The 219,820-nt window shown below is 72.6% G+C and carries 231 protein-coding genes, 4 tRNA genes and 1 pseudogene (2 of these 236 cut by a window edge); 146 read left to right on the top strand and 90 right to left on the bottom strand.

Annotated features, from left to right (window positions below):
- The 5 genes from ACILQ5_RS02025 to ACILQ5_RS02005 form a co-directional block, all read right to left on the bottom strand.
- Window positions 1-506 carry the 5' portion of an FAD:protein FMN transferase gene (locus ACILQ5_RS02025; RefSeq protein WP_395656291.1) on the bottom strand. 262 nt of this gene lie to the left of the window's left edge, so 506 of the gene's 768 nt are visible here — the first part of the coding sequence; the start codon lies at window positions 504-506; its stop codon lies off the left edge, out of view.
- The gene (locus ACILQ5_RS02020) at window positions 503-1,006 is read right to left on the bottom strand and encodes an FMN-binding protein (RefSeq protein WP_395656290.1); all 504 of its coding nucleotides are present in this window, start codon (window positions 1,004-1,006) and stop codon (window positions 503-505) included. The genes ACILQ5_RS02025 and ACILQ5_RS02020 overlap by 4 nt, the downstream gene beginning before the upstream one ends.
- Window positions 1,007-1,010: 4 nt before the next feature.
- Complete coding sequence (locus ACILQ5_RS02015) at window positions 1,011-2,381, bottom strand: ferric reductase-like transmembrane domain-containing protein (protein ID WP_395656289.1); 1,371 nt, start codon at window positions 2,379-2,381, stop codon at window positions 1,011-1,013.
- Between the two features lie 32 nt (window positions 2,382-2,413).
- Window positions 2,414-2,794 carry a hypothetical protein gene (locus ACILQ5_RS02010; protein ID WP_395656288.1) on the bottom strand — a complete coding sequence of 127 codons (381 nt, stop codon included), beginning with the start codon at window positions 2,792-2,794 and terminating at the stop codon, window positions 2,414-2,416.
- Between the two features lie 280 nt (window positions 2,795-3,074).
- A complete protein-coding gene (locus ACILQ5_RS02005; protein WP_395656287.1) occupies window positions 3,075-3,296 on the bottom strand; it encodes a hypothetical protein in 222 nt (73 codons plus the stop codon).
- A 47-nt stretch (window positions 3,297-3,343) separates the two neighbouring features.
- Here ACILQ5_RS02005 and ACILQ5_RS02000 point away from each other — a divergent pair, with 47 nt between their 5' ends.
- The 7 genes from ACILQ5_RS02000 to ACILQ5_RS01970 all read left to right on the top strand — a co-directional run bounded on the left by ACILQ5_RS02000 (window position 3,344) and on the right by ACILQ5_RS01970 (window position 9,339).
- Entirely contained in the window at window positions 3,344-4,228 is an 885-nt protein-coding gene (locus tag ACILQ5_RS02000) for a DICT sensory domain-containing protein (RefSeq protein ID WP_395656286.1), read from the top strand.
- A gap of 43 nt (window positions 4,229-4,271) precedes the next feature.
- Window positions 4,272-5,150 carry a hypothetical protein gene (locus ACILQ5_RS01995; RefSeq protein WP_395656285.1) on the top strand — a complete coding sequence of 293 codons (879 nt, stop codon included), beginning with the start codon at window positions 4,272-4,274 and terminating at the stop codon, window positions 5,148-5,150.
- Complete coding sequence (locus ACILQ5_RS01990; protein WP_395656284.1) at window positions 5,147-5,566, top strand: M15 family metallopeptidase; 420 nt, start codon at window positions 5,147-5,149, stop codon at window positions 5,564-5,566. Before ACILQ5_RS01995 ends, ACILQ5_RS01990 begins: the two co-directional genes overlap by 4 nt.
- A gap of 222 nt (window positions 5,567-5,788) precedes the next feature.
- The gene (locus tag ACILQ5_RS01985; protein ID WP_395656283.1) at window positions 5,789-6,205 is read left to right on the top strand and encodes an HIT family protein; all 417 of its coding nucleotides are present in this window, start codon (window positions 5,789-5,791) and stop codon (window positions 6,203-6,205) included.
- 25 nt (window positions 6,206-6,230) lie between these two features.
- Window positions 6,231-7,334 (top strand): hypothetical protein, encoded by a 1,104-nt coding sequence (locus tag ACILQ5_RS01980; protein WP_395656282.1) that lies wholly within the window; start codon window positions 6,231-6,233, stop codon window positions 7,332-7,334.
- A 77-nt stretch (window positions 7,335-7,411) separates the two neighbouring features.
- Window positions 7,412-8,179, top strand: coding sequence for an SDR family NAD(P)-dependent oxidoreductase (locus ACILQ5_RS01975; RefSeq protein WP_395656281.1), 768 nt, complete (start codon window positions 7,412-7,414; stop codon window positions 8,177-8,179).
- Window positions 8,180-8,310: 131 nt separating this feature from the next.
- On the top strand, window positions 8,311-9,339 hold the full coding sequence (locus ACILQ5_RS01970; RefSeq protein WP_395656280.1) for a DUF3048 domain-containing protein: 1,029 nt from the start codon (window positions 8,311-8,313) through the stop codon (window positions 9,337-9,339).
- Here ACILQ5_RS01970 and ACILQ5_RS01965 read toward each other — a convergent pair.
- Window positions 9,323-10,036, bottom strand: coding sequence for a TetR/AcrR family transcriptional regulator (locus tag ACILQ5_RS01965; RefSeq protein WP_395656279.1), 714 nt, complete (start codon window positions 10,034-10,036; stop codon window positions 9,323-9,325). The genes ACILQ5_RS01970 and ACILQ5_RS01965 overlap by 17 nt on opposite strands.
- Before the next feature lie 135 nt (window positions 10,037-10,171).
- Here ACILQ5_RS01965 and ACILQ5_RS01960 point away from each other — a divergent pair, with 135 nt between their 5' ends.
- Both ACILQ5_RS01960 and ACILQ5_RS01955 read left to right on the top strand, forming a co-directional pair.
- On the top strand, window positions 10,172-10,705 hold the full coding sequence (locus ACILQ5_RS01960; protein ID WP_395656278.1) for a hypothetical protein: 534 nt from the start codon (window positions 10,172-10,174) through the stop codon (window positions 10,703-10,705).
- Window positions 10,706-10,755: 50 nt separating this feature from the next.
- Window positions 10,756-11,313, top strand: a complete 558-nt coding sequence (locus ACILQ5_RS01955; protein WP_395656277.1) for a YqgE/AlgH family protein — start codon at window positions 10,756-10,758, stop codon at window positions 11,311-11,313.
- A gap of 18 nt (window positions 11,314-11,331) precedes the next feature.
- Here ACILQ5_RS01955 and ACILQ5_RS01950 read toward each other — a convergent pair whose 3' ends face one another.
- On the bottom strand, window positions 11,332-12,069 hold the full coding sequence (locus ACILQ5_RS01950; RefSeq protein ID WP_395656276.1) for a PIG-L deacetylase family protein: 738 nt from the start codon (window positions 12,067-12,069) through the stop codon (window positions 11,332-11,334).
- A 73-nt stretch (window positions 12,070-12,142) separates the two neighbouring features.
- Here ACILQ5_RS01950 and ACILQ5_RS01945 point away from each other — a divergent pair, with 73 nt between their 5' ends.
- The 3 genes from ACILQ5_RS01945 to ACILQ5_RS01935 all read left to right on the top strand — a co-directional run bounded on the left by ACILQ5_RS01945 (window position 12,143) and on the right by ACILQ5_RS01935 (window position 14,851).
- Complete coding sequence (locus ACILQ5_RS01945) at window positions 12,143-12,394, top strand: DUF3039 domain-containing protein (RefSeq protein ID WP_395656316.1); 252 nt, start codon at window positions 12,143-12,145, stop codon at window positions 12,392-12,394.
- Window positions 12,395-12,501: 107 nt separating this feature from the next.
- Window positions 12,502-14,181: a DEAD/DEAH box helicase gene (locus ACILQ5_RS01940; RefSeq protein WP_395656315.1), complete on the top strand. Its 1,680-nt coding sequence runs from the start codon at window positions 12,502-12,504 to the stop codon at window positions 14,179-14,181.
- 19 nt (window positions 14,182-14,200) lie between these two features.
- Window positions 14,201-14,851: an IclR family transcriptional regulator gene (locus tag ACILQ5_RS01935; protein WP_395656275.1), complete on the top strand. Its 651-nt coding sequence runs from the start codon at window positions 14,201-14,203 to the stop codon at window positions 14,849-14,851.
- Window positions 14,852-14,855: 4 nt separating this feature from the next.
- On the opposite strand, the gene ACILQ5_RS01930 is transcribed toward ACILQ5_RS01935, so the two are convergent.
- The 4 genes from ACILQ5_RS01930 to ACILQ5_RS01915 all read right to left on the bottom strand — a co-directional run bounded on the left by ACILQ5_RS01930 (window position 14,856) and on the right by ACILQ5_RS01915 (window position 17,621).
- Window positions 14,856-16,517, bottom strand: a complete 1,662-nt coding sequence (locus ACILQ5_RS01930) for a SulP family inorganic anion transporter (RefSeq protein ID WP_395656274.1) — start codon at window positions 16,515-16,517, stop codon at window positions 14,856-14,858.
- The gene (locus ACILQ5_RS01925; RefSeq protein ID WP_395656273.1) at window positions 16,514-16,834 is read right to left on the bottom strand and encodes an ArsR/SmtB family transcription factor; all 321 of its coding nucleotides are present in this window, start codon (window positions 16,832-16,834) and stop codon (window positions 16,514-16,516) included. Before ACILQ5_RS01925 ends, ACILQ5_RS01930 begins: the two co-directional genes overlap by 4 nt.
- 75 nt (window positions 16,835-16,909) lie before the next feature.
- Window positions 16,910-17,131, bottom strand: a complete 222-nt coding sequence (locus ACILQ5_RS01920) for a DUF2007 domain-containing protein (RefSeq protein ID WP_395656272.1) — start codon at window positions 17,129-17,131, stop codon at window positions 16,910-16,912.
- A gap of 19 nt (window positions 17,132-17,150) precedes the next feature.
- A complete protein-coding gene (locus ACILQ5_RS01915) occupies window positions 17,151-17,621 on the bottom strand; it encodes an Lrp/AsnC family transcriptional regulator (protein ID WP_395656271.1) in 471 nt (156 codons plus the stop codon).
- Window positions 17,622-17,703: 82 nt separating this feature from the next.
- Between ACILQ5_RS01915 and hppD the strand changes: the two genes are divergently transcribed.
- Window positions 17,704-18,897 carry a 4-hydroxyphenylpyruvate dioxygenase gene (gene hppD, locus ACILQ5_RS01910; protein ID WP_395656270.1) on the top strand — a complete coding sequence of 398 codons (1,194 nt, stop codon included), beginning with the start codon at window positions 17,704-17,706 and terminating at the stop codon, window positions 18,895-18,897.
- A 121-nt stretch (window positions 18,898-19,018) separates the two neighbouring features.
- Here the strand turns inward: hppD and ACILQ5_RS01905 are convergent, their stop codons facing one another.
- The 3 genes from ACILQ5_RS01905 to ACILQ5_RS01895 all read right to left on the bottom strand — a co-directional run bounded on the left by ACILQ5_RS01905 (window position 19,019) and on the right by ACILQ5_RS01895 (window position 21,683).
- Window positions 19,019-19,681 (bottom strand): slipin family protein, encoded by a 663-nt coding sequence (locus ACILQ5_RS01905; protein ID WP_395656269.1) that lies wholly within the window; start codon window positions 19,679-19,681, stop codon window positions 19,019-19,021.
- A gap of 350 nt (window positions 19,682-20,031) precedes the next feature.
- Complete coding sequence (locus ACILQ5_RS01900) at window positions 20,032-21,255, bottom strand: MFS transporter (protein ID WP_395656268.1); 1,224 nt, start codon at window positions 21,253-21,255, stop codon at window positions 20,032-20,034.
- Window positions 21,252-21,683, bottom strand: a complete 432-nt coding sequence (locus tag ACILQ5_RS01895) for a MarR family winged helix-turn-helix transcriptional regulator (protein ID WP_395656267.1) — start codon at window positions 21,681-21,683, stop codon at window positions 21,252-21,254. Before ACILQ5_RS01895 ends, ACILQ5_RS01900 begins: the two co-directional genes overlap by 4 nt.
- Window positions 21,684-21,747: 64 nt before the next feature.
- Between ACILQ5_RS01895 and ACILQ5_RS01890 the strand changes: the two genes are divergently transcribed.
- Complete coding sequence (locus tag ACILQ5_RS01890; RefSeq protein ID WP_395656266.1) at window positions 21,748-22,281, top strand: DUF1697 domain-containing protein; 534 nt, start codon at window positions 21,748-21,750, stop codon at window positions 22,279-22,281.
- 55 nt (window positions 22,282-22,336) lie between these two features.
- The gene (locus ACILQ5_RS01885; protein WP_395656265.1) at window positions 22,337-24,205 is read left to right on the top strand and encodes a bifunctional metallophosphatase/5'-nucleotidase; all 1,869 of its coding nucleotides are present in this window, start codon (window positions 22,337-22,339) and stop codon (window positions 24,203-24,205) included.
- Between the two features lie 207 nt (window positions 24,206-24,412).
- Here ACILQ5_RS01885 and ACILQ5_RS01880 read toward each other — a convergent pair whose 3' ends face one another.
- Window positions 24,413-25,183 (bottom strand): enoyl-CoA hydratase-related protein, encoded by a 771-nt coding sequence (locus ACILQ5_RS01880; RefSeq protein ID WP_395656264.1) that lies wholly within the window; start codon window positions 25,181-25,183, stop codon window positions 24,413-24,415.
- The gene (locus tag ACILQ5_RS01875; RefSeq protein ID WP_395656263.1) at window positions 25,176-25,751 is read right to left on the bottom strand and encodes an isochorismatase family protein; all 576 of its coding nucleotides are present in this window, start codon (window positions 25,749-25,751) and stop codon (window positions 25,176-25,178) included. Before ACILQ5_RS01875 ends, ACILQ5_RS01880 begins: the two co-directional genes overlap by 8 nt.
- Window positions 25,752-26,284: 533 nt before the next feature.
- On the opposite strand from ACILQ5_RS01875, the pseudogene ACILQ5_RS01870 reads away from it, so the two are divergent.
- Window positions 26,285-26,353 (top strand): annotated as a pseudogene (locus ACILQ5_RS01870) (hypothetical protein); the annotation flags it as partial.
- A 252-nt stretch (window positions 26,354-26,605) separates the two neighbouring features.
- Here the strand turns inward: ACILQ5_RS01870 and ACILQ5_RS01865 are convergent.
- A complete protein-coding gene (locus tag ACILQ5_RS01865; RefSeq protein WP_395656262.1) occupies window positions 26,606-27,889 on the bottom strand; it encodes a nicotinate phosphoribosyltransferase in 1,284 nt (427 codons plus the stop codon).
- 40 nt (window positions 27,890-27,929) lie between these two features.
- On the opposite strand from ACILQ5_RS01865, the gene clpS reads away from it, so the two are divergent.
- From clpS to ACILQ5_RS01835, 6 genes are read left to right on the top strand one after another with little or no spacing between them, the layout of a single operon-like run.
- Window positions 27,930-28,220, top strand: a complete 291-nt coding sequence (gene clpS / locus ACILQ5_RS01860) for an ATP-dependent Clp protease adapter ClpS (RefSeq protein ID WP_395656261.1) — start codon at window positions 27,930-27,932, stop codon at window positions 28,218-28,220.
- Window positions 28,217-28,801 carry a DUF2017 domain-containing protein gene (locus tag ACILQ5_RS01855; RefSeq protein WP_395656260.1) on the top strand — a complete coding sequence of 195 codons (585 nt, stop codon included), beginning with the start codon at window positions 28,217-28,219 and terminating at the stop codon, window positions 28,799-28,801. Before clpS ends, ACILQ5_RS01855 begins: the two co-directional genes overlap by 4 nt.
- Before the next feature lie 34 nt (window positions 28,802-28,835).
- Window positions 28,836-29,312, top strand: a complete 477-nt coding sequence (locus tag ACILQ5_RS01850) for an NUDIX hydrolase (RefSeq protein WP_395656259.1) — start codon at window positions 28,836-28,838, stop codon at window positions 29,310-29,312.
- 11 nt (window positions 29,313-29,323) lie between these two features.
- Window positions 29,324-29,779: a Mov34/MPN/PAD-1 family protein gene (locus ACILQ5_RS01845; protein ID WP_395656258.1), complete on the top strand. Its 456-nt coding sequence runs from the start codon at window positions 29,324-29,326 to the stop codon at window positions 29,777-29,779.
- Between the two features lie 13 nt (window positions 29,780-29,792).
- Window positions 29,793-30,071 (top strand): MoaD family protein, encoded by a 279-nt coding sequence (locus tag ACILQ5_RS01840; protein WP_395656257.1) that lies wholly within the window; start codon window positions 29,793-29,795, stop codon window positions 30,069-30,071.
- A gap of 1 nt (window position 30,072) precedes the next feature.
- Complete coding sequence (locus ACILQ5_RS01835) at window positions 30,073-31,038, top strand: PLP-dependent cysteine synthase family protein (RefSeq protein WP_395656256.1); 966 nt, start codon at window positions 30,073-30,075, stop codon at window positions 31,036-31,038.
- A 78-nt stretch (window positions 31,039-31,116) separates the two neighbouring features.
- On the opposite strand, the gene ACILQ5_RS01830 is transcribed toward ACILQ5_RS01835, so the two are convergent.
- Window positions 31,117-31,779, bottom strand: a complete 663-nt coding sequence (locus ACILQ5_RS01830) for a PAS domain-containing protein (protein ID WP_395656255.1) — start codon at window positions 31,777-31,779, stop codon at window positions 31,117-31,119.
- Between the two features lie 119 nt (window positions 31,780-31,898).
- On the opposite strand from ACILQ5_RS01830, the gene murI reads away from it, so the two are divergent.
- The 3 genes from murI to ACILQ5_RS01815 all read left to right on the top strand — a co-directional run bounded on the left by murI (window position 31,899) and on the right by ACILQ5_RS01815 (window position 34,229).
- Window positions 31,899-32,723 (top strand): glutamate racemase, encoded by an 825-nt coding sequence (gene murI / locus ACILQ5_RS01825; protein ID WP_395656254.1) that lies wholly within the window; start codon window positions 31,899-31,901, stop codon window positions 32,721-32,723.
- A gap of 5 nt (window positions 32,724-32,728) precedes the next feature.
- Window positions 32,729-33,487: an MBL fold metallo-hydrolase gene (locus ACILQ5_RS01820; protein ID WP_395656253.1), complete on the top strand. Its 759-nt coding sequence runs from the start codon at window positions 32,729-32,731 to the stop codon at window positions 33,485-33,487.
- A gap of 127 nt (window positions 33,488-33,614) precedes the next feature.
- The gene (locus ACILQ5_RS01815) at window positions 33,615-34,229 is read left to right on the top strand and encodes a hypothetical protein (protein WP_395656252.1); all 615 of its coding nucleotides are present in this window, start codon (window positions 33,615-33,617) and stop codon (window positions 34,227-34,229) included.
- 70 nt (window positions 34,230-34,299) lie between these two features.
- On the opposite strand, the gene ACILQ5_RS01810 is transcribed toward ACILQ5_RS01815, so the two are convergent.
- On the bottom strand, window positions 34,300-34,971 hold the full coding sequence (locus ACILQ5_RS01810; RefSeq protein ID WP_395656251.1) for a response regulator: 672 nt from the start codon (window positions 34,969-34,971) through the stop codon (window positions 34,300-34,302).
- Window positions 34,968-36,125 carry a sensor histidine kinase gene (locus tag ACILQ5_RS01805; protein WP_395656250.1) on the bottom strand — a complete coding sequence of 386 codons (1,158 nt, stop codon included), beginning with the start codon at window positions 36,123-36,125 and terminating at the stop codon, window positions 34,968-34,970. The genes ACILQ5_RS01810 and ACILQ5_RS01805 overlap by 4 nt, the downstream gene beginning before the upstream one ends.
- Window positions 36,126-36,255: 130 nt before the next feature.
- Here ACILQ5_RS01805 and ACILQ5_RS01800 point away from each other — a divergent pair, with 130 nt between their 5' ends.
- From ACILQ5_RS01800 to ACILQ5_RS01775, 6 genes are read left to right on the top strand one after another with little or no spacing between them, the layout of a single operon-like run.
- Window positions 36,256-37,158, top strand: a complete 903-nt coding sequence (locus ACILQ5_RS01800; protein ID WP_395656249.1) for an ABC transporter ATP-binding protein — start codon at window positions 36,256-36,258, stop codon at window positions 37,156-37,158.
- 11 nt (window positions 37,159-37,169) lie between these two features.
- Complete coding sequence (locus ACILQ5_RS01795) at window positions 37,170-37,973, top strand: ABC transporter permease (protein WP_395656248.1); 804 nt, start codon at window positions 37,170-37,172, stop codon at window positions 37,971-37,973.
- A 1-nt stretch (window position 37,974) separates the two neighbouring features.
- Window positions 37,975-38,763 (top strand): ABC transporter permease, encoded by a 789-nt coding sequence (locus ACILQ5_RS01790; RefSeq protein WP_395656247.1) that lies wholly within the window; start codon window positions 37,975-37,977, stop codon window positions 38,761-38,763.
- 21 nt (window positions 38,764-38,784) lie between these two features.
- The gene (gene rph, locus ACILQ5_RS01785; protein WP_395656246.1) at window positions 38,785-39,507 is read left to right on the top strand and encodes a ribonuclease PH; all 723 of its coding nucleotides are present in this window, start codon (window positions 38,785-38,787) and stop codon (window positions 39,505-39,507) included.
- 10 nt (window positions 39,508-39,517) lie between these two features.
- Window positions 39,518-40,117, top strand: a complete 600-nt coding sequence (rdgB, locus tag ACILQ5_RS01780) for an RdgB/HAM1 family non-canonical purine NTP pyrophosphatase (protein ID WP_395656245.1) — start codon at window positions 39,518-39,520, stop codon at window positions 40,115-40,117.
- Entirely contained in the window at window positions 40,114-40,701 is a 588-nt protein-coding gene (locus tag ACILQ5_RS01775; RefSeq protein ID WP_395656244.1) for a 1-acyl-sn-glycerol-3-phosphate acyltransferase, read from the top strand. Before rdgB ends, ACILQ5_RS01775 begins: the two co-directional genes overlap by 4 nt.
- Before the next feature lie 29 nt (window positions 40,702-40,730).
- Here ACILQ5_RS01775 and ACILQ5_RS01770 read toward each other — a convergent pair.
- Both ACILQ5_RS01770 and bcp read right to left on the bottom strand, forming a co-directional pair.
- Window positions 40,731-40,812: transfer RNA gene (locus tag ACILQ5_RS01770), tRNA-Leu, on the bottom strand.
- Between the two features lie 217 nt (window positions 40,813-41,029).
- Entirely contained in the window at window positions 41,030-41,527 is a 498-nt protein-coding gene (gene bcp, locus ACILQ5_RS01765) for a thioredoxin-dependent thiol peroxidase (RefSeq protein ID WP_395656243.1), read from the bottom strand.
- A 91-nt stretch (window positions 41,528-41,618) separates the two neighbouring features.
- On the opposite strand from bcp, the gene ACILQ5_RS01760 reads away from it, so the two are divergent.
- From ACILQ5_RS01760 to ACILQ5_RS01730, 7 genes are read left to right on the top strand one after another with little or no spacing between them, the layout of a single operon-like run.
- The gene (locus ACILQ5_RS01760) at window positions 41,619-42,308 is read left to right on the top strand and encodes an energy-coupling factor ABC transporter permease (RefSeq protein WP_395656242.1); all 690 of its coding nucleotides are present in this window, start codon (window positions 41,619-41,621) and stop codon (window positions 42,306-42,308) included.
- Window positions 42,305-42,577 (top strand): PDGLE domain-containing protein, encoded by a 273-nt coding sequence (locus ACILQ5_RS01755; RefSeq protein ID WP_395656241.1) that lies wholly within the window; start codon window positions 42,305-42,307, stop codon window positions 42,575-42,577. Before ACILQ5_RS01760 ends, ACILQ5_RS01755 begins: the two co-directional genes overlap by 4 nt.
- Window positions 42,577-43,248 (top strand): cobalt ECF transporter T component CbiQ, encoded by a 672-nt coding sequence (cbiQ, locus tag ACILQ5_RS01750; RefSeq protein ID WP_395656240.1) that lies wholly within the window; start codon window positions 42,577-42,579, stop codon window positions 43,246-43,248. Before ACILQ5_RS01755 ends, cbiQ begins: the two co-directional genes overlap by 1 nt.
- Entirely contained in the window at window positions 43,245-44,000 is a 756-nt protein-coding gene (locus tag ACILQ5_RS01745) for an energy-coupling factor ABC transporter ATP-binding protein (protein ID WP_395656239.1), read from the top strand. The genes cbiQ and ACILQ5_RS01745 overlap by 4 nt, the downstream gene beginning before the upstream one ends.
- Before the next feature lie 37 nt (window positions 44,001-44,037).
- Window positions 44,038-44,292, top strand: coding sequence for a DUF3618 domain-containing protein (locus ACILQ5_RS01740; RefSeq protein WP_395656238.1), 255 nt, complete (start codon window positions 44,038-44,040; stop codon window positions 44,290-44,292).
- Window positions 44,293-44,318: 26 nt separating this feature from the next.
- Window positions 44,319-44,618, top strand: coding sequence for a GroES family chaperonin (locus tag ACILQ5_RS01735; protein WP_395656314.1), 300 nt, complete (start codon window positions 44,319-44,321; stop codon window positions 44,616-44,618).
- A gap of 35 nt (window positions 44,619-44,653) precedes the next feature.
- A complete protein-coding gene (locus ACILQ5_RS01730; RefSeq protein ID WP_395656237.1) occupies window positions 44,654-47,053 on the top strand; it encodes a penicillin acylase family protein in 2,400 nt (799 codons plus the stop codon).
- A gap of 104 nt (window positions 47,054-47,157) precedes the next feature.
- On the opposite strand, the gene ACILQ5_RS01725 is transcribed toward ACILQ5_RS01730, so the two are convergent.
- The 6 genes from ACILQ5_RS01725 to ACILQ5_RS01700 form a co-directional block, all read right to left on the bottom strand.
- Window positions 47,158-48,432 carry a hypothetical protein gene (locus ACILQ5_RS01725; RefSeq protein ID WP_395656236.1) on the bottom strand — a complete coding sequence of 425 codons (1,275 nt, stop codon included), beginning with the start codon at window positions 48,430-48,432 and terminating at the stop codon, window positions 47,158-47,160.
- A 148-nt stretch (window positions 48,433-48,580) separates the two neighbouring features.
- On the bottom strand, window positions 48,581-49,462 hold the full coding sequence (locus tag ACILQ5_RS01720; RefSeq protein ID WP_395656235.1) for a hypothetical protein: 882 nt from the start codon (window positions 49,460-49,462) through the stop codon (window positions 48,581-48,583).
- Between the two features lie 38 nt (window positions 49,463-49,500).
- Window positions 49,501-49,920 carry a PPOX class F420-dependent oxidoreductase gene (locus ACILQ5_RS01715; RefSeq protein WP_395656234.1) on the bottom strand — a complete coding sequence of 140 codons (420 nt, stop codon included), beginning with the start codon at window positions 49,918-49,920 and terminating at the stop codon, window positions 49,501-49,503.
- A 6-nt stretch (window positions 49,921-49,926) separates the two neighbouring features.
- Window positions 49,927-51,366 carry an FAD-dependent oxidoreductase gene (locus ACILQ5_RS01710; protein ID WP_395656233.1) on the bottom strand — a complete coding sequence of 480 codons (1,440 nt, stop codon included), beginning with the start codon at window positions 51,364-51,366 and terminating at the stop codon, window positions 49,927-49,929.
- A gap of 1 nt (window position 51,367) precedes the next feature.
- Window positions 51,368-52,414 carry a YihY/virulence factor BrkB family protein gene (locus ACILQ5_RS01705; RefSeq protein WP_395656232.1) on the bottom strand — a complete coding sequence of 349 codons (1,047 nt, stop codon included), beginning with the start codon at window positions 52,412-52,414 and terminating at the stop codon, window positions 51,368-51,370.
- Window positions 52,415-52,469: 55 nt separating this feature from the next.
- Window positions 52,470-53,048 carry a response regulator transcription factor gene (locus tag ACILQ5_RS01700; RefSeq protein ID WP_395656231.1) on the bottom strand — a complete coding sequence of 193 codons (579 nt, stop codon included), beginning with the start codon at window positions 53,046-53,048 and terminating at the stop codon, window positions 52,470-52,472.
- Between the two features lie 265 nt (window positions 53,049-53,313).
- Between ACILQ5_RS01700 and ACILQ5_RS01695 the strand changes: the two genes are divergently transcribed.
- The gene (locus ACILQ5_RS01695; protein WP_395656230.1) at window positions 53,314-54,300 is read left to right on the top strand and encodes a TerC family protein; all 987 of its coding nucleotides are present in this window, start codon (window positions 53,314-53,316) and stop codon (window positions 54,298-54,300) included.
- Here the strand turns inward: ACILQ5_RS01695 and ACILQ5_RS01690 are convergent.
- From ACILQ5_RS01690 to ACILQ5_RS01680, 3 genes are all read right to left on the bottom strand, one after another.
- Window positions 54,258-54,605 (bottom strand): helix-turn-helix transcriptional regulator, encoded by a 348-nt coding sequence (locus tag ACILQ5_RS01690; RefSeq protein WP_395656229.1) that lies wholly within the window; start codon window positions 54,603-54,605, stop codon window positions 54,258-54,260. The two genes, ACILQ5_RS01695 and ACILQ5_RS01690, sit on opposite strands and share 43 nt — an antisense overlap.
- 112 nt (window positions 54,606-54,717) lie before the next feature.
- Window positions 54,718-54,790: transfer RNA gene (locus ACILQ5_RS01685), tRNA-Lys, on the bottom strand.
- Window positions 54,791-54,853: 63 nt separating this feature from the next.
- Window positions 54,854-56,425: a phytoene desaturase family protein gene (locus ACILQ5_RS01680; RefSeq protein WP_395656228.1), complete on the bottom strand. Its 1,572-nt coding sequence runs from the start codon at window positions 56,423-56,425 to the stop codon at window positions 54,854-54,856.
- 129 nt (window positions 56,426-56,554) lie between these two features.
- Here ACILQ5_RS01680 and ACILQ5_RS01675 point away from each other — a divergent pair, with 129 nt between their 5' ends.
- Both ACILQ5_RS01675 and ACILQ5_RS01670 read left to right on the top strand, forming a co-directional pair.
- A complete protein-coding gene (locus ACILQ5_RS01675) occupies window positions 56,555-58,573 on the top strand; it encodes an ATP-binding protein (protein ID WP_395656227.1) in 2,019 nt (672 codons plus the stop codon).
- On the top strand, window positions 58,573-60,474 hold the full coding sequence (locus tag ACILQ5_RS01670) for a penicillin acylase family protein (protein WP_395656226.1): 1,902 nt from the start codon (window positions 58,573-58,575) through the stop codon (window positions 60,472-60,474). The genes ACILQ5_RS01675 and ACILQ5_RS01670 overlap by 1 nt, the downstream gene beginning before the upstream one ends.
- On the opposite strand, the gene ACILQ5_RS01665 is transcribed toward ACILQ5_RS01670, so the two are convergent.
- Entirely contained in the window at window positions 60,467-61,327 is an 861-nt protein-coding gene (locus ACILQ5_RS01665) for a GNAT family N-acetyltransferase (RefSeq protein WP_395656225.1), read from the bottom strand. The two genes, ACILQ5_RS01670 and ACILQ5_RS01665, sit on opposite strands and share 8 nt — an antisense overlap.
- 98 nt (window positions 61,328-61,425) lie before the next feature.
- Here ACILQ5_RS01665 and ACILQ5_RS01660 point away from each other — a divergent pair, with 98 nt between their 5' ends.
- On the top strand, window positions 61,426-63,039 hold the full coding sequence (locus ACILQ5_RS01660; RefSeq protein ID WP_395656224.1) for an MFS transporter: 1,614 nt from the start codon (window positions 61,426-61,428) through the stop codon (window positions 63,037-63,039).
- 45 nt (window positions 63,040-63,084) lie between these two features.
- Window positions 63,085-63,267, top strand: a complete 183-nt coding sequence (locus ACILQ5_RS01655) for a YegP family protein (RefSeq protein ID WP_395656223.1) — start codon at window positions 63,085-63,087, stop codon at window positions 63,265-63,267.
- 22 nt (window positions 63,268-63,289) lie between these two features.
- Here ACILQ5_RS01655 and ACILQ5_RS01650 read toward each other — a convergent pair whose 3' ends face one another.
- The 6 genes from ACILQ5_RS01650 to orn all read right to left on the bottom strand — a co-directional run bounded on the left by ACILQ5_RS01650 (window position 63,290) and on the right by orn (window position 66,168).
- Complete coding sequence (locus tag ACILQ5_RS01650) at window positions 63,290-63,451, bottom strand: hypothetical protein (RefSeq protein ID WP_395656222.1); 162 nt, start codon at window positions 63,449-63,451, stop codon at window positions 63,290-63,292.
- A gap of 11 nt (window positions 63,452-63,462) precedes the next feature.
- Window positions 63,463-63,861: a carboxymuconolactone decarboxylase family protein gene (locus tag ACILQ5_RS01645; protein WP_395656221.1), complete on the bottom strand. Its 399-nt coding sequence runs from the start codon at window positions 63,859-63,861 to the stop codon at window positions 63,463-63,465.
- A 60-nt stretch (window positions 63,862-63,921) separates the two neighbouring features.
- A complete protein-coding gene (locus ACILQ5_RS01640; RefSeq protein WP_395656220.1) occupies window positions 63,922-64,830 on the bottom strand; it encodes a cation diffusion facilitator family transporter in 909 nt (302 codons plus the stop codon).
- 85 nt (window positions 64,831-64,915) lie between these two features.
- Window positions 64,916-65,140 (bottom strand): hypothetical protein, encoded by a 225-nt coding sequence (locus tag ACILQ5_RS01635; RefSeq protein ID WP_395656219.1) that lies wholly within the window; start codon window positions 65,138-65,140, stop codon window positions 64,916-64,918.
- A 226-nt stretch (window positions 65,141-65,366) separates the two neighbouring features.
- Window positions 65,367-65,442, bottom strand: a tRNA-His gene (locus tag ACILQ5_RS01630).
- 45 nt (window positions 65,443-65,487) lie between these two features.
- Window positions 65,488-66,168 carry an oligoribonuclease gene (orn, locus tag ACILQ5_RS01625; RefSeq protein WP_395656218.1) on the bottom strand — a complete coding sequence of 227 codons (681 nt, stop codon included), beginning with the start codon at window positions 66,166-66,168 and terminating at the stop codon, window positions 65,488-65,490.
- A 75-nt stretch (window positions 66,169-66,243) separates the two neighbouring features.
- On the opposite strand from orn, the gene ACILQ5_RS01620 reads away from it, so the two are divergent.
- From ACILQ5_RS01620 to ACILQ5_RS01590, 7 genes are all read left to right on the top strand, one after another.
- Window positions 66,244-66,717, top strand: coding sequence for a MauE/DoxX family redox-associated membrane protein (locus ACILQ5_RS01620; RefSeq protein ID WP_395656217.1), 474 nt, complete (start codon window positions 66,244-66,246; stop codon window positions 66,715-66,717).
- Window positions 66,717-67,448, top strand: a complete 732-nt coding sequence (locus ACILQ5_RS01615; protein ID WP_395656216.1) for a DsbA family protein — start codon at window positions 66,717-66,719, stop codon at window positions 67,446-67,448. Before ACILQ5_RS01620 ends, ACILQ5_RS01615 begins: the two co-directional genes overlap by 1 nt.
- A 72-nt stretch (window positions 67,449-67,520) precedes the next feature.
- Window positions 67,521-68,570, top strand: coding sequence for an adenosine deaminase (locus ACILQ5_RS01610; RefSeq protein WP_395656313.1), 1,050 nt, complete (start codon window positions 67,521-67,523; stop codon window positions 68,568-68,570).
- 144 nt (window positions 68,571-68,714) lie between these two features.
- Window positions 68,715-69,371 carry a response regulator transcription factor gene (locus ACILQ5_RS01605; protein WP_395656215.1) on the top strand — a complete coding sequence of 219 codons (657 nt, stop codon included), beginning with the start codon at window positions 68,715-68,717 and terminating at the stop codon, window positions 69,369-69,371.
- A 76-nt stretch (window positions 69,372-69,447) separates the two neighbouring features.
- Entirely contained in the window at window positions 69,448-69,675 is a 228-nt protein-coding gene (locus ACILQ5_RS01600; protein WP_395656214.1) for a hypothetical protein, read from the top strand.
- A gap of 57 nt (window positions 69,676-69,732) precedes the next feature.
- Entirely contained in the window at window positions 69,733-70,152 is a 420-nt protein-coding gene (locus ACILQ5_RS01595) for an adenylyltransferase/cytidyltransferase family protein (protein WP_395656213.1), read from the top strand.
- A gap of 113 nt (window positions 70,153-70,265) precedes the next feature.
- Window positions 70,266-71,375 carry a glycosyltransferase family 2 protein gene (locus tag ACILQ5_RS01590; RefSeq protein WP_395656212.1) on the top strand — a complete coding sequence of 370 codons (1,110 nt, stop codon included), beginning with the start codon at window positions 70,266-70,268 and terminating at the stop codon, window positions 71,373-71,375.
- 445 nt (window positions 71,376-71,820) lie between these two features.
- Here ACILQ5_RS01590 and ACILQ5_RS01585 read toward each other — a convergent pair.
- Window positions 71,821-71,894 (bottom strand) — tRNA-Arg (locus ACILQ5_RS01585).
- 68 nt (window positions 71,895-71,962) lie between these two features.
- Here ACILQ5_RS01585 and ACILQ5_RS01580 point away from each other — a divergent pair.
- Together ACILQ5_RS01580 and ACILQ5_RS01575 are read left to right on the top strand one after the other, a co-directional pair.
- Window positions 71,963-72,448: a GtrA family protein gene (locus tag ACILQ5_RS01580; protein WP_395656211.1), complete on the top strand. Its 486-nt coding sequence runs from the start codon at window positions 71,963-71,965 to the stop codon at window positions 72,446-72,448.
- Between the two features lie 72 nt (window positions 72,449-72,520).
- Window positions 72,521-73,048 carry a lecithin retinol acyltransferase family protein gene (locus ACILQ5_RS01575; RefSeq protein ID WP_395656210.1) on the top strand — a complete coding sequence of 176 codons (528 nt, stop codon included), beginning with the start codon at window positions 72,521-72,523 and terminating at the stop codon, window positions 73,046-73,048.
- Here the strand turns inward: ACILQ5_RS01575 and ACILQ5_RS01570 are convergent.
- The gene (locus ACILQ5_RS01570; protein WP_395656209.1) at window positions 72,983-75,757 is read right to left on the bottom strand and encodes a cation-translocating P-type ATPase; all 2,775 of its coding nucleotides are present in this window, start codon (window positions 75,755-75,757) and stop codon (window positions 72,983-72,985) included. The genes ACILQ5_RS01575 and ACILQ5_RS01570 overlap by 66 nt on opposite strands.
- The gene (locus tag ACILQ5_RS01565) at window positions 75,757-77,529 is read right to left on the bottom strand and encodes a SulP family inorganic anion transporter (protein WP_395656208.1); all 1,773 of its coding nucleotides are present in this window, start codon (window positions 77,527-77,529) and stop codon (window positions 75,757-75,759) included. The genes ACILQ5_RS01570 and ACILQ5_RS01565 overlap by 1 nt, the downstream gene beginning before the upstream one ends.
- 79 nt (window positions 77,530-77,608) lie before the next feature.
- Between ACILQ5_RS01565 and ACILQ5_RS01560 the strand changes: the two genes are divergently transcribed.
- From ACILQ5_RS01560 to ACILQ5_RS01545, 4 genes are all read left to right on the top strand, one after another.
- Window positions 77,609-78,025, top strand: coding sequence for a hypothetical protein (locus ACILQ5_RS01560; RefSeq protein ID WP_395656207.1), 417 nt, complete (start codon window positions 77,609-77,611; stop codon window positions 78,023-78,025).
- A gap of 91 nt (window positions 78,026-78,116) precedes the next feature.
- Window positions 78,117-78,521, top strand: coding sequence for an SHOCT domain-containing protein (locus ACILQ5_RS01555; RefSeq protein ID WP_395656206.1), 405 nt, complete (start codon window positions 78,117-78,119; stop codon window positions 78,519-78,521).
- 33 nt (window positions 78,522-78,554) lie between these two features.
- A complete protein-coding gene (locus tag ACILQ5_RS01550) occupies window positions 78,555-79,010 on the top strand; it encodes a DUF6325 family protein (protein WP_395656205.1) in 456 nt (151 codons plus the stop codon).
- Window positions 79,007-79,216: a hypothetical protein gene (locus ACILQ5_RS01545; protein WP_395656204.1), complete on the top strand. Its 210-nt coding sequence runs from the start codon at window positions 79,007-79,009 to the stop codon at window positions 79,214-79,216. Before ACILQ5_RS01550 ends, ACILQ5_RS01545 begins: the two co-directional genes overlap by 4 nt.
- Window positions 79,217-79,251: 35 nt before the next feature.
- Here ACILQ5_RS01545 and ACILQ5_RS01540 read toward each other — a convergent pair whose 3' ends face one another.
- The 3 genes from ACILQ5_RS01540 to ACILQ5_RS01530 are packed head-to-tail and all read right to left on the bottom strand — an operon-like array spanning window position 79,252 to window position 82,607.
- On the bottom strand, window positions 79,252-81,849 hold the full coding sequence (locus ACILQ5_RS01540) for a LuxR C-terminal-related transcriptional regulator (protein WP_395656203.1): 2,598 nt from the start codon (window positions 81,847-81,849) through the stop codon (window positions 79,252-79,254).
- A gap of 13 nt (window positions 81,850-81,862) precedes the next feature.
- Window positions 81,863-82,165, bottom strand: a complete 303-nt coding sequence (locus tag ACILQ5_RS01535; RefSeq protein ID WP_395656202.1) for an SHOCT domain-containing protein — start codon at window positions 82,163-82,165, stop codon at window positions 81,863-81,865.
- 1 nt (window position 82,166) lies between these two features.
- Window positions 82,167-82,607 (bottom strand): DUF6325 family protein, encoded by a 441-nt coding sequence (locus ACILQ5_RS01530; RefSeq protein ID WP_395656201.1) that lies wholly within the window; start codon window positions 82,605-82,607, stop codon window positions 82,167-82,169.
- A gap of 183 nt (window positions 82,608-82,790) precedes the next feature.
- Between ACILQ5_RS01530 and ACILQ5_RS01525 the strand changes: the two genes are divergently transcribed.
- Together ACILQ5_RS01525 and ACILQ5_RS01520 are read left to right on the top strand one after the other, a co-directional pair.
- The gene (locus tag ACILQ5_RS01525; protein WP_395656200.1) at window positions 82,791-83,279 is read left to right on the top strand and encodes a DUF1269 domain-containing protein; all 489 of its coding nucleotides are present in this window, start codon (window positions 82,791-82,793) and stop codon (window positions 83,277-83,279) included.
- On the top strand, window positions 83,272-83,766 hold the full coding sequence (locus ACILQ5_RS01520) for a hypothetical protein (RefSeq protein WP_395656199.1): 495 nt from the start codon (window positions 83,272-83,274) through the stop codon (window positions 83,764-83,766). Before ACILQ5_RS01525 ends, ACILQ5_RS01520 begins: the two co-directional genes overlap by 8 nt.
- Window positions 83,767-83,816: 50 nt before the next feature.
- Here ACILQ5_RS01520 and ACILQ5_RS01515 read toward each other — a convergent pair whose 3' ends face one another.
- Both ACILQ5_RS01515 and ACILQ5_RS01510 read right to left on the bottom strand, forming a co-directional pair.
- Complete coding sequence (locus tag ACILQ5_RS01515; RefSeq protein WP_395656198.1) at window positions 83,817-85,043, bottom strand: metallophosphoesterase family protein; 1,227 nt, start codon at window positions 85,041-85,043, stop codon at window positions 83,817-83,819.
- A 105-nt stretch (window positions 85,044-85,148) separates the two neighbouring features.
- A complete protein-coding gene (locus tag ACILQ5_RS01510; RefSeq protein WP_395656197.1) occupies window positions 85,149-86,570 on the bottom strand; it encodes an aminopeptidase P family protein in 1,422 nt (473 codons plus the stop codon).
- A gap of 58 nt (window positions 86,571-86,628) precedes the next feature.
- On the opposite strand from ACILQ5_RS01510, the gene ACILQ5_RS01505 reads away from it, so the two are divergent.
- The 5 genes from ACILQ5_RS01505 (at window position 86,629) to ettA (ending at window position 93,488) form a co-directional block, all read left to right on the top strand.
- Window positions 86,629-87,762, top strand: coding sequence for a PrsW family intramembrane metalloprotease (locus ACILQ5_RS01505; RefSeq protein ID WP_395656196.1), 1,134 nt, complete (start codon window positions 86,629-86,631; stop codon window positions 87,760-87,762).
- Complete coding sequence (locus ACILQ5_RS01500) at window positions 87,759-89,480, top strand: ABC transporter (RefSeq protein WP_395656195.1); 1,722 nt, start codon at window positions 87,759-87,761, stop codon at window positions 89,478-89,480. Before ACILQ5_RS01505 ends, ACILQ5_RS01500 begins: the two co-directional genes overlap by 4 nt.
- A 41-nt stretch (window positions 89,481-89,521) precedes the next feature.
- A complete protein-coding gene (locus ACILQ5_RS01495) occupies window positions 89,522-91,168 on the top strand; it encodes a GTPase (protein ID WP_395656194.1) in 1,647 nt (548 codons plus the stop codon).
- Window positions 91,169-91,336: 168 nt separating this feature from the next.
- Complete coding sequence (locus ACILQ5_RS01490; protein WP_395656193.1) at window positions 91,337-91,735, top strand: single-stranded DNA-binding protein; 399 nt, start codon at window positions 91,337-91,339, stop codon at window positions 91,733-91,735.
- Between the two features lie 70 nt (window positions 91,736-91,805).
- A complete protein-coding gene (gene ettA, locus ACILQ5_RS01485; protein ID WP_395656192.1) occupies window positions 91,806-93,488 on the top strand; it encodes an energy-dependent translational throttle protein EttA in 1,683 nt (560 codons plus the stop codon).
- A 140-nt stretch (window positions 93,489-93,628) separates the two neighbouring features.
- Here the strand turns inward: ettA and ACILQ5_RS01480 are convergent, their stop codons facing one another.
- From ACILQ5_RS01480 to ACILQ5_RS01470, 3 genes are all read right to left on the bottom strand, one after another.
- Window positions 93,629-94,129 (bottom strand): MarR family winged helix-turn-helix transcriptional regulator, encoded by a 501-nt coding sequence (locus ACILQ5_RS01480; RefSeq protein ID WP_395656191.1) that lies wholly within the window; start codon window positions 94,127-94,129, stop codon window positions 93,629-93,631.
- A 61-nt stretch (window positions 94,130-94,190) separates the two neighbouring features.
- Complete coding sequence (locus ACILQ5_RS01475; protein WP_395656190.1) at window positions 94,191-95,405, bottom strand: acetyl-CoA C-acetyltransferase; 1,215 nt, start codon at window positions 95,403-95,405, stop codon at window positions 94,191-94,193.
- Between the two features lie 97 nt (window positions 95,406-95,502).
- A complete protein-coding gene (locus tag ACILQ5_RS01470) occupies window positions 95,503-96,078 on the bottom strand; it encodes a TetR/AcrR family transcriptional regulator (RefSeq protein WP_395656189.1) in 576 nt (191 codons plus the stop codon).
- Between the two features lie 128 nt (window positions 96,079-96,206).
- On the opposite strand from ACILQ5_RS01470, the gene ACILQ5_RS01465 reads away from it, so the two are divergent.
- Both ACILQ5_RS01465 and ACILQ5_RS01460 read left to right on the top strand, forming a co-directional pair.
- Window positions 96,207-96,383, top strand: coding sequence for a hypothetical protein (locus ACILQ5_RS01465; RefSeq protein ID WP_395656188.1), 177 nt, complete (start codon window positions 96,207-96,209; stop codon window positions 96,381-96,383).
- A gap of 34 nt (window positions 96,384-96,417) precedes the next feature.
- A complete protein-coding gene (locus ACILQ5_RS01460) occupies window positions 96,418-97,266 on the top strand; it encodes an acyl-CoA thioesterase (RefSeq protein WP_395656187.1) in 849 nt (282 codons plus the stop codon).
- On the opposite strand, the gene ACILQ5_RS01455 is transcribed toward ACILQ5_RS01460, so the two are convergent.
- The 3 genes from ACILQ5_RS01455 to ACILQ5_RS01445 form a co-directional block, all read right to left on the bottom strand.
- Window positions 97,230-97,787 (bottom strand): RNA polymerase sigma factor, encoded by a 558-nt coding sequence (locus ACILQ5_RS01455; protein WP_395656186.1) that lies wholly within the window; start codon window positions 97,785-97,787, stop codon window positions 97,230-97,232. The genes ACILQ5_RS01460 and ACILQ5_RS01455 overlap by 37 nt on opposite strands.
- Window positions 97,784-98,428 carry a hypothetical protein gene (locus ACILQ5_RS01450; protein WP_395656185.1) on the bottom strand — a complete coding sequence of 215 codons (645 nt, stop codon included), beginning with the start codon at window positions 98,426-98,428 and terminating at the stop codon, window positions 97,784-97,786. The genes ACILQ5_RS01455 and ACILQ5_RS01450 overlap by 4 nt, the downstream gene beginning before the upstream one ends.
- Window positions 98,429-98,597: 169 nt before the next feature.
- Complete coding sequence (locus ACILQ5_RS01445) at window positions 98,598-98,972, bottom strand: globin (RefSeq protein WP_395656184.1); 375 nt, start codon at window positions 98,970-98,972, stop codon at window positions 98,598-98,600.
- Window positions 98,973-99,073: 101 nt separating this feature from the next.
- Here ACILQ5_RS01445 and ACILQ5_RS01440 point away from each other — a divergent pair, with 101 nt between their 5' ends.
- Window positions 99,074-99,499 carry an OsmC family peroxiredoxin gene (locus ACILQ5_RS01440; RefSeq protein ID WP_395656183.1) on the top strand — a complete coding sequence of 142 codons (426 nt, stop codon included), beginning with the start codon at window positions 99,074-99,076 and terminating at the stop codon, window positions 99,497-99,499.
- A gap of 6 nt (window positions 99,500-99,505) precedes the next feature.
- Here ACILQ5_RS01440 and ACILQ5_RS01435 read toward each other — a convergent pair whose 3' ends face one another.
- Complete coding sequence (locus ACILQ5_RS01435) at window positions 99,506-99,964, bottom strand: MarR family winged helix-turn-helix transcriptional regulator (RefSeq protein ID WP_395656182.1); 459 nt, start codon at window positions 99,962-99,964, stop codon at window positions 99,506-99,508.
- Window positions 99,965-100,039: 75 nt separating this feature from the next.
- Here ACILQ5_RS01435 and ACILQ5_RS01430 point away from each other — a divergent pair, with 75 nt between their 5' ends.
- The gene (locus ACILQ5_RS01430; protein WP_395656181.1) at window positions 100,040-100,963 is read left to right on the top strand and encodes a DUF6923 family protein; all 924 of its coding nucleotides are present in this window, start codon (window positions 100,040-100,042) and stop codon (window positions 100,961-100,963) included.
- Here the strand turns inward: ACILQ5_RS01430 and ACILQ5_RS01425 are convergent.
- The gene (locus tag ACILQ5_RS01425; RefSeq protein WP_395656180.1) at window positions 100,960-101,964 is read right to left on the bottom strand and encodes a mechanosensitive ion channel family protein; all 1,005 of its coding nucleotides are present in this window, start codon (window positions 101,962-101,964) and stop codon (window positions 100,960-100,962) included. The two genes, ACILQ5_RS01430 and ACILQ5_RS01425, sit on opposite strands and share 4 nt — an antisense overlap.
- Window positions 101,965-102,061: 97 nt before the next feature.
- Between ACILQ5_RS01425 and ACILQ5_RS01420 the strand changes: the two genes are divergently transcribed.
- A complete protein-coding gene (locus ACILQ5_RS01420; protein WP_395656179.1) occupies window positions 102,062-102,415 on the top strand; it encodes a hypothetical protein in 354 nt (117 codons plus the stop codon).
- Window positions 102,402-102,788: a DUF5130 family protein gene (locus tag ACILQ5_RS01415; protein ID WP_395656178.1), complete on the top strand. Its 387-nt coding sequence runs from the start codon at window positions 102,402-102,404 to the stop codon at window positions 102,786-102,788. The genes ACILQ5_RS01420 and ACILQ5_RS01415 overlap by 14 nt, the downstream gene beginning before the upstream one ends.
- 115 nt (window positions 102,789-102,903) lie before the next feature.
- Here ACILQ5_RS01415 and pepN read toward each other — a convergent pair whose 3' ends face one another.
- The gene (pepN, locus tag ACILQ5_RS01410) at window positions 102,904-105,450 is read right to left on the bottom strand and encodes an aminopeptidase N (RefSeq protein WP_395656177.1); all 2,547 of its coding nucleotides are present in this window, start codon (window positions 105,448-105,450) and stop codon (window positions 102,904-102,906) included.
- A 65-nt stretch (window positions 105,451-105,515) separates the two neighbouring features.
- On the opposite strand from pepN, the gene chrA reads away from it, so the two are divergent.
- From chrA to ACILQ5_RS01395, 3 genes are read left to right on the top strand one after another with little or no spacing between them, the layout of a single operon-like run.
- Complete coding sequence (gene chrA / locus ACILQ5_RS01405; RefSeq protein ID WP_395656176.1) at window positions 105,516-106,871, top strand: chromate efflux transporter; 1,356 nt, start codon at window positions 105,516-105,518, stop codon at window positions 106,869-106,871.
- 58 nt (window positions 106,872-106,929) lie between these two features.
- The gene (locus ACILQ5_RS01400) at window positions 106,930-107,544 is read left to right on the top strand and encodes a DsbA family protein (RefSeq protein ID WP_395656175.1); all 615 of its coding nucleotides are present in this window, start codon (window positions 106,930-106,932) and stop codon (window positions 107,542-107,544) included.
- 53 nt (window positions 107,545-107,597) lie between these two features.
- Window positions 107,598-108,155, top strand: a complete 558-nt coding sequence (locus tag ACILQ5_RS01395; protein WP_395656174.1) for a TIGR03086 family metal-binding protein — start codon at window positions 107,598-107,600, stop codon at window positions 108,153-108,155.
- 3 nt (window positions 108,156-108,158) lie between these two features.
- Here the strand turns inward: ACILQ5_RS01395 and ACILQ5_RS01390 are convergent, their stop codons facing one another.
- Entirely contained in the window at window positions 108,159-108,836 is a 678-nt protein-coding gene (locus ACILQ5_RS01390; RefSeq protein WP_395656173.1) for a GPP34 family phosphoprotein, read from the bottom strand.
- Window positions 108,837-108,971: 135 nt separating this feature from the next.
- Between ACILQ5_RS01390 and metG the strand changes: the two genes are divergently transcribed.
- Both metG and ACILQ5_RS01380 read left to right on the top strand, forming a co-directional pair.
- Window positions 108,972-110,759, top strand: coding sequence for a methionine--tRNA ligase (metG, locus tag ACILQ5_RS01385; RefSeq protein ID WP_395656172.1), 1,788 nt, complete (start codon window positions 108,972-108,974; stop codon window positions 110,757-110,759).
- 4 nt (window positions 110,760-110,763) lie between these two features.
- Window positions 110,764-111,591, top strand: a complete 828-nt coding sequence (locus ACILQ5_RS01380) for a class I SAM-dependent methyltransferase (RefSeq protein ID WP_395656171.1) — start codon at window positions 110,764-110,766, stop codon at window positions 111,589-111,591.
- Here the strand turns inward: ACILQ5_RS01380 and arfB are convergent.
- Both arfB and ACILQ5_RS01370 read right to left on the bottom strand, forming a co-directional pair.
- Window positions 111,578-112,012, bottom strand: coding sequence for an alternative ribosome rescue aminoacyl-tRNA hydrolase ArfB (arfB, locus tag ACILQ5_RS01375; RefSeq protein ID WP_395656170.1), 435 nt, complete (start codon window positions 112,010-112,012; stop codon window positions 111,578-111,580). The two genes, ACILQ5_RS01380 and arfB, sit on opposite strands and share 14 nt — an antisense overlap.
- Window positions 112,012-112,419, bottom strand: coding sequence for a CoA-binding protein (locus ACILQ5_RS01370; protein ID WP_395656169.1), 408 nt, complete (start codon window positions 112,417-112,419; stop codon window positions 112,012-112,014). Before ACILQ5_RS01370 ends, arfB begins: the two co-directional genes overlap by 1 nt.
- Before the next feature lie 157 nt (window positions 112,420-112,576).
- Here ACILQ5_RS01370 and ACILQ5_RS01365 point away from each other — a divergent pair, with 157 nt between their 5' ends.
- From ACILQ5_RS01365 to ACILQ5_RS01355, 3 genes are all read left to right on the top strand, one after another.
- A complete protein-coding gene (locus ACILQ5_RS01365) occupies window positions 112,577-113,449 on the top strand; it encodes an Ig-like domain repeat protein (RefSeq protein ID WP_395656168.1) in 873 nt (290 codons plus the stop codon).
- 121 nt (window positions 113,450-113,570) lie between these two features.
- Entirely contained in the window at window positions 113,571-114,743 is a 1,173-nt protein-coding gene (locus ACILQ5_RS01360; RefSeq protein WP_395656167.1) for an acyl-CoA dehydrogenase family protein, read from the top strand.
- 310 nt (window positions 114,744-115,053) lie between these two features.
- Complete coding sequence (locus tag ACILQ5_RS01355; RefSeq protein ID WP_395656166.1) at window positions 115,054-115,845, top strand: DUF305 domain-containing protein; 792 nt, start codon at window positions 115,054-115,056, stop codon at window positions 115,843-115,845.
- 171 nt (window positions 115,846-116,016) lie between these two features.
- Here ACILQ5_RS01355 and ACILQ5_RS01350 read toward each other — a convergent pair whose 3' ends face one another.
- The 3 genes from ACILQ5_RS01350 to ACILQ5_RS01340 are packed head-to-tail and all read right to left on the bottom strand — an operon-like array spanning window position 116,017 to window position 117,627.
- Entirely contained in the window at window positions 116,017-116,262 is a 246-nt protein-coding gene (locus ACILQ5_RS01350; protein ID WP_395656165.1) for a thioredoxin family protein, read from the bottom strand.
- Between the two features lie 26 nt (window positions 116,263-116,288).
- Window positions 116,289-117,338 (bottom strand): permease, encoded by a 1,050-nt coding sequence (locus ACILQ5_RS01345; protein ID WP_395656164.1) that lies wholly within the window; start codon window positions 117,336-117,338, stop codon window positions 116,289-116,291.
- Window positions 117,325-117,627 (bottom strand): ArsR/SmtB family transcription factor, encoded by a 303-nt coding sequence (locus ACILQ5_RS01340; protein WP_395656163.1) that lies wholly within the window; start codon window positions 117,625-117,627, stop codon window positions 117,325-117,327. Before ACILQ5_RS01340 ends, ACILQ5_RS01345 begins: the two co-directional genes overlap by 14 nt.
- Window positions 117,628-117,821: 194 nt before the next feature.
- Here ACILQ5_RS01340 and ACILQ5_RS01335 point away from each other — a divergent pair, with 194 nt between their 5' ends.
- From ACILQ5_RS01335 to ACILQ5_RS01315, 5 genes are all read left to right on the top strand, one after another.
- On the top strand, window positions 117,822-118,181 hold the full coding sequence (locus ACILQ5_RS01335) for an ArsR/SmtB family transcription factor (RefSeq protein ID WP_395656162.1): 360 nt from the start codon (window positions 117,822-117,824) through the stop codon (window positions 118,179-118,181).
- A 32-nt stretch (window positions 118,182-118,213) separates the two neighbouring features.
- Window positions 118,214-118,936, top strand: coding sequence for an aquaporin (locus ACILQ5_RS01330; RefSeq protein WP_395656161.1), 723 nt, complete (start codon window positions 118,214-118,216; stop codon window positions 118,934-118,936).
- A gap of 96 nt (window positions 118,937-119,032) precedes the next feature.
- Window positions 119,033-119,437, top strand: coding sequence for an arsenate reductase ArsC (locus tag ACILQ5_RS01325; protein ID WP_395656160.1), 405 nt, complete (start codon window positions 119,033-119,035; stop codon window positions 119,435-119,437).
- 108 nt (window positions 119,438-119,545) lie between these two features.
- Window positions 119,546-119,833, top strand: a complete 288-nt coding sequence (locus ACILQ5_RS01320) for a hypothetical protein (protein WP_395656159.1) — start codon at window positions 119,546-119,548, stop codon at window positions 119,831-119,833.
- Window positions 119,834-119,872: 39 nt separating this feature from the next.
- On the top strand, window positions 119,873-120,607 hold the full coding sequence (locus ACILQ5_RS01315; protein ID WP_395656158.1) for a dienelactone hydrolase family protein: 735 nt from the start codon (window positions 119,873-119,875) through the stop codon (window positions 120,605-120,607).
- 13 nt (window positions 120,608-120,620) lie between these two features.
- On the opposite strand, the gene ACILQ5_RS01310 is transcribed toward ACILQ5_RS01315, so the two are convergent.
- The 4 genes from ACILQ5_RS01310 to ACILQ5_RS01295 form a co-directional block, all read right to left on the bottom strand.
- Entirely contained in the window at window positions 120,621-120,788 is a 168-nt protein-coding gene (locus tag ACILQ5_RS01310) for a hypothetical protein (protein WP_395656157.1), read from the bottom strand.
- 45 nt (window positions 120,789-120,833) lie between these two features.
- Window positions 120,834-122,291, bottom strand: a complete 1,458-nt coding sequence (locus tag ACILQ5_RS01305; RefSeq protein WP_395656156.1) for an NAD(P)/FAD-dependent oxidoreductase — start codon at window positions 122,289-122,291, stop codon at window positions 120,834-120,836.
- Window positions 122,288-122,515 carry a DUF2892 domain-containing protein gene (locus tag ACILQ5_RS01300; protein WP_395656155.1) on the bottom strand — a complete coding sequence of 76 codons (228 nt, stop codon included), beginning with the start codon at window positions 122,513-122,515 and terminating at the stop codon, window positions 122,288-122,290. The genes ACILQ5_RS01305 and ACILQ5_RS01300 overlap by 4 nt, the downstream gene beginning before the upstream one ends.
- A 169-nt stretch (window positions 122,516-122,684) precedes the next feature.
- Entirely contained in the window at window positions 122,685-124,847 is a 2,163-nt protein-coding gene (locus tag ACILQ5_RS01295; protein ID WP_395656154.1) for an MMPL family transporter, read from the bottom strand.
- 131 nt (window positions 124,848-124,978) lie between these two features.
- Between ACILQ5_RS01295 and ACILQ5_RS01290 the strand changes: the two genes are divergently transcribed.
- The 4 genes from ACILQ5_RS01290 (at window position 124,979) to paaK (ending at window position 127,916) form a co-directional block, all read left to right on the top strand.
- Window positions 124,979-125,305 carry a plasmid stabilization protein gene (locus tag ACILQ5_RS01290; RefSeq protein WP_395656153.1) on the top strand — a complete coding sequence of 109 codons (327 nt, stop codon included), beginning with the start codon at window positions 124,979-124,981 and terminating at the stop codon, window positions 125,303-125,305.
- Between the two features lie 135 nt (window positions 125,306-125,440).
- Window positions 125,441-126,205, top strand: coding sequence for a SigB/SigF/SigG family RNA polymerase sigma factor (locus tag ACILQ5_RS01285; RefSeq protein ID WP_395656152.1), 765 nt, complete (start codon window positions 125,441-125,443; stop codon window positions 126,203-126,205).
- On the top strand, window positions 126,202-126,630 hold the full coding sequence (gene paaI, locus ACILQ5_RS01280; protein ID WP_395656151.1) for a hydroxyphenylacetyl-CoA thioesterase PaaI: 429 nt from the start codon (window positions 126,202-126,204) through the stop codon (window positions 126,628-126,630). The genes ACILQ5_RS01285 and paaI overlap by 4 nt, the downstream gene beginning before the upstream one ends.
- A complete protein-coding gene (gene paaK, locus ACILQ5_RS01275) occupies window positions 126,627-127,916 on the top strand; it encodes a phenylacetate--CoA ligase PaaK (RefSeq protein WP_395656150.1) in 1,290 nt (429 codons plus the stop codon). Before paaI ends, paaK begins: the two co-directional genes overlap by 4 nt.
- 15 nt (window positions 127,917-127,931) lie before the next feature.
- Here paaK and ACILQ5_RS01270 read toward each other — a convergent pair whose 3' ends face one another.
- Together ACILQ5_RS01270 and ACILQ5_RS01265 are read right to left on the bottom strand one after the other, a co-directional pair.
- A complete protein-coding gene (locus tag ACILQ5_RS01270; protein ID WP_395656149.1) occupies window positions 127,932-128,804 on the bottom strand; it encodes a crotonase/enoyl-CoA hydratase family protein in 873 nt (290 codons plus the stop codon).
- Window positions 128,801-130,045, bottom strand: coding sequence for an LCP family protein (locus ACILQ5_RS01265; protein WP_395656148.1), 1,245 nt, complete (start codon window positions 130,043-130,045; stop codon window positions 128,801-128,803). Before ACILQ5_RS01265 ends, ACILQ5_RS01270 begins: the two co-directional genes overlap by 4 nt.
- A gap of 164 nt (window positions 130,046-130,209) precedes the next feature.
- Here ACILQ5_RS01265 and ACILQ5_RS01260 point away from each other — a divergent pair, with 164 nt between their 5' ends.
- The 4 genes from ACILQ5_RS01260 (at window position 130,210) to glf (ending at window position 134,819) form a co-directional block, all read left to right on the top strand.
- Entirely contained in the window at window positions 130,210-131,655 is a 1,446-nt protein-coding gene (locus ACILQ5_RS01260) for an LCP family protein (protein ID WP_395656147.1), read from the top strand.
- A gap of 114 nt (window positions 131,656-131,769) precedes the next feature.
- Window positions 131,770-132,732 carry a glycosyltransferase family 2 protein gene (locus tag ACILQ5_RS01255; RefSeq protein ID WP_395656146.1) on the top strand — a complete coding sequence of 321 codons (963 nt, stop codon included), beginning with the start codon at window positions 131,770-131,772 and terminating at the stop codon, window positions 132,730-132,732.
- Window positions 132,729-133,631: a glycosyltransferase family 2 protein gene (locus tag ACILQ5_RS01250; RefSeq protein WP_395656145.1), complete on the top strand. Its 903-nt coding sequence runs from the start codon at window positions 132,729-132,731 to the stop codon at window positions 133,629-133,631. The genes ACILQ5_RS01255 and ACILQ5_RS01250 overlap by 4 nt, the downstream gene beginning before the upstream one ends.
- Window positions 133,632-133,637: 6 nt before the next feature.
- Entirely contained in the window at window positions 133,638-134,819 is a 1,182-nt protein-coding gene (glf, locus tag ACILQ5_RS01245) for a UDP-galactopyranose mutase (protein WP_395656144.1), read from the top strand.
- Window positions 134,820-134,873: 54 nt separating this feature from the next.
- Here the strand turns inward: glf and ACILQ5_RS01240 are convergent, their stop codons facing one another.
- Window positions 134,874-135,935, bottom strand: a complete 1,062-nt coding sequence (locus ACILQ5_RS01240) for an endonuclease/exonuclease/phosphatase family protein (RefSeq protein ID WP_395656143.1) — start codon at window positions 135,933-135,935, stop codon at window positions 134,874-134,876.
- Window positions 135,936-136,177: 242 nt separating this feature from the next.
- On the opposite strand from ACILQ5_RS01240, the gene ACILQ5_RS01235 reads away from it, so the two are divergent.
- The 4 genes from ACILQ5_RS01235 (at window position 136,178) to ACILQ5_RS01220 (ending at window position 141,194) form a co-directional block, all read left to right on the top strand.
- Window positions 136,178-137,638: a phospholipase D-like domain-containing protein gene (locus ACILQ5_RS01235; protein ID WP_395656142.1), complete on the top strand. Its 1,461-nt coding sequence runs from the start codon at window positions 136,178-136,180 to the stop codon at window positions 137,636-137,638.
- Window positions 137,635-138,831 carry a hypothetical protein gene (locus ACILQ5_RS01230; protein ID WP_395656141.1) on the top strand — a complete coding sequence of 399 codons (1,197 nt, stop codon included), beginning with the start codon at window positions 137,635-137,637 and terminating at the stop codon, window positions 138,829-138,831. The genes ACILQ5_RS01235 and ACILQ5_RS01230 overlap by 4 nt, the downstream gene beginning before the upstream one ends.
- Window positions 138,832-138,988: 157 nt before the next feature.
- Window positions 138,989-139,972 carry an endonuclease/exonuclease/phosphatase family protein gene (locus ACILQ5_RS01225; RefSeq protein ID WP_395656140.1) on the top strand — a complete coding sequence of 328 codons (984 nt, stop codon included), beginning with the start codon at window positions 138,989-138,991 and terminating at the stop codon, window positions 139,970-139,972.
- A gap of 223 nt (window positions 139,973-140,195) precedes the next feature.
- Complete coding sequence (locus ACILQ5_RS01220; protein WP_395656139.1) at window positions 140,196-141,194, top strand: hypothetical protein; 999 nt, start codon at window positions 140,196-140,198, stop codon at window positions 141,192-141,194.
- Window positions 141,195-141,217: 23 nt separating this feature from the next.
- Here the strand turns inward: ACILQ5_RS01220 and ACILQ5_RS01215 are convergent, their stop codons facing one another.
- Genes ACILQ5_RS01215 through ACILQ5_RS01205 form a run of 3 tightly spaced genes read right to left on the bottom strand, consistent with a single transcriptional unit; the run spans window position 141,218 to window position 144,259 of the window.
- Window positions 141,218-142,819 (bottom strand): LicD family protein, encoded by a 1,602-nt coding sequence (locus ACILQ5_RS01215; RefSeq protein ID WP_395656138.1) that lies wholly within the window; start codon window positions 142,817-142,819, stop codon window positions 141,218-141,220.
- The gene (locus tag ACILQ5_RS01210; RefSeq protein ID WP_395656137.1) at window positions 142,816-143,925 is read right to left on the bottom strand and encodes a hypothetical protein; all 1,110 of its coding nucleotides are present in this window, start codon (window positions 143,923-143,925) and stop codon (window positions 142,816-142,818) included. Before ACILQ5_RS01210 ends, ACILQ5_RS01215 begins: the two co-directional genes overlap by 4 nt.
- A gap of 7 nt (window positions 143,926-143,932) precedes the next feature.
- Entirely contained in the window at window positions 143,933-144,259 is a 327-nt protein-coding gene (locus tag ACILQ5_RS01205; RefSeq protein ID WP_395656136.1) for a DUF6752 domain-containing protein, read from the bottom strand.
- Between the two features lie 200 nt (window positions 144,260-144,459).
- On the opposite strand from ACILQ5_RS01205, the gene ACILQ5_RS01200 reads away from it, so the two are divergent.
- From ACILQ5_RS01200 to ACILQ5_RS01175, 6 genes are all read left to right on the top strand, one after another.
- Window positions 144,460-145,194: a sugar phosphate nucleotidyltransferase gene (locus tag ACILQ5_RS01200; protein ID WP_395656135.1), complete on the top strand. Its 735-nt coding sequence runs from the start codon at window positions 144,460-144,462 to the stop codon at window positions 145,192-145,194.
- 5 nt (window positions 145,195-145,199) lie between these two features.
- A complete protein-coding gene (locus tag ACILQ5_RS01195; RefSeq protein WP_395656134.1) occupies window positions 145,200-146,282 on the top strand; it encodes an iron-containing alcohol dehydrogenase family protein in 1,083 nt (360 codons plus the stop codon).
- A gap of 90 nt (window positions 146,283-146,372) precedes the next feature.
- Window positions 146,373-148,409 carry a glycosyltransferase gene (locus tag ACILQ5_RS01190; RefSeq protein ID WP_395656133.1) on the top strand — a complete coding sequence of 679 codons (2,037 nt, stop codon included), beginning with the start codon at window positions 146,373-146,375 and terminating at the stop codon, window positions 148,407-148,409.
- Window positions 148,402-149,301 carry an ABC transporter permease gene (locus ACILQ5_RS01185; RefSeq protein WP_395656132.1) on the top strand — a complete coding sequence of 300 codons (900 nt, stop codon included), beginning with the start codon at window positions 148,402-148,404 and terminating at the stop codon, window positions 149,299-149,301. Before ACILQ5_RS01190 ends, ACILQ5_RS01185 begins: the two co-directional genes overlap by 8 nt.
- On the top strand, window positions 149,301-150,095 hold the full coding sequence (locus ACILQ5_RS01180) for an ABC transporter ATP-binding protein (protein WP_395656131.1): 795 nt from the start codon (window positions 149,301-149,303) through the stop codon (window positions 150,093-150,095). The genes ACILQ5_RS01185 and ACILQ5_RS01180 overlap by 1 nt, the downstream gene beginning before the upstream one ends.
- A 301-nt stretch (window positions 150,096-150,396) precedes the next feature.
- The gene (locus ACILQ5_RS01175; protein WP_395656130.1) at window positions 150,397-153,285 is read left to right on the top strand and encodes an FG-GAP-like repeat-containing protein; all 2,889 of its coding nucleotides are present in this window, start codon (window positions 150,397-150,399) and stop codon (window positions 153,283-153,285) included.
- Between the two features lie 30 nt (window positions 153,286-153,315).
- On the opposite strand, the gene ACILQ5_RS01170 is transcribed toward ACILQ5_RS01175, so the two are convergent.
- Window positions 153,316-154,056 (bottom strand): TIGR03089 family protein, encoded by a 741-nt coding sequence (locus ACILQ5_RS01170; RefSeq protein ID WP_395656129.1) that lies wholly within the window; start codon window positions 154,054-154,056, stop codon window positions 153,316-153,318.
- 25 nt (window positions 154,057-154,081) lie between these two features.
- Here ACILQ5_RS01170 and ACILQ5_RS01165 point away from each other — a divergent pair, with 25 nt between their 5' ends.
- On the top strand, window positions 154,082-155,173 hold the full coding sequence (locus ACILQ5_RS01165; protein WP_395656128.1) for a mannose-1-phosphate guanylyltransferase: 1,092 nt from the start codon (window positions 154,082-154,084) through the stop codon (window positions 155,171-155,173).
- A gap of 205 nt (window positions 155,174-155,378) precedes the next feature.
- On the opposite strand, the gene ACILQ5_RS01160 is transcribed toward ACILQ5_RS01165, so the two are convergent.
- Genes ACILQ5_RS01160 through cofD form a run of 3 tightly spaced genes read right to left on the bottom strand, consistent with a single transcriptional unit; the run spans window position 155,379 to window position 158,170 of the window.
- Window positions 155,379-156,146, bottom strand: coding sequence for a DUF3105 domain-containing protein (locus tag ACILQ5_RS01160; RefSeq protein WP_395656127.1), 768 nt, complete (start codon window positions 156,144-156,146; stop codon window positions 155,379-155,381).
- Window positions 156,147-156,197: 51 nt separating this feature from the next.
- Window positions 156,198-157,160, bottom strand: coding sequence for a coenzyme F420-0:L-glutamate ligase (gene cofE, locus ACILQ5_RS01155; protein WP_395656126.1), 963 nt, complete (start codon window positions 157,158-157,160; stop codon window positions 156,198-156,200).
- Window positions 157,157-158,170, bottom strand: coding sequence for a 2-phospho-L-lactate transferase (gene cofD, locus ACILQ5_RS01150; protein ID WP_395656125.1), 1,014 nt, complete (start codon window positions 158,168-158,170; stop codon window positions 157,157-157,159). The genes cofE and cofD overlap by 4 nt, the downstream gene beginning before the upstream one ends.
- A gap of 204 nt (window positions 158,171-158,374) precedes the next feature.
- On the opposite strand from cofD, the gene ACILQ5_RS01145 reads away from it, so the two are divergent.
- The 4 genes from ACILQ5_RS01145 to ACILQ5_RS01130 all read left to right on the top strand — a co-directional run bounded on the left by ACILQ5_RS01145 (window position 158,375) and on the right by ACILQ5_RS01130 (window position 164,717).
- Window positions 158,375-158,629, top strand: coding sequence for a WhiB family transcriptional regulator (locus tag ACILQ5_RS01145; protein WP_395656124.1), 255 nt, complete (start codon window positions 158,375-158,377; stop codon window positions 158,627-158,629).
- A 95-nt stretch (window positions 158,630-158,724) separates the two neighbouring features.
- A complete protein-coding gene (locus tag ACILQ5_RS01140; RefSeq protein ID WP_395656123.1) occupies window positions 158,725-161,601 on the top strand; it encodes a glycosyltransferase family 2 protein in 2,877 nt (958 codons plus the stop codon).
- Window positions 161,598-163,016 (top strand): DUF5719 family protein, encoded by a 1,419-nt coding sequence (locus tag ACILQ5_RS01135; RefSeq protein ID WP_395656122.1) that lies wholly within the window; start codon window positions 161,598-161,600, stop codon window positions 163,014-163,016. Before ACILQ5_RS01140 ends, ACILQ5_RS01135 begins: the two co-directional genes overlap by 4 nt.
- Before the next feature lie 456 nt (window positions 163,017-163,472).
- The gene (locus tag ACILQ5_RS01130; protein ID WP_395656121.1) at window positions 163,473-164,717 is read left to right on the top strand and encodes an HNH endonuclease; all 1,245 of its coding nucleotides are present in this window, start codon (window positions 163,473-163,475) and stop codon (window positions 164,715-164,717) included.
- Window positions 164,718-164,783: 66 nt separating this feature from the next.
- Here the strand turns inward: ACILQ5_RS01130 and ACILQ5_RS01125 are convergent, their stop codons facing one another.
- A complete protein-coding gene (locus tag ACILQ5_RS01125) occupies window positions 164,784-165,224 on the bottom strand; it encodes a metallopeptidase family protein (RefSeq protein ID WP_395656120.1) in 441 nt (146 codons plus the stop codon).
- Between the two features lie 49 nt (window positions 165,225-165,273).
- Here ACILQ5_RS01125 and ACILQ5_RS01120 point away from each other — a divergent pair, with 49 nt between their 5' ends.
- The 14 genes from ACILQ5_RS01120 (at window position 165,274) to ACILQ5_RS01055 (ending at window position 179,892) form a co-directional block, all read left to right on the top strand.
- Window positions 165,274-165,633 (top strand): DUF3499 domain-containing protein, encoded by a 360-nt coding sequence (locus ACILQ5_RS01120; protein WP_395656119.1) that lies wholly within the window; start codon window positions 165,274-165,276, stop codon window positions 165,631-165,633.
- A gap of 44 nt (window positions 165,634-165,677) precedes the next feature.
- Complete coding sequence (locus ACILQ5_RS01115) at window positions 165,678-167,051, top strand: phosphomannomutase/phosphoglucomutase (protein ID WP_395656118.1); 1,374 nt, start codon at window positions 165,678-165,680, stop codon at window positions 167,049-167,051.
- Window positions 167,048-167,212: a Trm112 family protein gene (locus tag ACILQ5_RS01110; RefSeq protein WP_395656117.1), complete on the top strand. Its 165-nt coding sequence runs from the start codon at window positions 167,048-167,050 to the stop codon at window positions 167,210-167,212. The genes ACILQ5_RS01115 and ACILQ5_RS01110 overlap by 4 nt, the downstream gene beginning before the upstream one ends.
- A 12-nt stretch (window positions 167,213-167,224) precedes the next feature.
- On the top strand, window positions 167,225-168,256 hold the full coding sequence (locus tag ACILQ5_RS01105) for an SIS domain-containing protein (protein WP_395656116.1): 1,032 nt from the start codon (window positions 167,225-167,227) through the stop codon (window positions 168,254-168,256).
- Window positions 168,257-168,285: 29 nt separating this feature from the next.
- A complete protein-coding gene (locus ACILQ5_RS01100) occupies window positions 168,286-169,377 on the top strand; it encodes an acyltransferase family protein (RefSeq protein WP_395656115.1) in 1,092 nt (363 codons plus the stop codon).
- Window positions 169,378-169,386: 9 nt separating this feature from the next.
- Window positions 169,387-170,316: a DUF808 domain-containing protein gene (locus ACILQ5_RS01095; RefSeq protein WP_395656114.1), complete on the top strand. Its 930-nt coding sequence runs from the start codon at window positions 169,387-169,389 to the stop codon at window positions 170,314-170,316.
- 55 nt (window positions 170,317-170,371) lie between these two features.
- Window positions 170,372-171,814: an adenosylhomocysteinase gene (gene ahcY / locus ACILQ5_RS01090; protein ID WP_395656113.1), complete on the top strand. Its 1,443-nt coding sequence runs from the start codon at window positions 170,372-170,374 to the stop codon at window positions 171,812-171,814.
- 98 nt (window positions 171,815-171,912) lie between these two features.
- Window positions 171,913-172,638, top strand: coding sequence for an MtrAB system response regulator MtrA (gene mtrA / locus ACILQ5_RS01085; protein WP_395656112.1), 726 nt, complete (start codon window positions 171,913-171,915; stop codon window positions 172,636-172,638).
- A gap of 12 nt (window positions 172,639-172,650) precedes the next feature.
- Window positions 172,651-174,279, top strand: coding sequence for an MtrAB system histidine kinase MtrB (gene mtrB, locus ACILQ5_RS01080; RefSeq protein ID WP_395656111.1), 1,629 nt, complete (start codon window positions 172,651-172,653; stop codon window positions 174,277-174,279).
- 8 nt (window positions 174,280-174,287) lie between these two features.
- Entirely contained in the window at window positions 174,288-176,024 is a 1,737-nt protein-coding gene (locus ACILQ5_RS01075) for an LpqB family beta-propeller domain-containing protein (protein WP_395656110.1), read from the top strand.
- 72 nt (window positions 176,025-176,096) lie between these two features.
- On the top strand, window positions 176,097-176,837 hold the full coding sequence (locus tag ACILQ5_RS01070) for a ComF family protein (RefSeq protein ID WP_395656109.1): 741 nt from the start codon (window positions 176,097-176,099) through the stop codon (window positions 176,835-176,837).
- 346 nt (window positions 176,838-177,183) lie between these two features.
- Window positions 177,184-177,798 carry a ribosome hibernation-promoting factor, HPF/YfiA family gene (gene hpf, locus ACILQ5_RS01065; RefSeq protein WP_395656108.1) on the top strand — a complete coding sequence of 205 codons (615 nt, stop codon included), beginning with the start codon at window positions 177,184-177,186 and terminating at the stop codon, window positions 177,796-177,798.
- A gap of 115 nt (window positions 177,799-177,913) precedes the next feature.
- Window positions 177,914-178,597 (top strand): response regulator, encoded by a 684-nt coding sequence (locus ACILQ5_RS01060; protein WP_395656107.1) that lies wholly within the window; start codon window positions 177,914-177,916, stop codon window positions 178,595-178,597.
- A 98-nt stretch (window positions 178,598-178,695) separates the two neighbouring features.
- Window positions 178,696-179,892 carry a winged helix-turn-helix domain-containing protein gene (locus ACILQ5_RS01055; protein WP_395656106.1) on the top strand — a complete coding sequence of 399 codons (1,197 nt, stop codon included), beginning with the start codon at window positions 178,696-178,698 and terminating at the stop codon, window positions 179,890-179,892.
- Here the strand turns inward: ACILQ5_RS01055 and ACILQ5_RS01050 are convergent.
- A complete protein-coding gene (locus ACILQ5_RS01050) occupies window positions 179,846-180,955 on the bottom strand; it encodes a glycosyltransferase (RefSeq protein ID WP_395656105.1) in 1,110 nt (369 codons plus the stop codon). The two genes, ACILQ5_RS01055 and ACILQ5_RS01050, sit on opposite strands and share 47 nt — an antisense overlap.
- A 23-nt stretch (window positions 180,956-180,978) precedes the next feature.
- Window positions 180,979-181,566: a TetR/AcrR family transcriptional regulator gene (locus tag ACILQ5_RS01045; protein ID WP_395656104.1), complete on the bottom strand. Its 588-nt coding sequence runs from the start codon at window positions 181,564-181,566 to the stop codon at window positions 180,979-180,981.
- A gap of 150 nt (window positions 181,567-181,716) precedes the next feature.
- Here ACILQ5_RS01045 and secA point away from each other — a divergent pair, with 150 nt between their 5' ends.
- Both secA and ACILQ5_RS01035 read left to right on the top strand, forming a co-directional pair.
- Window positions 181,717-184,539 (top strand): preprotein translocase subunit SecA, encoded by a 2,823-nt coding sequence (gene secA, locus ACILQ5_RS01040; protein ID WP_395656103.1) that lies wholly within the window; start codon window positions 181,717-181,719, stop codon window positions 184,537-184,539.
- 80 nt (window positions 184,540-184,619) lie between these two features.
- Window positions 184,620-186,776, top strand: a complete 2,157-nt coding sequence (locus tag ACILQ5_RS01035; protein ID WP_395656102.1) for a glycoside hydrolase family 3 C-terminal domain-containing protein — start codon at window positions 184,620-184,622, stop codon at window positions 186,774-186,776.
- Between the two features lie 140 nt (window positions 186,777-186,916).
- On the opposite strand, the gene ACILQ5_RS01030 is transcribed toward ACILQ5_RS01035, so the two are convergent.
- A complete protein-coding gene (locus ACILQ5_RS01030; protein ID WP_395656101.1) occupies window positions 186,917-187,441 on the bottom strand; it encodes an Rv3235 family protein in 525 nt (174 codons plus the stop codon).
- Complete coding sequence (locus tag ACILQ5_RS01025) at window positions 187,438-188,052, bottom strand: LysM peptidoglycan-binding domain-containing protein (protein WP_395656100.1); 615 nt, start codon at window positions 188,050-188,052, stop codon at window positions 187,438-187,440. The genes ACILQ5_RS01030 and ACILQ5_RS01025 overlap by 4 nt, the downstream gene beginning before the upstream one ends.
- 251 nt (window positions 188,053-188,303) lie before the next feature.
- On the opposite strand from ACILQ5_RS01025, the gene ACILQ5_RS01020 reads away from it, so the two are divergent.
- The 3 genes from ACILQ5_RS01020 (at window position 188,304) to ACILQ5_RS01010 (ending at window position 190,953) form a co-directional block, all read left to right on the top strand.
- Entirely contained in the window at window positions 188,304-188,957 is a 654-nt protein-coding gene (locus ACILQ5_RS01020) for a hypothetical protein (protein WP_395656099.1), read from the top strand.
- Window positions 188,954-190,357, top strand: a complete 1,404-nt coding sequence (locus tag ACILQ5_RS01015) for a DUF2252 domain-containing protein (RefSeq protein ID WP_395656098.1) — start codon at window positions 188,954-188,956, stop codon at window positions 190,355-190,357. Before ACILQ5_RS01020 ends, ACILQ5_RS01015 begins: the two co-directional genes overlap by 4 nt.
- Before the next feature lie 65 nt (window positions 190,358-190,422).
- Window positions 190,423-190,953, top strand: coding sequence for a hypothetical protein (locus ACILQ5_RS01010; RefSeq protein ID WP_395656097.1), 531 nt, complete (start codon window positions 190,423-190,425; stop codon window positions 190,951-190,953).
- 19 nt (window positions 190,954-190,972) lie between these two features.
- Here ACILQ5_RS01010 and ACILQ5_RS01005 read toward each other — a convergent pair whose 3' ends face one another.
- Genes ACILQ5_RS01005 through ACILQ5_RS00990 form a run of 4 tightly spaced genes read right to left on the bottom strand, consistent with a single transcriptional unit; the run spans window position 190,973 to window position 194,277 of the window.
- Window positions 190,973-191,308, bottom strand: a complete 336-nt coding sequence (locus tag ACILQ5_RS01005; protein WP_395656096.1) for a sec-independent translocase — start codon at window positions 191,306-191,308, stop codon at window positions 190,973-190,975.
- A gap of 4 nt (window positions 191,309-191,312) precedes the next feature.
- The gene (locus ACILQ5_RS01000) at window positions 191,313-192,476 is read right to left on the bottom strand and encodes an Mrp/NBP35 family ATP-binding protein (protein WP_395656095.1); all 1,164 of its coding nucleotides are present in this window, start codon (window positions 192,474-192,476) and stop codon (window positions 191,313-191,315) included.
- Between the two features lie 11 nt (window positions 192,477-192,487).
- A complete protein-coding gene (locus tag ACILQ5_RS00995) occupies window positions 192,488-193,024 on the bottom strand; it encodes a DUF1003 domain-containing protein (RefSeq protein ID WP_395656094.1) in 537 nt (178 codons plus the stop codon).
- Complete coding sequence (locus ACILQ5_RS00990) at window positions 193,021-194,277, bottom strand: magnesium transporter MgtE N-terminal domain-containing protein (RefSeq protein ID WP_395656093.1); 1,257 nt, start codon at window positions 194,275-194,277, stop codon at window positions 193,021-193,023. Before ACILQ5_RS00990 ends, ACILQ5_RS00995 begins: the two co-directional genes overlap by 4 nt.
- Before the next feature lie 80 nt (window positions 194,278-194,357).
- Here ACILQ5_RS00990 and ACILQ5_RS00985 point away from each other — a divergent pair, with 80 nt between their 5' ends.
- From ACILQ5_RS00985 to ACILQ5_RS00965, 5 genes are all read left to right on the top strand, one after another.
- Window positions 194,358-195,458: a hypothetical protein gene (locus ACILQ5_RS00985; protein WP_395656092.1), complete on the top strand. Its 1,101-nt coding sequence runs from the start codon at window positions 194,358-194,360 to the stop codon at window positions 195,456-195,458.
- A 59-nt stretch (window positions 195,459-195,517) separates the two neighbouring features.
- Window positions 195,518-196,558 (top strand): hypothetical protein, encoded by a 1,041-nt coding sequence (locus ACILQ5_RS00980; RefSeq protein ID WP_395656091.1) that lies wholly within the window; start codon window positions 195,518-195,520, stop codon window positions 196,556-196,558.
- A 75-nt stretch (window positions 196,559-196,633) separates the two neighbouring features.
- Window positions 196,634-197,830: an acyl-CoA dehydrogenase family protein gene (locus tag ACILQ5_RS00975; RefSeq protein ID WP_395656090.1), complete on the top strand. Its 1,197-nt coding sequence runs from the start codon at window positions 196,634-196,636 to the stop codon at window positions 197,828-197,830.
- A 127-nt stretch (window positions 197,831-197,957) separates the two neighbouring features.
- Window positions 197,958-199,004 carry an endonuclease/exonuclease/phosphatase family protein gene (locus tag ACILQ5_RS00970; protein WP_395656089.1) on the top strand — a complete coding sequence of 349 codons (1,047 nt, stop codon included), beginning with the start codon at window positions 197,958-197,960 and terminating at the stop codon, window positions 199,002-199,004.
- Between the two features lie 50 nt (window positions 199,005-199,054).
- Entirely contained in the window at window positions 199,055-199,237 is a 183-nt protein-coding gene (locus tag ACILQ5_RS00965; RefSeq protein WP_395656088.1) for a DUF5302 domain-containing protein, read from the top strand.
- Between the two features lie 8 nt (window positions 199,238-199,245).
- Here ACILQ5_RS00965 and ACILQ5_RS00960 read toward each other — a convergent pair whose 3' ends face one another.
- Window positions 199,246-199,791 carry a GNAT family N-acetyltransferase gene (locus tag ACILQ5_RS00960; protein ID WP_395656087.1) on the bottom strand — a complete coding sequence of 182 codons (546 nt, stop codon included), beginning with the start codon at window positions 199,789-199,791 and terminating at the stop codon, window positions 199,246-199,248.
- A gap of 44 nt (window positions 199,792-199,835) precedes the next feature.
- Between ACILQ5_RS00960 and ACILQ5_RS00955 the strand changes: the two genes are divergently transcribed.
- The 3 genes from ACILQ5_RS00955 to ACILQ5_RS00945 all read left to right on the top strand — a co-directional run bounded on the left by ACILQ5_RS00955 (window position 199,836) and on the right by ACILQ5_RS00945 (window position 202,507).
- Window positions 199,836-200,408 (top strand): TetR/AcrR family transcriptional regulator, encoded by a 573-nt coding sequence (locus tag ACILQ5_RS00955; protein ID WP_395656086.1) that lies wholly within the window; start codon window positions 199,836-199,838, stop codon window positions 200,406-200,408.
- 2 nt (window positions 200,409-200,410) lie between these two features.
- Window positions 200,411-200,944: a MaoC family dehydratase gene (locus ACILQ5_RS00950; RefSeq protein WP_395656085.1), complete on the top strand. Its 534-nt coding sequence runs from the start codon at window positions 200,411-200,413 to the stop codon at window positions 200,942-200,944.
- Window positions 200,945-201,031: 87 nt separating this feature from the next.
- The gene (locus ACILQ5_RS00945; protein WP_395656084.1) at window positions 201,032-202,507 is read left to right on the top strand and encodes a peptide MFS transporter; all 1,476 of its coding nucleotides are present in this window, start codon (window positions 201,032-201,034) and stop codon (window positions 202,505-202,507) included.
- Here the strand turns inward: ACILQ5_RS00945 and ACILQ5_RS00940 are convergent.
- Window positions 202,479-203,660, bottom strand: coding sequence for an MFS transporter (locus ACILQ5_RS00940; RefSeq protein ID WP_395656083.1), 1,182 nt, complete (start codon window positions 203,658-203,660; stop codon window positions 202,479-202,481). The genes ACILQ5_RS00945 and ACILQ5_RS00940 overlap by 29 nt on opposite strands.
- A gap of 113 nt (window positions 203,661-203,773) precedes the next feature.
- On the opposite strand from ACILQ5_RS00940, the gene ACILQ5_RS00935 reads away from it, so the two are divergent.
- The 6 genes from ACILQ5_RS00935 (at window position 203,774) to ACILQ5_RS00910 (ending at window position 210,427) form a co-directional block, all read left to right on the top strand.
- The gene (locus ACILQ5_RS00935; protein ID WP_395656082.1) at window positions 203,774-205,732 is read left to right on the top strand and encodes a CASTOR/POLLUX-related putative ion channel; all 1,959 of its coding nucleotides are present in this window, start codon (window positions 203,774-203,776) and stop codon (window positions 205,730-205,732) included.
- Between the two features lie 31 nt (window positions 205,733-205,763).
- Window positions 205,764-206,321 carry a histidine phosphatase family protein gene (locus ACILQ5_RS00930; protein ID WP_395656081.1) on the top strand — a complete coding sequence of 186 codons (558 nt, stop codon included), beginning with the start codon at window positions 205,764-205,766 and terminating at the stop codon, window positions 206,319-206,321.
- Between the two features lie 683 nt (window positions 206,322-207,004).
- Window positions 207,005-208,285, top strand: coding sequence for a DUF222 domain-containing protein (locus ACILQ5_RS00925; RefSeq protein ID WP_395656080.1), 1,281 nt, complete (start codon window positions 207,005-207,007; stop codon window positions 208,283-208,285).
- A 125-nt stretch (window positions 208,286-208,410) separates the two neighbouring features.
- A complete protein-coding gene (locus tag ACILQ5_RS00920) occupies window positions 208,411-208,875 on the top strand; it encodes an HIT family protein (protein WP_395656079.1) in 465 nt (154 codons plus the stop codon).
- Between the two features lie 31 nt (window positions 208,876-208,906).
- Window positions 208,907-209,527: a DUF6758 family protein gene (locus ACILQ5_RS00915; protein WP_395656078.1), complete on the top strand. Its 621-nt coding sequence runs from the start codon at window positions 208,907-208,909 to the stop codon at window positions 209,525-209,527.
- 21 nt (window positions 209,528-209,548) lie between these two features.
- On the top strand, window positions 209,549-210,427 hold the full coding sequence (locus tag ACILQ5_RS00910; protein WP_395656077.1) for a PHP domain-containing protein: 879 nt from the start codon (window positions 209,549-209,551) through the stop codon (window positions 210,425-210,427).
- Between the two features lie 3 nt (window positions 210,428-210,430).
- On the opposite strand, the gene ACILQ5_RS00905 is transcribed toward ACILQ5_RS00910, so the two are convergent.
- Entirely contained in the window at window positions 210,431-211,201 is a 771-nt protein-coding gene (locus ACILQ5_RS00905) for an SDR family NAD(P)-dependent oxidoreductase (protein WP_395656076.1), read from the bottom strand.
- 62 nt (window positions 211,202-211,263) lie between these two features.
- On the opposite strand from ACILQ5_RS00905, the gene ACILQ5_RS00900 reads away from it, so the two are divergent.
- Both ACILQ5_RS00900 and ACILQ5_RS00895 read left to right on the top strand, forming a co-directional pair.
- A complete protein-coding gene (locus tag ACILQ5_RS00900) occupies window positions 211,264-212,079 on the top strand; it encodes a ParA family protein (protein ID WP_395656075.1) in 816 nt (271 codons plus the stop codon).
- Window positions 212,076-212,765 carry a L,D-transpeptidase gene (locus ACILQ5_RS00895; RefSeq protein ID WP_395656074.1) on the top strand — a complete coding sequence of 230 codons (690 nt, stop codon included), beginning with the start codon at window positions 212,076-212,078 and terminating at the stop codon, window positions 212,763-212,765. The genes ACILQ5_RS00900 and ACILQ5_RS00895 overlap by 4 nt, the downstream gene beginning before the upstream one ends.
- A gap of 12 nt (window positions 212,766-212,777) precedes the next feature.
- Here ACILQ5_RS00895 and ACILQ5_RS00890 read toward each other — a convergent pair whose 3' ends face one another.
- Complete coding sequence (locus ACILQ5_RS00890) at window positions 212,778-214,214, bottom strand: DEAD/DEAH box helicase (protein ID WP_395656073.1); 1,437 nt, start codon at window positions 214,212-214,214, stop codon at window positions 212,778-212,780.
- Between the two features lie 178 nt (window positions 214,215-214,392).
- On the opposite strand from ACILQ5_RS00890, the gene ACILQ5_RS00885 reads away from it, so the two are divergent.
- Window positions 214,393-215,082 (top strand): ferritin-like fold-containing protein, encoded by a 690-nt coding sequence (locus ACILQ5_RS00885; protein ID WP_395656072.1) that lies wholly within the window; start codon window positions 214,393-214,395, stop codon window positions 215,080-215,082.
- A 98-nt stretch (window positions 215,083-215,180) separates the two neighbouring features.
- Here the strand turns inward: ACILQ5_RS00885 and ACILQ5_RS00880 are convergent, their stop codons facing one another.
- Together ACILQ5_RS00880 and ACILQ5_RS00875 are read right to left on the bottom strand one after the other, a co-directional pair.
- A complete protein-coding gene (locus ACILQ5_RS00880; RefSeq protein ID WP_395656071.1) occupies window positions 215,181-215,402 on the bottom strand; it encodes a DUF3107 domain-containing protein in 222 nt (73 codons plus the stop codon).
- Window positions 215,403-215,443: 41 nt separating this feature from the next.
- Complete coding sequence (locus tag ACILQ5_RS00875) at window positions 215,444-216,001, bottom strand: TetR/AcrR family transcriptional regulator (protein ID WP_395656312.1); 558 nt, start codon at window positions 215,999-216,001, stop codon at window positions 215,444-215,446.
- A 271-nt stretch (window positions 216,002-216,272) separates the two neighbouring features.
- On the opposite strand from ACILQ5_RS00875, the gene moeZ reads away from it, so the two are divergent.
- From moeZ to ACILQ5_RS00850, 5 genes are all read left to right on the top strand, one after another.
- Window positions 216,273-217,472 (top strand): adenylyltransferase/sulfurtransferase MoeZ, encoded by a 1,200-nt coding sequence (gene moeZ / locus ACILQ5_RS00870; RefSeq protein ID WP_395656070.1) that lies wholly within the window; start codon window positions 216,273-216,275, stop codon window positions 217,470-217,472.
- A gap of 139 nt (window positions 217,473-217,611) precedes the next feature.
- Complete coding sequence (locus ACILQ5_RS00865) at window positions 217,612-218,484, top strand: hypothetical protein (RefSeq protein WP_395656069.1); 873 nt, start codon at window positions 217,612-217,614, stop codon at window positions 218,482-218,484.
- A 113-nt stretch (window positions 218,485-218,597) separates the two neighbouring features.
- Window positions 218,598-219,329, top strand: coding sequence for a DUF4129 domain-containing protein (locus ACILQ5_RS00860; protein WP_395656068.1), 732 nt, complete (start codon window positions 218,598-218,600; stop codon window positions 219,327-219,329).
- Entirely contained in the window at window positions 219,326-219,799 is a 474-nt protein-coding gene (locus ACILQ5_RS00855) for a hypothetical protein (protein WP_395656067.1), read from the top strand. The genes ACILQ5_RS00860 and ACILQ5_RS00855 overlap by 4 nt, the downstream gene beginning before the upstream one ends.
- On the top strand, window positions 219,799-219,820 hold the 5' end (the start) of the coding sequence (locus ACILQ5_RS00850) for an AAA family ATPase (RefSeq protein ID WP_395656066.1). Its footprint extends 950 nt past the window's final position; only the first 22 of its 972 coding nucleotides appear in the window; it begins with the start codon at window positions 219,799-219,801; its stop codon lies beyond the right edge, outside the window. Before ACILQ5_RS00855 ends, ACILQ5_RS00850 begins: the two co-directional genes overlap by 1 nt.

Genomic DNA, 219,820 nt, shown 5'->3' with positions numbered 1-219,820 from the left:
ACCACGGCGAGCACCCGGGTCGGGTCCCGCGGGTCCTCGATCCCGATCCGCCACGGCTCGCCGCCCGGGTCGCGCACGGCGCAGACCATGTCGCCGCCGCCGGAGAGGCAGGAGTCGGTGCCCTCGAGCGCCTCGAGCGCCCGGCTCGCGCGCTGCACGGCCCAGCCCTTGACGACGCCGTCGGTGTCGAGCGGCACGCCCGGACGGCGTACGTCGAAGGCGCCGCCGGACGTCCGGCGCGCCTCCTCGGCCAGCGCCAGCACCTCGGCGACCTCCGTCGGGCAGTCCGCGACGCCGATCTCGCCGCGCCCGAGCCGGGAGATGGCGGAGTCCGGCTGGTAGCGGCTGAAGACCCGGTCGGCCTCCCGGAGCACGCCGAGCACCTCGGCCCAGGCGGCGTCGGCGCGCGGGCCGGTGGCGTGCCGGCCGCGCAGGGCGAGGCTGATCGGCAGGCCCATCACCATCTCGACGCGCCGGTGCACCGGGGCCGTCACGGTGGTGGTCACATCCCGGCCTGGTCGAGCGCGCTCTGCAACGACTGGATGTAGCCCGCGCTCGTGTAGGTGGCCCCGCTGACCATGTCGATGTTCGCGCTCTGCTGGTCCATCGTCTCCTGGATGAGGATCGGCAGCGCGTAGTTGGCGATCTCGATGTCCTGCCCGTTGCTGTTCGGGTACTGCGGCACGCTCACGTGGGTGATGGTGCTGCCGGACAGGGTCACCTCGACCTGGACCGGACCCCACTGGGTCTGGGCGACGCTTCCGGTGACGGTCCGCGACGAGGTCGGCTGCGACCCCTGGGCCGATCCGTCCGAGGAGCCGCCGGAGCCGCCCGACCCGCCGCCGGAGCCTCCGCCGGAGGACGAGCCGCCGGAGCCGTGCCCCGAGCTCGAGATCGCGGCCGGGGGACTGGCGGTGACGGCCGGCCCCGAGGTCGACGTGTGGTAGCCGAAGAGCAGCACCAGCACGGACACGGTGCTGAGGAACCAGAGGACGATGCGCTTCACGGGGTCACCACGCGAAGGTCTCGACGTGGAGGCGCTCGGGCGGCAGCCCGGCGGCCAGGAGGTCGCGGCGGACCAGGGTCGCCCAGGCGTCGGGCCCGCAGACGTAGACGTCGCGGTAGGCGATGTCGGGGATCCAGCCGCGCAGGGCGTCGAGGTCGGAGAACTGGCCGACGCTGGGTGGCATCCAGGACCAGTCGGCGCGCCGGTGCCCGGGGAGCCGCAGCACCTGCAGGCCGCGCTCGCGGCACAGGGTGTCGACCTCGCGGGCGAACAGGGGCGTGTCGCCGTACCGCTCGACGTAGATCGCGTCGCCAGGGGCGTAGGGCAGCTCCTCGGCGAGCGCGCGCAGCGGGGCCATCCCGACGCCGGCGCCGATCAGGGCGACGCGGGGCTGGGTGCGCGCGCGGGAGCTGAGCCGGCCGTAGGGGCCCTCGACGAGCACCCGGGTGCCGGGGGTCAGCTGGTGGGCGCTGCGGCTGCCGTCGCCGACGTCCTGCACGGTGATCCGCAGGCTGCGACCGTCCGGTGCCGCCGACAGGGAGTAGGGGTTGGCGCGGGTCCAGCCCGGACGGCCGAGGAAGCGCCAGGTGAAGAACTGCCCGGCCTCGGCCTTCATCCGGTGCAGGTGGCGGCCGGTCATGTACACCGAGGCGATGCCCGGGGCCTCCTGGACGACCGAGGTCACCCGGACCTGGTGCCAGGCGGTGCGCCACAGCGGTAGCGCGACGCGCCAGACCACGACGGCGCCGGCGGCGAGGGCCCAGGCGGTCCACCAGAAGACGGTGCGGCCGGGGGAGGAGAGGAACTGCTGCCCGGTCCAGAGCTGGTGGGGCAGGGCGAGGCCCACGCCCACGTAGGCGTAGAGGTGGATCAGGTGCCACGACTCGTAGCGGATCCGGCGCCGGGCGGCGCGGATGCTGGTGCCGACGACGAGGAACAGGAAGACGGTGCCGGCGACCGCGAGCAGCATGCCCGGGTCCTGCCAGGTCAGGTTCCACAGCGTGGTCGGGACCTGCGCGAGCGAGCCGACGGCGTAGCCCCAGGTGATCAGGACGACGTGCGTGAGCATCAGGTTGAACGAGGTGAAGCCGACCAGCCGGTGCTGGCGCGCCAACCGGTCCTGCCCGAAGGCGCGCTCGAGGACGGGCACCCGCGCCATCAGGAGCACCTGCGCGAGCAGGAGCACCGAGGCGACCAGGCCCGTCAGCCGGCCGACCGACGTCAGGCCGGTCACCCAGCCACCGAGGTCGGTGACCCCGCCGGCCGCAGCCCACCAGTAGGTGACCAGGAGCAGGGACAGCCAGAGCGCGGAGCCGGCGACCAGCCGGACGCCGGCGTCGAGCTGGGCCCGGGTCCCGCTCTCACGGTGCCTCATGTGGGACACCGTGGGAGCGGGCAGGGTGGAGGTCATTCCGACTCGCCACCCTCCGACGAGTCGTCGTCGTCGTGGTCGCCGTAGTCGTCGTCGTCGTGGTCGCCGGGGAGGGTGCCGGGGGCGGGCGCGCCCGGGGGCGGCCCGTCCTGCTGCCAGCGCTGGTCGACCGGGAACGACTCGTCCCGGCCACCGTCGCCGGCCGCGGCGTGGCCGGCCGCGAAGGCGCCGGCACCGACCAGGACCAGGGCGGCGGCCGCGCCGCCGGCCAGGAGGGCCGCGCGGCTGGGCCGGGCGGGTCGACCAGCCGGGGCCGGCGGGACGGGGAGGGGCTGCCCGACGGGGGCGCCGGCGGTGCCGGGGGCTGGTCCGCGGGCGGCGCCGGCGGGGTGGCCTCGTGCGCCGCAGGCTCCCACCTGTTGCCGCTGGTGGCGCCGATCGGCGCGGTCTCGCCGTCGGGCCGCTGCGGGGCGCTGTCGGGGGTGGTGTTCTCGGGCACCGGGATCTCCCATCTCGTTCTTGCGGTGCTCGTAGCCTCCCGGGCCAGGTTGGGTCCGGGCTGGGCCCTTCCTGTCCGCTTCCTGTGAGACGCCACGGGGCGGGTCGGGGAGGGCGGTGCGCGGGGCTGCGAGGCCACCGGGTCGCCGGACGTCCGCCGCCGGGCCGGGAGGACGATCGGCCCGACGGCGTCCGTCCTCAGCCCGCGCGGAGAGGGAGGGCGGCGCGGGCGTGCTCGGTGAGCAGGGCGAGGAGGTGGGTGCGGGCGCGCGGGTGCTCGAGCGCGCCGGGCTCGGCGAGCAGCTCGGCGTAGGCGCGCGCCAGGGCGTCCTCCGCGTCAGCCGGGGAGCGGTGGAGGCACCGCGCGAGCCGCCAGGCCGTCGCCGCGGTGTCGTCGTAGAACTGCTGAGCGGTTCGCACCCCGACCCCCTTGGCTAAACGGCTTGTTGAGATCTACTGTGAACAATATGAACCACGTGTTGAAGTCTTCGCAAGGCCTCCTGACGATCGGTGACCTCGCCGAGCGCACCGGCGTCGCCCCGGCGACGCTGCGGATGTGGGAGCAGCGGCACGGCTTCCCGACGCCCGACCGGCTGCCCAGCGGGCACCGCCGCTACCGCGAGAGCGACGTGCCGGTGATCGCGGAGGTGCTGCGCCGGCGCGAGGACGGCGTCCGGCTCGACGTGGCGATCGACCGGGCGGTGACGCAGACGCTCGCCGAGGCCGAGCCGGCGCCGGCCTCGGTGTTCGCCGAGCTGCGGCGCCGGCACCCGGCGCTGCAGCCCTACCGGCTGCGCAAGGACACCCTGCTCGCCCTGTCCTGGGCGATCGAGGACGAGTTCTGCGCCCGGGCCACGCGACCGCACCTGTTCGGCGCGTTCCAGCGCGCGGAGTTCTGGCGTCCCGCGCGGGCCCGGTGGCGCGAGCTCGCCCGGGTCGCCCGCTCGGCGTTCGTGCTCGTCGACAGCCCCGACGCCACGGCGGCCGGCGACGGGCTGGTCGAGGTCGCGCTCGCAGCGGACTCGCCGATGCGTCGCGAGTGGGTCGTGGTGTGCGAGTCGGCGGAGCTCCCTGCCGCACTCACTGCCTGGGAGCTGCCCGGTCAGGAGGACGTCCGCGACGGGGACCGGCTCTTCGAGAGCCTGTGGACCGTCGACCCGGCCGCCGTCCGCGACGCCGCCCGGGTCTGCGCCCGCACCGCGCAGCAGGCCGGGGCCGCGGAGGCGTCACCGGTCCTCTTCGACCTCGCCGGGCCGGCGCCGTCGGGCGTGACCGACCTCGCTGCCGTCACCACGCTCTTCAACCGCGTCGTCGCGTACGTCGACGCGGGCACCCCCGCGGGTCGCGGCTGACCCTCCGGCCGGTGCCGCGCCGGCGGCGAGGCACACTGGCGCCATGTCGCTCGGGTTCCGACTGGTGTTGCTGACGTCCGCCCTCCTCGTCGGCCTCGGGTCACTGACCGCGTCGGCCGAGGGGGCAGCGGTCACCACGCCGACCCGGTTGCAGCTCGACCCGACGCCGGCGTACGCCGACCGGCCGACCACGCTCGAGGTGGACCTGACCAGCGACGCCGGTGACCCCGTGCCCGGCGCCCCGGTCCTGGTCGAGCGGCGCACTGCAGGGGCGTGGACGTCGGTCGCGACCCTCACGACCGACGCCGAGGGGCACGCGGCCGTCGACCTCGTCGTGGCCCGGACGGCCGCCGACAACGCGGTCCGGGCGACCTATGCGGGCGACGTCGACCACGACCCGGTCACGACGACGGGCCGCCTGGAGCTGCTGCGCCGCAACGGCCGCGTGGCGACCGGAGGGCCGGAGAAGGTCGTCGACGGTCACGACGTGGCGGTCACCGTCCGCTGGACGACCCGGTCGGGCGACCCGGTCGAGGGCACCGTCGAGCTGTTCCGGTCGCTGGCCGGCAAGCGCTGGGAGCTGGTGCGCCGGCTCCGCACCGACACCCACGGGCGCGCCGCCATCACGACGACCCCGCGCGTCGACTCCCGGTGGCGGGCCCGTGCGGTGGGGCAGGAGTGGGTCGAGGGCGGGTGGAGCCCGGTGCACCGCGTCGACAACCTGCCCCCCACGCCGCCGGTGCGGCTCCCGGCCGCAGCGCCCCGGCCGCGCCGGTCGCTCCCGCCGCAGCCGCGAGCCGCCGGCGACGGGCCGCACTGGTGGTCACGCCGATCCCCGCCCGGACCTGGCGGCAGATGGCCGGTGTCACCTGGCACTCCGGCTGCCCGCTGGGGCGGTCGTCGCTCCGGCTGGTCCGGGTGAGCTACTGGGACTACCACGGCTACGCGCGCCGCGGCGAGCTCGTCGCGTCGGCCGACGCCGCCCGGGCCATCGGCTCGGCGCTCGCCGACATGTACCGGCACCGGCTGCCGGTCCGGGCGATGTACAGGGTCGACCGCTTCGGCTGGGGAGCCCGCTCGCACGGCGGGGACGACTACGCGTCGATGGCGGCCGGCAACACCTCGGCGTTCAACTGCCGCGACGTCACCGGCCGGCCCGGGGTGCGATCGCCGCACAGCTACGGCCGCTCGCTCGACCTCAACACGTGGGAGAACCCGTACCGCTCGGCGCGGGGCATCGTCCCGGACGCCTGGTGGCAGGGCCACTCCCACCCGCGGGTCGCCTGTCCCACCCGCGGGTCGCCTGGCGCTCGCGCACGCACGCCGTCGTCCGGCTGATGGCCCGGCACGGCCTGCGGTGGACCTACGGCCTCGGCGACACCCAGCACTTCGACTACGTCGGCAGCCGCGCCCGCGCGCTCGTGGCGCCGCGCCCGTGCGACCGGAACTGCGACTGAGCCCGTGGCCGCTGTTCGAGACCGTAGCCACCCAGGCCTCCGGCCGGGAGACGGGAGGCGGCGGTCGACCCTGCCGGGACCGGTCGCTGGCTAGATTCACCTGGTGACCGCCGACCCCGACTGCGTGTTCTGCTCGATCGTCGCCGGCGACCTGCCCGCCGACGTGGTGCTCGACGAGCCGGAGCTGGTCGCGTTCCTCGACCGGCGCCCGCTCTTCAAGGGCCACGTCCTGCTGGTGCCGCGCCAGCACGTGGTCACCCTCGTCGACCTGCCGGCCCGGCTCCGCGACCCGTTCCTCGAGGCGGGCCAGCGGCTCGCGGCGGCCATGGTCGCCGGGCTGGGGGCCCAGGGCAGCTTCGTGGCCGTGAACAACGTCGTCAGCCAGTCCGTGCCGCACCTGCACCTGCACGTCGTGCCCCGGACGAAGGGGGACGGGCTGCGCGGCTTCTTCTGGCCGCGGACGAAGTACGCCGACGGCGAGGCGGCCGAGTACGCCGCGCGGCTCCGGTCAGCAACCTGAACCGGCCCGGACGCGTCTCCCGGGCATGAGCGCACGCATTCTCGGGATCCTGACCCTCCTCCTCACCCTTCTCGCCGCGCCGGCGGTGGCAGCGCCGACGGCCGAGCCGCCGGGCCGGCGCGACCCGTCCGTCCCGGGCCCCGGCTCCTACCTCGCCCTGGTCGACCACGGGACCCGCGGCGACCACGGCGTCGAGCCCGCCCGGCAGCGCCTCGTCCTCGTCGACCGCGACGGCACGCAGCACGTCGTCCTGTCCCGGCCGGCCGGCGGCTACCGCACCATGCGCCTGGTCGACTGGTCGCCCGACGGCAGCACCGCGCTGCTGCTCACCGGCCGCGAGGGCCACCAGCGAGCGATCACCGTCGACGTCGTGACTGGGTGGTCGATGACGACCCGGGTCCCGTCCGACGCCGCGTCGGTCGTGCTCTCCCCGGACACCGGCGGGCTCCTGGTCGCCGCGTTCGGCGACCGCACCGGCGAGCCGCTCTCCCTCGTGGCCCGCGACGGCACCCGTACCCGGCTGGCCGCCCGGATGACCGGCACCCTGCTCCCGTCGCTCGACGGGTCGACCCTGCTGACCAACGGCGCGCACTGGCGCGCCCGGGTGATGCGGGTGCTCTCGGCGACCGACGGCTCCGTCGTACGACGGGTCGCCGTCGACGGCCGCTGCCAGCCGGTGCGCTGGTGGGGCGGCGACCGGGCCCTGCTCACCTGCGGCGCGGACCTGGCCCTGCTGGACCTGGCGACCGGCGACTTCCGGCGGCTCACCAGCCGGCACGACGCGGGCGACGGCGACCTGGGGCACCTCGACGCGCGTCGGATCGACGGCGGCCTCTACGTCCAGGTCGCCGGCGGCTGCGGCGAGCAGTTCCTCGGGAGGAGGGAGCGCGGCGGGCGGGTGACCCCGGTCGACGTGCCGGGCGCGGTCGGCAACGTCCTGCTCCTCGGCGGCACCCGGGACCGGCTGGTGGTCCAGCACGCGCAGAGCTGCGAGGGAGCCGCTCCCCGCTCGGTGATCGCGCGCCTCGACCCGGCGACCGGGCACGAGCGGACGCTGGTCCGCCTGCCCCGGTCGGAGGACTTCGGCGCGGTCCTCGCCCACGGCGAGCGCCAACCCCTCGGCTACTGACCGGTTCGCCGTCGCCTATGGTGTGGTTCCGACGGGTCCGACCCTCGGGCTCGTCGGACCACGAGGAGCCACATTCCATGGGCCGTTTTGACGGACGGGTTGTTGTCGTCACCGGTGCCGCGCGCGGCATCGGATTCGGGACCGCGACGCGGTTCGCGGAGGAGGGCGCCTCGGTCGCCGTCCTCGACCTCGACGAGGCGAGCGCGGCCGACGCCGCCGCGAGGCTGCCGCTCGTCGACGGTGCGAAGTCCGTCGGCATCGGGTGCGACGTCAGTGACGCCGCCTCCGCCGAGGCGGCGGTCGAGCGCGTCGTCGCCGAGCTGGGCGGCATCCACGTCCTGGTGAACAACGCCGGGATCACCCGCGACAACCTGCTGTTCAAGATGACCGAGGACGACTGGGACCTGGTGATGAACGTCCACCTGCGCGGTGCGTTCCTCATGACCCGGGCGGCCCAGAAGCACTTCGTCGCCCAGCGGTACGGCAAGATCCTCAACCTCTCGAGCGTGTCCGCGCTCGGCAACCGCGGGCAGGCCAACTACTCGGCCGCCAAGATGGGCGTGCAGGGCTTCACCCGCACCCTCGGCATCGAGCTCGGCCCCTTCGGCATCAACGCCAACGCGATCGCGCCGGGCTTCATCGTGACCGAGATGACCGACGACACCGCGCGCCGGCTCAAGCTCGAGCCCGAGCAGCTGCGCGAGATGAGCGCCGAGGCGAACCCGGTCAAGCGGGTCGGCTACCCCGAGGACATCGCGGCCGCTGCCGCGTTCCTGTGCAGCGACGAGGCGTCGTACGTCACCGGCCAGACGCTGTACGTCGACGGCGGCGCCAAGCTCGGCTAGCTGCGACCGGCGCGTCGAGCCCCAGGCGGTCCGCGCTCCCGCTCCGGGCGCGCCTCCCCGCCCGGGCTGGCGAGCGCCTGCACACTGGAAGTCGACCAGAACACTTGAGAATCACGAAACGGAGCGATCCCGTGCGCCGTGCCCACCTGTCCCACCCCCGGTCCCTGGCGGTCGTCCTCGTGGCAGCGAGCCTCGCGCTCGCCGGCTGCGGCGGCGGCAGCGACGACTCGGGGGACGAGACCCCGGCGGCGCAGCAGGTCGCCGGCGCCGACGAGCTCTCCTCGAGCTGGCCGCTGACCGGCCTGCCCGTGAGCGGCGACGAGGAGGCGGCCCAGGACCACCCGGTGATCGTCGCCAAGATGGACAACACCGAGGCCAGCGCGCCGCAGGTCGGCCTCGGCTCGGCCGACCTGGTCGTCGAGGAGCTCGTCGAGGGCGGGCTGACCCGGCTCGCGGCGTTCTACTACTCCGACATCCCCGACCTGGTCGGTCCGGTGCGCTCGATGCGCGCGAGCGACATCGGGATCGTCTCCCCGGTCGATGCGACCATCGCGACGAGCGGTGCAGCGGGCGTGACGATCGGCCGGATCAAGGACGCCGGCATCTCGTTCTACGCCGAGGGCTCGAACGGCTTCGAGCGCGACAGCTCGCGTGTCGCGCCGTACAACCTGTTCGCGAACCTCCAGGACGTCGCCACCGAGGCCCAGCTCGACGAGCCCGAGCGGCCGGCCGACTACCTGCCGTGGGGCAGCGAGGACGATTTCCCGCAGGGTCAGCCCGCGAAGTCGATCGCGGCGACCTTCGGCGGCGGCCACACGACGAGCTGGACCTATGACGGCAAGGGCTACGTCAACGAGAACACCTACGCCGGCTCGGGGGACACCTTCCCGGCCGACACGGTGCTCGTGCTGCGGGTCCAGGTCGGCGACGCCGGCTACCTCGACCCGGCCGGCAACCCGGTGCCGGAGACCAAGTTCACCGGCAAGGGCGAGGCGATGGTCTTCCACGACGGTCGCCTGGTGCGCGGGACCTGGGAGAAGAAGGACCTCGGGTCCCCGATCTCGCTCTCGACGAAGGCCGGCGACCTCACGGTGCCGGCCGGCCACACCTGGATCGAGCTGGTGCCGGCGGCCGGCGGGAACGTCACGTACCAGAAGTAGTGCCGACCACCCCGCCGAGCGTGGGGGCGGGCAGCTCGACGCCCCCCTCGGCGAGGGCCTGGAACCCGGCCAGGATGAACCCGATCGCGGTCTCGACGTTGGCGGCCGCGAGCACCGGGTCCTCCGCCCCGGAGACCGACTCACCGGCCGAGGACATGGCGCCGAAGAAGATCCGCGCGAAGGTCTGGGTCAGGTCCTCGTCGAGCTCCCACGTGCCGGCGGCGAGCACGGCGCGCACGATCTCGAGCACGTTGGCGAAGGTCGATCGCTCCTCCTGCTCGCGGAACCGCTCGTAGCCGAGGACCGACGGCCCCTCCTGGATCACGATCCGCCGGTAGCGCGCCTCCTGGACCACCTCGAGGAAGGCGCGCAGCCCGGCGGTCGCCTTCTCCCACGGGTCCTTGCGGCCCTTGAGCGCCCGCTGGATCGCCCGGGAGGCGTCGTTCTCGACCCGCTCGAAGACCGCCTCGAAGAGCGCCTGCTTGCCGCTGAAGTGGTGGTAGAGCGCCCCCTTGGTGACCCGGGCGCCGGCCACGATGGCGTCCAGGGAGGTCGCGGCGTAGCCGTTCTCGGTGAACAGCTCCTCGGCCACGTCGACCAGGGCCCGCTTCGTCGAGGCGGAGTACTGCTGGCGCCGGGAGGTGCCGGGGACGCCCGGGACCTTCGGGACGAGCTTGCTGACCGAGGACTTGCTCATAGTCCCGGGAGCCTAGTACCGACCGTCGGTACGGGTGATCCGGATCACCGGAGGGCGCGTTTGCATACCGTGAGTACGGCGGCATACTTTGGGTACGTACTGACAGTACGTGAGTCTTGCGAAGGAGCATTCCTCATGACCTGGAAGTCCTACCACTCCCGCGGGGAGATCCTCCGCGACGTGATCGCCGCCGTCGACGAGCGCCGCGACGGCCGGCTGCCGATGGACGTCACCGGCGTCCGCGAGACCTTCGGCGACGAGCTCGCCCTGCTCGGTGCCCTCCAGCTGCGCTGGCACACCCGGCTGGCCGGACGGATCGACCGGGAGCTGATGCACCAGCCGATGGACCTCGAGGACGCCGTCGTGGCCGCGTGGCACGCGACCGCCGACGAGCTCCCTGGCGTCCTGGCGGTGGTCGACCACTACCGCGCCGAGCCGAGCGACCCCGCGATGGCGGAGGCGATGGCCAAGTCGGCCGCCAAGGAGCGGACCATGCTGGCGATGATGTCCGGCCGGGTCAGCGCCCCCGACGACGTCGCCGCCCGGATCGGCGCGGCCATCGAGAGCCGCGCCCGGGCGACGTACCGTCCGGTGCTCGCACCGGGTCAGCGCCGGGCCCCGCAGCCGGGTCTGCTCGACCGGCTCAAGGCCGCGCTCGCCGCGGCCTGATCCGCGCGGACCCCTGCCCGTCGCGCACCGCGGTGGGCCATGATGGAGCCATGACCGAGGCGCGGGCCGGCATGCTGCTGGTCGCCACTCCTGCCCTCCTCGACCCGAACTTCGCCGACACCGTGGTGCTGCTGCTCGACGTCGACGACGACGGCGCCCTCGGGGTCGTCCTCAACCGGCCTTCCGGGGTGCCGGTCTCGGAGGTGCTGGAGGGCTGGGGCGAGCTCGTCGCCGAGCCCGAGGTCTTCTTCCAGGGCGGCCCGGTGAGCACCCAGGGCGCGCTCGCGGTCGCGACCCTGCGCACCGAGGAGGACGTGCCCGTCGGCTTCCGCGCCCTCGACGGCCGGCTCGGGCTGGTGGACCTCGACACCCCCCTGGAGCTGCTCGAGGGCAGCCTGGAGGGGCTGCGCATCTTCGCCGGGTACGCCGGCTGGGGCGCCGAGCAGCTCGTCGACGAGATCGAGGAGGGCAGCTGGTACGTCGTCCCGGGCCAGGTCGCCGACGTGTTCCGGCTCGACCCCGCCGACCTGTGGCGCGACGTGCTGCGCCGGCAGCCGGGGGAGCTGGCCTGGCACTCCACGCGGCCGATCGACCCGGAGCTCAACTAGCGGCCGCGTCCCCGGGTCTCAGGCGCGGACCAGGTGGTCCCGGGCCAGGAAGTCGCGCCGGAGGTCCGGGGGCAGCCCCTCGAACGGGGAGGTCTGCGAGGCGTGCAGCGCGATCGCCTGCTCCCGCACGGCGAGGTGGGCGGAGCCGTCCAGGGTCACGGCGATCTCGTCGTCGGGCGTGCCGAGGTCGGCGTACTGCAGGTGTGCCATCTCCGGGCGGGCCTCGACCATGTGCGCGACCCAGCGGTCCATCAGGCTGCGGGGCAGCGCCTGGAGGTACGCCGGCACCCCGCGCTCGGCAGCGACGGTGACCGCGGCGTCCCGGACCCGCGCGTGGTCGCGGTGGCCGTCGGCGGCGTCGAGGCTGAGCACGACGTCCGGCTCGACCTCCGCGGCGACGGCTCGCACCGCCTCGGTGACCGTGGCCGGGTCGGCGGCGCACAGCGACCCGGGCGGCGGGTCGCCGTCCATGCCGGAGTCGACGAGGTCGAGCAGCACCAGCCGGCCGACCCCCAGCAGCCGCGCGGCGGCGCGCAGCTCCTCCTCGCGGTGCTCTGCCAGCGACCGACCGCCGAGGTCGAAGCCGGGCGCCGGCTCGCCGGCCTCGCCCCGGGTCGCACAGAGGACGGTGGTCTCCCAGCCGAGGCTCGCGGCGTGGGCGAGCACCGACCCGCAGCCGAAGGTCTCGTCGTCGGGGTGCGCGACCGCCAGGAGCAGACGCGGGGGATCGTGACGAGGGTCCACGTCGGGAAGCACGGGTGGAGTGAACACCTCACCGGACCGCGGTGTCGAGCGGCGGCGGTGTCGTACCCTTGGGGCCGTGACCACCATCGGCTTCTCGACCGACACCGACGTCCGCGAGGACCGTCGGACCGTCCCGACCGACGAGGGTGACCACGAGCGGTTCTCCCACTACGTGGAGAAGGACAAGCTCACCGAGGCGATGGTGATGGGCACCCCGGTGGTCGCCCTCTGCGGGAAGGTCTGGGTCCCGAGCCGGGCCCCGGAGAAGTTCCCCGTCTGCCCGGAGTGCAAGGAAGTCTGGGAGTCCCTCAAGGACGACGCGGGCGACCGCGAGTGACGGGCCGGCCCGAGGCCGACCCCCGCCCCCACGCGCTGACCCCGGCCTGGCCGGAGCGCGCGGCCTGGGGCACGGCCACCTCGCTGCGCGCCTGGCAGACCGCGGCGATGCAGCAGTACTTCGCCGACCACCCGCGCGACTTCCTCGCGGTCGCGACCCCGGGCGCCGGCAAGACGACCTTCGCCCTCTCGGTCGCCGCCGAGCTCCTCGGCCGGCGGATCGTCGACCGGGTCACGATCGTCGCGCCGACCGAGCACCTCAAGCTCCAGTGGGCCGAGGCCGCCGCCCGCGCCGGCATGCCGATCGACCCGGCGTACGCCGCCGGCAAGGGCCGCACGTCCCAGGACTTCGTCGGCATCGCGGTGACCTACGCCGGCGTGGCGGTCAACCCGCTGGCGATGCGGATCCGCACCGAGCGGTTCAAGACCCTGGTCATTCTCGACGAGGTGCACCACGCCGGCGACGCGCTCTCGTGGGGCGAGGGCGTGCGCGAGGCGTTCGAGCCGGCGACCCGGCGCCTGGCGCTGACCGGCACGCCGTTCCGCTCCGACGTGAACCCGATCCCGTTCGTCAGCTACGCACCCGGCGACGACGGGGTGCCGCGGTCGGTCGCGGACTTCACCTACGGCTACGCCCACGCACTGGCCGACCACGTCGTGCGGCCGGTGCTGTTCCTGGCCTACTCCGGCGAGATGCAGTGGCGCACCCGGGCCGGTGACGAGATCGCCGCGCGGCTCGGCGAGCCGCTGACCAAGGACATGACCAACCAGGCGCTGCGCACCGCGCTCGACCCGGGTGGGTCGTGGATGCCGGCGGTGCTCGCGGCCGCGGACAAGCGCCTCACCGAGGTGCGCCGGCACGTGCCGGACGCCGGCGGCCTGGTGATCGCCACCGACCAGGACTCCGCACGCGCCTACGCCAAGCTGCTCAAGCAGATCACAGGGGAGCCCGCGACCGTCGTCCTCTCGGACGAGAAGCTCGCGTCGAAGCGGATCGCGGAGTTCACGACCAGCGACCGGCGCTGGATGGTCGCGGTCCGGATGGTCTCCGAGGGCGTCGACGTGCCGCGGCTCGCGGTCGGCGTCTACGCCACGACCACCGCGACCCCGCTGTTCTTCGCCCAGGCGGTCGGCCGTTTCGTGCGGGCCCGTGGCCGCGGTGAGTCCGCGTCGATCTTCCTGCCCTCGGTGCCCACGCTCCTCGGCCACGCCTCGGAGATGGAGGTCGAGCGCGACCACGTCCTCGGCCGCCGCATCACCGACGACGCCGACATCTTCGCCGCCGAGAACGACCTGCTTGCCCAGGCGAACGCCGGGGAGGGCGCCTCCGACGACCTGCTCGCCTCCTTCGAGGCGCTCGGCTCGGAGGCCCGGTTCGACCGGGTGCTCTACGACGGTGGCGAGTTCGGCCACTCCGGCGAGGTGCACGTCGGCTCGGAGGAGGAGATGGACTTCCTGGGCATCCCCGGGCTGCTCGAGCCCGACCAGATGCGCGAGCTGCTCCACCACCGGCAGAGCGAGCGGGCCAGGAAGCAGAAGGCGACGCGGGCCGAGGAGGCTGCCGACTCGCTGACCGAGGTCTCGACCCACGAGCAGCTGGCGGTGCTGCGCCGCGAGCTCAACGGCCTGGTCGCGGCCTGGCACCACCGCACCGGCCAGGCGCACGGCATCACGCACGCCGCCCTCCGCAAGGAGTGCGGCGGCCCGGCGGCGGCGGTCGCGACCGCCGAGCAGCTGCACGCGCGCATCGACCGGCTGCGCGAGTGGGCGCTGCGCAAGAGCTCCTGACGTCGTTACGCTCGACGACGTGCCGGCCGAGACCTCCCAGACCCTGGACCGCGGGCTGCGCGTCCTCGACGTCCTCGCCGGGGTGACCGACGGCCTGACGGTCACCGAGCTGGCCGCCCGGCTCGAGGTCAACCGCACCGTGGTCTACCGGCTGGTCGGCACCCTCGAGCAGCACGCCCTGGTCCGTCGCGACCCCCGCGGCCGCCTGCACCTCGGCCTCGGGGTGCTGCACCTCGCCTCGGCCGTCCAGCCGGTGCTGCGCGACCTCGCCGTACCCGTGCTGCGCGAGCTCGCCGAGGCCGTCGGCTGCACCGCCCACCTGACCGTCGCCGACGGCGAGGAGGCGCTGGCGCTGGCCGTCGTCGAGCCGTCCTGGACCGATTTCCACGTGAGCTACCGCGTCGGCTCCCGGCACCGCCTCGACCGCGGCGCGGCGGGCAAGGCGATCCTGCTCGGGCGGGAGGGCCGGACCGCGAAGCAGACCGGCCCTCGGGTCGCGGTCACCCAGGGCGAGCTCCAGCCCGGTGCGTCCGGGCTGGCCGCACCCGTCCTCGGCGTCGACGGCCTCGCGGCCAGCGTCGGCATCGTGACGATCGGTGAGATCGACGTCGAGGCCGTCGCGCCCGTGGTCCTGCGGGCCGCGGCCGACGTCGCTGCGCGCCTGTCCTGACCGGTCAGGCGCCGGGACGACCGCGCGACGCGTGCTGCCGGGCGTGGGCGATCGCGTCGGGCGTGCTCGCGAACAGGTGGCGTGCGTCGGCGAGCTCGCGGTGCACCCCGAGCTCGCGGAGGACCCGTTCGTGCTCGGGCCGCACCCCGGAGAGCAGCACGGTCGTGCCGCGGCTCTCGAGCCGGCTGATCGTGTCGGCCAGGACGTGCGCGCCGGTCGCGTCCAGCGTGGTGACCCGGGACATGCGCAGGATGACGACCCGGACGTCGCCGACGTCGGAGAGCTCGAGCAGGAAGTCGTGGGCGGCGGCGAAGAAGAGCGGCCCCTCCAGGCGGTACGCGACGACGTGGTCGTCGAGCAGCGCGCGCTCCTCGGCGGTGTGGTCGGTGTGGTCGGCGTCGTCGAACGGCGTCTCCTCGAGCCGTGCGGTGCGCGCGGTCTGCTGCAGGGCCACGAAACCGGCGACCACGAGACCGAGGATGACGGCGGTCACCAGGTCCAGGGCGAGGGTGGCCGTGGCCGTGACGACCAGGATCAGCGCGTCGCCCCGGGTCGACCGGACGAGGGTCGACACGCTCGAGACCCGGACCATCTGGACGGCGGTGGCGATCAGGACGCCGGCCAGTGCTGCCAGCGGGATCTCCTCGACCCAGCGGGCAGCCACCAGGACCACGACGAGCAGGAAGACCGCGTGGGTCAGCGAGGCCAGGCGCGAGACCGCACCGGACCGGACGTTGACCGCGGTCCGCGCGATGGCCGCCGTGGCGGGCAGGCCGCCGAACAGGGGAGCGGCGAGGTTGGCGATGCCCTGTCCGACGAGCTCGCGGTCGGGATCGTGCCGCTCGCCGACCGCCATGCCGTCGGCGACCGTCGCCGACAGCAGGCTCTCGAGCGCCGCCAGCGCGGCGACGGCGACCGCCGGGAGCAGGAGCGCGTCGAGGTCGGAGAACGGCACGGTCGGGATGCTCGGTGCCGGCAGCCCGCGGGGGATGGTGCCGATCGCGGTCGCGCCCCAGGAGAAGGCGACGTTCGCGACCGTGGCCAGGGCCACGACGACCAACGGCCCCGGCCAGTTGGGCCGGAGCCGACCCAGGACGAGGATCGCGGCCACCACGGTCGCGGTCAGGGCGAGGGTGACCCACTGCGGGTCGCGCGCGAACGCCGCCACCGACCGCACCGCGAGGGCCGGCACCTTCTCGGCGTGCACGTCGGTGCCGAGGGCGGCCGGGACCTGCTGGAGCGCGATGATGGCGGCGATCCCGAGGGTGAATCCCTCGACGACGGGCACCGGCACGTACCGGATGAACCGGCCGGCCCCCAGGCCGCCGAGCCCGACCAGGAGGAGCCCGGCCATCAGGCCGACCACGAGCACGCCGTCCGCTCCGTGCTGGGCGACGATCGGGACGAGGACGACCGTCATGGCGCCGGTCGGGCCGCTGACCTGCACCCGGCTGCCGCCGAAGACCGCCGCGAGGGCGCCGGCCACGATCGCGGTGACCAGCCCGGCGCCGGCTCCCAGTCCCGAGCTCACGCCGAAGCCCAGCGCCAGGGGCAGCGCGACCAGCCCCACCATGACCCCGGCCACGGGGTCGCGGCGCAGGTCGGCGCGCGTCCAGTCGGTGCGTCGTGGCAGCAGGGCGGCGACGCGGGCCGGGACGCCCGTCACCGCGACGACGGCGCCGGCTCGGGATCGACGTGCACCAGGCCGACCAGGATGCTGCGGGCGGCGAGCAGGAGGTCGCGGACCTCGGGAGCGCTCAGCGAGTAGGTGACCTCACCCCCGTGGCGGCGCGAGACGACCAACGACGTACGCCGCAGGACGGCGAGCTGGTGGGACAGGTTGCTGGGCTCGATCTCGATCGCCTCGAGCAGCTCGTGCACCGCGTGGTCGCGCTCGGCGAGGAGCTCGAGGATCCGGATCCGCGCCGGGTGGCCCAGCGTCTTGAAGAACTCGGCCTTCGCCTCGTACAGCGGCACACCCATGGGCTGAAGGCTACAGCATGTGAAAACATGTTCAAGTCATGGTGGAGAACGACGAGCCGTCGGCCGGGCGAGGGGTCAGGTGGTGATCCAGCCGCCGAGCTCGGCGTCGGTGAGCAGCTCGCGCGCCTCGTCGATCCGGTCGTCGGGCACCAGCACGCGCACCTGGATGACGAGGATGCTGCCCTCGATGGTGCTCATGTTGCGGTCGGTGACCTGGTAGGGGATCTCGGCGCTGAGCAGCAGCCCCTCGACCACCGAGATGAGGGCGGGGTCGTTCGTGCGGACCAGCTCGACCATGCCGCGAGCCTAGCCCGCCTCAGCGGGTGACCGTCCGCGCCAGCGGGCGCACGCGGTAGGGCACCTGGGTCGCGAGCGCGATCACCGTCGAGGAGCGCACGATCGCGGGGTGCTCGAGCACCCGGTCGATGACCCGCTGGAGGTCGGCGTTGGAGCGCGCGACGACCCGGGCCCACATGTCGCCGGCGCCGGTGATGGTGTGCGCCTCGAGCACCTCGGCGATGCCGGCCAGGTGCGCCCCCACGGCGTCGTGCCCGCCCTGGCTGGTCTCCTGGCGGATCTCCAGGGTCAGGAACGCCGTGACCGGGAAGCCGAGCGCCTCGGGGGAGAGGTCGGGGCCCCACCCGGTGATCACGCCGGCCGCGGTCAGCTTGTCCAGGCGGGCCTGGACCGTCCCGCGGGCGACGCCGAGCCGGCGGGAAGCCTCGAGGACGCCGACGCGTGGGTCGGCGGCGAACAGATCGATCAACCTGCCGTCCAGCTGGTCCACGTCAGCCCTCCCGGGTGGACAAAGTGCACAAGGTGTCGGCCCACTGTTGCACATGTTGCCCGATCACACCCACGCTGCGCCCATGACTCTCACACCCGATGAGCTCAAGGCCGACCTGACCCTCGAGCAGCTCAAGGAGCTGGTCGGACTCGTGGAGTACGACGCGAGCCGCGACCCGTTCCCGGTCACCGCGATGGACGCGGTCGGTTTCGTGGTCGGCAACGCCACCCAGACCGCCGCCTTCTACCAGCTCGCGCTCGGCATGGACCTCGAGGCCTACCGCGGCCCCGAGAACGGCACCCGCGACTCCAAGTCCTACGTGCTGCGCTCGGGCAGCGCCCGCTTCGTGTTCACCGGCGGGGTCACCCCCGACAGCCCCGTCCTCGACCACCACCGCAAGCACGGCGACGGCGTCGTCGACCTGGCCCTCGAGGTGCCCGACGTCGACCTCTGCATCGACCATGCCCGCGCGATGGGCGCCCGGATCCTGGTCGAGCCCCACGACGAGAGCGACGAGCACGGCACCGTCCGGACCGCCGCGATCGCGACGTACGGCGAGACCCGGCACACCCTGGTCGACCGGTCCCGCTACGACGGCCCGTACCTGCCCGGCTACACGGCGGCGGCGACGACCGTGACCCGGCAGTCCGGCCACCCCAAGCGGCTCTTCCAGGCGGTCGACCACTGCGTCGGCAACGTCGAGCTCGGTCGGATGGACGAGTGGGTCACCTTCTACAACAAGGTGCTCGGGTTCACGAACATGGCCGAGTTCATCGGCGACGACATCGCCACCGACTACTCCGCGCTGATGTCGAAGGTGGTCGCCAGCGGCAACCACCGGGTGAAGTTCCCGCTCAACGAGCCGGCGATCGCGAAGAAGAAGTCGCAGATCGACGAGTACCTCGAGTTCTACGATGGCGCCGGCTGCCAGCACATCGCCCTGGCGACCAACGACATCCTGCGCAGCGTCGACATCCTCCGCGACAACGGGATCGAGTTCCTCGACACCCCCGACTCCTACTACGACGACCCGGAGCTGCGCGCCCGGATCGGCGAGGTGCGGGTGCCGATCGAGGAGCTGAAGAAGCGCGGCATCCTCGTCGACCGCGACGAGGACGGCTATCTTCTGCAGATCTTCACCAAGCCGATGGGCGACCGGCCTACCGTGTTCTACGAGTTCATCGAGCGACACGGCTCGCTGGGCTTCGGCAAGGGCAACTTCAAGGCGCTGTTCGAGGCGATCGAGCGCGAGCAGGAGCTCCGCGGGAACCTGTAGTCGATCGGGAGGAGCCCGACCCCCACGATCTCCCTTCGGGAGGGAGCAACGCCCCGGCCGCCTCTGGCAGCCGGGGCGTTGATGCGCCGGGTGGGACGCCGAGTCGCGCCCCGTCCGCGGCTCAGTCGCTCGGGGCGACCAGCTCGACGCGCGAGCCCGGTGGCAGCGCCTGCACCAGGCGGAGCCGGGCCAGGCCCGGGTGGTCGTCGAGCAGCTTGGCCCCGTTCGCGAGCGAGCGGAGCGCGGCGGTCTCGGCGCGCGCGACCTCCAGCTGGGCCTGGCCGCGGGTGCGGGCCGAGGCCAGCGCGGCGTACGCCTCGCGCAGCTCGTGGGGCAGGATCACGTCCTTGACCACGGTGCCGTGCACGACGACGCCGAGGGGCTCGGCGGCCGCTCGGGCGGCCTCGGTGACCGCCTCGCCGACGGTACGACGCGCCCGCCGGGCGACGTCCTCGGCGGTCAGGTCGGCGAGCGCCTCGCGCAGCGCGACCTGCACCGCGAGGTAGACGAGCGCGAGCGGCTCGGCCGCCGTCTCGACGAACCGGCGCGCGTCGCCGACCGCCCAGCGGACGGCCACGGTGACGCGCACGCCGACGCCGTCGGCGGTGAGCACCTCCTGCGGCGCCGTGGTCTCGACCCGGTCGAGGACCAGCACCCGGCGGACCTGGGCGCGGCGGGCCAGCCGGTGGCGCCCGGGCTCGAGGACCCGGGTGCAGGTGCCGTCGACGTACTCGAGCGCGCGCTCGCCGGCCTGGACGGTGATGGTGGTGCGGAACAGGGACATGGGCTGACCTCCTTCAGGCGGTGTCGGTGCTGCTGGGTGGTGGGTGGTGCGGGGCGGACGGGCCGGTGCACGACTCGTCACGGGGCGTCGGCCGTCGTGCGGACCGGCCGGGCCACAGGTGGCGGGTCGCTCGCGCACCCGCCCGTCCGCCCGTTGAGGTGGGGGAGTCGAACCCCCGCGCACATCGCGCGTATGCCAGAGGAACCCGTGCAGGGGCAACCGGAGGGGGTACGACGCGCAGGACCGGCCCCAGGCACACCTGGCCGGCTGCTGATCCCCACCGGCCCACGACGGTACGCGCCGAGGGCCCGGTGGGGCGACCGGTTTACGGGCCGGCCCGCGTCAGGACGTCAGGCGAGGTCGCCGACGAGCTCGGCCTCGGCCTCCGCCTCGCTGCCGTGTGCGGGCGCGGCGCCGTCGAGCGCCCGGCGGATCGTGGGGGTGCCCAGCGCGACGACGACCACGCCGACCGTGACCGCGGCCGCGCCGAACCAGAACGGGGCGTGCACGCCGACGTGCTCGGCGAGCTTGAGCGCGACGAACGGGCCGAGCGCGCCGCCGGTGAACCGGACGAACGAGTACGCCGCGGACGCGACCGGCCGCTCGACGGGAGCGGCTCCCATCACGGCCTCGGTGACCAGGGTGTTGTTGACGCCGATGAAGGCGCCCGCGACCACGATGCACGCCGTCACGACGGACTCGTCCTCGGCGTAGACCGCCATCACGGCGAGGTCGAGGGCGAAGAGACCCAGCACGGCGGTGAGCGCCGGCATCGTGCCGAACCAGCGCTGCAGCACCGGCGCCACCCACACCGAGCTGACCGCCAGCAGGATGCCCCAGCCGAAGAACGTCCAGCCGATCTGCATGATGCCGTAGGACGGCAGGGCGAACGGCCCGGCGGCCAGCAGCGTGAAGAAGCCGAGGTTGTAGAAGATCGCGACCAGCGCGAGGAGCAGCAGCGCGGGGTGGCGCAGCGCGCGGAACGGGTCGGCGAGCGAGGTGCGCCGGCCCTCCGGCGGCGTCGCCGGGAGGAAGAACGCGGTCGCGACCAGGGCGATCGTCATCAGCACGGACACCCCGAAGAACGGGCCGCGCCAGGACTGCTCGCCGAGCAGGCCGCCGATGAGCGGGCCGGACGCGATGCCGAGCCCCAGTGCGGCCTCGAACAGGATGATCGCCTGCCCGACCGAGCCCTTCGAGGCGCTGACGATCGTGGACAGCGCCGTCGCGACGAAGAGCGCGTTGCCCAGCCCCCAGCCCGCGCGGAAGCCGACGACGGCGCCGACGCTGTCCGACATCCCCGCCAGGCCGGCGAACACGATGATGAGGACCAGGCCGGAGAGCAGCGTGCGCTTGGGCCCGATCCGGCTCGAGACGACGCCGGTGACCAGCATCGAGACCCCCATGACCGCCATGTAGCTGGTGAACAGGAGCGAGACCTGGCTCGAGGTCGCGTCCAGCTGGACCGCGATCTCCTTGAGGATCGGGTCGACCAGGCCGATGCCCATGAACGCGATGACGCACGCGAAGGCGACGGCCCAGACGGCGCGGGGCTGCTTGAGGAACGAGCTCACGAGGTGCCTTTCCGAGAACGGGTGTCGTTGACGAGGGCGTCGAGCACGGCGACCGCCGTGGCGAGGTCCTCGCCCGTGAGGTGGGGGTGGTCGGCGACGAGCGCGGCGACGTGCTCGCCGATCCGGCGGCGGATCCGCGCGAGCTCGGCACGACCGGTGTCGGTGAGCGTGACCAGGGAGGCCCGGGCGTCGGCCGGGTTGGGCTCCTTGGACACCCAGCCCTGCGCCGCGAGCTGGGCGACGGCCCCCGACATCGTCGGCTGGGAGCTGCGATCGAGGGCGGCGAGCTGCGAGATCCCCAGCGGGCCGTGCTCGTCGAGCAGGGAGACGAGACGGGTGCCGGCGGGCAGCTCGAGGTCCCGTCGTACGGCGCGGACCAGGCGTGCGGCGTGCACGACCAGGTCGCCGGCGAGCTCTGCTTCGGTCACGAGAGACATAATGCATCGGAAACCTATGTAATTCCCGGTCCGCCGGCTCGGGCAGGATGTGGCCGTGGCCACGTACATCGGGTTCCTGCGGGCGATCAACCTCGGCGCCACCCGGAAGTTCCCCAAGGCGGCGATCGTCGCGGCCGTCGAGGGTGCCGGGTTCACCGACGTCGAGACCTACATCAACACCGGCAACGTCCGGTTCGGCACCACCCTGCGGTCCCGGGCCCGGATCGAGGCGGCTCTCGAGGAGGCGTTCGCGGCCGACCGCGGCTTCGACGTACCGACCATCGTCTTCAGCCAGCGTGAGCTGCGGGCGATCGCCGACGATGCGAAGCGGTTCGCCGACGGGCACGAGGGGCGGCACTACGTGTCCCTGCTCAAGAAGGCACCGACGGCAGCCCAGGTGGAGGCCGTCGAGGCGGCCGGCGCCGCGGGCGAGGTGGCCAAGGTCGGCGGCCGGGCGGTGCACCTGCTGCTCGGCGAGAACTACCACGAGGCGAAGCTGACCAACGCCGTGATCGAGAAGCACCTCGGTGTGGCGACGAACCGCAACCTGACCGTCATCGAGGCGTTGGCCGACAAGTGGGGCGGTTGACCACCAGGAGGTGGTAGAACTGCCTCCTCGTCGTCCGTTCTCGGGAGGAACCGTCGTGTCCGAATCCATGCCGTCGCGCCGTGCCGTCATCGCCGGAGGTCTCACCGGGGGAGCCGCGCTCGCGGCCGCCGGCTTCGCCGCCCCGTCGTACGGCGTCGAGTACGACCCGCGCCGTCCGGGCAACCGGGTGCGGCTGACCGTGCTCGGCACGACCGACCTGCACGGCAACGTCTACAACTGGGACTACTACAAGAACCAGGAGTTCGACAACCACAACAGCACCACCAAGCCGGTCTCCGACGCGATCGGCCTCGCCCGGGCGGCCACGCTGATCAAGGCGATGCGCAAGGAGCGTCGCGGCGAGCCGATCCTGACCCTCGACGCCGGCGACACCATCCAGGGCACCCCGCTGGCGTACTACTACGCCAAGATCGACCCGATCGACGGCGACACCGTGCACCCGATGGCGCGCGCGATGAACCTGGTCGGGTACGACGCCGCGGCGCTCGGCAACCACGAGTTCAACTACGGGCTGCCGATCCTGCGCACCTTCGAGGACCAGCTGGACTTCCCGCTGCTCGGGGCCAACGCCGTCGACCCCGCGACCAAGCGGCCGGCGTTCAAGCCGTACCTGATCAAGACCTTCCGGGTCGGTCGCGGCCGCACGCTCAAGGTCGGGGTGCTCGGCCTGACCAACCCGGGCATCGCGATCTGGGACAAGGCCAACGTCGAGGGGAAGATGGAGTTCCCCGGGCTGGTCGAGCAGGCGAAGAAGTTCGTGCCGGAGATGAAGAAGAAGGGCTGCGACCTGATCGTCGTCTCGGCCCACTCGGGTCCGAACACCTCCTCGTCGTACGGCGACGCGCTGCCCTACCCGGAGAACGCCTCGTCCCTCGTGGCCGCGCAGGTGCCCCACGTCGACGCGATCCTCGTCGGCCACGCGCACCTCGAGGTCCCCCAGCAGTTCGTCCGCAACGAGCGGACCGGCCAGCAGGTGCTGCTGTGCGAGCCGGCCTACTGGGGCATGCGGGTCGCGCTCATGGACCTGATCGTGCAGGCCACCTGGACCAAGCGCGGTGAGCTGAAGTGGGTGCTCGTCGGCTCCGGCTCGCAGGTGCTGAACTCCAACACCGTCGACCCCGACGCGAAGGTCGCGGCCGCGGTGCAGGACCAGCACGACACGGTCGTCGACTACGTGAACTCGCCGGTCGGCACCTCTACCGAGGAGATGTCCGCGGCGCGGGCGGTGGTCGAGGACGTGCCGATCATCGACTTCGTCAACTACGTCCAGGCCGACGCCGTCAAGGCCGGGCTGACCGGTGCCGCTGCGTCGCTGCCGGTGCTCTCGATCGCGGCGCCGTTCAACCGGCAGGCGTCGTTCCCGTCGGGCGAGGTGACGGTCCGCGACGTCGCGGGCCTCTACATCTACGACAACACGCTGCTCGGCGTGCAGGTGTCGGGCGCGGACGTGCGCGCCTACCTGGAGTACTCCGCCCGCTACTTCAAGAAGGTGTCGGGTCCGGGTCCGTTCACGATGGCGCAGGTGACCAACGCGGTCACCCCGACGGCCCCGAACGGCACCCCGGACTACAACTTCGACTCGGTCGCCGGCCTCGACGCCCCGCTCACCTACGACATCGACATCGCCGCCGATCCTGGGTCGCGCATCAAGGACCTCGCGTACGACGGCGCGCCGGTCACTGACGACCAGCAGTTCGTGATGGCGGTCAACAACTACCGCCAGTCCGGGGGCGGCGGGTTCCCGGCCGTGTCCACCGCGACCGTGGTCTACAACCGCCAGAACGAGATCCGGCAGCTGCTCATCGACTGGGTCCTCGCCCACCACACCATCGACCCAGCCCAGTTCGCCTCGGTGGACTGGCGGCTGGTCTCCGGGACCGACCCGGTGACGATCACGAGCTGATCTGGGCGTCGTCCGTCGCAGCTTCACCACGGGATGACGCTGAACCTGCACTTCCCACGGCGAGCACGCCGTGGGAAGTGCAGGTTCGCCTGCATCCCGTGGTGAAACGCCGGGTCACGCAGCCCGGGTCACGCAGCCCGGGTCGCGCAGCCCGGTCGCGCAGCCCGGTCACGCAGCCCGGTCACGACCGCCCGGTGGCGCGACACCTCACTCGCCGCGGAACTCCGGCCGCCGGCGCTCGGCGAACGCGTCCAGCCCCTCGGTGAAGTCGCGGGTGGTGAACAGCGCCCGCTGGCCGGAGTGCTCGCGGTCCAGCGCCGCCTCGAGGTGCGGCAGGGTGGCGGCGTTGACGGCCTTCTTGATCCCGGCCGGGGCGATCGGCGGCCCGGCCGCGAGCCGGCGCGCCAGCGTGCCGACGAGGTCGGCGAGCTCGTCGTCGGGGGCGAGGTGGGTGATGAGCCCCGCCTCGTAGGCAGCGGCCGCGGGCAGCGGCTCGCCGAGCAGCGCCATCCGCATCGCGCGGGCCCGGCCGACGGAGGCGGCGACGGTGGCGGACGAGCCGCCGTCGGTCATCAGCCCGATCCGCGAGAACGGCAGCAGGAACGCGGCCGACTCGGCCGCCACGATGAGGTCGGAGGCCAGTGCGGCCCCGCAGGCGACGCCGGCCGCGATGCCGTTGACGGCGGCGATCACCGGCACCGGGCAGCCGACGACGGCGCGGACCACCCGGTTCGCGCCGTCCATCGTCTCGACCGGGTGCTGGGGCGCGAGCCGGAGGGTGTCCATGTCGGCGCCGGCGCTGAACGCCGGCCCGGTGCCGGTGACCACGACGACCCGGACGTCGTCGCGGGCCGCGACGCCCTCGAGCTCGGTGGCCAGCCGCTCCATCATCGGGCCGGTCACGGCGTTGAGGGAGTCCGGCCGGTCGAAGGTCAGCGTCAGCACCCCGTCGGCGACCGCCACCCGCAGGTCAGGCAACCTGCACCCCGGCTGCTCGCAGCTCCTCGACCGCCGCCTCCGAGGTCGCCGGGGCGACCCCGGCGCACAGCGCCAGCAGCAGCCGGGTGGGGAACCCGGCGGCCACCGCGTCGAGCGCGGTCGTCCGCACGCAGTAGTCGGTCGCGATCCCGCAGATGTCGACCTCGCTCACCGCGCGCTCCCGCAGCCAGTCGGCCAGCCCGACGCCGTCGACCGAGCGCCCCTCGAACCCGGAGTACGCCGCCTCGTGCTCGCCCTTGAGGAAGATCGCGTCGAACGGCTGGGGATCGAGGCTGGGGTGGAACGCCTCGCCGTCGGTGCCGACCCGGCAGTGCACCGGCCAGGAGTCGACGAAGTCCGGGTCCGGCGACCAGTGGCCGCCCGGTGCCACGTGGTGGTCCTTGGTCGCCACGACGTGGGAGTACGGCGGCGCGTCCGGCCCGCGCCCGACCCACCGCCGCAGCAGCGTCCCGATGTCGGCGGCGACCTGCGCACCGCCCGCGATCGGCAGCGACCCGCCCTCGCAGAAGTCGTTCTGCACGTCCGTGACGATCAACGCCCGCGTCATGGCGCCGAGGGTAGCGCTCGGTGGTCGCATCGGTGGTCGAGCAGCGAGCCCTGGCGAGCGTCGTCGCATCGGTGGTCGAGCAGCGAGCCCTGGCGAGCGTCGTCGAGACCCCGGAAGTGGAGGCAGGGCGGTGACGACTGCCGGCGATGTCGGGTCGGCTGCTGTCTGCGGTGGTCGATGTGTGCGGCGTGCCACCGCCACGCTAGGGTCGCCCGTCATGCCGATCTCCGGGCTCCGGCTCACCTCCCCCACGGCCGAGCTCGCCGAGCAGTTCCTGACCTGGCGCCACCGGCCCGACGTGACCCGCTGGTTCCTGCAGCAGCGCATCGAGGACACCGAGGAGTACGTCGCCGACTGGGCGGCGTACGACGACCACGACCACCACCGGGTCGTGGCGGTCCTCGACGGCGCGATGGTCGGCCAGGCGACCCTGGGGGTCGTCGACGGGATGGGGCAGTCGGGTCACGAGGCGGAGTTCGTCGGCCGCGAGGGGCGGCTCTCGTACTTCGTGCACCCGCCACGCGGGCCGTGGCATCGCGACGACGCTGGCGCGCGAGGCGCTCGCGAACGCCTTCGGCCGGCTGGGGCTGCGCCGGGTCCAGGCCGGCTGCTTCGCCGACAACGTCGCGTCGTGGCGGGTGCTGGAGAAGCTGGGGATGCGGCGTGAGCAGCACGGCGTGAAGGACTCCTTCCACGCCGAGCTCGGCTGGATCGACGGCTACACCTACGCGCTCCTCGCCGAGGAGTGGCGGGGCTGAGCGCCCGGCCCGAACGCCGGGTCCCGTGGCTCCACCGCTCCTCGGTCAGATCACCGCCGCTCGTCGGGTGCGGCCACGGCCGACGGGGACACCCGCTCAGACGTGCAGCGTGGGGATCACCGGCTCGCCGCGCGACATCTGCTGGACCACGACCGGCAGCTCGTCCCGGGCGGCCAGGTGCCGCGCCCGGGCGGCGTCCAACGACTCGCGGCCGACGACCCGGCCGGAGGCCACCAGCGGCACCAGCAGCGACCGGTCGTCGCCGTCGTCGACCGGCGCCTCGCCCACGCCGATCACCTCGGCCTCGGCGACCCCGGCGGCGGAGCGCCGGCGCAGGGCGTACTTCCGGCCGCCCACCGACGCCTTGTCCACGCTGCGCTTGGCCACCGACACCAGCTCGCCCGACGCACCCTCGCGCGCGACGAGCTTGTAGACGAAGCCGCAGGTGGGGTGGCCGCTGCCGGTCACCAGCTGGGTGCCGACGCCGTACCCGTCGACGGGCGCCGCGGCCAGGGCCGCGATCGCGAACTCGTCGAGGTCGCTGGTCACGATGATCCGCGTCGACGTGGCGCCCATCGCGTCCAGCTGCGCGCGCACCTCCACGGCCTGGACGCCGAGGTCGCCGGAGTCCAGCCGCACGGCGCCGAGCGAGGTGCCCGCGACCTCGACCGCCAGGCGCACCGCCTCCGCCACGTCGTAGGTGTCGACCAGCAGGGTCGTCCCCGCGCCCAGCGCGGTCACCTGGGCGCGGAACGCGTCCGCCTCGGTGTCGTGCAGCAGCGTGAACGAGTGCGCGCTGGTGCCGGCCGTCGGGACGCCGTACCGCTGCCGGGCGGCCAGGTTGGAGCTGGTCGCGAACCCGGCGACGTACGCCGCGCGGGCCGCCGCCACCGCCGCCTCCTCGTGGGTACGCCGCGAGCCCATCTCGATGCACGGCCGGTCCCCGGCGGCCAGCGTCATCCGGGAGGCCGCCGACGCGATCGCCGAGTCGTGGTTGTAGACCGAGAGCAGCAGCGTCTCGAGCACCACCGCCTCCGCGAAGGTGGCCTCGACGACCAGCAGCGGGGAGTAGGGGAAGTACGCCTCGCCCTCGGCGTAGCCCCAGATGTCGCCCTCGAAGCGGTACGACGCCAGCCAGGCGAGCGTCGGCGCGTCGACCACGTCGCGGAGCACGTCGAGCGCGGCCTCGTCGAACCGGAACGCCTCGATCGCGTCCAGGGCCCGGCCGACGCCGGCCACGACGCCGTACCGGCGCCCCTCGGGGAGCCGTCGGGGGAACAGCTCGAACACCGACCGCCGGTGGGCGGTGCCCGACCGCAGGGCGGCCTGCAGCATGGTGAGCTCGTAGTGGTCGGTCAGCAACGCGGTGGAGTGGGCCACGGTCCTCAGTGTGCCAACACCGCTGTGCCAACATGGGCCTGTGACCGCGCCCGTCGAGGTCGAGCCGACCACCACGCCCGACGAGATCACCGAGACGGCGAAGCCGTGGGTGACGATCGTCTGGAACGACCCGGTCAACCTGATGTCCTACGTGACCTACGTCTTCCAGAAGTACTTCGGCTACTCGAAGAAGAAGTCGGAGAAGCTGATGCTCGAGGTGCACGAGGACGGCAAGTCCGTCGTGAGCACCGGGAGCCGCGAGGAGATGGAGCGCGACGTGCAGGCCATGCACGAGTACGGCCTCTGGGCGACGATGGACAAGCAGGAGTGAGCGCCTTCCACCGGCACCGGCGGAGCAGGCGGATCATCGCGAACTTCACCGGGTTCGAGGCCGACCTGCTCCGCTCGCTGGCCGGCCAGCTGGTCGAGCTGCTGCGCAACGAGGCGGCCGTCCCGCGCGACGGCATGGACCCCTTCGAGGCGATGCTCGACTTCTCCGGGCCCACCCAGGCGCCGGAGGACCCCGTGCTGGCGCGACTGTTCCCGACGGCGTACCCCGACGACGAGGAGGCGGCCGCGGAGTTCCGCCGCTTCACCGAGGGGTCGCTGCGCGACGGGAAGGCGGCCGCCGCGATCGCGATCATCGACGGCCTCGAGGAGGCCGGGCTGCCGCCGGAGCTGACCGAGGACGGCCTGGTGATCGACGTCGAGCTCGACGAGGAGACCGCCGAGACCTGGTTGCGCTCCTTCACCGACCTCCGGCTGGCGCTCGCCACCCGGCTCGAGATCGAGAAGGGCGACGAGGCCTACTGGCACTCGCTGCCCGACGACGATCCCCGCGCGCAGGCCCACGACATCTACGAGTGGGTCGGCTACCTCCAGGAGACCCTGGTCGGAGCGCTGAGCAAGTGACCGGTCCGACGACCCACCAGGTGAGGTCCCGCTGATGCCGATCCCCCCGTTCGTCGCCGAGCTGCGCGCCCTGGTGGGCACGCTGGAGCTGTGGCTGCCCGCGGTGACCGCCGTGGTCCTCCGGGGCGACGACGTCCTGCTCACCCGGCGCGCCGACAACGGCGAGTGGGCACCGATCACCGGGATCCTCGACCCCGGGGAGGAGCCGGCCGTCGGCGCCGCCCGCGAGGCCCTGGAGGAGACCGGCGTCGTGGTCTCGGTCGACCGGCTCGCCTCGGTGGGCTCGAGCCCGCAGGTGGTGCACGGCAACGGCGACCTCGGTGTCTACCTCGACCTCACCTTCGCCTGCACCTGGGTCAGCGGCGAGGCCTGCGTGAACGACGACGAGAACGTCGAGGTGCGCTGGTGGCCGGCCGACGCGCTGCCGCCGATGTCGGACTGGCTGCGCGAGCGCATCGACGACGTCCTCGCAGGTGAGACCGCGGCCCGGTTCCGGCGGCCGCCCTCGTAGGCTTGCCCCTCGTGGGACTGACCATCGACCGCGCGACGTACGACGCCATCGTCGCGCACGCCAAGCGCGACCACCCCGACGAGGCCTGCGGCGTCGTCGCGGGCCCGGCCGGGAGCGACCGCCCCGAGCGGTTCGTCGAGATGGTCAACGCCGCCGGCTCGCCGACCTTCTACGAGTTCGACTCCACCGACCTGTTCCAGCTCTACAAGGAGATGGACGAGAACGACGAGGAGCCGGTCGTCATCTACCACTCCCACACCGCGACCGAGGCCTACCCGAGCCGTACCGACATCGGCCTGGCGATGGAGCCGGGAGCCCACTACGTGTTGGTGAGCACACGGGACTGGGCAGAGGCCGGCGGAGGGAATAACGAGGCTCCCGTGGAGTTCAGGTCCTACAGGATCGTCGGCGGCGAGGTGACCGAGGAAGAGGTCACCGTGGTCGACGCCCTGCCCGCACGCAACTGAGGAGTCACACCGCATGGCCATCGAGGTCCGCATCCCGACCATCCTGCGCACCTACACCGGGGGCGAGAAGGCCGTCACGGCCGACGGCGCCAGCCTGAGCGCGCTGATCGACGACCTCGAGGCCCACCACCCGGGCATCAAGGAGCGCCTCGTCGAGGGCGGCGACCTGCGCCGGTTCGTCAACGTCTACGTCAACGACGAGGACGTGCGCTTCATCGGCGGCCTCGAGGCCGAGCTCAGCGACGGCGACCAGGTCGTCGTGCTCCCCGCCGTGGCCGGCGGCTCGCGCTGACGTGACCCGCTACGACAACCTCCTGGCCTCGGTCGGCGGCACGCCGCTGGTCGGGCTGCCGAGGCTGTCGCCGCAGAGCCCCGCGGGTGCGCCGGAGGTCCGTCTCTGGGCCAAGCTCGAGGACCGCAACCCCACCGGGTCGATCAAGGACCGGCCGGCGCTGCGCATGATCGAGGAGGCCGAGAAGGACGGCCGGCTGCGGCCGGGCTGCACCATCCTCGAGCCCACCTCGGGCAACACCGGCATCTCGCTGGCGATGGCGGCCAAGCTCAAGGGCTACCGGATGGTCTGCGTGATGCCCGAGAACACCTCCGAGGAGCGCCGCCAGCTGCTGCGCATGTGGGGCGCCGAGATCGTCTCGTCCCCGGCCGCGGGCGGGTCCAACGAGGCGGTCCGGGTCGCCAAGCAGGTGGCCGCCGAGCACCCCGACTGGGTGATGCTCTACCAGTACGGCAACGAGGCCAACGCCCTCGCCCACGAGGAGGGGACCGGACCCGAGCTGCTGGCCGACCTGCCCTCGATCACCCACTTCGTCGCCGGCCTCGGCACCACCGGCACCCTGATGGGCGTGAGCCGGTTCTTCCGCGCCCACAAGCCGGACGTCCGGATCGTCGCCGCCGAGCCCCGCTACGGCGAGCTCGTCTACGGGCTGCGCAACCTCGACGAGGGCTTCGTGCCGGAGCTGTACGACGCCGACCTGATCGACTCGCGCTTCTCGGTCGGCCCCCGCGACGCCGTCCGCCGGGTGCGGGAGCTGCTCGAGCTCGAGGGCATCTTCGCCGGCATCTCGACCGGCGCGATCCTGCACGCCGCCCTCGGCCAGGCGGCGAAGGCCGTCAAGGCGGGGGAGCGGGCCGACATCGCGTTCGTCGTGTGCGACGGCGGCTGGAAGTACCTCTCCACCGGCGCCTACGAGGGCACCGTGGACGAGGCCGAGGACCGTCTCGAGGGTCAGCTCTGGGCCTAGCGGGGACGCGTCAGCGGATCCGCCGATGGTGGTCGAAGCCGCGACCGGCGTGTCGAGGCTGACCGGGGCTCGGGGCCGTCAGGAGCGGTCCAGCGTCGCCGCCTCGGTCCGCACCAGGTCGCCCTCGCCCGGCTCGCCGGCGATGTCGGCGATGGTCTCGCCCATCATCGACCGGGCCGCCTCCAACGTGGCCACGAGGTAGGAACGGCAGCTGTCGGCGTCGCCCAGCTCGAGCGCGTAGACCGCGGCGGTGAGCCCCTGCACGATGTTGTCGTTGATCTCGACGGCCTGGCGGCGACGCAGCGTGACCTCGCTCAGGTGCACGGCAGCCGCCTCGCGCTCCCGCTCGGCGAGCACCCGCTCGGTGACGTCGATGCAGGTGCCCAGCATCCGCTCCGGCGACCCGTCGGCACCCATGACGACCTGGCCGTTGGAGTGCAGGTAGCGGACCTCGCCGTCGGGCCGGACGATCCGCTCGATCATCTCGTAGGGCTCGCCGGTTGCGTACGAGTGCTGGTGCACGGCCTGGATCCGGTCCCGGTCGTCGGGGTGGATCATCGAGAGGAAGCGCTCGTAGCTGGCGTTGAAGGACTGCGGCTCGTAGCCGTAGATGCGATACAGCTGGTCCGACCACCGGTTGGTGTCGGTCGGGATGTGCCAGTCGTAGTCGCCCATGTTCGCCAGCTGCTGCGCGTTGTCCATGCGTCGGCGTAGCTGGGCGAGCTCCTCGACGGGGTCCATGTCGTCGATTGTCACCCGGCTCGCGGCGGAGGGCCACCACCTCGGCGTGACGGTCGTCTCGGGTGACCTGTGTCGCGTGGTCGCACGGACGGGGGTGGGAGGTCCTAACCTTGGCTGCTGTGCACCCAGCGACGAGCTCCGAGCCGAGGGACGCCCCGATCGGCATCTTCGACTCCGGCTTCGGCGGCCTCACCGTCGCGCGGTCCGTGATCGACCAGCTGCCCCACGAGTCGATCGTCTACGTCGGCGACACCGCGCGCCAGCCCTACGGCCCGAAGCCGATCGGCGAGGTGCGCGAGTACGCCCTCGAGTGCCTCGACCACCTCGTGGCGCTCGGGGTCAAGGCGCTGGTCATCGCCTGCAACTCCGCGAGCGCGGCGATGCTCCGCGACGCCCGGGAGCGGTACGACGTCCCGGTGGTCGAGGTGATCCTGCCCGCCACCCGCCGCGCGGTCGCGGCCAGCCGGACCGGCCGGATCGGGGTGATCTGCACCCGGGCCACCGCGGAGTCGATGGCCTACGAGGACGCCTTCGCGGCGGCCCCGCACGTCGACCTGCACACCCGGGCCTGCCCACGCTTCGTCGACTTCGTGGAGGCGGGGGAGACCGGGGGCGAGGAGCTGATCCGGGTCGCCCACGAGTACCTCGACCCGCTGACGAGCGAGGGCGTCGACACGCTGATCCTCGGTTGCACCCACTACCCCCTGCTCACCGGCGTGATCTCCTACGTCATGGGCGACAACGTGACGCTGGTCAGCAGCGCCGAGGAGTGCGCCAAGGACGTCTACAAGATGCTGGTGCACACCGACCTGATGCGACCCGGCGGCGTGCCGTCGTACACCTTCCTCACGACCGGGTCGCCCGACGAGTTCGAGACCATCGGGCACCGCTTCCTCGGCCCGGAGCTCGCCGGTGCCTCGCAGTTCGTCGGGGGGCTGGTGTAGTGCCGATGCGGCTGACGATCGTGGGCTGCTCCGGGTCCTACCCCGGCCCGGAGTCGCCGGCGAGCTGCTACCTGCTCGAGGCCGACGACGCCTCCGGCCGGACCTGGCGGGTGCTGCTCGACCTCGGCAACGGCTCGTTGGGTGCGCTGCACCGCTACGCCGACCCGCTGGCCGTCGACGCCGTCCTGCTCAGCCACCTGCACGCCGACCACTGCCTCGACCTCAGCGGCTACTACGTGCTGCGCAAGTACCACCCCACCGGCCCGCAGCCCCGGATCCCGGTGTGGGGTCCGGTCGGCACCGCCGACCGGATGGCCCGGGCCTACGACCTCCCGGCCGACCCGGGCATGCACCACGAGTTCGACTTCCGCGAGTGGGACGGCACCGTCGAGGTGGGGCCGTTCACGGTCACGCCGGTGCCGGTGGCGCACCCCGTGCCGGCGTACGGCCTGCGGGTGTCCGTCGGCGGCGCGACGCTCGCCTACACCGGCGACACCGGCCCGACGCCGGCGCTGGAGGAGCTGGCCCGCGACGTCGACCTGCTGCTCGCGGAGGCGTCGTTCCGCGACGTCGACGACAACCCGCCCGACCTGCACCTCACCGGCACCGACGGCGGCACCGTCGCCGCGCGGGCCGGGGTCCGCCGGCTGGTGCTGACCCACGTGCCGCCGTGGCACGACCCGGACGAGGCGCTCGCCGAGGCCGTCGCGGTCTACGCCGGCCCGGTCGAGCTGGCCCGTGCCGGCGCGACCTACGACGTCTGACCTCCGGCCTCCTGGCCCAGCTGGCGCCACGATGGCCCGTTCGGGTCATGCCGTGGCCTGGGGATGTCGCCTCCTCTGAGGTGAGCCGGGTCGACAAGAGGCCCGGCACGTCCCCGAGGAGTACGACATGCCCGCTACCGAACGGCGTCCACGCCGGATCCACGCCCCGAAGGTCACCCCGTCGCTGGTGATCAGCATCCTCGCCCTGGTCGTCGCGATGAGCGGGACGGCCTACGCCGCCGGCGTGCTGCCGAAGAACAGCGTCGGGACCCCGCAGCTGAAGTCGAACGCCGTCGTGTCCGCGAAGGTCAAGGACGGCTCGCTGCTCGGGAAGGACTTCAAGGCCGGCCAGCTGCCCCAGGGCGAGCAGGGCCCCCAGGGCGAGCAGGGCCCCCAGGGCGAGCAGGGCGAGCAGGGTCCCCAGGGCGACAACGGCTCGATCAAGGGCTTCGTGACGGTCACGCCCAGCGGCACGATCTACCGGTCCGGCGGCTCGCTCGCGGCGCCTACGGTCACCCACCCTGCCACCGGCGTCTACTGCATCGTCGGCGACGGCTGGGGCGACCAGGGCGGCCCGTTCTCGGCGAACCTGATCGGCGCGACCAACGACGCCGGCTCGATCGTGGTCAACCCCTACTTCTGGGGCAGCGCCTGCAACGGCTCGGGCTACTACATGGCGGTGCACACCTACAACAACGCCGGTGCCGCCACCGACCGCTACTTCGTGTTCGCGAAGCTCTGACCCCTCGGGGGGACGCGCGACGCCGGCTCGGACCGGGGCCGGCGTCGCGACCGCGCGCCGATCAGTACAGCTAGCCCAGTCCGGCGTCGTGAACGCAGATCGCGATCTGCACCCGGTTCGTCGCGCCGAGCTTGTCGAAGAGCCGGGAGACGTGCGCCTTCACCGTCGGCACCGAGAGGTGCAGCTCGCGGGCGATCTCGGCGTTGCTCAGGCCGCTGCCCACCGCGAGCGCGACCTCGCGCTCGCGGTCGGTGAGACGCGCCAGCCGGGTCGCGGCCGCGGCGGCGCGCGCGGCCGCCGCGCTCGTGCCGTCGCCCGGCTCGGGGCGCAGGCGCCGGATCAGGGTCCGGGTGACCGAGGGCGAGAGCATCGGCTCGTCGTCGACCACTTTGCGGATCGCGTCGACGATCTGCGGGGGCGGGGTGTCCTTGAGCAGGAAGCCGTCGGCGCCCGAGCCGAGGGCCTCGACCACGTGGTCGTCGGCGTCGAAGGTGGTCAGCACGATCACCCGGGGCGGCTCCGCCTGCCGGTGCAGCTCCCGGGTCGCCTCGAGCCCGTCGAGGCCGGGCATCCGGATGTCCATGAGCACGACGTCCGGTCGCAGCTCGGCGACCAGCCGGACGCCCTCGTGGCCGTCGCCGGCCTCGCCGACCACCTCGATGTCGGGCTCGCCCCCGAGCATCAGCGTCAGCGCCGACCGCACGAGGGGGTCGTCGTCGACGAGGAGGACGGTGGTGCTCATGCCGCCCACGGTATCCAGGCGCGGAGGACGAACAGGTCGCCCTCCCGGTGGTGGTCGAGGCGACCGCCGCGCAGCTCGGCCCGCTCCGCGAGCCCCACGAGCCCGAGGCCCGCGCCGGGGGTCAGCGTCGCCCCGAACCCCACGGGGTTCTGCAGCAGCACCTCGACGCCCTCCTCGGGCGACCCGCTCACCCGCACCGTAAGCAGCGCCCCCGGAGCGTGCTTGCGGGCGTTGGTGATGCCCTCCTGCACGATCCGGTAGACCGTGCGTCCGACCGTCTCCGGCACGGAGCCGTCCACCAGGTCCTCATGCGCGATCCGGGCGCCGGACTCCCGCGCCTCCGCGACCAGCTGTGGCAGGTCGGCGTACGTCGGCTGGGGGGCCCGGAGCGGCTCGCCGGTGGCGCCGTCGCGCAGGACGCCGAGCACGCCACGCAGGTCGTCGAGCGCCTCGTGCGTCTTGTCGCGGATCACCTCGGCGCTCGCGCGGACCTCGTCGTCGGTGAGGCCGGTGCGGTAGGCCAGCGCGCCCGCGTGCATCGAGATCTGCGAGATCCGGTGGGCGAGCACGTCGTGCATCTCCCGCGCGATGCGTGCCTGCTCCTGGCCGCGCGCCTGGGCGACACGGAGCTCCTGCTCCGCCTCGGCGCGCTCGGCGCGGTTGCGGAGGGTGTACATGAGCTCGCGCCGCGAGCCGATGTACATGCCCCAGCCGAGCATCGCGGCCGTCGCGAGCACGTTGGCCACCGTCGTCACCCACCACGGGTCCGGCTCGGCCTGCGTGACCGTGGTGCTGAAGAACTGGCCGCAGACGAAGTTCACCGTCCCGACGACCACGATCTCCCGCCAGCGCCGCCGGGTCGCCACGCTCACGGCCGCGAGCACGGCCGGGCCGGACGCGGTGCCGGACACCGAGCCGCACAGGGCGATGACGACCGCGACGGGCACCGGCCACCGGCGTCGGAAGAAGACCAGCACGTAGCAGGCGGCACCGATCAGCAGGTCGGCGAGCGCCCACAGGGCCGAGATGTCGACCTCGGCCTGGACCACCGGCAGCCAGACGAACGCCGAGATGAACAGCATGACCGCGACCCGCCAGACGTGGCCCCACCAGCGCAGCGGCGGCTGGTAGTCCTGCGGTGACGGGCGGTCCACGCGGGACAGGCTAGGACGGCCGACACCGCCCCGGCAGGCGCCCCCGGTCGCGACCACCCCCTACTTTGGTCATCGGCGATTCATGCGCAGGTCCGATGCACGCGGTGGGTCCGTCGGGCAGGCTGGGGGCATGATCGAAGTCGAACGCCTCACCAGGAAGTACGGCTCGTTCACCGCGGTGGACGACGTCAGCTTCACGTGCCAGCCCGGGACGGTGACCGGATTCCTCGGTCCCAACGGTGCCGGCAAGACCACCACCATGCGGGTCATGGTCGGGCTCACCCCGGCCACCGCGGGTCGCGTGACCATCGGCGGCCACCTCTACCAGGACATCCCCAACCCCGGCCGCCACGTCGGGGTGCTGCTGGACGCGTCCGCGCAGCACGCCGGTCGCACCGGTCGGGAGATCCTCGAGATCGGCGCCCGCACGATGGGCCTGCCGGCCGCGCGCGTCGACGAGATGATCGAGCTGGTCTCGTTGACCCCGACCGAGGCGAAGCGCCGGCTGCGCAACTACTCCCTGGGCATGAAGCAGCGCCTCGGCATCGCGCACGCGCTGCTCGGGGACCCCTCGGTGCTCATCCTCGACGAGCCCGCCAACGGCCTGGACCCGGCCGGCATCCGGTGGATGCGTGGCCTGCTGCGGGGGTACGCCGAGCGCGGCGGCACCGTCCTGCTCTCCAGCCACCTGCTGCACGAGGTCGAGCAGATCGCCGACGAGATGATCCTGATCGGCAACGGCCGGATCGTCGCCCAGGGCGACAAGAAGTCCCTGCTGGCCGGCGCCGGTGGCGGCGCGGTCACGCACGTCACGGCGCTCGACAACCACGCGCTCTCCGAGGCGCTGCGCGCCAAGGGCATCACGGTGGCACCGGCCGGCGAGGGCCTCCGGGTCGAGACGGAGCCGGTCGAGGTCGGCCGGACCGCTCTCGAGGCCTCGGTCGTGCTCACCGACCTGCGGACCGCCGACGGCGGCCTCGAGGACCTGTTCCTCGAGCTGACCGCCGAGACCCAGCGGGAGGCCGTTTCATGAGCATGAACAGCATGGCGGCACCCGGTCTCGGGCACGCCCTCGACATCTCCGGCACCGCCCCGACACCGTTCGCGCGGCTGGTCCGCGTCGAGCTCCGCAAGGCCTACGACACCCGCTCGGGTCTCTGGCTGCTGATCTCGACGGCCGCGCTGACCGCGCTCGTCATGGTCATCCAGCTCGCGGTCGGCGCGACCCAGGAGGACGTGTCGCTGACCTACAACAGCTTCCTCACCTCCACGAACTTCTCGATCGCCATCCTGCTGCCCGTGATCGGCATCCTGCTGCTCACCAGCGAGTGGAGCCAGCGCACCGCGATGGTGTCGTTCTCGCTGGAGCCGCGCCGCCCCCACGTGATCCTGGCCAAGCTGACGGTCGGCCTGCTGCTGGCCGTCGCCGCCGTCGTGATCGCGCTGGTGCTCGCCGCGCTCTGCAACGTCGTCTACGGCGTCGTGTCCAGCGACCCGGTCGTGTGGAACCTCGAGATCGACCGGCTGGGTGGCTTCCTGCTCCTCCAGGTCATCGGGATGCTGACCGGCTTCGCGTTCGCCGCCCTGCTGCTGAACTCGCCGGCCGCGATCGTGGTCTACATGGTCTACACGTTCGTCCTGCCCGGGCTGTTCGGGCTCGGTGCGGCCCTGATGGACTGGTTCTCGAAGATCCAGCCGTGGATCGACTTCAACTACGCCCAGGGCCCGCTCGTCGATGCGTCGATGACCGGGAAGGACTGGGCGCACTTCGCGGTCTCCGGGTTCATCTGGCTCGTGGTCCCGCTGGCGATCGGCGTGTGGCGGGTGCTGCGCGCCGAGGTGAAGTGACATGACCACGGCCACGCTCGACCTCGGGGACGCCCGGCCGATCCCGTTCCACCGGCTGGTGGGCGTCGAGCTGCGCAAGTCCTACGACACCCGGGCCGGGTTCTGGCTGCTGATGGTGATCGGCCTGCTGGTCGTGGCGGCGGAGGTCATCGTGCTGGCCGTGACGGTCACGCAGGACGAGTCGCTGTCGTACGGCGACACGACGGCCGTCGCGGCCTTCGTCACCTCGATCCTGCTGCCGGTGCTCGGCATCATGGTGGTGACCTCGGAGTGGAGCCAGCGCACGGCGATGGTCACCTTCGCGCTCGAGCCTCGGCGGCCGCACGTGATCGCGGCGAAGGCCGCGGTCGGCCTGCTCCTGACCCTGGCCACCATCGCGGTGGCGCTCGTCGTCGGCCTGGTCACGATCCTGCTCTACGCGGCCATCCAGGGGCAGAGCCCGGTGTGGCACTTCGGCTGGACCGGGTTCACGGCGTTCCTGGTCACCCAGACGTTCGCCATGCTCGGGGGGTTCGCCTTCGCGACCCTGCTCCTGAACACCCCCGCGGCGATCGTGGTCTTCTTCGTGTACCGGTGGGTGCTGCCGGGCCTGCTGGCCCTCGGGTCCGCGCTCGTCGGCTGGTTCGAGTCGCTGGCCCCGTGGATCGACTTCCAGAGCGCCCAGGGTGAGCTGTACGACTTCCCCCTCACGGGGGAGCAGTGGGGCCAGCTCGTGGTCTCCGGGTTCATCTGGCTCGTCGTCCCCCTGGTGATCGGCGTCTGGCGGGTGCTGCGGGCGGAGGTGAAGTGACCGCCGACTAGGGTCGGCCACATGACTGCACGCGAGGACGGCCGGGCCGACGACGAGCTCCGGCCGATCACGATCACCCGCCACTGGCTCGACCACGCGGCCGGCTCGGTGCTCGTCGAGTTCGGCCGCACCCGCGTGCTCTGCGCGGCGTCCGCCTCGGAGGGCGTGCCGCGCTGGCGGAAGGGGTCCGGGCTCGGCTGGGTCACCGCCGAGTACGCCATGCTGCCGGCCTCGACCAACACCCGCTCGGACCGCGAGTCGGTCAAGGGCCGGATCGGCGGCCGCACCCACGAGATCAGCCGCCTGATCGGCCGGTCGCTGCGCGCGGTCATCGACTACCAGGCGCTCGGTGAGAACACCATCCAGCTCGACTGCGACGTGCTCCAGGCCGACGGGGGCACCCGCACCGCCGCCATCACCGGCGCGTACGTCGCCCTCGCCGACGCGGTCGCGCACCTGCGCTCCACCGGGGCGCTCAAGGGCGAGCCGCTCACGGGCTCGGTCGCGGCCGTCAGCGTGGGGATCATCGACGGCGCCCCGCGGCTCGACCTGCCCTACGTCGAGGACGTGCGGGCCGAGACCGACATGAACGTCGTGATGACCGGCGACGGCAAGTTCGTCGAGGTGCAGGGGACCGCCGAGGGTGCCGCCTTCGACCGCGCCGAGCTCGACGCGCTGCTGGCGCTGGCCGAGAAGGGCTGCGCGGACCTCACCCGGATGCAGCAGCAGGCGCTCTCCTCGTGAGGTGGCGGCGGTGAAGGTGTTCCTCGCCTCGCGCAACGCGAAGAAGATCGAGGAGATGGAGCGGATCCTCCGCGAGCACCTCCCCGACATCGAGGTGCTCGGCCTCGACGACGTCGAGGCGTACGACGAGCCGGTCGAGGACCAGCCGACCTTCGAGGGCAACGCGCTGCTCAAGGCGCGCGCCGGCCTGGCCGCCACCGGCCTCCCGTCCCTGGCCGACGACAGCGGCCTGTGCGTCGACGCCCTCAACGGCATGCCCGGCGTGCTGTCCGCGCGCTGGTCGGGACCGCCGAAGGACGACGACCGCAACAACCGGCTGCTGCTCGACCAGCTCGCCGACGTACCGGACGATCGGCGGACCGCGCACTTCCAGTGCGCCGTCGCGTTCTGCCACCCTGGCGGCGAGGAGCTGACCAGCGGCGTGATGCCCGGCCACGTGATCCGGGAGACCCGGGGCACCGGCGGCTTCGGGTACGACGTGCTGTTCGTCGCCGAGGACCGGCCCGGCCTCACCACGGCCGAGCTGCCGCGCGCGGACAAGGACGAGATCTCGCACCGCGGGTGGGCGCTGCGCCGGATGGCACCGATCGTGGCGAGGATCCTGAGATGACCCGGCACTTCTTCTTCCGCCGCAACCTCGCGCGCCTGATCCTCAAGCTGGTGCGGTGGAGGACGGTCGGCGAGGTGCCGAGCAAGGGCATCCTGGTCGGGGCGCCGCACACCTCGAACTGGGACTGGATCATGACCCAGCTGCTCGCCTGGGACAGCGGCGTCAACATCCGGCTGCTGGTCAAGGACTCCCTGTTCAAGGGTCCGCTGGGCTGGATCCTGCGCGCCTCCGGTGCGGTCGAGCTCGACCGGGCGAACCCCGGTGCGACCATCCGGGCGCTGCTCGCCGACGCCGAGACCGACGAGACCTTCCTGCTCGGCATCGCGGCCGAGGGCACCCGCAGCAAGGGGGAGTACTGGAAGTCCGGCTTCTACCGGATCTCCCAGCAGACCGGCCTGCCGATCACGCTCGCGTTCCTCGACGGTCCCTCGCGCACGGTGGGTTGGGGGCCGACGTTCGACCTGACCGGCGACGTCGTGGCCGACATGGACCGGATCCGGGCCTTCTTCGCCGACAAGCGCGGGTTCAAGCCCGAGCTCATCACGGTGCCGCGGCTCCGCGAGGAGGACAGGCACTCCACCTGACGTCAGGAACCGCGGGGTGGCAATGACGGTGCCGGAGGGGGGACTTGAACCCCCACGCCCGAAGGCACGGGTACCTAAAACCCGCGTGTCTGCCTGTTCCACCACTCCGGCGAGAGCGGTCAGTCTCTCAGGTCGCCCTTGACGTCATACGTCCTGGCTGTTGGAGCGGCCACCTCGCATGACGTCCCACCGGGTCGCCCCCGGAGGTCATAAGTCTTGGCTGCGGGAGCGGCCACCTCGTATGACGTCCCACCGGGTCGCCCCCGGAGGTCATACGTCCTGGCTGCCGGAGCGACCACCTCGTATGACGTCCCACCGGCGGCGGCCGTCAGCGCGGCTCCTCGTCGGCGTTGTTCAGCTTGAGGTCCTTGCGCAGCTTGGCGACGTGGCCGGTGGCCTTGACGTTGTACTGCGCGAGGAACACCTTGCCGTCCTCGTCGACGACGATGGTGGAGCGGATCACGCCCTCGACGGTCTTGCCGTAGAGCTTCTTCTCACCGAACGCGCCGTAGTCCCGCATCACCTGCTTGTCCGGGTCGGAGAGCAGGGTGATCGTCAGGTGGTCGCGCTCGCGGAACTTGGCGAGCTTCGCCGGCTTGTCCGGCGAGATGCCCACGACCTCGTAGCCCTGGGCGCGCAGCGAGTCCAGGGAGTCGGTGAAGTCGCAGGCCTGCTTGGTGCAGCCGGGCGTCATCGCCGCCGGGTAGAAGTAGACGACGACCTTCTTGCCGAGGAAGTCGCTGAGCGCGACGTCGGCGCCGGTGTCGTCGACGAGGCTGAACTCGGGCGCGGTGTCACCGGGGGAGAGACGGTCGGGCTGGCTCACGCGAACTCCTTGTCGCAAACAATGTGCAATAACGTAGGGTGGGCGGGAGCACTCACCCCGGAGCCAACCTAGCGCCGACGCAGGAGGCAGGATGCACGTCCCCGACGGGTTCCTCGACGCCCCGACGTCGGCAGCCACCGGAGCCGTGGCGGTCGTCTGCGTCGGGACCGCGCTCGTGAAGGCGCGTCGCGAGCTCGACGACCGGACCGCACCGATGGCCGGGCTGGTCGCGGCCTTCGTCTTCGCCGTCCAGATGCTCAACTTCCCGGTCGCCACCGGCACCAGCGGGCACCTCCTCGGCGGGGCACTGGCCGCCGTCCTGGTCGGACCCTGGACGGCCGTGCTGTGCATGAGCACCGTCTTCATCGTCCAGTGCCTGCTCTTCGCCGACGGCGGCATCACCGCGCTCGGCACCAACATCCTGCTGATGGGCGTCACGACGGTCGCGGTCGGCTGGCTCCTCTTCGTGCTGCTGCGCGCCCTGCTGCCCAAGCGGGTCTCGATGGTGCCGCTCGAGGCGGGCATCGCCGCCTTCCTCTCGGTGCCCGCCGCCGCCGTGCTGTTCGTGGTGCTCTACGCCCTCGGCGGCACCGCCGACCTCCCGATCCGGAGCCTGGCGACCGCCATGGTCGGCGTGCACACCCTCATCGGGGTCGGCGAGGGCGTCATCACCTTCCTCGCGGTGGGCGCGATCATCGCGGTCCGCCCCGACCTGGTGTACGGCGCCCGCCCGCTGCTCGCCCGGCGCGAGCTGGAGATCCGCACGGGGACGCCGGCATGAGGAAGGTCCGCACCCGCTGGGTCCTCCTCGGCGGCCTCGTGGTCGCGCTGCTCCTGGCCGGGGTGGTGAGCTTCTTCGCCTCGACCGCCCCGGACGGCCTCAACCGGGTCGCCGAGGACCAGGGCTTCTCGCACACGGCCGAGCACCGGGACGCGCCGTCCGACCGGGTCCCCGCCGGGGTCGCGCGGGTCGGCGGCCTCCTGCTCGTCCTCGCCCTGGGCGCCGCCGTCACCTACGCCGTGCGCCGCCGCGACACCTCGGGCGACTGATGGGCGCCGGGCACGGCCACAAGCTGCACTACCACGGCCACTCGCCGGTGCACCGGGCTCCGGCGCACGTGAAGATCCTCGTGCTGCTCGGCTTCATGGTCGCGGTCGTCGCGACCCCGCGGGACTGGTACCCGCTCTACGCCGCCTACTTCCTCGCGATCGTGGTGGTCGTGGCGATCTCGCGGGTGCCGCCGACGTACCTCCTCAAGCGGTCGGTCGTCGAGCTGCCGTTCCTCCTCTTCGCGGTCCTCCTGCCGTTCGTCGCGACCGGACCGACCACCGAGGTCCTCGGCGTGACCGTGAGCCAGCACGGGCTCGAGGCAGGCGTCGCGCTCCTGGTCAAGGGGACCCTCGGCGTGCTCGCGAGCCTCACCCTCGCGGCGACGACCGAGCCGCAGGACCTGCTCGCCGGCCTCGAGCGGCTGCACCTGCCGAGCCAGCTCGTGCAGATCATGGCCTTCATGGTCCGCTACCTCGACGTGGTCACCGGCGAGATGCAGCGGATGAAGGTCGCGCGGGAGTCCCGCGGGTTCGACGCCCGCAACCCGAGGCACTGGCCCGTGCTCGCGCGGTCCGCGGGGGCCCTGTTCATCCGCTCCTACGAGCGGGGCGAGCGGGTCCACCTCGCGATGCTGTCCCGCGGCTACACCGGGAAGGTCCCGCGCCCGTGAGCACCCCCGTCCTCGACGTCCGCGGCCTCGCCTACGCCTACCCCGACGGCCACCAGGCGCTGTACGGCGTCGACCTGCACGTCCACCGCGGCGAGCGGGTCGCCCTCCTCGGGCCGAACGGCGCCGGCAAGACCACGCTGGTGCTGCACCTCAACGGCATCCTGGTCGCCGGCGCCGGGAGCGTCTCCGTCAGCGGCCTCCCGGTCGAGAAGGCCAACCTCCGCGAGATCCGGCGCCGGGTCGGCGTGGTGTTCCAGGATCCTGACGACCAGCTGTTCATGGGCACGGTCCGGGCCGACGTCGGGTTCGGACCCGCCAACCTCGGCCTCCGCGGCGCCGAGCTCGACCGACGGGTGATGAGCGCCCTCGAGCAGGTCGGCATGGCGGAGTTCGTCGACCGACCTCCCCACCACCTCTCCTTCGGCCAGCGGCGCCGCGTCGCGGTCGCCACCGTGCTGGCCATGGAGCCCGAGGTCCTGGTGCTCGACGAGCCGTCGTCCAACCTGGACCCGGCGTCGCGGCGGGAGCTCGCCGACATCCTCCGCTCCCTGGACGTCACCGTGCTGATGGTGACCCACGACCTGCCGTACGCCCTCGAGCTGTGCCCACGCGCGGTCGTGCTGAGCGACGGCACCGTGGTGGCCGACGGGACGACGTACGACGTCCTGACCGACGACACGCTGATGCGGGCCCACCGGCTCGAGCTGCCCTTCGGGTTCGACCCGAGGACGGCCGTCCCACCAGCGCGTTGATAGCCTCCGACTGACGTCGACACACGAGGAGTTCCCAGTGAGCCAGGACCAGCAGCTGTCCGCTCTGGAGCGCGAGATCGAGGAGACCCGGGTCAACCTGGCGGCCACGATCGACCAGCTCGTCTACCGCGTCCACCCCAAGACGATCGTGGGCCGCGAGGTCAACAGCATCAAGGCGCACTTCGTCGACGTGCAGACGGGCCAGCCGCGCACGGACAACATCCTCAAGGCCGCCGGCGTCGTCGTGGCCGTGGTCGGCTTCTTCGTGGTGGTCCGCAAGGTCGTCCGCTGACCGTGGGTGACAAGACCCCCATCAAGATGCTGCACGACCGCATCCTGGTCGAGGTCGACCGGGAGTCCGGTGAGCGCCGGTCCTCGGGCGGCATCGTGATCCCGGCGACGGCCGCCATGGGCGCCCGCCGGCTGGCCTGGTCGAAGGTCGTCGCGGTCGGTCCGCACGCCCGCGCGGTCGAGGTCGGCGACCGGGTGCTCTTCGAGCCCGAGGACAAGGCCGAGGTCGAGGTGGCCGGCGAGGTCTACGTCGTCATGCGCGAGCGCGACATCCACGCCGTGGCCGCCGAGCGGGTCGGCGACCAGGCCACCGGTCTCTACCTCTGACGTAACCCCCGCGCGCGGCAGCGCGTTGTGTCGGCATGCTCCGACGCCTCACCGCTGCGCTCGCCGTGGTCGCCCTCGTCCCGCTCACCGCGACCGTCACGCCGGGCGGTGGAGCCGACGCGGCGGCCCCGCACCACCCCCGCTACCGCGCGTCGATCGCGATCACCGCGCACGGCATCCCGCACGTCACCGCCGACGACTTCGGGTCGCTCGGCTTCGGCAGCGGGTACGCCGCCACGCAGGACTCCGTCTGCACGCTGGCCGACACGCTGGTGACCGCCCGCGGCGAGCGCTCACGGTGGTTCGGCCCGACGGCCCGCTACAACGACCAGGTCACTCTCCAGGCCTCCAACCTCCAGGTCGACGCGTTCGTGGCCGACCTGCACCAGCGGCGCGTGGTGGAGAAGCTGCTGCGTGACCCGGTGCGCGGTCCCGGGCCCGAGGCGAAGGCGATGGTGCGCGGCTACGTGGCCGGCGCGAACCGCTGGCTGCGCACCCACACGGTCACCGACCCGGCGTGCCGCGGCGCGGGCTACCTGAAGCCGGACGTCACCCCGCTCGACCTCTGGTACGGCGTCTACCTGGCCAACCTGCTGGCGTCGGCCGGGGTGTTCGTCAAGGAGATCGTCGACGCCGCCCCGCCGAGCCCCGACGACCCGGGCCTGCCCGAGCTGCCGGTCCGGGCGTCCCAGGTGGACCGGGACGCGCTCCTGACGGCCCTCGGCCGCGACCCGGAGGCGCCGTTCGGCTCGAACGCGACCGCGGTCGGTGGCGCCGCCAGCACCACCGGCAAGGGGATGCTGCTCGGCAACCCCCACTTCCCCTGGCGCGGCCGCTACCACTTCACCCAGCAGCACCTCACGATCCCCGGGCGGTACGACGTCGCGGGTGCCTCGCTGATCGGCTCGCCGGTCGTCAACATCGGCTGGAACAAGGACGTGGCGTGGAGCCACACCGTGTCGACGGCGTACCGCTTCACCCCCTACGAGTACAAGACGCCGGGACCAGGCACGACGTACCTCACCGACGCCGGCCCGCAGGAGCTCGTGCACGACACCGTGACGGTGACGGTCCGGAAGGAGGACGGCTCGCTCGGCACCGTGGAGGAGGACCTCTACCGGACGCCGGAGGGCTACGTCGTCGACTCGCCCGCCACGCTGATGCCGTGGGGCCCGACGAGCCTCTGGGCGATCCGGGACGCGAACGGCGAGCAGCTGCGCACCATCGACACGTTCCTCGACATGGGCAAGGCGACCAGCGTCCGCGACCTCCTGCGTCGCCAGGACCGGGCCGGCGGCATGCCGTGGGTCAACACGACGGCGGCCGACCGGCACGGTGACGTCCTGTACGCCGACCACTCGGTCGTCCCGAACGTGCCCGACGACCTGGTGCAGCAGTGCCTGACCCCGACCGGGGCGGTCCTCCAGCAGGTGGCCGGGCTGCCCGGGCTCGACGGGACCTTCGCCGGGGGTCGGTGTGCCTGGCGCACCGACGCCGACGCGGAGCGGCCCGGGATCTTCGGACCGGCGAACCTGCCGATGGAGGTGCGGCGCGACTGGGTGATGAACGCGAACGACTCCTACTGGCTGCCCAACCCGGAGCAGCCGCTGGAGGGCTACGCCGGGATCATCGGCTGCGAGCGCTGCGTCCGCACGATGCGCACCCGGATGGTGGCGCACTACGTGATGGACCGGCTGGCGTCCGGCCACAAGGAGTCGCCGCGCAGCCTGCGCGGCCACGAGCACGAGAACCGGGTGATGGCCGCCGAGGTGATGCGGGAGGGCGGCGCGCTCGACCAGGTCTGCCAGGCCACGGGGGAGACCGAGGCCTGCCAGGTGCTGCACGACTGGGACGGCACGTCGAACACCGACGCCGTCGGCACGCAGATCTTCGAGGAGTTCGTCTCCCGGCTCCCGACCCTGCCCGTGGACGCGGTGGACCCGGTCTGGCTCACGCCCTTCGACCCCGCGGACCCGTTGAACACCCCGCGCGACCTGAACGTCGCGAACCCGCAGGTGGTGCAGGCGATGTCGGACGCGATCGCGTCGCTCCGGGACCAGGGCATCGCGTTCGACGCGACCTGGGGCTCGCTCCAGGTGGCGGGCGACCGGGGTGCGCCGCCGGTCCCGCTCGGCGGCGGCACCGGCGACGCGGCCGGCAACGCGAACGCGCTCGCCTCCCGCTGGCCCCGCGACAACCGGGACCACTACCGCCCGATCACCTACGGGTCCTCGCACATCCAGGCCGTGTCGTTCCTGCCCGGCGGTCGGGTGGACGCCCGCACGATCTTGACCTACGGGCAGTCGGAGGACCCGCGCTCGCCGTACTCCTCGGACCAGACCCGGATGTTCGGACGCCAGCAGTGGGTGCACTTCGCCTGGACCGACGCCCAGATCGCGCACGACCTGGTGCGCCGGTTCACCGTGACCGGCTGAGCCCACCGGCCGGGCCGGCAGGCGGTCCCGGACGTGCCGCTGCGGCCGGCGCCTCCCCCCGGTGGCGCCGGCCGCAGCCGTTCAGGTGTGCTCGTGCGTGCCGGTCAGCGGACCCGGACGGTGAGCGTGCCGGTGGTGTCACCGGTCGAGGTGTCCGTGCCGGCGACGGCCAGCCGGAACTTGAAGGTGCCCTTCTGGGTCAGCCTCGGGTAGGTCACCCGGGCGGTGCCCGAGTCGGTCGTGCTGACGGTCTTGACGGTCGACCAGTGGCCGGCGGAGCGACCCGCGGTGCCGCGGTCCGAGCCGGTCGTCCAGACCTGGAGCTCCAGGTCGTCGTCGGCGCCGTCGACGGCCACGGAGTCGCTCGCGACGGTGGAGCCGCGGTTGATCGTCGTGGAGCCGGTCCGGAAGCCGTCGATCTCGGTCTCGACCAGCGGCGCGTCGGTGGTGCTCGGGTCACCGTCGGTCACGCAGGCGACGTCGCCCTGCCAGTGGTAGTTCGTGCCACCGACCTGGACCCAGGTGATGTCGTACGACGCGGTGCCGGCGTCCCACTGCGGGTGGTCGGCCAGGTTGAACGCGTGGGTGCCGCTCCAGGTGCCCTTGTTGTTGTGGAAGTTGAGGGTCTTGGTCCCGCCCGGGGTCTGGACCCGGATGTTGACGTCGTTGGCCTGGCCGTCGGGGACGTTCGACGGGTAGGCGACGGTCACGCCGGCGCAGGTCGGGTCCGCGTACTTCCAGTCCCAGCTGAACGGCCCGGTCGGGTCGGTCGGCGTGGTGGGGTCCGTCGGGTCGGTCGGGGTGCCGGGGTCGGTCGGGGTGCCGGGGTCGGTCGGGGTGCCGGGGTCGGTCGGGGTGCCCGGGTCCGTGGGCTGGGTCGGCGTGGTCGGGTCGGTCGGCGTGACGTCCGCGCGGTCGCACTCCACCCAGAAGACCTTGGACTTCTTGTTCCCGCCGGTGCCGTCGGTGTCCGTCGACAGCTTGACGTGGTAGCCCTGGTTCTTCTGGGGGTCCTCCCCGCGGAACGCCAGCGTGTAGGTGCGGACCGTGTTCAGCTGGCTGCCGGTGGCCGGGGCGCCGAGCTGGACGGTCTTGGGGCCGGTGACGGTGATGTCGACGTCCTTGGTCGGGGCCTGAGCCTCGAACTGGACCTCGGACTTGGCCGCCCGCTGGTAGCCGTACCACTGGACGTCGAAGGAGCAGCCGACGTGCGGGTCGTTGCTCTCGTCCGCGGCACCGCCGACCTCGGAGATCTTGACGGTGCCGCTGTTGCCGCCGCCGTTGCCGGCCCAGGCGGCGTTGGCGCCGATCAGCATGAACGCCGGGACCAGCGTCGCGGTGGCGACGGTGGCTGCGGCGGTGACGAGACGGCCTCGCATGAGAGCTCCTGTGGTTCGGTTTCAGCGGATATGAGTACCGTTCCACACGAAATCCGCCTCAAGCAGCGGCGTGGGCCAACCTTGTACGCACCGTGGCCGAACCTTGCGGGTGCCTTGAGAAAGGGCCGGGATCTGCCTGAGAGAGCGTTCAGGAGAAGCCCGCGAACGGCTCCGTCCCGGGCACCATCCGGAGGCCTCGCAGGCCCGAGTGGGCCCGCGCGTAGGCGAGCTCCTTGGCGAGGTCGCCGATGTTGTTCGACGCCGGCAGCGGGGCCAGGCCGAGGGTGGACAGGACGCCGACGGCCTTGCCGTCGGCGCTCAGGAACCCGGAGCCGGAGTCACCGGGGATGCCCGGGGTCACGGTGTAGAGCGGGTGCGACCAGCCGCCGTCGGCGGCCTGGTCGCCCAGGCTGATGCCGGTGTGCGGCGCGAGCGGCGACAGGCCGCCGCGGAGGCTGGAGTTGCCGTAGGTGAAGACCTGGTCGCCGGCCGCGGTGCCGTCGGTGTCGATGCCGGTCGGACCGCCCCAGAACGGGACCGACGGGTTCACCTGGTCCACGTCGGCCCGGGCCACCCGCACCAGCGCGAGGTCGTTGTAGGCGCAGGTGTTCGGAGCGTGGGTCCCGAGCCGCTGCATGGTGAGCCACGAGGAGTAGACGAGCCGGCCGGACCCGACGCGGGTGCCCTCGTCCGCCGGGTTGCCGCCCTCGCGGAAGGTCACCGGGGTGCCGAGCGGCAGGGAGGTGGCCCGGCAGCCGTCGGTGTCGGTCGCGGCGCCGGTGCCGGCGCAGTGCGCGGCGTACCCGACGTACACCCGGCCCGCGGCGTCGGTGAAGACGAAGTTGGCGGTGCACTGCGCACCCTTCGTGTACATCATCGTGCCAGGGTGGATCTTCGCCGTGGCGGCGGGTGCCCAGCGATCGGCAGGACGGTCGGCCGCACCGGCCGTCGGCGACCCGAGGGTGAGCATCGCCAGGGTGGCGGCCGCGACGAGCGCGACCGTCCGGACAGCAGTGCGGCGGAGGGTCATACAGGTCGAACGACCCGCGGCCGCGGCTGGTTACGGGGTCAGCGCAGGGCCCCGTAGGCCCGGGTCGGGGTCAGGCGCACGACGACGCGGCGGTCGCGCACCATCGCGGCCCGGTACTCGTCCCAGTCGTCGTGCTCGCCCGAGAGCGACCGGTAGAGCTCCACCAGCTCCTCGACGGTGGGGTCCTGCGGGTCGTCCGCCACGTCGGTGACCTCGGCGTCGGCCTCGAGGACGGCGTAGCTCCAGAAGTCGCTGCCGTTGACGTGGAGAGCAGCCCACGGCGTGCGCCGCAGGTTGGTGCACTTGGCCCGGTCGGCGGTCGTCGAGATCCGGATGACGCTGTCCGCGCCGACCGCCTGGAGCACGTTGGAGAGCTGCGGGCGGCCGTCGCGCCGGATCGTGGTGAGCACCGCCTGGTGGTTGGCGCGGGCGGCGCCGAGTGCCTGGTCGAGGTCCATGCTCCGTCAGCGCTCGGTGGCGACATCTTGTTCCGCGGGGACGTTCTTCAGCGGGCAGGTCGCCGGACCCTCCAGCACGCGGCCGTCCGCACCGAAGCGCGACCCGTGCAGCGGGCAGTCCCAGCTGTCCTCGGCGTCGTTCCACCGCAGCACCCCGCCGAGGTGGGTGCACACCGGCCGGCTGTCGCCGCCGGAGACCGCCCCGGTGAGCTTGTGGAACCAGCCGGTGGTCATCTCGAGCGCGACGTTCGCGTTGACCCGGAGCCCGGTGGGGATGCCGCTCAGCTCGCGGGTGCTCCAGGGCTCGTACGCCGACGCCCACTCCTGGTGCCCGCCGAGGATCCGTCCCGACAGCGCGAGCGCCGCGGCGACGCCGTTGGTCAGGCCCCACTTGGAGTAGCCGCCGGCGACGAGGACGGCGTCGCTGCCGGGGAGCAGCGGGCCGACGTAGGGGAGGCCGCTGTGGGTCAGGTAGTCCTGGGCGGACCAGGCATGGGTCTCGACGGCACCGGGGAAGTGCTCGGCGGTCCAGGACCGGATCCGGTCGACGTGCTCGGCCTCGGAGGTCGCGGCACCGACCTGGTGGCCCTCGCCGCCGACGAGCAGCAGCGTGCCGTCGGCGTCCGGGGCGTCGCGGAGCGAGCGCGAGGGCTGGTCGGCCGAGAGGTACATCCCGTCGACGGCCGGCTCCGCGGTGCGGAAGGCCAGGCTGTAGGACCGGGCCGGCTCGGCGCGGGCGAAGAAGGCGCCTCGGTCCAGGATCGGCATGTTGGTCGCGACCACGACGGTCGCCGCGCGGGCGTCGCCGGCCTCGGTCACGACGCGGCTCGGCCCGTGGCCGTGCACCTGCCGGACCCGGACGCCCTCCGCGACCACCGCACCGTGGGCGCGCGCGTCCGCCGCGAGGGCGTCGATGAGCTCGACGGGGTCGAGCTGGAGCTGGTCGTCCATCCGGACGGCTCCCGCCGTCGGGAAGGGGAGCGGCACCTCGTCGACCCAGGTCGCCTGCTCCAGCCCGGCCCGGTGCAGGGCGTCGAGCTCGGACCGGACAGCGCGGGCGCCCTGGGCGCCGTTGGCGTAGGTGTACGCCGGGCGGCGCTGGCGGTCCACGCCGTGCTCGCCGCAGAACCGGTCGATCCAGGCCAGGCCCTCGGCGTTGGCCTCGGCGTACCGACGGAGCACCGACGTGGGATGCCGCCGGGCGATGCGGGAGTAGTGGGTGCCCTGCAGCAGGCTGACCTTCGCGGTGCTGCCGCCGGTGGTGCCGGCGCCGACGTGCCGGGCCTCGACGACCAGCACCGAGCGGCCGGCCCGGGCGAGCAGGCCGGCGAGGGTGAGGCCCGTGATGCCGGCCCCCACCACGACCACGTCCCAGTCGCCGGTGACAGCCGGTGGGACCGGCTCGACGTGGGGGCGGCGGTCGTTCCAGAGCGAGGTGAGGGGCATGTCAGTCCTTCGGTCGACGGCGGGGGGTGGGCCGGGCCCGGAGGCGGATGGCGCGGCCGCGCCGCTCGTCCTCCTCGGCCTTGACCCGGGACTTGTCGAGGTTGCGGGTGTCGCGGGGCGGGAGCTGGAGCTCGCGCTCGGCGGGGATGCCGGACTGCAGCTCGCGACCGCGCTCCAGCTCGGCGTCCAGCTCGGCGCCGAAGAGCAGTGCCAGGTTGGTCAGCCAGAGCCACAGGAGGAAGGCGATGACCCCGCCGAGGGCACCGTAGGTCTTGTCGTAGGCGGAGAAGTTGGCGACGTAGAAGCCGAAGCCAGCCGACACCACCGCCCAGGTGACGATCGCGACCAGGGCGCCGACGCTCACCCAGCGGAACTTCGGCTGCCGCACGTTCGGCGTCGCGTAGTAGAGCAGCGCGACGATCAGCACGACGACCAGGAACATCACCGGCCACTTCGCGATGTTCCACGCCAGCTCGATGGAGGAGCCGACGCCGAGGGCGTCGCCGACGGCGTCGGTGACCGGGCCGGTGACGACCAGGGCGAGGAGCACGGCGGCGGTGAGCACGACCAGGATCAGCGTGAGGAGCAGCATGACCGGTCGCAGCTTCCAGACCGGACGGCCCTCGCCGACCTCGTAGATCCGGTTCATCGCACGACCGAACGCCCCGACGTACCCGCTCGCCGACCAGAGCGCGCCGGCGAGCCCGACCACCAGGGCCAGCCCGGCGCCGGGGGAGCGGCTGACCTCGAGCAGCGGGTCGCGGACGCTGTCGACGACGGAGCCGCCGCCGAGCTGGGAGATCACGTCGAGCAGAGTCTGCACGCTGCTCGTGCCCTGACCGACCACCCCGAGCAGCGACGTCAGCGCGATGGCTGCCGGGAAGACCGCCAGCACGGCGTAGTAGGTCAGCGCCGCCGCCAGGTCGGTGCACTCGTCGCCGGAGAACTCGCGCAGGGTCTTGCGCAGCACGTAGCGCCACGACCGGACCGTGAGGTCGGTGGGCGACTCGACCTCGGGCGTCTCGGGGTCGGCCCGCTGCGTCGTCATGCCTGGCCGGTGCCCGTCCGGGCACCGGGCCATGCCCGGGACCGCGCCGGCCGGCTCAGTCGGTCGGCGGCGCGTAGCCGTGCTGCAGGCACCAGGCCACCGCGCGGCTGCGGGAGGTGGCGCCGATCTTCGCGTAGGCCGACCGGATGTAGGTCTTGACCGAGTTGATCGAGAGGTAGAGCTCCTCGGCGATCTCGAGGTTGCTCATCCCCTGGGTGATCAGGGCGAGGACCTCGACCTCACGCGGGGTGAGCGCGGCGGGGCTGCAGGGCCCCTCGGCCCCGCCCGGGACCTCCCGGCCGGAGGCGGCCGCCTCGACCGCGTCGACCAGCTCGTGGGAGGCCACGCTCATCGAGATCCACCCGTGCGCACCCGCGGCGAGCGCGCGTGCGCGCAGGTCGGGTCGCAGGTCGTGGCTGACGGCGACGACCACGGGCCCGTCCGGCGCCACGATCGCCTCGAGGTCGGAGGCGTTGTGGCGGTGCACGCCGAGCACGTCGTAGAGGACGACCTCGGCGTCGTCGACCTCGGTGACGACCGACCGCTCGGGGTGCTCGGAGAGCATGACGGTCAGGCCCTTGACGATGACTTCCTGGGATCCCACGATCCCCACGCGCGTCGGTCGGCCGGACATGTTCCCATCCTTGTGCGGCCGACCATCGACGGCGCGCCGTGGCGTTACCCCCAAAGGGGTGATTCTTCGGGGCGGTCGCTCCCGGCTTGACATACGAAGTCAAGTTCGCGAATAATCCACCGCACGAGGGGAGTACCCCACCCACAGCGCATCGTCAGTACGGCCGACCGCTCGGTCCGGTGCGCGGCCGCCGGCCCGTCGGTGTCCGGCGGCGGGGGAGACCTCCACCCACCGCGCTGGGCGCGGAGTGCTGGAGGAGAAGCTGATGGATGTTCCCCTGTGGGCGTGGGCCGCGGTCCTCGCCGTCATCGTCGCGATGCTGGCGGTCGACCTGGTGGCCCACCGCTCGGCGCACGTCGTCTCGGTCCGTGAGGCCGCCGCGTGGTCGGCCGTCTGGGTCTCGCTCGGCCTCGGCTTCGGCGCCGTGGTCTGGTGGGCCTACGGCGCGGACGCTGGTGGCGAGTACTACGCCGGTTACCTGATCGAGAAGTCGTTGGCCGTGGACAACGTGTTCGTCTTCGCGCTGATCTTCAGCTACTTCGCGGTGCCCCGGCAGTACCAGCACCGGGTCCTGTTCTACGGCGTGCTCGGGGCGCTCGTGTTCCGCGCGATCTTCATCGCCGGAGGCGCGGTGCTGATCGAGAGCTTCGCGTGGATCCTCTACGTCTTCGGCGCGTTCCTCCTCGTCACCGGATGGAGGATGTTCCGGCACCGCAACGAGGAGATGGATCCCTCGGAGAGCCTGGTGCTGCGCATCGTGCGCAGGTGGGTGCCGAGCACGGACGAGTACCACGGCCAGAAGTTCTGGGTGAGGAGCGCCGGCCGGTGGGTGGCCACCCCGCTGTTCCTGGTGCTGGTCCTGGTGGAGACCACGGACATCATCTTCGCGGTCGACTCGATCCCGGCGATCCTCGCGGTCACCCAGGAGCCGTTCCTGGTCTTCACCAGCAACGCGTTCGCGATCCTCGGTCTGCGGGCGATGTACTTCCTGCTCGCGGACCTGGTCGACCGCTTCGTCTACCTCAAGGCCGGACTTGCCGCGATCCTGGTCTTCGTCGGCGTCAAGATGCTGCTGCTCGAGGTCTACAAGATCCCGATCTGGCTCTCGCTGTCCGTCATCGCGCTCTGCCTCACGGTCGCCGTCGTGGCGAGCCTGCGTGCCACGCGGGGTCGGCCCGGGACCCCCGGTCCCGGGAGCCACGACGCGGATCAGGAGGCCGGTGTCGAGGAGGTCGAGGTGCTGCGTCCGTGACCGCCGCCGGCCTGGTGGTCGCCCGCCCGACCGACCACCAGGTCGAGGAAGTCCCCGACGGAGACGTGCGACTCCAGGTCGTGTCGGAAGTGGGCGTCGGGCGCCACTTCGTAGTGGTTGCGACGCCCCACCTTCTCCTTGCGGAGGAACCCCTGGTCCACCAGGTCGGCCACGATCTGCTGCACGGCGCGCTCGGTGATGCCCACCAATTGGGCCACGTCCCGGGTGCGGGCGTCCGGGTGGCGCGCCAGCGAGACCAGGACGTGTCCGTGGTTGGACAGGAACGTCCACGAGCCCGCACTCATGCGAAGCATGCTATGTGAGTCGGAGTTCGTAGGCGCGGCTCGTCGGCCGGGGCGGCGAACGACCGAGGCCCACCCCGAGCTGGTCGGTGTGGGCCTCTGGTCGTGCTGTCGGTACGCCATCAGGGACTCGAACCCCGAACCCGCTGATTAAGAGTCAGCTGCTCTGCCAATTGAGCTAATGGCGCGTGCTCTGAAGCGTCGTGAATGCTACCAGCGCGCGAGGGCGACGAGAAATCGAGGGGCGGCGGTCACCGCTCGGCGAGGACCGCCTGCGCGGCGTTGTGGCCGCCGATGCCGGAGACCGCGCCGCCGCGCCGCGCGCCGGAGCCGCAGACGAGCACCGAGGCGACGTCCGTCTGCACGCCCCACTGCTGGGCGGGGGTGTCCAGCCGGGCCCGGTTCGGGGCCCACGGCCACTCGAGGTCGCCGTGGAAGATGTGGCCGCCGGGCATCGCCAGGTCGCGCTCGATGTCCTGCGGGATCTTGGCCTCCAGGCACGGCCGGCCGCTGGCGTCGGTGGCCAGGCAGCTCTGGATCGGCTCGACGAGGTGCTCGTTGAGCGCGGCCAGCGCGCTGTCGACGGCCCGCTGCTTGGCCGCCGCGGGGTCGGCCTCGAACAGCGAGGCCGGGGTGTGCACCCCGAAGTAGGTCAGCGTGTGCGTCCCGTCCGGCGCGTCGCCGAGGATCGAGGGGTCGGTGAGGGAGTGGCAGTAGATCTCGCCGGGCATGACCGCGGGCACCCGCCCGGCCGCCGCGTCGGCGTACGCCGCCTCCAGCTGGCTGTAGTCCTCGGCGAGGTGCAGCGTCCCGGCGAACGCGACCTCCGGGTCGACGCCGGACCGCAGGCGCGGCAGCCGGTCGAGGAGCAGGTTGATCTTCAGCTGCGACCCCTCCGGCTTGGAGTCGGGGTCCTCGGCCTCGCCGAGCAGGATTCGCAGCACCCACGGCGCGACGTTGGACAGCACCCGGCGGGCCCGGACGGTGTGCTCGGTGGTGCCGTTGTGCCAGGTCACCTCCGCGCCGTCGTCGTCGGCGCGGATCGCGCTGACGCCGGCGCGGGTGACCAGCTCGGCGCCGGCGGCCGTGGCCGCCCGGGCGAGGGCGTCGGTGACGGCGCCCATCCCGCCGACCGGCACCCGCCACTCGCCGGTCCCGTTGCCGACGAGGTGGTAGAGGAAGCAGCGGTTCTGCACGAGCGAGGGGTCGCGGAGCGAGGCGAAGGTGCCGATCAGGGCGTCGGTCGCCACGACGCCGCGCACGGTGTCGTCGGTGAACCGCTCCTCGATCGTCTCGCCGATCGGCCGGGAGACGACGTCGCGCCACACCTCGGGGTCGACCGCGTCGCGGAGCGAGCGCTCGACCGGCAGCGGCTCGAGCAGCGTCGGGGCGACGACCTCCGCCAGGTGGCCGACGTCGGCGTAGAAGCGCCGCCACGCGTCGTACTCGTCGTCGCTCCCGGTCAGGTCGCGGAAGGACTTCTCGCTCTCCCCGGACTCCGGTCGTTGCACCAGCAGCCCGCCTGCCCGGCCGTGGCGGATCCACGGCGTGTACGACGCCACGGACCGCGACGCGAGGCGCAGGTCGAGCCCCAGGTCGGCCGCGAGCGCCTCCGGCATCAGCGAGACCAGGTAGGAGTAGCGGGACAGCCGCGCGGGGTGGCCCGCGAACGCCTGGGCCGACACCGCGGCGCCGCCGGTGTGGTCGAGGCGCTCGAGCACCAGGACGGAGAGGCCCGCGCGGGCGAGGTACGCGGCGGCGGTCAGGCCGTTGTGGCCACCACCGACGACCACGACGTCGTAGCTGGTTCGGTCCGTGCTCATCCCGACAACCTAGGGCACGCCCGGGCACCGGCCCGAAGCCTCCCGTTCCGCGCGTTTGCTGCCGGACGGGCCCGGTGCGCGGCAGGATGTGGCACGGCGGGGGCCGACGGCAGGACTCGGGAGGTGATCGTGGCACCGAGGGCGTGGCTGGGTTTCACCGCGCTCGCGGCCGCCACCATCGGCTTCGGGCTGGCCGGGGTGTACGGCGCGCCCGCGACCGGCTACGCGATCGGGATCTGGCCGGCGGCACTGGCGACGGCCCTGCTCATGGTCACGCCGAAGCCGCCCACGCCGGTCGTGCTCGCCCTCATCTTCGCGATCGCCTTCGGCACGATCTGGACCGGCCGGCCCGCATCGGTGGCGTTCGGGATCGCCATCGGGCTCACCGTCCAGAGCTACGTGTTCTGGCGGATCCTGACCGGCGGCGTCCGCGCGCGTCCGCCGCTGCGGACCAACGCCGAGCTGGGCCGCTACATCGGGGGCAGCGCCGTCGGTGCACTGTGCGTCGGCGTCGCGGCGACGGTGACCAGCGCCCTCGCCGACTGGGGTCAGCCGGGCCTCGTCGGGCTCTCGGTCGGCTCCGCGAGCCTGGCCTCGAACCTCGCGGTCACGCCGTTCTTCTGCCGGCTGCGGCCGCACGCCGGTGTCGCGCCGCCGGTCGAGCGGGCGGCGCAGTGGGTCCTGCTGGCGACGATCACCCCGGTCGTCTTCTTCCTCGACGACTTCCCGAGCCTCGCGTTCGCCCTGATCCCGCTGCTGGCGTGGGGAGCGCTCCGCAGCGGCGCCTACGAGGCGATCGCCCAGCTGTTCGCGGTCCTCGGCGTCGCGATCGCCCTGACGACGCGCGGCCACGGGCCGTTCGCCCAGGCGGCCACGAGGTGGGACCTCCCCGCGGACGTGCAGGGCATGCTGCTCTCGCTGTTCATCATCGACTGCGCCCTCGTCGTCGTCCCGTTCGTCCTCATCGTCGGTGAGCAGCTCGAGAACGCCCGCCAGGTGGCGGCCGAGCGTGACAAGGTCCAGAACATCGTCAACGGCACCGCCGGCGTCGCGATCATCGGCACCGACGCGGAGGGCCTGGTCACGCTCTACAACCCCGGTGCCGAGCGGCTGCTCGGCTACACGGCCGAGGAGATGCTCGGCCGCACGACCGAGCACCTGCACTCCGCCACCGCCGTCGCCGAGAAGGCGCGGGAGCTCGGGGTCGCCGCCGACCATCGGTCGGTGGCGAGGGCGCTGCTCGGAGCCGGACCGACCGACATGAAGTTCGTGCGCAAGGACGGTGTCGAGCGCAGCCACTCGATGTCGCTGGACCCGATCGAGGACGACCGCGGCCAGGTGACCGGGTACGTGAGCACCTCGGAGGACATCACCGAACGCAAGGAGGCCGAGGGTCGGCTGGTCGAGGCGCTCGCGACCGAGCGCGAGGCCGTCGAGCGGCTCCGGGAGGTCGACGCGGTCAAGGACGCGTTCGTGTCCAGCGTCAGCCACGAGCTCCGCACGCCGATCACGAGCATCCTGGGCTACACCGAGATGCTCGAGGACGGCGCGTACGGCCGGCTGAACGACGAGCAGCTCGACGCGGTGCGCCGGCTCTCGGCCAACAGCAGCCGGCTGCTGTCGCTCATCGACGACCTGCTCACGCTCTCTCGGATCCAGGAGGACGGGCTCCGCTTCGCCGACCGCGTCATCGACCTGCGCAAGGTGATCGCCGCCGGGGTCGCCGTCGTCGCGCCGACGCTCGAGAAGCGCGAGCTCGAGCTGGACGTCGACCTGCCCGAGGACCCGGCGCCGTTCCTGGGCGACCGCGACATGCTCGAGCGGGTGGTCATCAACCTGGTCGGCAACGCCGTGAAGTTCACACCGGAGGGCGGCCGGATCGAGGTGGGTCTCGTCATCGGTGGCGGGGTCGCCGAGCTGACGGTCGCCGACACCGGCATCGGCATCCCGCTCGAGGAGCAGGAGCAGCTCTTCAGCCGCTTCTTCCGCTCCTCGCTGGCCCAGCAGCAGGCGATCCCGGGCAGCGGCCTGGGCCTCTCCATCGCGCACGCCATCGTCGAGAAGCACGGCGGCACGATGACCGTCGACTCCGAGGCCGGGCAGGGCACCGTCTTCCACGTGGTGCTGCCGCTCATCACCGCCGACTGATGGTGGTCCTGCACCGCGACGCGTACGGCGTCCCGCACGTGCACGGCGCGACGGTGCTCGACGTCGCCCGGGGACACGGCGCCGCGACGGCGGAGGACCGGCCGACGCAGCTCGACCTGCTCCGGCGGCGCGCCACGGGGACGACCGGCGACGCCGCCTGGGACCGGTTCGTCCGGCGTACCTGCCTCGCCGACGATGCCGTCCGTGCCCACGCCCGGCTCCGGCCCGAGACGGCCGCGTTCGTCGCGGCGTACGTCGAGGGCGTCAACGGCGGGCTCGCCGGCCGGCACGCCGCCTGGGAGCCGTGGACGCCGCTGGCGGTCTTCGGCGTGCACCACCTCCTCTTCGGCAGCCTGCCCGGCAAGCTCTGGAACGCTCGCGCCCGCGAGGTGCTCGGCGACGACGCGCGGCTCCTGTCGCGCGAGGGTGGCGGGCTGAGCGGGAGCAACGCCTGGGCCGTCGGCGGCGCGCGCACGGCGACCGGCTTCCCGCTCGTCGGGGGCGACCCGCACCGGGCCCTGGAGTCCCCGAGCATCTACCAGCAGGTGCGGCTGATCTGCGACGAGCTGGACGTCGCGGGATTCGCCTTCGTCGGTGTCCCCGGCGTCCAGCACTTCGCGCACGCCGGCGAGGTGGCGTGGGCGATCACGAACGCGGTCGCCGACAACCAGGACGTCTACTCCGAGCGGCTGCGGCGCGTCGCGGGCGGCGTCGAGGCGCTCGGACCCGACGGCTGGGAGCCGACCGAGGAGGGGGAGGGTTGGCTGCGGACCCGCCGTGGCCCGGTGGTCGCGGGCTCGGCCGAGGAGGGCTGGGGGCTCAGCCTGCGGACCGCGAGCTCGGTGCTCGGCGACCTCGGGTTCGACGCCTTCCTCCCGCTGCTGCGCGCCCGGTCGGCGGCCGACGTGATGGCCGCGCTCGACGGCTGGGTGGAGCCGGTCAACAACGTCGTCGCCGCCGACCGCGGGGGAGACGTGCGCTACCGCGTGGCCGGCCGGGTGCCGCTGCGCCCCGACGCCAACCGGCACGGCGTCGTCGCGGCGTCGGATCCGGGCACCCAGTGGCACGGCTGGCTCGACACGCTGCCCGCCCACGCGGTGCCGCCGGAGGGGCAGGTGGTCACCGCCAACGAGCGTCGCGGCCCGGAGAGCGACGCGATCGGCACCGAGTTCGCTGCCCCCCACCGGGCCCGGCGGATCGCGGCGCTTCTCGACGGCCGCACGGGGCTGACCGCCGCCGCCTTCGCCGAGATCCACGGCGACACGCTGCTGCTGACCGCACCGCTGATGCAGGACCTGCTGCGCCCGGTCGCGCCGGACCCGGCGGGGGTGCGCGACGCGATCCTCGCCTGGGACGGTCGGATGGACGCGACCTCGCCGGGCGCCGCGGCGTTCGCCGCGTGGCGCGCTGCGTTCGCCCGCCGGATCGCGGCGGAGCCGGTGCTGGCGCCGCTCGCGCGGCCGCTGGTCGACGAGCCGGTGCTCCGGCCGTGGCTCGACCTCACCGCCCACGTCGGCCTGGCCCTCGAGACGCTGGTCCGGGCCGGTGCGCCGTTCGGCCTGGACCTCGCGGCGCTGGCGGCGGCCGCCCTCGCCGACGCCGCCGGACACCCGGCGACGTGGGGCGAGACGCACGTCGTCGTACCCGTCGGCGAGCCGGTGCCGCCGGTGCCGCTGTCCGGCGACAACGACTGCGTGCGGTGCACCGGTTCGCTGCCGGGCGTGACCGACGCGTGCGCCCGCGCGTCGGTGGCCCGCTACGTCTGGGACCTCGCCGACCGCGACGGCGGCGGCTGGGTGGTCCCGCTCGGCGCGGCCGAGCACGGCGCGCACCGCACCGACCAGCTCGACGCCTGGGCGGCGGCGGAGCTGGTGCCGATCACCGGTCCGGACGTCAGGTGAGCGTCTTCGCGAACCACGCCTGGGCGTAGGGGTTGTCGTTGTAGCGAGGGACCGGCCGGTAACCGGCCCGCTCGTACATCGCGATCGCCTCCACCAGCGTCCGGTTGGTGTCGAGGACGACCCGGTCGTGACCGAGGCGGACCGCGAGCGCCTCGAGCTCGCGCAGCATCCGCGAGCCGAGGCCGGCGCCGCGCCAGACGTCGTCGACCCACATCCGCTTGATCTCGGCCGAGCCGTCGGGGAGGTCGCGCACCCCGCCGTACGCGACCGGCCGGCCGGCGCTGGTGGCGAGCAGGAACCGGCCCTCGCGGTCGGGCTCGCCGGGGTCGAAGCCGCCCGGGAAGCGCCGGTCCAGCTCGGCGAAGTAGCGTCCGGCTGCGGTCCGCCCGACGGGGTCGTCGGGGTCCACCTCGCGCAGGTGGATGGTCGCCGCACGGACCAGGAGGTCGGCCGTCGCGAGCGCGTCGGTGAGCCGGGTGCGCTGGCGCGGCGTGAGCGGGGCGAGCAGCCGGGTCGCCAGCTCCTCGCTCCGCTCGTCCAGCTCGCGCCACGACCTGGCTCCGGCGTCGGTGAGCACCGCCAGCCGGCGGCGACCGTCGGCGGGGTCCGGCCGCAGCTCGACCAGCCTGTCGTCGGTGAGCCGGCGCAGGAGCCTGGTCAGGTAGCCCGAGTCGAGGTCGAGGCGGTCCCGCAGCTCGCGCACGCCGGCGCCGTCCGGCCCGATCTCGAAGAGCAGCCGTGACACGTTGAGCGGTCGTCCGGTGCCGAGGAAGGACTCCTCGAGGGCACCGACCCGCTGGGTGTAGGTGCGGTTGAACCGGCGCAGGGTGGTGGTGGCGACGTCGGCGGACACCCACTGACCATAGTCAGCGATCGGCACGGACGTCGAGGGGAGCGGCCCCACCCGTACCGGGTGATCCGCCCGGCCGTCGCGACGGAGAGGGTGCAGGCGTGACTCGGACCGCGACCGGAGCCGGGCTGGTGCTCACCACGCTGGCCGCCTCCCAGTTCCTCATGACCCTGGACAGCTCGGTCATGAACGTCTCGATCGCGCAGGTCGCCGACGACGTGGGGACGACGGTGACCGGCGTGCAGACCGCGATCACGCTGTACACGCTGGTGATGGCGACGATGATGATCACCGGCGGCAAGATCGGGACCATGATCGGCCGCCGCCGGGCGTTCTCGATCGGGTGCGTGGTCTACGGGGCCGGCTCGTTCACCACCGCGCTCGCGCCGAACCTCACGGTGCTGATCCTCGGCTGGTCCCTGCTCGAGGGGCTGGGCGCCGCGCTGATCATGCCGGCCATCGTGGCCCTGGTGGCGAGCAACTTCCCGCCGGCCGGACGCCCGCGGGCCTACGGCCTGGTGGCGGCTGCGGGGGCGATCGCCGTGGCGGCCGGCCCGTTGATCGGCGGGGCGGTCACGACGTGGTGGACCTGGCGGCTGGTCTTCGCCGGCGAGGTCGTCATCGTCGCGGTCATCCTGGTGGCCGCCCGCAAGATCGTGGACGCGCCGCCCGAGGCCCGGGTCCGCCTCGACGTCGTCGGCATCCTGCTCTCGGCGGTCGGCCTCGGAACCGCGGTGTACGGCGTGCTGCGCTCGGGCGAGTGGGGCTGGGTCGTCCCCAAGCCCGGTGCGCCGGACCTGGCCGGGATCTCGCCGACCACCTGGCTGGTCCTCGGGGGACTGGTCGTGGTCCGCGTCTTCTTCTGGTGGGAGCAGCGCCGCACGGCGACCGGCCAGGAGCCGCTCGTCGACGTCACCATGCTGCGCAACGGCCAGCTGGCCGGCGGGCTGACGATGTTCTTCTTCCAGTTCCTCGTGCAGGCCGGCATCTTCTTCACGATCCCGCTCTACCTGTCCGTGGCCCTGGGCCTGACCGCGCTGGAGACCGGCGTGCGGCTGCTGCCGCTGTCGGTCACCCTGCTCCTGGCGGCCGTCGGCGTCCCCCGGGTCTGGCCCCACGCCTCGCCGCGTCGGGTGGTCTCGTGGGGGCTGGTGGCCCTGCTCGCGGGCATCGTCTCCCTGGTGGGGGCGCTCGAGGTGGGCGCCGGCCCCGCGATCGTGACCGTCCCGCTGCTGTTCGCCGGGCTCGGTGTCGGTGCCTTGGCCTCCCAGCTCGGGGCGGTGACCGTGTCGGCGGTGCCGGACGAGCTCAGCGGCGAGGTCGGTGGCCTGCAGAACACCGCCACCAACCTGGGCGCCTCGCTCGGCACGGCGCTGGCCGGCTCCGTCCTCATCGGCGCGCTCACCGCGTCGTTCCTCGCCGGGATCGATGCGAACCCCGACGTCCCGGACCAGGTCGCCGAGCAGGCGTCCGTGGACCTGGCCGGTGGCATCCCGTTCCTCTCCGACGAGTCCCTGGACCAGGCGCTCACCGATGCCGGCGTCTCGTCCACGACCGCGCAGGCCGTGGTCGACGAGAACACGAGCGCCCGGATCGACGCGCTCCGGATCAGCCTGGCGGTGCTCGGCGGGCTCACGATCCTGTCCCTGTTCTTCACCCGGCTGCTGCCCCGACGGGCTCCGGGCGACGCGGCCGAGCCGGCGGCGTCTGTCTAGGCCGGGCGCTTACGTGGGTCCGGATCGGGGAATGTCTTGAGAGCGATGTCGGAGACGTTCGAGCTGATCGAGGTCGGCGGTGAGTACCGCTGGCGGCTCCGCAACGCCCACGGCGAGCTGGTGGCGCAGAGCGAGGGCTACATCTGGAAGAAGGCCTGTCTCGACGCGATCGAGGCGGCCCGCCGGGTGATGGCCGTGGCGGAGGTCGTCGACCTCACCGCCGAGTGAGGCGCTGACCCGGCGGGCGCGGTCAGCGACCGAGCAGCCGCGACAGCATGCCGCCGCGAGGCTGGTCGGGGTGCCCGGCGCACCACTGGTCGGCGGGGACCATCGCCTTGACCTGGGCGACGTGGGATCCGCAGCCGGACCAGGTCGTCTTGCGGCAGGTCCGGCAGGTGACGGGTCGGCACATGGTGGACCTCCTCAGGCCGATGCGGCGGCGGCGTCGTGCGCGTCCGCGAACTCGCAGAACGCGTCGTAGGCGCGTGGGCCGTAGATGGTCGCGGGTCCGCCCTTCATCAGGAACGTCACGCCGATCGCCTCCGCAGCCTCCTGGCGCGAGGCGCCGGCCCGGGCCGCTGCCTGGGCGTGCGAGGCGATGCACCCGTCGCACCCCTCGACGACGCCGATCGCGAGGGCGATGAGCTCCTTCGTCCGGGTGTCCAGCGCACCCTCGGCGAACGCCGCGTGGTGCAGCTCGCCGAAGCCCTGGTAGACGTCCGGGATAGCGCGACGCAGCTGGCGGTGCAGCGGCGACAGGTCGCTCAGCACGTCCTTGCCGTGGCTCGACACGTGAGCCGATCCGTGGGTCGAGGTCGACATGGTCCTCCTTCGGTGCGGGATGTCCCTCGACCGTAACACATACCCCGGGGGGTATCAGAATCACCAGGTGGTGTCCCGGCACTCCCGGGTCATCGTCGTCTCCACCTGCAGCGTGGCGTGGTCCACGCGGTGCTCGTCGCGCAGCACCCGGCGGGCGTGGTCCAGCACCTGCTGGGCGTCGCCGTCCTCGTCGAGGACCAGGTGCGCGGTCGCCACGTGCATGCCCGAGGTGAGCGTCCACACGTGCAGGTCGTGCACGTCGGCCACGCCGTCGACGTCCTCCAGGTCCCGGATCACCTCGTCGACCTCCATGCCCTCGGGCACGTGCTGGCCGAGCACCGCGAGCACCTCGCGGCCGAGCAGCACCGCACGCACCGCCACGAACGCGCCGATCGCGAGCGCGACCACCGTGTCCCACCAGCCGTTGCCGGTGATGCCGACGAGGAGACCGGCAGCGATGACGCCGACGCTGCCGGCTGCGTCGGCGACCACCTCGTAGTAGGCGCCCTTGACGTTGAGCGACTCGCTCGCGCCACCTCGCAGCAGCACCAGGGACACCAGGTTGACGACCAGCCCCAGCGTGCCGACCACCAGGAGCGGTCCGGCCGGGACCGCGACGTCCTCGCCGAGCCGACCGACCGCCTCGACCACGACGTACGCCGCCACGCCGAGCATCACCAGGACGGTGAAGCCCGAGGCGAAGATCTCGGCCCGGTACGAGCCGTAGGTCCGCCGGCCCGTGGTGTCGGGTCGGGTGGCGATCTTCGTCGCGGCCAGGGCGGCGCCGAGGGCGACGACGTCGGCGGCCATGTGCCCGGCGTCCGAGATCAGCGCGAGCGACCCCGAGAGCAGGCCGACGACCAGCTCGACGACGAGGAAGGCCGCGACCAGGACGAAGGTCGTCGCCAGCCGCCACCGGTGGTGCGCGCCCGCGTGCCCGGGTGGAGCGTGGTGGTGGCCGGCTCCCATGAGGCGATGCTAGGCCCCGCGGCCAGGAACGAGCCCGACCGGCCCACGCTCGGTGCCGGACTCGGAGCCGAACTCGGAGCCGGGGTCAGAGCCGGGCGCTCATGAAGTCGCCGCACCCGGGGCACTCGGCGACGAGGTAGCGGTCGTGGCCCAGGGCGGGCATGCCCCGGAACAGGGTGAACCCGCAGGTGGCGCACACCAGGTCCATCGTCCCGTAGCTGAAGAAGTACGCGCCGGCACGACCCTGGGCGTAGAGGACCGGCTCGGCGCCCTGCGGCTGCTGCGACCGTTCCATCGTGACCGTGGCCATACCCCCAGCGTGCGCCGCGGCCGACGCCGGGGCGAGTGCCGTAGGTCCCCGGTGCGACGGCCGCCCTCCTCCGGCCAGGGGTGCCGAGGGTCCCGTCCCGGTCAGGTCCGGATGGCCCGGCCAACTGGGGTCTTCCGCACCTCGCCACGCTCGCGGACCGGGCACGACGAAGGCCCCCGTCCCGCGTCTCCGCGGACCGGGGGCCCGATGTCGCCCTCGCGGGCAGTGGGGTGAGTGACGGGACTTGAACCCGCGGCCACCTGGACCACAACCAGGTGCTCTACCAGCTGAGCTACACCCACCAAGCGATCCCGACGGGGTCGGGACCGTCGAGAAGTGTAGGCGACTCAGCCCTCTTCCGCAGAATCGGCCCCGGCCGTGGACGCGGGCTCCGAGACGGGCTCCGACGCGGGCTGGCCGGTGAGGCCGGTGAGGGCGCCGCCGTGCCGCAGCGCGATCTTCCGCGCGGCGTCGCTCTCGGGGCCGGGGGAGGGCACGAAGACCGCCTCCCGGTAGTAGCGGAGCTCCTCGATGCTCTCCTGGATGTCGGCGAGGGCGCGGTGGTTGCCGCGCTTGGGCGGCGCCTGGAAGTACGCGCGGGGGAACCAGCGGCGCGACAGCTCCTTGATCGAGGAGACGTCGACGATGCGGTAGTGGAGGAAGGTCTCCAGGGTCGGCATGTCGCGGGCGAGGAAGGCCCGGTCGGTGGCGACGGTGTTGCCGGCCAGGGGCGGCCGGCTGCCGTCCGGGCAGTGCTCGCGGACGTAGGAGAGGACCCGTTCCTCGGCCTCGTCCATCGGGATCCCGAAGTCGAGCTCGCGCAGCAGTCCTGAGGTCTCGTGCATCTCCCGGACGAAGTCGTTCATCTGGTCCAGCGCCTCGGCGGGCGGCTTGATGATGAGGTCGACCCCGTGGCCGAGCACGTTGAGGTCGAAGTCGGTGACGAGCGCGGCCACCTCGATGAGCGCGTCGGCGCCGAGATCGAGGCCGGTCATCTCGCAGTCGATCCAGACGAGTCGGTCGTTCACGCCCACACCTTAGTCCCGTCCACGCGGGACCTCCGTCTCAGTCGCGACTCAGGATGCGGCCTTAGGGTCGGAGACGTGAAGGAGTGGCTGGGCCTGGTCGCACGCCTGGTCGTCGGGTCCGTCTGGATCTGGGCCGGCGCCGCGAAGGTCCTTGACCCCGCGCAGAGCGTCGACGCGGTCCGCGCCTACCAGCTGCTGCCCGGCTCGATGGCCCAGCCGGTCGGCCAGCTGCTGCCGGTCCTCGAGGTGGTCGTGGGCGCGATGCTCGTGCTCGGTCTGCTCACCCGCGGGGCTGCGGTGGTCTCCAGCCTGCTGTTCGTCGCCTTCATCATCGGCATCGCCTCGGTGTGGGCCCGCGGTCTCTCCATCGACTGCGGGTGCTTCGGCGGTGGCGGGTACGACCCGGACGCCTCGTCCAAGTACCCGTGGGAGATCGGCCGGGACGCCGTCTTGCTCCTCCTCTCGCTGTTCCTCGTCTGGCTGCCGTCCACCAGGCTGTCGCTGGACTCAGTGCTGTTCCGCCGTACCCCAGAGCTCGAAGGATCCTGATGTCGAAGAAGAACCGGTCGGACGACCGCGCCTCCCGCGCCGCCGCCGCGTTGGCCGAGCAGAAGCGCCAGGAGGCCAAGCGCCGCAACCTGATGATCGGCGGCGTCGTGCTCGCGATCCTCGTCATCGTGACCGGCGGCTACTTCCTCTCGCGGTCCCTCGACACCAGCAACGACGTGGCGGCACCGTCGACCGGGAGCTCCTACGGCGTGACCATCGGGTCCAAGGACGCCCCGCACACGATCGTCGTCTACGAGGACTTCCTCTGCCCCTACTGCGGCGAGCTGGAGCGGGCCACCCGCGAGGACCTGGCGCAGCTGGCCGCCGACGGCAAGGTCCGCGTCGAGTACCGGCCGTTCAACCTGCTCAGCAGCCTCGGCGACTACTCCGAGCGGTCCGCGGCCGCCTTCTCGATCGTGCTGGACAAGTCCGGCCCGGACGTCGCGAAGAAGTTCCACGACCTCCTCTACGACAACCAGCCCGAGGAGAAGGGCCCCTACCTCGACGACGCCAAGCTGGTCGAGCTCGCGGTCCAGGCCGGCGCCGACGAGGCGGAGGTCAAGGCGGCGATCGAGGCGGGCGACGGCAAGAAGTGGGTCACCGACGCCACCCAGGCCGCGCTCGACGCCGGCGTCCGGGGCACCCCGACGGTGCTGCTGGACGACAAGGTCTTCCAGGACGGCCGGACCATGGAGGAGCTCGGTCAGAACCTCGTCGACCAGGTGAGCTGACCGCTGCCGGGCCGGTGCCCGGCGACGACTAGGCGATCGGCTCGGCGCGCTGCCAGACTCCGACGGGTGAGCATGTCGGACTTCATCGAGCACCTGCCGAAGGCCGAGCTGCACGTCCACCACGTCGGCTCGGCCTCCCCTCGCATCGTCTCCGAGCTGGCCGAGCGCCACCCGGGGACGGTGCCGAGCGACCCGGACGGGTTGCGGCGCTTCTTCGAGTTCCGCGACTTCGCCCACTTCGTCGAGGTCTACCTCGCGGTGGTCGACCTGGTCCGCACCCCGGAGGACATCCGCTACCTCACCCACGAGATCGGGCGCGAGATGGCGGTCGGTCAGGCGCTGCGGTACGCCGAGCTCACCTGCACGCCGTACACGTCGGTGCTGCCGCACGACGAGGACCGCGGGATGCCCATCGAGGCGTACACCGAGGCGATCGAGGATGCGCGGGCGGCCGTCGAGCGTGACTTCGGGCTGGTCCTGCGCTGGATCTACGACATCCCGGGGGAGTCGGGGCTCCCGGCGGCCGACGCGACGCTCGCCTTCGCCCTCGACCACCGTCCCGACGGCCTGGTCGGGTTCGGGCTGGGCGGACCCGAGATCGGGGTGCCCCGGCCGCAGTTCCAGCCGCACTTCGACGCCGCCCGGGCGGCGGGGCTGCGCAGCGTCCCCCACGCCGGCGAGACGACCGGTCCGGAGACCGTCTGGCACGCGCTCCGCATGCTCGGAGCGGAGCGGATCGGGCACGGCACCTCCGCCGCGCAGGACCCGGCGCTGCTGACGTACCTGGCCGAGACCGGCATCCCGCTCGAGGTGTGCCCGTCCTCCAACGTCGCCACGCGCGCGGTCGCGTCCCTCGAGGAGCACCCGATCCGCGCGTTCCGGGACGCCGGTGTCACGGTCACCGTGGGCTCCGACGACCCGCCGATGTTCAACACGACGCTGAACCGTGAGTACGAGATCGCGGCCCGGCTGCTCGACCTGGACGAGGCCGGGGTGGCCGACCTGGCGCGGGCCGGCGTCCGGGCGTCGTTCGCCGACGAGCCGGTGAAGCAGCGGCTGCTGGCCGAGATCGACGCCTACGAGGCGGGCTCGGGGCCGGTGGCCGGCCCCGGAAAGAGTTGAGCCCCGCGAGCTCATACCAAGCGGGGCGACACCTTTCTAACCCGAGACGGGGGTGGAACCCGGCATCGACACGCGTGTCGACCCGATCACATCGGATCTCGCGAGAAGCGCGACGCTGGGAGCGTCACGATCTAGGGTGACGGCATGGTCAGCGGACCGATCCGGGTGGCGGTCGTCAACGACTACGAGATGGTGGTCGCGGGCGTGGCTGCCATGCTCGCGCCGTACCACGACCGCGTCAGCGTCATCGAGCTCGACTCGGGGTTGCCCGTGATCAGCGACGTCGACGTCATCCTCTACGACACCTTCGGGCAGATCCAGGGCGACGGCGTCGACCTCGAGGACCTCGTCAGCGACACCGACGCGCGGGTGGTCATCTTCAGCTGGAACGTGCAGGGCGACCTGGTCCGGCGCGCGATCGCTCGCGGGGCCGCGGGCTACCTCTCGAAGGGGCTCTCGGCGGAGCAGGTCGTCGACGGTCTCGAGGCGGTGCACCGCGGCGAGAAGGTCACCCCGGAGGGTCAGGACGACGCGGGCGAGCGCGGTGCGGGCGAGTGGCCCGGCCGGCAGTACGGCCTGACCGCGCGTGAGTCCGAGGTGCTCGCCCTCATCACCCAGGGCCTGAGCAACCAGGAGATCGCGGAGCGGACCTACCTCTCGATCAACTCCGTCAAGACCTACATCCGCACCGCGTACCGCAAGATCGGCGTCGCCCGGCGATCCCAGGCGGTCGGCTGGGGGATGCGGCACGGCTTCGAGCCGGACCGGATGCGCAGCATCGACACCTCGCCCTCCCACTAGGGCGCCGGTCCCGCGCCGGCCGATCCGGCGGCGACCACCGCGAATTCCCGGCGGGCGAGCGGGGTACGGCCCGTCCATGGCAGAGCGAGAGCACACCCGGCAGCCGGTGGAGGAGACCCGTCCCGCCGAGGCCGCGGGGGTCCCGGCCGAGGAGGACCTCGAGCAGACCGACGTCGGCGTCCAGGACGTCGACATGGATCCGGAGGACCACGTGAACCGGCCCGACCAGCCCGACTACGACCCGGCCGAGCGGCGTCCCTTCGACGACCCCGACCTGACGTTGCCGACCGAGGACGGGGCCTGACCTCGCGACGTCGGCGTCGCTCCCGGTCCGGAGGGCGCCTGTTCGTATCGTGAGGTCGTGACCGTCTCGACACGCGTGTACGTCGACATGGTCGGCGACCTCTTCCACGCCGGCCACGTGGCGCTGCTGCGCGCCGCCAGCGAGCTCGGCGACCAGCTGGTGGTCGGCGTCCTCTCCGACGAGGCTGCGGAGGAGTACAAGCGACGGCCGATCATGACCCTCGAGGAGCGGGTCGCGGTCGTCGGAGCGTGCCGCTACGTCGACGAGGTGGTCCCGGGAGCGCCGCTCCGTCTCACCCCCGAGTTCCTCGCCGAGCACGACATCGCCCTCGTCGTCCACGGCGACGACCTCGACGCGGCTGCGGCGGCCGACGTGTCCGGGCCGGCCGTGGCGACCGGCCGCCTGCGCCTGGTCCCACGCGACGGCGCGGTCTCCACGACCGAGCTGATCGCTCGGGTGCGCAGCCGGTCGGACTGACGGCGCGTGCGTCGGGCCACGTGCGTCGCCAGGCTCGGTCGCGGTGTGCGGCCCCCGCGGCAGGTCGGGAGAGATCGCCTGTAACGCAGCGCCGGTCAGCCGACAGGTAGGCGGTGGAGGAGCTGGTGCTCGCCGACGTGAGCGCCGGACCTCCGCGACCCTCCTTCCACCGAAGGATGCTCGTGCTCCCGCACCTCGCCAGCCAGCTGACCGTGATCATCCCGGCCTACGACGAAGAGGCCTCCGTGGCCGACACGGTGCGCAGCGTGCTGTCCCAGACCACCCCGCCGGCCCGGGTCATCGTCGTCGACGACCGGTCGACCGACCGGACCGGTGACGTCGCCCGCGCCGCCGGGGCCGAGGTGATCTGCCCGCCGGTGAACACCGGGTCCAAGGCCGGCGCGCAGAACCTCGCGCTGAGCCACGTCGAGACGCCGTACTGCATGGCCATCGACGCCGACACCACGCTGGCGCCCGATGCCATCGAGCTGCTCCTCGAGCCGCTGGCGGCCGACCCGGGAGTGGCGGCGACCTGCGGCTTCGTCGTACCGCGCCACGTGGGCAGCGTGTGGGAACGGGGCCGCTACGTCGAGTACCTGCTCTCGTTCACCTTCTACAAGCCCACCCAGGACTACTTCGGGAAGCCGCTGATCTCGTCGGGCTGCTTCTCCGCCTACCGCACGGACGTGCTGCGCGACGCCGGCGGCTGGTCCGAGCGCACCCGGGCCGAGGACATGGACCTGACCTGGAGCTTCTACCGGGCCGGGCACCAGGTCCGGTTCGTCCCCGGGGCGGTCTGCTACCCGATCGAGCCCCACGACCTGGACTTCATGGGCAAGCAGCTCAAGCGCTGGTCGCACGGCTTCGTGCAGAACGTGCGGCTGCACTGGACCGGGATCCTCCGGCTGCCGTTCCTCAGCACCGTGGTGGGCGTCGCGATGTTCGACGCCGTCGTGGCGTCGTTGATCTACCTGCTCCTGCTGCCCCTGCTGGTGGTCGTGCTGGCCGCCCCGCTCCTCCTGCTGGTCTACGTGATCGACGTCCCGGCGGTCCTGGTGCCGGTCCTGGTGGCCGCGCGCCGGCGCCGGGAGGTCGGGAAGGCACTGCTGTCGCTGCCCTCGTTCTTCGTGCTCCGCACCGTCAACGGGTTCTACCTGCTCGAGGCGCTGTGGACCGAGGTCGTCCTGCGTCGACCGCTGCTCGTCTACGAGAAGGGACACTGAGGTGAACAACGCCGGACTGCCCGGAACCGGCCTCGGCGGCCTGTTCTACATCCTGCTGGCTCTCGCCATGCCGCTCGTGGAGCTCTACCGGACCGCCCGCGGCCGCAGCAGCGTCGGGCGGTGGCGGGAGGTCGGAACGCAGTTCGCCCTGGCCTGCGGGATCCTCGCCATGACGGCCGCGTCAACCGTGGCCTACCTGCACGTCGCCGACGCCCCGAGCCCCTTCGGGCTCCACGGCTCCGACCTGGCGCTCGCACCCGTCGTGCTCGCCGGATCGCTGCTGGCGGTCCTCGTGGTGGTGCTCCGCGTCTGGGCGCGGGTGCAGCGGCCCGACCCCGGCCCGGTGCCACCCGGACCCGGCCGGCACAAGGCGGACGCCGGTGAACGCGTGTGCGCCGTCCCGGTGGCCGCGCGTCACCACGATCCACGTGACGGTGGTCTCCGGCGCCCCCGGCAGGACTCGAACCTGCGACCGGCGGATTAGAAGGCCGCTGCTCTATCCAGCTGAGCTACGGAGGCACGGGCTCCGGCGTCGTACCGGATCCCGGGGCGCAAGTATGCCGCACCCCCCGGGTAGCGTTGTGCGGGTGAGGACCACCTCGGGACGGACCCGCAGCCCCCGCGCCCTGGTGGGCGAGGTGCTGCGCTTCCTGACGGTCGGTGGCGTGGCGACGGTGGTCTCCTTCGGGGGGTTCAACCTGCTGGTGCACGGTCTCGGGACCGGGACGGCGCCGATGCGCGACCAGCCGGTGGCGGCCTTCGTGCTGGCCAACCTCGCGGGCGGCGTCCTGGCCTACGCCGGGATGCGCGCCTGGGCGTTCCGCGACCGCGAGGTGAGCAACCCGTCGACCGGGCTGCTGCGGTTCTTCGCACTCGGCGCCCTCACCATGCTGGTGCCGGTGCTCTGCCTGTGGGTGAGCCGGTACGTGCTCGGGATGGACAGCCCGCTGGCCGACAACGTCTCCGCCAACGTCATCGGCCTGGGTCTGAGCGTCGTGCTGCGGTTCTGGGTCTTCCGGGCGTTCGTGTTCGACCAGGTCGCCGAGCCGGAGCCGGTGCGCCCCGGCGCCTGACCCCTGGACCCGCTGCGCTCGGCGACGCCGGTGTGCGGGATGATCGCCGCGGGGGAGCGGAAGGAGCAGGGGATGGCTCGCGGAGACCACGTCTTCGTCCGCCGCGGTCGCCGGTACAGCCACCACGGGATCGACTGCGGCGACGGCACGGTGATCCACTTCGGTGGCACGCGGGGGACGATCCGGCGGATCGAGCGGACGACGTACGCCGCGTTCGCCGACGGCGGCGAGGTGCTGGTGCGCGCGTACCGGACCCGGCTCCCGGTCGAGGAGATCATCGCGAACGCGGAGTCCCGCCTGGGCACCCAGCAGTACCACCTCGTGCGCAACAACTGCGAGCACTTCGCGACCTGGGCCTCCACGGGCTCGCCGCGGAGCCGGCAGGTCCGGGGGTGGGCGGTCGCCGCCCCGTCGGCCTTCGCCTCGATCGGGGTCGCCGAGGCGGCGGGAGCGCACGCCATCTTCCTCGGGGGCCTCGGCGTCGGGGCGTACGCCGCGTCCGCGCCGCTCCGCCGCCGTCGCCTGGCCGGGAGGTCAGGGACGCCCGGTCAGCGCCCGCGCCGGAGCGACCGCACGCTGCGGGTCCCCGAGGCCGGGTGAGGGGCGCCGACGTCGGCGCACGGCCTTGCTGACCTCGACCGCGAGCCCCAGCACCGCGGCCAGTCCCAGACAGGTGAGCCACTGCCGACCGGTGAGCGGCGTCGTCATCAGGCCCGACTGGAGGGTGGGCAGCTGGGTGGCCAGGAAGACCAGGGCGATCGACGCCAGACCGACACCGAGGGAGACCAGGAGGGGCGGCGTCAGCCCCGACCCCGGGTCGCGGCGGTTGACCAGCGCGTTGACCACCGTGCCGATGCCGAGCACGGCGAACGTCATGGTCATCGAGACGCTGGCGTGGTCGATGCTCGGTTCGTCGGGGCCGAGCACCAGCGGGGCGAAGGCGACGAGGAACAGCACCGCGGCGTAGCAGACCCAGCCGATGATGGCGCCACGGTTCGTGATCGGCACGCCCGGGTCCCGTGGTGGCCGGTGCATGACGTCGGGGTCACCGGGGTCGATGGCGATGATGATGACGCCGGCCGCGGTCGAGAAGAGCAGCAGGTAGAGCACCATCGTCGGGGTCAGGGCGACCCCCTGGTTCACGTCGAACGCGGTCGCCGCCAGGAACACGAGCACCAGCGCGAGCAGCTGCGTCATCTGGTACCGCACGTAGGACACGACCTTGTCGTAGACGCGACGACCGATCTCGACGGCGTGCACCAACGTCCCGAAGTTGTCGTCGGTGAGGACCATCCGGGCCGCCTGCTTGGTCACCTCGCTGCCCGAGCCCATCGCCACGCCGATGTCGGCCTGCTTGAGGGCGGCGGCGTCGTTGACGGCGTCGCCGGTCATGGCGACGATCAGGCCCTGACGCTGCATGGTCCTGGCGAGCCGGAGCTTGTCCTCCGGCGTCACGCGACCGAAGACGTGCAGCTCGGGCAGCCGACGGCTCAGCTCCTCGTCGGAGAGCTCCTGCAGCTCCCTGCCCGAGATCGCGCCCGGCCCGAGGCCGAGCGTCTCGCCGATCGCCTGTGCGGTGACCGCGTGGTCCCCGGTGATCATCCGGACGTCGATGCCGGCCGCCAGGGCGACCTCCACGGCGGCCTTCGCCTCGGCGCGGAGCGGGTCGATGATGCCGGTCAGCCCGATGAACGAGAGGCCGATCGCCAGCTGCATGGGGTCGGAGGCCATCGTGGCCTCGTCGCCCTCGTCCACGAGCCGGGCGGCGAACGCCAGCACCCGCAGGCCCTGCTGGCCCATCCGCTCGTTGGCCGCTGCGATGTCGTCGTGCACCTCCTCGATCGCGACCTGGGAGCCGGCGAGCGGGCCGCCGGCATGGCTGCAGCGGGCCAGGACGACGTCCGGAGCTCCCTTGACCAGCTCGATCAGCTGGGGCGCGCCGTCACCGGTGACCCGGTGGAAGGTCGCCATGAACTTGTAGTCGGAGTCGAACGGGATCTCGGCCAGCCGCGGGTAGGCGCGACGGGTCTCCTGCGCGTCGACCCCGAGCTTCGCGGCGAGCACGACCAGGGCGGCCTCGGTCGGGTCACCGATCACCGCACCGTCGTCGCCGACGACCGCGTCGGTGTCGAGGGCGAGTCCGAGGGCGAGCCGGGTGAAGTCGGGCACCGGCGCACCCGCGACCGACGTGAGCGCGCCGCTCTTGCGGTAGCCCTCGCCCTCGACCACGAACCAGGCGCCGTTCGTGTAGAGGGTCGAGACCATCATCTGGTTCAGCGTGAGGGTGCCGGTCTTGTCGGTGTTGATCGCGCTCGTGGCGCCCAGGGTCTCCACGTCGGCGAGGTTCTTGACCACGGCCTTCGCGTCCGCGAGCTCCCGCGCGCCGAGGGAGAGCAGCCCGGAGACGAACGCCGGCATCCCGGTCGGGATGGCGGAGACCGCCATCGCGGTCCCCAGGAGCAGGAGCTCCTTGCCCGGCATGCCCCGGACCAGGCCGACCACGACGATGATCGCCACCGCCGTCCAGGCGATGATGCCCAGCACCTTCGTGAGCGAGTCGAGCTCGCGCTGCAGCGGTGACCGGCTGCGCGTGACCGACGTCAGCATCGTGGCGATCTGGCCCATCTGCGTCTGCATCCCGGTCGCGGTGACGACCATCGTCGCCGTGCCGCGGGTCACGGAGGTGTTCTGGAACAGCATGTCGGAGCGGTCCCCGACCTGGACGTCGACGCTGCCCAGGGTCGCGGAGCCCTTGCTGACGGGCGCACTCTCGCCCGTGAGCGCCGCTTCCTGCGCCTCCAGGGTCGCGGATCGGACGATCCGGCCGTCCGCCGGGACGATGTCGCCGGCCTCGACCTCGACGAGGTCGCCGGGGACGACGTCGACCGCCGGCAGTGACGTCAGGGCGCCGCCCCGGACGACGCGTGCCTGGGGGACCTGCATCCGCGACAGCGCGTCCACGCTGGCGCGGGCGGTCAGCTCCTGGCGGGTGCCGAGGACGACGTTCAGGACGATGAGCAGGGCCACGAAGACGGCGGTCGACAACTGGTCGATGAGGACGCTCACGACCGACACGGCGAGCAGCATCAGGTTCATCGGGTCGCGCAGCTGGGTCAGGGCGAGGGCGACCGCGGACGGCGGCTTCTCCGCGGCGATCCGGTTCGGGCCGAGACGCGTCAGCCGGTCCTGTGCCTCATCAGCGGAGAGGCCGGAGACCTCGTCGGAGCCGAGCGCGGCGACGACCTCCGCGGCGGACAGGGCGTGCGGTGCCTCGACCGACGTCGGCAGGGGTGTGGTCGGATCAGCCATCATGTTCCTCCGGTCTCGTGGGGTGACGCGGTCCCGCCCGGCCGGGACCCGGGTGCCTCGGGCCCGGACGTGTCGTGCACCTGCGCCTGCACGGCTCGGTGCACGTTGCCGTGGATCCGGTCCTCGCCGAGGCGGTCGACGATCCCGTCTCGTGCCAGTGTCAGCCGCACCGCGTGCTTCAGCCGGGCCAGGCGGAAGGAGACCCCGCTGTCCTCCGCGAACGTGATGACGTCCCCCAGCTTGGCCGACCCCTGGGAGTCCACGTAGTCGATCCCGGCGCAGTCGAGCACGACGCCGGTCAGGTCGGGGGTCGACCGGACCAGCTCGCGGACGCGATCCTCGAGCGCGTCCGAGGTCGCGAAGAAGAGCCCGCCGTCGAGCCGGATCACGACCACGCCGCGCACCTGCTCGTCCTCGGGGTGCTCGGCGAGCTCGCGATAGGCCTGCGTCCCCGCCTGGCGCGCCAGCACGGGGATCTGGGGGTGGGTGGCCACCCAGACCAGCCACAGGAGCGACAGCCCGATCCCGATCACCACACCGGCCAGGACCCCGAACACCAGGGTGCCGGCGATCGCGGCCACGGCCACCCAGAAGTCGAACCGCTGGACCCGGGCGAGCCGCCGCATCTCGCCGACGTTCATCATGCCCTTGACGACGGCCTCGATGATCAGCGCCGCGAGGACGGGCTTGGGCAGGTCGGCGAACAGGGGCGCCAGCACCAGGAGCGTCAGGAGCACGGTGGCGCCCGTGGTGAGCGATGCCAGGCCGGTGCGGGCCCCGGCGTGGTCGTTGAGCGAGCTCGCCGACAGGCTCGTCGACACGGGCATCCCCTGGACCAGGCCCGCCCCGGTGTTGGCCATGGCCTGCGCGACCGACTCCTGGTCGATGTCGACCTGGTACTTGTGCTTGGTCGCGAAGGCGCGGGCGTCCCCCGCGGTCTGGGAGAAGCCGATCATCACCAGGGCCACCGCCGACACCGTCACGATCGCCGCGTGGTCCCACAGCAGGCCGGCGTCCGGCAGCTCGACGGACGGCAGGCCACGCGGCACGTCACCGACCAGGGCGACGCCGTGCTCACCCAGGTCGAGCAACCACGACGCCGCCAGTCCGCCGACCACGAGGACCAGCGCGCCGGGGATCCGCGGGGCGACCTGCGCGAGCCCGAAGACCACGGCCAGGGACACCGCGCCGACGACCAGCGTGGCTCCGTTCGTGTCGCCGAGGGAGTCGAACCACGACCACAGCTCGCGCAGCGAGTTGGTGCCGGCGACATCGGTGCCGGTGAGCTTCGGCAGCTCGCCGATGACCACGTCGACCGCCGCCCCGAAGAGGAACCCGGTGACCACGGCGCGCGACAGGAACTGAGCGATCCAGCCCAGCCGCAGCACGGCCATGAGGAGGAACACGACGCCGGACGCCACGGTGATGCCGGCGACGAAGGTCGCTGCGTCCTGCTCACGGCTCAGCCCTGCCGCGATCACCGCGCTCGCCGCCACTGCTGCCAGGCCGGAGCTCGGGCCCATCGAGATCTGCCGGCTGGTGCCGAAGACGGCGTAGAGGACGGCGCCTGCTGCCGCGGCGTACAGCCCGTTCTGGACCGGGACCTGGGCGATGCTGGCGTAGCCGAGGTTCTTTGGCACGACCAGCGCGGCCACCGTCACCCCGGCGACCAGGTCGCCCCGCAGCCAGCCCCGCTCGTAGTGCCGGATCCACCCGACGATCGGCACCACGTCGCCGAGCCGGCGCCGTGACCTCGCGGGGGCACCTTCCATGCGCGGACACTACCCCCGGGTCGGCCCCACCCCGGCCGGGGTGGAGACCGGCCACCCGTCGCGGGCGCACCATGCCGGGATGAGCCGTGACTCGCGCGAGGACATCGACCTCTCCACCAAAGGCCTGATCGCCGACCTGACCAGCACCTTCGCCGGTGTGCTCCTGATCATCGCCGCCTTCTTCGACGTGCTGCAGGGGGCGTCCGCCATCGCGAACGACGACCTGTACTCGGCCGGCAGCGAGTACCTCTACGACATGAACATGACCACGTGGGGCTGGGTGCACGTCGTCCTGGGCGTGATCGGTGCCGTGGTCGCGGTCGGGATCTTGATGCGCAAGGGCTGGGGCCAGGTGATGGGCGTGATCGTGGCCGGCCTCGGCCTGATCACCAACTTCGCCGCGCTCCCGCACTACCCGTGGTGGGCGATCACCGTCATGGCCTTCTACCTGCTGGTGATCTGGGCGCTGACGACCCAGATGCGGCACTACCGCTGACCGCTCGAGGTCTACCCCGTGCGGGGTGGGGCGGACCCACCCGGGACCTCAGGAGGATCGGGGCATCATCCGTTCTTCTGGAGGTTCAATCGTGACAACCGTGTGGGAGTACACCGTCGGCGAGGCGTTCTGGACGATGCTGTGGTTCTTCCTGTTCTTCATCTGGATCTGGCTGCTCATCACCGTCTTCGCGGACATCTTCCGCAGTGACGACCTGGGCGGCTGGTCCAAGGCCCTCTGGACGATCTTCGTCATCGTGGTGCCGTACCTCGGCGTGCTGGTCTACCTGATCGCCCGTGGCCACAAGATGCACGAGCACGCGGCCAAGGACGCCGCCCGCCAGGAGCAGCAGATGCGCGACTACGTGCAGAGCGTCGCCGGCACCCCGGCCGGGACCAGCCCCGCCGACGAGATCGCGCGACTGCACGACCTGCAGCAGAAGGGCGCCATCTCCGAGGAGGAGTTCGCGGCCGCCAAGGCCAAGCTGCTGTCCTGAGAGCACGGTGGGCCACGCCGGCCGGGAGGTGACATGGAGCGGTACACGGACGACGGCAGCACGCCGGACCTCGACCTGGTCGAGTACGTCGTGATCACCGTGCCAGAGCTCTCCTCCACGGTCGGCGTGGCCGCCGCACTCGGCGACCTCGTCGACTCGGCCCGGATCCGGATCCTCGACCTGGTCGGGGTCGTGGTCGGGCCGGACGGTCGGGTGACCGTGGTCGAGCCCGAGCTGGTCCCCGGCCTGGCCCGGCTGCGTGAGGTGCAGGGCGAGGTCGGTGGCCTCCTCAGCGAGGACGACCTCGCGCTCGCGAGCAGCGCCCTGCAACCGGGCACGTCGGCGCTCATCGTCGTCGTCGAGGACTGCTGGGCTCGGCTGCTCTCCGGGGCCGCCCGCGACGTCGGCGGCCGGATCGTCGGCGGCGAGCGGATCCCGCGCTACCGCCTCGAGCAGGCGGCCCGCGCGGCTCGCGGTGGTGCCGCGTGAAGCGGGTCGCGGGCTCCCGCCGCCGTCACGTCGGGGTGCTGCGCCGGCGCCCAAGGCTCGACCCGGGTGCGCCCGAGGCGCCCGGCGGCGCCGTCCGCCGGCTGGCGGAGGTCCGTGCGCTGTTCCGGCTCGTCGAGCGGGGTCTGCTGTCGGCCGAGGAGTTCGAGCGCGAGCAGGCGAAGGTCTACCGCGGGCTCCACGCCTAGTACACCTGGGCGCCTCGCCCCGGCCGGCAGCGCGGTCAGCGGCGGGCCAGCAACCGCAGCACCCGAGCGGTGTCGACCGCCTCGGAACGCGAGTTCACGCCGAGCTTGCGGTAGATCACCCGCAGGTGGAACTTGAGGGTGTTCGGCGAGACGAACAGCTCGGCGGCGATCTCGCGCAGCGTGAGCCGGCTGGGGAGGAGCCGCAGCACCTCGCGCTCCCGCTCGGTCAGCTCCACCACGAGCTCCCGGGACCGCGCCGGGACCGCCGCCGGCGCCTGGGCGCGGCGCAGCCGGGCCAGCCAGGCCTCCGGTGCCCGCCAGGCCGCGAGCTCGACGAGCTCGACGACCGCGGGACCCTCGGCAGCGACCGACCGGAGCAGCCCGGCCTCGGCGGCGAGGTCGACCGCCCCCTCGGCCCTCTTGTGGGCGGCCTCGCGGTCCTCGTCGACCACCGCACCGGCCAGCGCCAGGTCGCGCACCACCCGGTGCCGCACGCACCGGGGCTCGGCCAGCCCGAGCGCGTCGGCGGCTTCGCGGCGCCGTCCCTCGTGGAGGTGCACCCGCGCGGCGGCGACGGGACCCCAGAAGGGGTCCGGGCAGCGCTGGACCCACTGCTCGGCGCCCGGCACGTCGTCGGCGGCCAGCGCGACCAGCACGCCGGTGCGCGCGACCCGGCCGCGGGCGTCGGCACCGGGCAGCTCCTGGTCGGCGACCTCGGTCGCGCGGGCGAGCCAGCGGGCCGCCCCGGTCAGGTCGCCGTCGCCGAGCCGCGCCTCCGTGAGCTCGAGCGCGGCCAGCAGTGGCACCCAGGTGCTCGGGTACGCCGACCGTCCCGCGAGCGCCTCGAGGGCCGGCTCGGCCACCTCGCGGTCGCCCAGCTCGCCGGCGGCGACCGCCTCGGCCAGGTCCAGGTCGTCGGTGCGCCCCGGCGCCGACCCCAGCGTCGCGCGCACGCCGGCGGCGAGGCGCAGCGCGTCGACGGGCCGGCCGGCGAGGGCCAGGCCCACGACCCGCGCGCGGTCGTGCGCGAGCCGGCGCTCCGCGTCGGCGCTGACGGCTGCCCGGGCGGCGACCACCGCCGGGTCCGACTCGCTCCAGCTCTCCCGGAGCGCGGTGCCGCGGGCCACCAGGCTCCAGGCGAGGCCGGCGGCGGGGTCGGCGGCCGCCGACGGGTCGGCAGCCGCGGCGGCGCGAGCCGTGCAGGTGGTCCAGTCGCCGCCGACGTACGCCGCCGCCGCGTGGAGGACGTCGAGCTGGCCGTCGAGCCGGGCGCCGGTGCCGGGCGATGGTGCGCCTGCGGTCGCAGCCGCGAGGGCGTCGGCGAACCCGCCCCGGTCGACCGGCAGCCGCGCCCAGGCCAGCTGCACCAGGGACCGGGTGTCGGCGGCTGCCACGGTCGCCGGGATCCGGGCGAGCGTCCGCTCGACGACCGACGCCTGGCCGGAGTCCGCCAGCTGCACGGCCTGCGTGGACAGCAGGCGCAGCGCCTCCGCGGGCGCCTCGGCCGCGAGCCAGTGCTCGAGCGCGGCCGGGCCGTCGCCGACGTCCTCGCACCACCGCGCGGCGCGGGCGTGCTGCTCGCGCAGCCGGTCGGGCCGACGCCGCGCGAGATCGGCCAGGAGCAGCTCGCGGACGAGGCCGTGCACCTCGAACCAGCCGCCGGCGTCCAGGTCGGTGACGAACAGGCCGCGCTCCTCGGCCTCGACCAGCAGGTCCCCGGCGTCGGGCCGCCCGGTGAGCGCCTCGGCCAGTCCGTAGTTGAGCCGCGGCACGACGGCGGTGGAGACGAGCAGGTCGACGAGCTCGGGGCGCTCCGCGTCGAGCACCTCGCGCCACACGTAGCCGCCCACCAGCCGCCCCGACCCGGCGTACCCGCCCGGTCGCGAGCGCACGGAGAGCGCCGCCAGCTGGAGTGCCGCGGCCCAGCCGTCGGCCCAGGTGGCGAGGGCGGGGAGCTGGTCGGCCGGGGTGTCCGGGCACAGCCCGGCGAGCATCGCGACGGCCTCGTCGTCGGTGAACCGCAGGACGTCGAAGACCAGGTCGGCCATCCGACCGCCGGCTCGCAGCCGCTCGACGGGGAGCGGTGCCCGGCGGCGGCTCAGCAGGACCAGGTGCAGCCAGGGGGGCTGGTGCTCGACGAACGCCGCGAACGCGGCCGCCGCGGCGCTGTCGTCGATCCGCTGGAGGTCGTCGACGACGAGCACCGCCGGGGCGGTGTCCGCCCCGAGGTCCTCGGCGAGCCCCCGGACCCACGCGGTCGCGTCCGCGGGATCGGTCGGGTCGCCGTCGAAGCCGGTCACCCGCGCGCTCACCCCGGGCTCGAGCACGTCCACGCCGGCCAGCAGGCTCGTCCCGAGCCGGACCGGGTCGCGGTCGCCGTCCTCCAGGGTCAGCCAGCCGGTCCGCCGGCCACCGCGGCGGACCCACTCGGCCGCGAGCGTCGTCTTCCCGGCGCCGGCCGGGGCGACGACGGCGACGACCGGGTACGACGTGAGGTCGTCGAGCAGCGCGACCACCCGGTCGCGGGGGACGAGGTGCCCGGGCGCCGCCGGCGCCCGCAGCCTGGTCCGGGAGGAGGGCGCGTCGAAGCGCCCGCGCTGGAGCAGCGCGGGCGCGTCGACGGTCCTGCTCATCGGTCCACGGGGCTCAGCCCCCGAGGAGCTTGGCCTTCTGCGCCGCGAACTCCTCGTCGGTCAGGATGCCCTTGTCGTGCAGCGCGCCGAGCTTCTCGAGCTGCGCGAACATCTCGTCCTCCGGGGCAGCGGCGGGCGGCGGCGGGGGCGCGTACTGGGGCTGCTGGTACTGCGGCGGCGGCTCCTGGTACTGCTGCTGCGGCTGCTCCTGCGCGGCCCAGCGACCGGCTTGGCGTCGGGAGACGCGGTTCGACACAGCGGTCGCCGTACCCGCCACCACGGCAGTACGCGCGACACCTCGGACCAGTCCGGGCATGTCAGTCCACCTCCATCGACTCGAGGGCGGCGATGACCTCGTCGGCGGGGATGCGCCCGCTGGCGATGACGTCGGCACCCTGGTTGCGCAGGGCGGAGACGAACGGCCCCGCCCAGGTGTTCTCGTAGAGCAGGACGGCGACCGCGTCACCGGGGCCGACGAGCGCCGCGCTCTCGGCGAGGTCGTCGTCACCCAGCAGGCCGGACTGCACGCCCTGGAAGACGGCCAGGTCCAGGTCACCGTCGCCGTCGAAGTCGGCGAGCTCGATGGCCGTGAACTCGCCGTTCTCGCCCACCATCGCGACCTGCAGGTCGAGGATGCGGACGATGCCGCGCTCGACGAGGTCGACGAGCGCCGTCAGCGCCTCCCCGGTGAAGTTCGCGCCGGGGAATTCCACGACGAGGTAGTCGATGGGCCCGACGTCCAGGCTGGTCTCGGTCATAGTCCCTCCCTCACGTGACCGGACAGGGCTCCGGTCCGCAGCCGACGCTGTCACCCTCCCGGGCCGCCCGCCTCACACGATTCGGGTGGCTTGGCACCCACCCCCACCGGGGTGGAGCCCGACCACCCGTCGACCGGGCAGGATCGGGGCTGCGACGACGGGAACGGACGACAGGAGGACGGCATGACCACGTTCACGGTGTGGAAGTTCGAGGACCCCGAGGGCGCGGCGCGCGCCGAGGACGTGCTGTCCGCCGCGGCCGTCGACGGCCTGGTCAAGATCCTCGACCACGCGGTCCTGTCCTGGCCTACCGGCGCCGACCGGCCGGAGCTCCACCACAAGCGCGACAGCGCGAAGCGGGGCGCCGCCTGGGGTGCGCTCTGGGGCGTCCTCGGAGGTGCGCTCTTCCTGGTCCCGGTCGCGGGGCTCGCGCTCGGTGCGGGCATCGGCGCCCTGGCCAAGGCCACCCGCGAGGTCGGCATCACCGAGAAGGACCTGGAACGGATCCGCACCGAGGTGACGGAGGGGACCTCGGCGCTGTTCCTCGTCACCGACGAGGGCAAGCTCGACCAGCTCGGCGAGCGGTTCCACGCACGCGACGCGCGGCTGATCAGCACCAACCTCACCGAGGCCGAGCGGGCGACGCTGCTGGAGACGTTCGGCAGTGCCTGAGCCTCGGGTCCGCGACCCGCTCGGGCTGATCGCCGGCGGCGAGGGTGCCATCACCGGGACCGTCGTCTGCGCGGCCGCCATCGCGTACTCCGCGGGTCACGTCTCCTCCACGCGCGAGCTCTGCGTCGCGATCCTCGGCACCGTGTTCGTCTACTGGGTCGCGCACCTGCACGCGGTGACGCTGGGCAGCGCGATGACCCGGCGGCACCACCCGGTGGCGGCCTTCCAGCACGCCCTCGCCGAGACCTGGCCGATCGCCGGCGCGTCGGTGGTCCCCCTCGCCGTGCTGCTCCTGGCCGAGCTGTTCGGAGCCGAGCTGCGGACGGCCGCCTGGGTGGCGATGACGGCGAGCGTCGCCCTGCTGACCGCCTACAGCTTCGTCGCCGGGGTGCGCGGCGGCCTCGACACCTGGGGCCGGGTCGCCAGCGGGCTCGCCGGGCTCGCGGTCGGCCTCCTGGTCGTGGCGCTCAAGGTCGCCCTGCACTGACGGACCTCCACCGAGGGACTGCACCGAGGGACTGCACCGACGGGCTGGTGTCACTCCAGCGGTGCGGTGTACTCCTGCAGGAGGCCGGTCTGGTTGACCGCCGTCCCGTCGGCGAGCAGGGTCATCGACCCCAGCCGGACGGTGTCCCTCCCGGTCACCCGGGTCTCGGCGCGGGTGCGCAGGCCGGTGGTCTGCCAGAGCTTCCCGCCGTCCTGCTCGCCGGGGAGCCGGCGCACGTCGAGGTCGAGCCGGTCGTCGTACACGGTCGCGGCCAGGTAGGTGGCCTCGCCGCGGTAGAGCAGGCCGCCGGTCGAGACCTGGGTGACGCCGTCGGCCTGGCGCATCGAGGTCGCGTGCACCTCCCCGTCGAGGTAGAGGTCGACCCCGTAGCGGGCCATCGTCCGCCACAGCGGCGAGTCCTCGCCGCCCTCGAGGTGGCCGCCGGAGGAGGACACCTCGCGCACCGGCCACAGGACCGGGTTGTGCCCCTGGACGATCACCCAGGGGACCCGGTTCGCCTGGGCGCGCTCGAGGGTGCGGCGGAGCCAGGCGAGCTGGCCGCCGGTGACCTCGAGGTGGACGTCGCCGTCACGCCGGTTGAACTCGTCGAGGCTGACCAGCAGCACGTCGGGGGAGAGCTTGACGGCGTACGCCGTGTTCGCGAAGGGGGTGCCGAAGGGGCGGTCGGTGTAGCGCGGCTTCCCCGCCGGCGTGCGGGTGAGGTAGCTGGCGTACATCTGCTTGAAGACGTCGAGGTGCCGGCGCTTGAAGGCCGTCCAGGAGTTCTCGTCGCCCCAGTCGTTGTCGCCGATGTCGTGGTCCCCGAGGGCCGCGTGGAGGGTCAGCCCGCGCTCGGCGAACCGCTGCACGTAGGTCGAGTAGTAGAACCGGGCCGCCCGACGCACCGCCGCCACCTGCTGCGCCTCGGTGCGCACCGGCCCGAAGATCCCGCTGCCGGTGTCGTCGCGACCCCATCGGCCCTCGACCAGGTCGCCGGCGACGAGCACCGAGCCGGGGTCGGTCGCGGCGATGTCGTCGAGGAAGGCGCGGATGTAGCGCTGCAGCTGGGGCGTCCAGGAGTTCGGGTCCCCGCGGTGCCACCGGGGCAGCCGGCGCAGATCTCCGACGTCCTGGTTGAGGAAGTCCGGCGCCGCCACGAACCGGTAGTTCGGGGTGTGGTCGGTGCCGGGTGGCGGCGTCCAGGGGCGCCGGGCGGCCGCGGCCGCACCGTCGTTGCCGGCCGCTCCGAACGGGTCCTGGGTGAAGCAACCCGCCACCGCCAGGCACGCGCACAGCGCCAGCGCGAGCGCCCACCGTCCGGGTAGGCCTCGTGCAGCGCGCGGGGTCGTGGGGTCGATGGGGAGGTCCTCGTCCGGGTCGGGTCAGCGGCGGTGGGCGTCCATCCACGCCTCGACGTCCGTCGAGGTGCGCGGAAGTGCGGCGGAGAGGTTCTCGTACCCAGTAGCCGTGACGAGGATGTCGTCCTCGATCCGGATGCCGATCCCGCGGAGCTCCTCGGGCACGAGGAGGTCGTCCTCCTGGAAGTACAGGCCGGGCTCGACGGTGAGCACCATGCCCTCGGCCAGCGTCCCCTCGGCGTACGACTCGGGCGCGGCCTGCCCGCAGTCGTGCACGTCCATGCCGAGCATGTGGCTGGTGCCGTGGAGCGTCCAGCGCGCGTAGACGCGGCTGTCGGGGTCGAGGGCCTCCTCGGCGGTCACCCGCAGCAGCCCGAGGTCGGCGAGGGCGTGCGCGAGCACCTCCATCGCCGCGTTGTGGGCGGCACGGAACGGTACGCCGGGTCGCACGGCGTCGATGCCGGCCTGCTGCGCACGCAGCACGACGTCGTACAGCTCGCGCTGGAGGTCGGTGAAGCGGCCGTCGACCGGGAGGGTCCGGGTCACGTCCGCGGTGTAGAGGGAGCGGTTCTCCACGCCCATGTCCAGGAGCACCAGGGTCCCCGGCGTGATCGGGCCGGTGTTGTCGATCCAGTGCAGCGTCGTGGCGTGCGAGCCGCCGCCGACGATCGAGTCGTAGCCGATGTCGTTGCCCATCGCCCGCGCCCGGCGGAAGAAGGTGCCCTCGATCCAGCGCTCGCCGTGCTCCAGGACGCGGTCCCACTCGCGCACGGAGTCCTCGAAGCCGAGCGTGGTGACGTCGCAGGCCTCCTGCAGCTGCTCGACCTCCCAGGCGTCCTTGACCAGGCGCAGCTCGGAGGCGACCCGGGCCAGCTCGGTGTCGCGGGTCTCGTCGGGGGCGACCAGGCCGTCGACGAGCGCGGAGACGCCGCGGTGCACGCGGGTCTTGCCACCGGCAGCGAGGGTGCCGGGCAGGTCGTCGATGTGACGGACCTCGAGGCCCAGCGAGTCCGAGATCTCCTTCAACGACGGACGTCGACCGACCCAGAGCTCGCCGTACTGGCGGTCCCGGAAGAACTCGTCGGTCTCCCGGGACGAGCGCGGCCGCGCGTACAGGACCGACTCGCCGTCGGCGACCACGAGCACCGCGTCGCTGGTCTGGTTGCCGGAGAAGTAGGTGTGGGCGGTGTCGGGGCGGAACCGGTAGTCGGTGTCGTAGGCCCGGACCTTGAACCCGCCGGCCGGGAGCACCAGCCGCTCACCGGGGAACGCGTCGGCGAGCCGGGCGCGCCGCTCGGCCGCGCGGGCGGCGACCGGCTGCACCGGGAGGTCCAGCTCGCGGTCCCCCCAGCCCTCGCGCATGAACGCCGCGTAGGCGGCAGGGACAGCGGGGTCGTGCGACTCCGTCTTGGGCTCGGCGCTCTCGGGTGTGGTCTGGTCGCTCACGGCGGCCACTCTACGCCGGGACCAGGACGCTCCCGAAGCCACCGATAGGCTGCCGGGCATGACCGGAGCCCGTCGCGCGAGCGCTGGATCGTCGGTCGTCTTCACGGTCGTGGTGACCGTCCTCGTGACGCTCGGCGCCCTCCTGATCCTGGCGATCCTGGCGCTGTCCGGGGCGCCGCGGACGCTGCTCCTCGCCACGGTGCTCGCCGCCCTTCCGGTCGGACCGCTCGTCGGGTGCTACCTGTGGCTGGACCGCTACGAGCCGGAGCCCCGGAGCCTGCTGGCGGCCGGGCTGCTCTGGGGGTGCTTCGTGGCCACGGCGTTCGCGCTCCTGATCCAGGGCCTGGGCGGCTTCGTGGTGACCTTCACCGACCGCGAGAGCCTCGAGCTCGTGGCGCCGGTCTCGGAGGAGGCCGGCAAGGGCCTGTTCCTCCTCCTGCTGCTGTGGTGGCGGCGGGCCGAGCTGGACGGCGTGCTCGACGGCATCGTCTACGCCGGCATGGTCGGGATCGGCTTCGCGTTCACCGAGAACATCCTCTACCTCGCGGCGGCCTACAACGGCACCGACGGGGCCGGCCCCGGCGGGACCGAGGCGCTCACCTCCACGTTCGTCGTCCGGTGCGTGATCAGCCCGTTCGCGCATCCCCTCTTCACGACGTTCACCGGCATCGGGGTCGGCCTGTCCGTCAACGCGCGGAGCAGGTCCGCCCGGTTCCTCTGGCCGGTCGCGGGCTACCTGTGCGCCGTCGGCGCCCACGCGCTCTGGAACACCTCGACGGTCTACGGCTTCGACAACTTCACCGTGCTCTACCTGGTGCTGATGGCGCCGGCCTTCCTCGCCGTGCTCGGGCTGGCCGTCTGGTCGCGGAGCTCCGAGCGCCGGATGCTGGCAGCAGCGCTCGCGGATGCCGCGGGCCGCGGGCTGATCCCGGCGACCGACATCGGCTGGGTCGTCGACCTCCGCGCCCGGCGCCAGGCGCGGGCCTACGCGCGCCGGGTCGGCGGCCGGCCGGGGGAGCGGGCGATGCGCGACTACCAGCAGGCCGCCATCGAGCTGGGCTTCCTCCACTACCGTCTGCTGCGCGGCACCCCGCCGCCCGACTACGCCGCTCGCGGCCAGACGTTCCTCCAGCGCATCGACGCGCTCCGCCCGTCGATCGCCTTCCCCGGACAGGTGGTTCCGACCAGATGAGCGTCTCCCGCGACCAGGACACCCGGATGATCACCGCCCTGGTGCGGCTCCGCGGTGCCCTCCAGGCCGCCCGGCTGCCGCTCGAGCTCCCCGGCACCCCGGCGCTGCGCACCAGCCGGGAGCGGATGATCGACCAGCTCGAGGACTACGCGATCCCGCGCCAGATGAGCGCGGACGCGCCCCTGCTGGTCGTGGTCGGCGGCTCGACCGGCGCCGGCAAGTCGACGCTGGTCAACTCCCTCGTGGGCACCCGGGTCACCGCCCCCGGCCTGCTCCGGCCCACCACCCGCTCGCCGGTGCTGGTGCACCACCCGGACGAGGCGCACTGGTTCGGCCCGGAGCGGCTGCTGCCCGACCTGGTCCGGACCGACCACAGCACCGACGACCCGCACTCGCTGCAGCTGGTGGCCTCCGAGCACGTGCCGCCGGGCCTGGCGATCCTCGACGCCCCCGACGTGGACTCCGTCGAGGAGCACAACCGGGACCTGGCGGCGCAGCTGCTCGCGACCGCCGACCTCTGGCTCTTCGTCACCTCCGCCGCCCGGTACTCCGACCAGGTGCCGTGGGAGCACCTGCGCCTGGCCGCCGAGCGCTCGACCGCCGTCGCGGTCGTGCTCGACCGGACGCCGGCCGACGCCGTCCAGACGGTGTCGGCCCACCTGGCCCGGATGCTGGCGAGCCGGGGCCTGAAGGACTCGCCGCTGTTCGCGGTCGACGAGTCGCCGGTCTCCGAGGACGGACTGCTCCCGCCCGAGAAGGTCGCCGACATCCGCGGCTGGCTCGACTCCCTGGCCGCCGACCCCGACGCCCGCCGGATCGTCGTGCAGCAGACCCTCGACGGCACCGTCCGCGCGCTGGCCCGGCGGTCGCACGCGATCGCCGACGGCGTGGCCGAGCAGCTCCAGGCGGCCGAGGAGCTGCGGCAGGCCGCGGACGCGGCGTACGACGAGGCGACCGCGGCCCTGGTCGCCGAGGCCGGCGACGGCACGCTGCTGCGCGGCGAGGTGCTGGCGCGCTGGCAGGACCTGGTCGGCACCGGCGAGCTGCTGCGCGGCCTCGACCAGCGGGTGGGCCGGCTGCGCGACCGCCTGGTGAGCCGGGTCAAGGGGACGCCGCAGGCGGCCGACCTGGTCGCGCTGGCGATCGAGGCCGGGGCGGAGTCGTTCGTGCTCGACCATGCGGAGGCCGCCGCCGACCGGGCCGTCGAGGCCTGGGCCGGGGCCGACGCCGGCCGCGCGCTCGTGGCCGCCGACGAACGGCTCGGCCGGGCCGCGCCCGAGGTCCGTCGCCGCGCGGAGGCCGAGGTCCGCGCCTGGCAGGCGGAGGTCACGGAGCTGGTCCGCACCGCGGTGGCGGAGTGGCGGATGAACGTCGACCTGCTCGCGTACGGCGCGCAGGGACTCGCCGTGGCGTTGATGGTGCAGGTCCTGACCCGGTCGGCCGCGGACCGGACGGCCGCGCAGCCCGGACGGACCCTGCTCGACGCGGTGCTCGGGGCGGAGCCGGTCGACGCCCTCGTCGAGCGGGCCGGGGCGTCGCTGGACCGCCGGCTCGGGGGCGTGCTGGCCGGCGAGCGGCAGCGCTTCCACGACGTGCTGGCCGGGCTGGAGCTGGCCGCGGACGCCGCCGAGCAGCTGCGCGCCGCCGCCCGCCGGGTGGACGACCGACGGTTCGAGCAGGCTCGGGCCGTGACCGACGGAGCCCCGGCCGACGGCTGACCACTAGGCTGGGGGCAGCATCGTCAGCGTCGAGGGAGATCATGACGTCCACGCTCGAGGAGGCCCGGCAGCTGGTCACCCGCGGTACCGACAGCGGGGCACGCATCGAGGGCCTCGACGCCGCCACCCGCGCCGCCCGCGGCCGCCTCGACGACGAGGTCGTCGACCGGGCCCAGGAGGTGGTCGACCGGGCCACCGGACGGTTGCGGCTCTCCGCCACCCACACCGTCGTCGCGATCGCCGGCGCCACCGGGTCGGGCAAGTCGTCGACGTTCAACGCGCTGACCGGCCTCGAGCTCTCCGCCGTCGGCGTCCGACGGCCCACCACCTCGTGGGCCTCGGCCTGCGTGTGGGGCCGCGTCGGCGCCGGTGAGCTGCTGGAGTGGCTCGGCATCCCGCCCCGGCACCAGACCACCCGCGACTCGATGCTCGACTCGGACCGGCGCAGCTCGCAGTCCGAGCTCGACGGCGTGGTGCTCCTGGACCTGCCCGACCACGACTCCACCGAGGTGGCGCACCACCTCGAGGTGGACCGGCTGGTCGCCCTGGCCGACCTGCTCGTGTGGGTGCTCGACCCGCAGAAGTACGCCGACGCGGCGATCCACGACCGCTACCTCGCGCCGGCGGCCGCGCACCAGGACGTGATGCTGGTCGTGCTCAACCACATCGACACGGTGCCCGAGGACCGTCGCGACTCGATGCTGCAGGACGTGCGGCGGCTGCTGGACGCCGACGGGCTGGACCGGGTCCCCGTCATCGCCGTCAGCGCTCGCAACGGCACCGGCATCGACGAGCTGCGCACCGAGATCGCCAACCGTGCGGCGGAGAAGCAGTCCACGCGCGCCCGCATCGACGCCGACGTCCGCGAGGTCGCCGCACGGATGGCGGAGGTCTCCGGCACGGCTCCGACCCGGACCCTCGCGGAGGCGCGCACGGCTGCGCTCGAGGACGCCTTCGCCGCCGCCGCCGGCGTGCCGGTGGTGGTCGAGGCCGTGGACCGCTCGACCCGGGAGGCGGTCGGCCGGGCCACGGGCTGGCCGGTCGCCGGCTGGGTCGCCGGCTCCGGCCGGGACCCGGCGCACCGGCTCCAGCTCGAGCTCGGCGAGGGAGGGCGCGCGCTCAGCGGCCGCGGGTCCGGGCTCCCGCAGGCCACGCAGGTGCAGCGCGCCCGCGTCGACACCGAGGTGCGCGCACTCGCAGACGAGGTCTCCGACGGCCTGGCCCGGCCCTGGGTCGACGCCGTCCACCGGGCCTCGGTCTCCCGCCTCGACGAGCTGGGGGACCGGCTCGACGCGGCCCTCGCCGCGACGGAGGTCGGCGCCACCCGGCCCCCGGGCTGGGCGCGGCTCGTCCAGGCCGTGCAGTGGCTGCTGCTGCTCGCCTTCCTGGCCGGGCTCATGTGGACCGGCGTGCTGGTCGGCACCGGCGGGCTGTCCGACGCGCCGCAGGTCGCCGGGGTCGCGCTCGCGCCGGTCCTGATCGTCGGCGGCCTGGTGCTCGGCATCGTGCTCGGCCTGGTCTGCCGGCTGCTCGTCGCCCGGACCGCGCGGCGACGTGCCGCCCAGGCGGACCAACGGCTGCGCGCCGCCGTCGCCGAGGTGTCCCGCGAGCTCGTGGTGGCCCCGGTCGACGCCGAGCTCACGGCGTACACGACCGTCCGCGCCGGGCTCGACCGCGCGGTGGCCTGACGGTTCCGGGCCGTTCCAGGCCGTTCCAGGCCGACCGGGCCGTCAGGGCCCGCTGGCCCTCCACAGGCACGCTCCCGACCCGGTCGTCCCCAGGGCCTGCGCGGGACGCCCCGTGCTGTCGGCGTCCTCCTCGACGCTCGGACCATCCACCGAGGCAAGGAGACCGACATGTTCGAGAGCACCATCACCGTGCGCGGCTGGCTCGGCGGCGACGTCGACCTGCGCCGGGCGGGTGACGTCCCCGTGGCGAGCTTCCGGCTCGCGTGCACGCCGCGCCGGTTCAACCGACGCACCGAGACCTGGTCCGACGGTGCCACCCAGTGGTTCACCGTGACCTGCTGGCGCGGCCTCGCCGACAACGTGGCCCGGTCGCTGCGCCGCGGCGACCCCGTCGTCGTGCAGGGGCGGCTCGACCTGCGGAAGTACGTCAACGGCGACGACGTCGAGGTCGAGTCGCTGGAGATCGACGCGACGGCCGTCGGCCACGACCTGAGCCGCGGGACGAGCCGGTTCACGCGGACGCCGCGGGAACCGGTCGCCGCAGCCCCGGAGGAGCCGGCCGCCTGACCGGCGTCCCCCGCCCGCTCGCCCGCCCCGATGAGGCTCGGTGCCGCCGTGGCACCTAGGCTCGGGGACCATGGCGGAGTATGTGTTCACCCTGCGCAACGTGCGCAAGGCCCACGGCGACAAGGTCGTCCTCGACAACGTGACCCTCTCGTTCCTGCACGGCGCGAAGATCGGGGTGGTCGGCCCGAACGGGGCCGGCAAGTCCTCGCTGCTCAAGATCATGGCGGGGCTCGACCACGCCAACAACGGCGACGCGATCCTCGACCCGGACGCCACGGTCGGGATGCTCCAGCAGGAGCCCCCGCTCACCGAGGGTAAGACGGTGCTGGAGAACGTCGAGGAGGCCGTCGGCGAGATCAAGGGCAAGATGGCGCGCCTCGACGAGCTGTACTCGTCGATGGGCGACCCCGACGCCGACCTCGACAAGCTCAACGAGGAGGCCGGCAACCTGCAGACCGAGCTCGACCACGCCAACGCCTGGGACCTCGACAGCCGGCTGGACCAGGCCATGGACGCGCTCCGGTGCCCGCCCCCGGAGGCGCTCGTCGACAACCTCTCCGGTGGTGAGCGGCGCCGGGTGGCGCTGTGCAAGCTGCTGCTGCAGCAGCCCGACCTGCTCCTCCTCGACGAGCCGACCAACCACCTCGACGCCGAGTCGGTGCAGTGGCTCGAGGGCCACCTGAAGTCCTACCCGGGCGCCGTCCTGGCCGTCACCCACGACCGGTACTTCCTCGACAACGTCGCGGAGTGGATCGCCGAGGTCGACCGCGGCCAGATCCACGGCTACCAGGGCAACTACTCCACCTACCTGGAGACCAAGAAGGACCGGCTCAAGATCGAGGGCCAGAAGGACGCCAAGCGCGCCAAGATGCTGGAGAAGGAGCTGGAGTGGGTCCGCTCCAACGCCAAGGCCCGGCAGACCAAGAGCCGCTCCCGCCTCGCCCGCTACGAGGAGATGGCGGCCGAGGCCGACCGGATGCGCAAGATCGACACCTCCGAGATCAACATCCCGGCGGGCCCCCGGCTCGGTGACGTCGTCCTCGAGGCCAAGGGGCTGACCAAGGGCTTCGAGGGCCGCACCCTCATGCACGACCTGTCCTTCTCCCTGCCGCGGGCCGGCATCGTCGGCGTGATCGGCCCCAACGGCGTCGGCAAGACCACGCTGTTCCGGATGATCACCGGGAGCGAGCAGCCGGACGCCGGCGAGCTCAAGGTCGGCGCCACGGTCAAGCTCTCCTACGTCGACCAGAGCCGCGGCGGCATCGACCCCAACAAGAACGTCTGGGAGGTCGTCTCCGACGGGCTCGACTTCATCAAGGTCGCGAACTTCGAGATGAACTCACGCGCCTACGTCGCGTCGTTCGGCTTCAAGGGCCCCGACCAGCAGAAGAAGGCCGGGGTGCTCTCCGGCGGCGAGCGCAACCGGCTCAACCTCGCGCTGACGCTCAAGATGGGCGGCAACGTGCTGCTGCTCGACGAGCCGACCAACGACCTGGACGTCGAGACGCTGTCCTCGCTGGAGGACGCGATCCTCGACTTCCCGGGCTGTGCCGTGGTCACCTCGCACGACCGGTGGTTCCTCGACCGCGTCGCCACCCACATCCTGGCCTGGGAGGGTGACGACGAGGACGACGCGAGGTGGTTCTGGTTCGAGGGCAACTTCGCGGCCTACGAGGAGAACAAGGTCGAGCGGCTCGGCGTCGAGGCCGCGCGCCCGCACCGGGTCACCCACCGCCGCCTCACGCGCGACTGATCGGGGACGCGTCGGTCGACACACCGGCGCGACCCGGTCACCGGCCGTTGCGCCTGCGCGACCTGTCGCCCCCCGAGCCGCTGCGCAGTGCCGGGCGACCACGGTCGTCGGCGACCACCGCCGTCACCGGCCTCGACCGGCTACGGCCTGCGCATCTCCATCTCCGGGTGCCCGGAGACCAGGTGGTCGGACACGGCGTCCATCACGCGCCCGACCGCCTGGAGGTCCTCGGGGGTGACCAGGTCGACCAGGTGGGCGCGCACGCCGCGCACGTGCATCGGCGCCATCCGGACCAGCAGCTGCCAGCCCTGGTCGGTCATCGTGGCGACCACACCGCGCCCGTCCTCCGGTGAGGAGGACCGCTCGACCAGCCCGGCACGCTCCATGCGGGTGATGGTGTGGGTGATCCGGCTGCGGCTGTGGGCGAGCGCATCCGCGAGCTGCGCCATCCGCATCTGCCGGCCCTCGCTCTCGGAGAGGCGGACGAGGATCTCGTACTCGACCAGCGAGAGGTTGCAGGAGCGGTGCAGGTCGTCGTCGAGGCGGTCGAGCAGCAGCGTCATCCCCATCAGCAGGGCGCGCCACGAGCGTTGCTGGTCCTCGTCGAGCCAGACCGTCTCCGCGTCGCCGCCGTCCGTCACCCCGGCAGTGTAGGGCTGCCGGGGCCGTCGGACCCGTGGGTCCGACACGCGCGGCGCGACCTCAGACCCGCTCGAGGATGAGCGCCATGCCCTGGCCGCCACCGACGCACATGGTGATCAGGCCGGTGGACTTGTCGTGCCAGTCCAGCGAGTTGAGCATGGTGTTCTGCAGGCGGGCGCCGGTCATGCCGAACGGGTGGCCGACGGCGATCGCGCCGCCGTTGACGTTGAGCCGGTCCAGGTCGATGCCGAGGTCCTGGTAGGACGGCACGACCTGGGCGGCGAACGCCTCGTTGATCTCCACGAGGTCGATGTCGCCGATGCTCATCTTGGCGTGCGCGAGCGCCCGCTTGGTCGCCTCGACGGGTCCGAGGCCCATGATCTCGGGGGACAGGCCGGAGACGCCGGTCGCGACGATGCGGGCCAGCGGGGTGACGCCGAGCTCGGCCGCCTTGGTGTCGGACATGATGATGACCGCGGCCGCGCCGTCGTTGAGCGCGCAGCAGTTGCCGGCGGTCACGACCCCGTCAGGGCGGAAGACCGGCTTGAGGTCCTTGATGCCGTCGTAGGTGACCCCGGCCCGGGGGCCGTCGTCGGCGCTGACCACGGTGCCGCTCGGGGTGGTGACCGGGGTGATCTCGCGGGCCCAGAAGCCGTCGTTGATCGCCTTCTCGGCGAGGTTCTGCGAGCGGACGCCGAACTCGTCGAGCTCCTGGCGCGAGAGGCCGCGCAGGCGCGCGACGTTCTCGGCGGTCTGGCCCATGGCGATGTAGACGTCGGGGAGCAGCCCGTCCTGGCGCGGGTCGTGCCAGTCGGTGCCGCCCTCGGCGGTCGTCGCGGTCCGCGCCTCGGCGTCGGCGAAGAGCGGGTTCTTGGTGTCGGGCCAGTGGTCGGAGGTGCCCTTCATGAACCGCGAGACCGTCTCGACGCCGGAGGAGATGAAGACGTCGCCCTCGCCGGCCTTGATCGCGTGGAAGGCCATCCGGGTGGTCTGCACCGAGGAGGAGCAGTAGCGGGTGATCGTGGCGCCGGGGACGTCGTCGAGGCCGTTGAGCACGTTGACGACCCGGGCCATGTTGTTGCCGGACTCCCCGCCCGGCAGGCCGCAGCCGAGGTAGTGGTCGTCGATCGTCGTGGGGTCGAGCTCCGGGACCTTGTCGAGCGCCGTCTTGATGATGAACGCGCTCAGGTCGTCGGGTCGGAACTCGGTCATCGACCCCTTGTTCGCCCGGCCGATCGGGGTGCGGGCGGCGCTGACGATGACTGCCTCGGGCATGGGGACTCCGTTCGTGAGGGGCGCGGTCGCTCCGGAAGGGCACTGCTGCCGGGGCCCCACACTAGACCGTGTTCTACCTCCTGGGCCGAGGCGTACGTCACGTTGCCGACGGTCCGGCCAGCCCGGTCCCGAGGAGGTCCATCGACCGCGCCAGGAAGGACCGGTGCTCGCTGTCGGGCTTGAGGAGCGCGGCCAGCAGGATGCCGTCGTACGACGCCACCAACGCCTCCGCGCGCGCCGCGCCGTGCTCCTTGCCGGCGGCGGTCACGATGGCGTCCACGATCTCCACGAGCCGGACCCGGTGCGTCTCCAGCACCTGCGCCAGCCCCGGGTCCCGGGTGGCGGCCATGGTCAGCTCGAGGCGGGCGACCAGGAGCTCCCGCTGGTCGAGCCACCGCTGGAACAGCTCGAGGGCCGCGTCCACGCCGTCCGGCTCGTCCGCGTCCCGCATCCGGTCGGCGAGCCGGTCGACGTCGGCGAGGAGCTGTCCGGCGACGTGCTCGGCGAGCGCCGCCTGCAGCGCCTGGCGGGTGCGGAGGTACGCCGAGCAGCTGCCCTCCGGCAGCCCGGCGCGGCGGTCCACGGCTCGGTGGGTGAGGCCCTTGAGGCCGCCGTCGGCCAGCACCGACTGCGCCGCGTCGAGGAGCTGGCGGCGGCGCGGGCTCTCGGTCATGCGGACCTCTCGTGCGGCTGGGTGACCGGCGTCTGTGAGCCGTGACACTACCCCGGCAGGGGGGAATGCGGTGCCCTGCCCGGCCGTTCTACACTCGTAGAGACTACAGATGTAGAAAGGATGCCCCGATGATTCTCGACACGACACTCGCCCCGTACGCCGTGGCCTTCCTCGTGCTCGCGCTCGTCGCGACCGTGACCGCGATCGCCGTCATCGGCGACCTGCTCGTCCGCAACCGGCGCCAGCGCCTGGCCCGCCACGAGTCGATCCCGACGTACTACCGCGGCCTGATCGCCAGCCACTGACCGCTGTCCGGGCCGGTCTGGCAGCATCGGTGCCGTGCGGCACACCTATCGGTGCCCGATGCGCTGGGCCGACCTGGACCTTCTCGGGCACGTCAACAACGTCGTCTACGTGGACTACCTCCAGGAGGCCCGCGTCGACATGCTGCGGACCCACGGGCCCGCGGCCGCCACGGGCGACCTGGCCGAGGGGGTCGTCGTGGTCCGGCACGAGGTCGGCTACCTCGCGCCGCTGAGCTTCGGCTTCGAGCCGGTCACCATCGAGTCCTGGATCACCGAGATCCGGGCCGCGACCTTCACCGTCGCCTACGAGATCTTCCACGAGCGCGACGGCGCGCGGCACGTCTACGCCCGCGCCGCGACCGTGCTCACGCCGTACGTCTTCGCCGACGAGCGGCCCCGTCGCCTCAGCGACGTCGAGCGCGAGTCGCTCGCCGTGTTCCTCGAGCCCGACGACCGACGGCGGCAGCGGCTGCCCCGCGCGCGGGCCGACCTGGCCGCCCACTACCCGGTGCACGTGCGGTTCTCCGACGTCGACGTCTACGGGCACGTCAACAACGTGAAGTACTTCGAGTACCTCCAGGAGGCCCGGATCGCCATGACCGCGCAGCTGTGGAGCGGGCTCGAGCGCGCCTCACTGGTGGTCGCGCAGACCGATGTCGACTACGTCCGACCGATCCTGTTCCGTCCCGAGGCGTACGACGCCTGGTCGTGGGTCTCCCGGATCGGGGCCCGGTCCGCGAGCATCGACTCGGTGATCGCCGACGGCGACGACGTCCTCGCCCGCGCCCGGGTGACGATCGTCTTCTTCGACCCGCGGACGCAGCGCTCGGCGGCCCCGCCGGAGCCCTACCTCGCCGGGCTGCGCTCGCTGCTCTCGAGCTGAGCCGCCAGCCGGCGCAGCCCACGGTGGTGGGCCACCCGCACCGAGACCGCGGAGACGCCGAGGGCCGCCGCGGTCGTCTCCACGTCGAGCCCGACCACCTCCCGGCAGGCGACCACCTCGCGCTCACGGGCCGGCAGCGTGGCGAGCAGTCGGGTGACCCGGTCCTGGGCGACGTACGCCGGCTCCGGCCCGGCGACCGACGGCAGGCCCTCGAGCGCGCCGACGTCGGCCGGGTGGGTACGGCGGCGCAGGCCGCGTCGGTGCGTGTTGGCGCCGAGCTTGCGGGCGATGCCGAACAGCCAGCCCGCGAACTCCGACGACGTGCCGTGGAAGGAGGCGATCCGGTCGGCGGCGGTGAGCCACGCCTCCGCCGCGAGGTCGTCGGCACCGACGGCTGCGTCGGAGGTGGGTCGGGTGCCGAGCCACACCAGGAGCCGTCCGGCGTGGTCGCGGTAGAGCGCGCGCCAGGCCTCCGGGTCGCCGCGCTTGGCCCCGGCCACCACCTCGTCGTCGGCGCTCACCGTCGGTCGTGGTTCCGTCGCCACGGCGTGGCCGGGTGGTCGCCGGCGTGCGGGTCGGGGCCGGGGCGGTGCGTCCGGTGGGGGTTCGGGTTCCGGAGGTGGCCGTAGGCGTGCCCCTGCCCCGGGTGCCCGTCGGGCCCGGGGTGATGGGTCGCGCCGGCCGGGGGAGCGTGCTGCCCGCCCGCGCCCGCGCCTGCGCCGGACGTCGCGCCGCCCGTGGTGCTCGACGGCGGGGTGGACGGCGGGGTGGACGGCGGGCGGTCGGAGGTGCCCGGGGCGTCCCGGGTCGGTGCGGCCGGACGGCCGGGGTGCGCCGTGGGCGCGGCCGAGGACGCCGACGCGACGGACGAGCCGGCGTCGGCCGCCCGGGTGCCGGGCGAGGGGGTGTTCGGGGACGGCTCGGCCGGACCCATCGGCGCGGGCGCGGGCGAGGGGTCGGGAAGCCCGGCGCGGACCCCGGTCAACCAGGCCACGCCGACGAGGATGGCGGCGACCGCCACCGGGACGAGGGCGACCCGCCACCCGCCGGCCGGGTGGGCGGCGCCGGCCGCGCGGCCGCTGAGCTCGGCAAGGAACGCCTGGTCGGGTTCCAGGGTCGGCACGACCGCGCGGAGGTCCTGGCGCCGCAGGTGGTCGGACATGGATCTGCTCCTACCCTCCGGGGATGGTCCCGACGCCTCACGGGGGACGGAATGACGTCGGGACCACCCGGTTCCGGGGGTCAGCCCTCCGTGGAGGGTCCGGTGGAGGGGCGGGGTCGCCCCGCTCGGTCACCTGTCACATGTCGCGAGGACCCGACGGCGTTACACGTCAGTCGAGGCTGTTCACCATGAACTGTGCGGCGTGCGTCACGTAGTCCCAGAACTGCGCGTCCTGCTCGGGCGTGAGCGCGACCTCGTCGAGCCCCGCGCGGAAGTGGGTGAGCCAGTGCTCCTTGGCCTCCGGAGTGACCGCGAACGGTGCGTGCCGCATCCGCAGCCGCGGGTGCCCGCGGGTGTCGGAGTACGTCGTGGGCCCGCCCCAGTACTGCACGAGGAACAGCAGGAAGCGCTCCTCGGCCGGACCGAGGTCCTCCTCGGGGTAGAGCGGCCGCAGCACCGGGTCCTCGGCGACGCCCTCGTAGAACCGCGCGACGATCCTCCGGAAGGTCTCGAAGCCGCCGATCTCCTCGTAGAACGTCGTCACCCGACCATTGTGACGAGCGGCTCCGGGCGGACGCACACCGGCGTGCAAGACTCGCTGCGTTCCTGTCTTCGCACCACACCACCCCGAGGAGAGAACCGCTGATGGCAACGACCCGATTCGCCAGCACCCACTGGGAAGGCAGCCTGTTCGAGGGCGCCGGCAAGGTCACCCTCGAGTCGTCGGGCACCGGCACCTACGACGTCTCGTGGCCCTCCCGCGCCGAGGAGGCCAACGGCAAGACGAGCCCCGAGGAGCTGATCGCGGCCGCGCACTCGTCCTGCTTCTCGATGGCGCTCTCCAACGGGCTGGCCAAGGCCGGGACCCCGCCGACCTCGCTGGACACCCAGGCCGCGGTCGAGTTCACGCCCGGGACCGGCATCACCGGCATCAAGCTCACCGTCACCGGCACCGTCGAGGGCATGAGCAACGACGACTTCGTGGCCGCGGCCGAGGACGCCAAGGCCAACTGCCCGGTCAGCCAGGCGCTCGCCGGCACCACGATCACCCTCGAGGCGTCGCTCGCCTGAGCCGCTTCAGCTCTGGTCCGTCAGCCGGGTCGTCGCCGTCGCGAGGGCCCGGCTGACGGCCTCCAGGGTGTCGATGACGTCGCGCTCGTCGACGCCCTCGTCTGCCAGGGCCTTGCGGAAGGACGAGATCGATGCCTCGAAGGCCGGGAAGCAGTCCACCGTCGCGTGCTCTCCCCGGGCGGTGAGGGCCACGAGGTACGCCCGGCCGTCGGCGGGGTCGCGGCGCCGGCGGACCAGGTCGGCCCCCTCGAACCGGCGCAGGTAGTTCGACAGGGTCGTCGGTCGTAGCCCGGTCAGCTCCGCGAGCTCAGTCGGCCGCACCGGACCCGCGAGCCGCAGCACGCTGGTCACCGCGAACTCGTCGGGGCGGAGCGGGCAGTCGGCCATCGCGGTCGCGAGCAGCCGGGAGAGCTGCTGGTCGGTGGCGAAGAGGAGCAGGAAGGGTCCGCGGAACTCCAGTGCCACGTCCTCAGGTTACGAGACGGTGACGGTCTCCGCGGGCGTCGGCCAAAAACTTCAAGTTGGTAGTAATTTCCCAGGATGCGCGCTCGCCACCCGCTCGTCGTCCCACTCGTCGGACTGGTCGTCGCCGCCTGCGGCTCCGACGCCGGCTCCGGCGCCCCGGAGCCGGCGGCCTACGCCCCCGTCCGCGTCGAGACCGGCCAGCAGCCGTGCGGGATCCTCGGTGCAGCCGGCCGGATCTGGGTGAGCAACTACGGCGAGGACACCCTGGTCACCGTCGACCCCGCCACCCTCGAGGTCGGCGACCCCGTCCACGTCGGAGGAGCGCCCTGCGGGCTCGCCCACGGCGCCGGATCGATCTGGGTCGAGGACTTCGGCAGCAACGAGGTGACCAGGGTGTCCGCGACGACCGGGCGGGTGCAGCGGACGTACGACGTCGGCAGCCAGCCCTACGACGTGACCTTCGCCGATGGGGCGGCGTGGGTGACCGACTTCGGCTCGGGGACCGTCTCGCGGATCGATGCGCGGTCCGGGAAGGTGACCCCGATCGACGTCGGTGGCTCCCCGATCGGCATCGCTCCAGCGGGCGGCGCGGTCTGGGTCGGGCTCGGAAGTGCCGGCGTCGTCCGGGTCGACACCCGCACCCAGGAGGTCGCCCGGGTCGACGTCGCCGGCAGTGCCGGGTGGACGGCGTACGACGACGACCACGTGTGGGTGGACGTCGACGACTCCATCGTCGAGATCGACCCAGTCGACGCTTCGGTCGTCGGGACCGTCTCGGTGGGTGACGACCCCGAGGACGGGACGGTCGTGGGCGACGACGTGTGGGTCGGCGACAAGTCCGGGGACCTCTACCGCTTCAGCACGGAGGGTGGTCCGGCGACGTCGTACCCGAGCGGCGTCGACAACCCGTTCGTGCTCACCGCCCTCGACGGTCAGCTGTGGGCGGTCGACTTCACCGGCACCGAGGTGGTGCGGATCGACCCGGGCCAGCTCTCCTAGGCCTGGCTCTCGTCGGGGGCCGTCTGCTGCTCCCGGTGCCAGACCACCCGCTGGGGCAGGGGGATCTCGATGCCCTCGTGGTCGAAGCGCGCCTTGATCCGCTGACGCATCTCGCGCGCCACGGCCCACTGCTGGAGCGGAGCGGTCTTGACCAGCACCCGCAGGGTGACGGCGTCCGGACCGAGGACCTCCACCCCGGTGACCTCCGGCTCCTCGACGACGATCCCTCGGAAGTCGTCGTCCTCCCACAGGTCGTGGGCGACGTCGGTGAGGATCCGCCGCACCCGGGCGAGGTCCTCGCCGTAGCCGACACCGACGTCGATGATGGCGCGCGACCAGTTCTGGCTCATGTTGCCGACCCGCGCGATCGTCCCGTTCGGGACGTACCAGACGGTGCCGTCCAGGGACCGGAGGCGGGTCACGCGCAGGCTCACCGCCTCGATCGTCCCGGTCGCCTCCCCGACGTCCACGACGTCGCCCACGCCGTACTGGTCCTCGAAGATCATGAAGATGCCGGTGATGAAGTCCTTCACCAGCGACTGGGCCCCGAAGCCGAGCGCGAGGCCGACGATGCCCGCGCTGGCGATGATCGGCGCGATGTCGACGCCGAGCGCGCTGAGGATCATCGTGCCGATGATGGCGATGAGCAGGCCGGTGACGACGCTCTTGAGCAGGTCGCCCATCGTCTTGGCCCGCTGCACCCGCCGGGTCTGGGTGGCGAGGTCGCGCGCAGTCGTGTCCTGCGCCACCTTCCCGCGCACGCCGAACCGGCTGAGCTGGTCGGGCAGCACCCCGTCCTCGGCCCGCCGCACCAACCGGTCGATCATCCGGTGCAGCAGCCACCGGCTGACCAGGAAGAGCAGCAGGAGGCCCACGACGGTGAGGGGCCGCCCGATGAGCACGTCCGCGGCGTTGGCCGCCGTCTTGTTGCCGGTGACGCTGAAGGTCCACTCGCAGATGTCGTGCCCTGTGTCACACGTGGTGTCGTCGAACCCGAACATGGGCCCCATGTCTACCGCACCGGACAAGGTCGGCTCGACCTGACCAGCGACAGGTGCCAGCGGTGAGACCCACGGCCGAGATGGATACGCTGTGCCCGTGACCCCGAAGCTCGCGCACCTCGCTCGCCGCACCTCGGCCGTCCTGCTGGCCGGAGGCCTCGTCGTCGCCGCCGGTGGACCGGCCGGAGCCGACGTCCCGGAGTTCTGGGCGGACCCCTACGACGTCGACCCCTGGCACACCGTCCTCGTCTTCGTCGGCATCCCGCTGCTGATGTTCGTCACGATCACGCTGCTCGTGCTGCTGCCCGGCATCGTCAGGGGGGAGCGGTTCACCCCCGGCGGCCAGGCCACCGCGGACCAGTGGTTCGGCGGCCCGCGCTCGGGCACCGCCGAGCTCTCGGCGCCGGACACCGACGAGTCCCAAGCGGGAGGCGCAAGTGGGCGTTGGTGAGTTCAACAGCCACGAGCGCTACCAGGTCGACGAGGCCATCCGTCACGCCGAGCTGGTCACGCGCTTCGAGTTCAGCGTCTTCGTCGGCCGGGTCGACGGGGAGCCGCGGGCGTTCGCGACCCGGTTGCACAACTCGCTGGTGGCGCCCGCGCGCAGCATCATGATCCTGCTCGACCCCGCCGCCCGGGTGCTCGAGATCGTCACCGGCGGCGAGGTGCGCCGCGCCCTCAGCGACCGCGAGGTCGAGCTGGTCGCCCTGCAGATGCAGAGCCTGTTCGCCGCCGGCGACCTCGTCGGCGGCCTGCGCCGCGGCATCCAGATGCTCGCCGAGCACGCCGTCGGCCCCGAGACGCTCCACGCCGACACGCCCTGATGGAGCGGCTGCGGGTTTCACCGGTCGGCCGGTGAGACCCGCGCGACCCGCCGAGGTGGCACGGCGTGTCGCGCAGGAGTCACCGGTCAGCCGGTGAAACCCCCCGGGCGTCCGGTCAGCCCTGCGCGTCCTTCGCCTGCGCCGCCAGCGCCCGGGCGACGTCGGCGCGGCCCTCGCGCACGTAGCGCTTCGCGGCCGGGTTGGCCTGCGAGGACTCCAGCCACGCGTCGACGCGGTCGAGGAGCTCCTGGCTGGCCAGCTGCTTGGGGAAGATGAACTCCAGCGCGGTGGAGGCGCGCTGGGTGCCCTTGTCCTCCCACATCGTGTCGGCGGCCGTGAGGTACTTCTCGACGTACGGCGCCAGCACCTCGTCCTGGCCGAACTGCTGGAACGCGAGCACGACGCTGCGCTGGGTCTCGTTCGGGACGTCGTCGCGCACCATTGCGATCTCCCAGGCCTCGGCCTTCGCCTCGGCGGTGGGACGCATCGCGCGCGCGGCGGCGGCGTGCTCCTGGCCGGAGATCGTGTTGTCACGCTCGAGCTCCTCGGCGATCCGGTCCGCCTCGGCACGGCCGTTGCGGGCCAGGGCGCTGAGCAGCGTCCAGCGCAGGTCCGTGTCGATGGCGAGCCCGTCGAAGGTGAGGGTGCCGTCCAGCAGCCGCTCGAGGTCGCCGAGCGCGCCCTCGCTGTGCGCCGCGCCGGCGTACGCGCGGGCGAACGACAGCTGGTGGTCGCTGCCCGCCTCGGCGTTCTCGAGCAGCTTGCGCAGGCCCTGCTCCCAGGTCGCCCGCAGCGCGGCGCGGTTCTCGGGTGCGGAGTACTGCGTGACCGCGAGCGCGGCGTAGCCCGGGATCCGGGCCACCCCGAAGGCGTCGGTCTCGCTGCCGACGCTGCTGAGGACCAGGGCCACGAAGTCGGTCGCGCTCATCTCGGCGTCCCGGGTCATGTCCCACGCCGCGCCCCAGCACAGGGCCCGGGCGAGCGAGTCGTCGAGGGTGGCCAGGCCACCGACGACGGTCGCGAGCGAGCGCTCGTCGAGGCGGATCTTGGCGTAGGCCAGGTCGCCCTCGTTGAGCAGCAGCAGGTCGGGCTGGCGCTGGCCGACGAGCTCGGCGACCTCGGTCAGCTCGCCGGCGATGTCGGTCTCGACCGACGTGCGGCGGACCAGCCGGCCGTCGACCGCGTCGTAGAGGCCGATGCCGAGCCGGTGCCGGCGCAGCGTCGGGTGGTCGGCGGCCGCGCTCTGGCGGACCGCGAAGGAGCTGTAGGTGCCGTCCTCGGCCAGCTCGAACTGGGCCGCGAGCGTGTTCACCCCGGAGGTCTGCAGCCACTCCTGGGCCCACGACTCGAGGTCCCGGCCGGACGCCTTCTCGAGGGCGGCCAGCAGGTCCTTGAACTCGGAGTTCGAGAACTCGAAGTCGCGGAAGTAGCCGCGGATGCCCTGGAGGAAGTTGTCGAGCCCGACCCAGGCGACCAGCTGCTTGAGGACCGAGGCGCCCTTGGCGTAGGTGATGCCGTCGAAGTTGACCTCGACGGCCCGCAGGTCGACGTTGTCGGCGGCGATCGGGTGGGTGCTGGGCAGCTGGTCCTGGCGGTAGGCCCAGTTCTTGCGGGCGTTGGTGAAGCCGGTCCACGACTCGGTGAACTCGGTCGCCTCGACCGCGGCGTGGTAGCACGCCCACTCGGCGAACGACTCGTTGAGCCAGAGGTCGTCCCACCACTTCATCGTGACCAGGTCACCGAACCACATGTGGGCCATCTCGTGGAGGATGACCTCGTTGCGGAACTCGTAGAACGAGCGGTCCTGGCGGCTGCGCGGGAGGTACTCGTCGCGCAGCGTCACGCAGCCGGCGTTCTCCATCGCGCCCATGTTGTACTCCGGCACGTAGAGCTGGTCGTACTTGCCGAACGGGTAGGGGTAGTCGAAGGCCTCCTCGAAGAAGCCGAAGCCCTGGCGGGTCAGCTTGACGAGCTCCTCGACGTCGAGGTGCTCCACCAGCGACTGGCGGCAGTAGTGGCCGAGCGGGATCTCGCCGTGCTTGCCCTCGTAGGTGTCGAGGACCTCGTGGTACTCGCCCGCGACGATCGCGGTGACGTAGGTCGACAGCGGCTGGGTCGGCGCGAACCGCCACACGGCCTTCCCGTCGCCCGTCGGCTCGGGGGTGGGCGTGGGGGAGTTCGAGACGACCTTCCAGTGCTCGGGCGCGGTCACCGTGAAGGTGAACGGTGCCTTGAGGTCGGGCTGCTCGAAGGTCGTGTAGACCCGGCGGGCGTCCGGCACCTCGAACTGCGAGTACGTGTAGACGCGGTCGTCGGCGGGGTCGACGAACCGGTGCAGGCCCTCGCCGGTGCGCGAGAACGTGCAGTCCGCGCGCACGACCAGCTCGTTGTCGGCCGCCAGGTCGGTCAGCGCGATCCGGCTGTCGGCGTACGCCGTCGCGGGGTCGACGGAGCGGCCGTTGAGCGTGATCTCGTGGACGGTGGCGTCCACCAGGTCCGCGAACGTCTCGGCTCCGGGCTCGGCACAGGTGAAACGGATGGTCGTGGTGGATCCGAAGGTGGTCTCGCTCGTCGTGAGGTCCAGGTCGATGGAGTACGACGTGACGTCCAGGAGAGCGGCGCGGGTCGCGGCCTCGTCCCGGGTGAGGTTGGTTCCAGGCATGCGGTGCATCCTGCCACCCGGGGGGTCGAGCACCGAAAATGTCTTCGGCCGGGGAGGATGTCCGGGTGAGCGACCCGGGCAGGCACGTCGTCCCGCTCCGGGCCGCCGTCCGGGCCTGGTTCCTCATCTCGTGGCAGACCTTCGGAGGTCCTGCCGGCCAGATCGCGGTCATGCACCGCGAGCTCGTCGAGGAGCGCCGGTGGATCGGCGAGCGGCGGTTCCTCCACGCGATGAGCTACTGCATGCTGCTGCCCGGTCCGGAGGCCCAGCAGCTCGCCGTCTACAGCGGCTGGCTGCTCAACGGCTGGGTGGGCGGCGTCCTGGCGGGCACCCTCTTCGTCCTGCCGGGCTTCCTCACCATCCTTGCGCTCTCCTGGGTGTACGTCGTCCACGGCGAGTCGCTACTCGTGACCGGTGTGCTGCTCGGCCTGGCCGCCGCGGTCATCCCGATCGTCGTCCAGGCCGTCGTGCGGCTCGGCGGCCGGGCGGTGCGCAGCCGGGCGCTGCTGCTCCTCGCGCTGGCGGCGTTCGTCGCGCTCGCGGTGCTCGCCGTGCCGTTCCCCCTCGTGGTGCTCGCAGCCGGCGCGGCCGGGTGGCTGCTCGGCCGCCGGCGCCCGGACCTGGTCCGGCTCCCCGACCCGCCGCCGGACCCCGACGAGGTTCCGCCGCTGATCCCCGACGACGCGCTCCACACCGCCCCGCGCTCGGGGCGGCGCAGCCTCGGCCTGCTGATCGTCGGGCTGGTCCTGTGGGCGGCACCGGTCGTGGTCGCGTTCGCACTGGCCGGGGGCCAGCGGACGGTGTTCACCGACCAGGGCCTGTTCTTCGGCGGCATGGCGCTGGTGACCTTCGGTGGCGCGTACGCGGTGCTGTCGTACGTCGCGCAGGCGGCCGTCGAGCACTACGGCTGGCTGACCGCGCAGGAGATGGTGCGCGGGCTCGCGCTCGCCGAGACCACGCCCGGCCCGCTGATCATGGTCGTGCAGTTCGTCGCGTTCCTCGGCGCCTTCCGCAGCCCGGCCGGCCTCGACCCGTGGGCGGCGGCGGTCCTGGCGTCGTTGCTGGTGGTCTGGGTGACCTTCGTGCCGTCGTTCCTCTTCATCTTCATCGGGGCGCCGTACGTGGAGCGGCTGCGGGGCAACGAGGCGCTGTCCTCGGCCCTCGCCGGGGTCAGCGCCGCGGTGGTCGGGGTGATCGCCAACCTGGCGTTCTACTTCACCGTGCACACCCTCTTCGCCGAGGCCGAGCGCGTCGGGTGGCCGCACCTGGGGCTGCTGGTGCCGGTGTGGTCGACGTTCCAGTGGCAGCCGGCCCTCCTCGGCGCGCTCGGCACCGCGCTGGTCTTCGGGCTGCGGTGGCCGGTGCTCCGCACGCTCGGGGTGTGCGGGCTCGCCGGACTGACGCTCGCGCTGCTCACCTGAGCCGGCGCCGACCCTGCGCCGGGGAATGCGGACCGTGGTCCGTTCCGTTGGGACGGACATGACCACTCAGACCAAGAACGGGGCCGATTTCTGGTTCGACCCCGCGTGTCCGTTCGCCTGGATCACCTCGCGCTGGATCCTCGAGGTCGAGAAGGTCCGTGACATCGACGTGACCTGGCACATCATGAGCCTGGCGTACCTCAACCAGGACCGGGACATCAGCGACGAGTACCGGCAGTTCCTCGCGACCGCCTGGCAGCCGGTGCGGGTGCTGATGGCGGCCGAGCAGAAGTACGGCAAGGAGGCGCTGCTGCCGCTCTACACCGCGATGGGCACGCGCATCCACCTCGGGAAGCAGGAGAAGGACCGCGCGATGGTCGAGGCCGCGCTCGAGGAGGCGGGGCTCGACGCATCGCTGGCCGACGCGATGGACGACTCGTCGTACGACGAGGCGATCGCGGCCTCGCACGACCGCGGCATGAACCAGGTCGGCGACGAGGTCGGCACCCCGACGATCGCCTTCGGCGGTCGGGCCTTCTTCGGGCCGGTGATCTCCAAGGCGCCGAAGGGCGAGGAGGCCGGCCGGCTCTGGGATGCCTGCGTCACGCTCTCGGGCTACCCCCACTTCTACGAGCTCAAGCGGAGCCGCACCGAGGCCCTCGACTTCGACTGATTCGGGACGTTCGGACCTGCGCCGGATCCGGCGACATCCCCTAGCGTGGGGTCATGGCAACCGCGCGCGTGGAGTGGGGTGACGAGGTCCGGGTCCTGGCCCGGGCCGTGGACCAGGCAGGTGACGTGCTCGACCACGTCCACCGCGACGCCCTGGGGAGGCAGACCCCGTGCGCCGACTGGGACCTGGCGGCGCTGGCCGACCACCTCGTCAACGCGCCGCACCAGTTCCTCACGATGATGCGCGGCGAGGAGGTCGACTGGGCGGCGACCCCGCACGTCGAGGAGGAGTGGGGTCCGGCCTTCCGCGTCGCCGGCGACGACCTGGTGCACGCGTGGCACGAGCACCCGTCGGGATCCGGGGGAGGGGACGCGCCCGTCCCCGCCGACATGCAGACCGCGGAGCTGGCCATCCACACCTGGGACGTCGCGCGGACCATCGGTCACCCGGTCGCCGAGCTCGACCCCGAGGTCGCTGAGCGGGCCCTGGCGTTCCTCCGCGAGAACCTCACCGCGGAGCGCCGCGGTCCGGTGTTCGGCGCGGAGCAGGCCGCACCCGCGGGTGCCGGCCCCTACGAGCAGCTGGCGGCGTACGCCGGCCGCTCGGTCTGACCCTCAGCTGCTCGCGACGCCGGCCGCCACGGCCGCGGTGGTCGCCGCCGTCATGGCCGCCGTGGACGCGTTGATCGCGTCGCGCACGGCGCGGGCGGCCCAGGCGCCCTCGGCGAGCTCCTTCGCGCGTCGGGCGACCTGTGTCGCCGGCAGGCCTCCGTGGTCGACCACCTTCGGCGCCTTGCCGAGCGCGGAGAGCAGCGCGACCAGCGCCCCGGTCCGCTGGTCCGGCTCCGCGCCCTGGACCAGCACCCGGGCGAGCTGGCGACGGACCTCCTCCTCGTGCCGGGAGTCCACGGCCGGCCACCGGGTGCGCGGGAAGAGCCCCAGCGTCCGTGACTCGCGGCGCTCGAGGATCCCGCGGGCGGCGAGTCGGTCGCCCAACCGCTCCGGCAGCCCCTTGCCGAGCCGGGTCACCAGCTCCTGGGCGCCGCGCGGCTTCTCCGCGACGACGTCGTAGGCCGCCTGGAGCACGTCGTCGTCGAGGGTCGCGCCGGGCGTCGCTCGGACCTTGGTCGAGCGCCCGACCCCGTTCTTCTCCTCGCCCGAGACGGCGCCGGCGAGGGCGAGCTCGATCAGCACGGCACCGCCGAGCGCGGTCTGCGGGTACGCCGACCCGGTCAGCGTGCCCTTGTCGTCGTCGAGCAGGAGCAGGAGCAGGTCCTCCGAGATCAGGAACATGGGTCCGACCCTAGGGCGTGGGTCTCGATCCGACGGCCTGCTGCGCGCCGCCCAGGAGGCACGCCCCGGGTCGGCGCGGGGACGGCCACCCGTCCGCCGGAAAGGCGGTGGCGCACCCTCCCTAGGATTGCCCCCATGAGCAAAGTCCTGTCCGCCGTCGCCTGGCCGTACGCCAACGGCCCGCGCCACATCGGCCACGTGGCCGGTTTCGGTGTGCCCTCCGACGTCTTCAGCCGCTACATGCGGATGGCGGGCCACGACGTGCTCATGGTCTCCGGCTCCGACGAGCACGGCACGCCGATCCTGATCGCCGCCGCCGAGGCCGGCGTGACGCCGCAGGAGCTGGCCGACCGCAACCACCGGATCATCGCCGAGGACCTCGCGTCCCTGGGGCTGACCTACGACCTCTACACGAGGACGTCCGCGCGCAACCACCACCAGGTCGTGCAGCAGATGTTCCTCGGCGTCTACGAGAACGGCTACTTCGTCGAGCAGACGACCTACGGCGCGATCTCGCCGTCCACGGGACGCACCCTGCCGGACCGCTACATCGAGGGCACCTGCCCGATCTGCGGGTACGACGGAGCGCGCGGTGACCAGTGCGACAACTGCGGCAACCAGCTCGACCCGCAGGACCTGATCGACCCGCGGTCGAAGATCAACGGCGAGACCCCGGAGTTCATCGAGACCCAGCACTTCTTCCTCGACCTGCCGGCGCTCGCCGACGCGCTCAAGGAGTGGCTCGACGGCCGCGAGGCGACCGGGCTGTGGCGCCCCAACGTGATCCGGTTCAGCCAGAACATCCTCGAGGAGATCCGGCCCCGGGCGATGACCCGGGACATCGACTGGGGCATTGCCGTCCCGCTCGACGGCTGGCGCGAGAACCCGACCAAGAAGCTCTACGTCTGGTTCGACGCGGTCATCGGCTACCTCTCGGCGAGCATCGAGTGGGCTCGGCGGATCGGCGAGCCCGAGCGCTGGCGCGAGTGGTGGAACGAGCCCGACGCCCTGTCCTACTACTTCATGGGCAAGGACAACATCACCTTCCACAGCCAGATCTGGCCGGCCGAGCTGCTGGCCTACTCCGGCAAGGGGACCAAGGGCGGCACCCCGGGCGAGCTGGGCGAGCTCAACCTGCCCACCGAGGTCGTCAGCAGCGAGTTCCTGACGATGGAGGGGCGCAAGTTCTCCTCGTCGAAGCGGGTCGTCATCTACGTGCGCGACCTGCTCAGCCGCTACCAGCCCGACGCGTTCCGCTACTTCGTCGCGTCCGCCGGCCCCGAGAGCCAGGACTCCGACTTCACCTGGTCGGAGTTCGTGCGGCGCACCAACGACGAGCTGGTCGCCGGCTGGGGCAACCTGGTCAACCGCACGGCCAACCTGATCGCCAAGAACTTCGGGGAGATCCCGAAGGCGGGCGAGCTGGCGGCCGCGGACCAGACGCTGCTCGACCACACCGAGGCCGCCTTCGGTGTCGTCGGCGACCTGATCGGCCGGCACCGCCAGAAGCAGGCCATCGGCGAGGCGATGCGAGCCGTCGCCGAGGTCAACAAGTACGTCTCCGACACCGAGCCCTGGAAGATCAAGGACGACCCCGAGCGCCTCGGCACCGTCCTGCACGTCGTCGCGCAGTGCGTCGCCGACCTCAACCTCGTGCTGAGCCCGTTCCTGCCGTTCGCCGCCAACGAGGTCGACCGGGCCTTCGGAGGCGCCGGGGACGTGGCACCGATGCCGCGGATCGAGGAGGTCGACGACCTCGACGGCGGGGCGCCGTACCCGATCATCACGGGGGAGTACTCCGGCTTCCCGGCCTGGGAGCGCCGGCCGATCGTCCCGGGCACGCCGGTCGCGAAGCCGACGCCGATCTTCACCAAGCTCGATCCCGGGGTCGTGGACGAAGAGCTCGCCCGGCTCGAGGGCTGACGCGGTGGTCCGCGCGGGCGAGCCGAGCCGGACGGCGTACGGCGCCGCGCGGCTGCGCGCGCTGCACCAGGACCTCGACGACGGGCAGATCTTCCACGACCCGCTCGCGTGGCGGATCCTGGGCGACGCCGTCGACGCGGGGGACGCCGATCTCGCCCGCCGCGAGCGGCTCCGGGTCTTCGTCGCCGTGCGGCACCGGTTCGCGGAGGACTCGCTGGCCCGGGCCGTCGAGCGCGGCACCCGGCAGGTCGTGGTGCTCGGAGCCGGCCTCGACACCTTCGCCTACCGCAACCCGCACCTCGACACCCGGGTGATCGAGGTGGACCTCCCGGCGACCGGGGAGTGGAAGCGTCACCGGCTCGCCGAGGCGGGCATCGAGGTCCCGCACGGGGTCGCGTTCGTCGGTGTCGACTTCGAGACCGACGACCTGCTCGAGCGGCTGATCGCGGGCGGCCTCGACGCCGGGTCGCCGGCGTTCTTCCTCTGGCTCGGCGTCGTGCCGTACCTCAGCCGGGCGGCCGTGGCCGAGACCCTGCGCGCGATCGCCTCCGTGCCGGGAGGGGAGGTCGTCCTCGACCACACCCACCCGATCGACCGGGCGGCGGCCGCGACCCGCCCGGACCGGGTCGAGCTCCGTGCCCGGGTCGCCGACGTCGGTGAGCCCTTCAGCGAGGGGCTGTCCACCGAGGACCTGCACGCGCTGCTGGGCGAGCTCGGGTTCGACGAGATCGAGGACCTCGGCCGCCGCGAGATCCGCTCCCGCTACCTCGGCCTGCCACCCGGCGACGAGGACGGCGACACCCACGTGGTCCGGGCTCTCAGGAGTCGGTGACCCGGCCGCGCAGGGCCTTGGTCTCCCCGCGCTGCTTCTTGGCCTCGAGGCGCCGCCGCTGCGAGCCGCGGCTCGGCTTGGTGGGGCGACGAGTGGGCGGCGGGGGAGCCAGCGCCTCCCGCAGCTGCTCGGCGAGCCGCTCGCGCGCCGCGACCCTATTGCGGTGCTGCGAGCGGTGCTCGCTCGCGACGACGCGGATCCGCGTCGACGGCAACCGGGCCGACAGCCGTGCCCGCTGGGCGTCGGTGAGCGCGGCCGACGTCGTGACGTCGTACTCGAGCTCGACCCTGCTGTCGGAGGTGTTCACCGACTGACCGCCCGGGCCGGGGGAGCGCGAGAACCGCTCGACCAGCTCGGCGGCCGGGACGACGAGGCCGTCGGGGAGGCCCGGGCCCGGGGGCACGCGGAGGTCGTCGGCCATCAGCGGCGCCGCCACTCGATCGCCGGGCAGGTGTCCATCACCATCGGGACGCCGGCCGCGAGGGTGCGCTCGAACGCCGCCTCGTCGACCACGCCCAGCTGGAACCACACCCCGCGGGCCCCGACCGCGACCGCCTGGTCCGCGAACGGACCGGCCGCGTCGGAGCGTCGGAACACGTCGACGACGTCGACGGCGAACGGCACGTCGGCGATAGTCGCGTAGCCCTGCTCGCCCAGCACCGTGGGCGCGGACGGGTGGATCGGCACGATCCGCTTGCCGCGCTCCTGGAGCTGCGCGGCGATGCGGTAGGCGGTCCGCCCGGGGTCGCCGGAGAGGCCGACGACCGCCCAGGTCTCGCAGTCGTCGAGCATGACCCGCACCGACTCCGGGTCCTGCCAGCCCACCATGCCGCCAGCCTAGAGAACCCGAGAGAACGCCGTGCGACCTGAGGGTTTGCTCAACTTTCGGGGCTTCCGGCCCGGCCGTCCGGGGGACGGGATAACGTGCTGACGTTGTTGCTACCTCCTGGTAGCACGTTGAGTTGCTCGGGAGGGAGCACATCACATGAATTTCCGCCGTATCTCCGCTCGCGTCGCCGTCGCTGGCGTCTCGACCGCCCTTGCCGCTGGTGCCCTGGTCGGCATCACCGGTGCCGCCGCCAACGCCGAGACGGTCGTCAACACCTACACCTGCAGCAACGCCGCTGTCGGGATCACCAAGGACTTCGACCTGACCGTGAACGGCGCGATCCCGGTGCCGCAGTACTGGGCCGGGGCGTCCGTGCCCGGTGGTCTGCTGAACATCACCGCGTCGGCGCCGGTGGACCCGGAGACGGCCGCTCTCCTCGGTGGTGCCGGTGTCACGGGTGCCAAGTCCGACGACTTCGCCTTCAGCCTGGGCTCCACCTCGGTCCCCGTGCCGGTGGCGGGCGACTTCACGACCACCGACGGCAACACGTCGTGGGACGCGTCCGGCTCGAACGAGCCGTTCACCACCCCGAACCCGGGCACCTACGACGCGGTCATGCCGACGGCGTTCACGATGACGCTGATGCAGGGTGACACCCCGTCGATCGCGCTGGACTGCGTGATCAAGGACGGCACCGACCCGCTGGCGATCACCACCGGCTTCCAGCTCCTGCAGCAGGAGTCGGGCCTGGTCGTGCCGAAGACCGCCACCGCGAAGGTCGGCAAGCCGGCCAAGCTGCCGGTCACGCTGAGCAGCACCTCGCTCGGCAACCCCATCGCGGGCGCCAAGGTCGTCGCCAAGGAGGGCAGCAAGACGCTGGCCACCGGCAAGACCGCCAAGAGCGGCAAGGTCACCCTCGACCTCGGCAAGAAGCTGAAGAAGGGGAAGCACAAGATCACAGTGTCCTACAGCGGTACCCCGTCCATGAAGGGCAGCAAGGGGACCACCACGCTCACCGTCAAGAAGTGATCCTCGGGTGACGCGCCCCTAGCTCGTCGCTCCACCTCGAACGCCCGGCCGGGTTCTGCCCCGGCCGGGCGTTCGCACGTCCGGAGCGGGCGTCGGGTTACCCACCAGTAGAATCCGGCGCATGAGCGCTGACTTCCCGATGTACGACCTGTCCGAGGAGCACCGCGCGGTCCGGGAGGCCGTGCGGGCGGTGTGCGATGCGAAGGTGGCGCCGTTCGCCGCGGACGTCGACGAGCACGCGCGCTACCCCGAGGAGGCGGCGGCCGCGCTGCTGGCCGCGGACTTCCACGCCCCGCACGTGCCGGAGGAGTACGGCGGCGCGGGGGCGGACGCGCTGGCGACGGTGATCGTGATCGAGGAGGTCGCCCGGGCGTGCGCGTCGGCGTCGTTGATCCCGGCGGTGAACAAGCTGGGGTCGCTTCCGGTGCAGATCGCGGGCTCGGAGGAGCTCAAGAAGCACTATCTGGGCAAGCTCGCCGCGGGCGAGGGCGGGTTCTCCTACTGCCTCTCCGAGCCCGACGCCGGGTCGGACGCGGCGAGCATGAAGACCCGGGCGGTCCGTGACGGCGACGGCTGGGTCCTCGACGGGGTGAAGCGGTGGATCACCAACGCCGGGGTCAGCGAGTACTACACGGTGCTGGCGGTGACGGACCCGGAGAAGCGGTCCCGGGGGATCTCGGCCTTCGTGGTCGAGAAGGCCGACGAGGGGGTCTCGTTCGGTGCCCCGGAGAAGAAGCTCGGCATCAAGGGCTCCCCGACCCGCGAGGTCTACCTGGACAAGGTGCGGATCCCGGGCGACCGGATGATCGGCGCGGAGGGCACCGGGTTCGAGACCGCGATGCGGACCCTGGACCACACCCGGGTCACGATCGCCGCGCAGGCGGTCGGGATCGCGCAGGGTGCGTTGGACTATGCGCTGGGCTACGCCCAGGAGCGTCGGCAGTTCGGGAAGCCGATCAGCGACTTCCAGGGGCTGCAGTTCCTGCTCGCCGACATGGGGATGAAGGTCGAGGCGGCCCGGCAGCTGACCTACGCCGCGGCCGGCCGGTCCGAGCGCGGCGACGCCGACCTGACGTTCTTCGGTGCCGCGGCCAAGTGCTTCGCCTCCGACGTGGCGATGGAGGTCACGACGAACGCGGTCCAGGTGCTCGGCGGCTACGGCTACACCCGCGACTATCCCGTCGAGCGGATGATGCGCGACGCCAAGATCACCCAGATCTACGAGGGCACCAACCAGGTCCAGCGGATCGTGATGGCCCGTCAGCTCCTCGCCGGGGTGCAGAGCCAGCTCTGAGCGCGTCTGTGCGGGTCGCAGGCTCATCGTCGACCTACGGTGGCGACGAGGTTCCGCGCCGGCGTCGCCGGTCGACGGGATGAACCGGAACCTGCGGGACACGCCTGGAGCGGGTGCTCACCGCATCTGTCGACCGCGCCCTGGCGAGCGCGACCGCGCTTCGGGCCCGGGCACGCGGTGCGGTGAGGCCAGACCTGAGGATGCTCTCCATCCAGCGGTGCTGACGGGCGCACCGCCGTGCACGTGCGCACCACGCGCGCCGACCCGGCGTGCGGTCGGTCGCGGACGGCGGTCCTCGCCACGAGCCCAGATGACGAAGCACACACCACGGGAGAGAACCCTCATGCGTAGTCGAATCCCCACCCTCGGCGTCTGCCGAGACAACCCTGTTCACACCGGAGCGGTCCGCCCAGCGGCCCGCATGCACCTGTTGCGAGCCGGCGCCGCCGCCCTCGCGCTGACAGCAGCCCTGGGAGTCACGCTCACCGCGTGTGGCAGCGACTCGGACTCCGGGTCACCGTCAGCCACCCAGACCGCCAGCAACGGCGACGTGTTCAACGCCGCTGACGTCTCGTTCGCGACCGCGATGATCCAGCACCACGCCCAAGCCCTCGCGATGGTGGCCCTCGCGGATGGCCGGCCGCTGGACCCGGCCGTGAAGAAGCTGACCGAGCAGATCCGCGATGCCCAGGCACCCGAGATCGAGACCATGACCGACTGGCTCAATGCGTGGGACCAGGAAGTCCCGGCGACCGTCAACGACCACGCCCACGGCGGTCACGACATGGGCAACATGGACGGCTCCGACATGGACATGGGTGGCGACGAGTCCACCAGCTCCGAGTCGTCCACGGGCTCGGACACCGGCGCCGGCATGCCAGGGATGATGACGGCCGAGCAGATGGACCAGCTCGAGAACGCTTCGGACGCCGAGTTCCAGGACATGTGGCTGCAGATGATGGTCGAGCACCACCAGGGCGCCATCGAGATGGCCGAGGACGAGATCGACCAAGGTACGTTCGGCGACGCGCTCGCACTCGCGAAGCACATCGAGGCCAGCCAGCAGGACGAGATCGACCAGATGCAAGGGATGCTCGGCTGACCGACCCCGGCGAAGCTGACGCCCCACCGCCTACGTCCGGGCGGCTGGCGTGACCGCACCGCGGTGACGCCGGCCGCTCCGCTCGGCGTCACGACGGACGCCGACGGGACGTCGGTGACCGACACCGTCACGGGCGCACGACCGGCGGGTGCGGGTGGTCGACCCGGTCCGTCAACGGGCGGCGGCTGCGGTGAGGAGCTCGCCGACGCGGGTGGGGGTCAGCACCCGGCCGCTGGAGACGACCTTCTCGTCCACCACGAGCGCGGGAGTCGCGATGACGCCGTACCCGGCGATGGCGACGTAGTCGGTCACCTTCTCCACGGTCGCATCGAGGCCGAGACGGTCGATGGCCTCGCGGGTGGCGTTCTCCAGGGCGACGCAGTTCTTGCAGCCGGGTCCGAGGACCTTGACCAGCATGACGGGCTCCTTCCCGTGGGTCGAGCTCAGGCGAGCAGGACGTTGAACAGGTAGCCGACAGCGATGATCCCGCTGCCGACGACCGCGACGTAGATGGCGAGTAAGGGGACCTTCAGGACGCGACGGAGCAGGATGAGCTCGGGCAGGGACAGCGCGACCACGGCCATCATGAACGCCAGCAGGGTCCCCATCGGCAGGCCCTTGTCGTGCAGAGCGACGACCAGCGGCATGATGCCGGCGGCGTTGGAGTACAGCGGGATCCCGATGAGGACCGCGACCAGGACGGCGAACGGGTTGCCGGCGCCGGCATAACGGGTGAACAGGTCCTCGGGTGCCCAGCCGTGGATGACGGCGCCCAGGCCGATGCCGACCAGCAGGTAGGGCCAGATCTTGTGCAGGATGCTGACGACCTCCTCGGCGCCCATCTGCAGCCGTTGGTCGAACGTCAACACCGTGGCGGGGTCCACGAGTTCGCCGCCGAGTCGGGTCTCGAACACGAACGGCTCGACCCACCGCTCCACGCCGAGGCGTCCCAGGACCCAGCCGGCGACGATCGCGACGCTCACGCCGGCGGCGACGTAGGCCAGCGTGACCTCGACCCCGAACATGGTCAGCAGCAGCCCGATGGCGATCTCGTTGACCAGCGGGCTGGCGATCAGGAACGACAGCGTGACCCCGATCGGGACCCCGGCGGCGACGAACCCGATGAACGCCGGGACGGCGCTGCACGAGCAGAACGGGGTCACCACCCCCAGGCCTGCGGCCATCACGTTCCCGAGGCCTTCCCGCCGCCCACCCAGCAGGGCACGCGTCCGTTCCACGCTCATGTAGGAGCGGGCGACGGTGATCACGAAGATGATGCCCGACAGCAGCAGGGTGATCTTGACGGTGTCGTAGCAGAAGAACCGGAGGGTCTCGGTCGACCGCGCATCCGGATCCATGCCCAGGAGCCCGTGGAGCAGCCGGTCCCACACCCGGCCGTTGGCCCAGTAGACGGCGACCCAGGCGGCGACTGCGGCGGCCAGGGTCGTCAGGCGGCCGCGCGTGGAGGTCGGGACGTGGTCAACGACGCTCATCGCGGTCGTCCACGGGAAGTGCGGTGACGAGCCGGTCGAACGCCCCGGGTGCCAGGCTGTAGTCGACCCAGCGGCCCCGCTTGGCGGTGACCACCAGGCCGGCCTCCCGCAGGACCCGCAGGTGGTAGGACAACAGGTTCGGCGCGACCGCCACCTGCTCCTGGAGCTGGCACACACACGCAGTCCCGGCACCGAGGCGGTGCAGGACGGTCCAGCGGACCGGATCCGCGACCGCCGTGAGCAGGCCCCCGGACTCCGACCAGGTCGAGGAGACCTCGGTGCCGGACACGTGGACCTCAACCGGAGTTGATGCAGTCACAGCTGAAGCATCCGCCGACGTCGATCCGCACGCACGGGCCAGAGGTCAGCGGTTGCCGTGGACCTTGGACCACGACCGCCCCGCCGGCCCGGACGGGGAAGAGTTCACCGAGAGTTCGTCTGCCTGGTTCACCGCAACACATCGACAGCCGTCAGTATTCATCCATGTCGAAGTCTGTTGCGCCGGTGAGCCCGACCGACACGGTCGCCTGCTGCTCCCCACTGATGGCTGAGCCGTTGGGCATGGACACCGCGGCCCGGATCTCCCCGGTGCTCAAGGCGCTGGCCGACCCGGTTCGGTTGCGACTGCTGTCGCTGGTCGCCTGCCACGCCGACGCCGAAGCCTGCGTGTGTGACCTCAACGACGCCTTCGACTTGTCCCAGCCGACCATCAGCCACCACCTCAAGATCCTGCACGAGGTCGGGCTGCTCGACCGGTCCAAGCGTGGCGTCTGGGTCTACTACAGGGCGAAGCCCGAGGTGCTGGCCGACCTGGCGTCCCTGATCGGCGGAGTGGCCCCGTGAGCGGCCCCGGGGGCGGTCAGGTGGGTCGGCCGGTGAGCCGGTCGATGCACGTGTTCCGGCGTGCCGGTGCCGAGTTCGTCGGCACCGCCTTCCTCGTGGCCGCGGTCATCGGGTCCGGCATCGCCGCCAGCCGGCTCTCGCCCGACGACGTGGGGCTGCAGCTGCTGGAGAACAGCCTCGTCACCGGCGCCGCCCTGGTGGCGCTGATCTTGGCCCTGCAGCCGGTCTCGGCGGCGTTCAACCCGGTGGTCACCCTCGTCGAGGTCGTCCTGGGCCTGGTCGGCAAGGGCGAGGCGGTGCCGCTGATCGGCGCCCAGTTCGCCGGCGGGTTCGTCGGCGCCGTGGTGGCCAACCTGATGTTCGACCTGGACGCGATCAGCATCTCCACCCACGACCGCACGGGCGCCGACCTGTGGCTCGGCGAGGTGGTCGCCACCCTGGGCCTGCTGCTGGTCATCTTCGGGTCCGTCAGGTCCGGCCGCACCGAGACCATCGCGTACGCCGTCGGCGGTTACATCACCGCCGCCTACTGGTTCACGAGCTCCACCAGCTTCGCCAACCCTGCGGTCACCGTCGCCCGGATGTTCTCCGACACCTTCGCCGGCATCGCGCCGTCCTCGGTGGCGATGTTCGTGCTCATGCAGCTGGTCGGCGGCGCGATCGCCGTCGGCGCCGTGAAGCTGCTCTACCCCCTCGACACCCTCGACACCCTCGACCCCGAGGCCGCTGCCCACGGAGAAGGGACGCCCGCATGACACCGACACGAACGCCGATACGTACATCGGTACGGACAGCGGCGTGAACCCCGACCCCCAGCTCGCCGAACCCGAGAACCAGGAGACTCCAACGCCGTGACCACGGACCACCAGCCCACCGTCCTGTTCGTCTGCGTCCACAACGCCGGGCGCTCCCAGATGGCCGCCGGGTACCTCCAGCACCTCGCCGGTGACCGCATCGAGGTCCTCTCCGCCGGGTCCCAGCCCGGCAACCGGATCAACCCGGTCGCCGTCCAGGCCATGGCCGAGGAAGGCATCGACATCGCCGGCAACCAGCCCAAGGTCCTCACCACCGAGGCCGTCCAGGCCTCCGACGTCGTGATCACCATGGGCTGCGGCGACGAATGTCCCTACTTCCCCGGCAAGCGGTACGAGGACTGGGAGCTCGACGACCCGGCCGGTCAAGGGATCGACGCGGTTCGCCCCATCCGGGACGAGATCCGCCGTCGCATCGAGGACCTCATCGCATCGCTGACCTGACGCACTGCTGACGCAGCGGTCACCCGGTGACCGGGAGTTCACCTCGACGTTCCCGGTGGTTGGTGGCGGTTCGGGGTGCTGGACGCCTGGCTCTGTCGTGCTGGTGCCATGACAGCTCGTGGACTCGAACTCGACGTCCTGGCCAGCACGACCAAGCCGGTGCTGCAGCGCCAGGCGCAGGCATCCGTCATGGTGGCCCTCCGCTGGGGGGTCGCGTGCACGGCCCTCCTCATGGTCCTGCCCGGGCTGCTCTCCAGCCGACCGGTCGAGAACTCCCTGACCGGAGCGGTGGTCGGTCTCTCCGTGACCCTGCTGGCGGCGTTGGTGACCTACCTCTGGCGTGCCTACCTCGTGCCCTACCGGCGGGTGCGGGCCCTGTGCGCCGGCCGGGGATGACCCGTCCGTCGGTCGTCGCGATCGCCTACCGTCGCCGTCATGGGCGAGAGGATCCGGGTCGAGGCCGCCGACGGTGCCGCGGAGGCGTACCTGGCCGGTGAGCCGGGCCACCCTGGCGTGCTGTTCTACGTCGACGCGATCGGGCTGCGGCCGCAGATCGAGGACATGGCCGACCGCATCGCGTCCTGGGGGTACGTCGTCCTCGCGCCGCACGTCTTCTACCGCGACGGCTCGGCCGCCGAGCTGGCGCCGGCCGGGGACCTGCGCGAGCCGGGCGCCCGGGAGGCGTTCTTCGGCTCTGGGGTCTCCGAGCGGGTCGCCGGTCTCACCCCCGAGCGCGCCGGCGCCGACGCCGAGGCGTGGGTACGCACGCTGGTCGAGCACGCCGGCGACGGCCCCATCGGTGTCACCGGGTACTGCATGGGAGCGCGGCTCGCCGTACGCACGGGTGGGTGGTTCGCGGGCACGGTCGCGGCGGTGGGTGGCTTCCACGGTGGAGGCCTCGTGACCGACGCCCCCGACAGCCCGCACCTCGCGATCGGCGCGTCAACCGCGGAGCACGCCTTCGGGCACGCCGACCGGGACCGCTCGATGCCGCTCGAGGCGGTCGAGGGGTTGGAGGACGCGCTGCGGGTGACCGGTCGCCCCTACCTCAACGAGGTCTACGAGGGCGCGCCGCACGGCTACACGATGGCGGACACCTCGATGTACCAGGAGGCCGGTGCCGAGCGGCACTTCCGGGTGCTGGAGGGGCTGTTCGGCCGCACCCTCTGACGCCGCGACCGGCTCAGCGGCGCACGGTCGGCGCGTGGCTGCGGCGGATCATCCGGATCATCCGGAGGTTGATCACCGCGAAGCGCCAGCTCTGGGTGGCCAGGCCGTTGCGCCGGCGCAGCGTCCGCGCCGTCGGAAGCGGAGCACCGGCGATGCGGGCGTCGGTGTCGGACTGGGTCATGTGCTGTCCTCTGCTCAGGTGTCGGTCGGCGGACGCGCTGCTGGCTCACTCGGGGATGAGGAACCATCCCGGACGAGCCTTGGCCTTGTAGAGGAACAGGTAGTGCAGCGCGTGCTTCACCCAGTGCCCGGCCAGGCCGATCTCCCCGAAGGTGTCGGTCAGGCTGCGGCCGCCGTGCGGGTACCGCTGGCGGTCGGGTACGACGGGATACATCGTCATCGCGGCGGCGGAGCCGGACCGGAGGCCGGCGCCGGCGGACGCGACGCACGCGGCGCCCATCTCGGCCATCGAGGCGGTGTGGGTCGGCTCGGTCGCTCCGTGCTGGACCATGTCGGCGATCGTGCGCGCGACCTGGCGACCCATGATCCCCGACGGCATCCCGGTGCGAGGCGGTGCCGGCGTGATCACGGTGCCGTTCGGGCTGGTCCGCGGGCGCGAGATCTGGTGCGGCGGGGCGAAGGCGATCCCGACGCCGAAGACGTTGCCGTACGCCGGCGACTGGTAGGTCGAGGGCCAGTCGGCCGCCCGCCACTCGTCGTACGGCTTGGCCGTGTAGTCGGCGTCGACCTTGAGGAAGCCGCTCGGCGCGAACATCGAGGCGGTGATGTCCTCGCCGGCGGCGTCGAAGGCCTGGAGCTCGGCGCCGCGGAACGGCGGCAGCAGCATCGCGAAGTCGAAGGCGAGGCTCTCGTGGGTGCCGTCGAGGGTCTCGAAGAACACCTCGCCGGGCTCGACCCGCTCGACGTGCGCGCCGAGGATCGCGCGCACCCCGCGCTCACGGAAGAGCGACTCGGTCCAGGTCTGGCTCGTGGTCAGGAAGCCCCGTTGCCCGAAGACCATGCCGCCGACGCCGAAGTCGCCGAGCTCGTGCTCGTTCGACAGGTAGACGACCTCGGCCAGGTCGCGGACGCCGGCCGCACGGAGCTCGTGCTCGACGTTGAAGGCGTACTCGAACGCCGCGCCCTCGCAGGTGCAGGTGCCGTGCCCCATGCCGATCACCAGCCGCTGGGGCCGGCCGGCGCGCAGCCGGGCGATGACCGCGTCGAGCGCCTGCGCTGCCTCGACGGCGTGGCCGGCGGTGCAGACCGACCACGAGTTGCCGTCGGGACCGAGACCGGGCGTCGCCTGGAAGTTCAGCTTCGGACCGGTCGCGTTGACCAGGTAGTCGTAGCGGATCTGCTCCGTCTCGCCGGCGAGCCCGGGCGAGGTGTGCACGACGTCCACGGCCGGCCGGGGGTCGGTGCCGGTGCCCTCGGGGCGGACCGCGACCGCCTTGGCCTGGACGAAGGTGATCTTCTGGCGTCGGTACACGGGAGCCAGGGGGAAGGTCACGTCCTCGACCCCCATCCGGCCGACGCCCACCCAGATGTTGGAGGGGATCCAGTTCCACTGGGAGTTGGGCGACACGACGAGCACCTCGTGCTCCTTGCCGAGGAGGCGCCGCAGGTGCAGCGCGGCCGTGTGTCCCGACACACCGGCGCCCAGGACGACCACCCGGCTCATCGCACCGCGCTCCGTTCCTCGGTCGTGAACGCGCACCCGCTCCGCACGCCGAAGCGCTGGAGCACGATCGCGGCCGGGCAGAACCCGGTGATGCTCGACTGGAGCAGGTTGAGGCCGACGAAGGCGGTCAGCAGCAGCCACCAGGCCGACACGCCGACCGTGAGCACGACGCTGAGGAGGACGACTCCGCCCGCGATCGCCAGGACGCCACGGTCGAGGTTCATGACCGGCCGCCCGGGATGCTCGCGGCGTGCCCGGTGCAACGCTCCGAGCGCGGGACACCGGCCAGGGCGGCGTCGACATGGCGGCCGCAGCCGGCCCAGGTCGCCTTGCCGCAGGTCCTGCAGGGCACTGCGTGACACATGATGGGGCTCCTTCTCGTGGTGGTGCTGGTCAGCTGTGGGAGAACCGGATGTCCGGCAGGACGCGGGTGAGCCAGGTCGGGGCCCACCAGGCGGCCCGCCCGGTGAGGCGGAGCAGCACAGGCAGCAGCACCAGGCGGACCAGGAACGCGTCGAGCAGCACGGCGACGCCGAGCACGATCCCCATCTCCTTGGGCGGCAGCGGGCCGGACAGGGCGAAGGTGAAGAAGACGGCCACCATGACGGCGCCGGCCGCGAAGATGACCCGCCCGGAGTGCGCGATCGAGCCGACCATCGCGTCCTTGGGGTCGCCCGAGTGCTCGTAGTGCTCCTTGGCCGAGGCGAGCAGGAACACGGTGTAGTCCATCGCGATCGCGAAGATCATCGCGAAGAAGAAGACCGGCGCCCACGCGTCCAGGAACCCCTGGTGCTCGAAGCCCATGAAGCCCGAGCCCCAGCCCTCCTGGAAGACCAGGCGCGCGACCCCGAACGCCGCCGCTGTGGAGAGCAGGCTGGCCAGGGTCCCGAGCAGCGCGATCAGTGGCGCCTGGAGGGCGACCAGGAGCAGCAGGAAGCCCAGGGTGAGGATCACTCCGATGACCAGGGGGGTGGAGGCGTCGAGCTGGTCCTTGAGGTCGAGGTTCTCGACCGCCGCGCCGCCCACGAGGGCGCCGGCCGGGAGATCGGTGCGGAGACGCTCGACCGTCGTCGCGAGCGCCGGGTCCGACGGGTCCACCGTCGGCACCGCCTGGATCAGGACGTAGTCCGAGCCGTCCGCAGCGGCGGTCCCGGGCATCGCGCCCGCGATGCCGGGGTCCTGGCCGAGGACGTCGGCCGCGGCCGCTGCCTCGTCCTTCGGCACGACGACCTGGAGGGTGCCCGGCGCGCCGGGGCCGAAGGAGTCCTGGACCAGGTCGTAGCCGACCCGGGCGGAGGCGTCCTCGGGCAGCACCTTGATCGACGGCATGGCGGTCTTCAGCCCGAAGACGGGCGCCGCCAGGGCGAGCAGGACCACCAGGGCGGCCAGCCCGAACGCGACCGGGCGCTTCCACAGCCGCTCGCCCCACGCGGCGAACTTCGGCGAGCGGTGCTCGCCGGTGTGCACCCAGGGGAGCGCGAGCTTGTTGACCCGGTGGTCGAGCTTGGCCAGCACCATCGGGAGCAGGGTGAGCGTGGCGCCCAGCACGAAGATGACGGCGAGCATGATCCCGCCGGCCATCGACCGGAAGGACGGCGAGGGCACGAGCATCACGGCCGACAGGGAGATCAGCACGGTCGCGCCGGAGAGCAGCACCGCCTTCCCGGCCGTGTCCATCGTCTCGGCGATCGCCTGGTGCGGGCTCTCGTGGTGTCCCATCCGGGCGGCCCGGAACCGCACCACGATGAAGAGCGCGTAGTCGATGCCGAGCGCGAGCGCGAACATCATCGCGAAGTTCATCGCCCAGACGGAGACCGGCACGAACTGGTTGATCAGCACCAGTGACCCGGCAGACGCGACCAGACCCGCGAGCGTCAGGATCAGCGGCAGCCCGGCGGCGACGAGGGCACCGAACGCGAGCACCAGGATCGCGAGCGTGACCGGCCAGGAGAACATCTCCGACTTCAGCATCGCGTCGAGGTTGGCCTCGTTGAAGTCCGACCAGAGCAGCGAGGCGCCGGTCGGGTTCACCTGGACGCCCTGGGTCGACAGGCCCTGCAGCGGCCCCTTGAGGTCGTCGGCGGCCCGGACCATCTCGTTCGGGTCGGCTGCCGCGCCGGCGAGCAGGACGGCCGTCCTGCCGTCCTGGCTCAGCGTCGCCCCGGGCTGCGGCTGCACGACCTCCGCGATCCGCGGATCCTCCTCGAGCATCGCCGTGGCCTCGGCGAGCACCTGCTTGCCGGCCCCGGCGGTGACCGGCCCGTCGGTGGAGACCACCACGACCTGGATCGCGGTGGAGGCGTTGCCGCCGAAGTGCTCCTGCGCGAGCTCGCGGGCCGCGACGGAGTCGGAGCCGTTCGCCTGCCAACCAGCGCCGGACAGCTCGCTCTCGACGCGCGGGGCGAACACGCCCAGCCCGACGACCAGGAGGAGCCAGACGGCGGTGGTGATCCTCGCGTGGTCCGCGACCCAGACACCCAGCCGGCCGAGGGGGCCTGGTCGGTAGCCGATCTCGGGGTCGATCCGGGTGTCGCGCCGGGCGTCGCTCGTCGTCATGCCAGATACCCTAGGGGGTATCCGATGAGGAATCAAAATACCCCTATGGGTATACGCCCACCTCGGGTGCCACGAGTCACGGAGCGGCTCCGCAAGGGCATGCCGCCCTGCGGTCGGGGTACCGCTGCGACATGCCTCAGGAGCAGTGGAGCAAGAAGCGCGAGCGGCAGTACGAGCACATCAAGGAAGGCCTCCAGGAACGAGGTCGCGACGAGGACGTGGCCGAGGAGATCGCGGCCCGGACCGTCAACAAGGAGCGGGCCCGCAGCGGCGAGGCCGAGCAGAGCAGCCGCACGTCGACCGAGGACATCTCCTCCTCCCGGCGCGGCGGCCTCCGCTCGCACCGCGGCGCCGGCGGCCGCACCCGTGACCAGCTCTACGAGGAGGCCCGGCGCAAGAACATCAAGGGCCGCTCCTCGATGACCAAGGCCGAGCTGGAGCGGGCCGTCGGCCGCTGACCTGCGCAGACGCCGATCGGCCGGACCTCCCGGGTCCGCGGCCGCTCCCCCCAAAGGGTGGTGTGCGGTCTAGACCGCACTGCCACTATCGGCACCGGAGAGCTTCACCACCCCGGCGCTCGTGAGGAGGTGGGGATGGAGGACCGGCGAGAGGCCACCCGGCAGCTGTTCGAGCAGGTCCGGGGTTCCGTGAACGGCACCCGACGCGCTCTCGAGGGCCGGATCGTGGAGCTCAACATGACCGTCGCGGCCGACTGCGCACGCCGGTACCGAGGTCGTGGCATCGCCACGGACGACCTCGACCAGGTCGCCTACCTCGGCCTGGTCAAGGCGGTCCAGGCCTTCGACCCCGAGCGCGGCCACGACTTCCTCTCGTTCGCCGTGCCGACCATTCGCGGCGAGCTGCGGCGGCACTTCCGCGACCACGGGTGGGCGTTGCGACCGCCCCGCTCGATCCAGGAGCTGCAGACCCGGATCCTCTCGGCCGAGGGCGAGCTCGCCCAGCAGCTCGGCCGCTCGCCGCGACCCTCCGACCTGGCCCGGCACCTCGACGTCGATCTCGAGCAGGTCCTCGACGCGCTCGCCGCGAACGGCTGCTTCAGCCCCGCGTCGCTCGACGCCCCGACCCCGGAGGGGGAGGACCCGATCGGTGACCGGCTCGGGGAGGAGGACACCGCGTTCGTCGACGCCGACGCCCGGGTGACCCTGGCCGCGGTGATGCGCGGCCTGACCCCACGCGAGCGGCGGATCCTCGAGCTGCGCTTCTTCGGCGGCTACACGCAGGCCGAGATCGGTGCCGACATCGGCGTCACCCAGATGCAGGTCTCGCGACTGCTGAACCGGATCCTCGCCCGGCTCCGCGAGCGTCTCGTCGACAGCGGTGGCAGTCTGTCCGCGTGACCACCGACCAGGCGGCCCGCGAGATCGCGGAGCGGAGCGCGGCCGCGATGTGGGCCGAGGACCGGGCCAGCCGCGCCCTGGGCATGTCGATCGACGCGGTCGGCCCCGGCACCGCGACGCTGCGGATGACGGTCCGTGGTGACATGGTCAACGGCCACGACATCGGCCACGGCGGTCTGACCTTCGCGCTCGCCGACTCCGCGTTCGCCTTCGCGTGCAACTCCTACAACCGGCGCACCGTCGCGGCGGGCGCCGAGATCCGGTTCCGGCGGCCGACCCGGGCCGGCGACGTGCTGGTCGCGACGGCGGTCGAGCGGGAGCGCGCCGGCCGCGACGGCCTGTACGACGTCACGGTGACCGCCGGCGACGAGGTGGTCGCCACCTTCGTCGGCCGCAGCCGCGAGGTCGGCGGGCGGTTCTGGTGATCGCCCGCGACGCCGGCCACGTGCCGACCCTGGACCGGGCCGGGCTCGAGGCGCTCCAGCTGGACCGGCTGCGGGGCACGCTGCGGGCGGCGTACGAGAGCGTGCCCCACTACCGCCGCGCCTTCGACGAGGCGGGCGTCCACCCCGACGACCTCGCCTCGCTGGCCGACCTCGCGCGGTTCCCGTTCACGACCAAGGCCGACCTGCGGGAGAACTACCCGTTCGGGATGTTCGCGGTGCCGCGTGAGCAGGTGGCCCGGGTGCACGCCAGCAGCGGCACGACCGGGCGCCCGACCGTCGTCGGCTACACGCAGGCCGACCTCGACACCTGGTCGGAGCTGATGGCCCGCTCGATCCGGGCCGCCGGCGGTCGCCCGGGCGACGTGGTGCACGTCGCCTACGGGTACGGGCTGTTCACCGGCGGCCTCGGCGCGCACTACGGCGCCGAGCGCCTGGGGTGCACGGTGGTGCCGGTCAGCGGCGGGATGACCGAGCGCCAGGTGCAGCTGGTCGTCGACTTCGCACCGCGGGTGATCATGGTGACGCCGTCGTACTTCCTCGCGATCCTCGACGAGATGGACCGCCAGGGGGTGGACCCGCGCAGCACCGCGCTGGAGGTCGGCATCTTCGGAGCCGAGCCGTGGACCGACGAGATGCGCCGGGCGGTCCAGGAGCGGTCCGGGATCCGGGCGGTCGACATCTACGGGCTGTCGGAGGTGATGGGGCCGGGGGTCTCGCAGGAGGCGGGCTCGACCCAGGACGGCCTGCACGTGTGGGAGGACCACTTCCTGCCGGAGGTCGTCGACCCGGTGACCCTGGAGCCGGTCCCGGACGGCGAGCGGGGCGAGCTGGTGTTCACCTCGCTGACGAAGCAGGCGATGCCGGTCGTGCGGTACCGCACCCGCGACCTGACGCGGCTGCTGCCCGGCACCGCGTTCCCCGCATTCCGCCGGATGGAGAAGGTCACCGGCCGCACCGACGACATGATGATCATCCGGGGCGTCAACGTGTTCCCCAGCCAGGTGGAGGAGCAGATCCTCACCGTCGAGGGGCTGGCGCCGCACTACCTGTGCGTGCTGACCCGGCCCGGCAGCCTCGACGAGCTCACCGTGCAGGTCGAGGCCGCGGCGGAGCCGGACCCGGCCGGGCGCGACGTCCTCGGCGCGCGGCTCGCCGAGCGGATCAAGCAGCGGATCGGTGTCAGCGCGCGGGTCGAGGTGCTGGCGCCGTTCGCCCTCGAGCGGTCGCTCGGCAAGGCCAAGCGGATCAGCGACCGGCGCCGCTGACCGGGCGGAGCCAGGTCAGAAGACGGTGGGCAGCTCCGAGGCCCGCCCGGTGAACTCCGGACGGCGCTTCTCGCGGAACGCGGCCACGCCCTCCCGGCCGTCGCCGAGGGAGGTCCAGTACATCGCGAGCGAGTCCGACAGGTGCGCCTCGAGCGGGTCGGCGGCCGCGCTGTTGCGGTACAGCAGGCGCTTGGCGAGCCCGAGCGCGACCGGAGAGCGGTCGACCACGAAGGAGCGGGCCAGCGCCTGGGCCGCGGGCACCAGGTCGTCGGGCTCGTGGAGGCTGCGCACCAGCCGGCCGGCCAGCGCCGTCTCGGCGTCGAGGACCTCGGCGGAGTACACCCACTCGAGAGCCTGCTGGATCCCGACGATGCGCGGCAAGAACCAGCTCGACGCCGCCTCCGGGACGATGCCGAGCCGGCCGAACACGAACCCGATCCGGGCCCTCGTGGAGGCGAGCCGGATGTCCATGGCGAGCGTCATGGTGGCGCCGATCCCGACGGCGGGCCCGTTGATCGCTGCGATCACCGGCTTCGGGAGGGCGTGGATCGCGAGCGTGACCTTGCCGCCGGTGTCACGGACGCCGTCGGCGAACGGCGGTTCGTCGTACGCCGCCCGGAACTGCTCGACCGTCGGGCGCAGGTCCTCGTCGAGGCCGAAGACGTTGCCGTCGGCCGCCAGGTCCATCCCGGCGCAGAACGCACGCCCGGCGCCGGTGACCACGACCGCGCGGACGTCGTCGCTCCGGGCCTCCTCGCGGAAGACCTGCTCGAGCTCGTCCGCCATCGTGAGGTCGAAGGCGTTGAGCCGGTCGGGCCGGTCCAGCGTGAGGGTGGCGACCCCGTCGCCGTCGACGGACCAGTCGAGGGTCTCCCGGTCGGCGCTCACTTCGGGAGCCCCGTGGCGGTGCACAGGGCCTTCGGGATGTCGTCGGTGCGGTCGTTCCTGATGTAGTCGAACATCTGCTTCGACCGCGTGGGGTCCCAGTGGACCGCGAGGTCGGAGATCGGCACGACGCAGCTGAGCCCGACGTGGGTCATCGCCATCGCCCACTTGGCCGCCTGGAACGGCCCGGTGCCCTCGCCGAACGCGAAGAAGTCGGGGACCGCCATGTTGAGGCGCCAGTAGCGGACCGGGTTGATGAACGTCCACGGCGACATGACCTTGTCGCCGACCGCCGCGACGACCTCGCGCTGGTGCTTGACACGGTCGATGTCGCCGATCCCCGAGGTGTGCCGCGACCGCGCGTAGCCGAGGGCGGTCGTGCCGTCGGCCTCCTGGCAGCCCTTCTTGATGTCGAGGTTCGCCAGCTTGTCCTTCATGGCCGTGGTCGGACAGATCTCGATGCCACCGACCGCGTCGACCACACCCGCGAGCCCCCCGAGCCCGATCTCGACGTAGTCGTCGATGCGGATCCCGGTGTTCTGCTCGATCGTCTTCACCAGCAGCTTCGCGCCGCCGTCGGCGCCGCCGTCGGCGTACCCGTAGGCGTAGGCGGCGTTGATCTTCGTCGTGCCGTGCCCGGGGATCTCGACCAGCGAGTCGCGCGGGATCGACATCAGCAGGTTCGGACCGCTGCCGGTGTGGAGCAGCATGATCGTGTCGGTGCGCTGGCCGGAGGCGTCGCCGGTGCCGTACTGCTTGCGCTCCTCCTTGGTCAGCCCGGCGCGCGAGTCGCTGCCGACCATGAGGTACGTCGTGCCGGGCTGGTCGTCCGGGCGGTGGCCGGCCGGCTCGAAGTCGACCTTGTCGACCTTCGTCCAGGCGTAGAGCGGCACGGCGACCAGGTAGACGACCCAGAGCAGCAGCAGGACCAGCACCAGGCTGATCCAGAACTTCGGGCCGCGGCGGCCGCGCGCCGGGGTCGGGCCCGGTGGGGGTGCGACCGGGCGCGGCGGGACCGGGGGAGAGGTCGGCGGCGGGGGCGGAGCACTGCCGCCAGCGGCGGGCGGCGTCCGGGACGCCGCCGGGTTCGGGACCGGGGGCCCGGACGGGCGCGGCATCGTGGGCATCACCCGGGTCTCGTCCGGGCGCGGCTCCCCGCTCCCGGACGGCTTCTTGCCGTACAGCCAGTCGAACTCCGGAGCGTCGTCCCCGGACGCGCCATCTCGCCCAGGACGGTCGTTCATGGCGCAGACGGTACCGTGCGCGCCCTCGTGGAACCGGTCGGTGGTCGGCCGGTGGTGCCGACCCGGGTCGCCCGGCGCGTCGTGACGGCGTGTGACGGGTGTGACTGGTGATACTGGCGGTCAGCACCACCCTTCCCCGTTCCACCTTGCAGAGAGGCATCTCGATGCCACCCGTCTCTTCCCCCGGGTCGCTCGACAGCTCCGGTCCGCGCTTCTCGGCGGGCGACCGCGCAGCCCGTGTCCGGTTCCGGCGCGCCATGGCGTTGATGGTGATGACCCTGGTCCTGCCGGGCTCGGCCCAGGTCGTCGCCGGCAACCGGCGGATCGGCTGGATCGCGCTGCGCACCTGGGCCCTGCTGTGGCTGGTGTTCCTCGTGACCGTGATCAGCGGCGCGATCTGGCACGGACTCGTCTTCCGGCTGGCGTTCGACACCGCCGCCCTCCTCCTGCTGCGGCTGGGCCTGATGGCGCTCGCGGTCGGGTGGGCGTTCCTGTTCGTCGACGCCTGGCGCCTCGGTCAGCCGCTGACCCTCTCGATGAGCCACCGCCGCGCGGCGATCGGCGTCAACGGCGTGCTCTGCTTCTCGATCGTCGCCGCGCTGCTCTTCGGCGCCCACCTCGTGGGCGTCCAGCGGCAGTTCATCCTCGCCATGTCCGGCAACGGCGAGGTGACCGGCGCCCACGACGGGCGCTACAACGTGCTGCTGCTCGGGGGTGACTCCGGGGCGGGCCGCTGGGGGTTGCGGCCGGACTCGATGACCGTCGCCAGCATCGACGCCGAGACCGGCCGCACCGTGCTGATCTCGCTGCCCCGCAACATGCAGAACTTCCCCTTCGCCAAGGGCTCGGTCATGCACGAGCAGTTCCCGGACGGGTTCGACGCCGACTACCTCAACGGCGTCAGCACCTGGGCCGGCGACAACACCGAGCTCTTCCCCGACTCGGACAACCCCGGGGTGGAGGCCACGGTCGAGGCCGTCGAGGGCATCACCGGCCTCAAGATCAACTACTGGGCGATGGTCAACCTCGAGGGCTTCAAGGACCTCGTCGACGCGTTCGGTGGCGTCACCCTCAACGTGCGGCAGCCGATCCCCGTCGGCGGCCTGGGTGACGACGTGACCGGCTACATCAAGCCCGGGGTGCGCAAGCTGAACGGCTTCGAGACGCTCTGGTTCGCCCGCGCCCGCGACGACTCCGACGACTACTCGCGGATGGCGCGCCAGAAGTGCGTGATGAACGCGATGCTCCACCAGATCAGCCCGCAGACCGCGGTCAGCAACTTCGCGCAGATCGCCCAGGCGAGCTCGGCGATGGTGTCGACCGACATCCCGTCGAGCGAGTTCTCCCGGTTCGTGCAGCTCGCCCTCAAGGCGCGCGGCCAGCAGGTCTCGACGCTCTCGCTCGTGCCGCCGATGATCGACACCGCGCACCCGGACATCAAGCTGGTCCGGGCCAAGGTGGCGGCCGCGATCGACCACGCGGAGGGCAACGGGAGCGCCCCGGCCGCCCCGAAGAAGCACAAGAACGCCACGGTCACCGGCGGCTCGATCGGCTCGCTGAGCAGCGGGTACGCCGCCAACGAGGCCGAGGACCTCGACACCGCCTGCTAGGCGGGGTCGGCGTGTCCGGCCCGCCCTGAGACGCCGAGTCGGCGCGTCATGCCGCGCCGACTCGGACCAGGACCGCGAGCGGGGCACGGCGTCCACCCCCCTAGGGTGGTCGCCGTGACCGACCAGCCCGCCGCGCCGTACGCCGGTGCGCGGGTGACCGCGGTCGTCGTCACCTTCAACCGGCTCACCCTGCTCCAGAGCCTGCTCGAGCGGCTCGAGCAGGTCCCCGAGCTCGCCGAGGTGCTCGTGCTCGACAACGCCTCGACCGACGGCACGGGGGAGTGGCTCGCGGGCCTGGCGGACCGCGACCCCGGGACCGAGCACCCCGGAGCGGCCGCGGTCCTGGGCCGGACGCTGGCCGAGAACGGCGGCGGGGCCGGCGGGTTCCACGACGGGCTCGCCTGGGCGGTGGAGCGCGGGGCGGACCTGGTGTGGCTCATGGACGACGACGGGCTGCCCGACCGCGACTGCCTGGCGCGGCTGCTGGCCGAGCCGGACCTGGACTTCTGGGGGCCGCTGGTCGTCGACGAGTCCGACCCCGAGCGACTGGTGTTCCCGATCCGGCTGCCCGGCGGCACCCGGGTCGTCCACCGGCTCGCCGACGTCCGCGCCGCCGCGAGCGGCGACCGGATCGACGGCATCGTCATCCCGTTCAACGGGGTCCTCGTCACCCGGGAGCTGGTCGAGCGGATCGGCCTGCCCCGTGCCGAGTACTTCATCTGGGGCGACGACCACGAGTACCGCCTCCGGGCGGAGGCCGCCGGCGCCCGGATCGCGACGGTCGTGACGGCGCAGGTCCGGCATCCCGCCGTCGGCAGCCTGGGGACGCCCATGATGCTCGGTCGCACGACGTACAACCACAGCCCCAGCGACCTCAAGCACTACTGCATGGCCCGTAACAACCTGCTCAACCAGCGCGAGTACCGAGGCTGGCCGCACGCGCTGGCGTTCGTCGTGAAGACGCTGTGGTTCTACACCTTCACCCGGCCCTCGGCGCACCGGATCGGCCTCAGCCTCCGGGCGATGTGGGCCGGCCTGCGCGGCGACTTCTCCGGCCACCGGAGGTTCCTGAGGTGAGGGCCGAGACCGTGGCCGTCGTCGTCGTCACCTACAACCGCGCCGACCTGCTGGAGCGGATGCTCGTGGGCCTCGCGGCGCTCGACCGGCTGCCGGACACGGTGATCGTCGTCGACAACGCCAGCAGCGACCGCACGCCGGAGGTGCTGGCGGCCGCCACCAACCCGGGTCTCGACGTCGTCCGCCCCGCCGAGAACCTCGGTGGCGCGGGTGGCTTCCACCTCGGCGTCCGCACGGCGCACGAGCGCGGCTTCGACCGGATCTGGCTGATGGACGACGACGTCGTGCCGGCGCCCGACTGCCTGAGCGTGCTGATGGCCCAGGACGAGGCCTGCCTGATGGCGGTCCGCGAGGACACCGCCGGCCGCCTCGTGGAGAAGGCCGCGACCCGCTTCGACCTGCGGAACCCGTTCGCGATCCGCCCGAAGACGGCGATGGTGGAGACGGTCTACGGGACGCGTGAGCGGATGCCGGCCCGGGTCGAGCTCGAGAACGTCGCCTTCGAGGGCTTCATGGTGCGCCGCGAGGTCGTGGACGCGATCGGGCTGCCCGACCCGTCGTTCTTCATCTTCTACGACGACGTCGACTACGCCCTGCGGGCCCGCCGGGCCGGCTTCCGGATCTGGGCGGTCCGCGACGCCGTCCTGGTCCGCCAGCTCGACTTCGACCAGCAGCACGACCTCAGCGGCTGGAAGGGCTACTACATGTACCGGAACCTGTTCGTCGTGCACCTGCGCTACGGACAGAACGCGCTGGTGCGCGCGAAGCCGGGCCTGGTGACGGCTGCGGTCGTGGCGCTGAGCCCGGTGCGCGGCGGGCGGGCGGAGGCGCGCAACGTGATCCGCGCCATGCGCGACGCGCGGGCGATGCGGGCCGGTCCTCGTCGGTCCGTAGACTGACCGACCGTGTCTGCTCCTTCCCACGGTCATCCCCAGCTCGTCGTCGTCGGCTCCGGCTTCTTCGGGCTCACCATCGCCGAGCGCTGCGCGACCGAACTCGGCCTGCGCGTGCTCGTCCTCGAGCGGCGTCACCACCTCGGCGGGAACGCCTACAGCGAGAAGGACCCGGCCACGGGCATCGAGGTCCACAAGTACGGCGCCCACCTCTTCCACACCTCGAACGAGCGCGTGTGGGAGTACGTGAACCGGTTCACCTCGTTCACCGACTACAAGCACCGGGTCTTCGGCAAGTACCAGGGCCAGGTCTACTCGCTGCCGATGAACCTGGGGCTGATCAACCAGTTCTTCGGGCGGTCGCACACCCCCGACGAGGCCCGCGCGCTGATCGCCGAGCAGGCCAGCGAGATCCGCACCGAGGACGCGACGAACCTCGAGGAGAAGGCGATCAGCCTGATCGGACGCCCGCTCTACGAGGCGTTCATCAAGGGCTACACCGCCAAGCAGTGGCAGACCGACCCGACCAAGCTGAGCGCGGACATCATCACCCGGCTGCCGGTGCGCTACACCTTCGAGAACCGGTGGTTCAGCGACACCCACGAGGGCCTGCCCGTCGACGGGTACACGGCCTGGCTGACCCGGATGGCCGACCACCCGAACATCGAGGTCCGCCTGGAGACCGACTTCTTCGACGTCGCCGACGAGCTCAAGGGGACGGTCCCGATCGTCTACACCGGCCCGGTCGACGAGTACTTCGGTCACAGCGAGGGCCGCCTGTCGTGGCGCACCGTCGACCTCGAGGAGTCGGTCGAGGACGTCGACGACTTCCAGGGCACCGGCGTCGTCAACTACAACGACCAGGACGTGCCGTTCACCCGGATCATCGAGTTCCAGCACTTCCACCCCGAGCGGACCCACCTCCCGGGGAAGACGGTCATCGTCCACGAGTACTCGCGGTTCGCGGAGGACGACGACGAGCCGTACTACCCGATCAACACCGCGGAGGACCGCGAGAAGCTGCTGCGCTACCGCGAGCTGGCCAAGAAGGAGCCGATGGTGCTCTTCGGTGGTCGCCTCGGGACCTACCAGTACCTCGACATGCACATGGCGATCGGGTCGGCGCTGTCGATGTTCGACAACAAGCTCAAGCCCTACTTCCAGGACGACACGAGCCTCGACAGCGGCCTGTGACCCGCTGCGGCGTCACGCCCTGACCTCAGGCCGCAGGCGTCAGGTCCCGGACGGTCAGGGGAGCGGCTCGGTGATCGTGGCGTCGGCGACGACCGCGGGGTGGTCGGTGGTCCGCTGGACCAGCCCGTCCTGGTAGCGGAGGTACTGGTCGAAGTCGATGTCGGTCGTGCCGAAGATCCAGTCGATGCCGGCTCCCGGGGGCGGCGAGCAGCCACCACCGACGCTGCCGCCGTTGGCGGCCCCGATGTCGCCGCCCGACGTCACCATGCAGAACGCCTCGCTGCGCTCGTTGAAGTCGCCGAGGAGCAGGACCGGGTTGCCGCCCTGCGCCAGCGACCGGACCATCGCGATCTCACGCCTCGTCGCCTCGGCGCGGGAGGCGGCGTTGTTGCCGCGCTGGGCGTTGCTCGTCGGGTTGTGGATGCTGATGAAGGAGACCTCGCGCCCGGTCTCCCGGTGGCGGAGGGTCACCCACGGCATCGGCGCCGGGTTGCCGTGGAAGTAGGGGATGGTGCCGGTCCCGCCGGTGACGTACTCCCACACGTCGGTGCGGTAGGCGATCGAGTCGTGGCCGCGCTCGGAGCCGGTGAACACGTCCCAGGCGGGGGCGAGCCGCTGGAACGCCGCCCGCTGCGGGACCTCGAACTCCTGGAGGCCGACGACGTCGACCTGCTGGGTCGCGAGGATGCTGATCAGGCCACGGGTGCGGACCTCGCTGGGGGCGAACCGGGGCTTGTTGCCGCCAGGCCGGGTGTGCGAGTCGCCGAGCGCGTTGATCGAGGCCACCCGGAACGTGGTCGTCGGGGGCGGGGCCTGGCGCTCGCGGCGCTGGGCCCGCTTCTCGGCGCGGGCGGCGAGCTGGGCGAGACCGCCACGCTGGTCCTCGGTCCGGGCGGGCTCGTCGCGCTTCAGCGCCGGCGGCGCCACCACGACCTTCTGGATGGCCGGGGGAGCCTCGAGTGCCGCGGGAGCGGCCGTGCCCGGCCCGTCCCAGCCCTGGGTGGCGGCCACGGCGGCGCCACCGGTCAGCACGACGGCCACGGTCAGGGCGCCGACCGCCCGTGACCGGGCGGCTCGGGACCACCGACGGTCCGGGCGCAGGCGGTGCTGACTCATGGCCAGGACACCTCCGTTGACGCTGGTCGCGCGGTGGCTCCGGGGAGCCGAGGGACAGGGGAAGACGGGTGCGCCCAGGATACCCAGGATCCGCCGCTGGCACTCCTCGGGGCGTCCGCCCCGCCCAGGTCGCCCGGCGCCGCCACCCCCGACCCGCCGAGAGGGCGACCGCGAACAGGGATCCACGGGTACCGGCAGGTACCCTGAAAACCGCTCACTCGCCCTTTCTTCCTCGAGGACCCATGCGCAAGCTTCCCGCACTCGCGGCGTTCACCCTGTTCCTGATGCTGATCCCGCTGGCGGTCGCCTCCAGCGCCTCCAGCGCGACCAGCGGCGCGCCGACCCGGGTGGTGCCGGCGCGCGCGACGGCACCGTCGGCACCGGTGGCTCCCGGCACGGCGGTGTTCAACACGCCCCGCCCGTTCTCGAAGACGTACGCCGGGAACTTCGCCATCGTCAGCAAGGTCGACCGGGCGATCAACGGGGTGCCGCGCCACAAGCGGACCAGCAAGAAGCCGCAGCCGGTCATCCACATCACGACGTTCCTCATGGACCACTCGCGATCGGTGACGGACCTCATCAACGCCTGCCGACGTGGCGTGGCGGTGCGCGTGATCATCGACCAGGACATCGACAACCACAACTCGCGTCGCCTGATCTCGGCCCTGAACGGTGACAACGTCCGCGACCACAACAAGGACGGGAAGCCGGACCACAAGCCCCGTCGAGGGCCGTGCAACCGGCCGTTGAAGCCGCACGGCGGTCACGGCGGCCACCGGACCGGCCGGACCGTCCCGGGCAACCCGCTCCTCACCATGAAGCAGACGGCGCGCAGCGTCGACGCCCAGCTGGGCGACTCCGTCACCTGGGGCAAGGACGGGAGCTACGTCAAGCGGTGCGTGCCGAGCTGCCGCTCGGGCCAGGGCAACATGCACATGAAGATCTACCTCTTCTCCCAGACCGGCGGCGCCCACGACGTCGTCATGGTCAGCTCGTCGAACATCAACCGCGGCGGCGCCAAGCTCGGCTGGAACGACATGTACATCTTCCGCGGCCGGGAGGCGAGCTACGACCGGTACGTCCAGGAGCACCTCGCGATGACCTACGGCAAGCGAGCGCCACGCGAGGGCATCCACTTCACCGACGGGCCCTACACGACCCGCTTCTTCCCGATCGCCGGGGCCGGGATCAAGAAGGACCCGGTGATGCACGACCTCAACAAGATCAAGTGCCACAGCCGGGCGCTGGGACCCACCCAGATCCACATCTCGATGTTCTACTGGAAGGGCGCTCGCGGCAACTACATCGCCACCAAGCTGCTCAACATGGCGCATGCGGGCTGCCAGATCAGCATCATCTACGGTGCCCCGTCCCGGCAGATCGCCGAGCGGCTGCGCACCGCCGCCGCGAACCACGTGATCAACCTGTACGACAGCCGGTGGGACTTCAACGAGGACGGCTGGAACGAGGTCCGCACCCACAGCAAGTTCGTCCTCGTGCGCGGCAGCTACCGGGGCTTCGACAAGAAGTGGGTCGTCATGACCGGCTCGCCCAACTGGGTCCACGGGTCCCTCTCCAAGGGCGACGAGTCGACGCTGAACATCGAGCTCAAGAGCGCCTACGACGCCTACCTGCGGAACTGGATCAAGATCCGGGACCACTCGCGGCGGCTGCCCTACACGCGGCCCAGCACCCTGCCGTGACAGGTCCGTCGACCGGCGACGACCCCCGTCGCGTCTTCCTGCACGTCGGGAGTCCCAAGACCGGGACGACGTTCCTGCAGCAGGTGCTCTGGTCGCAGCGTGACCGCGTCGAGCAGCAGGGCGTCCGGCTGCCCCTCGGCAGCTTCGACGACCACTACCTCGCGACGCTCGACCTCCGGGGCCTCGCCCGGCCGCCGCACCCTCCGCGGGCCCGGGGCATGTGGATGCGGATGGTCGAGGAGGTCGAGGGCTGGCCGCGCACCAGCCTGGTCTCGCACGAGCTCTTCGCCGCCGCCGACCGTGACCAGGTGCGGCGGGCGATCTCGTCGTTCCGGCCGGACACCGAGGTGCACGTGGTCCTGACCGCGCGGGACCTCCTCCGGCAGGTCTCGGCCGAGTGGCAGGAGCACGTCAAGCACCGCTCGACGCTGCCCTTCGACGAGTTCGTCGCCGGGGTGCGCACCGAGGCGGCGACGCGGACCGGGTGGTTCTGGCGGGTGCAGGACTACGTCGGGATCCTGGACCGGTGGGGCTCCGGGCTGCCGCCGTCGCAGGTCCACGTCGTGACCGTGCCCCCCGTCGGTGCCCCGCCCGGACTCCTGTGGGAGAGGTTCGCCGGTCTGCTCGGCCTCGACGCCGGCGCCTTCGACACCGCCGTCCCGCGCTCCAACACGTCGTTGGGGCTCGAGCAGGTCGAGCTGCTGCGGCGGGTGAACGTCGCGCTCGGCGACCGGTTGCCGATGCCGGGGCCCTACCCGGTCGTGGTCAAGGGGATCTTGGCCCACCAGGTGCTGGCCGCCCGCCCGGGCAGCCCGCTGCGCCTGGCTCCCGAGGACGTCGCGTTCGCCGCCGAGGAGTCCCGCAGGCTCGCGGACGGCATGGCCGAGGCGGGGGTGGACGTGGTCGGCTCTCTCGACGACCTGGTGGTCGGCGACGACACCGTCCGGGCCGCGGCGACCGGCGAGGGCTACCAGGCCGTCCCCGAGGCCGATCTCCTCGAGGAGAGCGTGCTGGCCCTGGCCGACCTGCTCGTCGACGTCTCCGAGACCTCCCAGCGCACCCGCCCGGCGATCGAGCGGGGCGAGGCCCTACGGGCGCACCCGGTCCGCGCCGCCCTCAACGAGCTCGCCGACCAGCACGGCTCCCTGGGCCGGGCCCGGCAGGTCGCGCGCCGGGTCCGCCGGCGCCGCTGAACGCTCACCGACCGCCGTCCCCGCGTCGACCGCGCCGGGTCGGTCGTGAGGTCTGAGTGACAAGTGAGCCTCGTGTGACTAAGATCGCATCCTCCGCAGCCGGTCTCGAACCGTCGTCGTCCGCCCGACCGGCTGGATCCCGTCACGAGGAGGACACGTGGCCCGCTCGGGTTCGCCAGTCGCGCGCGGCGCGGTCGCCGTGGGCGCCGCCGTGCTGGCCGCGTGCCTGGCGGCGACCGGGACCACGGCCGCCGCGGGCGCCGGGAGCAGCACGGGGCCGGACGAGCCGGTGACGACCCCGCTGCGGATCATCACCTACAACACCGACGCGCAGCTGGAGCCGGAGGCCGCGCTGCACGACCTCGCCGTGATCATGCGACGGGACCCCGACATCATCACGCTCCAGGAGATGGCCAGCCCGGCGAAGCGGGCGGCCGTCCGGGCGACCTACGTCGACTGCGACGGGTGCGTCTGGGGCACCAACATGCCCGGCCCGCCGGTGCCGGGGGAGACCCCGATCCTCTACCGCGCCGACCGCTTCGAGCTGAAGGCGTCGGGCTCGGTTCAGGTGACCGAGCCGACGTACGTGGGTCCGGCCGGAGCCGGACCGTCGACGATCAACGCGAAGTACGTGAACTGGGTCCGCCTCCTCGACCGCGAGAGCGGACGCCCCGTCTACGTGCTGAACAACCACGCGGTGCCGAGCGTGCAGGGCAGGAGCGGCGGCCCGAACCGCCACTTCCCGAAGCGCCTGGAGATCTTCCGGACCCACATGGACGGCCTGCAGGACCTCGTCCGCGGCATCACCGAGAACCACTGGGGACTGGTGTTCGTGACCGGGGACCTCAACGTCAACTTCCGCCGGGACGAGGTCCTCGCGCCGGCCATGTTCCCGTACCGCAAGCTCGGCGACGTGGGGCTGCAGGCGAGCTACGAAGCGCTGAGCGAGCCCACCATCGGGACCCACACGCTGCGCTCCGGCAACGACACCCGCCTGATCGACTACGTCTACTTCCTGCCGCGCAAGCCGCTGCAGCCCTCGGGGCAACGGGTCATGCGCGGGCTGTCCTCCGACCACCGCCCGCTGCTGGTCGACTTCGACGTCAAGGTCTCCGGGACGGTCGGGGCGACCGGAGACTGACCACCTGTATCGTGGAGGACGCCGTCCAGCGCGCCGCGCCGGTACGTGACCACCCCGTCCTCCGCACCGAAGTGAGACCCCGTTGGGCAGAACGCCGCGTCGAGTCGTCCTCCATGTCGGGACGCCGAAGAGCGGAACGACGTTCCTGCAGCAGGTCCTGTGGGACAACCACGCCGCCTTGAGGTCCCAGGGCTTCCGCTGTGCCGGCCACCGTCAGGTGGACATGTTCCTCGCCGCCGTCGAGCTCCGCGAGTCCCACGAGTTCTGGGGGCACGACCCCGCCGACCTCGCGGGTCGGTGGACGGCCCTGTGCCGGCAGGCGCGCGACTTCGACGGCACCACGATCATGAGCCACGAGGTGTTGGCCGCGGCCACGCCCGAGCAGGTGGACCGCGCGTACGCCGAGCTCGACGGTCTCGAGGTGCACCTGGTGCTGACCGCGCGCGACCTCGCCCGGCAGGCGACGTCGGAGTGGCAGGAGCGGGTCAAGAACGGCAGCACCCGCTCGTTCGCCAAGTTCGAGAGGCGCCTGGTCCGGCAGATGGACAAGGGCGTGTACGACAAGGGGTTCTGGCGCAACCAGGACCCGGTCGGGATCCTCGACCGGTGGGTGCGCGACCTGCCGGCCGACCGCGTGCACGTGGTGGTCGCCCCAGCGTCGTCCGCCGACCCGACCCTGCTCTGGCGCCGGTTCGCCGAGGCCCTCGACCTCGATGCCGGGGCGATCGACGCCACCGCGCCCCGGAAGGCGGCCAACGCCAGCCTCGGGGTCGCGCAGGTCCAGGTGCTCCGCAGCGTGAACCAGGCGCTCGCGGGCCGGATCCGGCACCCGCAGTACGGCCGCGTGGTGAAGACCCAGTTCGCCGAGGGGCTGCTGTCCGCGCAGTCCTCGCCCCGGCCGCAGTGCCCGCCCGAGCTGATCGAGCGGCTCCGCTCCCTGGCCGAGGACCGCAACGACACGCTCCGGCAGCGGGGCTACGCCGTCCACGGCGACCTGGCCGAGCTGGTGCCGCGCGTGCCCGACGGTCCGTACCGTTCGCCCGACGACGTCGCCCGCCAGGCCGAGCGGGCGGCGTACGCGGAGGCGATCGCCGCGCTGCTCGTCGAGCGCGCGGCACGACCGAAGCTCGTCCCGGCCGTCACCGAGGGAGCCGCGCGCGGCGGGAAGCGGATGCACCGGCTGGGCCGGATCGTGGACGACTTCCGGAGCCGCCGCGGCTGACGCCCGCCGGCGTCGCGAGCAGCTCAGGGGTGCTGGTCCGGGACGCCGTCCGGCTGGTCGCTCCAGGCCGCCACGATGCGACACACGTGGGGGTCCTCGTCCTCGAAGGGCGCGAGGCCGGTCCCGGACTCGCGGTGCACCACCCTGCCGCGGGCCGATTCGATGAGCGCGGCCACGTCGTCGGGGTCGAGGAAGACCCGCTTCTGGTTGGGGAAGTGCTTGGGGCGCCCCGCGTCCTGCACGGTCCGGAACTCCAGGAACAGGTAGCCGGCCGAGCGCAGCGACATGGACGCCAGTCGCACGACGTTGGCGAGCCCGTCGGCGTCGAGGGTGTTGAGCAGGAACCGGCCGTAGAGGTCGACCGGGGGTTCGTGACGGCTCAGGCGCACCCCCAGCGACAGCACGTGCCGGGTGTCGTTGAGGTTGACCAGCTCCCGGTGCAGCCGCTTGCCGGGCTTGCGGCCGTGCCGCATCGCGCTGCCGGTGTAGTCGACGGCGAGCACCTCGGACCGGCCGTTCCTGACGAACCAGCGCGAGTCGCGCAGGTTGCCGGCGCCGAGGTCGACGAGCGGCCGCGTCGAGGGGTAGTGCTCGGCGACCCAGCGGGCGAAGGTGGTGGGCTTGGTGGGCAGCTTCCGGCCGGACCCGGCGTAGAAGGCGTCCCAGTACTTGCGGTTGGTGCGCAGGCCGCCGAACCAGCCGTTGAGGCGGCGTGAGAGCCAGAGCGGGGTCTCGTACTTGAAGGACGGGTCCGGCACCCGCCAGCCGGGGCCGTAGGTCAGCGCGAGCAGCTGCTCGTAGTCGGCGGGCGCGGGGAACGGGCGACCGTGCAGCTCGACGGTGGTCAGCGGGAGGATCTGCTCGGGCGGGATGTCGAACCCGGTGTCCTGCGGCATGTACAGCCGGTCGTCGACCCAGTGGGCGGCGAACACGTCGACGAAGCGGTGCGACCCGTCCTCGTGCTCGATCCGGACGTTGATCCGGCTGCCCGAGCCACGGCGCACGTGCCAGCCGTGCTCGCGCAGCACCCGCTCCACGTGGAACCCCTCGCGGACGACGTCGACCGGGTAGCGCTGGTCGCTGAGGTAGGCGACGTCGACGTCGTTGTCGTGACCGATGAGGCGGCCGTTGCGCACGGCACCCAGCAGGGTGCCGTAGCAGATGAACGACGGCAGCCCCGCCTCCTCGCGCAGCGTGGTGAGCAGCGCGTCGACCTGGCCGAGGAAGGCGTCCACCGAGTCCGGGTCCTCCGCGGAGAGCGGGCGGGTCAGGCGGCCGTACTTGTCCAGGATGAGGTGGTTGCCCTGCGAGTCGGTGACCTCGACCCGGCGGTCCTCGGCGCCTCGGAAGACGTGCCGGCCGGTGGCGACCACGACCTGGTCGGCGTGCTCGCGCAGGACGACCTCGGCGCGGCCGACGAGGTGGCGCCGGAGCGCCTTCGGCCAGGGCACGACGGCCTGCCCGCGGCGCTCCTCGGCGTCCCGGGCGGGCTGCAGCGACCACACGTGCCCGCCGTTCAGGAGGACGTCGTAGGTCAGCTCGGGGTCGACGTCGTCGGGCAGGTGCACGACGTCGTCGTCGACGACGAGGACGGGGGTGCCGGTGGCGGGCTCGCGGTCGCTCACGACGTGCTCCGGCGGCGTACCCGGCCCGCGAGGCGACGCAGCGGGTCCCGTCGCGCGCCGGCACCCCGGGAGCGCGCCTTCTCCCGCCACTTGTTCCGGTCGAGCGTCATCTCGCGCATGTCGCGGATCATCTGCTCGATCGCCCGGGCGGCCACCTGGACCATCTCCTCGTCGGTCACCCGGTCCGGGTGCGGCCCGTCCGTGGTCGGGCAGTCGACGGTCAGGTCCGCGAGGTCGCCGGCGACCGGGAAGCCGCCGCGCTCGATGGCCTCCACGGTCTCGACCGAACGCCGGCGCAGCTCGTCGACGTACTTCTCGCTCGGGTAGAACCGGGCGCCCTTCTGGGGGACGAGGACCTCGTGGCCGAAGTAGCGGCGGACCCAGCGGTGTCGCGTCGGGCCGTCGGTGAGGGGGCCGGACAGGTAGGGCTTGACCTGGCGGAGCAGGGCCGCCTGGGCGGCGCCGAGGGACTCGTTCGGGTAGGAGACCTCGAGGTCGAAGCGGCTGTCGTCGAGGCCGAGGGTGGCGGCCCACCGCTTCCAGAGGAGGTCGCGGGGGGATCCCGGCGGCGGCACCGTGATGACGTGGAGCCGGTCGGTGGGCACCAGCTGCGACCAGGTCTCCAGGATCGCGGGGACGTCCTGGGAGGACCAACCCCAGGCCCCACGTCGCTTCCCGGCGAAGGCCTCGTCCATGAACTGGTCGAAGCCGCCGTCGTAGCTCATCTTCAGCGCTTCCTGCCACAGCGCGGGGAACTGGAGGCAGAAGGCGCGGGCGGTCACGACCACGTGGACCTCGGCAGGCTGGAGGTCGTCGATGACCCGTCGGGCCTGCTCCGGGGTGGCCATGCAGAAGAACTCGTGCGACACCAGCCCGGTGCCGTCCCAGGCGCGCAGCTCCGCGAGGAGCTGGTCCCAGGCGCCGCCGGTGCCCTGCTGCTGGGCGCCGCGCACCTGCTGGAAGGCCTGGAAGTGGTCGAGGCGCTCCTTGCCCGGGTAGAGCACGCCCTGGCGCTTCAGCTGCGGCCGGTTGGCCCACATCGTGGTCTGGAGGAAGGTGGTGCCGCTCTTGGGCAGACCGATGTGCAGGAAGATCCTGCTCGCCACTCGACCCTCACCCCGGTCCGGGGCGCTGGGACTCGTGCGCCTCGGCCGCCGTCGGTCCCTGCGCCGCGGAGCTGCCGGCGTCCGTGTCGGCGTCGAGTCGGGTCGTGTTGCTCGCCAGGTACGCGTCGACCCGCGCCTGGTCCCGCTGGCTGAGCGGGACGAGGAGCTCCTCGACGACGTCCATCAGCTCGGCCAGGCGGCGGTTGAGGCGACGCGCCTCCTGCATCTCCTCCTCGAGCGCCTCGACGCGTGCTTGCAGCCCGGAGCCGCGACCGGCGAGGCCGCGCAACCTCGAGGCACCGAGCCGGCGTGCGCGGGGCGGACGCTGGGGCATGTCGCATCGACCTTTCAGGTGGTGGCAACCAGGAGCGGGGACTACCCTACGACCGGCCCGCCGGCGGTGCCGAGCCAACCTCCGGTTGCGCCCTGGCGATCATCGTCCGCCGCGACGGCCACGATAGGTTGGCCGACCGAGCCGCCGTCGGGGGCGGCTCGTCACCTCGAGGCAGGACGTCCACCAGAAAGGCCCTGACCGTGATCGGCATCGTGCTCGCCGCTGGAGCCGGACGCAGGCTGCGTCCCTACACCGACTCGCTGCCGAAGGCGCTCGTCCCCGTCGACGGGGACGTGACGATCCTGGACATCGCACTGCGCAACTTCGCCGCCGTCGACCTGCGCGACGTCGCCGTCGTGGTGGGGTACGCCGCCGAGGCGGTCGAGGAGCGGCGCGCCGCCCTCGAGCAGCGGTACGGCGTGACCCTCGAGCTGGTCTACAACGACAAGGCCGAGGTCTGGAACAACGCCTACTCGCTGTGGTGCGCGCGCGACCACATGGCCGACGGAGCGCTGCTCGTCAACGGCGACACGGTCCACCCGGTCGCGGTGGAGGAGACGCTGCTCTCCTCCCGAGGCCCCGGCATCGTCCTCGCCGTCGACGCCGAGAAGCAGCTCGCCGAGGAGGAGATGAAGATCCGCGTCGACGACGGCGGTCGCCTGGTGTCGATCACCAAGCTGATGGACCCGGCGTCGGCGTACGCGGAGTACATCGGCGCCACGCTCATCGAGGGGTCGGCCGCCCCGCGGCTGGCCGAGGCCCTGCGCGCCACCTACGAGCGCGACCCCCAGCTGTACTACGAGGACGGCTACCAGTACCTCGCGGACCACGGCGAGGACCTCGGACTGGCGCCGCTCCCGTCGGGCACGACGTGGGTCGAGGTCGACGACCACGCCGACCTCGCGCGAGCCCGGGACATCGCATGCCACTACTAGCGAGGATGCTGGCGAGCCCGCTGCACCTCGAGATCGGGGCCGGGGCCGTCGAGGGTGTCCCGCAGCTCCTGCACGACCGGTACATCTCGACGACCGGCAGCGTCCTGGTCGCCGTCGGGCCGTCGACGGGGGCGGAGATCTGGGAGCGGCTCGAGCCGGCCCTCCCCGGCGCGACGTTCCACGCCGTGCACGAGGCCAGCCTCGCGGCGGCCACCGAGCTCCAGGCGGCGCTGGGGGAGCGGGGGTACGACGCCGTCGTGGCCATCGGCGGCGGGAAGACCCTCGACGTCGCCAAGTACGCCGCGACCCGGGCCGGCATCCCGATGATCGCGGTCGCCACCAACCTCGCGCACGACGGGATCTGCTCCCCGGTCGCGTCGCTGGAGCACGCGCACGGCAAGGGCTCCTTCGGCGTGGCGATGCCGCTCTCGGTCGTCGTCGACCTCGACTACGTCCGGGCCGCACCGACCCCGCTCGTGTCCGGCGGCGTCGGCGACGTGGTGAGCAACCTCTCGGCCATCGAGGACTGGCTGCTGGCCGGCGCGGAGCGGGGTGAGCCCGTGGACGGCCTGGCGCTGGCCTTCGCCCGGACCGCCGCCGAGGCGGTCATCGGCCGCACCGACTCGGTGCGGGACGAGGCCTTCCTCGTGGTGCTGGCCGAGGCGCTCGTGCTCTCCGGCATGGCGATGGCCGCCGCCGGCACGTCGCGGCCCTGCAGCGGCGCGTGCCACGAGATCCTGCACGCCATCGACCAGCTGTTCCCCGGGACCGCCGGTCACGGAGAGCTGGCGGGTCTGGGCGCCGCGTTCGCGACGTACCTGCGTGACCAGGAGGACCGGTTCGAGCAGGTCGTGACGTGCCTCACCCGGCACGAGCTGCCCTGCCTGCCGGGCGAGATCGGGCTCACGGAGGAGCAGTTCGTGTCGGCCGTGCTGGCAGCGCCGGAGACCCGCCCCGACCGCTACACGATCCTCGAGCACCTGGCGATGGACGAGGATCGCGCGAGGGAGCGCGTCGCCGGCTTCGTCGCGGCCGTGCACCGCGTCCGATCGACCGTTCCGACGCCCGCTGACCGCCCGCTCGGCTGATCCGCGGGGGGCCCGTGCTGATGCGGGCCGGACCGTGTGCCGCTGGTAGTCTCGCGGCAACACCGCCCCCGTACGACAAGGACTTCGAACGTGGCAAACGCCTCCGGGAGCGTGGCTGCGCCACGCCCCGACTCCGATCCCAACGAGGGCTTCCGGGTGGTGCAGCGCACCATCATGCGCGCCTCCCAGGAGCTGGACGTCCGGGCCCTCTACATGGGTGCCGTGACCTCGATGGCCAGCAGCGCCGACGCGTCCTCGGGACAGTCGGGCGCGGACCGGAGCAAGTCCGAGCGGGCGTCGAGCGCGAGCGAGCTCGCCCCCTCCGCCGACACCGGCATGATCGGCTACGGGCGGGTCGACGAGAACGACCACACGATCGCCGAGAAGGGCCGTCGGATCACCTTCGGCACCTACTTCAACGCCTTCCCGGCCAGCTACTGGCGGCGGTGGACGGAGCACCGGTCCGTCCGGCTCGTGCTGCGGGCCCGCGGCGAGGGTGCGCTGATCGTCTACCGCTCCACCGCGCGCGGTCAGGTGCTCCGGGCCGACTCGATCCCGCTCGACAGCGACCAGGCGATCACGGTCACGCGGGACCTGACCCTCGACCCGTTCATCGACGGCGGCTGGTACTGGTTCGACCTCGAGGCCGGCGACGGTGAGGCCGTGCTCGAGAGCGCCGAGTGGCTGATCGAGACCGACCGCCAGCAGCCCGGTCGGGTCAGCATCGGCATCACGACGTTCAACCGCCCCGACTTCTGCAGCGACCAGCTGGTCGCGCTGTCGCAGGACCCCTCCACCCTCGAGATCCTCGACGACGTCTTCGTCGTCGACCAGGGCAACCAGAAGGTCGTCGACACCGAGAACTACGCGACGGCGAAGGCGGTGCTGGGCGACCGCCTGCACGTCATCGACCAGCCGAACCTCGGTGGCTCGGGCGGGTTCTCCCGCGCGATGTACGAGTCGGTCCAGCGCGGGACGTCCGACTACGTCCTCCTGCTGGACGACGACGTCGTCTGCGAGCTCGAGGGGATCAAGCGCGCGATCGCCTTCGCCGACCTGACGCGACGCCCGACGATCGTCGGCGGCCACATGTTCAGCCTCTACGACCGCACCGTCATGCACGCGTACGGCGAGGCGCTGTCGAAGTGGACCTGGTTCTGGGGTCCGGCACCGCAGACCAAGCACTCCCACGACTGGGCGCGGCGGCCGCTGCGGTCCACGCCGTGGCTGCACCGCCGGATCGACGTCGACTACACCGGCTGGTGGATGTCGCTCATCCCGACCTCGGTGATCCGTGAGATCGGGCTCTCGATGCCCATGTTCATCAAGTGGGACGACGCCGAGTTCGGCCTCCGCGCCGGCCAGGCCGGGTTCCCGACGGTCACGATGCCCGGCTCGGCCGTCTGGCACGTCCCGTGGACCGAGAAGGACGACACGCTCGACTGGCAGGCCTACTTCCACGAGCGCAACCGGCTGGTGTCGGCACTGCTCCACTCGCCGTACGACCACGGCGGTCGCCTGGTGGTGGAGAGCCTCACCAACCACGCGAAGCGGCTGGTCTCGATGCAGTACGGCACCGGCGACATCATCATGCAGGCCCTCGAGGACGTCCTGGACGGCCCGGAGCGGATGCACCGTGACATGGCCGAGCGGCTGCCGCACCTGCGCTCGACGGTCAAGCAGTACGACGACGCGCGGACGAACCCCGACCTCGAGCTGTTCCCGCAGCCGCGGATGAAGAAGCCGCCGCGCAAGGGCAAGGGGATCCCGAACCCCACGAGCATGCCGGGCAAGCTGATGCTGGCGGCGACCGGTCTCGTCCGACAGGTCCGCGCGCCCCGTGAGATGTCGTCGGACTTCCCCGAGGGGATCGTCCCGCACGTCGACCAGAAGTGGTTCCGGCTGGCGCACTACGACTCGGCCATCGTCTCGACGGCGGACGGGACCAGCGCCGCGTGGTACCGCCGCGACCGCAAGCAGTTCATGGAGCAGATGCGGCGCTCGACCGCCCTCCACGCCCGCCTCTACAACGAGTGGCCCGAGCTGAGCGAGCGCTACAAGGAGGCGCTGACCTCCCTCACCTCACCCGAGGTGTGGAAGGCGTCCTTCGAGGGGACCGATGGCTGAGTCCGCCACGGCGGTCCGTGCCGACGAGACCACCCTGCCTCCGCTCAGCCCGCCGTCGGCGACGACGGGCCTGTTCGAGGTCTTCCGTCGGCGCTACCTGCTGCGCCTGCTGGTCGGACGCGAGATCAGCGCGCGCTACCAGGGCTCGGTGCTGGGGCTGCTGTGGTCCTATGTCAACCCGCTGACGCAGTTCTGCATCTACTACTTCGTCGTCGGGATCCTCTTCAACCTGCACAGCAACGTCGAGAACTTCGCCATCCACATGTTCTGCGGGATGGTCATCGTCCACTTCTTCAACGAGACGTTCAACGCCGGCACCCGGTCGATCGTCCGCAACCGTTCGCTGGTGAAGAAGATGGCGATGCCGCGCGAGATGTTCCCCGTCGCCTCGATGCTGGTCTCGCTCTACCACGTGCTCCCGCAGCTGATCATCCTGGTCATCATCTGCGTGCTGTCGGGGTGGCTGCCGGGGATCGGTGACCCGGTCGCCATCGCGCTGTCGATGGCGATCATCATGACCCTCGGCACCGCGATGGCCCTGCTGTTCAGCGCCGCGAACGTCTTCTTCCGCGACGTGTCGAACGTGGCGTCGATCCTGACCAACTTCGTGCGCTTCGGCGTCCCGATGATCTACCCCTACAGCCTGGTCGCCGAGCGGTTCCACGGCCACACCGAGCTCTACCTGGCCGACCCGCTCGCCGAGGCCGTGCTGCTCATGCAGCGTGCGTTCTGGGTGGGCACGACGTCGGACCCGTCGGTGACGATCGCGCAGCACATGCCGGACCACCTCTACCTGCGCAGCGTCATCGCCCTCGGCATCTCCCTCGTCGTGCTGGGCATCGGGCAGCTGGTGTTCTCCCGCCTGGAGAACCGGATCCCGGAGCGCCTCTGATGACGGGCACCGAGTCGATCGTGGTGGACCACGCCACGAAGATGTTCACGCTCCGCTACCACCGCACGTTCAAGCAGATGACGGTGGCCGCACTGCGGCGCCAGGACATCAGCGACAGCTTCAAGGCCGTGGACGACGTGTCGTTCACGGTGCACCAGGGCGAGTCGATCGGCTTGATGGGGCTCAACGGGTCGGGCAAGAGCACCCTGCTCAAGCTCATCAACGGCGTGATGCGTCCCGACAGCGGCCAGGTCCTCACCCGAGGCCGGATCTCCGGCCTGATCGCCACCGGCGCCGGCTTCCACCCGCAGCTGACCGGCCGCGAGAACGTCTTCCTCAACGCCGCCGTGCTGGGCATGAGCGAGGCGGAGACCAAGCGCAAGTTCGACGACATCGTGGAGTTCGCCGACATCGGCAAGTTCATCGACTCGCCGGTGGGCCACTACTCCTCGGGCATGTTCGCCCGCCTCGGCTTCGCCGTCGCCATCCACGTGGAGTCCGACATCTTCCTCGCCGACGAGGTGCTCGCGGTGGGGGACCGGCCGTTCAAGCGCAAGTGCCTGAGCAAGATGCAGGAGATCCGCGACAGCGGCCGCACCCTCTTCTACGTCAGCCACGCCGCTGCCTCGGTCAAGAAGATGTGCGACCGGGTGATCGTCCTCGAGCAGGGCAGGGTGGGCTTCGACGGCGACGTCGAGGCCGGCATCAAGTACCTCCAGTACGACGGGTCGGACACCCAGGAGGAGCTCGAGAGCGAGGACGAGATGGACGAGGAGCTCGGCGCGGACATCTAGCGGAGCGAAGCGCAGCCGACTCTCCCCGACTCGCAGCCCGCCCCGCGTCGGCATGCCGACCTCTTGTGCACGATGCGCCGACCCGCGCCTCCTGCGCGGGCACGACGCGCCGACTCGCGCCTCCGCCGGCCAGCCGACCGGTCTAACTACACGCCTGAGATTTCTTGACAAATCTCGTCAACCTCGGCGTGTCGAGTGGAAATTACAGTCTTGTAGTTACTCAGTTTCTCTTCCGCGGCTGCTGTGGCGCGTGTGAAATGTGTGTCTCGTGTGAACTTCCCCGCACACATGGAGAACTCGGATGCCCCCCAGCAAGATCAGGTTCGTCACCGTCTGCCAGCAGCTGCTGGCGCTCGGTGTCGTGCTCGCCGCGCTGACGCCGGCGGCGAGCGTCATCAGCCTCGACGTGGTCCGCGAGACCCCGGCCGGCTCCGAGATCCACGCGTCCGTCCGGACCAGCCTCGCGGCGTACACCCGTGAGGCCACCCGGCCGTCCAAGGTCCCGACCCAGGTCGTCGACCCGACCGTCGACGAGTACGCGCTGACGGCTCCCGCCGACCGTCCGGACGCCCGCCTCGACGTGGAGCGCGCGCCGCTGGCCCGCGGCAAGGTCGGGGCACTGCCCGGCGCCACGGTCACCAGCCTCCCCGAGCCGGTCGTGGGGTACGGCGCGGTCGGCGTGACCTGGGCGCCGGGGACGACGATCCCCGAGGGCGGCATCACCCTCCAGGTCCGCAGCCGGACCGGTGGCACGTGGTCGGGCTGGATGGACATCGGCTACGACCCCGAGCACGGCCCGGACCCCGGCTCGGCGGAGGCGCGACACGCGCGCCCGGGCACCGACGCGCTGCTGGTCGGTGACGTCGACGAGGTCCAGGTCCGGGCGCGGCGCGACGGGGCAGCGCTGCCGGCCGACCTCCGGCTCGCGGTCGTCGACCCGGGCCAGGCCCAGCACTCCGCGATGGAGAAGCCGGCCCTGGACACGACCACCATGGACGGCGGCGTCGGGCCGGCCGTCGCGACCGGTGCCCCCGCCACCCTCGCGACCGACCCCGGCGAGGGCACGGCCGGGTCGGACCGGATCGACCTCCAGGCGGCGACCTTCACCCCGAAGCCGCAGATCTTCTCGCGCGCGCAGTGGGGCGCCGACGAGAGCATGCGCGAGAAGAGCTCGCTGCACTACGGCGAGGTGCACGCCGGCTTCGTGCACCACACGGTGAACGCGAACGACTACACCCGTGCCGAGGTCCCCGCCCTGCTGCGGAGCATCTACGCGTACCACACCCAGTCCCGCGGGTGGTCCGACATCGGCTACAACTACCTCGTCGACCGGTTCGGCCGCATCTGGGAGGGGCGGTACGGCGGCATCGACCGTCCGGTGGTCGGGGCGCACACCCTCAACTACAACGACTACGCCTTCGCGATGTCCGCGATCGGCAACTACGACATCGCCCAGCCCTCGCACGCGATGGTGGAGGCGTACGGCGCCCTCTTCGCGTGGAAGCTCTCGCTGCACGGCGTGGACGCCTCCTCGGACAAGCAGTGGGTCGGCTCGCGCTACTTCGAGGCGATCAACGGCCACCGTGACGCGGCGGCGACCGCGTGTCCGGGGCGCTACCTCTACGCCAAGATCCCCGAGATCCGCCGGCTCGCGGCCGCGGCGCAGCGCGGGTGGTCCGGTCGTGAGCTGGAGTCCGACCTGGCCGGCTCGTCGTACCCGGACCTCGTCGTACGGCGGGCCAGCGACGGTCAGGGGTTCGTCATCCCCACCGGTGGCCTGACCGGCTTCGGCAAGGGCGTGGCGGCGACCTCCGGCCTGGTCGGCGGCCAGCAGGTGGTCGTGACGCCGGACGTGACCGGCGACGGCACCGGCGACCTCGTCGTGGTCTCCTCCGACGGCAGCGCCGAGGTCCGTCCCGGCGACGGCCACGGTGCGTTCGGCACGGCGGTGCGGACCACGCGGGCGTTCGCCGGCCACGACCTCGTGACCGCGGTCGGTGACCTGAACGGCGACGGCCGCAACGATCTCGTCGCCCGGGCCCCGGACACCGGGCGTCTCGACGCCTACCTCGGCCGGAGTCAGGGCCGCTTCCGGGCGGAGCGGCTCGGCACGGTCTGGGGCGACTACACCGACCTGGTCGGTGCCGGCGACGTCGACGGCGACGGCCACGCCGACCTCCTCGGCCGGGCCGCGAACGGCACCCTGTGGCTGCACCCCGGCGACGGGGACGGCGGCTTCGGCGCCAAGGTGCAGGTGCCCGGCAGTTGGAGCAAGTACGTGACACTGACCGGGATCGGTGACTTCGACCGCGACGGCGACGCCGACCTGTTCGCCCGGTCGGCGGGCTCCAAGCAGGGCTACGTCGTCCCGTCGAACGGCGACGGCACCTACGGCCACCCGTTCGGCCCGGTGTCGCGGATCGCGAACGTCGGGACGCTGGTCGGCGCGGCGCAGCTGACCGGTGACGGCACTCCTGACCTGGTCGGTCGCAACGGCAGGAAGCTCGTCGTCTACCCGAACAGCGGCACGGTCGAGACCGAGCGCCCGATCGCCACCGGCATGGACCTCTCGAAGTCCGACCTGGTGCTCAACGCCGGCGACTGGGACCGCGACGGCTTCGGCGACGTGATCAACCGCAACAAGGAGACCGGCGCCCTGTTCCTGCGCCGCGGCGACGGGACCGGCCACTTCGCCGCCCCGGTCCGGATCGGGCAGGGCTTCAAGGGCGTGGCGCTGCTCGCCGCCGTCGGTGACATGACCGGCGACGGCTGGCCGGACCTGATGGGACAGCCGTCGGGTGGGTCGATCCGGATCTACCCGGGCGCCGGCCTCAAGGGACTCCGTCCCAGCTACGAGGCGCACAGCCGGATCACGGCGGGCCGGCAGGTGCCGGTCGGTCGATGGGACGGGGACGGAGCGCCGGACTCGCTGTTCCGCGTCGGCAACAAGCTCACCCTCTTCCCGGGCAACGGCCCCGGCGGTCTCACCAGCCCCAAGCCGCTCGGCGTGGACCTCGCGCCGTACGACTGGGTGATCGGGGTCAGCGACGTCCAGCTGCACGGCCACGCCGACCTCGTCGTGCGGGAGAAGGCGACCGGCGACCTGTGGTTGCTCCCGGGGACGGCCACCGGCTTCGGTGCCCGTCGCTACTTGGCCTCGGGGACAGGGGGCTACGACCTGGCCGGCTGAGGCCGGAGCAGGCTGGCTGGTCGACCCGCTCTAAGGGAAGCGGGCCGTGACGCGCTCGGCGGTCGACACCGCATCGAGACGCCCCGGTCCGGCGTGGGTGACCAGGACCAGCGAGCCGCCTCGTGAGAGCGGCTCGGTGAAGGTGGCGAGACCTGGTGGGGAAGCCGGGTTCGCCTCCGTGAGGAGGCGGCCGCCGTCGGAGAGCAGGTTCCCGGCGGCGGCCGTCCGCCACGTCTCGCCCTGGGTGGCGCCGCCGTACGACGGGCCCGTGGCCAGGTCGTCCGCGGTCGGCGGGTCCCAGGGGGTGAAGGCGTCCGGCTGCGACCAGACGTCGACCCCGACGTCGTGGACGTCCGGCGGCAGCGGGTCGGCGAAGCGGACCCCGAGCGGCAGCAACGAGCAGGCCAGGACCGGGATCTCGGCAGCACGCCCGGCCCACCGCTCGAGCTCGTCGGGCCCGCAGACCACGGCGTCCGTGCCGCCCGGTCCGGGCCGGGCGTCCGCCGGCCCCGTCACGACCAGCCCGACGGTCCAGGCGGCGCCGAGGAACACCGGTCCGAGCCAGTGGGCCGGCAGGTCCACGCACAGCGCCTGGCCGCGCTCGAGCCCGTGCTCCTCGGCCAGCAGCGAAGCCGTCTTGGCGACCCAGTTCGCGTACGTCGTCACGGACAGCTCGACCCGCTCGCCGCTCGCGTCGTCGTAGAACGTGATGAGCGGGCGGGCGGAGTCGGATCGCAGCTGGCGCGCCAGCACGTCGGCGAAGGTGGTCACTCCGCCAGACACTAACCTCTCAGCCATGGCGTCCGAGACCGCACCGATCGACCATTTCTGGGCCGTGATCCCGGCCGGCGGCGCCGGCACCCGCCTGTGGCCGTTGTCGCGGTCGTCCGCACCGAAGTTCCTGCACGACCTGACCGGCGGGGGGCGCACCCTGCTGCAGGGCACGCTCGACCGGCTGGCCCCGCTCACCGGCGACCGCGTGGTCGTCGTCACCGGCCGGCCGCACCGTGACGCCGTCCGGGCCCAGCTGCCCGAGGTGAGCGACGGCTGGGTGCTGGCCGAGCCGTCACCGCGCGACTCGATGGCCGCCATCGGGCTGGCCGCCGCCCTCCTCGAGCGCCACGACCCGGACGCCGTGATGGGATCCTTCGCCGCCGACCACGTGATCGCGGACCCGGACCTGTTCGCGGAGTCCGTGCGGGCCGCGGCGGCGGTCGCCCGCGAGGACTGGCTGGTGACGCTCGGCATCGAGCCGGCGTTCCCGTCGTCGGCCTTCGGCTACATCCACCTCGGCGACCCGCTGCCCGGCCACCCGGGTGCGACCGCAGTCCGGGAGTTCGTCGAGAAGCCGTCGGTGCGCACCGCGACCGAGTACCTCGCGACCGGGCGCTACCGCTGGAACGCCGGCATGTTCATCGTGCGCCCGACGGTGCTGCTCGACCTGCTCGGCCGGTGGCACCCCGAGTTCGCCGCCGCGCTCCGCGCGATCGCCGCCGACCCGGCCCGGCTCGACGAGCTCTGGCCGGGGCTGCCGAAGATCGCCCTCGACCACGCCGTCGCCGAGCCCGCCGCCGACGCCGGCCGGGTGGTCTGCGTGCCCTCGGCGTTCCGGTGGGAGGACATCGGCGACTTCGACTCGCTGGCGGCGCTGGTCGGCGGCGACGCCGCGGGCGCGGCCGTCCTGGGCGACGCGTCGCTGGTGCGCGCCGTCGACGCCTCCGGCCTCGTCGTCCCGGCGTCGGGTCGCATCGTCGCGGTCGTCGGGCTCGACGACGTCGTCGTCGTCGACACCCCGGACGCGCTCCTGGTCACCACCCGTGCACGCGCGCAGGACGTCAAGCAGGTCGTGGCCGAGCTGAAGGAGGCCGGGCGCGCCGAGCTGACCTGACGCGTCGGGACGGCCGAGTCGGCGGGCGTCGTTCGCGTTCGCGACTGGGTTTCGAGACGCGTCGCACGTCCCTCACTGCGCTCGGTCCGTGCCGACGCTCCTCAACCTGGCGCCGGGGTCTCGCCCGAGCAAGCTCGGGCGAGCGGCGCTCACCTCGACCTGGCGCCTGGTCGTCTCCCGAGCAGGCTCGGGAGACGGGCGCGCATCACATCGCTGCGGGCTCGGGCGTGTCCGAGAAGGGGTACTTGTCCATGAAGGTCTGCAGGGCCGCGCCGCTCGGGGCCGAGCAGTACTGGAAGACGCCGACCTGCTTGGTCGCGTCGGTCTCGCCGGTGCCGCCGGCCGACCAGTGCGTCAGCGCGACGTGCTGGCCCTCGGGGAACTTCTTGCCGTTCTCGTCGCTCGACTCCCAGGGCGCTGCGATGAACTTGTCGCGGAAGTTGTCGCCGGACTCGTCGAACTTGGCAGCGATCGCCTGCACCTCGTCCATCGCGCTGGAGTCGTCGGCGATCGTCGAGTCGTACCAGAGGATCGTGTAGCCGTGCTCGAGGTTGTGCACCAGCGCCTCGAGCTCGGGCCGGTCGTCGGTGGTGTAGAACTTCCGGGCGAACGGGGCCGGCGCGACGCCCGCCTCGTTCCAGTGGGCGCCGAACGCCGGCGGCGCGGTCGTGTAGTCGACCGGGGTCCCGATCGGGACGTGGTTCTGGTTGCCGTCCGCCTTCTTGGTGACGATGTCCTGGCAGGCCGAGGCCGGGGCGCCGATCTGGTCCAGCGCCTTGCTCTCGATCGCGCGCTGGTCCATCTTGTCCTTGACGATCGGCACGATCGCCGCCGCGAGGAGCCCGACGGCGATGAGGACGCAGACGCCGACGATCGCGAAGTTGCGCCGGCGGTCGCCGCCGCGCTGCTTCTTGCGCATCTCCTCGAGGACCGCCTGGCGGTTGGACTTGGGGGACTTGGCGGACTTGGCCACGACTCGTTTTCCTCTGGGTGCTGACCGACGGCGGGACGACGACGGCAGAGTCTACGGGCGGGCTGGTCGCAACCGGGCATCGCTCGGGGAATCGGTCTCCAGGACCTCCCAGCCGTGCGCGAAGGCCAGAGCGGCGAGGGGGCGGGAGAGCCCGCGGGGGAAGGTGACGGTCAGCGAACCGCCCTCCCGGGTCGACACCGACGGCACCAGCCCGAGCACCTCGGTGATCACGGCGGCCAGCTCCGCGGGCGCCGCGGGTGCGCCGAACGGCGCCCGGTCGCCCGGGTCGCCGACCAGGGCGCGGACGACGGCCTCGCGGGCGCCGTACCCGAACAGGTCGGCGGTCTCGGGGCGGATCAGGGACCTCGCACCGGGCCCGTGCTCGCGGGGCGGCAGCACCAGGTCCGCGCGGCCGCGCACGACGGCGAACGGGCGGCCGGTGAGCTTGCCCTGGGCGAGCTCGGCCATGCCGGCGATCTCGTCGGCGACGGCCGGCTGGGTGACGGCGAGCTCGTTGCCGTGGGCGTCCGCGCGGCCGGCGTACGGCTCGGAGACCAGCAGCCCGGCGGCGCCGATCGCGATGTCCGTCTGGCCCTCGCGCCAGGCCCGCCCGGCGGTGTCGGTCACGACGACCCCGACGTTGCGACCGGTCCGCACGCGGATGCCGGCGCGGAGCTCGCGGGCCGACCCGTCCGGGTCGACCGGCAGCAGGACGACCGAGCCCGTGGCGACGTTCGACGCGTCGATGCCGGCGGCCGCCATGGTCAGGCCGAGCCGGTTGCGCACGATCATCGTGGGGCCGCGGCGGGCGACCACCCGCTCGGTCTCGCCGACCAGCAGCTCCTCCCGGGTCCCGCGGACGACGCGCCCCTCGGCCTTGCTGACCACCTTGCTCGTGACGACGACGACGTCGCCGTCCGCCAGGTCCACGTGCGCCAGCAGCACGTCGACCAGGTCGGCCCCGGGCCGGATCTCGGGTACGCCCTCGGGCGCGGAGACCTCGACCCGGCTCATCGAGCGACCAGCTCCACGGCGGCCGCGGCCATCGCCGCGGTGGCGTCGAGGTCGGTCATCATCAGCGGCACCGCGCGGCAGGGGAGCCCGCCGGCGACGACCGCGTCGACCTGGTCGGCGTCGACCTGGTCGACGAGCCAGCCGTCCAGGACCCCGCCGTCGGTCCGGGAGCCGTAGTGCAGACCGACGCCGGCGGCGCTCACCTCCACCCCGATCGCGGTGAGCAGCTGCTCGGCCATGCCGCGGACGTGCGTGCCCCCGACGATGGGGGAGAGGCCGACGACCGGGGCGCGCGTCGCGACGAGCGCCTCGCGGACCCGGGGGACGCCGAGGATGGTGCCGACCGACACCACCGGGTTCGAGGGCGGCAGCACGACGAGGTCGGCGTCGGTGATCGCGTCGATCACCCCGGGGCCGGGGGTCGCGTCGTCGAGACCGACGACCACGACGGCCTCGGCGGGGACCGACGCGCGTAGCCGCACCCAGTACTCCTGGAAGTGGACGACCCGACGGCCGCTGGGTGAGTCCGCGTCGGCGATCGCGATGTGGGTCTCCGCGCGGTCGTCGGTCATCGGCAGGAGCCGGACCCGGTCACCGAGGGTCGGGGTCAGCCAGCGCCGGCACAGCGCCTCGGTCACCTGGGAGAGGGGGTAGCCGGCGTCGAGCATCTGGGTGCGCACGAGGTGGGTGGCGAGGTCGCGGTCGCCGAGACCGAACCAGGTCGGCTCCACGCCGTACGCCGCCAGCTCCTCCTTGGTGCTCCAGGTCTCCTCGCGGCGGCCCCAGCCGCGCTCGGGGTCGATCCCGTCGCCGAGGGTGTACATCACGGTGTCGAGGTCGGGGCACACCTTGAGCCCGTGGACCCACAGGTCGTCCGCCGTGTTCGCGACCACGGTGACCACCGCGTCGGCGTCGACACCCGGGACCAGGCCCCGCCCGATCCCGTGCAGGAGGCCCCTTAGGAAGCGGGCGCCGCCCATCCCTCCCGAGAGCACCGTGATGTTGTGCATGGCCCCTAGCCTGCCGTACCAGGGTCGCGTCGAGCTCCGCCGGTCGGAGCCCATACCAGATCCGGGGTTGACTTCCGGGGTACGACAGGCATGTAATTCCCACAGTGTCGTTCGCGATGGTGTCGCGGTGATCCGGGCCCGTGAAGCGGGACCGCGGCAGGGTCGGGGATGTGGGAGCAGTACCGGGTCGAAAGGGCGAAAGCCGTGCGAGAACTATTTCTCCTCGACGGGGACGCCGAGGAAGCAGGATGGCAGGAGCGGGCGCTGTGCGCCCAGACCGATCCCGAGGCCTTCTTCCCCGAGAAGGGCGGGTCGACCCGTGAGGCGAAGAAGGTCTGCCTCACGTGCGAGGTGCGCGACGAGTGCCTCGAGTACGCACTGATGAACGACGAGCGTTTCGGGATCTGGGGCGGCCTCTCCGAGCGGGAGCGTCGCAAGGTCAAGAAGCGCGCCGTCTGACGAGCACCGTCTGACCGGTCCGCGGCGCGGGCGCCCCCTCCTCGGGGCACCCCGCCCGGACGGGTGCGGGTGTGCCGGCCGTTAGGGTCGAGGCCGTGGTCTCCCCGGTTGCGGCACTGCTCGTCAGTCACGACGGCACCCGCTGGCTCCCCGCCGTGGTCGCGGGTCTGACCGCCCAGGACGTCCCGGTCGCCGAGGTCGTCGCCGTGGACACCGGCAGCAAGGACGACAGCGCCGACCTGCTCGAGCAGGCCTTCGGCGAGGTGGTCCGCGCGCCCGGCTCCACGTCCTTCCCCGCCGCCGTCGGCCTCGGTCTGGACCGGCTCCGTGACCGCGGGTCGGCTGCCGAGTGGATCTGGATCCTGCACGACGACGCGAACCCCGACCCCGGGGCGCTCGCGTCCCTGCTCGCGGCCGCCGAGGCCGACCCCACGGCCGACGTGCTCGGCCCCAAGCTGCGCGAGTGGCCCTCGCTGCGCCGGCTGCTGGAGCTCGGCGTGACGATCTCGGGCACCGGTCGCCGCGAGACCGGGCTGGAGCGCGGCGAGTACGACCAGGGCCAGCACGACGAGGTCCGCGAGGTGCTCGCGGTCAACACCGCCGGGATGCTGGTGCGTCGGTCGGTGCTCGAGGAGCTCGGCGGGTTCGACCCCCAGCTGCCGATCTTCGGCAACGACATCGACTTCGGCTGGCGGGCCGCGGCCGCCGGGCACCGCACCCTCGTCGTCCCGCAGGCGGTCGTCTTCCACGCCGAGGCCGCGCACCGCGGCGTCCGTCGTACGCCGCTGACCGGGCGGCACACGCACTACCAGGAGCGTCGCGCCGCGCTGTTCACGCTGCTGGCCAACCGGCGGACGCGGGCGCTGCCGTGGCTGGTCGTGCGCCTGTTCTTCGGCACCCTGCTGCGGATGGTCGGGTTCCTGCTCCTGCGCTCCGCGGGGGAGGCGCTCGACGACCTGGCGGCGCTGCTCAACCTCTACGCCCACCCCGGTGAGATCCGCGCCGCGCGCCGGGCCCGGCGCGAGCGGGCAGCCGGGGGTGGCGCGGCCCGCGACGCCGGGCAGGACGAACGCGTGCGGGGACTGCTCGCGCCCTGGTGGCTGCCGTACCGGCACGGCCTGGACTTCGTCGGCGACCTCGCCGCCGCGGCCACCAACCAGGCCCAGGACGTCGCCGAGCGGCGCCGGATCGCGGCCGCCGAGCACGCCCCGTCCAGCACCGTCGCCCGGCCGAGGTCGGAGGAGGACGAGCTCGTCGAGGACTCCGGGCTGGTGGCGCGGTTCCTCACCAACCCGGTGGCGCTGGTCCTCACGCTCTTCGTGCTGGTCGCCCTGGTCGGTGCCCGCGCGGCCCTCGACTCTCCTGCCGGGGGCGGGCTCTCGCCGGCGCCGGCGGGCGTGTCCGACTGGTGGCGGCTCCAGGTCGAGACCTGGCACCCGCTCGGCACGGGTACCGCTGTCCCCGCGCCGCCGTACGTGCTGCCTCTCGCGCTGCTCGCCACCCTGCTCGGCGGCAGCCCGGGCGCCGCCGTCTCCGCCGTGCTCCTGCTCGCCGTGCCGTTCGCGCTCTGGGGGGCCTGGCGCTTCCTGCGCGTCGTCGGCCGGCTCGCCACCCCCACGGGTGCGTCCCGCTGGGTGCTGCTCTGGGGAGCGACGACCTGGGCGCTGGTACCGGTCGCCACGGGTGCCTGGGGCGACGGCCGGCTCGGCGTCGTCGTGGTCGCGGCGCTGCTGCCCTGGCTCGCCCACGCCGCCCTCGGCTTCGCCGACCCGGACGCCGACCGGCGCTGGCGCGCCGCCTGGCGGACCGGCCTGCTGCTCGCGCTGGCGTCCGCGTTCGCGCCCGTGCTGTGGGTCTTCGCCGCCGGGCTCGGCCTGGTCGTGCTGGCGGCCGCCTTCGCGATCGTCCGCGGCGCCGGGCGGGACCGCTCGGTCTGGGGCCCGCCCGCGGTCGCCGTCGGCCTGGTGCCGCTGCTCCTCGGACCCTGGTGGATCCCGGCGATCCAGCGTGGGGCGGCTGCCGCGCTGCTGCTCGACGTCGGCCGGCTGCCGAGCCCCGCGGTCGAGGGCCGCGACCTCGGCCTCGGCCGGCTCGGCGACCTCGGCGCGCCGTGGTGGTTCGGCGTCGTGCTCGCCGCGCTCGCGGTGCTCGCCCTGGTGCCGCGCGCGACGCGGATCCCGGTGCTGGTCTGCTGGGTGGTCGCCGCCGTCGCGGCCGGCCTCGCCGCGGTGCTGGGCACCGTCTCGTTCGACCTCGCCGCGACGACCGTCGACGCCGGCCTCGGAGCCCTCGTGGTCGTGCTCCAGGGCGCGTTCGTCGTCGCCGCGGTGCTCGGCGCGGTCGGCGCCGCCGGCCACCTGAGGTCGTGGCGGCGCGCGGTCGCGGTGGTCGTGGCGGTCGCGGCCGCCGCCGTACCCCTCGGCTGCCTCGGCTGGTGGCTGGTCGGGCCGGACCCGGCCGTCGAGGAGGGCATCGAGACCGACATCCCGGTCTACATGGTGCAGAGCTCGGAGCAGGGACCCGAGCACGGGATCCTCGTGGTCCGCGGCAGCGTCGACGACGGCCTCACCTACTCCGTGCGTCGCGGCGACGGCGTGACGACCGGCGAGGACGAGGTCCTCGACCTGACCGCCGAGGACACCTCCTTCACCGCGACCGTCCGCGCGCTCGTGTCGCGACCCACGCCCGACGTGGTCGACGAGCTCGCTCGCTCCGGCATCGAGTACGTCGTCCTGCCCTCGCCCGCCGACGGCGACGTCGCCGCGGTCCTCGACGCCGCGGCCGGGCTGGTCCAGGCGAGCGCCGCCGACCGGACCACACGGGCGTGGGAGGTCAACCACCAGCTCGACGGCTCGAGCCTGGACGGCCCGACGTCGTGGCTGCGCGTCGTCCTGCTCGTGGTCCAGGGCGTCGCGATCGTCGTGGTGCTCGTGCTCTGCCTGCCCACGACGAACCGGAGGAGGTCGTCATGAGCCAGGACACCCCCACCCCCACCCCCGGCCGCCGCTCCTCGCGCAGCCGCCGCCGGGTCGACGTGACCACGGTGCTGGCGGTGGCGCTGCCGGTGCTGGTGGCGCTCGCGCTCGTCCTGGTGCGGCCGGGGGACACCCCCGACACCACGAGCCCACCGACCCTCACGGCGCTGACGCGCTCCACCGTCGTCTGCCCCGCCGCGGCGGAGGGCGCGCCGGAGGTCGCGCTGACGTCGGCCGGTGAGGACGTCAGGGGAACGGTCCACGTCGGCCTCGGTGACGACAAGTCCGACGCGCGGATCGCGACCGGCGAGGTGACCACGGTCGACGCCGGCTCCGGGCCGGTGGTGGTGGCCGCCGAGGACGAGACCGCACCCGGCCTGGTGGCGGCCCGCTTCGGCGCCGACGCTCCCGCCGTCGCGTCCTGCCTCGCGCCCCAGCCGGAGGCGTGGTTCACCGGCGTGGGGGCGGGCGCCGGCCACACCTCGGTGCTCGAGCTGACCAACCCGGACTCGGGCACCGCCGTCGCCGACGTGCTCGTGCTCGGCCGGCACGGCCTGGTCGACGCCCCGCGGCTGCGCGGCATCTCCGTCCCGGGCGGCAGCAGCGTCCAGGTCGACCTCGCTGCTGAGGTCCCGCGACGCGACGAGCTGTCCCTCCAGGTGATCGCGGCCCGGGGGCGGATCGGGGCGACGGTGCTCGACCGTCTCGCCCCGCTGGGCCGCGGTGCCGCCACCGAGGACTGGCTGCCGGCCCAGTCCGAGCCGGCGACGTCCGACCTGCTGATGGGGTTGGCGCCCGGCAAGGAGACCCGCCGCGTCCTCACCGTCTCCAACGGCGGCCAGGACGAGGTGCGTGCGTCGGTGCAGATCGTCACCGACCGCTCGGTGTTCACGCCGAAGGACGCGCCCGACCTGCGGATCCCGCCGCAGAGCACCGCCAAGCTCAACCTCTCGGGGCTGCTGGCCGACCTGGTCGCCGACGGCGACGCGACCGGGTTGCTCGTCACGGCGACGGCCCCGGTCACCGCGTCGCTCCGCTCCGTCGCCGACGGGGACCTCTCTCACGCCGTGGCCGACCCGGGCGTGCAGGGTGCCGCGACCGTGCTGCTGCCCGGCGGCACCTCGGCCACCAAGACCGTGCTGCTCGGGGGGGCCGACCGGGCGGGCTCGGTCCAGGTGGTCTCGCGGTCGGCGACCGGTGAGACCCTCGCGACCGACACCGTCGACGTCGCTCCTGACCGCGGGGCGTCGCTGCGCATCCCCGCCGCCTCCGTGCTGGTGACCGTGACCCCGGCGCGCACCGGGGTCGCCGGCTCGGTGCTCCTCAGCGGCGACGCCGGCGCTGCCGTCGTACCGCTGACGGTGCCGGCGCTCAACGGCCTCGTGCCGGCGGTCGAGCCCGGGCTGCCGTAGCGGGTCCGGGCCGGCTGACGTCTGGTTGCGGTCGCCTCCCGGGGGTTGCGACCGACAGGCAGCAACGACGGATACGGCGGGCTTGGGGTTGCGGCTGTCTCCCGGGTCACGGTCGCTGGCACCGGTGGTCGAGCAGCGAGCGCCAGCGAGCGTCGTCGAGACCCCAGAAGATGCGCAGGGCGGTGACTGCCGGCATCTCGCCGTCCGCTCGGGTTACGACCGACAGGCAGCAACGACGGGTACGGCGGGCGCCGGGTCACGGTCGCCTCCCGGCTCACGGTCGCGTTCGCCGGTGGTCGAGCAGCGAGCGCCAGCGAGCGTCGTCGAGACCCCGGAAGGCAAGGCAGGGCGGTGGCCCAAGCTGTCTCGAAATCTTTACCAAAGACGTTCCCGGATCCCTGTGGATACAGGGGATTCTCGCCTCTGACTGTCGGTGGCGAGTGCTTGAGTAGACCCATGAGCAGCACCGCCGCCGAGCTCGGCACCGACACCAGCGGGCTCGCCGCTGCGGTGTCTGCCGAGTCGGTGCTGACCGCTGCGGCCGCGACCCGGGAGGCGATCGCCGACCTCGAGGTCCAGCAGCTGATCCAGGCCACCGACTGGGTGGTCCTGCACCCCGGCGAGGAGGTGGACACCTCGATCGAGTTCGGGATGCGGGACCTCCAGATCGCCGGCGACGGCGCCCCCACCGTCGACGAGGCCGCGGTGGCGGAGTTCGCGCTCGCGGTCGGGAGGACCACCGACGCCGGCCGCCTGTTCCTCGGCGACGCGGTCGAGCTGCGGCACCGGTTGCCGCGGCTCTGGGCTCGCCTGGTCAGCGGTGAGGTGGCGGTGTGGAAGGCGAGGAAGGTCGCACAGGCCACCACGTCGCTGCCGGCGGATGCTGCAGCGGTGGTGGACCAGCGGTTGGCGTGGTGTGCGCACCGGTGCTCGTTCGCGGAGATCGAGCGGCAGGTCGAGAAGGCCCGCGCCGAGCACGACCCCGACGCCGCCGAGGAACGCCGGGTCGCGGCGCTGGAACGGCGCCGGTTCGACATCGACCTCGACCACGCCACCCCCGAGGGACTGGTCCACGTGGAGGGCGAGCTCGACCTGGCGGACGCGGTCGCCCTGGAGGAGCAGATCCGGGCGAAGGCCGCGACCCTGGACCTCGACTTGCCGTTGGACGTGCGCAGGTCGATGGCCGCCGGGCTCCTCGGCACGACGGACGGTGAAGGCTCCCGCGAGGTCGTGGTCTACGCCCACGTCCGTCCCGGCCAGGCGACCGTCGACGTCGACAACACGAGGTCCTCGATCACCCCCGAGCACCTCAAGGACTGGTGCCAGGCCGCCGGCACCAAGGTCACCGTGCGGCCCGTCATCGACCTGGCCGCCGAGCTGTCCACCGGCTGCTACGAGCCCACCGAGCTCATGAAGGAGCAGATCCAGCTCCGGGACCGGCAGTGCTGCTTCCCCGGCTGCACCCGCCCCGCCCGGGCCTGCGACGCCGAGCACCAGGTGCCCTGGCCCGAGGGCCCCACCGCGTCCTCGAACCTGGCGCCCGCGTGCCGGACCCACCACCGCCTCAAGACCCACGCCGGCTGGGACTACCAGCGGGTCGCCGGGGTCGGGTTCGTGTGGACCACCCCGATGGGCCGCACCTACGTCAGCCCGTTCGTCACCGAACCACCGCTCGAGCCGGCCGCGCGACATACCCGCTGACCCGGACCCCGCCGGCCACGGCCGACGGGGTCACACCCATGCCTGGACGGCAGGAGATGGGAGGCCTCAGTCGCCGTCGGCCGGGCCACCCTCGTACCGCGGGTCCACCTGGTCGGCCTCGATGCCGAGCAGCTCGGCGACCTGCTCGACGACGATGGTGAGGACCATCGCCTCGAGGTCCTCGCGGGTCTCGCAACGGTGCTCGATCGGCCGGCGGAACAGCACCAGCCGGGTCGGCTGGGTGCCGGTCCCGCGCACGAGCGAGGACAGCGGGACCGTCGCCGAGCTCCAGTCGTCGGGGATCTGGGGGGTGTCCTCGACGGCGTACTCCACCAGGCCGAGCTGGTCCTGCCAGCGCGCGTCGATCTCGGTCACGATGCCGAGCGCCAGGTCGTCGAAGCGTTCCCGGGCGGTCCGCAGCTCGGGTCGGCCCGGGACCCGGGGGACCACGGCCGGTCCGCGCATCCCGCGTCCGCGCCGGTCCCGCACCTGCCGCTTCCGATCCACGCCGCGAGCCTAATCGGGACCGACCCGAGCGGGGGGTACCGTCTGCGCCGTGAGTCCGACCCGCCGCTGTTCGCGCACCGCCTGCGGTCGGCCTGCGGTCGCGACGCTCACCTACGTCTACGCGGACCAGACGGCGGTGCTCGGCCCGCTCGCGACCTACGCCGAGCCGCACGCCTACGACCTGTGCGAGGCGCACAGCGAGCGGCTCAGCGCACCGCGCGGCTGGGAGGTGCTCCGGCTGGCTCCCGACCCGGCCGCCCACGGCCCCTCCAGCGACGACCTGCTCGCCCTCGCCGACGCCGTCCGCGAGGCCGGCCGACCGGCGCCGCCGCCCCGGGTCGCCCCCGCGGAGGAGACCGGCCGCGAGACCGCGCGCCGCGGGCACCTCCGGGTCCTCACCTCCGACTGACCACCACCAGCGGGTCCGCTGCGCGTCCTCGCTAGGCTCCGGGCATGCCCGACACCCTCGACCCGCAGAACGTCCGCGCGGTCTTCAAGGCGTACGACGTCCGCGGGGTCGTCCCCGACCAGGTCGACGAGTCGCTGGCGCGTGCCACGGGTGCCGCGTTCGTCCGGGTGACGGGCGCGGAGACGGTCGTGGTCGGCCACGACATGCGCCCCAGCTCGCCGGGAATGGCGGGGGCCTTCGCCGAGGGCGCGAGCGCCGAGGGCGCCGACGTGGTGATGATCGGCCTCGCGTCGACCGACCAGCTCTACTTCGCCTCCGGCCACCTCGGGCACCCGGGCGCGATGTTCACCGCGAGCCACAACCCGGCGCAGTACAACGGCATCAAGATGTGCCGCAGCCACGCCCAGCCGGTCGGCATGGAGACCGGCCTCGCCGAGATCCGCGACCTGGTCGCCGGCGGCATGGAGCCGTCGTCGCGGACCCCCGGCACCATCACCGAGCACGACGTCCTCGAGGACTACGCCGCCTACCTGCTCCAGCTGGCGCCGGTGCGGGGGCGGCACCTGAAGGTGGTCGCCGACGCCGGCAACGGGATGGCCGGGCACACCGCGCCGGCGGTGTTCGGACGGCTCGCCTCGGAGGTCGAGCTGGTGCCGATGTACTTCGAGCTCGACGGCACCTTCCCGAACCACGAGGCCAACCCGATCGAGCCCGAGAACCTGCGCGACCTCCAGGCGCGCGTGGTCGCCGAGGGCGCCGACATCGGTCTGGCCTTCGACGGCGACGCCGACCGCTGCTTCCTCGTCGACGAGGACGGGCGGCTGGTGAGCCCCTCCACCCTGACCGCCCTCATCGCCGCGCGTGAGCTGGCCAAGGAGCCCGGCTCCACCGTGATCCACAACCTGATCACCAGCCGGAGCGTGCCCGAGATCGTCACCGAGCTCGGCGGCACCCCCGTCCGCACCCGGGTCGGCCACTCCTACATCAAGGCGACGATGGCCGAGACCGGCGCCGTCTTCGGGGGCGAGCACAGCGGGCACTTCTACTTCCGCGACTTCTGGCGGGCCGACTCCGGCATGCTCGCCGCGCTGCACGCCCTCGCCGCGCTCGCGGAGACCGAGCAGCCGCTGTCGCAGCTGCTGGCCGAGTTCGAGCGCTACGTCCTCTCCGGCGAGATCAACAGCGAGGTGGCCGACCCGGCCGCCGTCATCGACGCCCTCGAGACCGAGTTCGCCGACCGGGAGGGCGTCACCACCGACCGGCTCGACGGCCTCACCGTGAGCCACGCAGACTGGACCTTCAACGTCCGCCCGTCCAACACCGAGCCGCTGCTCCGCCTCAACGCCGAGGGCCGCGACACGGAGACCATGGAGCGGGTCCGTGACGACGTGCTCGCCCGGATCAGGAGTGACCGATGAACCTCGACCCCGCGCTGCTGGCGATCATCGTCTGCCCGGCCTGCCGCTCCGACCTCGCCGTCCAGGAGGAGGAGCTGGTGTGCACCTCGTGCGGCCTGGCCTACCCCGTCCGCGACGACATCCCGGTGCTGCTGGTCGACGAGGCCCGCAAGCCGGCCTGAGCGGCGACCACCATGGCCACCTGGTTCGACGAGTCGCGGCTCGACGACGGCGCCGTCCTCGAGGTCCGTGACGTCCGCCTGCGGGCGCTGGCGGAGACCGGGGCCCGGGTACGCCGTGCGGCCGGCGACGCCGCCGAGGCGACCGCCGAGGCGGTGGAGCGGGCGGCGGAGCTCGCGCGGCCCCGTGCCGTCGTCGCGGCCGGCCCCGACTCCCGGCTGCTCCGTGCGGTGCTGGAGCCGTGGTGCCCGGTGCCGTTCGTGGCGTGGCCCGGACCGGCGCTGCCGGGCTGGGCCGGCAGCCTCGACCTGGTGGTGGTGCTGGCGCCCGACGGCGTCGACACCGGGACCGCGTCCGCGGTGGCCGAGGCGGTGCGCCGCGGCTGCCAGGTGGTGGTCGCGTGCCCGCCGGGCTCCCTCGTGGCCGAGCACGCGGCCGGGCGGTGGAGCACCATCCTGCCGTCCTCGAGCTGCGACCAGCTCGCGACCGCGGTCATCGTGCTGGACTACCTCCACCGGGTCTCCCTCGGCCCCGAGGCCGACGCCGAGCAGGTCGCCGACGCCCTCGACCAGGTCGCGATCGCCTGCTCCCCGCACCGCGACCTCGCGGTCAACCCGGCCAAGATGCTGGCCATCGCACTGGCCGACGCCAACCCGCTGGTCTGGGGCGGCTCGGTGCTCGCAGCCCGCGCGGGGCGCCGGGTGGCGGAGTCGATCCGCCGCGCCAGCGGACAGACCGCCCTCGCCGCGGACGCCGAGCACCTGCTCCCGGTGATCGAGGCGACCCGGCAGCGCGACGTCTTCGACGACCCGTTCGCCGACGACGTGGGGGAGCGCCGCCCGATGCTGCTGGTCCTCGACGACGGCGCCGAGGACCCGGTGGTCCGGGAGCACCGCGGCCGCCTCCAGGCGGCGGCCAGCGCGCGCGGCGTCCGCGTCGAGACGGTCACCACCGACGCCCCCACCGAGATCGCCCGCTACGCCTCGCTGCTGCTCACCGGCACCTACGCCGCGGAGTACCTCCGGATCGGTCTCGTCGAGGACTGAACCGGCTCCGGACCGGGTAGACGGCAGGCGTGCCTGCGACCGCTCGTGACCCGCTGCTCGACAACGCCAAGATGGCGCTGGTCCTGCTCGTCGTCCTCGGGCACTCGTGGACGCTGCTGCCCCACAGCGACGTCACCGACCATCTCTACGACTTCCTCTACGCCTGGCACGTGCCGGCCTTCGTGTTCGTCACCGGCTACCTCTCGCGGGGCTTCGTCTACTCGCGGGCCCGGCTCTGGACCCTGGTCCGCACGGTCGTCGTGCCCTACCTGCTCTTCGAGACGGCGCTCGCGCTGTTCCGGATCTACGTGGGCGGGGAGACGCTCGAGGACCTCTTCCAGGACCCGCACTGGCCGATGTGGTACCTCTCCGCCCTGTTCTTCTGGCGGCTGCTGACCCCGGTCTTCCGGCCGCTGCCGGCGGGCCTCGTCGTCGCCGTCGCGGTCAGCATCGTCGCCGGGATGTACGCCGGTGACACCCTCGACATCGCCCGCGTCCTCGGGCTCCTGCCGTTCTTCGTGATGGGCCTCAAGGCCACGCCGGAGCGCCTCGAGCTGCTGCGCCGCCGGCCGGCGCAGCTGGCCGCCGTCGTGGTGTTCGTCGGGATCTGGGTGCTCACGACGTGGACCGACTCGTGGGCCAGCACCGAGTGGCTCTACTACCGCTCGCGCTACGACGAGATGGGCTACGCCGACGACCTGCAGGCGCTGCTCACCCGGGCGCTGGTGCTGGCGATCGGCACCTTGGGCGCGTGGGCGTTCTTCGCGCTCGTGCCGCGCGTGCACGGCTGGTTCACGCGGATGGGCGCCTTCACCCTCGTCGTCTACCTGTTCCACGGCTTCGCCGTGAAGGGCGCGGAGTACGCCGGGTTCCCGGGCTGGGCCGAGGACCACCAGGTGATCGCGTTCGGCGTGACCACCCTGGCCGCGGGCTGCCTGGCACTGCTCCTGGCCTGGCCGCCGCTGGCGACCCGGCTCCAGGACCTCGTCGACCCGCTCGGGTACGCCGAGCGCCACGTCCGGCACGCGGTCGACCTCACCGCCGCGAAGGACCAGGTCCAGCCCGAGGTCCAGGCCGGGCTCGAGTCCGCCGCCGCCGGGGGCCCGACCGTCCCCCGATAGTCTGCCGCCATGGCTGGTGGGCTCTTCGCGCTTCTCGACGACGTCGCGGTGCTCGCCAAGATGGCGGCCGCGTCGATCGACGACGTCGGGGCCGCCGCCGGCCGGGCGACCGCGAAGGCCGCGGGCGTCGTGGTCGACGACACCGCCGTGACGCCCCAGTACGTCCACGGCGTCACCGCCGACCGCGAGCTGCCGATGATCCGCAAGATCGCGGTCGGCTCGGTGCGCAACAAGCTGCTGATCATCCTCCCGGCCGCGCTGCTGCTGAGCCAGTTCCTGCCCGGTCTGCTGACCCCGATCCTGATGCTCGGCGGGTCCTACCTCTGCTTCGAGGGCGCGGAGAAGGTGTGGGGGCGGGTCAGCGGCCACGACCACCACGACCACCCGGTCGCCGAGGACGGGCCGGACGCCGAGCGCTCGATGGTCTCCGGCGCGATCCGCACCGACCTGATCCTCTCCGCCGAGATCATGGTGATCGCGCTGAACGAGGTGGCCGACGAGCCGTTCGTCAGCCGGCTGCTGATCCTCCTGGTCGTCGCGCTCGTCATCACCGCGGCCGTGTACGGCGTGGTGGCCCTGATCGTGAAGCTCGACGACATCGGCCTCACGCTGGCGCAGCGCTCCTCGTCGTTCTCGCAGCGGGTCGGCCGCGGGCTGGTGACCGGCACCCCGCGGCTGCTGTCGGTCATCTCCGTGGTCGGCGTCGCCGCGATGCTCTGGGTCGGCGGCCACATCGTCCTCAACGGCCTCGACGAGCTCGGCTGGCACCCGCCGTACGACCTCGTGCACCACCTCGAGGAGGCGGTCCACCACGGCGTCGCGGGCTGGCTGGTCAACACCGGGATGTCGCTGGTCTTCGGCCTCCTCCTCGGTGGCGTGCTCGTGCTGGTGTGGAACGGCGTCGGCCGGGTGCGTCGAGGATTTTCAGGAACGTCCTAGGCCGTCCTACGCTCGGTGCTCAGCAGCTTCCGCACCCCGGACCAGGAGCACACACATGGACTTCAAGGTCGCCGACCTCTCCCTGGCCGACTTCGGCCGCACCGAGATCGAGCTCGCCGAGCACGAGATGCCCGGGCTGATGGCGATGCGCGAGCGTTACGGGTCGGAGAAGCCGCTCGCCGGCGCTCGGATCGCGGGCTCGCTGCACATGACCATCCAGACCGCCGTCCTCATCGAGACGCTGGTCGACCTCGGCGCCGAGGTCCGCTGGGCGTCGTGCAACATCTTCTCGACCCAGGACCACGCCGCGGCCGCCGTCGCCGTCGGCCGCACCGGCACCCCCGAGGACCCCCAGGGCGTCCCGGTCTTCGCCTGGAAGGGCGAGAGCCTGGAGGAGTACTGGTGGTGCACCCGCCAGATCCTCGACTGGTCGACCGAGTCCGACCCGAGCCGCCAGCCGAACATGATCCTGGACGACGGTGGCGACGCCACCATGCTGGTCCACCTCGGCGTCCAGGCCGAGAAGAACGGCTTCGCCCCCGACCCGGCCACCGCGGCGAGCCACGAGCAGAAGGTCGTCTTCGACGTGCTCAACGAGCAGCTCGCGGCTGACGCGGCGTACTGGACGCCGAAGGCGAACGCCATCCAGGGCGTCACCGAGGAGACCACGACCGGCGTGCACCGTCTCTACGAGATGATGCGCGAGGGCTCGCTGCTCTTCCCGGCGATCAACGTCAACGACTCGGTCACGAAGTCGAAGTTCGACAACAAGTACGGCTGTCGCCACTCGCTCATCGACGGCATCAACCGCGCCACCGACGTCCTCATCGGCGGCAAGGTCGCGGTCGTGTGCGGGTACGGCGACGTCGGCAAGGGCTGCGCCGAGTCGCTGCGCGGTCAGGGTGCCCGCGTCATCGTCACCGAGATCGACCCGATCTGCGCGCTGCAGGCGGCGATGGACGGCTACCAGGTCTCGCCGCTCGACGACGTCCTCGACGTCGCCGACATCATCATCACCGCCACCGGCAACCGCGACGTCGTCACGGTCGAGCAGATGACGAAGATGAAGCACCAGGCGATCGTCGGCAACATCGGCCACTTCGACAACGAGATCGACATGGCCGGCCTGGAGTCCTACGCGGGCGTCGAGCGCAAGACCGTCAAGCCGCAGGTGGACAAGTGGACCTTCCCCGACGGGAAGGCGATCATCGTCCTCTCCGAGGGTCGGCTCATGAACCTCGGCAACGCGACCGGCCACCCGTCGTTCGTCATGTCGAACTCCTTCACCAACCAGGTCCTCGCGCAGGTGGAGCTCTTCACCAAGCCCGAGGACTACCCGGTCGGCGTCTACGTGCTGCCCAAGCACCTCGACGAGGAGGTCGCGCGCCTGCACCTCGACGCGCTCGGCGTGAAGCTGACGACGCTGACCGACTCGCAGGCGTCGTACCTCGGCATCGACAAGGCCGGCCCCTACAAGCCGGACCAGTACCGCTACTGATCCTCCCCGACACCGGGTCTGCGAGGGCTGGGAGACAGGCACACCTGTTTCTCAGCCCTCGCAGGTTGGGCTCAGGTATCTAAGGCACTATGGGGCGCATGAGCGAAGCCGTCGGCGCCCCGTCGGGCCCTCCGAGCGAGCAGGCCAGCAAGGGCCGGATCCTGGTCGTCGACGACGACGCCTCGCTCGCCGAGATGCTGACGATCGTGCTGCGCCAGGAGGGCTTCGAGAGCCGGATGGTGACCCGCGGTGACGAGGCGATCGAGGCGTTCCGCGACTACCGGCCGGACCTCGTGCTGCTGGACCTGATGCTGCCGGGCAAGGACGGCATCGACGTGTGCAAGGAGATCCGGGCGGAGTCCGGGGTCCCGATCGTCATGCTGACCGCGAAGGGCGACACCGTCGACGTCGTCGTCGGCCTCGAGTCCGGGGCCGACGACTACGTCGTCAAGCCGTTCAAGCCCAAGGAGCTGGTCGCCCGGATCCGGGCCCGGGTTCGCCGGTTCGACGCCCCGAGCCCCGAGACGCTGACCATCGGCGACCTCAGCATCGACGTCGCCGGGCACGGGGTCTACCGCAACGGCGCGCCGGTGAGCCTGACGCCGCTCGAGTTCGACCTGCTGGTCTGCCTGGCCCGCAAGCCGTGGCAGGTCTTCACCCGTGAGGTGCTGCTCGAGCAGGTGTGGGGCTACCGCCACGCCGCCGACACCCGCCTGGTCAACGTGCACGTCCAGCGGCTCCGGTCGAAGGTCGAGCACGACCCGGAGAACCCCGAGATCGTGGTCACGGTCCGAGGCGTGGGGTACAAGGCCGGGACGTCGTAGGCAGCCCCGGCCATGCTCCACCTCCACACCCCGGCCGGCTCGCGCAGGCTCCCGGAGTCGCTGCGCCGGGGGCTGACCTTCTGGCGGCGGTCGATCCAGGCGCGGGTCGTGGCGAGCACGGTGCTGCTCTCCGCGGCCGTCATCAGCGTCGTCGGGTGGTTCCTCCTCCAGCAGACCCGCGACGGCCTGCTCGACCACCGGGTCGACGCCGTGGTCGCCGAGGCGAACGACGAGACGACCGGAGCCCGCGAGCTGCTGGCGAGCTCGGTGGACACCGGCAACGACGCCGTCCAGCAGCAGCAGAGCCTGGCCGGCATCATCATCTCCCGCGGCGAGACCCGGGGCTTCTCGGTGGTGCTCGTCGGCCCGGCCCTGCCCGGCGGCCGGATCTCGGACGGCGGCGCGAACTTCACCCAGGGCCTGGACACCTCGAGCGTGCCGGCGTCGCTCGAGCAGCACTTCGACACCTCCTCGAGCACGGCGTGGACCTACACCACGATCCGCAGCACCGCTGACGGCAAGGTCACCGAGACACCGGGGATCGTCGTCGGGTCGCAGGTGCTGCTGCCCGCTGACGGCCAGGCGTACACGCTCTACTACCTGTTCCCGCTCGACGAGCAGGAGGAGACGCTGGCCCTGGTCACCCGGGCGCTGCTGGCGGCCGCGGTGCTTCTCCTGGTCCTCGTCGCCGGCATGACCTGGCTGGTGACCCGCCAGGTCGTCACGCCGATCCGGATGGCCCGCCAGGTCGCCGAGCGGCTCGCGGCCGGCCAGCTGCAGGAGCGGCTGAAGGTCTCGGGCGAGGACGACCTGGCCCGGCTCGCCACCTCGTTCAACCAGATGGCGAGCAACCTGCAGCGCCAGATCCGGCAGCTCGAGGAGCTCAGCCGGGTCCAGCGCCGCTTCGTCTCCGACGTGTCCCACGAGCTGCGCACCCCGCTGACGACGGTGCGGATGGCCGGGGACGTGCTGCACGACGCGCGGGCCGACTTCGACCCGGCCACCGCCCGGGCCGCCGAGCTCCTCCAGACCGAGCTCGACCGGTTCGAGACGCTGCTCGCGGACCTGCTGGAGATCAGCCGCTTCGACGCGGGCGCGGCGGTCCTCGAGCTCGACGACGTCGACCTCGTCGACGTCGCGCACCGGATCGTCGACGCGACGCGGCCGCTGGCCCAGCAGCGCGGGGTGCAGGTCGTGGTCGACGCGGCCGACCACCCCTGCCTGGCGCAGGCCGACGTGCGGCGCGTCGAGCGGATCGTGCGCAACCTGGTCACCAACGCGATCGACCACGCCGCCGTCGACCGTCCGGACGCCATCGTCGTCCACGTCGCCGGCGACGACCACGCGGCCGCGATCGCGGTCCGCGACCACGGCGTCGGGCTGGCGCCGGGGGAGGCGTCGATGGTGTTCAACCGGTTCTGGCGCGCCGACCCGGCGCGGGCCCGCACCAGCGGCGGCACCGGCCTGGGCCTGTCGATCGCGCTCGAGGACACCCACCTGCACGGCGGCTGGCTGCAGGCCTGGGGCCGCCCCCGCGAGGGCGCCCAGTTCCGGCTCACCCTGCCCCGCCGGGCCGGCGGGGTGCTGCGGCACAGCCCGCTCCCGCTGGTGCCGAACGACGTCACGGAGCCGGTCTCGTGAGGCGGCTGGTGAGCGGGCTCGTCGGGCTGGCGCTCGCGCTCGGCCTGGCCGGGTGCGCGGGCATCCCGACCAGCGGCCCCGTCAACGAGACGACGTCGGGCAGCCTCACGCCCTCCGACCAGGGCCCTCCGAACTTCGACCCGCTGCCGCCGCAGGAGGGCGCCTCGCGCTCGGAGATCGTGCGCGGCTTCATGAGCGCGATGCAGGCGAACCCGGTGCAGACCCGCACCGCGAAGGGCTTCCTCTCCGCTGACGCCGCGGAGACCTGGAACCCCCAGCGCGAGACCATCACCTACTCGACCCCGCCCACGCCGCGCGACGACGGCAGCGCCGTTGCGGTCCGCCTCATCGGCGCCAACCGGCTCGACGCGCGCGGTGGGTGGCGGGGCCCGCTGCCGCCGTCCCAGCAGGCGATCACCTTCCCGATGGTGCGCGAGGACGGCGAGTGGCGCATCGACCAGGCACCGGACGCGCTGATCGTCCCGGAGGACTGGTTCGCGAACCTGTACCGCCAGGTGTCGATCTACTTCTTCGACCCGACCGCCCAGATCCTCGTCCCCGAGCCGGTCTTCGTGCCCCGCGGCGAGCAGCTGGCCACCACGCTGACCCAGGCGCTGCTGCTGGGCCCCGGCCCCGGGCTCGAGCACGTCACCCAGACCTTCGTCCCGCCGGGCCTGTCGGTCGCGGTCGGCGTGACCGTCTCCGACGACGGCGTCGCGGACGTGCTGCTCGACGGCGACGCCGGCCAGCTGTCCGCGAAGACCGTGGAGCTGATGATGGCGCAGCTCGCGTGGACGCTGCGCCAGGAGCCGCAGGTCCAGAGCGTCCGCGTCTCGATCGACGGCCAGCCGGTGCCGCTGCCCGGCGGGGTCGGCTCCTACCGGATCGACGGCGGTGCGGAGTACGACCCGGCCGGGTTCCAGGCCAGCCCGCTGCTCTACGGGCTGAGCCGCGGCCGGGTGGTGTCGGGCACCGCCGCCGGTCTCGGACCGGTCGACGGGCCGCTCGGGGACACCTTCCACGACCTGCGCTCGGTCGGGGTGAGCCTCGACGCCGGCAGCGCTGCCGGCGTGAGCAGCAGCGGGACGTCGGTCCTGCTCGGCCGGGTCGGCACCGACGACACCCAGGTCCGGACCGTCGCGCGCGGTGCCGACTTCCTGCGCCCGGCCTGGGACTTCTCCGACCGGATGTGGCTCGTCGACCGGACGGCGCGCGGTGCGCAGGTCTACTACGCCGACGACCACGGCACCGGGGCGCTGACGGCGCTGCGGGTGCCGGGGATCACCGGGGCCACCGTGCGGATGTTCCTGGTCTCCCGGGACGGCACCCGCCTGCTCGCCGTGCTGCGCCGTGGGGGCTCCGACGCCCTGGTCGTCAGCCGGATCGAGCACGCGGCCAGCGGCAGGGTCGTCGGCGCGGTCGCCGCCGAGCGGGTCGACCTCGGCGACGACGTCGACCTGCCGATCCGGGACATCGCGTGGCGCAGCAGCGCCAGCATCGCGGTGCTGAACCCGCTCACCCCCTCGCTGTCGGAGGTCGCCCCCGCGTCCGTGGACGGGGCGCCGATGAACCCCGACATCGCGGGCACCGCTGTCGACGGGCAGGTCCTGTCGCTGGCCGGCTCCCCGGTGCCCGAGGAGGACGTCTACGGCGTGACCCGCACCGGCCTGATCAACGTCACCAGGGGCGACCGGCGCGTGACGCTGTTCGACCGGCGGACGACGGCCGTCGTGTACGTCGGCTGACGGGTCCGGTCGCCGTCCACAGCCGGCCGACGCCGGGTTGATCCGTCCGTCCGGTGCTGCTGGCATCGCCAGGTGAGTCGGGAACTGCTGGACGCGGCGCTCGACCTGCTGCTCGGGGGCTGCTGCGCCGCCTGCGGGGCGGCGGGCCGGGCGCTGTGCGAGCCGTGCGCCGCCGGGCTGCCGACGCGCCCGCGGCTCTCCTGGCCGACCCCCGCGCCGGCCGGCCTCGCGACCCCGTGGGCGGCCGGCGAGTACGCCGACCCGGTCCGGGCGCTGGTGCTCGCGCACAAGGAGCACCGGGTGCTCGCGCTGCGCCGGCCGCTGTCCGTGCTGCTGGCGCTGGCGGTCGCCGCCGGGCTGCCCTCCGGCGCCCCGCCGACGGAGGCCCTCGTCCTCGTGCCGGTCCCGTCGCGGCCCTCGTCGGTGCGCGCTCGCGGCCACGACCCGACGGCCTCGCTCACCCGCGGCGCGGCGCGGCTGCTGCGGACGCAGGGGTACGACGCGCTCGCCGTACCCCTGCTGCGGACGCGGCCCGGGCTGCTGGACCAGGCCGGGCTCGGGGCCGAGGCGCGGGCCGCCAACCTGGACGGCTCGCTGCGCTGTCCGGCAGCCGGCCTGCGCCGGCTGTCCCGACGCCGGGAGCGGGTCCGGGTCGTGGTGTGCGACGACGTGATCACGACCGGGGCGACGGCCCGGGAGGCCCAGCGCGCGCTCGAGTCGGTGGGGCTCGCGGTGACCGCGGTGGCCGCCGTCGCAGCCACCCGGCGGATCGGAGGACCCCGGCCCCTTTCGTCCTCACCACGGACGGACTAACGTCTTTGCATGGAGTCCGTCCGGGTCCGTGGTTGCGTCGTCCAGACGCCCGGGTCCTCCCGGACGAGAGGTCGGCAAGCCGATGCCAGTCGCAGGCGAAACGGTCCACGTAACCACGGCCTGCTCGCGCAGGTCGTGGGATCACGGTGCGGCTTAGTGGTAAGTCCTGCCCCGATGCCGTCGCCAGATGCGACGGCTGCCGGGAGAAGGTCAGTAGTGGCAGAGAAGCTGCGAGAGCCTCAGCAGGCGGTTGTGGGGTCGAAGACCAGGTCGGCCGGACGGACTCCTCTGGCTGCTCCGAGGAGCAGATGAGTCGCGAAACCAACTGTTGCAACGGGAGGTTCACATGGAAGTTGTGGTCACCGGACGTCACTGCGAACTGTCGGACAGGTTCCGCAGTCACGTGGAGGAGAAGCTGTCGAGGTTGGAGAAGCACGACCACCGCATCATCCGCGTGAACGTGGAGGTGGAGTGTGAACGCAACCCGCGGCAGGCGGACCGCGCCGTCCGGCTCCAGCTGACGGCGCTCTCCAAGGGACCGGTGATCCGCGCCGAGGCGTGTGCAGCCGACAAGATGGGTGCGCTCGACCTCGCCATCGACAAGATGGCCGCCCAGATGCGCCGCGCCGCCGACCGGCGCCGGGTGCACCGGGGCCGGCACACGCCGGTGTCCGTGGGGCAGGCACTCGCCGGCACGGCGGGTGTCGAGGAGGAGGAGGTGACCACCACCGACCGGGTGGTCGGTCCGATCGACGTGACCGGTGACGGTCCGCTCGTCGTGCGCGAGAAGACGCACCCCGCGGACCCGATGACGCTGGACCAGGCGCTCTACGAGATGGAGCTCGTGGGCCACGACTTCTACCTGTTCGTGGACAAGGAGAACGAGCGGCCCTCGGTGGTCTACCGCCGTCGCGGCTACGACTACGGCGTGATCTCGCTCGACCTCGGCGAGGACGCCTGAGCGTCCGAGCCCACGTCGTTCGACCCTGCGGGGTGGGCCCGATCGGGCCACCCCGTTGTCGTCCGTACCGTCCGGAAGGGCTCCGCGCGTCACCCGAACGTGTCATGATGCCCCCGTGGCCGAGCAGACGACCGATGCCGAGCACGAGCCCATCCGTGTGCTCGTGGTCGACGACCAGGAGCTGTTCCGCCGCGGTCTGACCATGCTGCTGGCGGTCGAGCCGGGCATCGAGGTGGTCGGCGAGGCGGGCGATGGCGTCGAGGGCACCTCCCTCGCGGCGACCGCCGCGCCGGACGTCGTGCTCCTCGACATCCGGATGCCCAAGCGCTCCGGGATCGAGGCGTGCCTGGCGATCAAGGACGCCGTCCCGACCACCAAGATCATCATGCTCACCGTCTCCGACGAGGAGGCCGACCTCTACGAGGCCGTGAAGAGCGGCGCGTCGGGCTACCTCCTCAAGGACTCCTCGATCGAGGAGGTCGCGCAGGCGGTGCGGGTCGTCGCCGACGGCCAGTCGCTGATCAGCCCGTCCATGGCGGTCAAGCTGATCGACGAGTTCAAGCAGATGTCGCGCCCCGAGCGCGACCACGTCCCCGGCCTCCGGCTCACCGAGCGCGAGCTCGAGGTGCTCCGGCTGGTCGCCAAGGGCATGAACAACCGTGAGATCGCCAAGGAGCTCTACATCAGCGAGAACACGGTCAAGAACCACGTGCGCAACATCCTGGAGAAGCTCCAGCTGCACTCGCGCATGGAGGCCGTCATGTACGCCGTCCGCGAGAAGCTGCTCGAGCTGCCGTAGCCGGCCCGTCCTTCGGCGGTCGCCCCGGATGCGGTGGGTTCGAGGCTCGCTGCGCTCGCACCTCCACCACCGTCGGCGCCGTCTGGTTGAGTTCCCCCGTGCCCGACCGACTGTCCCTGCCGCAGGCCCGCCGGGTCGCGCTCGCCGCCCAGGGCTTCCTCGACCGTCCGCACGCCGCGCCGACGATGCGCACGCTGCAGCGCACGCTGGAGCGCACCGGCGTGCTCCAGGTCGACTCGGTGAACGTGCTCCAGCGCGCGCACTACATGCCGCTCTACTCCCGGATGGGCCCGTACGACGTGGAGCTGCTGCGGCGCGCCGCGGAGAAGCGGCCGCGGCGGATCGTCGAGTACTGGGCCCACGTGCAGGCGTTCATGCCCGTCGAGCTCTGGCCGGTGATGCAGCACCGGATGGCGTCGTACCGGGCGAAGCGCGGCAAGTGGGGGTTCGTCGCCGACGACCACGACCTCGAGCGCAACCTGCTCGCCGAGATCCGGGACCGCGGTGCCGCGACGGCGCGCGACCTCGATGACGGGCTGCCCCGCGCGAAGGAGCACTGGGGCTGGAACTGGTCCGAGACCCGCAAGACCCTCGACTTCCTCTACATGACGGGCGAGGTGGCGATCGCGGGCCGCAACACCCAGTTCGAGATCCGCTACGACCTGCCCGAACGGGTCGTCCCCGCCGAGGTCCTGGCCCGCCCGACGCCGACCCTCGCGGAGGCCAACCGTGAGCTGGTGCGCCGCGCGGCCCGCTCGCACGGCGTGGCGACCGTCCAGGACCTGCGCGACTACTACCGGATGCCGGTCGCCGACACCGCGGCCGCCGTCGCCGAGCTGGTCGAGGAGGGCGAGCTGGTCCCGGTCACCGTGGACGGCTGGAGGCGCCCGGCCTACCTCCACGCCGACGCCCGGCTGCCGCGCCGGGTCGACGGGCGGGCGCTGCTCAGCCCCTTCGACCCGGTCGTGTGGGAGCGGGCGCGCACCGAGGCGCTGTTCGACTTCCACTACCGGATCGAGATCTACGTCCCGGCCGAGAAGCGGGTGCACGGCTACTACGTGCTGCCGTTCCTGCTCCGCGACGCGATCGTGGCCCGCGTCGACCTCAAGGCCGACCGCCAGTTCGACGCCGGCGCCGGTCGGCTGGTGGTCCGGGCCGCGTACGCCGAGCCGGGTGCGCCCGAGGACACCGCCGAGGAGCTCGCGGCCGAGCTGCGCCGGCTCGCGGGCTGGCTGGGGCTCGCCTCGGTCACGGTCGAGCCGCGCGGCGACCTGGCTCCGCTGCTCCGTCCCTGACCAGCTCCTCGAGCGCGGTCGCGCCGTCGCGGACCGCGTCCGTGGCCCGGACGGCGGCGCCGAGCCGGGCGGCGGCCGCCCGGTGCGGACCGTCGGCCAGCAGGCTCGCGAGCGCCCCGTGCAGCTCGGCGACCGACGCCTTCCGTGACACGCTCCGACCGGCGCCCGCGGCCTCGATGCTCCGCGCGACGACGCGGTGGTCGGCCTTGGCGTCCAGCGGCACGACCAGCAGCGGGACGTCGTGGGCGAGCCCGGCCATCGTCGAGCCGTGGCCACCGTGGGTCACGAGCACGCTCGCGGTCGGCAGCACCTCGGCGTGCGGGAACCAGCTGCGCACCTCGACGCCGGGCCGGGTGGGCACGGTCGCGGGGTCGACGGTCGGCCCGGTGGAGACGAGCACCCGCGCGTCGAGCCCCTCGGTGGCGGCGACGAGTCGTCCGAGGACGTCGGCCATGCCCGGGTAGCCGAACGTGCTCAGCCCGACGACCACGGTCGGCTCGCCGTCCTGGCGCGGCGACCAGCGGACGACCGGGCCGACCTGGCGGTGCTGCGCCGCCGGGACCGGGTCGAGGTCGGGCAGCGTGAGGAGCAGCCGCAGGGCAGCGGCGTCCAGCGCCTGACGTGGCGCGAACCGGCGCAGCCGGAGGCTGAGGCCCATCGGCCCGCCGAGGATCCCGGAGCGGTACGCCGCGTCGTACATGTGCTCGAGCACGGCGTACCGCAGCCCGGCCCGCCGCGCGGCGTCGAGCGCCCCGAACAGGAACTCGTCCACCACGACCAGGTCGGTGGGCTCGGCGGCCACCGCGTCCAGCAGGTCGCGGCCCGTGCCCCGGTCGCCGAAGACGCGGATCATCGTCAGCGGCGTGTAGTCGTGCGCGGAGTCGAACCGCCGGGCGTGCCGGGTGGCGACGGCGTCGAGGCCGTCGGCGGCGAGGGCCGACTGCTGCGAGGGGTGCCCGAGGAAGCGCACGGTGTGGCCGCGGCGGACCAGCTCGTGGGCGAGCGCGGCGGCCGGCGGCACGTTGCCGCCGCCGTCCCAGGTGACGAAGAGGAAGTGGGCCATGGCGTGCTCCGATCAGGGTCCGATCAGGGGGCGTGCGGGAGGAGCGCGCGGACCAGCTGCCGCATGCGCGCCTCGGTGCGGACGCGGCTGAGGCCGCGGTCGCGCCGCAGCAGCTTCCACGTGTAGACGTCGGTGGCGACCACGAGCAGGTCGACCAGGGCGTCGGCGCCCTCGACGTCGTCGGGCAGGTGCGGCGCGAACGTCTCCGCCACCCACGTGCGGTGGAGGGTGCGACCGTCGGCCGTCACCTGGCGGATGGTCTCGTCGCCGTGCTCCTGGGCGAGCATGAGCACCACCCCGTCGCCGCGGTTTTCGTAGTGGTCGACGACCACCGAGACGGCGGCGTCGAGGTCGCCGACCGGGGTGCGGCGCTCGTCGCGGACGGCCGCGAGGGCGTGCGCCCGGGCGGCCTCGAGCAGGCCAGCCCGGCTCTCGAAGCGGCGCAGCACCGTCTGCACGCTGACACCGGCCGCGGTCGCGACGTCGTCGAGCGAGATCTCGGGGATCAGCTTGGTGTCGGCGAGGGCGACCGCGGCGTCGAGGATCCGCACGCGGGTGCGCTCGGCGGCCTCGGCCCGGGTCGTCATGGTGTAGCGGCGCGTCGTTTTCATGGCAACCACAGTTGACACGAATGTGAAGATTCGTGTCAACCATCATTGACGCGAATGACTGGACCGGTCCCCGCCGGTCGCCGCGGTTAGGGCGCGCTTCGCGCGCTCGGTAGAGTGGCGCCGCCACCAATTCCAGGGAGTCCGACTCACGTGCCTGCCATTCTCGACAAGATCCTCCGCATCGGCGAGGGCAAGACCCTGCGCCAGCTCGAGGCCATCGCGAAGGCGGTCAACGCCATCGAGGACGACTTCGTCGCGATGAGCGACACCGAGCTCCAGGGCATGACCGCCGAGTTCCGCGAGCGCCTCGCGGGTGGCGAGTCCATCGACGACCTCATGCCCGAGGCGTTCGCGACCGTCCGCGAGGCCGCCAAGCGCGTCATCGGCCAGCGGCACTTCGACGTCCAGGTCATGGGCGGCGCCGCCCTGCACCTCGGCAACATCGCCGAGATGAAGACCGGTGAGGGCAAGACCCTGGTCTCCACCCTGCCGGCGTACCTCAACGCCCTCGAGGGCAAGGGCGTCCACGTCGTCACCGTCAACGACTACCTGGCCAAGTTCCAGTCCGAGATGATGGGCCGCATCCACCACTTCCTCGGGCTCACCGTCGGCGTGATCCTCCCCGAGATGCGCCCCGACGAGCGTCGTGTGGCCTACAACTGCGACATCACCTACGGCACCAACAACGAGCTCGGCTTCGACTACCTGCGCGACAACATGGCCGGCTCCATCGAGGAGTGCGTCCAGCGCGGCCACCACTTCGCGATCGTCGACGAGGTCGACTCGATCCTCATCGACGAGGCGCGCACCCCGCTGATCATCAGCGGTCCGACCCAGGACGAGGTCAAGTGGTACGACGAGTTCGCGCGGGTGGCCCGCAAGCTCGAGCGTGACGTCGACTACGAGGTCGACGAGAAGAAGCGCACGATCTCGGTCCTCGAGCCCGGCATCACCAAGGTGGAGGACCACCTCGGGATCGACAACCTCTACGACTCGGTCAACACGCCGCTGATCTCGTTCATGCACAACTCGATCAAGGCCAAGGAGCTGTTCCACCACGACAAGGAGTACGTCGTGATGAACGGCGAGGTCCTGATCGTGGACGAGCACACCGGCCGGATGCTCGCCGGGCGCCGCTACAACGACGGCCTCCACCAGGCGATCGAGGCCAAGGAGGGCGTCGAGGTCCGCGAGGAGTACCAGACCCTCGCCACCATCACGCTCCAGAACTACTTCCGCATGTACGACAAGCTCTCGGGCATGACCGGCACGGCCATGACCGAGGCCTCGGAGTTCGACAAGATCTACAGCCTCGGCGTCGTCCAGATCCCGACCAACAAGCCGATGGCCCGCATCGACCAGCCCGACCTCGTCTACCGCACCGAGGAGGCCAAGTACGACGCGGTCGTGCAGGACATCGCCGAGCGCAACGAGAAGGGCCAGCCGGTGCTGGTCGGCACGGTCTCGGTCGAGAAGTCCGAGCACCTGGCCGAGAAGCTGAAGAAGCGCGGCATCCCGCACACCGTGCTGAACGCGAAGATGCACGCCGACGAGGCGAAGATCGTCGCGCTCGCTGGCCACAAGGGCGCGGTCACGGTCGCCACCAACATGGCCGGCCGAGGCACCGACATCATGCTCGGTGGGTCGGTCGAGTTCCTCGCCGACCTCGAGCTGCGCAAGAAGGGGATCGAGCCCGCCGGCGAGACCGCCGAGCAGTACGAGGCCGAGTGGCCGACGACGCTCGAGCGGATCAAGGCGCAGGTCGGCCACGAGCACGACGAGGTCCGCGAGCTCGGCGGCCTCTACGTCGTCGGCACCGAGCGGCACGAGTCGCGACGGATCGACAACCAGCTGCGCGGTCGCTCCGGACGCCAGGGCGACCCGGGTGAGTCCCGGTTCTACCTGTCGCTGCAGGACGAGCTGATGCGGCTGTTCAAGTCCGACTGGGTCGACCGGGTGCTCCAGGTGCTGAAGATCCCCGACGACGTCCCGATCGAGAACAAGCGGGTCACCAGCGCGATCGCGAACGCGCAGGGCCAGGTCGAGTCCCAGAACTTCGAGTCCCGCAAGAACGTCCTCAAGTACGACGACGTCATGGACCGCCAGCGCAAGGTGATCTACGCCGAGCGTCGGGAGGTGCTCGAGGGCAAGGACCTGCAGGACCAGATCCACGGTTTCATCGACGACACCATCCGCGGCTACGTCCTCGGTGCCACCGAGGACTTCCCCGAGCAGTGGGACCTCGACGCCCTGTGGACCGCGCTGCGTCAGATCTATCCCGTCAGCCTGGAGTGGAAGCAGCTCGAGAAGGAGGCCGGCAGTCGCGCGGACCTGGATCGCGACGAGCTCGTCGAGACCCTGCAGCGCGACGCCCAGGAGGCCTACCAGCGCCGCGAGGCCGAGGTCGGCGAGGTCGTGATGCGCGAGCTCGAGCGGCGCGTCGTCCTCTCGGTCCTCGACCGCAAGTGGCGCGAGCACCTCTACGAGATGGACTACCTGCGCGAGGGCATCTACCTGCGCGCGTACTCCCAGCGTGACCCGCTGGTCGAGTACCAGCGCGAGGGCTTCGACATGTTCACCGCGATGATGGACGGCATCAAGGAGGAGTCGGTCGGCTTCCTGTTCAACCTCGACGTCCAGGTCGAGGTCGAGGAGGAGGACGTCGAGGAGGCGGAGGAGGTCGAGGCCTTCGAGCCGATGCGACAGGCCGTCCCCGCCGGCGACCAGCCGCGCGAGGCGCCGCAGATCCGGGCCAAGGGTCTCGACCGCCCGAACCAGCCGCAGAACCTGTCCTACTCCGCGCCCAGCGAGGACGGCGCGGCGGAGGTGCGCGCCAGCAGCGCCACCTCGGCCGACGACGAGTTCGCCGGCGTCGGTCGCAACGACCGGTGCCCGTGCGGCTCGGGCAAGAAGTTCAAGCAGTGCCACGGCCGCCCCGGCGGCCCGACCGGGCTGACCGCCCGGGTCAGCTGACCCGGCTCGACCACCCCGCTCGACCACCCGGCCCGCTGCCGACGGCGTAACCGCCGCCGTCGGCGGGCCGTTTGGTGTGCATGAGACGCGTCCTGACCGCCGCCGTCGGGCTGGCGCTGGTGAACCTCGCCCCCGCCGTGCCCGCCGCGCAGGCGGCCGATCCGTGCGCCGCCTGGATGGACCCGCACGACTCGGCGAGCCACCGGGCCGACGAGCTGGTGGCGGCGATGACCGAGGACCAGGCGCTGGGGATGCTGACCTTCAGCGACCCGCCGTGGTTCGCGTTCTACGGCACCGCCGGCCACGTGGACGGCATCCCGGAGATCTGTGTGCCCGACCTCGTGCTCAGCGACGCCGGGTCCGGGGTCGCCGGTCTCCAGGTCGCCACCACGGTCTTCCCGTCGGGGGTCGCCCAGGCGTCCACCTGGGACCCGGCGCTCCAGCGGCGGCTCGGCCGCGCGATCGGGGAGGAGGCCCACGCCAAGGGCATCAACGTGCTGCTCGGCCCGGGGATGAACATCGCGCGGACGCCGTACAACGGGCGCAACTTCGAGTACTTCGGGGAGGACCCGCTCCTCAGCGCGCGCGGCGCGACGGCGTTCATCCGCGGCATCCAGGACAACCCGGTGCTGGCCAGTGCCAAGCACTACGCCTTCAACGACCAAGAGACCGACCGGATGACCGTCGACGTCCGGGTCGACGAGCGGACCCGGCGCGAGATCTACCTGCCGCCGTTCGAGGCGGCCGTGCGGCAGGCCGACGTCGGCTCGGTGATGTGCTCCTACAACCGCGTCGGCGGTGCCTACGCGTGCGAGAACCGGCGCCTGCTGACCGGCTACCTGCGCCACGACTGGGGCTTCGACGGCTTCGTCGTGTCCGACTGGGGCGCGACGCACTCGACCGCCCCGGCCGCGACGGCGGGCATGGACCTCGAGATGCACGCCTCCCCGCTGCCGCAGCAGTACTTCTCCGCCGACAACCTGCGGGCCGCGCTCGCCGACGGCACCCTCACCTGGGCGCGGGTCCGCGCCATGGTGCACGACGTCGTGCGACCCATGTTCGAGCACGGGCTCTTCGACCACCCGGTCGAGCCCGGACCGGCGCCGTACCTCGACGACGTGTCGACGGCGCACGCCGCGCTCGCCCGCCGGGTCGCGGCCGCGGGCACCGTGCTGCTGAAGAACCGCGGCGGCCTGTTGCCGTTCGACGGGGAGGGCGGTCGCACGATCGCCGTCATCGGGTGGGCCGCGAACCCGGTCGGTGCCTCGAGCGCCACCTCCGGCGGTGGCTCGTCCCACGGGTCCGGGGTCGCTCGCCAGGTCTCCCCGCTCGAGGGCATCACGGCCGCCGCCCGGTCCCACGGTGATCGGGTCGTGTACGTCGAGGGCTCGAGCACCGTCGACGCGCAGGCCGCCGCCGCCGCGGCCGACGAGGTCGTGGTCGTCGCGACCGACGGGTCGAGCGAGGGCAGCGACCGGCCCGACCTCGGGCTGCGTCCCGCGGCGTGCGCCACGGTGTTCTGCACGAGCATCCCCGGCAACCAGGAGGCGATGGTCGCGGCGGCGAGCGCGGCCAACCCGCGCACCGTCGTCGTCCTCGACGTCGGCGGGCCGGTCCGGATGCCCTGGCTCCCGGACGCGGGCGCCGTCCTGGTGCCGTGGTACGGCGGCCTCCAGCACGGCAACGCCCTCGCCGACGTCCTGTACGGCGACGCCGAGCCCGGTGGCCGCCTTCCGCAGACCTTCCCGGCGTCCGAGGCGCAGGCCTCGTTCGAGCAGCGGGCCTACCCGGGCGTCGACGGGAGGGAGACCTACGACGAGGGGCTGCTCGTCGGCTACCGCGGGTACGACGCGCGCGGCGACCGGCCGCTCTTCCCGTTCGGCTACGGACTGGGCTACACCACGTTCGACTTCCGCGACCTCGCGGTCCGGCGGACCGGTGCCGGCGCCGACGTCAGCTTCCGGGTGCGCAACACCGGTGACCGGGCGGGGGCGGCGGTTCCCCAGGTCTACGTGTCGTTCCCCGCCTCGGCCGGCGAGCCGCCGAAGCGGCTCGAGGGCTTCGAGAAGGTCAGGCTCGCCCCCGACGCGAGCCGGCGGGTGACGGTCCACCTCGGCCGCCGCGCCTTCGCGTACTGGCACCGGGGCTGGACCGTCGACCCGGGTCGCTACGGGATCGCGGTCGGCTCCTCCTCGCGCGACCTGCCGTTGCGGACGTACGTGGTACTCGGTGGTTGAGGTGCGAAGGCGCCCTGGCGCCTGAGCCTCGAGACCCCGGAAAGCCGACAGGCGGCGACGTGTCGCTGGCCGGCGCCGACTCTCGGCTCACCGGGTCTCGATGCGCGGTCACGGCCTCGCGAGCTCGGCCGTGCGCTTGCTCAAGCAAACTCGAGGGCGGTGCAGCACCAGCGCTGGTCGGAGGTGTGCACGAACCGGGCCGCGACGGCACGGGAGCGCTCGCCGTACCGGACGTGGGCGCTGACCTCGACCCGGTCGCGGGCCAGGAAGCAGGTGTGCACGCCGACCACCCGTGGGCGGACCGGCTGCACCCGACCCTGCCCCGGCTGGTGCCGGCCGGCCCGGCCGACGAGCTGGGCCCGCCGGTCGAGGTTCTCGTAGACCTCGCGGGACGTCCAGCGCAGCAGCTGGCTGACCGGGCGGTCGCCGCCGACGATCTCGACCGCCGCCTGGACGTAGCGGCCCGCCCACTCCTCGAGCCGGCGACGCACCGGTCCGTCGATCGCGATCACATCGGCGACCGGCCGCTGGTGCCGGGCGGCCACGGGCTCGGGCGGGTCGAAGCGCGGCTGCAGGTCGAGCGCGAGGGTGCCCTGCACACTGGCCACCGCTGCGGGCACCAGGGGGACGACGTTCCCGCGCGGGCCGGGCTGGTCGTGGGTCATCGGATCTCCTTCGGGTGGGCAGGGATCCGCAGCCGCTCGGCGGGGCGGATCAGGTCGGGGTCGGCGCCGATCGCCGACCGGTTGGCGGCGTAGAGCTCGGTCCAGCGGGCGCCGTCGCCGAGGTGCTCGGCCGCGAGGTCCCAGAGGGTGTCGCCGGGGCGCACGGTCACGAGCGGCGCCGGGTCCGGCCGAGGCGCCGACGTGACGCCGCCGTGCGGGCGGTCGGGGAGCGGGAGCCCGGCGATCGCCGAGGCGACCACGGACGCGGCCGTCTGTGGCGGGTCCTGGCGTCCGGTCGCGGCGCCCGCGGGGGCCGTCAGTCCGGCCGCCACCGCGGCACCGCAGGCGGTGAGCAGCAGCCGCCGCAGCACGACCGGGACCCCCGGCAGCCGCGGCGTCCCGGGCGCCAGGGCCTCGGCGGTGACGACCGTGGCGACGAGGGCGAGCCAGAGGGCGGCGACCGCGCCGACCGCCGCGCACCCCCGGACCAGCTCGCCGTCGAGGCCGGTGCCCGGCGCCAGCGCGACCGGGGCCAGCCAGGTGGCCAGCCCGCCGGCGACGGCGACGGTCGCGCCCCCGACGGCGAGGGCGCGGACGAGCGGAGCGTGCATCCCGAGAACCGATCCATGTGTTTGCGTATGTTTGCTTCAGGATGCGCTGTTCTGCGTGCATCGTCAACGGGTCGTCCACAGGCGCGCGGTCACCCGGTCCGGGTGGTGTGGGGCGGCGGGCGGAGGCGCCACACTGCTGCCGCGAGCGAAGGAGGCACATGGCCGGGGGCGGTGGGGAGGTCCGCAGGGCACGGTCGGACGCGCGCTGGTTGACGCCGGTCCGGCTCAACGGCCTAGTGGCGACCCTGTTCATGATCGGGTCCGCGTGCTTCGTCCTCGGGTCCGTCCCGGCCTACCTCGACGCCGTCGGGACGACGGTGGACGGCGTGACCTACTTCGTCGGCTCGATCTTCTTCACCTCGGCCTCGCTCGGGCAGCTCCTCCAGGCGCAGACGCCTGAGATGACCGGGGTGGACGAGCAGGGGCAGCACCGGCCGACCCGGGTGCGGTGGCGGGCCTGGCTGCCGCACGACCGCAACTGGCTGGCGGCGGCGAGCCAGTTCCCCGGGACGCTGTTCTTCAACGTCAGCACCTTCGCCGCCCTCGCCGACTACACGAGCTTCCAGGACGTCGACCAGCAGGTGTGGCGCCCGGACTTCTTCGGGTCCACGCTCTTCCTCGTCGCCAGCGCGTTCGCCCTGCTCGCCCTCGAGCAGCACGGGCTCCGGCAGCAGCTGCGGACCCTGCCGGGACAGATCGCCTGGATCAACATGCTCGGCTCGATCCTGTTCATGCTCTCGGCGATCGCCGCCTTCGTGCTGCCCAGCGGCGTCCCCGTCGACGACGCGCTGGCCGTGGGCGGCACCCTGTTCGGCGCCGTGTGCTTCCTGGTCGGCGCCGCGCTCATGTTCCCCGCCTGGCGCCACGAGGTGCGCTCGGCCACCACCGGAGGAGACCGACCATGACGAGCACCACGAGCGCACCGACGACCCGCGAGGAGATGGTGGCGAGGGGCAAGGCGGCACGGGACGTCGTCCCGCTGGACGACCTGGCCGCGCTCGACCCGGGCGTCGACCGGGACGTGGTCGGGCTGCTCGCCGCCCAGGGCGTGAGCCGGGTCCCCGAGCTGGTGCCGGTGCGGCACGCCCGGATGTCCGTCAGCGCGTTCACCTTCTACCGCGGCGCCGCCCTCCCCATGGCCGCGGACCTCGCGCGCACCCCGAGCACCGGCCTCACCGTGCAGCTGTGCGGCGACGCGCACCTGGCGAACTTCGGGGTCTACGCCTCGCCCGAGCGGCAGCTCGTCTTCGACCTCAACGACTTCGACGAGACGCTGCCGGGGCCCTTCGAGTGGGACGTCAAGCGGCTGGTGAGCAGCCTCGAGATCGCGGGGCGGGCCAACGGGTTCCGGCGCAAGGAGCGCGCCCGCGTGCTGCTGGAGACCGCAGCTGCCTACCGGCACGCGATGCGGGAGTTCGCCCGCCAGCCGCTGCGCGACGTCTGGTACAGCCACGTCCGGATCGACGAGGAGATGGCGCGGGTCAAGGACCACGTCGCCCCGGACCGCTACCAGGCGATGGTCGACCTGCTGGCCAAGGCGCGTGGCCGCGACACGGCCCAGGCGATGCGCAAGCTGACGACCGTCGTGGACGGCCGGCACCGGATCCGGAGCGACCCGCCCCTCATCGTCCCGGTCGAGGACCTGCTCCCCGAGTGGGGCGTGGAGGAGATCTACGACATCCTCGGCCAGGTCCTCGACCAGTACGCCGAGACGCTGGTGTCCAACCGGCGGCACCTGGTCCGGCAGTACCGGCTGGTCCACGTCGCGCGCAAGGTCGTCGGCGTGGGCAGCGTCGGCACCCGCGCCTGGGTGATGCTGCTGGAGTCCGCCGACGGCACCGACTTCCTCTTCCTCCAGGCCAAGGAGGCCCAGGAGTCCGTGCTCGCGCCGTACGCCGGGGCCAGCACGTTCGACAACCAGGGCGAGCGCGTGGTGGCGGGGCAGATGCTCATGCAGGCCGTCAGCGACCCGTTCCTCGGTTGGCAGCGCATCGTGGGCGTCGACGACGTCCAGCGCGACTACTACGTGCGCCAGCTCCGGGACTGGAAGGCATCGCTCCCGGTCGAGGAGATGGTCCCCACCGGTCTGGCGATGTACGGCCGGCTGTGCGCGACCACGCTCGCGCGCGCCCACGCCCGCTCCGGCAACCGGGTCGAGATCGCCGCCTACCTGGGGAAGAGCGACCGCTTCGAGCGGGCCATCGCGGAGTTCGCCACGGCCTACGCCGACCTCAACGACCAGGACCACGCGAGCATGGTCGCGGCGATCGCCTCCGGCGACCTCCCGGCGGCCGAGGAGGCCTGACCCCCGACCCTGACACCGGTCCCACGGCGAGGGTTGGGCGGGCGTCGACGGGGCACGCTCGCGGCATGGCCTGGGAGGAGGAGCTCTTCGCCCTGCTCGACGACCTCGAGCAGCAGGCGGAGGCGGCCTTCGACGCGGAGCGCGACGCCGACCTGGCCGACCGCAGCCGGGCGGCCTACCGCGAGGTCACCCTCGCCTCGCGGCTGATGGCGTCGGTCGGCACCGAGGTGCGGTTCGACGTGGCCGGTGTCGGCGCGGTCGTCGGCGTCCTCGAGCGGGTCGGCACCGGGTGGTGCCTGGTCGCCGGTCCGGCCCAGGACTGGGTCGTGTGCCTGCCGGCGGTCGCCGCGGTGCACGGCGCCGCGTCGCGCTCGGTCCCCGAGGTGGCCTGGTCACCCGTCGCCCGCCTCGGTGTGGGCTCGGCCCTGCGCCGTCTCGCCGACGCGGGGGAGCGGTGCGTGCTGCACCTGACCGATGGGACGGCGTACGACGCGGTGCCCCGCCGGGTCGGGGCCGATTTCGTCGAGGCGACGGTCGGCGAGGGTCGCAGCCTGCTGGCCGCCCTCGCCGCGCTGGCGGCGGTCCAGTCCCGCTGAACGGGTGCCGCAGGAGCGGTCAGGTGGCGTCGGCGTCGTAGGGGGGCAGCTCGCCCTCGTCGAGCGGCCGCTGCCCGCGCCGGGTCGGCCGGACCGGCTCGTCGTCGTCCTCGTCGAGGGCCTCGGCGATGTGCCGGCGGACGATCTCGCGAGGATCCAGGTCACGCAGCTCGAGGTCGGCGTACTCGGGCCCGAGCTCGGCGCGCAGCTCGTCGCGGGCGCTGTCGGCGAACCGCCGGACCTTGCGGACCATCTGCCCGGCCTGACGGGCGAGGTCGGGGAGGCGGTCCGGACCGAAGACGAGGACAGCGACGAAGGCGATGACCGCGAACTCCGGCAGGCCGACCCCGAACACGAGGTCAGAACTTACTGGTCGGCGTCAGTCCGAGCTGCATCCCGGCGAGTCCGCGACCGCGTCCGGCGAGCCGGTCGGCCACCGCGGCCAGCACCCGGGCGCCGGGAGCGGTCGGGTCCGACTCGACGATCGGCTTGCCGGCGTCGCCGCCCTCGCGGAGCGAGGGGTCGATCGGCACCCGGCCGAGCACCGGGACGTCGTACCCGAACCGGGCCGAGAGGGTCGCCGCCACCCGGTCGCCGCCACCGGCGCCGAAGATCTCGAGGCGGTGCTCGACACCCTCCTCGGCGCAGTGCGGGCAGGGGAGGAAGCTCATGTTCTCGACGACACCGACCACGCGCTGGTGCATCATCGACGCCATCGTGCCGGCCCGCTCGGCGACCTCGGCGGCCGCCTCCTGCGGGGTGGTCACCACGACGACCTCGGCGCCCGGCAGGTGCTGGCCGAGCGAGATCGCGACGTCGCCGGTGCCCGGCGGCAGGTCGAGGAGCAGGACGTCCAGGTCGCCCCAGTAGACGTCGGCGAGCATCTGCACGAGCGCCCGGTCGAGCATCGGGCCGCGCCAGGCGACGACCTGGTCGCGCCGCGGCTTGAGCATGCCGATCGAGATCACCGAGACGCCGCTGGGCGTCGGGACCGGCATGATCAGCTCCTCGACCTGCGTCGGGCGCGCGTCGGCGATGCCGAGCATCGCGGGGACCGAGTGGCCGTAGATGTCGGCGTCGACGATCCCGACCTTGAGGCCCTGGTGGGCCATCGCGAGGGCGAGGTTGACGGTCACCGACGACTTGCCGACCCCGCCCTTGCCGCTGGCGATCGCGAAGACCTTGGTCAGCGAGCCGGGCTGGGCGAACGGGATCTCGCGCTGGGCCTGTCCGCCGCGCAGCGTCTCCTGCAGGCCGGCCCGCTGCTCGGCGGTCATCACGCCGAGGCTCAGGTCGACGCCGGAGATGCCCTCGACCCCGCCGACGGCGGCGGTGACGTCCCGGTTGATCGTGTCCTTCATCGGGCAGCCGGCGACGGTGAGCAGCACGTGCACGTGTGCCACGCCGGCGTCGTCGACCTCGACGGAGTCGACCATGCCGAGGTCGGTGATCGGGCGCTTGATCTCGGGGTCGTTGACGGTCGCCAGTGCGGCGTTGACCGCCTCGAGGAGGGTGTTGCTCATGATCCCCGAGTCTACGTGGCGCCCCCGTCCGGCTCGCCCTCGCCCGGGTGGGACGGCCCACGCTCGCCGCTGCGGTCCTCGAGGTCGGCGAGCAGGCTGCGCAGCTCCGAGCGCAGGAAGTCACGCGTGGTGACCTCGCCGACCGCCATCCGGAGCGAGGCGACCTCGCGGGCGAGGAACTCCATGTCGGCGTGCGCCCGGGCGTCGGCCTGCCGGTCCTGCTCGGCGATCACCCGGTCGCGGGCCTCCTGCCGGTTCTGCGCGAGGAGGATGAGCGGGGCGGCGTACGACGCCTGGAGGCTGAGCATCAGCGTCAGGAAGATGAACGGGTAGGGGTCGAACCGCAGGTCGGCCGGCGCGAGGGCGTTCCATCCGACCCACGAGAGCACGAACAGCGTCATGTAGATGAGGAACTGGGCGGTCCCCATGAACCGCGCGAACTCCTCGGCGAAGACGCCCAGTGCGTCGGGCTTGTACGACGGGCGCCGCACCAGCGGCTGCCGGCGGAGGTCCTTGGGGGTGTCGAGGCGGGGCGTGCGGTCGCTCACGGCTCCACCCCCTGGTGGACGGCGTGGTCGCGCCAGCCCTCGGGCAGCATGTGGTCGAGCAGGTCGTCGACGGTGACCGCGCCGAGCAGGTGCCCGTTGTCGTCGACCACGGGTGCGGCGACCAGGTTGTAGGTCGCGAGGTGCGCCGCCACCTCGTCGATGGTCGCCTCGGGGCGCAGCGGGTCCATGGTGACGTCGAGCGCCCCCGCGACCAGGGTGGAGGGCGGCTCCCGCAGCAGCCGCTGGATGTGGGCGACGCCGAGGAAGCGGCCGGTCGGGGTCTCGAGCGGCTGACGGCACACGTAGACCAGGGCGGCCAGCGCCGGGGTCAGCTCGGGGTTGCGGACGTGGGCGAGCGCGTCGGCGATGGTCGCGTCCGGGCCGAGGATCACCGGCTCCGGCGTCATCATCGCGCCCGCGGTCTCCTCGGCGTACGACATCAGCCGGCGCACGTCCTCGGCCTCCTCGGGCTCCATCAGCTCCAGGAGCGCCTCGGCCGTCTCGGGCGGCAGGTCGGCGATCAGGTCGGCGGCGTCGTCGGGCGACATCTCCTCGAGCACGTCGGCCGCCCGCTCGTTGTCGAGGTGCTCCAGGATCTCGACCTGGTCCTCCTCGGGGAGCTCCTCGAGGACGTCGGCGAGCCGCTCGTCGTCGAGCGCGGCCACGACCGCCGTGCGGCGCTCCAGCGGCAGGTCCTGGATCATGTTGGCCGCGTCGGCGGGCCGCATCTCGTTGAGGGCGGCGATCAGGTGCGTCGCGCCCTGCGCCTCGTCGCGGCGGGTCAGCCCCTCGACGTCGCGCCACTCCACGACGTGGGACTGGCCGCGCCGGCGCAGCCCCTTCGACGGCTCCTGGACCGCGACCCGGCTCAGCACCCAGTCCCGGTTGCGCGCCTGCTCCATGGCGACGTCGTAGACGGCCCCGGTCACCCCCGAGCTGACGATCCGCACGGTGCGGTCGAGCATCTGGCCGATGACGAGGGTCTCGGTCGGTCGCTGCACGAAGCGGCGCATGTTCAGCAGCCCGGTCGTGTAGACCTGGCCGCTGTCGATGTTGGTCACGCGGGTCATCGGGACGAAGATCCGCCGCCGGCCGAAGACCTCGGCCACCAGCCCGAGGACGCGCGGCTGGTGGACCTCCGAGCGGACCGCCACCACCAGGTCCCGCACCTTGCCGACCTGGTCCCCCTGGGGGTCGAAGATCGGCAGCCCGACCATGCGGGCCGCGTAGACGCGGACGGGCGTGGAGCTCACCCAGGCAACGCTACCGGCCGGGCGACCCCGGCCCGGGTTCCCGTGCCGAAGGCCCCGATCGGCGACGGTAGGGTGCCGCCATGGCAGCGCCGCCGGGTGAGATCCACCTCCACGTCGGCATGCCGAAGACCGGGACGACCTACCTCCAGTCGGTCTTCCTCGACTCCCGTGCCGAGCTCGAGCGGCAGGGCCTCGAGCTCGCGCCCCGGGGGCGGCCCGAGGCCGCCTGGCTCTCGCGCGCCGTGCGTGACGCGGCGCATCCCCGCCGCGACCCGCCGGCCGCCCGGGGCGTGCTCGACCGGTTCGCCGAGCAGGTGGCGACGAGCGCCGCGCCCCGCGTCCTGGTGTCGGAGGAGCAGCTCGGGGCCGCGACCGAGCCGCAGGTACGCCGGCTGGTGGACGCGTGCGGTGACCGGGAGGTCCACCTCGTGCTGACGGTGCGCAGCCTCGCGCGGCTGCTGCCGTCGACCTGGCAGCAGCGCGTGCAGCAGGGCAGCCGGACTCCCGACCTCGACACGTTCCTGGACGAGGTCGCGAGCCGGCGGGGCCGGATCGCCGAGCGCTGGTGGTTCGAGCGCGGGGTGGAGGCCGTGGTGGACCGCTGGTCGACCGGCATCCCGCTCGCGCGGATCCACGTCGTGACCGTGCCGCGCGGGCCGTCGGAGGTCCTGCTCGAGCGCTTCTGCGCCGTCCTCGGCGTCGACCCGGGCCGGCTGTCGACCGGGACGGCGCGGCCGAACGCCTCCCTGGGCCGGGTGCAGGCCGAGGTGCTGCGGCGGGTGGGCGAGCAGGTGCCGCGGAAGCTGGTCAACCGGCACGACTACGTGCCGGTCGGCAAGGGGTGGCTGGGTCAGCGACACCTCGCCGAGCAGGGGGGCGCCCCGCCGCGGATGCCCGAGCGTCTGCGGGCCTGGTGCGAGGAGGAGGCCGAGCGGTCGATCGCGATGCTCCGCGACCGCGGCGTCCAGGTGTCCGGCGACCTCGACGACCTACGACCCGACGACGGCGCCTTCGACGACGGCGTGCCGCCGGACCCCGAGGAGCTGGCCGCCGCGGCCGTCCGCGCGCTCGCGTCGGTCGCGATCGAGCGGGTCGAGGGCCGCAAGCGCGCCCGGGCGGGCGGGGACCCGCCGCGCGAGGAGCCCCGCGTGCGCCGCCTGCTGCGCAGGAGCCGGCCCTGACCGGCAGTCGGAGGAGGTGGCGTCGCCCCGAGCCGCCCGCGGCCACCGTCGGACCCCGCGTGGTGCTCCACGTCGGGCTCCCCAAGACCGGCACCACGTTCGTCCAGTCGCTCCTGGCCGACCACCGCGACGAGCTCCGCGCGGCCGGCGTCCTGTACCCCTTCGTCCGGCCCGGCGCGATGTTCCACGGTGCGGTGGAGGTGCGCGGCAGCCACGACAAGTTCGGCCTGGGCGCCGACCAGGTCGCCGGCACCTGGGCCGCCGTGTGCGAGCGGGCGCGCGCGTTCGTCGCCGAGGGTCGTGGGCTCGCCGTCGTCAGCCACGAGGTGCTCGCCGGCGCCACGCCGGAGCAGGTCCGGGCCGCCCTCGACCCGCTGGCCGGGACCGAGGTGCACGTCGTCGTCACCGCGCGGGACCTCGGTCGCCAGGCCACCGCGCACTGGCAGGAGGAGGTCAAGCTCGGGGCGTCCTGGTCGTTCGCGGAGTTCGAGCGCGACCAGCTGCGGGCCGACACCGGTCCCGACGCCGGTCCCGACGCCGGCGGGACCCGTCCGCACTTCTGGCACGCGCAGGACTTCGCCGACTGCCTGGACCGCTGGTCGGGCGGCGTGCCCGCGGGCCGGGCGCACCTGGTCGTGGGACCGCCGCCGGGGGCCGGACCCGAGGTGCTCTGGCAGCGGTTCGCCGAGGCCTGCGGCTTCGACCCGGGCCTGGTCGACCCGCGCACGGCCGGGGTCGCCAACCCGTCCCTGGCCGCGGCCGACGTGGCGCTGCTGCGCGCCGTCAACGACCGGCTCCGGGACCGGATGGACCGGGCGACGTACCTGCGCGTGGTCAAGCGGGGGTACGCCGAGCGGGAGCTCGCCCCGCACGCCGAGGCCCGGCCGCGGGCGCCGTACGCCCTCCGCGACCTGCTGGCCGACGCCACGGAGCGCTGGCTCGCGGCGGTCCGCTCGGCGGGCCACCCGGTCCACGGCGACCCGGCCGACCTCGCGCCGGTGACGGCGGGGCCGGGGGAGCCGGGTCCGGACGACGTGGCTCCCGCGCACGACCCGGACGAGGTGGCCCGCACCCTCCTGGCGCGCGCCGGCGGTGCTTGATCTCACATGCCCGGGAGGCTCCGGACGAAGTAGGTTACCGATCGGTTACCTGTTTCTCCCGATGGAAGGACGACCATGGGCCGCCTGTGCGAGACCGACGGACTGACCGAGGACCAGAACGAGATCCTCAAGGCGGTACGGACCTTCGTGGAGGAGAAGATCCTCCCGGTCGCGACCGAGCTCGAGCACGCCGACGAGTACCCGCAGGAGATCGTCGACGGGCTCAAGGAGCTGGGGATCTTCGGGCTGATGATCCCCGAGGAGTACGACGGCCTGGGGGAGTCGCTGCTGACCTACGCGCTGTGCGTGGAGGAGATCGCGCGCGGCTGGATGAGCGTCTCGGGCGTGATCAACACCCACTTCATCGTGGCCTACATGATCATGCGGCACGGCACCGAGGAGCAGAAGCAGAAGTACCTGCCCCGGATGGCGACCGGTGAGGTCCGCGGCGCGTTCTCGATGTCGGAGCCGGGCCTGGGCTCGGACGTGTCGGCGATCAAGTCCAAGGCCGTCAAGGACGGTGACGACTGGGTGATCAACGGCCAGAAGATGTGGCTGACCAACGGTGGCACCTCCACCCTGGTCGCGACCCTGGTCCGCACCGACGAGGGCGAGGACTCGCCGTACAAGTCGATGACGACCTTCCTGGTCGAGAAGGAGCCGGGCTTCGGCGAGGTCGCGCCCGGCCTGACCATCCCGGGCAAGATCGACAAGATGGGCTACAAGGGCGTCGACACCACCGAGGCGGTCTTCGAGAACTTCAAGGCCGGCGACGAGCACGTCCTGGGTGGGGAGACCGGCAAGGGCTTCTACCAGATGATGGACGGCGTCGAGGTCGGGCGCGTCAACGTCGCCGCCCGCGCCTGCGGCATCGCGAACCGGGCCTTCGAGCTGGCCGTGGCCTACGCCCAGCAGCGCGAGACCTTCGGCAAGCCGATCGCCGAGCACCAGGCGATCCTGTTCCGCATCGCCGAGATGGCGACCAAGGTCGAGGCCGCCCACACGATGATGGTCCGCGCGGCGCGCAAGAAGGACTCCGGCGAGCGCAACGACGTCGAGGCCGGGATGGCCAAGATGCTCGCCTCGGAGTACTGCAACGAGGTCGTCCAGGACTCCTTCCGGATCCACGGCGGCTACGGCTACTCCAAGGAGTACGAGATCGAGCGCCTCTACCGCGAGGCCGCGTTCATGCTCATCGGCGAGGGCACCAGCGACATCCAGAAGATGATCATCGGTCGCAGCCTGCTCAAGGAGTACAAGCTCAAGGCCTGATCGGGCACCGGGTCGGGTCGGGCGGCGTCCGGACCGGGCGAGAGTGACCGGCGTGGGACGTGGTGCGTTCGTGCCCTGTGTGACTGGAGTGGCGTTAGAGTGCTCCTGATCACCCAGGAGGTCCCCCATGCTCTCGGACGCTCGCTCCCGCCAGCGCCTCACCGTCGTCGCCGCCCTGCTGCTCGGCATGGTGCTCGGCGCCGCCGCCCTGCGCCTGTCCGGGATGGGTGCTGCCGACGACGGCGCGCGGCTCGCCGAGGGTGACACGACGACGCCGACCCAGTGGACGATGAGCTCGCTCAACGTCCTCGGCGCCGGCCACACCAAGCCCGGCGGCAAGAAGGCGGGCTGGGCCTCGGGCCCGGTGCGGATGAAGTGGCTCACCGAGGTCATCAACGAGAAGGGCGTCGACGTGATCGGCCTCCAGGAGTTCGAGCGGCCCCAGTACCTCGTCTGGGAGCGCGAGATGGGGGCCGACTGGGACACCTACCCCGGCACCGCCTGGGGGCCGAAGTACATGCGGAACTCCGTCGCCTGGCGCACCGACCAGTGGTCGCTGGTGAGCGGCAGCTGGGTGAAGATCCCCTACTTCCACGGCCACCTGCTCAAGATGCCGGTCGTGCGGCTCCAGAACGTCACGACCGGGCAGGAGATCTACGCGTCGTCGTTCCACAACCCGGCGAGCGTCCACGGCCCGGCGGCGCAGTGGCGCAAGAGGGCGACCGACATCCAGATCGCGATGGTCAACCGGCTGCGCGAGGAGTCCGGGCTGCCGGTCTACGTCCTCGGCGACATGAACGAGCGCGACGTCTACTACTGCCGGATGACCGCGGCGACCGACATGGTGGCGGCGAGCGGCGGCTACAACAACGGGACCGGTGGCCTCTCGGGCTGCGGACCGACCCGCCCGACGTACATCGACTGGATCTTCGGCTCGCCCGAGACCACCTTCAGCGGCTACGTCGCCGAGCGCGGCCCGAAGGTCCGCAAGTCGACCGACCACTCGATGATCATCGCCGAGGCCGAGCTGCCGCCGGTGACGCCGCCGACCGACTGCCCCACCCCGACGGTGACGCCGACGGTGACGCCCACCCCGTCGCCGACCTCGACGCCGCGGCCGAGCAGCAGCGGGACGCCGACGCCCAACGTGCCGTCACCGACCACCAAGCCCTGACTCGCGCAAAGCGCTGGCCCTCGTGCGGGGCGGCGTGCAACGGTGGGGGCATGACCGATCCGCAAGCGAACGACGACCTGAAGGCCAAGATGCGCGAGGCGCTGGAGCGGAAGAACCAGCGCGAGCAGGGTGTCCACCAGGACGGTCCGGTGCGTGAGAAGGCACACGGCTCCGAGGTGGCCGGCGGCGGCCCGAAGATGCACCGTCGCAAGGCGGGTGGCGGCGGCTCCTGAGCTGACGTTCAGGCCTGCAGGCCGCGCTCCGCGGCCAGCAGGGCCCAGACCTCGACGTCCCAGAGCCGGCCCTCGTGCTCGAACGCCTCGCGCAGCGTGCCCTCGTGGGTGAAGCCGAGGCGGCGGGCGACGGCCCTGCTCGGCTCGTTCTCGGGCACGCACTGCCACTCGATGCGGCGCATCCCGCGCACGTCGACGGCCCAGGCGATCATCGCCTCCACGGTCCGGCCGACCAGTCCTCGACCGGTCGCGTCGGGCGCCAGCCAGACGCCGATCTCGCAGGTCCGGGTCTGCGGCTCGAAGACGCGGAAGAGCGCGCCGCCGACCATCTCGTCGTCGCGCCAGAGGGCGTAGATCCGGCCGCCGTCGCGGGCGGTCGCGTCCGCGTAGCGCTGGAGGAACCCGTTGGCGGTGTCCTCGTCGACGATCGACACCGCCCACGGCAGCCAGGGGCGGAGGTGGGCGCGGTGCCGCTCGGTGAACGCGGCGAGGTCAGCGGCCTGCCACGGCTCGAGGGCGCGGAGCTCGGCATCGCCGATCGTGGTCGACAGCATGGGTCCTCCTCGGTACACAACGATCGTTATGTACTCTAGGCGCCATGCCCGCCCGGGTCGACCGAGAATCCCGCCGCCGTGACGTCGCCGAGGCCGTGTGGCGGGTGCTGGAGAACTCCGGCTTCGCCGGCCTGAGCATGCGCAGCGTGGCCGCGGAGATGGGCGCGACGACCGGGCTGGTGACGCACTGGTTCGGCACCAAGGAGGAGCTCCTCGACCACGCGCTCCAGCTCCTCCACGAGCGCACCGACGCCTCCCTGGGCGAGCACGTCTCCCTCCGCGACCGACTGGTCGCCGTGCTGCCCACGACCGACGAGGGGAGGGAGCTGAGCCGCATCTGGGTCGGCTTCTGGGGCCTCGCCCTGGTCGACGGCGGGCTGTCCGCGCGGGAGGCGGCACGGTACGAGCGCTGGCGGGACTGGTTGCGGCCGCACCTGCCCTCCGAGACCGCGGTCGACCTCGTGACCTCCTCCGTGCACGGGCTCGTGGTGCAGACGCTGTTCGACCCGGAGCGCTTCCCGGTGCCCCGCCTGGAGGAGCTGCTCGACGCGCTGCTCGGCGCGGTGCTGGTGAGACACCCCACAGTGCGGTCGACCCCGGGGCCAGGCAGAGTGTGACCATGCAGTTCGGACGCAGCTACGAGGAGTTCGAGGTCGGCGCGACCTACCAGCACTGGCCCGGCAAGACGGTGACCGAGTACGACGACCACCTGTTCTGCCTGCTCACCATGAACCACCACCCCCTCCACCTGGACTCGCACTACGCGGAGGAGACCACCCAGTTCGGCAAGAACGTGGTGGTCGGCAACTACGTGTACTCGATCCTGCTCGGCATGAGCGTGCCGGACATCTCCGGCAAGGCGATCGCGAACCTGGAGATCGAGTCGCTGCGGCACGTCGCACCGACGTTCCACGGCGACACCCTCTACGGCCAGACCACCGTGCTCGACAAGTGGGAGTCGACCTCCAAGGACGACCGCGGCGTGGTCCACGTCGAGACGATCGGCTACAACCAGGACGGCAAGGTCGTGTGCATCTTCCGCCGCAAGGTGATGGTGCCGAAGCAGAACTACCTCGAGCAGCGCGGCGGCGAGCAGCCGGGACGCCCGGTGCCCCAGCCGGACAAGAACTGGAGCGGCCCCGAGCCGAGCTAGCGAGGCGCGTCCCGACACCGTGTCGTGGGTGGGTGTGACGCGAGCCCGGGCTGTTTGCCCGCCTGAGAGGGCGGGCAACGTGTCCGGGTGACCAGCTCCACCACCGACGTACGACACCCCGTCGGGGCCGAGGACGACCGCGGCTTCTTCGGGCACCCCCGTCCCCTCGCCAACCTCTTCGGCGTGGAGATGTGGGAGCGGTTCAGCTTCTACGGGATGCAGGGCATCCTGCTGATCTACCTCTACTACTCCGCTGCCCAGGGTGGCCTGGGGATCTCCGAGGCCACCGCCACCCAGATCGTGGGGGCCTACGGCGGCGGGGTCTACCTGGCGACGATCGTCGGCGCCTGGCTGGCCGACCGGGTCCTCGGCCCGGAGCGGACCCTGTTCTACGCGGCCGTCGTGGTGATGTCGGGGCACATCGCGTTGTCGGCCCTGCCCGGTCTTGTCGGCGTCACCGTCGGCCTGGTGCTCATCGCCCTGGGCAGCGGCGGCGTGAAGGCCAACGCCAGCTCGCTGGTCGGGTCGCTCTACGCCGAGGACGACGAGCGCCGCGACGGCGGGTTCTCGCTGTTCTACATGGGCATCAACATCGGCGCGTTCGCCGGCCCGCTGCTGACCGGCCTGCTCCAGGAGGACTGGGGCTTCCACGCGGGCTTCGCCCTCGCCGCGGTCGGCATGGCCGTCGGGCTGGTGCAGTACTCCCTCGGCCGGCGCCGGCTGCCCGACCGGACGCGGGTCGCCCCGCACCCCCTCGCGCCCGCCGAGCGGCTGCGGTACGCCGGGGTGGCGGTCGTCGGGCTCGGGGTGCTCGCCGTGCTGCTGCTCTCCGGGGTGGTCGCCGCCGACAACCTCTCCGACACCGTCATCTGGGTGACGGTCGCGGCGGCGCTCGCCTACTTCGCCGTGATGCTCGCGAACCGGGAGATCACGACCGTCGAGCGCAGCCGGGTGTGGTCGTTCGTGCCGCTGTTCCTCGCCAACGTCGTCTTCTGGTCGCTGTACCAGCAGCAGTTCACCGTCGTGACGATCTACAGCGACAAGCGGCTGGACCGGGACCTCTTCGGGTGGGAGATGCCGGTCTCCTGGGTGCAGTCGATCAACCCGGTCTTCATCATCCTGCTCGCGCCGGTGTTCGCGGCCGCGTGGACGCGCCTGGGTCCGCGCCAGCCCTCCACCCCGGTCAAGTTCGGCATCGGCACGATCCTGATGGGGGTGGCCTTCCTGCTGTTCCTCGCCGTCCCCGGAGGGGAGAACACCGCCCCGCTGCTGGCGCTCACCGGGATCCTGCTGGTCTTCACGATCGCCGAGCTGTTCATCTCACCGGTGGGCCTGTCGCTCTCGACGAAGCTCGCCCCGCAGCGGTTCGCCACCCAGATGGTGGCGCTCTACTTCCTCTCGGTCGCGCTCGGCACGGCGATGTCCGGCAAGCTCGCGGGCTCCTACGACTGGCACGACGAGACGTCGTACTTCCTGGTGCTCGGGCTGGTGGCCGTGGCGGCGGGTGTGGTGCTGCTGGCGGCCACCAAGCCGATCAGGAGGCTGATGGCCGGGGTGCACTGACGCCGATCGGGAGCAGGCGCGGCGCGAACGCGGGCGCCAGCGGGATGATCCCGAGGACCAGCACCATCGGGACGGCGAACCCGACCCGGAGCGAGTCCTGCCCGACGATGCCGGTCATCACCGAGCCGAGCAGGGCGCCGATGTAGTTGAACTGGTTGAAGCGACCGATCACCGCGTCGACGCGCGCCTGCCGGACGGCGGGCGCGAAGCCCTCGCCGCCGGCGATCTTCGCCGCAGCGGAGAAGCTGAGTGGGGCGACCACGGCGACGCCGGCGCCCAGGATCGAGAACCCGAGCACCGCGACCTGCCAGGTCGGGGAGAACACGACGAGCGCGAGGGCACCGCAGCCGATGACCGCCCCGACCCGCAGCACGGGGACCGGCCCGAACCGGCCGACCAGCCAGTCGCCGGCCAGGCGCACCAGGCCGCTGGCGAGCAGGTAGCAGAGGGCCGCCAGGGCGACGTACCGCTGCGGGGTGTCGAAGGTGTGGTCGAGGAACAGCGGTCCCCACGTCTGCACCGCGGTGTCGATCATGTAGAAGAGCACCATCGCCAGACCGACGAGCAGGATCGGCCGCCACGGCACCGCGACCTTCGTCGCCAGCTCGGTGGGGCCGTGGTCGCGGGGGAGGAACGGCCCGAACGCGACGAGGAGCGGGAGCAGGCCGAGCGCGGCACCGGTGGCGAGCGGGAGGCCCGACGTCACCAGGGTGAGCGCGGCGCCGACCACCCCGCCGAGCGTCCAGGCGCCGTGGAAGGACGGCAGGATCGGGCGTCCGTAGCGGTGCTCGAGCGCGACCGCCTGCATGTTGGAGCACGCGTCGACCATGCCGAGGCCGGCGCCGTAGACGGCGATGCCGCCGACGAAGAACGCCGCCGACGGGGCGACGCAGAGGACGGGCACCCCCACGGCGACCGTGATCAGGCCGGTGCGGAGCAGGATCGCGCTGTCCGCCCTGCGGGCGAGGACCTCCGCGGCCACCGACCCGACGCCGGCCAGCAGGATCATCATCAGCAGGATCAGCGAGAGCTGGACGTCGCTGATCCGCCACTTGTCCTGGAAGTCGGGGAGCCGGGTCGTGAGGCTGAGCAGGACCAGACCCTGCGAGAGGAACGCGGCAGCGACCGCCAGCCGGGCCCGGGTCAAGTCCATGGGCGGCATCGTGACACGGGGTGGTGCGGCAGCGACGGGTTGCGGGAAAACGCGTGTCCGTGGGCGTGGGGTGCGCGACGATGCCCCGAGCAGCCGACGTGGGGAGAACGACGATGGCACGCACCGGTCAGCAGCTGCGCCAACGGACCGCGAAGGCGATGAACCAGCCGAGGCAGGGCGCCGCGACGACCCCGACCCGGACGGCCGCGACCTCGCGCTCCCACCTCCGCGACCGGCTCCGCTACCGCTTCGACAACAGCATGTCCCGGGGCACCCCCGCGCTGATCGCGTGGCTCACCGTGGTGACGCTGCTGCTGATCGTGCTGTTCTCCTTGGTCGTCACCGTGCTCCGGCTGAACCGCAACCAGCAGGGTAACTTCGGCACCTCGATGTTCGGCAACCTGCTGCACGCCCTGGACCCCGGCACCATCGGCGGCGACCAGGGCAGCTGGGCCTTCAAGCTCACGATGCTCGCGCTGACCATCGCCGGCCTGTTCATCGTCAGCGCCCTGATCGGCGTCATCGCCGCCGGCATCGACACCCGCCTCGCCGACCTGCGCCGGGGTCGCTCGATCGTCCTCGAGCGCGACCACACCGTCATCCTGGGCTGGTCGGAGTCGATCTTCACGATCGTGCGGGAGCTGACGATCGCGAACGAGAGCCGGCGGAAGCCGGTGATCGTGGTCCTCGCCGACCGCGACAAGGTCGAGATGGAGGACGACCTGCGGGCCAAGGTCGAGGACTTCCGCGGGACCCGGGTCGTGTGCCGGTCCGGGTCGCCGATGGACATCGACGACCTCCGGCTGAGCAGCCACGGCACCGCTCGCTCGGTCATCCTGCTGGCCCCCGAGGACTCCGAGGACCCCGACAGCGAGGTCATCAAGACCCTCCTCGCGCTGACCCACGGCGGGAACGAGGGGGCACGGATCGTCGCCGAGATCCGCAACCCGAGCAACCTCGAGGCCGCGCGTCTCGTCGGGGCCGACCGCACCGTGCTGCTCGACATCCGCGAGACGGTGGCAAAGCTGCTCGTGCAGACCTCGCGGCAGTCCGGCGCCGCGGCCGTCTACACCGAGCTGTTCGACTACGGCGGGGACGAGATCTACTTCCTCGAGGGCCACCGGCTCGGGGCGGTCACGTACGCCGAGGCGCAGCTGGCGTTCGAGGAGGCCTCGGTGATCGGCGTGGTGGCCGACGGCGTCCCGACCCTGAACCCGCCGCCGGAGACCGCGGTCGCGGGCCACACCCTGATCGTCGTCGCCGAGGACGACTCCACGCTCAAGGCCGACCCGGACGCGACGGTGCGCCCCGACCTCTCCCGGCTCGGGGCCGGCACGGGCGAGGACGACCACCCGACCCGGGCGCTGCTGATCGGCTGGAACGAGCGCGCGCCGATCGTGCTGCGCGAGCTCGACCACTACGCGCCTCCCGGGTCCACCCTGACCGTGCTCACGGCCTTCGACGTCGCCGGGGTGCCGGACCTGGAGAACCTCCGGGTGACCGTGGTGCCGGGGCCGACCACCGACCGACGCACGCTCGAGGAGCACGTCCGGGCCGACCTCGACCAGGTCCTCGTGCTCTGCTACTCCGACCACCTCGAGCCGCAGGCCGCCGACGCCCGCACCCTGGTCACCCTGCTGCACGTGCGCGACATCCTGTCCCGCGCGGACGCGGCCACGCCGGTCGTCAGCGAGATGCTCGACGACCGCAACCGGGTGCTCGCCCAGGTCGCGCACGTCGACGACGTGGTCGTCAGCGGCGAGATCGTCAGCCTGCTCGTCACCCAGCTCTCCGAGGACCCGCGCCTCGAGGTGGTCTTCGACCAGCTGCTCGGGGACGAGGGCAGCGAGATCTACCTCCGCCCCGCGGAGTGGTACGTCGAGCCGGGGACCGAGGTCACCTACGCGACGATCATCGCCGGGGCGTCGCGGCGCGGCGAGACGGCGATCGGCTACAAGTCCGAGGTGCTGGCCGAGGGCGAGGCGTCCTTCGGCGTCCGGGTCAACCCCGCCAAGTCGGAGTCCTTCCGGGTGCTGCCCGGGGACCGGGTGGTCGTGCTCGCCGACGACTGAGGCACCCGGCGGCCTGTGGTCTGATGGGGCGATGAACGAGCTCTGGCTGGTCCGGCACGGCGCCACCGAGTGGAGCAAGGCCGGGCGGCACACGTCGACCACCGACCTCGCGCTGCTCCCCGAGGGCGAGGAGGTGGCCCGTTCGCTGCGGCCGCGGCTCGAGGACGCCGACGTCGCCCTGGTGCTGAGCAGCCCGCGCGTGCGCGCCCGCCGGACCGCCGAGCTCGCCGGCTTCGCCGACGCCGAGGTCGACGACGACCTCGTCGAGTGGGACTACGGCGACTACGAGGGCGTCACCACCCGGGAGATCCGGCAGCGGGTGCCGGGCTGGACGGTCTGGAACTCGCCGGTGCCCGGCGGCGACACCGCCGAGTCGATCTCGCTGCGGCTGGACCGGGTCGTCGCCCGTACCCAGGTCGTCGACGGGTCGACCCTCGTCTTCGGCCACGGCCACGCCCTCCGCGCCCTCGCCGCCCGCTGGCTGCGCCAGCCGGTCACCTTCGGCCAGCACCTGCGCCTCGACACCGCCACCGTCTCCGTCCTCGGCTGGGAGCACGAGTCGCCGGTCGTGCTGCACTGGAACTCCTAGGGGGCTGGCGGCATCTCGCTGTCCGCTCGGGTTGCGCCCGACAGGCAACAACGACGGATACGGCGGGCGTCTGGTTGCGCCTGACTCCCGGCTCGCGGTCGCCGGCACCGGTGGTCTCCCGCGAGCGCCAGCGAGCGTTGTCACCGGCGGTCGAGCAGCGAGCGCCAGCGAGCGTCGTCGAGACCCCAGAAGGTGCGCAGGGCGGTGACTGTCGGCAGCTCGCCGTCCGCTCTGCTTGCGACCGACAGGCAGCAACGCGGGTGCGGCGGGCTTCTGGTTGCGGCTGCCTCCCGGCTCACCGGTGGTGGCACCGGTGGTCGAGCAGCGAGCGCCAGCGAGCGTCGTCACCGGTGGTCGAGCAGCGAGCGCTAGCGAGCGTCGTCGAGACCTCGGGAGGTGCGCAGGGCGGTGACCGCCGGCATCTCGCCGTCGGCTGGGGTTGCGACCGACAGGCAGCGACGCGGGGCGGCCGGCGTCCGGTTGCGGCTGGTTCCCGGCTCGCGGTCGGCGGTCTCGCGGTGGTCTCTCCCGCGAGCGCCAGCGAGCGTCGTCGAGACCCCGGAAGGCAAGGCAGGGCGGTGGCCCGATCTGTCTCGAAATCGTTACCAAAGAAGTTCTCAGATCCCTGTGGATACAGGGGATTCTCGCCTCTGACTGTCGGTGGCGAGTGCTTGAGTAGACCCATGACCAGCACCGCCACCGAGCTCGGCACCGACACCAGCGAACTCGCCGCTGCGGTGTCGGCCGAGTCGGTGCTGACCGCTGCTGCGGCGACCCGGGAGGCGATCGCGGACCTGGAGGTCCAGCAGCTGATCCAGGCCTGCGACTGGGTCGCGCTGCACCCGGGCGAGGAGGTGGACACCAGCATCGAGTTCGGGATGCGGGACCTGCAGATCGCCGGCGACGGTGCCCCGACCGTCGACGAGGCGGCGGTGGCGGAGTTCGCGCTCGCGGTCGGGAAGACCACCGACGCCGGCCGACTGTTCCTCGGCGACGCGGTCGAGCTGCAGTACCGGCTCCCCAAGCTCTGGGCGCGGGTGGTGGCGGGCGAGGTGGCGGTGTGGAAGGCCCGGAAGGTCGCCCAGGCCACCACGTCGCTGCCGGTGGATGCTGCGGCGACCGTCGATGTCCGGTTGGCATGGTGCGCGCACCGGTGCTCGTTCGCGGAGATCGAGCGGCAGGTCGAGAAGGCCCGCGCCGAGCACGACCCCGACGCGGCCGAGGAACTGCGGGTGACCGCGTTGGAGAAGCGCCGGTTCGACATCGATCTCGACCACGCCACCCCCGACGGACTGGTCCACGTCGAAGGGGAGCTCGACGCCGCCGACGCGGTCGCGCTGGAAGCCCAGATCAAGGCCAAGGCCGCGACCTTGGACCTCGACCTGCCGTTGGACGTGCGCCGGTCGATGGCCGTCGGCCTCCTCGGCACCAGCGACGGCGAAGGCGGGCAGGTCCGGGAGATCGTGGTCTACGCCCACGTCCGTCCCGGCCAGGCCACCGTCGACGTCGAAACCACCCGCTCCTCGATCACACCCGAGCACCTGAAGGACTGGTGCCAGCAGGCCGGCACCAAGGTCACCGTCCGGCCAGTGATCGACCTCAACGCCGAGCTGTCGACGGAGTGTTACCGGCCCACCGAGCTCATGAAGGAACAGATCGGGCTCCGCGACCGGCAGTGCTGCTTCCCCGGCTGCACCCGCCCCGCCCGCACCGGCCCCGCCCGCACCGGCCGCGCCCGCACGACCGATGCCGAGCACCAGGTGCCCTGGCCCGAAGGCCCCACCGCCTCATCCAACCTCGCACCCGCCTGCCGGACCCACCACCGCCTCAAGACCCACGCCGGCTGGGACTACCAACGCACCCCTGGCATCGGGTTCGTCTGGTCCACCCCCATGGGACGCACCCACGTGTCCCCCTTCGTCACCGAACCACCGCCCGAGCCCGCCGCGCGACATACCCGCTGACCCCGACCCCGCCGACCACGGCCGACGGGGCCACACCCATGCCCGATGGGGCGTCGTGCGCGGCGCCCGCTCGGCGCTCCGGCCCGGTGCCCGCGGGAGCGCTCACGTCCGTCTAGGGTGCCGCGGTGACCGTCTCGGAGCTCGTCCCCGGCTGCTTCGTCTGCGACCAGCAGGCCCTGCCCGCGCGGCCGCCGCGCGAGGAGGTGCTCGCGACCGAGCACTGGCGGGTGGTGCACGCCTTCGACAGCAGCCTCGCGGGCTGGCTGGTGCTGCTGCCGACCCGGCACGTCACCTCGTTCACCGGGCTGAGCGCGGCCGCCGCGGACGAGCTCGGGGGACTGGTCCGCCGGCTGGGGATCGCCCTCGAGCAGGTCACCGGGTGCGTCAAGACCTACCTGATGCAGTTCTCGGAGGCCGAGGGGTTCTCGCACCTCCACCTGCACCTCGTGCCCCGGATGGCGGACCAGCCGGAGAGCGCCCGGGGACCCCGGGTCTTCGCCTACCTCGGCGCCGACGAGGCGACGCGGATCCCGGAGGGGGAGCGCGACGCCATCGCGCTCGCCGTCCGCGCCGCGGCGCGGGATGCTTGACGGGACGCTCCGCGGTCACGACCGTAGGCGCATGTCCCTCGCGGCCAGCTGTGTCCGCTGCTCGGCGCCGGTCGTGCCCTGCCCCGAGCATGCCGGCCGTCACCCGCTCTGGCGGGACGAGCGCGAGGCGTCGTACGAGGGCTTCGCCGAGCACCTCGCCGCCTCGCGGCACTTCCCGACCTACCTGCCGTGGCCGATGAGCCCGGGGTGGACCGTCACGGACTTCGCGCTCGTCGGGGACGGGGTGGAGAGGGCGACCGCGACCCTCACCTGCGTCTCCGGGACCAGCGAGCTCGACGGGCCGGTCGACGTGATCGTGGTGGCCGAGGAGGCCGGGACCGGGCTCGGGGCGCGCTGCGCCGGGACCCGGTACGACGACCCGGGCTCGGAGATCGCCCACCGCCCGCCCACCGCGCGGGTGCGCATCGGTAGCCAGTCGGTGAACCTCTGGGACGTCTCGACCAGCACCGCGGACGGCGAGTTCGACCGCTCCGTCGTCGCGGGCGAGGCCGGAGGGCGATGGCTGTGGATCGTGCTGCGCCCCGCGTCGGCCCTGCTGCTGCTCCAGGACGAGTGGATCCTGCGGGACGTGGCGGACGTCGGCCCGGAGCTGGTCGAGATCCCGTTCGGCGGCCACCGGCCCGGGTGGTGACAGCCTGGCTAGGCTGCACCGATGCGCATCGACCTGCACACCCACTCCCGGGCGAGCGACGGGACCGACGCGCCGGCCGCCCTGGTGCGCGCCGCGGTGGACGCGGGGCTCGACGTCCTCGCCATCACCGACCACGACACCGCGGACGGCTGGGCGGAGGCCTCCGCCGCCGCCGCCGAGACGGGTCTGACCCTGGTGCCCGGCATGGAGATCAGCACCCGCCACCGGGGGCGCGGCGTGCACCTGCTGGCCTTCCTGCCGGACCCGAGCTACCCGCCCCTGGCCGCCGAGCTCGAGCAGGTGCTGCGCGGGCGCGCGTCGCGGGTGCCCGCGATGGTCGCGCGGCTGCGTGACCTCGGCATCGACATCACCGAGGACGACGTCCGCGCGGCCGCCCACGGCACCGCCGCCTCAGGCCGTCCGCACGTCGCCGACGCGCTGGTGACCCTCGGCGTGGTCCCGGACCGCACGGCTGCCTTCGACCGCTACCTGGGCTGGGGCCGCCCGGCCCACGTGGACCGGTACGCCGCCCCGCTGGAGGACGTCCTGCGAGCGGTCGCCGGCGCCGGGGGAGTGTCGGTGATCGCCCACCCCTGGGGGCGCGGCGGTCTCGGCCGTCCGGACGAGGAGACGCTGGCCGCGCTGCAGGCGGTCGGGCTCACCGGCATCGAGGTCGACCACCAGGACCACGACGAGCAGGCGCGCGACACGCTGGGCGCCATCGCCCGGGACCTCGGGCTGGTCGCGACCGGCGCCAGCGACTACCACGGTGACGGCAAGACCGACCACGAGCTGGGCTGCAACAGCACCCACCCCGACGAGTTCGCGCGGCTGCTCGAGGCGGCCGACCGGGCGGCCGCGGCGGCCGGCCGGGACACCCCGGCCGTCGTCAACCGCTGACGGCTACTTGCGGCCCAGCGACTGGAACTTCTGCAGCACCCCGCCGGGGATCAGCCGCGCCGCGGTGGAGATGGCCTTGTACTGCGGGCCCGGGATCGAGAACACCTTGCCCTTGGCGTGGTCCTTGAGGGCCGTCGCGACCAGCTCGTCCGCGTCGAGCCACATGAAGTCCGGCGCCGACCCGCGGCCGACCTGCATCCGCTCGTGGAACTCGGTCTTGGTGAACCCCGGGCACAGGCACGTGACGGTGACGCCACGTGGGGCGTACTCCCGGGCCGCCCACTCCGAGAAGCTGTTCACGTAGGCCTTGGCGGCCGAGTAGGAGCCGCGCGGGAGGAACGCCGCGACGCTCGACACGTTGATGATGCCGCCGCTGCCCCGCTCCGACATCGGCCCGAGGGCGGCGTGGCTCAGCCGCATCACGGCGGTCACCAGCACCTCGAGCATGGCCTGCTCCTCGTCGACGCTGTTGTCGAGGAAGCGCTTCTTCAGGCCGAACCCGGCGTTGTTGACCAGCAGGTCGACCGGACGGTCCGGGTCGGCGAGCCGAGCCTCGACCGTGGCCAGCGCCGCGCGGTCGGTGAGGTCGGCCGCGAGGACCTCGACGGCGACGCCGTACGTCGTCGTCAGCTCCTCGGCCTCCTGCTCGAGCCGGGCCCGGTCGCGGGCGACCAGCACGAGGTCGTGGCCCTGCTGGGCGAGCTGGTGGGCGAACGACCGGCCGATGCCGGCGGTGGGTCCGGTGACGAGCGCCGAACGACTGCTGGTGGACATGCCGTCAGTCAAGCAGGTGGGGTGCACGATCCGGAGACCCTGGTCGGGCATGATGGGCCTCGATGACCACGACGCTCGCGATCGCGAACCAGAAGGGCGGAGTCGCCAAGACGACCACCGTCGCCTCGGTCGGTGCCGCGCTCGCCGAGCTCGGCCACTCGGTGCTGCTCGTCGACCTCGACCCGCAGGCCTGCCTGACCTTCTCCCTCGGCATCGATCCCGAGGACCTCGAGCTGTCGGTCCACCACGTGCTGACGAAGGGCCTCGACCCGTCGGAGGTGATCATCGAGACCGACGACGGCGTCGACCTGGTCCCGGCGACGATCGAGCTCGCGCGAGCCGAGGCGGAGCTGCTCACCCGCACCGGCCGTGAGCACGTCCTGAGGTCGATGATCGAGGCGCTGGCCGAGGACGAGGTCGACTACGACTGGATCCTCCTCGACTGCCCGCCCTCGCTCGGCGTGCTGACCGTCGCCGCCCTCACCGCGGCCGACGGGGTCCTGGTGCCGCTCCAGTGCGAGACGCTGTCCCACCGCGGCGTCGGCCAGCTGCTCGACACCGTCCACGACGTGCGCCGCTTCACCAACCGTGGCCTCGAGGTCTGGGGCGTCCTGCCCACCCTGTACGACGGCCGCACCATCCACTCGCGGACCGTGCTCGAGACCATCTCGGAGACCTACGACCTCGAGGTCATCGAGCCGCCGATCCCCAAGACCATCAAGTTCGCGGAGGCGCCGGCCGCGGGTCGGTCGATCCTCGCGACCAGCCGCAGCAGCAAGGGCGCCCGGGCCTACCGGGAGGTGGCCGAGAACCTCGTCACCCGCTCGCAGCGGCCGAAGCAGAAGAAGCAGAAGAAGGCGAAGAAGGCGACGTCGTGAGCAAGCACCGCGCCGCGGTCCGCCCCCGCTACGGCCGACTGGCCGCCCTCGGCGCGGCGCTCGCGGTCACCGCGGTCGCGGTGCTCGGCGGGACCGGCGTGCTCTCCTCGGCCGCCGGCAGCGGTCCCCGGCCCGCCTCGGCGGCGCCGGCGGCCCTCGACGACGCCGCCGACGCGGCCTCGGGCGACGCGGCTCCCTCGCCGACCGACGAGACGTCGCCGTCGGTCAGCGCGCGCGTGAGCGCGGACGCCAGCGACGCCGGCAGCGACGCCCAGAGCGACACGACGCTTCCGGCGGGCTCGGGCACCGGCAAGCGGATCGTCTTCAGCGAGAGCCGGCAGCGGGTCTGGCTGGTGTCCGGCGGGCACCGGGTCGACCGCACCTACCTGGTCTCGGGCAGCCTCTACGACAACCTCGACCCCGGCACCTACTCGGTGTACTCGAAGTCCGAGCAGGCGTGGGGCATCGACGACTCCGGCACGATGAAGTACTTCGTGCGGTTCACCCAGGGTGACAGCGCCGCCATCGGCTTCCACGACATCCCCGTCGACGACGGCGGGCCCGTGCAGACGGTGGCCCAACTGGGGACGCCGCAGTCGCACGGCTGCATCCGGCAGAAGCGCTCGGACGCGATCGCGCTGTGGGACTTCGCGCCGGTCGGCACGAAGGTCGTCGTCACCGCCTGACGGCGGTGCCGCTCAGCCCTCGGCCGCGGGCGCCTTCGCGGCGCCACCGGTGGACCCGCTCGAGCGACGACGACGACGCCGGTTGCGCGGGGCGCCGGTCGACTCCTGCGCGGCACCCGAGCCCGAGCCCTGCGTCGAGCCCTGGTCGGCCGACGCGGAGTCGTTCGCCACCGTCTCCCCGCTGCGGGTGCGGGTGCGGCTGCGGGACCGGTTCCGCTCGCGCGGTGCCCGCTCCTCGCGCGGCGCGCGCTCGACCGGCTTGGGGTCGACGATGCGGCCCTTGGTGCCGGGGGCGATGCCCTGGTCGTGGTAGAGGTGCTCGGACGTGGAGTACGTCTCCTGCGGCTCGTCGAACGGCAGGTCGAGCGTCTTGTTGATCATCTTCCAGCGGTGCAGGTCCTGCCAGTCCACGAAGGTGATCGCGATGCCCGACGCGCCGGCGCGGCCGGTGCGGCCGATCCGGTGGACGTAGGTCTTGTCGTCCTCGGGGCAGCTGTAGTTGATGACGTGCGAGACGCCGGCGACGTCGATGCCACGGGCGGCGACGTCGGTGGCGACGAGCACGCGCAGCTTGTCCTCGCGGAACCGGGTCAGCGCCTTCTCGCGCGCGACCTGCGCCATGTCGCCGTGCAGCGGGCTGGCGGAGAAGCCGCGCTCGGCGAGGTCGTCGGCGACCCGCTGCGCCTGGCGCTTGGTGCGGGTGAAGACGATGATCTTGCCGGCGTCCTCGGCCTGCAGGACGCGGCCGATGATCTCGGGCTTGTCGAGGTCGTGGACCTGGTAGATGAACTGCGCGGTCGCGGGCACGGTGGCGTTCTCGTACGACGACTCGGCGCGGATGTTCATCGGGTGACGCATGTGGATGCGGGCCAGCGAGACGATCGCGGCCGGCATCGTCGCCGAGAACAGCATCGTCTGCCGGGTCTCGGGGGTCATCCGGAGGATCCGCTCGACGTCCGGCAGGAAGCCGAGGTCCAGCATCTCGTCGGCCTCGTCGAGGACGAGCGCGTGCACGTGGGAGAGGTCCAGCGCCCGGCGGTTGGCCAGGTCGATGAGCCGCCCGGGGGTGCCGACGACGATGTCGACGCCGCTCGCGAGCGCGTCGAGCTGGGTGTCGTAGCCGACGCCGCCGTAGACGGTGAGGACCCGGAGGCCGAGGTCCTTGCTCGCGAGGTGCAGGTCGTTGGAGACCTGCAGCGCGAGCTCGCGGGTCGGGGCGACGATCAGCGCCTGCGGCTTGCCCTGCGGCAGGTCGGCGTAGGCCGGGTCGGTCACGGTGACGCTGCGCTGCAGGACCGGGATGCCGAAGGCCAGCGTCTTGCCGGTGCCGGTGCGGGCCTGCCCGATCAGGTCGGTGCCGAGGAGGGCGACCGAGAGGGTCATCTCCTGGATCGCGAAGGGGGTGACGATGTTGGCGCGCTCGAGGGCGTCGCAGATCTCGGGGAGCACCCCGAGCTCTCGGAAGGTGGTCAGGGTCTTGTCGCTTTCGTGAGTCAGCCGGCGTCTACCGAATGAGTGTCGGGATGCGGCGGACTCGTGGAGCGTGGTCTGCCGCGCACATACAGGGCCGGTCCGCAGACGTCTGGGACGACCTCGATCACGCTCAGTCTATCGGTAGGGTGCGCACGTGACCGCATCCACGCTCGTGGCGTTCGAGGATCCCCAGTACCGGGAGGCGGTCGTCGACCTGCTGGGCGTGATCGCGTACGGCGAGATCTCGGCGTTCGAGCGGCTCGCCGAGGACGCCAAGCTGGCTCCGACGCTCGAGGACAAGGTCGCCATCGTGTCGATGGCGACCGCGGAGTTCGCCCACGTCGCGCGGCTCAACGACCGGCTGGTCGAGCTCGGCGCCGACCCGTTCCAGGCGATGGCGCCGTTCCAGGAGCCGATCGACCGGTTCCACGAGTACACCGCGCCCGCCGACTGGTACGAGGGCCTGATCAAGGCCTACGTCGGCGACGGGCTCGCCAACGACTTCTACCGCGAGATCGCGGCCTACCTCGACCACGGCACCCGGGACCTGATCCTCGCCTCGCTCGACGACACCGGCCACTCGGCGTTCGTGGTCGACCGGGTCCGGACGGCGATCGCGGCGGACCCGCGGCTCGGCGGTCGGCTCGCGCTGTGGGGGCGGCGGCTGATGGGGGAGGCGCTCACCCAGGCCCAGCGCGTCACCGCCGACCGCGACGCGCTGACGGCGCTCCTCGCGGGCGGCGTGGACCGGCCGGGCCTGGACCTCGCCGCGATCGGCCGGATGTTCACCCGGATCACCGAGCGGCACGCCGAGCGGATGGCCGAGCTCGGCCTGGCCAGCTGACTCGTTGAGTCGAGGGTTGTGACCGTTGAGTCGGGGGTTGTGACCGCTCGAGGTGGTCAGAAGTCCCGACTCGAGTGGTCAGAACTCCCGACTCGACCTCAGGAGCGGAAGCCGACCTGGCCGATCGTGCCGTGACCGATCTCGACGTAGGCGAGCTTCTCGGTCGGGACGACGACTTTGCGACCCCGGGTGTCGGAGAGCGTCAGCACCCCACCGGCGGCGAGCGCGTCCGCGACCTGCTTCTCGATCGTCTCCGCCGACTCGTCGGTGTCGATGTGCAGTTCGCGGGCGGCGTTCTGGACGCCGATCTTGACCTCCACGAGGTCCTCCTTCATTGCGTTCGGGGGCTGGGCTGGGTGGTTCAGTGCTCGTCGGCGCGGGGGTAGCCGCGGATCCCGCGCCAGGCGAGACCGGCGACGAGGGCCGCGGCGTCCGACTTGCTGATCGCCCCGGGGTCCGAGAGCCAGAACCGGGCGCTGACCTGCGCCATTCCCACGAGGGAGACCGCGAGCAGCCGGGAGGCGTCGTCGGGCAGCCCGGTGTCGTCGTGGATGACGTGGGCGATCATCGCGGCGCACTCGGTGGTGACGCGGTCGACCTGCTCGCGCACGGCCGGCTCGCTGGTCAGGTCGGACTCGAACACCAGGCGGAACGCGCCGGTGTCGCCGGCGACGTACTCGAAGAAGACGTCCATGGTGGCCGCGACCCGCTGCTTGTTGTCGTGGGTCGACTCCAGCGCGACACGGGTGTTGGCAATGATCGTGTCGCAGGACTGGTCGAGCAGCGCCAGGTAGAGGTCGAGCTTGCCGGGGAAGTGCTGGTAGAGCACCGGCTTGGAGACCCCCGCCCGCTCGGCGATGTCGTCCATCGCCGCCGCGTGGTAGCCCTGGGCCACGAACACCTCGAGCGCGGACTCCATCAGCTGCGCCCGGCGCTCGCGCCGGGGCAGCCGGGCGCCGCGCGGGCGGGCCGGTGAGTCGTACTGCTCTGCCGTCACGTCCCGAACACTACCGGGGACCGGCGGGTCGAGACGGCGGGGACGCGCAGCGGACCCGGTGATGACCGGGGAGCGAGCCGCGCGTCCGGATCGCGGGACGTGGTGGGGTGGTCCGGCGCGGCCGGGGAACATGGCAGGACGGCCCGGCGTTCTGCTGAGCGTTCGGACGGAGAGACCCCTGAAGGAGTACGCCGTGTCCTTTCCCCCGCTGGTGGAGCCCGCGGACGAGCTGACCATCGACGAGGTGCGCCGCTACAGCCGGCACCTGATCATCCCCGACGTCGGCATGTCCGGGCAGAAGCGGCTGAAGAACGCCCGGGTGCTGGTCATCGGCGCCGGCGGCCTCGGCAGCCCCGCGCTGCTCTACCTCGCCGCGGCCGGGGTGCACACCCTGGGGATCGCGGAGTTCGACGAGGTCGACGAGTCGAACCTGCAGCGCCAGATCATCCACGGCCAGTCCGACATCGGCCGGTCCAAGGCGCAGTCGGCCAAGGAGTCGATCGCCGAGACCAACCCCTACGTGAACGTGATCGTGCACGAGCAGCGCCTCGACAACGACAACGTCATGGAGGTGTTCCGGGGCTACGACCTGATCGTCGACGGAACCGACAACTTCGCGACCCGCTACATGGTCAACGACGCGGCGTACTTCCTCGGCATCCCCTACGTCTGGGGCTCGATCTACCGCTTCGACGGCCAGGCATCGGTGTTCGCGCCGAGCCTCGCGGACGACGCCCCCTGCTACCGGTGCCTCTACCCCGAGCCCCCGCCGCCGGGCATGGTCCCCAGCTGCGCCGAGGGCGGCGTCCTGGGCGTCCTGTGCGCGTCGATCGGGTCGATCCAGGTCAACGAGGCGATCAAGCTGCTGACCGGCATCGGCGAGCCGCTGGTCGGCAAGCTGATGATCTACGACGCCCTGGAGATGGAGTACCGCAAGCTGCGGGTCCGCAAGGACCCCCACTGCGCGCTGTGCGGCGAGAACCCCACCGTCACCGGGCTGATCGACTACGAGAGCTTCTGCGGCGCCGTCTCCGACGAGGCGGCCGAGGCCGCTGCCGGCTCGACGATCTCGGTGACCACCCTCGAGCACATGCTCAAGGAGCGCGAGGAGGGCACCCGCGACTTCCTGCTGGTCGACGTGCGCGAGCCGAACGAGTACGAGATCAACAAGATCCCCGGCTCGGTGCTGATCCCCAAGGGAGACTTCCTCAACGGCTCGGCGCTCGAGAAGCTGCCCTCGGACAAGCAGATCGTCATGCACTGCAAGTCCGGGGTCCGCTCCGCGGAGACGCTGGCGATCGTGAAGGGTGCCGGCTACGCCGACGCCGTGCACGTCGGCGGCGGCGTGGTCGCGTGGGTCAACCAGATCGACCCCTCGCAGCCGACGTACTGAGCCGACCGCCCGGGCGCGCGAGCGCCCGGGCGCTCACTACCCGTGCGTAACCCGCGCGGTGCCGTGGTCGTTGTCACTCCGTCCAGACACCGGCCGCCGGCGATGGTCCGGCGCCCCTATCGGGAGGGTTGACCACCCCATGCGCTTCTCCGCCAAGCACGCCCTGGCCTCGGCCGCGCTGCTCAGCTCCGGCGTGCTCGCCGCTGCGCTCGCCACGACCGCGCCGGCCGCCGCCGCGCCGACGTGGGCGCCAGCCGCCTCCGCCGACATCCACCCCGGCACGATGATGTACACCGCCGGTGCCCAGTGCACCGCCAACTTCGTCTACACCGACGGCGCCGGCACGGTCTACGTCGGGTACGCCGCGCACTGCGCCGGCACCGGTTCCTCGACGGACACCGACGGCTGCCAGACCCAGTCGCTCCCGCTCGGCACGAAGGTGACGTTCAACGAGGGCGGCAGCCTGGTCGACGAGGGCACCCAGGTCGGCTCGGGCACCCTGGCGTACTCGTCGTGGGACACCATGAAGAAGGTCGGCGAGACCGACCCGAACACCTGCGCCTACAACGACCTCGCCCTGGTGAAGGTCGACGCCGCCGACGTCGGCAAGGTGAACCCGTCGGTCCCGTTCTGGGGCGGTCCGACCGGCATCGACACCAACGGCACCGCGGCCGGCGACCGGGTCTACACCTACGGCAACTCCAGCCTCCGGGCCGGTCTCTCGCCGCTCTCGCCGCACACCGGCATCAGCCTGGGCGACCAGGCCGCCGACGGCGGCTGGTCGCACCCGCTCTACACCGTGACCCCGGGCATCCCCGGTGACTCCGGCTCCGGGTTCCTGAGCGCCGACGGCAAGGCCATCGGCGTCCTGTCCACCCTCGGCCTGGCCCCGCTGCCGGCGTCGAACAACATCGGCGACCTCGCCAAGGAGCTGGCCTACGCCAACGCGCACTCCGGCCTCTCCGGGCTCACGCTGGTGCCGGGCACCGAGCCGTTCTCGCCGATCCTCTGATCCATCCCTGACCGCCACCCGCGGTCCGGGCTGCGAGTCCACCCGAGGGAGCTCCACGACGGCCCCGTCCCGATGGGTCGGGGCCGTCGTCGGTCTCGGGTAGTTTGCGGCGCATGACAGCTCGGCGCTCGGGAGCGGTGGCGGTCGCCGCCGTCGTCGCGACCGCGCTGGTGGTGGTGCTGCTCGTGGCCTGGGCGGCCTCGATCGGCCCGAACGGCGTGCTCACCGGCACCGGGCCGTCCCCGGTCGGGACCCCCTCGGACTCGACGGCGAGCGCCGAGAGCGGGCCGTCCGTGCCGGCCCAGGAGCCCGTGCGCCACGGGACTCCGGCGTGGCTGCGGACCACGGCCTTCCTCCTCGACGTGGTGGTCGCCGGCCTGGCCGCCTACGTCCTGCTCCGCTTCCTGGTCGCGCCGCTGGGCCGCTGGGGCGTCCGGTGGCGCCGCGACCGCGCCCGCCGACGGCGGGGGGAGGCCACCGTCGACCCGGACTTCGACGTCCTCGAGCCCGCGCGTGCGGTCGCCGAGGAGATGCTGGCGGACGCGGACGCCCAGCGCGAGGCGCTCCTCGGGGACGACACGCCCCGCAACGCGGTGGTCGCCTGCTGGCACCGGTTCGAGACCCAGGCCGCGGCCGCGGGCGTCGCGCGTCGGCCCTGGGAGACCTCCTCGGAGTACACGATGCGGGTCCTCGACCTCGTCGACGCCCACCAGCCCGCGGTCTCGCGCCTGGGCGCGCTCTACCGCGAGGCCCGGTTCTCCGAGCACGAGCTGACCGAGGCGCACCGCGCCGAGGCGCTCGAGGCCCTCGTCGCCATCCACCGCACGATCGGGATCCGCACGTGACCGGCGCGCGATGGTGGCGCCGGGCGGCCGCCGGGGTCGTCGCCTTCACCGTGCTCGAGGTCGTGCTGGTCCTCGCCGACGCGGGCCCGGACGCGCTGCGCCTCGCCCTGCTGGTGGCCACCTGTGTCGGGGTGCTGGGCCTGGTGCTCGACGCGCTGTCCGACCCGGCGCCGTCGTGGCGGGTCGAGGTCGAGAAGCCCTCGGCCCGCACGCCCGGCGACCCGCGTCTGGGCCGGTACGTCAACCTGCTCGAGGCGCACCTGTCGGCCCGCGCCGACGACGCCGCCCTCCGCGACCGGCTCCGCTCGCTCGCCGACCAGGTCCTCCGGCAGCGTCACGGCCTGCGCCGTGACGACCCGCGGGCCGTCGCGCTGCTCGGGCCCGAGGTGACGGCCGTCCTGGAGGGACCGCCGCGGCGCCTCGCCCCGGCCGAGATCGACCACTGCCTGACCACCATCGAGGAGCTGTGATGCCTGCTGACCCGACCGTCG

It is taken from the genome of Nocardioides sp. (genome assembly GCF_044226305.1).
Lineage (GTDB): Bacteria > Actinomycetota > Actinomycetes > Propionibacteriales > Nocardioidaceae > Nocardioides.
The sequence above is the reverse complement of the archived record's forward strand: the minus strand, read 5'-3'. Positions and strand labels throughout refer to the sequence as shown.

Excerpts from the sequence above, each read along its gene's own strand:
- ACILQ5_RS02015 (WP_395656289.1), bottom strand. The coding sequence starts at position 2,381 with ATGAGGCACCGTGAGAGCGGGACCCGGGCCCAGCTCGACGCCGGCGTC.
- ACILQ5_RS02000 (WP_395656286.1), top strand. The coding sequence starts at position 3,344 with ATGAACCACGTGTTGAAGTCTTCGCAAGGCCTCCTGACGATCGGTGAC.
- ACILQ5_RS01995 (WP_395656285.1), top strand. The coding sequence starts at position 4,272 with ATGTCGCTCGGGTTCCGACTGGTGTTGCTGACGTCCGCCCTCCTCGTC.
- ACILQ5_RS01980 (WP_395656282.1), top strand. The coding sequence starts at position 6,231 with ATGAGCGCACGCATTCTCGGGATCCTGACCCTCCTCCTCACCCTTCTC.
- ACILQ5_RS01975 (WP_395656281.1), top strand. The coding sequence starts at position 7,412 with ATGGGCCGTTTTGACGGACGGGTTGTTGTCGTCACCGGTGCCGCGCGC.
- ACILQ5_RS01965 (WP_395656279.1), bottom strand. The coding sequence starts at position 10,036 with ATGAGCAAGTCCTCGGTCAGCAAGCTCGTCCCGAAGGTCCCGGGCGTC.
- ACILQ5_RS01960 (WP_395656278.1), top strand. The coding sequence starts at position 10,172 with ATGACCTGGAAGTCCTACCACTCCCGCGGGGAGATCCTCCGCGACGTG.
- ACILQ5_RS01955 (WP_395656277.1), top strand. The coding sequence starts at position 10,756 with ATGACCGAGGCGCGGGCCGGCATGCTGCTGGTCGCCACTCCTGCCCTC.
- ACILQ5_RS01940 (WP_395656315.1), top strand. The coding sequence starts at position 12,502 with ATGCAGCAGTACTTCGCCGACCACCCGCGCGACTTCCTCGCGGTCGCG.
- ACILQ5_RS01925 (WP_395656273.1), bottom strand. The coding sequence starts at position 16,834 with ATGGGTGTGCCGCTGTACGAGGCGAAGGCCGAGTTCTTCAAGACGCTG.
- ACILQ5_RS01920 (WP_395656272.1), bottom strand. The coding sequence starts at position 17,131 with ATGGTCGAGCTGGTCCGCACGAACGACCCCGCCCTCATCTCGGTGGTC.
- hppD (WP_395656270.1), top strand. The coding sequence starts at position 17,704 with ATGACTCTCACACCCGATGAGCTCAAGGCCGACCTGACCCTCGAGCAG.
- ACILQ5_RS01905 (WP_395656269.1), bottom strand. The coding sequence starts at position 19,681 with ATGTCCCTGTTCCGCACCACCATCACCGTCCAGGCCGGCGAGCGCGCG.
- ACILQ5_RS01875 (WP_395656263.1), bottom strand. The coding sequence starts at position 25,751 with ATGACGCGGGCGTTGATCGTCACGGACGTGCAGAACGACTTCTGCGAG.
- ACILQ5_RS01850 (WP_395656259.1), top strand. The coding sequence starts at position 28,836 with ATGCCGATCCCCCCGTTCGTCGCCGAGCTGCGCGCCCTGGTGGGCACG.
- ACILQ5_RS01840 (WP_395656257.1), top strand. The coding sequence starts at position 29,793 with ATGGCCATCGAGGTCCGCATCCCGACCATCCTGCGCACCTACACCGGG.
- ACILQ5_RS01830 (WP_395656255.1), bottom strand. The coding sequence starts at position 31,779 with ATGGACCCCGTCGAGGAGCTCGCCCAGCTACGCCGACGCATGGACAAC.
- ACILQ5_RS01820 (WP_395656253.1), top strand. The coding sequence starts at position 32,729 with ATGCGGCTGACGATCGTGGGCTGCTCCGGGTCCTACCCCGGCCCGGAG.
- ACILQ5_RS01815 (WP_395656252.1), top strand. The coding sequence starts at position 33,615 with ATGCCCGCTACCGAACGGCGTCCACGCCGGATCCACGCCCCGAAGGTC.
- ACILQ5_RS01810 (WP_395656251.1), bottom strand. The coding sequence starts at position 34,971 with ATGAGCACCACCGTCCTCCTCGTCGACGACGACCCCCTCGTGCGGTCG.
- ACILQ5_RS01800 (WP_395656249.1), top strand. The coding sequence starts at position 36,256 with ATGATCGAAGTCGAACGCCTCACCAGGAAGTACGGCTCGTTCACCGCG.
- ACILQ5_RS01795 (WP_395656248.1), top strand. The coding sequence starts at position 37,170 with ATGGCGGCACCCGGTCTCGGGCACGCCCTCGACATCTCCGGCACCGCC.
- ACILQ5_RS01790 (WP_395656247.1), top strand. The coding sequence starts at position 37,975 with ATGACCACGGCCACGCTCGACCTCGGGGACGCCCGGCCGATCCCGTTC.
- rph (WP_395656246.1), top strand. The coding sequence starts at position 38,785 with ATGACTGCACGCGAGGACGGCCGGGCCGACGACGAGCTCCGGCCGATC.
- ACILQ5_RS01775 (WP_395656244.1), top strand. The coding sequence starts at position 40,114 with ATGACCCGGCACTTCTTCTTCCGCCGCAACCTCGCGCGCCTGATCCTC.
- ACILQ5_RS01760 (WP_395656242.1), top strand. The coding sequence starts at position 41,619 with ATGCACGTCCCCGACGGGTTCCTCGACGCCCCGACGTCGGCAGCCACC.
- ACILQ5_RS01755 (WP_395656241.1), top strand. The coding sequence starts at position 42,305 with ATGAGGAAGGTCCGCACCCGCTGGGTCCTCCTCGGCGGCCTCGTGGTC.
- cbiQ (WP_395656240.1), top strand. The coding sequence starts at position 42,577 with ATGGGCGCCGGGCACGGCCACAAGCTGCACTACCACGGCCACTCGCCG.
- ACILQ5_RS01735 (WP_395656314.1), top strand. The coding sequence starts at position 44,319 with ATGCTGCACGACCGCATCCTGGTCGAGGTCGACCGGGAGTCCGGTGAG.
- ACILQ5_RS01730 (WP_395656237.1), top strand. The coding sequence starts at position 44,654 with ATGCTCCGACGCCTCACCGCTGCGCTCGCCGTGGTCGCCCTCGTCCCG.
- ACILQ5_RS01725 (WP_395656236.1), bottom strand. The coding sequence starts at position 48,432 with ATGCGAGGCCGTCTCGTCACCGCCGCAGCCACCGTCGCCACCGCGACG.
- ACILQ5_RS01720 (WP_395656235.1), bottom strand. The coding sequence starts at position 49,462 with ATGACCCTCCGCCGCACTGCTGTCCGGACGGTCGCGCTCGTCGCGGCC.
- ACILQ5_RS01715 (WP_395656234.1), bottom strand. The coding sequence starts at position 49,920 with ATGGACCTCGACCAGGCACTCGGCGCCGCCCGCGCCAACCACCAGGCG.
- ACILQ5_RS01710 (WP_395656233.1), bottom strand. The coding sequence starts at position 51,366 with ATGCCCCTCACCTCGCTCTGGAACGACCGCCGCCCCCACGTCGAGCCG.
- ACILQ5_RS01705 (WP_395656232.1), bottom strand. The coding sequence starts at position 52,414 with ATGACGACGCAGCGGGCCGACCCCGAGACGCCCGAGGTCGAGTCGCCC.
- ACILQ5_RS01700 (WP_395656231.1), bottom strand. The coding sequence starts at position 53,048 with ATGTCCGGCCGACCGACGCGCGTGGGGATCGTGGGATCCCAGGAAGTC.
- ACILQ5_RS01695 (WP_395656230.1), top strand. The coding sequence starts at position 53,314 with ATGGATGTTCCCCTGTGGGCGTGGGCCGCGGTCCTCGCCGTCATCGTC.
- ACILQ5_RS01690 (WP_395656229.1), bottom strand. The coding sequence starts at position 54,605 with ATGAGTGCGGGCTCGTGGACGTTCCTGTCCAACCACGGACACGTCCTG.
- ACILQ5_RS01680 (WP_395656228.1), bottom strand. The coding sequence starts at position 56,425 with ATGAGCACGGACCGAACCAGCTACGACGTCGTGGTCGTCGGTGGTGGC.
- ACILQ5_RS01670 (WP_395656226.1), top strand. The coding sequence starts at position 58,573 with ATGGTGGTCCTGCACCGCGACGCGTACGGCGTCCCGCACGTGCACGGC.
- ACILQ5_RS01655 (WP_395656223.1), top strand. The coding sequence starts at position 63,085 with ATGTCGGAGACGTTCGAGCTGATCGAGGTCGGCGGTGAGTACCGCTGG.
- ACILQ5_RS01650 (WP_395656222.1), bottom strand. The coding sequence starts at position 63,451 with ATGTGCCGACCCGTCACCTGCCGGACCTGCCGCAAGACGACCTGGTCC.
- ACILQ5_RS01645 (WP_395656221.1), bottom strand. The coding sequence starts at position 63,861 with ATGTCGACCTCGACCCACGGATCGGCTCACGTGTCGAGCCACGGCAAG.
- ACILQ5_RS01640 (WP_395656220.1), bottom strand. The coding sequence starts at position 64,830 with ATGGGAGCCGGCCACCACCACGCTCCACCCGGGCACGCGGGCGCGCAC.
- ACILQ5_RS01635 (WP_395656219.1), bottom strand. The coding sequence starts at position 65,140 with ATGGCCACGGTCACGATGGAACGGTCGCAGCAGCCGCAGGGCGCCGAG.
- ACILQ5_RS01615 (WP_395656216.1), top strand. The coding sequence starts at position 66,717 with ATGTCGAAGAAGAACCGGTCGGACGACCGCGCCTCCCGCGCCGCCGCC.
- ACILQ5_RS01610 (WP_395656313.1), top strand. The coding sequence starts at position 67,521 with ATGTCGGACTTCATCGAGCACCTGCCGAAGGCCGAGCTGCACGTCCAC.
- ACILQ5_RS01605 (WP_395656215.1), top strand. The coding sequence starts at position 68,715 with ATGGTCAGCGGACCGATCCGGGTGGCGGTCGTCAACGACTACGAGATG.
- ACILQ5_RS01600 (WP_395656214.1), top strand. The coding sequence starts at position 69,448 with ATGGCAGAGCGAGAGCACACCCGGCAGCCGGTGGAGGAGACCCGTCCC.
- ACILQ5_RS01575 (WP_395656210.1), top strand. The coding sequence starts at position 72,521 with ATGGCTCGCGGAGACCACGTCTTCGTCCGCCGCGGTCGCCGGTACAGC.
- ACILQ5_RS01570 (WP_395656209.1), bottom strand. The coding sequence starts at position 75,757 with ATGGCTGATCCGACCACACCCCTGCCGACGTCGGTCGAGGCACCGCAC.
- ACILQ5_RS01565 (WP_395656208.1), bottom strand. The coding sequence starts at position 77,529 with ATGGAAGGTGCCCCCGCGAGGTCACGGCGCCGGCTCGGCGACGTGGTG.
- ACILQ5_RS01560 (WP_395656207.1), top strand. The coding sequence starts at position 77,609 with ATGAGCCGTGACTCGCGCGAGGACATCGACCTCTCCACCAAAGGCCTG.
- ACILQ5_RS01550 (WP_395656205.1), top strand. The coding sequence starts at position 78,555 with ATGGAGCGGTACACGGACGACGGCAGCACGCCGGACCTCGACCTGGTC.
- ACILQ5_RS01540 (WP_395656203.1), bottom strand. The coding sequence starts at position 81,849 with ATGAGCAGGACCGTCGACGCGCCCGCGCTGCTCCAGCGCGGGCGCTTC.
- ACILQ5_RS01535 (WP_395656202.1), bottom strand. The coding sequence starts at position 82,165 with ATGCCCGGACTGGTCCGAGGTGTCGCGCGTACTGCCGTGGTGGCGGGT.
- ACILQ5_RS01530 (WP_395656201.1), bottom strand. The coding sequence starts at position 82,607 with ATGACCGAGACCAGCCTGGACGTCGGGCCCATCGACTACCTCGTCGTG.
- ACILQ5_RS01525 (WP_395656200.1), top strand. The coding sequence starts at position 82,791 with ATGACCACGTTCACGGTGTGGAAGTTCGAGGACCCCGAGGGCGCGGCG.
- ACILQ5_RS01505 (WP_395656196.1), top strand. The coding sequence starts at position 86,629 with ATGACCGGAGCCCGTCGCGCGAGCGCTGGATCGTCGGTCGTCTTCACG.
- ACILQ5_RS01500 (WP_395656195.1), top strand. The coding sequence starts at position 87,759 with ATGAGCGTCTCCCGCGACCAGGACACCCGGATGATCACCGCCCTGGTG.
- ACILQ5_RS01495 (WP_395656194.1), top strand. The coding sequence starts at position 89,522 with ATGACGTCCACGCTCGAGGAGGCCCGGCAGCTGGTCACCCGCGGTACC.
- ACILQ5_RS01490 (WP_395656193.1), top strand. The coding sequence starts at position 91,337 with ATGTTCGAGAGCACCATCACCGTGCGCGGCTGGCTCGGCGGCGACGTC.
- ettA (WP_395656192.1), top strand. The coding sequence starts at position 91,806 with ATGGCGGAGTATGTGTTCACCCTGCGCAACGTGCGCAAGGCCCACGGC.
- ACILQ5_RS01475 (WP_395656190.1), bottom strand. The coding sequence starts at position 95,405 with ATGCCCGAGGCAGTCATCGTCAGCGCCGCCCGCACCCCGATCGGCCGG.
- ACILQ5_RS01470 (WP_395656189.1), bottom strand. The coding sequence starts at position 96,078 with ATGACCGAGAGCCCGCGCCGCCGCCAGCTCCTCGACGCGGCGCAGTCG.
- ACILQ5_RS01465 (WP_395656188.1), top strand. The coding sequence starts at position 96,207 with ATGATTCTCGACACGACACTCGCCCCGTACGCCGTGGCCTTCCTCGTG.
- ACILQ5_RS01450 (WP_395656185.1), bottom strand. The coding sequence starts at position 98,428 with ATGTCCGACCACCTGCGGCGCCAGGACCTCCGCGCGGTCGTGCCGACC.
- ACILQ5_RS01440 (WP_395656183.1), top strand. The coding sequence starts at position 99,074 with ATGGCAACGACCCGATTCGCCAGCACCCACTGGGAAGGCAGCCTGTTC.
- ACILQ5_RS01430 (WP_395656181.1), top strand. The coding sequence starts at position 100,040 with ATGCGCGCTCGCCACCCGCTCGTCGTCCCACTCGTCGGACTGGTCGTC.
- ACILQ5_RS01425 (WP_395656180.1), bottom strand. The coding sequence starts at position 101,964 with ATGTTCGGGTTCGACGACACCACGTGTGACACAGGGCACGACATCTGC.
- pepN (WP_395656177.1), bottom strand. The coding sequence starts at position 105,450 with ATGCCTGGAACCAACCTCACCCGGGACGAGGCCGCGACCCGCGCCGCT.
- ACILQ5_RS01400 (WP_395656175.1), top strand. The coding sequence starts at position 106,930 with ATGACCACTCAGACCAAGAACGGGGCCGATTTCTGGTTCGACCCCGCG.
- ACILQ5_RS01395 (WP_395656174.1), top strand. The coding sequence starts at position 107,598 with ATGGCAACCGCGCGCGTGGAGTGGGGTGACGAGGTCCGGGTCCTGGCC.
- ACILQ5_RS01390 (WP_395656173.1), bottom strand. The coding sequence starts at position 108,836 with ATGTTCCTGATCTCGGAGGACCTGCTCCTGCTCCTGCTCGACGACGAC.
- metG (WP_395656172.1), top strand. The coding sequence starts at position 108,972 with ATGAGCAAAGTCCTGTCCGCCGTCGCCTGGCCGTACGCCAACGGCCCG.
- arfB (WP_395656170.1), bottom strand. The coding sequence starts at position 112,012 with ATGGCCGACGACCTCCGCGTGCCCCCGGGCCCGGGCCTCCCCGACGGC.
- ACILQ5_RS01370 (WP_395656169.1), bottom strand. The coding sequence starts at position 112,419 with ATGGTGGGCTGGCAGGACCCGGAGTCGGTGCGGGTCATGCTCGACGAC.
- ACILQ5_RS01365 (WP_395656168.1), top strand. The coding sequence starts at position 112,577 with ATGAATTTCCGCCGTATCTCCGCTCGCGTCGCCGTCGCTGGCGTCTCG.
- ACILQ5_RS01360 (WP_395656167.1), top strand. The coding sequence starts at position 113,571 with ATGAGCGCTGACTTCCCGATGTACGACCTGTCCGAGGAGCACCGCGCG.
- ACILQ5_RS01355 (WP_395656166.1), top strand. The coding sequence starts at position 115,054 with ATGACGAAGCACACACCACGGGAGAGAACCCTCATGCGTAGTCGAATC.
- ACILQ5_RS01350 (WP_395656165.1), bottom strand. The coding sequence starts at position 116,262 with ATGCTGGTCAAGGTCCTCGGACCCGGCTGCAAGAACTGCGTCGCCCTG.
- ACILQ5_RS01345 (WP_395656164.1), bottom strand. The coding sequence starts at position 117,338 with ATGAGCGTCGTTGACCACGTCCCGACCTCCACGCGCGGCCGCCTGACG.
- ACILQ5_RS01335 (WP_395656162.1), top strand. The coding sequence starts at position 117,822 with ATGTCGAAGTCTGTTGCGCCGGTGAGCCCGACCGACACGGTCGCCTGC.
- ACILQ5_RS01320 (WP_395656159.1), top strand. The coding sequence starts at position 119,546 with ATGACAGCTCGTGGACTCGAACTCGACGTCCTGGCCAGCACGACCAAG.
- ACILQ5_RS01315 (WP_395656158.1), top strand. The coding sequence starts at position 119,873 with ATGGGCGAGAGGATCCGGGTCGAGGCCGCCGACGGTGCCGCGGAGGCG.
- ACILQ5_RS01310 (WP_395656157.1), bottom strand. The coding sequence starts at position 120,788 with ATGACCCAGTCCGACACCGACGCCCGCATCGCCGGTGCTCCGCTTCCG.
- ACILQ5_RS01305 (WP_395656156.1), bottom strand. The coding sequence starts at position 122,291 with ATGAGCCGGGTGGTCGTCCTGGGCGCCGGTGTGTCGGGACACACGGCC.
- ACILQ5_RS01300 (WP_395656155.1), bottom strand. The coding sequence starts at position 122,515 with ATGAACCTCGACCGTGGCGTCCTGGCGATCGCGGGCGGAGTCGTCCTC.
- ACILQ5_RS01295 (WP_395656154.1), bottom strand. The coding sequence starts at position 124,847 with ATGACGACGAGCGACGCCCGGCGCGACACCCGGATCGACCCCGAGATC.
- ACILQ5_RS01290 (WP_395656153.1), top strand. The coding sequence starts at position 124,979 with ATGCCTCAGGAGCAGTGGAGCAAGAAGCGCGAGCGGCAGTACGAGCAC.
- ACILQ5_RS01285 (WP_395656152.1), top strand. The coding sequence starts at position 125,441 with ATGGAGGACCGGCGAGAGGCCACCCGGCAGCTGTTCGAGCAGGTCCGG.
- ACILQ5_RS01265 (WP_395656148.1), bottom strand. The coding sequence starts at position 130,045 with ATGAACGACCGTCCTGGGCGAGATGGCGCGTCCGGGGACGACGCTCCG.
- ACILQ5_RS01260 (WP_395656147.1), top strand. The coding sequence starts at position 130,210 with ATGCCACCCGTCTCTTCCCCCGGGTCGCTCGACAGCTCCGGTCCGCGC.
- ACILQ5_RS01240 (WP_395656143.1), bottom strand. The coding sequence starts at position 135,935 with ATGAGTCAGCACCGCCTGCGCCCGGACCGTCGGTGGTCCCGAGCCGCC.
- ACILQ5_RS01235 (WP_395656142.1), top strand. The coding sequence starts at position 136,178 with ATGCGCAAGCTTCCCGCACTCGCGGCGTTCACCCTGTTCCTGATGCTG.
- ACILQ5_RS01220 (WP_395656139.1), top strand. The coding sequence starts at position 140,196 with ATGTTCCTCGCCGCCGTCGAGCTCCGCGAGTCCCACGAGTTCTGGGGG.
- ACILQ5_RS01205 (WP_395656136.1), bottom strand. The coding sequence starts at position 144,259 with ATGCCCCAGCGTCCGCCCCGCGCACGCCGGCTCGGTGCCTCGAGGTTG.
- ACILQ5_RS01195 (WP_395656134.1), top strand. The coding sequence starts at position 145,200 with ATGCTGGCGAGCCCGCTGCACCTCGAGATCGGGGCCGGGGCCGTCGAG.
- ACILQ5_RS01185 (WP_395656132.1), top strand. The coding sequence starts at position 148,402 with ATGGCTGAGTCCGCCACGGCGGTCCGTGCCGACGAGACCACCCTGCCT.
- ACILQ5_RS01180 (WP_395656131.1), top strand. The coding sequence starts at position 149,301 with ATGACGGGCACCGAGTCGATCGTGGTGGACCACGCCACGAAGATGTTC.
- ACILQ5_RS01175 (WP_395656130.1), top strand. The coding sequence starts at position 150,397 with ATGCCCCCCAGCAAGATCAGGTTCGTCACCGTCTGCCAGCAGCTGCTG.
- ACILQ5_RS01165 (WP_395656128.1), top strand. The coding sequence starts at position 154,082 with ATGGCGTCCGAGACCGCACCGATCGACCATTTCTGGGCCGTGATCCCG.
- cofE (WP_395656126.1), bottom strand. The coding sequence starts at position 157,160 with ATGAGCCGGGTCGAGGTCTCCGCGCCCGAGGGCGTACCCGAGATCCGG.
- cofD (WP_395656125.1), bottom strand. The coding sequence starts at position 158,170 with ATGCACAACATCACGGTGCTCTCGGGAGGGATGGGCGGCGCCCGCTTC.
- ACILQ5_RS01135 (WP_395656122.1), top strand. The coding sequence starts at position 161,598 with ATGAGCCAGGACACCCCCACCCCCACCCCCGGCCGCCGCTCCTCGCGC.
- ACILQ5_RS01130 (WP_395656121.1), top strand. The coding sequence starts at position 163,473 with ATGAGCAGCACCGCCGCCGAGCTCGGCACCGACACCAGCGGGCTCGCC.
- ACILQ5_RS01115 (WP_395656118.1), top strand. The coding sequence starts at position 165,678 with ATGCCCGACACCCTCGACCCGCAGAACGTCCGCGCGGTCTTCAAGGCG.
- ACILQ5_RS01110 (WP_395656117.1), top strand. The coding sequence starts at position 167,048 with ATGAACCTCGACCCCGCGCTGCTGGCGATCATCGTCTGCCCGGCCTGC.
- ACILQ5_RS01105 (WP_395656116.1), top strand. The coding sequence starts at position 167,225 with ATGGCCACCTGGTTCGACGAGTCGCGGCTCGACGACGGCGCCGTCCTC.
- ACILQ5_RS01095 (WP_395656114.1), top strand. The coding sequence starts at position 169,387 with ATGGCTGGTGGGCTCTTCGCGCTTCTCGACGACGTCGCGGTGCTCGCC.
- ahcY (WP_395656113.1), top strand. The coding sequence starts at position 170,372 with ATGGACTTCAAGGTCGCCGACCTCTCCCTGGCCGACTTCGGCCGCACC.
- mtrA (WP_395656112.1), top strand. The coding sequence starts at position 171,913 with ATGAGCGAAGCCGTCGGCGCCCCGTCGGGCCCTCCGAGCGAGCAGGCC.
- mtrB (WP_395656111.1), top strand. The coding sequence starts at position 172,651 with ATGCTCCACCTCCACACCCCGGCCGGCTCGCGCAGGCTCCCGGAGTCG.
- hpf (WP_395656108.1), top strand. The coding sequence starts at position 177,184 with ATGGAAGTTGTGGTCACCGGACGTCACTGCGAACTGTCGGACAGGTTC.
- ACILQ5_RS01050 (WP_395656105.1), bottom strand. The coding sequence starts at position 180,955 with ATGGCCCACTTCCTCTTCGTCACCTGGGACGGCGGCGGCAACGTGCCG.
- ACILQ5_RS01045 (WP_395656104.1), bottom strand. The coding sequence starts at position 181,566 with ATGAAAACGACGCGCCGCTACACCATGACGACCCGGGCCGAGGCCGCC.
- ACILQ5_RS01035 (WP_395656102.1), top strand. The coding sequence starts at position 184,620 with ATGAGACGCGTCCTGACCGCCGCCGTCGGGCTGGCGCTGGTGAACCTC.
- ACILQ5_RS01030 (WP_395656101.1), bottom strand. The coding sequence starts at position 187,441 with ATGACCCACGACCAGCCCGGCCCGCGCGGGAACGTCGTCCCCCTGGTG.
- ACILQ5_RS01025 (WP_395656100.1), bottom strand. The coding sequence starts at position 188,052 with ATGCACGCTCCGCTCGTCCGCGCCCTCGCCGTCGGGGGCGCGACCGTC.
- ACILQ5_RS01020 (WP_395656099.1), top strand. The coding sequence starts at position 188,304 with ATGATCGGGTCCGCGTGCTTCGTCCTCGGGTCCGTCCCGGCCTACCTC.
- ACILQ5_RS01015 (WP_395656098.1), top strand. The coding sequence starts at position 188,954 with ATGACGAGCACCACGAGCGCACCGACGACCCGCGAGGAGATGGTGGCG.
- ACILQ5_RS01010 (WP_395656097.1), top strand. The coding sequence starts at position 190,423 with ATGGCCTGGGAGGAGGAGCTCTTCGCCCTGCTCGACGACCTCGAGCAG.
- ACILQ5_RS01000 (WP_395656095.1), bottom strand. The coding sequence starts at position 192,476 with ATGAGCAACACCCTCCTCGAGGCGGTCAACGCCGCACTGGCGACCGTC.
- ACILQ5_RS00985 (WP_395656092.1), top strand. The coding sequence starts at position 194,358 with ATGGCAGCGCCGCCGGGTGAGATCCACCTCCACGTCGGCATGCCGAAG.
- ACILQ5_RS00975 (WP_395656090.1), top strand. The coding sequence starts at position 196,634 with ATGGGCCGCCTGTGCGAGACCGACGGACTGACCGAGGACCAGAACGAG.
- ACILQ5_RS00970 (WP_395656089.1), top strand. The coding sequence starts at position 197,958 with ATGCTCTCGGACGCTCGCTCCCGCCAGCGCCTCACCGTCGTCGCCGCC.
- ACILQ5_RS00965 (WP_395656088.1), top strand. The coding sequence starts at position 199,055 with ATGACCGATCCGCAAGCGAACGACGACCTGAAGGCCAAGATGCGCGAG.
- ACILQ5_RS00960 (WP_395656087.1), bottom strand. The coding sequence starts at position 199,791 with ATGCTGTCGACCACGATCGGCGATGCCGAGCTCCGCGCCCTCGAGCCG.
- ACILQ5_RS00955 (WP_395656086.1), top strand. The coding sequence starts at position 199,836 with ATGCCCGCCCGGGTCGACCGAGAATCCCGCCGCCGTGACGTCGCCGAG.
- ACILQ5_RS00950 (WP_395656085.1), top strand. The coding sequence starts at position 200,411 with ATGCAGTTCGGACGCAGCTACGAGGAGTTCGAGGTCGGCGCGACCTAC.
- ACILQ5_RS00940 (WP_395656083.1), bottom strand. The coding sequence starts at position 203,660 with ATGGACTTGACCCGGGCCCGGCTGGCGGTCGCTGCCGCGTTCCTCTCG.
- ACILQ5_RS00935 (WP_395656082.1), top strand. The coding sequence starts at position 203,774 with ATGGCACGCACCGGTCAGCAGCTGCGCCAACGGACCGCGAAGGCGATG.
- ACILQ5_RS00930 (WP_395656081.1), top strand. The coding sequence starts at position 205,764 with ATGAACGAGCTCTGGCTGGTCCGGCACGGCGCCACCGAGTGGAGCAAG.
- ACILQ5_RS00925 (WP_395656080.1), top strand. The coding sequence starts at position 207,005 with ATGACCAGCACCGCCACCGAGCTCGGCACCGACACCAGCGAACTCGCC.
- ACILQ5_RS00915 (WP_395656078.1), top strand. The coding sequence starts at position 208,907 with ATGTCCCTCGCGGCCAGCTGTGTCCGCTGCTCGGCGCCGGTCGTGCCC.
- ACILQ5_RS00910 (WP_395656077.1), top strand. The coding sequence starts at position 209,549 with ATGCGCATCGACCTGCACACCCACTCCCGGGCGAGCGACGGGACCGAC.
- ACILQ5_RS00905 (WP_395656076.1), bottom strand. The coding sequence starts at position 211,201 with ATGTCCACCAGCAGTCGTTCGGCGCTCGTCACCGGACCCACCGCCGGC.
- ACILQ5_RS00900 (WP_395656075.1), top strand. The coding sequence starts at position 211,264 with ATGACCACGACGCTCGCGATCGCGAACCAGAAGGGCGGAGTCGCCAAG.
- ACILQ5_RS00875 (WP_395656312.1), bottom strand. The coding sequence starts at position 216,001 with ATGGAGTCCGCGCTCGAGGTGTTCGTGGCCCAGGGCTACCACGCGGCG.
- ACILQ5_RS00865 (WP_395656069.1), top strand. The coding sequence starts at position 217,612 with ATGCGCTTCTCCGCCAAGCACGCCCTGGCCTCGGCCGCGCTGCTCAGC.
- ACILQ5_RS00860 (WP_395656068.1), top strand. The coding sequence starts at position 218,598 with ATGACAGCTCGGCGCTCGGGAGCGGTGGCGGTCGCCGCCGTCGTCGCG.